The following is a 230,686-nucleotide window of genomic DNA, read 5'->3' as shown; positions in this document are numbered from 1 at the left end:
GTACCTGGGCCCGTCCCCAGGGCCGGTGATGAATCCGTCAACCGACGTGGTGATGGCTGCGATGACGCCCAATGGTCCTCCTCAAGGCAGGATGGAAGGCAGGTCGGCCGGCTGCCGCACAGAGCTAGGTGCCGGCCATGTCCCGCGTCTCGACGCCGCCGGCGCGCTCGTACACCAGTGACACTGCCCCCTTCGGGAAGCTGCGCGCCGGCTCTGCCAGGCGGAACGTGGCCGGGACCGTCCCGGCGTCGAACAGCCGTTTGCCCTGGCCGAGGGTTACTGGATAAAGCCAAAAGTGGAGGCGGTCAATCACGTTTGCCGCGAGCAGTGAACGGATAAGCACGCCGCTGCCGAACATGTGCACCTGGCCGTACTCGGCACGGAGCCGGCCCGCGGCCGTGGCATCCTGCAGGACAGTGGTTCCCGCCCAGGCGGGATCAGCCAGCGTGCTGGAGACGACGAACTTGGGCACCTTGTTGAAGGTGGCCCCGATGTCGTCGGATTGGTGCGGCCAGAAGGAGGCGAAGATATCGTAGGTTTTCCGGCCCAGCAGCAGTGCATCGATCTTGCTGATCTCGGACTCTATGGTGGCCTCGGCCTCGTCGTCCGACACCGGTGCCTGCCAGCCGCCGAAGGCGAAGCCGCCCGCGGTGTCCTCCTCGCGGCCGCCGGGCGCCTGATAGACGCCGTCAAGGGTGAGGAACAGGTTTGCGACGATGATTCCCACGCGTCCATTGTGAAACTGGACTTCGGCGCTGTCCAGCCTCCGCAGGGGTGCGTGGCAGACTGGTGCCATGCTGCTCGACGAGCTTGTGAAGACCGCGGATACCGTCGCGTCTACCCGCTCCCGGCTCGCGAAGGTGGATGCGCTCGCGGACCTGCTGCGCCGCCTCGAGCTCGCGGAGATCGCGACGGTGGTCGGCCTGCTGGTCGCCAAGCCGCGCCAGGGCAGGGTGGGGGTCGGCTGGCGCGGAATGTCCGCGGCCATGGGGGAGCCGGCCGCCGTGCCGGGCCTGACTGTGACAGACCTTGACGGTGCGCTGGACCGGTTGCTGGTGGCGGCAGGTGCCGGGTCGGCAGCGGAGCGCGCCGCCACCCTCCGGACGCTGACGGCCGCAGCGACGGAACGCGAGCAGGCCTTCATTTCCGGGGTGCTGCTGGGCGAACTGCGGACCGGCGCGCTGGAGGGGGTGCTGACCGATGCCATTGCCCGCGCCGCAAATCGCTCTCTGGACGCCGTGCGCCGTGCGGCAATGTTGACCGGCGATCTGGGCGGCACCGCCCTGTTGGCCATCACTGGCACGGAAGCGGAGCTCGACGCCGTCGGCCTCGTCGTCGGACGTCCCGTGCAGCCGATGCTCGCATCCACCGCGTCCAGTGCAGCTGCAGCGCTGGAGACCACGGGGGAGGCCTCCGTGGAGTACAAGCTCGACGGCGCCCGCATCCAGGTGCACCGCTCCGGTGACGAGGTGCACATCTATACCCGCACGCTGGCGGAGGTAACCCACAGGCTGCCCGAGGTGGTTGAGGTGGTGCGCGGACTGCCGGTGCGCGATGTGATCCTCGACGGCGAGACCCTCGCCCTTGACGAGGACGGCGGTCCGCGGCCGTTCCAGGAGACCATGTCCCGGTTCGGTGCTGATGCGGCGCGCAGCATGTTGCTGCATCCCTGGTTTTTCGATGTACTGCACATGGACGGCCGCGACCTGCTGGATGAGCCGCTGGTGACGCGCATCGGCGTGCTCGACCGCATCGCCCCCGGGCACCGCATCCCGGGCGAGGTCACGGCGGATGCGGCTACAGCTGAAAGGGTGTCCCGGGACGCGCTGGCCGCGGGCCATGAAGGTGTGGTGGTTAAGGCCGTCGGCTCCACCTACGCGGCCGGCCGCCGTGGCTCGAACTGGGTCAAGGTCAAACCGGTGCTCACCTATGACCTGGTGGTCCTCGCCTGCGAGTGGGGGTCAGGACGGCGCACGGGGCTGTTGTCGAACCTGCATCTCGGAGCGCTCGACCCCACCGGTGAGTTCGGTGAACCCGGCAGCTACGTGATGGTGGGTAAAACCTTCAAAGGCCTCACGGATGCCCTGCTCCGCTGGCAGACTGAGAGGTTCCAGGAGCTCGAGGTACGGCGGACGGCGGGCACTGTCTGGATGGAGCCGGTCACCGTGGTGGAGATCGCCATCGATGGAGTACAGCAATCCCCGCGCTACCCCGGCGGAATCGCGCTGCGCTTCGCCCGTGTGAAGCGCTACCGGGACGATAAGACAGCTGCGGAAGCGGACACCATCCAGACCCTGCGCGGGCTGCTGCGTTCGTAGGTTGTGCCGGTTCTCCAGTGGGCGTACGGTGACGCTTAAGTACCGGCGCCGCCTGCGTGGCGCCGGGTAAGAAACGCGACTGCGGCACGTCGGCTGGGTGGGTACCGGAAGGAGGCCACGGTGCCGGCTGGGACAGGAATTGATGCGGGCCGGTCACCTGAAGGAACAACAGCGGAACTTCGTCATCCTGGATGCGAATCCGCGCACCGGCGACGCCTGGCGGCAGCGCTGGGACTCACTGCGGGTGTTCACCCCCGCGAAATACGACGGACTGCCCGGCGAACCCTTCCCTGCCGATCCCCTGTCCTTTCCCACGAAGGATGAGATGGCCGCCTACCTGGAAGGTTACGCCGCCAGGAACAGCCTGCCTGTGCTCCACGGCACCCGCGTGGAGCGGCTGTGGAAGGAAGGGAACCTGTTCATCGCGGCAGCCAACGGCAGCCGCTGGGTGGCCCGGAACGCCGTCGTCGCCAGTGGGGCAGAACAAGTCCCCAAGGTTCCCGGCTTTGCGCAGCAATTGGCACCTTCCACAGTCCAATTCCATTCCAGCGCCTACCGGAATCCCTCCCAACTGCAGGAGGGGCCGGTCCTGGTGGTGGGGCTGGGGAACTCCGGAGCCGAAATCGCCCTGGAGGTAAGCCGGACGCATCCCACGTTCGTCGCTGGAAAGCCCGGCGGGCAGATTCCGGTAAAGCATGGCCGGGCAGCGGCACGGTACTTCCTGCCCTTGGTGCGCTTCCTGGGGCTGCACGTGCTCACGCTGGATTCGCCTGTCGGACGCAAGGCAGCGCCCAGCTTCAAGGCACACGCCGCGCCCCTGATCAGGACCAAAACCAAGGACCTGGCCGCTGCAGGAGTGCAGCTGATGCCGCGGGTGGCCGCGGTGCAGGACGGAAAGCCCGTCCTGTCCGACGGAACAGCACTCAGCGTAGCCAACGTGATCTGGTGCACCGGGTTCCGCCCGGACTTCAGCTGGATCGACCCGGACCTGCTCGACGCCGGATCGATGCCGCGGCAGCACCGCGGCGTTGCGCTTGATATCCCCGGGCTGTTCTTCCTGGGACAGGAATTTCAGTACGCCGCGGCATCCGCCACCCTTCCCGGGACCAGCCGCGACGCCCGCTACCTTGCGGGCAAAATCCCTGCGTTGGGTAAGATTGATGTTTTGCCTATGCGCGTGTGAGGTCTTTTTGTGTCGATAGCGGGAACAGATGCTGCAGCCGGCACGCCTCCAGGTGCCGCTGCCAAGGGCCGGAAACCGGCTTTCCGGCCCGAGGTGCATGGGCTCCGCGCCCTCGCCGTCCTGATGGTGGTTGTTTACCACGTGTGGCTGGGCAGGGTTTCCGGCGGCGTGGACATCTTCCTGCTGATCTCGGCGTTCCTGCTCACGCTTTCCTTCGTCCGGAAAGCCGAAGCAGGGCGGCCGTTCGGGCTCCTGGCGCACTGGCTGCACCTGTTCAAACGGCTGCTTCCAGCGGCCGTGGTGGTGATCCTCGGTGTTCTGGCCGGGACCTGGCTGATCCTTCCGCAGAGCCGCTGGCCGCAGGTGCTGGACCAGGCGTGGGCGTCGCTGCTCTACACCCAGAACTGGCTGCTCGCAGACACAGCAGTTGACTATTACGCCCAGGACCACGCCGGCGCCAGCCCGCTGCAGCACTTCTGGTCGTTGTCCATCCAGGGGCAGGTGTTTATCCTGTGGCCTTTGATCTTCGCCGGCAGCGCAGCGCTGCTGGTGCTGCTGCACCGTGTCCCGGCACTCAGCAGCGTGAACTACCGGGGACTGCTGGCGCTGGTCTTTGGCGCCGTCTTCGCTGTCTCGCTGGCCTACTCCATGGAGCAAACCGCCACCAACCAGGCGTATGCCTACTTCGACACCAGGGCACGGCTCTGGGAGTTCGCGCTGGGTTCCCTCCTGGCCCTGGCGCTGCCCTACCTCAAACCTGCCCGGGCACTGCGTGTGGTCCTTGGCTGGGCGGGACTGGCAGCGATGATTTCCTGCGGCCTGCTGCTGACCGTGGACCGGCAGTTCCCCGGATATGTCGCGCTGTGGCCCACCCTTGCCGCGGCCGCGATTATCATCGCCGGGCACACCGGCAGCCGCTACGGTGTGGACCAATTCCTGGGCAGCAGACCCCTGGTGGCGCTCGGTGACAATTCGTACGCCCTGTACCTCTGGCATTGGCCCGTGCTGGTGCTCGCGCTCGCGGCAACCGGCGTGGAGGCACCCAACCTGGCCCAGGGACTGGGTATTGTCGGTTCTGCTGTGGTCCTCGCCGTGCTCACCACCCGTTTCGTTGAAAAGCCGCTCCGTGACTGGCGCTGGCCTGAGCGCCGGGCCTGGCGCACCGCCGTCGTTATTGCGGCCTGCGGGGCAGTCCTCGCCGGTCCGGTCGCCGTCTGGCAGACCACGCTCACGGCAGAGGAAAGCGCGACGGCGGCCCAGCCGCGCGAGCTCACGCCCGGGGCGGCAGCCCTCAGCCCGGACAACGCGCCGGTGCCGGTTCCCGACGCCAAAATCATTCCAGGTCCGGCCGCCCTGGACCACGACTGGGCCGGAATCCACGCCCCCTGCACCGGCGCCAACGCCACCACCAACCCCATCCTCGAGGGTTGCCGCCAGGAAGTCCCGGAGCGGGAAGTGACGAAACGCATCGTCGTCCTGGGCGACTCGCACTCCCAGCAGTACCTGGGTGCGCTGGCGCCTGTTGCGGCTGCGCGTGGCTGGGAACTGGTGACGCTGCTGATGCCGGCGTGCCGCTTCGGGGCTGAATCGCTGGAGAGAAACGCGGAGTGCAATGCCTACAACCGGGCAAGCGCTGCCTACGTTCTGGAGCATAAGCCCGACGCCGTTTTCACGGTGGCAACGTTGACCCACGAGGAAGCCCCGTTCGAGACTGACGTTCCGGGTTACCTCGCGGGCATCAGGCCATTTGCTGATGCCGGGATCGAGATCATCGGAATCCGGGACAACCCCCGCTTCACCTTCAACATGCCGGAGTGCATCCAGCGGAACGGACCTGACGCGCCGGAATGCAGCGTGTCACTGGAACAGTCCCTGGTGAACCCCTCGCCGCTGGACAGCTATTCGGGCCAAATCGAGGGGCTGCACCTGATGGATCTGAGCGATTTCATCTGTGCACGCGGCATCTGCCCCGGCGTGGTCGGAAACGTGTACGTCTACAAGGACGACAACCACCTCACCAGGACCTATGTGGAGAGCATGATGCCCATGTTCGAGCAACGGCTGCTGGCCGCAACGGGCTGGAGCTGACTCCCCCTGAGGCGGGGCCACACGCGCAGGATTCCCGGGCGCCGCGGGGCTGGGGTGCGGTGGGGCGCGTGCAGTTGCTCACATTGCCGGTATGGAATAGGGGGATCGGCGCCGAGGTTCTAATATTTACTCAACACTTTCTGACCCCGGAACGCCGCCTCTAGTGGTGGTCCCGACCTTCTGCACAGGCCAGTCCCGTAATGACGGGCTGGTCATCGGCTGCAACCCCTACCCCCACAGCAACCAAGGTAAGAGGCGCACTCATGACCGAGCCCGAACACAACCCCTTTGGCTTCATCGGCCTGACCTACGACGACGTCCTGCTCCTTCCCGGCCACACCGAAGTCATCCCTTCCGAGGCGGATACGTCCTCCCGGATCTCCAAGCGCATCACGGTGCAAACGCCCCTGCTGTCCGCGGCCATGGACACCGTGACCGAATCCCGGATGGCCATCGCCATGGCCCGCCAAGGCGGCCTGGGCGTGGTGCACCGCAACCTCTCCATCGCGGACCAGGCGGACCAGGTGGACCGCGTCAAGCGCAGCGAGTCCGGGATGATCACCAACCCGCTGACCATCAGGCCCGAGGCGACCCTGCGCGAACTGGATGACCTCTGCGCCCAGTATCGAGTCTCCGGCCTGCCCGTCGTGGACGAGGACAACCGCCTGCTGGGCATCGTCACCAACCGCGACACCCGCTTCGTGCCCGAGTCCGACTTTCCGCTGCGGCTCGTCAGCGACGTCATGACCAAAATGCCCCTGGTGACCGGGCATGTGGGCATCAGCCGCGAGGAAGCCTCACACAAGCTGGCCACCAACAAGATCGAAAAACTGCCGCTGGTGGACGAGCAGGGCCGGCTCAAAGGCCTGATTACCACCAAGGACTTCACCAAAGCCGAGCAGTACCCGCTGGCCACCAAGGACGACGAAGGCCGCCTCCGCGTCGGTGCGGCCATCGGCTTCTTCGGGGACGGCTGGGAGCGCGCCATGGCACTGGTTGATGCCGGCGTCGACGCCCTCTTTGTGGACACCGCCAACGGCCACTCGCAGGGCGTGCTGGACATGATCCGCCGCCTCAAGTCCGATCCCGTGGCAGCGCACGTCGACGTCATTGGCGGCCAGGCCGCCACCCGCGAAGGCGCCCAGGCCCTGATCGACGCCGGCGCCGACGGCATCAAAGTGGGCGTGGGCCCCGGCTCCATCTGCACCACCCGCGTGGTGGCCGGTGTGGGCGTCCCGCAGATCACCGCGATCTACGAATCCGCCAAGGCTGCCATCCCCGCCGGCGTTCCCCTCATTGCCGACGGCGGCCTGCAGTACTCGGGCGATATCGGCAAGGCGCTGGTTGCCGGAGCCGACACTGTAATGCTCGGCTCCCTCCTGGCCGGCTGCGACGAGTCCCCGGGCGAGCTGATCTTCGTCAACGGCAAGCAGTTCAAGTCCTACCGCGGCATGGGGTCCCTCGGTGCCATGCAGTCCCGGGGAAAGAACACGTCCTACTCCAAGGACCGCTACTTCCAGGCCGACGTCTCCGGCGACGACAAGCTCATCCCCGAAGGCATCGAAGGCCGGGTGGCCTACCGTGGACCGCTGGCTTCCGTGGCCTACCAGCTGGTGGGCGGCCTGCGGCAGACCATGTTCTACACCGGCGCCCCCACCGTTGCCGAACTGAAGGCCCGCGGCAAGTTCGTCCGGATCACCCCGGCCGGCCTGAAGGAATCGCACCCGCACGATATCCAGATGACCGTCGAGGCGCCGAACTACGGATCGCGCTGACAACGGCAGGGGACAGGACGAAGGGCCAGCCGCAACGCCGGCTGGCCCTTCGTCCGTATGCCCGGGCAGTGGCCCAGGTTCTGCGGGTCAGTTTCCGGGCCTCACCCGGCGCTGTGGCCATGAAGGTGCTCGGCTCACTGATCTCCGCCGTACTGCCGCTGGTCACCACTTACTTTGCCGCGCTCACCACCACCGCGCTGGCTGCTGCCTATGCCGGTGACGCCGGAGCCGGGCAGCTTGCCATCGTCTACGTGATCATCACCGCCGCCCTGGGCCTTTTCTGGGGTGCGTTCAACAGCGTGGACCGGTACATCCAGCAGTTGATGAGCTTCAAGGTCGGCGCCATCGTCGGCGACCAGATGTACGAGCGCTTCCTCGCCCTCGAGTTCTGGCGTTACGACGACAAAGAAACCGTTGACCTGTACGACCGCGCCAAGAGATTCTCCGACTCCTACGCAAGGGTGCTGGACCGGATTGCCGCGATCTTCACCCAGCTCGTCTCGGTCGTCCTCGCCGTGGGGGCTTTGCTCCTGGTCAGCTGGTGGATCGCGGTGATCGTCCTGGTGGCCATCGTGCCCAGCGTCTACCTGCAGTTCAAGCTGTCCCGGGAACAGATAGCGCACTGGAACACACAGGTCGATTCCCGGCGGCAGCGCCGGATGATCGAGCAGAACCTGCTCCGGCCGCAGCACATCGCCGAGATGCGCCTTTACGGCATCGTGCACTTCCTGATGAACTTCCGGTCCCGCCTCCGTGACGCCGACGAGCGCCGGCGTCTTGATTTCCAGCGCCGCTACATCCCCAAACAGCTCGCCGCCGACGCCCTCCAATACGGTGCGGAAGTGGTGTCCCTGATCTGGGTGGTGGGGCAGATCATCGCCCGCGCCCAGCCGGTGGGCCAGTTCCTTTACGTGCAGCAGATCGTCAGCCGGGCACTGTCCACGGCCAACAGCCTGGTATCGTCCCTCAGCTCCATCGACGAGGACCTGGCAAACCTCAAGGACTACGAACTGTTCATGGCCCTGCCGGTCCACTCCGAACACGCGCCGCCGCTGCTGCAGTCCCCGAAGACCGTGGAGCTCAAGGACATCCGCTTCACGTACACCGGAAGCGACATCGAGGTGATCCGCGGGATCAGCATGACTATCCGCGAAGGCCAGCACATCGCCATCGTGGGGGAGAACGGCGCCGGAAAGTCCACGCTGATCCGCATCCTTGCCGGCCTCTACCGTCCGGACTCAGGGCAGGTAATGCTCGACGGCGTGGACCTCGCCGCCGTCGACGTCACCTCCTGGCACCGCCACCTGGCGGTGCTGAGCCAGGAGTTCCTCAAGTACGAGTTCGCCACGGCGGCGGAAAACATCTATTTCGGCGACGTCGACTCACCCCGGGAAGATGACCGCATCCGGCGGGCGGCGGCGGACGCCGAGGCCCTGGATTTCATCAACAAACTCCCCAATGGACTGGACAACCACGTCAGCAACTGGATGGAGGATCCCCGGGGCCGCAAGGGCAGCGGACTGTCCGGCGGCCAGTGGCAACGCCTGGCGATGGCCCGCAACTTCTACCGGGACGCCTCCTTCATGGTGATGGACGAGCCGACGTCCGCCATCGACGCCCTCGCCGAACACCGGATCTTTACCCGCCTGTTCGCGGACCGCAGCAGCACCATCATCGCCATCAGCCACCGCCTCGCCACCATCGAAAAGGCCGACATCGTCTACATGCTGGAGGACGGGCAGATCGTGGAGCAGGGCACGCACCGGGAACTGGTGGCTCTGCGCGGCCGCTACTTCCGGATGTTCGAGTCCCAGCTGAGCGCCCCCACCAGCCCCCTTGCCTAGCGGCCGCCGGAGCCAGGAAACCTGCCGGGCGCGGGCGCAGCAGATGAACTCCAGCTTTCCACCACCGTGGTGCGGACCCGGGCCAGGCTGGGGCTTGAGGGGACGCTGCTGAAGCCGAACGTCACGGGAGGCAGGATGGGAGCCAGCGCGCCGGCGTCGTTCCCGTCCCAGCTGACGACGGCGGAACTGATGCCGCGGAGGTCAGTCACCCCGTAATACTCGTGCCGGCCGCTTCCGGCACTTCCGGAGGTCCGTGATCCGCCGCTGAGAAGGGCGGCGACCGGGCTGATCGCGCCCAGCCAGCGGGGATGGACGGCGAGCGGCCGGGGCAGTGCCAGCAGCGCGCCGCCCAGGAGGGTCCTGCGGCCCAGCCGGGCGCGCACAGCCAGGGGGCCGGCGTCGACCGTTATGAGGTCCCGGGCCAGGGTGGTGGCTACCTCCAGCACCCGGACCTCGTCGAAGCTGTAGGTATCGGAGATGAAGCCGGCCACCTCGGCCGTGGGCGCCAGCAGCAAGCGGTGCCCGGAGGGCTGCTGGACCATGACATCCGAGAACGGGCCGAAAGGTGAGGTCTGCCAGATGCCCACGACCGCGCGCAGACCCGATCCGGTGCCGACGCCGGCAATGTGACCGTCAAACACCCACCGCGAAGCCATCCCACCACTGTAGCCAAGGACAACACCGCTGCTGGGATAACCTAGAGCAGTGACTTACGAGATCGAGATCGGCCGTGGCAAGCGTGGGCGTCGTGCCTACTCCCTGGATGACATTGCGATTGTCCCCAACCGTCGTACCCGCGACCCCAAGGACGTTTCCGTCTCCTGGCAGATCGACGCCTACCAGTTCAGCATGCCGGTGATCGCAGCGCCCATGGATTCCGCGATGTCCCCGGCCACTGCCATCGCGCTCGGCCGGCTCGGCGGCCTCGGTGTTCTCGACCTTGAAGGCCTCTGGACCCGGTACGAGGACCCGCAGCCCATCCTCGACGAGATCGGGGCGCTGGAGGACGAGACCAACAGCCCGGCCGTGACGGGGCGGATGCAGGAGCTGTACAAGGCCCCCATCCAGCCCGAACTGATCACTTCCCGCCTCGCTGAAATGCGCGCCGCCGGCGTCACCGTGGCCGGCTCGCTGACCCCGCAGCGCACCCAGGAGCACTACAAGACAGTGGTGGCCGCCGGCGTCGACATCTTCGTTATCCGCGGCACCACGGTGTCCGCGGAGCACGTCTCGAAGGACCACGAGCCGCTGAACCTCAAGCAGTTCATCTATGAACTGGACGTCCCCGTGATCGTGGGGGGTGCGGCGGGCTACACTCCCGCGCTGCACCTGATGCGCACCGGCGCCGCCGGTGTCCTGGTGGGCTTCGGTGGCGGCGCCACCACCACCACCCGCCGTGCCCTGGGCATCCACTCGCCCATGGCGTCCGCCATTTCCGACGTCGCCGCCGCGCGCCGCGACTACATGGACGAGTCCGGCGGCCGCTACGTGCACGTTATTGCCGACGGCGGCATGGGCAGCTCGGGCGATATCGTCAAGGCCATCGCCATGGGCGCCGATGCCGTGATGCTGGGCAGCGCCCTCGCCAGGGCCGAGGAGGCGCCGGGCAAGGGCTGGCACTGGGGCCAGGAAGCACACCACCTTGAACTGCCCCGCGGGGACCGGGCAAACGTGGGAACCGTCGGTCCGCTCGAGGAAGTCCTTTTCGGACCGGGGCACCACACCAACGGAACCTCCAACCTCATCGGCGCGCTCCGCCGCTCCATGGCGACCACCGGCTATTCGGACCTGAAGGAATTCCAGCGGGTCGACGTCGTGGTTTCCCCCTACGCCGGGAACTGACGCGGGGGCGGCAGGATCCCATCGCTTCCTGCGCCCTGCCCAAAGCGTGCCGCAACGAAGTAGGGTGGTTGCACTACCGGGACTAGCGGCACTGGAGGCGTTCGATGAAGAGTGTTCCTGCTAACGGCGGGGCCCTGGGCCCCGCAGCCAGGGAAGCAGCCATCCAAAGGCTGCGCGCAACCGCGGAGCCGGGCCAGGAACTGGACATCCTGATTGTCGGCGGCGGCATCGTGGGTACCGGTGCAGCCCTTGACGCGGTCACCCGTGGACTGGACGTGGGGATAGTCGAGGCGAACGACTGGGCCGCCGGCACGTCTTCCCGGTCCTCTAAGCTGATCCACGGCGGCCTGCGCTACCTGGAAATGCTCGACTTTGGCCTGGTCAAGGAGGCGTTGCAGGAGCGCGGGCTGCTGCTCTCCGAATTGGCGCCCCACCTGGCCCGGCCCGTGCCATTCCTGTACCCGCTGACCAAACCCTTCCTCGAGCGGCCCTACGTGGGCGCCGGCATCGCCCTCTACGACGCCATGTCCATCTCCAGCGGACACAGCAGGGGAGTGCCCTTCCACAAACACCTCACCAGGCGCGGCACGCTGCGCGCTGCGCCGAGCCTGAAGAACGATGCCTTTGTAGGCTCCATCCGCTACTACGACGGCCAGGTGGACGACGCAAAGTACTGCGCCAACCTCATCCGCACAGCCGCCTACTACGGCGCCCACGCCGTGAACCAAATGGCAGTGGTGGACTTCCTGCGTGAAGGCGAACGGGTGGTTGGCGCCAAAGTGGTCAACCACGAGGACGGGACCCAATTCAACATCCGGGCGAAGCAGGTCATCAACGCCACAGGGGTCTGGACCGATGAAACCCAGGCCATGGTCACCGACCGCGGCCAGCTGAAAGTCCGGGCCTCCAAGGGCATCCACCTGGTGGTTCCACGGGACCGTTTCCAGTCCACCGTTGGCCTGATCCTCCGTACCGAGAAGTCGGTGCTGTTCGTCATCCCGTGGGGCCGGCACTGGATCATCGGCACCACGGACACGGACTGGCACCTGGACAAAGCCCACCCGGCCGCATCAAGCAAAGACATCGACTACATCCTGGAACACGTCAACAAGGTCCTGAAGCGCCCGCTGACCCGCGAAGACGTCGAAGGCGTCTACGCGGGCCTGCGCCCGCTGCTGGCGGGTGAGAACGACTCCACCGCCAAGCTGTCACGGGAACACGTCGTGGCGCACCCCGTTCCCGGTCTGGTGGTGGTGGCCGGCGGAAAGTGGACCACATACCGGGTCATGGCCAAGGACGCCGTGGACGAGGCCACACGCACCATGGACGAGCGGGTGCCGCCCAGCTGCACGGAGACCATCCCCCTGCTGGGGGCGAGCGGCTACAGGGCTGCGTGGAACCGCCGGAACCGCACAGCCGAGGAATCCGGTGTGCACGTTGCCCGCATCGAGCATTTGCTCAACCGGTACGGGTCCCTGACCCCGGAAGTGCTGGCCATAATCGAAGAGAACCCCGCGCTGGCCGAACCGATTCCCGGGGCCGATGACTATCTGCAGGCCGAAGCTGTGTACGCGGCAAGCCACGAGGGCGCGCGCCATGTCAATGACGTCCTGACCCGGCGGACCAGGATTTCCATCGAGGCCTGGGACCGCGGCGTATCTGCCGTGCCCGTAGTCGCTAAACTGATGGGTGACGTCCTTGGCTGGAGCGACGCCCAACGTGAAAACGAGGTCAGGCACTACATTGCACGGGTGGAGGCGGAGCGCCTCAGCCAGCAACAGCCGGACGACGAATCCGCAGACGCCGCCCGCCTGGGTGTGGAAGATATCGTGCCCTTGCGCTGAGGGGCCGGCCGCACCAGCATGCCTGACTGAAGGGATACGCCTTGGCGGAACCACTTGACCGGTACGACGCCGGCCTCACCACGCCCGAAATGGTGATCCTGGAGCTTGAAGCATCGGACAAGGTGGACGCCGCCACCCAGCTCGCGGAACGGCTCTTCGCCGCCGGACGCGTATCGGACCTGCCCGGATTCCTTCAGCACGTCAACGCGCGTGAGCACCAGCTGGCAACCGGGCTGCCCGGCGGTATCGGACTGCCCCACGCCCGCAGCGAATTTGTGTCGCGCACGTCCATAGCCGTCGGCATTGCCAAGTACGGCCACGCCCTGGACTTCGGGGCCGCGGACGGTCCGGCCACGGTGATCCTGCTGATCGCCACACCGGCCAGTTCCTTCTCCGACCACCTTGAGGTCCTGGCCACGCTGGCCCGCTCCTTGTCCAAGGAGTCATTCCGCGAATCGCTGCGCCGCGCCTACGACGCCGAAGTGATCGCGGAGCTCATCAATTCGAGCCTGGTGTTCTTCGACCACTGAAGCCCGGGACTGCGGCTGCCCTTTCCAGCTTGGCGCGGCCGCGGACGAGGCCGTCCCGCCCCTGGCGTTTAGTTGTTCTACAGCGGAACGAAGTACGGTTAAGACGTGTGGAAAACAGCCCTCAAACCCCGATGGATCGCAGGTTTCATCTTCGCGATCGTTATCTCCGGGGTGTTCGTGCTGCTCAGCCAGTGGCAGTTCGGCCGCTCCACCCAGCCGGAAGTACCGGTCAATCCGGCCACCGAGCAGGTGCAGCCCCTGACCGACACGCTTCAGCCGGGTGACTTCTTCCACGGTACCGACGCCGACCAGATGGTCAGTGCACAGGGAACCTACGACCCGGGCAAACAGGTCCTGGTACCGGGCCGCCTGCACGGCGGCAAGACCGGCTACTGGGTGGTCTCCGCCTTCGCTGTTACCGGCGCCCCCGCCATCAGCGGTGTTGCCGCCTCACCCCAGACGTGGATTCCGGTAGCGCGGGGATGGGTGGCAGACCCTGCAGATGCTCCAGCACCGCCGTCGGGCACAATTGAACTCACCGGTCGGCTCCTGCCCTCCGAAGCGCCATTGCCAGGAACGGCGCCCTCTCCCGGACAGGCCACAGCCGTTTCAGTGGCCGAACTGATCAACTACTGGGAAGTCAGCAGCTATCCCGGCTTTGTTGCTGCCACAGCAGAGATCGCCGACGGCACGGACGTCAGCCCCGCGGCAGTGCCCGGAGACCTCCTTCCCCTGCAGATCGGCCCGCAGCCGCCGGCCCAGCAGATCAACTGGCTCAACCTCTTCTACTCCCTTGAGTGGGTTGTCTTCGCCGGTTTCGCACTCTTTATCTGGTGGCGGCTGGTCAAGGACGACTACCACCGCGATCTCGAGGAAGGCCTGGATGACGATGATGCCGACACCCCGCTTCGCCCGCAACAGAACCAGCAACTTGATCAAAACCAGCAAAAGGTACAGCCATGATTGATCCGAAACCCGCCGCCCAGTCTGGAAGCACCAACACAGGCAGCAGCGCCGGCGGCAAGGCAACCGGCAAGAAACGCCGCTTCGGCGGCACGGAAGCGCAGATCCGGTCCGCCCTGAAGTTTTACAAGGTGCTGGCCTACCTCACGGGCGCGATGCTTCTGTTGCTCTGCGCCGAACTGATCGCCCGGTACGGATTCGGGCAGTACCTCTTCGCCGGCGGCACCAACGCCGTCACCGGCCAGCCGTTCGGGTTCGGTTTCGCGGATGCGGAACCGCCCGGCGTCCTCGGCGGAGTCAACCTGTCCGTCACGGTCCTCATTGTGCACGGCTGGATGTACGTGGTGTACCTGATCTCGAACTTCAGGCTCTGGTCCCTCATGCGCTGGCCGTTCCTCAAGCTGATCCTGCTGGCACTGGGCGGCGTCATCCCGTTCCTGTCCTTCATCGTGGAAAAGAAGTTCCACGCCAACGTCGAGGCTGAGCTGGCAGCCAACCCGCACGCCCCGCAGAGGTACTAGGCAGCGGCTGCGGCATGCAGGAGTTCGCTCCGTCACAGCGCAGCTTCTCAAGGTGCGCCGGTGCAACGGCGGCCAGTAGGCTAGTACGGTGACTACTCCCACTGCATCCCAGACTTCCCAGAAGCCGGTGCTGGTTGTTGACTACGGTGCCCAGTACGCGCAGCTGATTGCCCGCCGCGTCCGGGAAGCAAATGTGTATTCGGAAGTGGTTCCGCATACCTACACAACCGAGCAGCTCCTGGCCAAGAACCCTGCCGCCATCATCCTTTCCGGCGGTCCCTCCAGCGTTTACGCTGACGGCGCCCCCAGCGTTGGTGCGGACCTGTTCGAAGCGGGCGTTCCCGTCTTTGGCATCTGCTACGGCTTCCAGGCCATGGCCAACGCCCTGGGCGGCAAGGTGGACAAGACCGGGCTGCGGGAGTACGGCTCCACCGAAACCACCATCCTCGGCGAAGGCCGTTCGGTCCTCGAGGGCATGCCCCAGCACCAGAACACCTGGATGAGCCACGGCGACTCCGTCCACACGGCGCCGGACGGCTTCGAAGTCCTTGCCACGACCGCCGGCGCTGAAGTGGCTGCCTTCGCCAACGAGGAAAAGGGCCTGTTCGGCGTGCAGTGGCACCCCGAAGTCAAGCACTCCGCCTACGGCCAGCAGGTCCTGGAAAACTTCCTTTTCAAGGGCGCCCGGCTGGAACCGAACTGGACCACGGGCAATATCCTTGAGGAGCAGGTGGAGCGCATCCGCAAGCAGATCGGCGACGCCCGGGTCATCTGCGGCCTGTCCGGCGGCGTTGACTCCGCCGTCGCCGCTGCCCTCGTTCAGCGCGCCGTCGGCGACCAGCTCACCTGCGTCTTTGTGGACCACGGACTGCTGCGCGAAGGCGAGGCCGAGCAGGTGGAGCGCGACTTCGTAGCTGCCACCGGCGTGAAGCTCTACGTCGCCAACGAGCAGGAACGGTTCCTGTCCGCCCTGGCCGGCGTCAGCGATCCGGAAACCAAACGCAAGATCATTGGCCGCGAGTTCATCCGCGCCTTTGAAGAGGCGGAACTGGCCATCATCGCCGAGGCAGCCGCCCACGGCGAGAAGATCAAGTTCCTGGTCCAGGGCACGCTGTACCCGGACGTCGTCGAATCCGGCGGCGGTGAAGGTGCCGCGAACATCAAGAGCCACCACAACGTGGGCGGCCTGCCTGAGGACCTGCAGTTCGAGCTCGTGGAGCCGCTGCGGGCCCTCTTCAAGGACGAGGTCCGTGCCGTTGGCGCCCAGCTGGGACTGCCGCAGGAGATCGTCGGCCGCCAGCCCTTCCCCGGGCCGGGACTCGGAATCCGCATCGTAGGCGAGGTCAGCAAGGAACGGCTTGACCTGCTGCGCAAGGCGGACGCCATTGCCCGTGCCGAGCTCACAGCTGCCGGCCTGGACAACGAGGTATGGCAGATGCCGGTGGTCCTGCTGGCCGACGTCCGCAGCGTCGGCGTCATGGGTGACGGCCGCACGTACGGCCACCCCATTGTCCTTCGTCCCGTTTCCTCCGAAGACGCCATGACCGCGGACTGGTCACGGCTGCCGTACGAGCTCCTCGCCCGGATCTCCAACCGCATCACGAACGAGGTGGAGGGTGTCAACCGGGTAGTGCTCGACGTCACCAGCAAGCCGCCGGGAACCATCGAGTGGGAATAGCAACATGAAGTGGCCGGCCTCCGACGAAGGAGGCCGGCCACTTCCGTTTCCGCCGCGAAAATCCCGCAATTTGGCTGCTCCAGTGTTGCGGTCTCTCAGTCCGGGCATGGAAGCGGCTACGCTCGAATCTATGCCGGTATGGTCCAGGGCGTCACGTGCAAACGCAGAAAAGAAGGCAGAAGTGTCAGTTGGTCAAGGCCACCCGGAAGGCTCCGAGGAGCTCCGCAAATGGCTCTCCGGGCTCAAGCCCGTCACCGGTGCGGATACGATGCTGCGCTTCACCAAGACCCCCGAGGGTTCCATCGACCTGACGCACGCCCACCCGTCCGGCCTCGCACAGCTCATGGCCGGCCGGAAGACCCGGCTCTCCACGCTGATCCGGGAACGCCAGCAGTACGTCGTCGCAGCCAGGGCTTCGCGCAACATCCGGTCCAAGATATTTGAGCTTGCCAACGACCGCGGAATTGATGCCGGCTATTTTTCTGCCGGCACGGTGGTATGGACTTCTGCCGTGGGCGGCAAGCCGCAGCGCATCTCGGCTCCGGTCATGCTCACGGCCATCTCCCTCACTGTCCGCCCGGGTGAGGATGACTACGAACTGCAGCTGACCGAGCAGGCACACATCAACCCGGCCCTGGTACGGCACCTGAAGAACACCCACGGTATTGTCTTCGACGTCAATGCCGTCACCCGGCTCGCCTACGGCACAGCCCGCTTCGATCCGCAGCCGGTCCTGGACAAGCTGGCAACGCTCATCCGGCCCATCCATGGCGCAGAGGCCCAGCACAACCTGCTCGTTTCAACCTTTGCCGACCTCTCCGGCAACCTGGACGACCCCTGGATCAACGACTCCAACCCCCTGGTGTCCGCCCTGGCCACTGCTGCCGGCGGTGAAGTGGTGGACTTCGATGAGCCGGACCCGTCCCGCTTTCCCTCGCTGGACAGCAGGCACCCCCGCGACGAGATGCTCCTGCTGGACGCAGATACTGACCAGCAGTACGTGATCGACGCAGCCCGTGCCGGGGATTCCCTGGTAGTCAGCAGCCCTCCGGGCACCGGCCAGACCCAGACGGCCATCAACACCATCGGGGCGCTGGTGGATGCCGGGAAGACGGTCCTGGTAGTAGGGGACCGCCGTGCCAGCCTCAACGAGATTTCGGGCCAGCTCGAAGGCCTGGGCCTTGACTCCATCCTGTTCCAGCTGTCCGGGAACGTTACCCCGCAGCAGCTCAAGGGCCAGCTGGTACGGGCGATCGTCCGGAACGAAAAGTCCCTCGAACCCCAGCTCGGAAACCTGCACGACACCCTGACGGAGCACCGTCACGCACTCATGGACCATGTGGCATCACTGCACAACGTCCGCCAGCGCTGGGGCTGTTCGCCGTACGAAGCCATGCAGTCGCTCGCTGAGCTGACCTCGATCCACCCTGCCCCCGCCACCACCGTACGGCTCAAGCGCAGTGTCCTGGACAACATCAGGGACCGGGAGGAGCTTGCCGGCAGGCTCCGGCGTGCCGCCGAGCTGGGCAGCTTCAGCAAGGCGTCCACCACCAGCCCCTGGCACGGCGCGCGCCTCCTGACCCGCAAGGAGACGGAGGAAGCCCAGGACCTGGTCCGGTCCGTGGAGAAAAGCCTCCCTGACCTGCGCGAACGCATGAACGCAGTGGCGGAGCATGCGGAAATCCGGCTCGGCGCCACCTTCGCCGAGTGGGGCCAACAGCTCGAACTCCTCGTAGCCGTCCGCGGAAGTTTGGACAAGTTCACCCCGGACATCTTTGACCGGCCGGTCACTGACCTTATTTCTGCCACGGCACCGTCAGCCTGGCGGCGTGAGCGGGGCATCGAAATGACCGCCATGCAGCGGTCGCGGCTGCGCAGGGTGGCCAAGGAGTACGTCCGGCCCGGCGTGCACATCGCCGATCTCCACAGTTCGCTGGTCCTCGTGCAGGAACAGCGTGTCCTCTGGGCCGGCTATGCCACCACGCAGCGCCACCCGGCTGTGCCGTCCGGCCTTGCCGAGATCAACGTGATGTACCGTGCCCTGGAGCGTGAACTCACTCAACTGGGCGAGGCGCTCAGGCACACGGAGGCGGGCGGCGCGCTGTCCACGGCCCGCTACGAAGAGCTGATGGAACGCCTGGAACGGCTGGTCGCTGACGCAGAGACCCTCAAGACGCTGCCGGAGCGCACCCTCCTGGTGGAGAACATGCGCGAGCACGGGCTGGGGGAGCTCCTGGCGGACCTGGCGGAACGCGAGGTTCCAGCAGGATCAGTCGCATCGGAACTTGACCTCGCCTGGTGGCAGTCGGCGCTCGAAGCGATGATCAGCGGGGACGACTACCTCGCAATGTCCGACGGCGACGCCCTGCGGCAGCTGGAGGCCGAGTACAGGCTGGCGGACAACGCGCATATTGCCAGCGGCGCAGCGCGGCTTCGCTGGGACCTGGCCGAAAGGTGGCGGGCCGGCATCGCCGCCCACCCCCGGCAGGCGGACCTGCTGCGCAGCCTGCTCAAGGATGGCCGGGTGTCGCTGCCCGCGCTGACGGCGCAGGCCCCGGACCTGATCGGCACCCTCGTTCCCGTCTGGTCCGTCAGCCCCTACCTGATGACCGGCCTCCTTCCCGCCGAACAGCACTTCGACGCGGTAGTCATCCTCGACTCCGAAGCCACGTCCCTCCAGGCCGTGCTGCCGTCCATTGCCCGCGCGCGCCAGGTCATTGCCTTCGGCGACGCCAAGATCGCGAGCCCGCGGACCTTCACTGTGGGCGTGGAGCGGCTGGCAGCAGGGGAGACGGCGCACCAGCGCGTGGAGAGTGCCTTCGGGGCGCTCTCGGAAGTGCTGCCGGTGTGGCGGCTCAACTTCGTCTACCGCGCGGTGGACGAGGACCTCGTCCTCCAACTCAGCAAGAACTTTTACGACGGCGCCCTGCGCCGCCTTCCGGAGGGCCAGTCGGCTACCGGCCTGGACCGGTCACTGCTGGTGGAGTACCTGCCGGACGGCACCGGCCTGCCGAGCGCCGACCACGAGGGCGTCGAGTCCGTAGTGGCCGAGGTCAACCGTGTGGTGCAGCTGGTCTTCGAACACGCCCGCACGCGGCCGCGCACGTCCCTTGCAGTGGTCACAGCCAGCCTTCGCCATGCTGCCCGGATCGGGGAGTCCATCCGGCTTCAGCTGCCTAACCATCCGGGCCTTGCAAGCTTCTTTGGTGCCGGACCCGAATCCTTCCGCGTGGTTGACCTGGAACGTGCCCAGGGCCTGGTCCGGGACCATGTCATTTTCTCGCCCGGCTTCGGACGGACCCCGCACGGCCGCGCCCTGCACAACTTCGGTCCGCTTTCCGCTGAAGGCGGCCGGGAGAAATTCGCCCTGGCGATGACACGGGCCCGCCGGTCCATACACGTCCTGACATGCTTCCGGCCGGAGGACCTGGACCATACCCGGCTGACACACGGCGCGGTGGACCTGTACTCCCTGCTGGACCGCGAGATCTCGGGGAACACGGATCTGGGAACCCCTGCTTCCCGCGCGGCGGCCAGCGAACAGGCACTTGGCGCGGATCCCCTGGTCGCTGACCTGGGGGACCGGCTGCGGGCACGCGGTGCGCGGGTCTGGCACCAGTATGACGGTGCCATCGACGTTGTGGCGGCAGCGGATCCATTGAGCACCATGGGCCGGGACGAGACCGACTTGCCGTGGCCGGTTGCCATCGAGTCCGACGGTACCGAGCAGTACCGCACCATGAGCGTGCGCGAACGAAGCCGGCTGCGGCCGCAACTCCTGGAGCGGCTGGGATGGCGGTACATGCCGCTGTGGACAATCGAGGTTTTCACTGATCCGTCAGCCTGTGCCGACCGGATTGCCGGCTACCTGGGACTTGAGCGGGTGGTGCTTCCCGGGCGGACGGCACCCTCAACAGGATTCCTTGACGACGATGTGGACCAGGCGCTGAATGGTATCGACGCCGGGGAACAGGCACGCCCCCGGCCGCAGGACAAAGAATTGGACAGCAAGGAGGCGGTCTCCGTGGCCCCTGAAGAGAACAACAACGCAGCTGGGGACGCGCAGTCCGTCCCCGTTGACCCGGCTCCGGAAGACGAACAGGATCAAGAGCAGGGCAAGGACCAGGCGCAGGGCGCGACGCAAGGCATTCTGCCGACGAAAGCCTCGGAAGATGACCCGAGGCGCTGGGGCGATGCCGACGACGATCACGATGCCTGGCTGAAGGAACAGAAGCCGCCGCACTGGGGCTGATCGACCGGGGCCGGCCATGCTTCCGCGGTGGCTAGGGCCCAACGAGGACGAAAAACAGCTTGCCCTGGGTGGAAGCGCCGGCCAGCCGTGCAGCCTGCTCGGCGCTGGCGGCCACCACGATGAGCCCGTCCGTCTCCGCCGTGCCCAGCCACTGCCCGCTCCCGCCGCCCTTGCCGGAGGTCCACAACACCGGCACAGCCGTAGCCAGGACTTCGGACGGTGCCAACTGGTCGAAGCCGTTGCCCGCCGTCAGCACCACGTTCACCAGCTGGCCCGGCGAGACGAGCTGGATGGACGACGGATCAGCCATGCGCAGCGGAACTGCTGCTGAGCCCGGCGGCGTGCCGGCCAAAAGCCCGGGACCCAGCAGCTGGGCGTCCGTCAGCAGCTGTCCTTTGCGCAGCGGAGCCGCCAGCTGCTTGCCGGCCAACCCGCTTTCGTTGTCCAGGAAACCTGCGGCCATCATGGCCGGCGGCACCTGAACCTGCGCTAGATCTGCCGGTGCCATTGTTGAACCGGCGGGAAGATCCCTGGCAGCGGCCAGGGCAGTGACAGTGTGGACGGGCGCGGGGGTGAGCTGGTGGACGGTGATGGAAGCCGCTCCACACAGCAGCAACGCCGCAGCAAGCCGCCGGTTCCGGCTCAGCCACCTGCCGAACCAGGCCGCGACCGACCTGCGGCCGGAGCTGACAGGACGCCGAGGGGTGCGCGGATGACGTGAGGCAGCGCGGCCGGGGCCAAGAAGGTTAAAAGGCATGCGCCTACGCTACGGCTGCGGGAATGACCGCAACAGGAGCGCGGAGCGCTATGTGGACAAGCCGGTCCGGCCGGCGTCGAATGGCCTTGCTTAGCTGGCTGCGGCCGCCGGAGCGGACGCGGCAGGCGCCGCAGCGGGAGCGGGCGTTGCAGCCGCGGGGGCCGGCGAGACCGTGCTTCCCTTCGAGTCCCGGGAATCAGTGCGGTAGAAGCCGGAGCCCTTGAACACAACACCCACGCTGTTGAACTTCTTGCGCAGCGTCCCCTGGCATTCGGGGCACGAGGTCAGCGTGCTGTCCGAAAACGACTGGACGATATCGAAGGCATGGCCGCAATCCTTGCAGGCGTACGCATACGTTGGCACTGGTGCTCCTCCTCTTGGGCAAACGAGAGGTCCCGTGCTGCGCGGTCATACCGTTAGCAGTCGCAGGGCCTGAGTGCTAATTCTATCATCTCCGCAACAACGCGCTGCGGGACCTAGTGGTGCCCGTTGAGCTGCCGGAACCCGGAAGGTGCCAGGACGGCAGGGACGGGGCGGTCGAACTCCTCCTCCGGGATTTCACCGACGGGGAGCAATTCTTCGTCATAGATAACGGCCGCGAGCGGAATATCCTTCCCCGCTGTTGCCAGATGCCCCAGAAACTTGTCGTAGTACCCCCCGCCTTGCCCAACCCGGTTGCCGGCAAGGTCGACGGCGGTGGCCGGGATGAAAAGGGCGGCGGCGGTTCCTGCCACATCGGGTCCATGCCGGTCGCCGATCGGTTCCAGGATGGGCGCGTACCGGCTCTGCTCAAAACCGGCGTCCGGGTTCCAGAAGACCCACGCCAGTTCCCGCCCGGGTTCGCACACCGGGAGCAGGACCCGGTGGCCGTTGGTGTGGAGTGCGTCGATCAACGGAAGGGTGGGCGGTTCCACGCCGACCCCAAAGTAAACGCAGAACGTGGCAGGAGCTCCACCGGCCAGTGAGGCGGCCCAATCCACGCCATGGCGGGCGATTCCTGTCCCTGCGGCTTCCAATTGCTGCGGGGTCAAGGCTGCCCGCCGCAGACGGTGTGCGGTACGGATCCTGGTCTTGGTTGCCTTCGCATCCTCAAGCACGCTGTACTCCTCCATCGCTCGCCGTTCGGCGGTAGGTCTGTGCCGCAGGGGCTGCCCCCGGCCGTTCAATGATTACTGAATGCTTGACGCTGACGTTAGATTAGTCGGGTGACTACCAGTAACCCGAGAGTTCGCAAAGCCGTTATCCCCGCTGCCGGACTCGGCACCAGGTTCCTGCCTGCCACCAAGGCCATGCCCAAGGAAATGCTTCCGGTCGTGGACAAGCCTGCCATCCAGTACGTCGTTGAGGAAGCCGTGAACGTGGGCCTGAACGATGTCCTGATGATTACCGGGCGGAACAAGCGGGCCCTGGAAGACCACTTTGACAGGGTGCCGGCGCTCGAATCCACCCTGGAGGACAAGGGCGACACGGCGAAGCTTGCGTCCATCCAGGCCGCCAGCAACCTCGGCGACATCCACTACGTCCGCCAGGGCGACCCGAACGGCCTGGGCCATGCCGTGCTGCGTGCAAGGCAGCACGTGGGCAACGAAGCCTTCGCCGTCCTCCTGGGCGACGACCTCATCGACGCCCGCGACGAACTCCTCAGCACCATGATCGAGGTGCAGGCGAAAACGGGAGGGTCCGTCATCGCGCTCATCGAGGTGGACCCGTCCCAGATCAGCGCCTACGGCTGTGCCGATATTGCAGAGATCGACGGCGAGGGCTTTGTCCGCGTCAACCGCCTCGTGGAGAAACCCTCCGCCGAGGAAGCCCCTTCCAACCTTGCAGTCATTGGCCGCTACGTGCTGCACCCCGCCGTCTTTGACGTCCTCGAACGCACCGGACCTGGCCGTGGCGGCGAAATCCAGCTCACTGATGCCCTGCAGGAGCTCGCGTCCGGCGACGGCGAGGGGCAAGGCGTCTACGGCGTTGTCTTCCGGGGACGCCGCTACGATACGGGCGACAAGCTGAGCTACCTCAAGGCCTGCGTCCAGCTCGCCATCGACAGCGAAGACCTCGGTCCGGGCCTGCGGGAGTGGCTGCCGGGCTTCACCGCCGGCCTGTCCAAGTAGCACCGTGCGGCCCGGCCCCATCTGGCCCGTGACCCTGGAGTGCGGCGACCTGGTCCTGAGGCCCATCAGGTACCGCGACAAAAAGGAGTGGACGGAAGTCCGGGCCCGGAACAGTGAATGGCTGGCGCCATGGGAAGCTTCCAACCCGGACCCGGCCGGAGGCCTCCCTGATTACCGGCAAATGGTCCGTTCGCTGAACTCGCAGGCGGCCCAGTCGACGGCCCTTCCCTTTGTCATCACGGAGAGGGGTCCCGCCAGCAGGAACCCTGCGATCGTGGGTCAGTTGACTGTTTCCTCAATAGTCTGGGGATCGGCCATGATGGCGACACTCGGGTACTGGGTGGACCAGTCGCGGGCGGGGCAGGGGATAGCGCCCACTTCCGTGGCCCTGGTGACCGACCACTGCTTCCGCGCCCTGGGGCTGCACCGAATGGAAATCAACATCCGGCCGGAGAACGGTCCCAGCCTGCGGGTAGTTGAGAAGCTTGGTTTCCGGGATGAGGGTTACCGGCCGCGCTATCTGCACATCAACGGCCAGTGGGCGGACCACCGGTCTTTTGCCTTGACCTCAGAGGAAGTTCCGGAGGGATTGCTGCACCGCTGGCTTGCCTCCAGGCCGTCATAAATCCAATGATTTGTCGGCCGCTCCACGACACACCGCGGCCAATGCGGCTGCAGCCGACATGATGCTCATACGGTTTTGAGTGTGGACTTCCCCCTTAGCAGCTCAGTGATCCTTGTGGTTGCCGTTGTGCTCTGGATTGTATGGGTTGCCCCTTACGTCCTCCAGAACCGCCGGCACCAGTTCCAAACCGCCGGCGACTTCTTGGCAGATGCCCCCGCCGATGAAATACCGGACCCGCGAGCCGGGCTGGTTTTGAAGGTCGCCGCCCAGCAGGAGAAAGCCATGGACACCAGGAAGAGCACCGGATCCGCGACGCCCGGAGCCACAGCTGCGCCAACGCGCCAGTTCCGCTTCCGATACGGCCGCACCGCTCTTGCCCTGACAGGACTGGTTTCCTTGCTGACCGCGTTCATTTCTGCGGTACTGCTGGTGTTCGGACTTGGTGCTCCAGCTCTTCCTCTCGCCTGCGCGGCCCTGGCCGCGGCGTCCGTGGCCCTTCTTCGCTGGCTCGCTGTCCGGGACCGCAAGGCCAAAGTGGACGCTGCTTTCCGCTCCGCCATGAGCGCACCTGCGCCGGTGCCGGCTGCAGCACACGTCCCGCCGAAGCCGGAAGCTGCGCCGGTACGCACCGAAAGTCCGCTGTTCGACGCTGAGGCAGACAAGCCCAAGGCGAAGCCCCTGACAGCTGTGGAACTCCGTGAGGCGGCCCTTGCCGTTGCCGTGGCTGCCGGTGACACCAGTGCAGTGCAGGCTGCGCCGGCCAGCACCTGGGAGCCCGTGGAGGTACCCAAACCGGTTTACGTCGAGGCTGCCAAGGCTGAACGGCCCGCACCCGAGCCGCTTGAGTTGCCGGAGGCACCGAAGGCCACAGGGAAGCCCTCCCTGAAGCAGGGCTCCGCAGCCGCTCCTGCCGTCGCCGTCCCGGACGCCCAGCAGGTCAGTAAGGCCCAGAGCGCGCTCAGCAATCTCGACGACGTCCTCCAGCGCCGCCGCGCCTGACCATCTGGTTCCACGCCCATTGCCGCAGGGGCGCCGGTTGGCGTTGGGCCGGGAAAATTTGTAGCCTAGGTTCACCGGTGCCGCACCTGAAGAAAAGCGGCTGGTTCCCGGGGTTATAGCTCAGTTGGTAGAGCGCTTCGTTCGCATCGAAGAGGTCAGGGGTTCGAATCCCCTTAGCTCCACAAAGTTTCCGCCGGGCGCGTGCCCTGCTGCCTTCCCCTACAGCCAGCCCTTCTTCTTGAAGATGGCGTACATTACGGCGGCCGTCGCTGCCATCAGGCCGATTGCCATTGGGTAGCCCAGTTGCCAGTGAAGTTCGGGCATGTGGTCGAAGTTCATGCCGTAGACGCCGGCCACAAAGGACGGAGCGAAGAAGATCGCCGCCCAGGACGAGATCTTCTTGACCTGTTCGTTCTGTTCGGCGCTTGCCTCGTTCTGACGGTTGGCGGTGAGGGTGCCGTCCAGGGTCAGGGCGTTCTGCAGCAGGTCACGGAAGGAGTCCGCCCTGGAGATCACCCGCTCCACGTGGTCCTCCACGTCGCGCAGGCTGTGCCGGAGGTTGCTTTCCACGCCGTACTTTTCGAACCCCCGCTCGAGCTGGTGCAGCATGTCCGGCAGGGGGTGGATGGCCCGCTGGAACTGGATCACCTCGCGGGCGAGTTCGTAGATGCGGCGCGATACGGTGGTGTCGCCGCTGAACAGCTGGTCTTCAATCTCGTCGATGTCATTTTCAAGCCCGGCCACCACCGGCCCGTAGTCATCCACTACCCGGTCCAGCAGGGCGTAGAGAACGGCCTCCGGCCCGTGCCGCAGGAGGTCCGGCCTGCTTTCCAGCCGCTGCCTGACCCGCGCCACGCCGGCCGTTTCAGCATGCCGCACTGTTACGACAAAGTTCTTACCCGTGAAGATATGGAGTTCACCGAACTCCACCGTCTCCGTCGCATCCAGGTACCGGGCAGGTCGAAGCACAGTGAACAAATTGTCTTCGTAGCGCTCGAGCTTGGGACGCTGGTGGGCGGAGATGGCGTCTTCCACAGCCAGCGCATGCAGTCCGAACTCAGCAGCCACCGCCGCCATTTCCTCGGCGGTGGGGCGGTAGAGGCCGATCCAGGCCATCCCGCCGTGGTGCGCGAGGGTCTCGAAGGTCTGCTCCAGGTTCTCGGGCTCAGCGTGGCGTATGCCGTCCACGTAAACGGCGTTATCGATGATGGTCATGGCCGGCTGTTCTCCGCCGCTGGGATGCCCGGCATCAGGACCCCGCCCCGATGATTGCTCCGGAGGCGATCATGGCCAGCGTGGCGATGAACGCTGGCAGTACGGCGGGCCAGTTGATCTGCGAAACGTTTGAGAGCCAATCCATTCTGAAAATCCTAGCTGTCCGCCCCTGGCCGGCCGGCCCTCGGGGGTTTTGCAGGGCTGTGTTGCCCGGCACCGGTGGCTTTGGTGCCCGCGGCTTTGGTAAGGCCACTGATCAGTGGCTCGGTCCGGTAGGGGATGTGCGTGTGCAGTGCCAGCACGGTTTCGGTACGGATGACGCCCTTGATCTTCAGGACCTGCCGCAGGGCCGCCTGGAGGTTGTGGGTATCCGTGGCCACTACCCGGCACCAGACGTCGCCCCGGCCGGAGATCTCGTGCACTTCCAGAACCTGCGGAATCAGCCGGAGTGCCCCCACCACTCCATCCAGCTCGCGGTGCGAAACTTCGATGGTCACGAACGCCACCACGTCGTAGCCCACCGCCTCAAGATCCACCTCGCGGCCCCCGGACCGCAGGACCCCGGCGCGGAGCAGCCGGCGTACGCGCGATTGCGCCGTGTTCCGGGCAACCCCGAGCGCATCGCTGAGCTCACCGATCTGGATCCTGGGGTCCCGGATGAGCTCCAGGAGAATCCGGAGATCCGTGGGGTCCAAACTATTCAAATGGTCACTCTCCATCACTGCGGCACCGGATACTTGATGATTCTGCTCAATTCTGGCATCACTTTTCGATCGGAAGCGCAGGGATGCTGCATTGTAGAGCCATCAGGTGTTCACCCGTGGCGGGCTCCCACAAGGACCACCTGCCACGGCAGCAGCAAAGGCGGCACAATGACGGTTTTCAGTGAACTACGCATGCGTCCGGTTCCAGCCACAACGGCAGGGTGGGATGCGTCGGTCACTGCCCGGCTGGTGCTCGCCGGTGCCGTCATTTTCACCCTCCTGGTGGGCGCCAACCTCGCCACGCCCCTGTACCCGCTGCTGCAGGCGGAACTTGGGCTGTCGCCGCTCGACGTCACTGCTGCCTTCACGAGTTATGTTCTGGCCCTGGTGGCCACGCTGATGCTGGCGGGGCACTGGTCGGACCACATCGGGCGCCGGGCTGCCCTCATCCTTGCCGTTATTGCCGGCCTGGCCGGCGGCTGGCTCTTTGCGGAGGCACAGAACCTGGCCGGGCTGTGCGCCGGCCGGGCGCTGCAGGGTATCGCTGTTGCCCTCGCTACCGGCGCCAGTGCCGCTGCCCTGCGTGAACTGCTGCCCTCCCGCCCGGAGTGGGCCTCCCGCTTCACGCTGCTGGCCTCTGCGGGGGGAGTGGCTGCCGGTCCGGTCATCGGCGGGCTGCTGTCCCTGCTGCCCGGGGCCACGTCGGCTCCGTACTACGTCCACGCCGCAGTCCTGGCCGCCCTGCTGTTCCCGCTGTACCTCCTCCGGGCACGGCCTGCCATCCAGCCGCCGGCAGGCCCCAGACCGCTGCACCTGCTCGCGCCGCGGCGGCCTTCCGTCACGCGGGAGGCGAGGGGCGCATTCTGGCTTGCGGCCGCCGTCGGCTTCCTGAGCTTCGCGGTGTTCGGCTTCTGCCTCTCGCTGGCCCCCGGCTACTTTGCCCAAATCCTGGCCGTCGAGAGCCGCCCGCTAATCGGCGTGCTGGCCGGGCTGACTCTCGCGGCGTCAGCGCTGACCCAGCTGGTGACCCTGCGGGGCCGCTACGTTGTTCCAGGCGGGCTTGCCGTCCTGGGTGTCTCGGTTCTCCTGCTCGGCGGGGCGGGCGCCTGGAACAGCCCCGCGCTGCTGGTGGCGGCGAGCCTTGCCGCCGGCGCCGGACAGGGCCCCGCCTTCCGCACCGTCTTCAACGACGTGGCCGCCCGGGTAGAGCCCGCCCGCCAGGCCCAGACCATCAGCACGGTGTACGTCATCACCTACCTGGGCAGCGCCGTCCCGGTCCTGGGGCTCGGCTGGGCCTCGGGCGTGTTCGGCCTGGCGGCTTCCGTCACCGGATTCGTAGTGCTGTGCGGCTCGGCAGCGCTCGTCATGGCTGCCGTCACGCTCGGCCAGGCAGTACGCGCCCGGAACTAGCCGCCGGATCCCTGCTACTCCGGGAGCGGCCCGTGGTTGCCCTGGATGTGTTCGAACACCAGCGTGGTCTCGGTGTGGCCCACCACCGGATCGGTGGCGAGGTTATCAAGCACCCAGTCCCGCAGGTCCTCGGTGGTGGCGACGGCGATGTGCAGCAGGTAATCCACTGAGCCGGAGGTATGGAAGGTGGACAGGACTGCCGGCAGATGCGGGACGCGTGCGGTAAAACGGTCGATCTGGTCCCGGTCATGCGCACGCAGCCGGACCGCTACGAGGGCCTGCACCGACCTGCCAATGGAGGACAAATTGAGCTTTGCCTCGAACCCCTGGACGATGCCCCGCTCCGTCAGTGCACGGGTACGCATCAGCGCTGTGGACGGAGCAATGCCCACCAGTTCGGCAAGCTGCTTGTTGGAGATCCTCGCATCCTCCACCAGCGCAGCAAGGAGCCGTTCGTCGATGGCATCAAGAGGCTCCAGGTGCACTCCCGGCCTGACGTTCCTGGCATTCGTGCTCACGGCAGCTCCTCTAAAAGTTCCTGCGTTCATCCTAGACGCAGGCGGCCGCATTCAGGCTGTGCCCCCGGCCTGCCCGGGCTGGACAACGGCCTGGGCGCGCGGGTGGACGACGGCGACAGTCACCGCGGTGAGGCACGCGAGGATCATGACAGCGGCCGCCAGGGCGTTCCAGCCATGGGACTGGAAGAGCAGGCCCCCGGCCCAGCCGATAAGACTCGACCCCAGATAGTAGGCAAGGTTGTACAGCGAGGCCGCCTGTGCCCGTCCGGTGCTGGCGATGGCGCCCGTCCAGCCCGCGCCGATGCTGTGGGCGGCAAAGAAGCCGCCGGTGAAGACCACGAGCCCCGCGAGGATCAGTCCCAGCGACGGCGCCAGCGTGAGGGCGAGGCCCGCCGTCGAGAGGGCAAGACCGGCGAGCAGCACATTGCGGCGCCCAAAGCGCATAGTGAGCCCTGCTGCCCAGCGGGAGGTGACGGTCCCGGAAAGGTAGGCCAGGAAGATGAAGCTGATGATGGTGGTTGGCAGGCCGAAAGGCTCACCTGAGAGCCGGAACCCCAGGTAGTTGTACACAGCCACGAAGCCGCCCATCATCAGGAAAGCCTGGACGTAAAGGGCGGCCAGCCGGATGTTGCGCAGGTGCCCGCCGAGGGTCCGCGCAGCCCCGCGAAAGCCGGCAGCCCGGGAGGCAGTGAACCCCCGGGCCTGCGGCACCAGCAGCAGGAAGGCAACTGCAGCAAGCGTCGCCAGGACGGAGACAGCAAGGGCGGCGGCACGCCACCCCCATAACTCCCCGGCGGGTCCGGCCACCAGCCGGCCGGCCAGGCCGCCAAGCGTGGTGCCTGCAACGTAACTTCCCGCAGCTACGGCGGCGTGGGCCTTCGTGACCTCCTCGTTGAGGTAGGCGATGGCTATGGCGGGGATGCCGCCGAGCGCCATCCCTTCGAGGAGCCGCAGGCTCAAGAGCACGGTGAAGTTGGGGGACAGGGGAACCAGCAGTCCGAGCACGGTAGCCCCGGAGATTCCCCACGTCATGGCCTTGACCCTGCCGATCCGGTCCGCCAGGAAGGACCAGGGGATCACTGTTACCGCCAGCCCCACGGTTGCAAGGGAGATGGTAAGCGCGGCCTCTGCGGCAGTGATGTCCAGGTCCGCTGCGAGGATCGGCAGGACAGCCTGGGTGGAATACAGCTGGGCGAAAGTTGCCACCCCGGCGAAGGCAAGGCCCGCGATGATCCGGCCGTACGCCGTCGAGCCCTTGGCATGACCCTCCCACCCTGCCGGGGAGGTCGGGCGGCCTGGGTTCGGACGGCTATGGGGCATTCCGCAAGCGTAGAACGGCGGGAGGCGTGTCTCCAATGCATCTTTTATGCCAGACTCATATCAAATTCGGAACGATGGCCCGTTCGGGTCGGGAGCAGGAGGAGCCGTGGAGCCCGACCATAAACAGCTGGTACAGCTCCTGCCGCTCCTGCCGCTGCTGGCCGAACTTGGCCGGACCGAGCATGTCACCGAAACGGCCGGACTCCTCGGGGTGCCCCAGTCCACGGTGAGCCGGGCACTGGCACGGGCCAGCGCCGTCGTCGGCACCGAACTGCTGATCCGGGACGGCAGGGGAGTGCGCCTCACCCCGGCGGCCCGGTCCCTGCTGCCCTACATTGAGCGGGCGCTGGGCGAGTTCCGGGCCGGGCTGGACGTGGTCCGCAACGAGTCCGATGTTGTCCGCGGCAGGATCTCCGTCTCTTTCCAGCACACCTTTGGTGAATCCACCCTCCCGCTCCTTATCAGCGCTTTCCGCAGCCGACACCCCGGCGCCGTCTTCACCCTCAGCCAGGGAGCGCGTGACTCCTGCCTGGCGGAACTGGCAGCCGGCGAGGCCGACCTTGCCCTGACGGCACCGGTTGCTGCGGCAGGACGGAACCTCTTGTCCGCCCTGCTGTACCGGGAGCCCCTGCGCCTGGTCGTCCACCACACCCACCCGCTTGCGGGACGCCCGGTTGCCTCTGTCGCAGACATCCGCGCCGACCCCTTTGTGGCGCTCGGTCCGGGCTACGGTATGCGCTCGCTGACTGATGCCTTGTTCCGGGAGGCCGGGTACCGGCCCCGCATTGCCTTCGAAAGCCAGGACTCCCACACCGTCCGGGGCCTCGTCTCCGCCGGACTGGGCGTCAGCATCCTGCCACCCGGAGGTGACGCTCCCGGCCGTAAAGTAAGGGCGGAAACGGGCAACCTTGGCTGGGTGGAGGTGCCCCTGGACTCTGAACTGGCCTTCCGCGACGTGGGCCTGAGCTGGCGGCAGCGAAAAGCGGAGGCGGAACCGGCCGCTGTCCGCTTGTTCCGGGGGCTGGTTCTCACGGAGGGGCCCGAACTCCTGTCCGGGCTGGTGTAGCGGCGGTCCCCTCCGGCACGCGCTGGAGGGACAGAGCGCGGACCTCCGCTGTCCATGTGCCCAGTACCCTTGTGACGTGACGAACATCGAAAACCCCGCCTCACGGCCCGCCGACCCGCTCTCACCTCCGCCCGGCGCACCGCACGGCGTGATCATCGGCCTAGATATCGGCGGAACCAAGACGCGCGGAATCCGCTTCGAGAACGGCGTTCCGGTCCTGGATGAATCCGTTGGCAGTTCCAACGTCCAGAACGTCACCCGTGAAGAGGCAGCCGGCAACCTTGCGGGTCTTTTCGGGCTGATCGGCGGCGAGGGTGTGTCCCACGTGTACGCCGGGTCCGGCGGCATTGATACGGAGGAAGACGCCGCGGCCCTCGCAGCGCTGATTGAACCGCACGTCCCGGGGGCGCAGATTACTGTGGTGCATGATTCGCGCCTGCTGCTCGCCGCCGGCCACGCCAGCACCGGTGTTGCTGTGATCGCGGGAACCGGCTCGGCGGCCTGGGGGAAAAATGCCGACGGCGGCGAGGCCCGGGCAGGCGGCTGGGGTTACCTTCTGGGCGATGAGGGCAGCGGCTACTGGCTGGGCCGCGAGGCCGTGCGCCACAGCCTGCGGCGGATGAACCAGGGCCTTCCGGTTGACCAGCTCACCGCCGCCCTCCTGCAGTCCTGCGGCGTGGACCATCCCAACAAGCTGATTGCGCTGTTCCACTCCCCGGACACCGGCCGCCGGTTCTGGGCGCAGCAGGCGAGGCACGTGGTGGACGCCGCGGCTGCCGGCCATGCCGCAAGCCAGGAACTGCTGGAGCAGTCAGGCAAGGACCTAGCTGCGCTGGCGGTGCAGGTGTTGCAGCAGCTGAGGATCCCCGGCCCGGTAATCCTGGGCAGCGGCCTGGGCATGAACGTGGTGCCCCTCCAGGAGGCATTCCGGCGGCACCTGGCGGAAGCCGGCGTGACGGATGTCCGGGTCCTGGACCAGGATCCGGTGTTCGGTGTCCTGCAGTTGCTGGCAGAACAGGCCTGAACCGCCGGAACGCCCCTACGGCACGGCCCTTTTCCGTGGCGTGAGCCTCACGGCAGGCAGCGGAGGAGCGGGAATGCGGCCGGCCTCCGGGCCAGCGTCGGGACCGTGGCCGTGGACAAGGCCATAACGGGCTGCTGTCATCTCCAGGTCGGGCAGGTCGGCCTGGGCTTCCCACTCATCACGGGCCTGCTCCACCTCATCGTGCTTGCGCCCCACGAAGTTCCACCACATCAGCAGCTCCTCCTGGAACGGCTCGCCGCCAATCAGGAGGAAACGGGTATCTGGCAGCGCCTCGATCTTCAGTTCCCGCCGGCCGGTACCGAGGTAGCCCAGCGGTCCGGGCGGAACTTCCTGCCCGTCCAGCGTCAGCCCGCCCTCGAGCACCAGGATGCCGTGCTCAAAGTGCTCATTGAGGGGGAGCGCCGCCCTCCCCCCGCACGAGACGTCCGCTCCCACAATCGGCGAGTACATGGTGGCCGGGGAAGCAACGCCGCCGAGTTCGCCCACCATGACGGTGGCGCTGAAGCCGTCGCCCTCGAGTTTGGGCAGGTCGCGGTGCTGTTCAAAAGCAGGCTGCCGGTGCCGTTGCCCGTCCGGAAGCGCTACCCACAGTTGCAGGCCGCGCTGCAGCGGCAGCCCGCCCTCCGGCGGAAGAACGGCAAATTCAGAATGGGAGACGCCGTGCCCCGCCGTCATGATGTTCAGTTCGCCCGGCCGCACCACCACGTCACTGCCCACGCTGTCCCGGTGCCTGATGGTCCCGGCCATCGGCCAGGTTACCGTCTGCAGCCCGATGTGCGGGTGCGGAAGAACGGACATGGCAGTCCTGTCGGGGCCGAAACTGTCCAGGAAGCACCAGGCACCGATAGTGGGAAGCCCGCGCTGGGGCAGCGTCCGCTGGACATTCATCGCCCGAACTCCGCCCAGCGGTACTTCACGCTCGGGCCACAGCTGCAGGCACGGGCCGGAGCTTCCTTCGGGCTGCGCCGGCGGACAGACTTCCTGCTGCGGAGAAACTTCCAAGTTGGTCACCTCCCCACTTTAGGCCGGGCGGCTGCTCCGCGGTATGTCCCGTTCGCCCAGCTCCGGGCCAAGCACCCATCCGGCAGATGACCGGCCCCGAATGGTTACAGTAGGGATTCCTTTGCCCGGATTCGGGTGCGCTGGAGGTGTTGCAGCGTCCGGTTTGGGTTACCGTAACTATCAGCGTGCTGTGACAAATTGCGTTGCTTTCCGAAGCCGCCCAACAGAACAGGTAAGTCCACACCATGGACCAGGCCATGATCGAGTTTCAGAGCGTCACCAAGCAGTACCAGGGCGGGCAACCGGCCGTGGACGAGCTCACCATGTCCATCAGCCCGGGTTCCATCACCGTCTTTGTTGGGCCCTCCGGCTGCGGCAAAACCACCTCGCTGCGCATGATCAACCGCATGGTGGAGCCTACGTCCGGTGTCATCACCGTGGGGGGCAAGGATGTCACGTCGGTCCCGGCGCCGGAGCTGCGGCGTTCCATGGGATATGTGATGCAGTCCTCCGGACTCTTGCCGCACCGCTCGGTGCTGGACAACATTGCCACGGTGCCAAGGCTCAACGGCGTGGCCAAGTCCGCCGCAAGGAAACGTGCCGAGGAACTGCTTGACGTCGTTGGCCTTGCCCCCTCCCTGGGCAAGCGCTACCCTTCACAGCTCTCCGGCGGCCAGCAGCAGCGCGTGGGCGTGGCCCGGGCGCTTGCCGCCGATCCTCCTGTCCTCCTGATGGATGAACCCTTCAGCGCCGTGGATCCGGTGGTCCGCGATGAACTTCAGCAGGAACTCCTGCGGCTTCAGAAGGACCTCGCCAAAACCATCGTCTTTGTCACCCACGACATCGACGAAGCCACAACACTGGGCGACAAGGTGGCCGTCTTTGCCACCGGCGGGAAGCTTGCGCAGTACGCCACTCCGGAAGAGATCCTGCGGGCGCCGGCAAATGACTTCGTGGCCTCCTTCGTGGGGCGGGACCGCGGCTTCCGCCACCTGGGGTTCACCCCGTCCGACGGCGTGAGTGTCCACCCGGTGCCAACCCTGGTCCGGGGCGCCAATGGCAGCTTCGACACTGGTTCCTCGGCCGCCGGGTGGCAGCTTGTGGTGGATCCTGACGGGCGTCCGCTTGGCTGGGCCGGCCCCGGGAACGGCAACGCCCTCATCCCCGGCGGATCACTGTTCCGTCCGGGGGAGAGCCTGCGCCGGGCCCTTGATGCCGCGTTGTCCTCACCGGCAGGACTGGGTGTAGCTGTGGATGCCGACGGCCGGGTTCTCGGCGTCGTCAGGGGCGGTGAAGTCCTGGCCCTCATCGAAGAAGCGCGCCAGGTCCGGCAGGCTGCGCTCTGATGGAGTGGTTCCTTGCCAACAGCGGCATGGTCCTGGAGCGGGCGGGCCAGCACATGGTGCTGGCCCTGGTGCCCATGGTCCTGGGGCTGGTGATTTCGATTCCGCTGGCGCAGCTGGCGCGGCAGCACCCCGTGCTCCGCTCGGTGGTGCTCACGGCGTCGTCGCTGCTTTACACGATTCCCTCGCTGGCATTGTTCATCATCCTGCCCACCGTCCTGGGAACCAGGATCCTTGATCCGCTCAACGTGGTGGTGGCACTGACAATCTACGCCGTGGCCCTGCTGGTCCGGGCTGCGCTGGACGCCTTCGACTCGGTGGATAAGGATGTCAGCCAGGCCGCCGTCGCCATGGGGTACAAGCCGTTTGCGCGGTTCCTGCACGTGGACCTTCCGCTGTCCCTGCCGGTCCTCTTCGCCGGCCTCAGGGTGGTTTCCGTCAGCAATATTTCGCTGGTCAGCGTGGCCGCCCTGCTGGGCGTCGGAAATCTGGGGATGCTCTTCACCTCGGGGCTGCAGCGCGGTTTCGTGACTGAAATTGTGGTGGGCATTGTTGCCATCCTGGTCCTCGCGCTGCTGATGGACGCCATCCTGGTCCTCCTTGAACGGCTGCTGACCCCCTGGGAACGGGCCGGGAAGGGCCGCAAAGCGCAACCGGCAGCCGGCAGCGCGGGAGAAGCGGTTGCCGGGGCACGCCGTCTTTCGGAACCGAAAACCGGAGGCGGAAACGCATGAGCAACGTCTTCACGGATACCTTTGCCTGGCTCGCCGATCCGCTGCACTGGACCGGGAGCGCCGGCATTCCGGCGCGGCTGGCCGAGCACCTGCAATACACGGGCCTGGTAATGCTCATTGCGGCTGCCATTGCCGTCCCGGTGGGCCTCTACGTGGGCCATACAGGCAGGGGCAGGGTGGCCATCGTGGCGCTTGCCGGTGCCCTGCGGGCCCTTCCCACCCTCGGCCTGCTGACGCTTTTTGTCCTGCTCGCCGGAATCGGACTGATGCCGCCCATCTGGGCACTGGTGATCCTCACCGTGCCGCCACTCCTGGCCGGAACCTATGCAGGAATAGCCAGTGTGGACCGCAACGTGGTGGACGCCGCCCGCGCCATGGGAATGACCGAACTGCAGGTCCTGTTCCGTGCCGAGCTGCCCAATGCCCTCACAGTGATGTTCGGCGGCTTCCGGACCGGTGTGCTGCAGGTGATCGCCACCGTCTCCGTGGTGGCCTACATCAATCTGGGCGGCCTGGGACGGTACCTGTTTGACGGACTCGTCCTCAGCGACTTCCCGCAGATGCTGGGAGGATCGCTGCTGATCGCCGTGCTGGCCATCGGCGTCGATCTTGTCCTGGCCCTAATCCAGAGGCTGTTCCTGACATCAGGGGCCTCGAAGCAGTCCCACCGCAGCCAGCAGGCTGCGGTCGATCTCAGAGACCCCGTTGTCGCGGAGTCTGTGGCACAAGGAGGTAAGTCATGAAAGAAAGCCGACCACAAGCCTTTGGCAGGCGGGCATTCGGCGGGATGGCCGCTGGCGTTGGCCTGGCATTGGCGCTGTCCGCCTGCGGCGGATCGTCCGATCCGCTCAGCCAGGCCCCGGCCACCACCGGCACGGCCTCCGGGGGAGCCACCTCGCTGGTGATTGGCTCGGCGGACTTCCCCGAGAGCCAGATCATCGCCGAACTCTACGCAGGGGCGCTGAACGCCGCCGGCGTCACGGCCAGCACCAAGCCGAATATCGGCTCCCGCGAGGTCTATTTCAAGGCGGTACAGGACGGGTCAGTGGACGTCATCCCGGACTACACAGGGAACCTGCTGCTGCATGTGGACAAGGAAGCCAAGGAGGTTTCGGCGGACGAGATCGCCAAGGCCCTGCCGGACAAGCTGCCGGGCGGCCTTGCTGTGCTGGAAGCTGCCAAGGCCGAGAACAAGGACGCCATGGTGGTCACCAAGGCAACCGCGGAAAAGTACCAGCTTAAATCCATCGAGGACCTGGCCAAGGTCTGCAGCGAGATCGTGGTTGGGGCACCGGCTACCTTCGCAGAGCGCGCCTACGGGCTGCCGGGCCTGAAGAGCAACTACAACTGTGAGCCCAAAAAGCTGGAGCCCTTCAGCGACGGCGGTGGCCCCGTGACGCTCAAGGCGCTGCTCGAAGACCAGGTGCAGGTGGCGGACATCTACACCACCACCCCGTCCATCGCCGACAACGACCTCGTGGTCCTGGAGGATCCAAAGAACAACTTCATCGCCCAGCAGGTCATCCCGCTCTACAACGAAGCCAAGATGACGGACAAGGCGAAGGAAGCGCTCAATTCGGTGTCGAGGACCCTCACCACCGAGGACCTCACTAACCTCAACCGTGCAGTCAGCGGCAGCCAAAAACAGGGCGCCAAGGAAGCGGCTGATGCCTGGCTCAAGGACAAGGGCATCGTGAAGTAGGAGCGAACTTAACTGCTTTGCCGCAACGACGGCGGCTGCCGGACTTTGCGGGTCTCCGGACTCCCTGCCCGGCAGCCGCCGTCGTTGTACTTAGCCAGCGGGCGTGCGCGGCGCGGCAAGGCGTGTGGTTGACGTCTCAGTGGAAGCCATCCCTCCTGTGGCATATTTGATGGATGGCAGAATACAAGCAGTCCACGAAGCTCAACAACGTCCTTTACGACATCCGTGGACCGATTCTTCAGGCCGCCCAGCAGATGGAGGCGGAGGGTCACCGGATCCTCAAGCTGAACATCGGCAACCCGGCGCCGTTCGGCTTCGAAGCGCCGGACGCCATCCTGGTGGACATGATCCGCCACCTGCCCCACGCCCAGGGCTACAGCGATTCCCGGGGCATCTTCTCCGCCCGCACCGCCGTCTCGCAGTACTACCAGACCCGCGGTATCCAGAACATCCATGTCGACGACATCTACCTGGGCAACGGCGTCAGCGAGCTCATCACCATGTCCCTGATGGCCCTGCTCGATGACGGCGACGAGGTACTGATCCCCACGCCCGACTACCCTCTGTGGACTGCGTCTGTGGCGCTCGCGAGCGGAAAACCGGTCCACTATCTCTGCGACGAGGAATCCGGCTGGCAGCCCGACCTCGAGGACATGGAAGCCAAGATCACGCCCCGGACCAAGGGCATCGTGGTGATCAACCCGAACAACCCCACCGGTGCCGTCTACCCCGAAGAGACGCTGAAGAAAATTGTGGCGCTGGCGGAGAAGCACGGGCTGGTGATTTTCGCCGACGAAATTTACGAGAAGATCCTGTACGAGGACGCCGTCCATATAAACCTGGCGAAGCTTACGGGCGACCACGTTCTCTGCCTCACCTTCAGCGGACTGTCCAAGGCCTACCGCGTTTGCGGCTACCGGGCCGGGTGGATGGCCATTTCCGGCCCCAAAAAGGATGCCGCGGATTACCTTGAGGGCATCAGCCTGCTGGCGAACATGCGGCTCTGCGCCAACGTTCCGGCCCAGCACGCCATCCAAACGGCGCTCGGCGGTTACCAAAGCATCAACGACCTGATCCTGCCCGGCGGCCGTCTGCTGGAACAGCGCAACAAAGCCTATGAGCTGCTGAACGCCATACCCGGCGTGAGTACCCAGCAGGCCAGGGGCGCCCTCTACCTCTTCCCCCGGCTCGACCCGGAGGTGTACCACATCAGGGATGACGAAAAGTTCGTCCTCGACCTCCTGCGCGAGCAAAAGATCCTGGTATCCCACGGCCGCGCCTTCAACTGGGTACGCCCAGACCACTTCCGCATGGTCACGCTGCCCAACGTCAAGGACATCGAAGAAGCCGTTGGCCGGATGGGGGACTTCCTAAGCAGGTACCAGGGGAACTAGCCTGTGGTCACGGGTGCCACGGGCCCCGTGTACCTTCGCGGAAAGGACCCCTCATGGCCGGCGTCGTCCAGTTCGAACAGCATCCCTCCGAAACCCTCCGGGCAGGGGAGGGGTTTTCGCTGGAAAGCGTGGATCCCGACTCCACTCCCGGCTACATCGGCCGCAAGCAGGACGGGCAGGTGCTGCTTGCGGAACTTGACGATGACCTGGGCGAACTGCAGGAGAAGCTTTTCGCCGAATCCCGCTTTGGCGGTAATAAGCGGATCCTGCTGATCCTGCAGGCCATGGATACCGCCGGCAAGGGCGGAATCGTCAATCACGTCATGGCGGCCATGAATCCGCAGGGTGTCCAGTTCAAGGCCTTCAAGGCGCCTACGGAGGAGGAGAAATCGTACGACTTCCTGTGGCGCATCGAGAAGGAAGTGCCGGCAGCAGGAATGGTGGGTGTTTTTGACCGCTCACATTACGAGGACGTGCTCATCCACCGGGTCCACGGCTGGGCAAGCCCCGACGAACTCAAGCGGCGCTATGAAGCCATCAACGAATTCGAGGCCCGGCTGACGGGCTCGGGGACCAAAGTGGTCAAGGTCATGCTCTACATCAGCGGGGAAGAACAGAAAAAAAGGCTTCTGGCCAGGCTTGACGACCCGGCGAAGCACTGGAAGTACAGCCGCGGTGACCTCGAGGAGCGGGCCTTTTGGGATGACTACATGAAGGCCTACCAGGTAGCCATAGAAGAAACCAGCACCCCTGAGGCGCCGTGGCACGTAGTGCCTGCCAACAAGAAGTGGTACGCCCGGATCGCCGTCCAGCAATTGCTGTTGGGGGCGCTGTCCGAACTGAACCTTGAGTGGCCCAAGGCGGACTTTGATGTCGCCGTGGAACGGGAAAACGTCGCCCGGTCCTGACTCCGCTTATACCCCGCACTGATGACCTACAGCGGCTGGTCGCGGGCAGCGGCCAGCCGCTTCCTCGCGCCTTCCAGCCATTCCTCGCAGCGCGAAGCCAGCGCCTCGCCCCGTTCCCACAACGCCAGCGATTCCTCAAGGCTGGCCCCGCCCGCCTCCAGCCTGCCCACCACCGCCACGAGCTGCTCCCGTGCTTCTTCATAGCTCAGCGCAGCGACGTCGTTTCCTGGCTCTTGTTCAGTCATTGGGTTCTCCTTGGTGCGTGCCCGGCTTGTGCGGGGCTGAGTCTGATGAAGGGGGGCCGGTGGAGGTGGCGCCGAAGCGTCCTTCTGCAACCCTGACCGAGAGCGGCGTGCCCGCCGGTGCTTCGGCCGGGCGGCGCACCACCGCATGCCCGGAGGTGCCGCGGCCTGCTGCCAGTGCGCCTGCGAGTTCGACGACGGCGTACCCCCTGTCGAGGGTCTTCTGCGGCGACAGCGCACGTACCTGTGCTTTCAGGTGCCCGAGCTGGTCAGCTGCACGGGCCACTGTGGAGCTCACCGCCGCGGAAGACCTTCGGAGCAGCCGCTCAATTTCTTCCGCGCGCATGGTCACCAGGCCCTCAGGCGCAGCCATGACCGGCCTTGAATGAAGGGATGCCAAGCGGTCCGATTCCCGGTCCACGAGGCGCTCCAGGCACCGGCGCAGCTGCTCCCGTGCCTGTCGCACGCCCGCTAGTTCCTCCGAGACTTCGGGCACGATCCTCTTGGCCGCGTCCGTAGGGGTGGAGGCACGAAGATCAGCGACGTCGTCGAGCAGCGGCCTGTCCGCCTCGTGGCCGATGGCACTGACCACCGGCGTGGCAGCGGCTGCCACAGCGCGAACCAGTTCCTCGCTGTTGAAGGGCAGCAAGTCTTCCAGCGCACCGCCCCCGCGGGCGATGACAATGACGTCCACCTCGGTGCGGGAATCCAACTCCCGCAGGGCCCGGACAATCTGGGACACGGCAGTGTTGCCCTGGACGGCCACTTCGCGGATTTCGAACTCGACGGCGGGCCATCGCAGGGCGGCGTTGCGGAGGATGTCCTTTTTGGCATCGGAGTCGCGTCCGGTGATGAGGCCAATGCGGTGGGGCAGCAGGGGCAGAGCCTTCTTGCGGGAGTCCGCAAAAAGCCCCTCGGCGGAGAGGGCCTGGCGGAGGCGCTCGATCCTGGCAAGGAGATCACCCAGACCCACCGGCCTGATATCCCGGACCAGCATGTTCAGCCGGCCCGTCTTGATCCAGAACTCTGGCTTCAGCAGGGCAACCACCCGGGAACCGCGTTCCAGCGGCAGGTTCTGGCGCTCCAGCACTTTGGTCCACACTGAGGCCGGCAGCGAAACTTCCGCGTCAACGTCCCTCAGTGTGAGGTAGGCGTTGGTGCCGCGCCGGTTCAGTTCGATGACCTGGCCTTCAACCCATGCCGAGGGCGTGCGGTCGATGTGGGCTTTCAGCTTCTGGGAGAGGAGCTGCAAGGGCCAGGGGTTGTCCGGCGTGGTTTCTGCCGCCGTCGCAGGCAGGGTAGTGGGCGCGGTCAGCTGCTGGTCCGGGAGCGGAAGTGAGGCCTGTTCAGACATGCGAACTCCCTTGCGGGGCTGGAGTTGCGGGCATGGGGTCCTTCGTCTGTTGAGCGGCGGTCATTCAACCTTATCTATAAGCAGTAGCACGCGGGGCTGACAGTGGCCGGCAGGAATGCCCGCCTAGGATGGGTTGACCGCCATCGACCTGAAGGATCTGCTGTGCGCACTTTTGTTTCCGCTGCTGCCACCGTGCTGGCCGTCGTGCTCGCTGCCGTGGCAGTTCCGGCCATCTGGCTGGACCGCAGCATCGTCCAGGAGCAGGGCTTCGTGGAACTGGCCGCGCCGCTGGGAAGGAATGCTGAGTTCCAGCAAGGACTGGCAGCGGCTGCAATCGGAACAATCGACACCAGCTCAGTCCCGAATTTCCTCTCAGACTTGGTCCGGCCGGTACTGGAGAACGCCGCGGCGTCCCTGACCACCCTCCCCGGCTATCCCGCTGCCTGGGAAGAAACACTGCGGAAAAGCCACCGGCTCAGTTTCGCAGGCACTGTGGCTGGCAACAGCACGGAAGCGTCGGCTGCCTCCTCGTCCTTGACCCTCGACGTCGCTCCTCTGGTGGCGCTGGGTGCCGGGGAAATCTCCCGTGCAACCAGGCTTCCCCTGGAAACGCCCGGGCAGACGCTGATCAACGTGGGCCAGCCCGAGCAGAAAGCGTGGATCGAGCGCCTGAGCACGTACGCCCCCGCGGGCTACCTGCTTGCAGGGGGATCGGCGGTAGCGCTGCTCCTGGCCCTTGTTGCCGCCCGGCGCCGCTGGACAGTGCTTGTAGGTGCGGGAGCAGGTGCTTTGCTGCTGGCGGTTCTGTGGGGAGTGGGCACGCAGGTGGGATCCGCTGCGGCGCTGGCCACCGACAGCGGGAACGAGGTGGCCAACATGTTCAGGAACGAGTTCGTCGCCGCTTCGTCGGGCCACTTCCAGTCGTGGATCTGGGCGGCCGCCCTTACCGGCGGCGCATTGCTGCTGGTGGGGACTGTGGCCGGCCTCATACCGCGAAAACCGGCCCTTGCAACCCGGTAGAATTAAGCAATGACCCCCTCAGCTGTTTCTCTTTCGATGCCCACAATTCCCCGTAGGCGCCGCTCTCCTGAGGAAGTAGCTGCTGCAGCCCCGGTAACCGGGACCAAAAAGGTGCTGCTTGCCGCCCCTCGCGGGTACTGTGCCGGAGTTGACCGTGCTGTCATCGCCGTCGAAAAGGCGCTGGAGCACTACGGCCCGCCGGTGTACGTTCGCAAGCAGATCGTGCACAACGTCCACGTGGTCAGCTCCCTGGAGGAAAAGGGTGCCATCTTCGTTGATGAAACGGACGAGGTGCCCGAAGGTGCTTTGGTGATTTTCTCTGCCCACGGGGTATCGCCGGCTGTGGTCCAGTCCGCGGAGGACCGGGGCCTGCGGACCATTGACGCCACCTGTCCTCTGGTGACCAAGGTCCACAAGGAAGCCGTGCGGTTCGCCAAGGACGACTTCGACATCCTGCTGATCGGCCACGATGGCCACGAGGAAGTTGAGGGTACAGCGGGAGAAGCTCCCGAACACATCCAGATCATCAATGGCCCCCACGAAGTGGACAAGGTGACGGTGCGGGATCCGGAAAAGGTCATCTGGCTTTCCCAAACCACCCTCAGCGTTGACGAGACCATGGAAACGGTGCGTTTGTTGAAGGATCGGTTCCCCACCCTCCAGGACCCGCCCAGCGACGACATCTGCTACGCCACCACCAACCGCCAGGTGGCCATCAAGAAGATTTCCCCGCAGGCCGACCTTGTCATCGTGGTTGGTTCGGCCAACTCCTCAAACTCCGTGAGGCTGGTGGAGGTGGCCCTCGAGTACGGGGCGAAGGCGTCGTACCGTGTGGACTTTGCCAACGAAGTGGACGAAGCCTGGTTTGAAGGCGTCGCAACTGTTGGCGTAACGTCCGGGGCCTCCGTGCCCGAGGTGCTGGTGCAGGACGTCCTGCGCCTGCTGGCCGATTACGGTTACGGCACGGTGGAGGAAGTAGTCACGGCCGAAGAGGACCTCCTTTTCTCCCTGCCCAAGGAGCTGCGGGCAACCCTGAAGCAGGCCGGCGATGTCAGCCGTGCCCTTGGCGGACGCCGCCCGCGCAGCTGACGACAACTGGAAAGTGCCTGGCAGCTGGAAGCTGCCAGGCACTTTTGTTTCTTTGCTCCTTTTCCGGGAAGGATCTATTCGGGCGAGCCCCTTCAGGCAGCCTCGTCCTCGCTTTGGAGCTCGGGGGCGGCCAAAGCGCGCGGTGTGACCTCCACAACCGGAGGAGTAACCAGGCCGGATTCCTCCAGCGTATTCAGCTTCCGGGCAGTGGGGAGGACACGCGCTTCCAGGGTGCCCACCATGGAGTTGTAGCGGTCCACGGACGTCTTCAGGGAGGACCCCAACTTGGTGACGTTTTCGCCCAGGGTTCCCATCCGGTCGTACAACTGCCTTGCGAGGTCGAACAGTTCCCGCGCGCTGTCCGTCAGGACGTCCTGGCGCCAAGTGAACGCAACGGATTTCAGTACAGCCAGCAGCGTGCTGGGGGACGCCAGAACCACGTTCCGGGACAGTGCATGGTCGAGGAGCTCGGCGTCGGCCATGAGTGCTGCGGCCAGGATCGACTCGGCCGGGATGAAGCAGATCACCAGCTCGGGGGAGTTGCCGGGGATATCCCAGTACTTCTTGTTGCTGAGTGAGTCCACATGCGCCCGCAAGGCTTTGGCGTGGGCAGCCAGGAGCGCCTGCTGGGAGCGGTGGTCTGTGGCAGGGACTGGTCCGGCCTGCACTGTCCGCGATTCCATGGACGCGCCAAGCTCCTGGGCTTCGAGGTAGGCCGACAAAGGGACCTTGGCATCCACCACCAGTTGCTTTTCGCCGGGCAACTGGACCACCAGGTCAGGGCGGACCGCCGACTCGCCGCCGGAGCTGTGGACCTGCTCGACGAAGTCAACGTGCCGCAGCATTCCTGAGGCCTCCACCACGCGCCGCAACTGGACTTCCCCCCACTGGCCGCGCGCACTGTTGGACCGCAGGGCAGACTCCAGGGCGTGCGTGGACCGGATCAGCTGTTCATCCGAGAGCCGCGCCTCCTGCAGCTGCTGGGCGAGCTGGCCGTACTGTTCCAGCCGGTCACGCTCCAGGAGCGCCACCTGCTGCTGCACAGCCGTCAGTTTCTCGGCCACGGGCGCCAGCGCGCGAATCACGCTGCCGTCCTGGGACCGTGATTCGCCCAGCTCCCGGTTCTGTGCAGCCAACAGCCGGCGTTCGGCGTCAGCCGCGGCGAACTGCGCGTTCACCTCGGAAAGCCGGGACGAGACGGCGTCGAAGTCCTCTTCCAGGGCGCGGCTGTTTTTCCGCAGCACAAAGTAGGCCGCTGAGGCGCCCGCGAGGGCCCCCAGTAACAGCATGAACAGAGCCAGTATCAGCGCGAAAGCATCCATCTGCCCACTGTCGCATGGGGCTGTGACATTTTCCCGAAGCGACATCTCGGCCGGGCCCCGGACGGCCTTAACGCCTGCTGCGGGTAGAATCAATGCTCGTGGCTCTTACTATTGGCATCGTCGGACTGCCCAACGTCGGCAAATCAACTCTCTTTAACGCACTGACCCGCAACCAGGTGCTGGCAGCGAACTACCCGTTCGCTACCATTGAGCCCAACGTTGGAGTTGTCAGCCTGCCGGATCCCCGGCTCAAGCAGCTTGGCGAGCTCTTCAACTCCCAGCGCCTGCTGCCCGCCGCGGTTTCCTTCGTGGACATCGCCGGCATCGTCAAGGGCGCCAGCGAAGGCGAAGGCCTCGGAAACCAGTTCCTGGCCAACATCCGGGAGGCGGAAGCGATCGCGCAGGTGGTGCGCGTCTTCGACGATCCCGACGTGATCCATGTCGACGGCAAGGTTGATCCCCGCTCGGACATGGAGACCATCAACACCGAGCTGATCCTCGCGGACCTGCAAACCATTGAAAAAGCCATCCCGCGCATTGAAAAAGAAGTGAAGATCAAAAAGCGCGAGGCTGCGGAGCTGAACGCGATTCTCGCCGCCCAAAAGGTGCTTGAGCGCGGCGACACCATTTTCTCCTCCATCAAGAGCGACAAGCTGGAGATGAACCACCTCAAGGAGCTCAGCCTCCTGACCGCCAAGCCCTTCATCTATGTCTTCAACGCGGATGAGGGGATTCTCGGCAGCCCGGAAAAACAGGAGGAACTGCGTGCCCTGGTGGCTCCGGCCGACTGCATCTTCCTTGACGCCAAGCTTGAGGCCGACCTCGTGGAACTTGACGAGGAGGAAGCCCGGGAAATGCTGGAAATGAACGGCCAGGACGAATCCGGGCTGGACCAGCTGGCCCGGGTCGGTTTCCACACCCTGGGCCTGCAGACCTACCTCACCGCCGGTCCCAAGGAAGCACGCGCCTGGACCATCCACCGTGGCGATACGGCTCCACAGGCCGCCGGTGTGATCCATACCGACTTCCAGCGAGGCTTCATCAAGGCCGAGGTGGTCTCCTTCGACGACCTTATGGAAGCCGGATCAATGGCCGAGGCCAAGTCCCGGGGCAAGGTCAGGATCGAAGGCAAGGAATATGTCATGGCCGACGGCGACGTGGTGGAGTTCCGCTTCAACGTCTGATTGGGCCCCTTTTCCCTCGTAGTGAAAAGGATTAGGCGCTGTCAGTCCGCAACGAGGCCACATGAGTGCCAAGAGCCTCGCTCATCATGGCTCCGGCTGCGGACCGGTGCGGTCCTCATCGTGGGCCACAGGTGGGAAAAGCTCGGGGCGGCTGGCCCTCGATCCACGAACTCCATGGTCGGCGCGGAAGCGTCATCGCTCGCCGCGTAGGGATGGAGTGTGACAGCCGTGGATATCTACCGTCCCCGGCTACGGTTAGCGGACTGGCAGCCATGCCGCTACCGCGCCTATGCGACGGGCAGCCGTGCCTGTGTTCGTGCTTGGACAGGGCGGTGTCATGTCTCCGCTGTGGCCAGTGGGTCAAGTGGCGTCGGCGGCGCAGCATGTGTGGGGAGCATCAGTGACGGCATTCAGTCGAACCGGTGATGCTGCATCCTTAGCGCCGGCCGGATGTTGTCTTTAGGTGTGCAGTGGGGCATGGGGGTAGTCCAGTTCCCTTTGCTGGAACTGAAGCACGTCCTCGTTCAAGATCACGCCGTCGCGGATCTCGATCGCACGGCGGATGGTTTCGTTTCCCGTCCATGCAGTAGGGCCGGTGATCACGGTTTCCAGGAAGGGCAGCAGGGCTTCGCTGATCTCCCAGCTGGAGGACTTCCAAAGGTAGGAGGGGCTGTGGTCCACAGCGTAGTAATCGATGTGGTCACCTACCGTAAAAATAGGCTCGGCGAAATCGGTCGTTCTCGCCCAGCTGAAGCCCATACCCTCATCGCAGGAAACATCCACGATCAGGCTGCCGGGCCGGAAAGCGACCAGGTCCTCGGTCCGCAGGTAGGTCAAAGGTGCGTTGGGATTTTGCAGGGTGCAGTTGACCACGATGTCACTTTCGGCCAGGAACGGCGCCAGCGGGACCCGTCCGCGCTCAGTGATGACCTCGCTGAGAAACGGTGCTTTGGGGTCGTGATCGAACTGGACAATCCGCACCGAATGGATGGGCGAACCCACGGCGGCCACCCCACGGTTGGTCAGGACCTGGACGTCATGGATGCCATGGGCGTTGAGTGCGGTGACGGCTCCTCGAGCGGTCGCGCCAAAACCGATGACGACGGCGCTGAGCCTCCGGCCGTAGTCTACGGTGGACCCCGTCAGGGCAAGGGAGTGCAGCACCGAGCAGTAGCCGGCCAGTTCGTTGTTCTTGTGGAACACGTGGAGCCCGAACCCGCCGTCGCTCGCCCAGTGGTTCATCGCCTCGAAAGCGATCAGCGTGAGTTTCTTGTCGATTGCCAGCTGGGTGATAGCCCGGTCCTGGACGCAGTGTGGCCAACCCCATAGGACCTGCCCGTCACGAAGGTCGGCGAGGTCTGCGGGCTGCGGTTTGGGCAGGAGTACGATGTCGGCTTCGGCCAGCAGTTGCGCTCGTGGGGCGATGCGCCCCACGAGTGGTGCCAGATGGGAGTCCGAAACGCCGAAGCGCTCACCGTAGCCTTCCTCAAAAATCAGGTGCTGCCGTATCTCGGGGGCGATGCGCTGAAGATGCAGGGGGTGTATCGGCAGGCGCCGCTCGTCAGGTTTTCGGGTGCTGGAAAGCACTCCGAGGGTGAGGTGATCAGTCATACCTGTCACTTACTCTTAGGGCTTGCCGACTTGGCGGCGGTGGCCTTCTCCCCGGCCGGGGAGGGCGGTGACGCGGCCTTCTTGTCGGCGCGTTTTTCCTTGATGGTCTTGGCGGATTTCTTGGATGCTGTTTGGCGCGGGGATTTGTCAGCCATGATTGCTCCTGTAGCGGAACCGAAAGGTTCCTGACTTCGAACGATACAGGTACCGGCCTAAACCGCCTTCGCAGCCGTCGCGCAAATCCTTTGAGGCAACGGTCTTGGCAGACTTAGGTGGTGATCATTCGCGCGACCTGCCGCAAAAACCAGCACAGTTCGAATGAAGCGGCCGCAACTGGACAATCCTGACCACCCGCCGTCATTGGCCAGTCCTATCGATCCATCAAGTCGTCCGCTACGCGGTGAAGGTCCTGGGCCCACCCGGTTGAACGGTTGGGGGCTCCTGAACCAGCTTCAAAATTCGCAAGAGCTTCCGCTATGCGCTCCAGTGCTTGGGAGATATTGGCCTTCACCGCCAAGTAGCCTTCCTCCGAGCGGGGGTCAGAAGAAGCCGAAGACAGGAGCTCCGCTCCGGACCTGATGACCAGTGAGGCCTCGTACTCGTTCACACTCACACCTCGCGGCTTCCTCGCATCTGACGTGCAGCAGAGCACAACCATACATCCCAGGTACCCCGCCCGGGCCGGCGCAGAATGAACCAGCGGCGGCTAGCTTCCAAGGGGGACCCTGTACTGGATCTGGCGTGGGCGGACAGAAAAGCCATCAGGGCCGCTGGCTGCATAACGGATGACAGAGTTTCGATCGACCGAAATGATCGGCGCTTGAGTTCACAAATCCAGGAATTATGTATCCCGAGTATTCGGTGCCTCACTGCCCAGCATGCGCGTCTTACCAGTCATCAGCTAATCCGGGCGTCAGAGCAGGATGAGCAGGCTAGGGGAAACTGACCCTGGTAATACCGGTGCAAAGCAGTTCAACGGGTCTAGTGTGGGCTGGGTCGGCAATCGCCGCGATTACCCTCAGGGAGGGTGCATGAACCTCAAACAGTCCAGCTCCGAGCAATTTCTCAAGTACTTGAAAAGCGTTGGCGGTTCAGAAGCTGATCTCAACGCTGCCGCCTACACGGTCAGCGATGACGACACCGTAGAGAGCGTAGTTTCACGCCTGCGGATGAAACAGCAGGAGCATGGGGGCAATGCCAAGGACCCCTCGATACTCCATGCCTCGGCGCAGGTGATGATTAGCCGGCGGGATGAACGTGACCCAGTCCACCACGAGGGGGCTTCCCAGGCAGGGGAATACCAGCTGGACATCCATCACACCGCGGGAAGCACCATTCGGGAAAGCATCCCGGCGAGGGACATGGAAGCCGCCAAGGTCTGGGCACAAAAACAAATCGAAGCCCAGGGCGCAGAGTTCGGAGCCATCTACTTTCCGACGGGTGGGGGCGACTCACCAGGGACGGGAGCCCTAGTAGCCAGCTTCGACCGATCGGTGGGCTGGTACCGCTAGCCGAAGTTGCGCTTCCGGGTGTCGACCCGGGCGGGCACGGGGCTCGCAGGCACTGAAGTCAGGGAAAGGCTGGTGTCCGCAATAGCGGTCGCCGAGTTTGCCCGGCGGCGGAACGGGTCAGCTGCCCCACTCCCGACCGAGCACTAAGGATTCAGGCGGTGTCTAAGGCGCGTTTGCGTGTGTAGGAGCGTGCGGCGCGGACCCGGTCTCCGCAGCGGGTTGAGCACCATTGCCGCCGGGCGTGGGTGCGGAGGAAGAAACGCCCGCACGAGTCTGCTTCGCAGGATGCGAGCTGGGATGCCCGCTCGCCGGCCAGCAGCGAGGCAGCGTCTTCGGCTATGACGGCCATGACATGCTCCACCACCTGTGTCACGGGATGGTCGGCGCCACGGGTGAACCCGGCCTCCGGGTCGAACCGTAGCAGCAGGGCGCCGGGGGAGCGGTTCAGCGCACGATTAACAGCATGCACGGCGGTCTCCGGGGGAACGTCTCCGCTGACGTGGGCGGTGAAGAGGGCACGCAGATCTGCGCGCAGCCCCACAAGCCTGCCCTGACAGTAGCCCTCCAGGACCGACTTCGGGGCGATGAGGTCGCGTTCCCTCAGCCAGGTTGACGCCGCTTCGGGGGTGTTCAGTTCGTCGTAGCGTCTGCCGCCGGGCAGTTCATGTGAGCTGTTGACCAGGGCGAGGGAGGCGTGCTCCTCGGTCCCCGGCGCGGCTCCAGACTGTGTCTCGACCATAGTTCTCATGGTATCAGTTTCGTTTAAGCGTGAGATGCCTGCTAGTCTCCAATCACGGTAAAACCCATCTTTTTCCATGAGGAGCTGTCATGCACTTCGACCAACCAGCCGGCGCGCCCCCGTTCGCGCTGTCCGTGCTTTCCGCGGGCGGCACCGGAGTGGGGATGACTGCCGAGGCCGGCCTGGAGGCCACGAGATCGCTGGCGCGGACGGCGGACCAGAACGGGTACCACCGGTTTTGGATGTCGGAGCATCATGCGATGGGCGCAACTTCGGTGTCCTCACCGGCGCTGATGGCAGCACGCCTCATCGCCGACACCACGCGCATCCGGCTCGGCGCGGGAGGAGTCATGCTGCCAAACCATGCCCCACTGCTGATCGCCGAGCAGTTCGGGATGCTGGATGCCCTGGCTTCGGGCCGGATCGACCTCGGGCTGGGACGCGCCCCAGGCACTGATGCGGCCACCGCTGCGGCATTGCGCCGGGGTGCGGATGCCAACGATGGATTCCCGCAGCAGGTGCTTGAGCTGCTCGGGTTCCTAAATGACGATTTCCCAGCCGGACACCCCTATCGGCGGGTCCACGCCGTGCCCGGCCCCTGGCAGGCGCTGGAGAACCGGGTGCCGCCTGCTTCCACCGTCCCGGAAGTGTGGCTGCTCGGCTCCTCCCCGTACTCGGCACTGCTTGCCGCGCAACTTGGTCGGCCGTATGCCTTCGCGTTGCAATTCGGCGATGCCGACATCGATACGGCACTCCGCCTCTACCGCGAGAACTTTCAGCCCTCCGCAGTGCTCGCCGAGCCCCACACCCTGGTCAGCGTGCCCGTTGCAATCAGTGATGACGCGGCGGAGGCGCAGCGGCAGGCGGCAACGTCGGCGATGGCGATGCTGCGCATGTTTAAAGGGGAGGGCTACCTGCTTCTGCCACCGGACGAGGTCGCGGCCTACCCGGCCACGGCCCAGGAGCGGCAGGTCATCGACGCATACACCTGCCGCACTTTTCACGGAACCACGGCTACTGTCGCGGGCCGTCTCGAGGCCCTGCATGAGCGCACCGGCGTAGACGAGGTGATGCTCGTCGTCGGCGGCCACTCGGCAAGCCTCGACGAGCGCGGCATCACCCTGCTCGCCGATCACTACGCACTGCCCGCCGTGGAGGCTCCGCTTTCGGCAGCCGCGCATTAGCACCCCAGCCAACGTTCCACGCCTTCGCATCCCCCATAAAGGAGAAACCCATGACCGCACCACGCCGCGCCCTGATCGTTATCGACGCCCAGCAGGAATACTTCGACGGACTGCTCCCGATCCAATACCCGGCCCGCGAGGAATCCATTGACCGCACCCAGTTGGCGATCGAGGCCGCCCACCGGGCCGGAGTGCCGGTTGTGCTCGTCCAGCACGAACTCCCGACTGAAGCTCCGGTGTTCGCCACCGGATCTGCCACTTGGCAGAACCACCCTTGTGTTGCGGCCCACGAGGACGCAGCGGCCAAGCGCATCAGCAAGCAGTTCTCCAGCATTTTCGCGGACACCGGCCTCGATGCCTGGTTGCGCGGACAGGGTATCGACACGATCACGCTTGCCGGCTACATGACCAACAACTGCGTGATTGCCTCCGCCGCGGCCGCGGAGCCCCTCGGCTTCGCCGTCGAGGTCCTATCCGATGCGACCGGTGCAATTGACCTCGCCAACGCCGCCGGCACAGCACCGGCACGCCAGGTCCACGAGACCCTCATGGCGCTGCTGCATTCGAACTGGGCCGCCGTCACCGACACCGAGACCTGGTCCGAAGCCCTGACCGCCGGCGCGCCAGTGATCAAGAGTGACCTCGTCACCTCCGCCGCACAAGGCCGCACCGCCGGGTAGAAACAAAACCCGAGCGATCGACCCTGCAGCACCAGCCCGAGGTTCGAGGTGGTGCTCCTCAATTGTTGAAGGCGTTACGGCGTCAGGGCGGATCTTGATCAGATCTTGAGGAGCAGAAGAGACCCTGAGGGCTACCCGTTAAGCAATGCGGTGCTTGGCCTGTTTGGACCTCTGTAGCAGAACGGATGCCATCCATGTCGGTGTTGCGGCTAAAGCGCTCAACTGGACGATGCACTCCCGGCAGTAGACCTTGCCGGATACGGGGGAACCGCCCCTATTGTTAGGGAATGAGTCCCGGCCCGCATGTGCGTCTGGTTCTGCCGCATCAGTTGTTCTCCCAGCAGCTCGACGTGCCAAACGGCACCATGTTTGTGCTCATCGAACACGACCTGCTTTTTCGCCAGTATTCGTTCCACTCCCACAAACTGGTCCTGCACCGCGCGTCAATGAGCCGGTTTGCGCGCCGCCTTAGCGGGATAGGCCACGAGGTGGTTGTCCTCCACAGCGAGGCCGGCCGCAGTTCCCGCCACAAGCTTGCAGAACTCGTGCGCCACCGCCGCCCCGGACAGGTGACCTGGTTCGACGTTGTGGATGACTGGCTTGAGCAGGACCTGTTTGCCGGCCTGGCCGACGGCGGTTACCGGATGCGCGAAGAAGACGTACTGGAGACACCAAACTTCCTGACCGGCCGCGCACAGATTGATGGCTGGTTTGCCCACAATGCGTCCCGGATGCACGACTTTTACGTGTGGCAGCGCCGCAGGCTCGACGTTCTTATTGACGGAGGGGAACCGGCAGGCGGGAAATGGTCCTTCGACGCCGATAACCGCAAGAAGCTTCCCCGCGGGTACAGGCCCCGAACGGTGGGCCGTTTCGCGCGCCATCCCGTCCTGCGGCAGGAGGGAACCCTCGACCTTGAAGGGCTCACCGAACAGCCCGCCGATGCCGGAGACGAGGTGGACGACGTCGCGCGGGCGGTGGCATGGGTGGCGGCGGAATTCCCCGAGGCTCCCGGTGACCCCCACATCTTCGCCTGGCCCACCAGCGAAGACGAGGCACGCCGGCACTTGCAGGAGTTCGTCCGTGAACGCCTTCAGGACTTCGGTCCCTATGAGGATGCCATCTCCACTGAGCATCCCTTCATCTCCCACGGACTGCTCACACCGGCCCTGAACATCGGACTGCTGGACCCCCGGGAGGTACTGCAGGAGGTGCTTGAGGGTGCAGCGCCGGGCATTCCGCTTTCCTCTCTTGAGGGTTTCGTGCGCCAAATCATCGGTTGGCGGGAATACATGCGTGCCACGTACCGGACCCGCGGCCGGCACATGCGAACCGCAAACCGGTTGAACCACAGGAACGAACTGGGGGACGGCTGGTGGGATGCGAGCACAGGGCTTGCGCCGGTGGATATGGTGATTTCGCGTGTCCTGGCCACCGGGTATGCCCACCACATCGAGCGCTTGATGGTCCTGGGCAACGCAATGACCCTGCTGAGGATCCATCCCGACGACGTCTACGAATGGTTCATGGAACTCTTCATCGACGCCTACGACTGGGTGATGGTCCCCAACGTGTATGCAATGAGCCAGTTTGCCGCCGGGGAGGTGATCACCACGAAACCCTATATTTCCGGCAGCAACTACCTGCGGAAGATGTCGGACCTGCCGGCAGGGGAATGGAGCAACGACTGGGACGGGCTGTACTGGACTTTTGTGGATGACCACCGGGAGGTCTTCGAAGCGAATTCACGCTCGCGGATGGTGGTTTCCCTGCTCGACAGGATGGACCCGGACAAGCGGCGGGAACACCGGCGCCGCGCTGAGGCGCTGCTCGGCGTGGGGCAGGAGACAACACGGCTGGTGCGGGCGGCGCCGGAGATCCCGCCGTCGGACGCCTTATCCTGAGTACAGGGCGTGATCCTGCCAATGTCGGGAGCCCCTCCCGCAAAGGACAACAAGGAGGCGGCATGCCGGTCAGGCGTCTGATGCAAGTCATCACTACAGCGGCAGCGGCCGCCGTGGTGCTTTCGGGCTGCTCCGGCGGGGGAGGCGCCACCCCCGTGGTGGCGGGGGAAGCCAAGCGCGGCGGCAGCGCCACCGTTGCCGAGGTCAACGCGTTCTCGTCCTTCAATCCGTACAGCACCGACGGCAACACGGACATTAACTCGAAAATCGGGCACATCACCCACTCGGGGTTCTACTACCTCGACGATTCCTCCACCGTGGTGCGCAACGACAAGTTCGGCCGCTTCGAAAAGGTTTCCGACGATCCGCTCAAGGTCAGATACACCGTCAACGAGGGCGTCACCTGGTCCGACGGCGAAGCCATCGACGCCGGCGACCTCCTGCTGAGCTGGGCTGCCGGATCAGGTTATTTCGATGACGCCGATCCGGTGGCCGGAACCGGAACCAAGTATTTCTCCACGGCCGCCGACACCAGCGGGCTGGCGGGAACTGTGCTTCCCGAGATCGGTGCGGACGGGCGCTCCATAACCCTGGAGTACACGGTGCCGTATGCCGACTGGGAAGTGGCCTTCGACGTCGGCCTTCCTGCGCACGTGGTGGCCGCCAAGACCGGCCTTGTCGATGAGGAAGACCTCGTCGACCTGATTAGGAACTCACCCCGGGGAGACGCCGAAGAGCCTGCAGTCAATACGACGCTGAAGCAGGTCAGCGACTTTTGGAACTCCGGATTCGATACCAAGAGTCTTCCGGACGATCCTTCGATCTACCTCTCCAGCGGGCCGTACATCGTCCGGGACATTGTCCCCGAAGTCTCCATGAGGCTGGTCCGCAACCGGGACTACGTATGGGGCCAGGAACCGTGGCTCGATGAAATCAACATCCGCTTCACCGGCGCGTTGCCGGCGGCCGTCGATGCCCTGCGGAACGGCCAGGCCGACATCATTTCGCCGCAGCCCTCTGCCGGTACCGATGATCTGTTCGAGGGATTGGCCGGCCAGGGCAACACGGTGGAGCGGTACAACCAGTCCGGCTATGACCACCTGGACCTGAACTTTTCCGGGCCTTTTGCCCGGGACGATGTCAGGGAGGCCTTCCTTAAGACGGTGCCGCGCCAGGCAATCGTTGATGCCGTTGTGGGGGATCTTATTCCGGACGCCAAGCCGCTTGACTCCCATGTGTTCCTTCCGGGGCAGCCAAAATACGAAGATACTGCCAGGAACAACGGGTCCGCCGACTACGCCGAGGTGGACATCAACGCCGCAAAGGCGCTCCTGGATGGCGAAACGCCCACCATCCGGATCCTCTACAACCGCGATAACCCCAACCGCGCAGAAGCCTTCGCCCTGATCAGGGACTCGGCAGCACTGGCAGGCTTCACTGTGGTGGACGCCGGGCAAGAAAGCGCGGACTGGGCCAGGGCCCTGGGCGGCGACGGGTATGACGCCGCGCTGCTCGGTTGGATCGGCACGGGAGTGGGCGTCAGCCGTGTCCCGCAGATCTTCCGCACCGGGGCCGGCAGCAACTTCAACGGATTCTCCGACGTCGACGCCGACAGGGCCATGGCAGAACTCGCCGGAACAACCGACCTGGCCAAACAGGACGAACTCCTGGCTGACATTGATCGGCAGGTCTGGGAAAACGCCTACGGCCTGCCGCTGTACCAGACCGTTGGCACCACAGCTTTCAGCGCCCGGATCGCAGGCGTAAAACCAAGCTCCGGCCCCTTGGGCGTCTGGTGGAACGTATGGGACTGGCGGCTGGTCTAGGAGCCTGCAAAGCCTCCATCTCCTGGACGTGGCGCGATTCACACTTTCGATTCGCCGTTCTTCCTACCGGCGAGTAGCATGTGACTTGCACAACTTCCGTTGACCGACTAAGCGTTCAGTTTTACCCGGTCACGGTTTGGCAACGGAGTACCAGTATCTGGACTTCGTGCGGTTAGGCTACTCGTACATGTAGGACGCGTCACAGTTGATAGCTGGGTCTCGCCTGCGGGGAAGCACAAGATTCCCCAAGTTTTCTCCCACAACTCATAGGAGGCGGAATGCGTTTTGCGCGCACTTCCAAAGCACTGGGCATCGTGGCAATCGCCGCACTCGCCCTCACCGGCTGCGGCGCTGGAGGCGGCAGCAATGACGGTGCCAGCCAGTCTGCCGGCGAACCCAATAAGGTCATCACCGCTTACAGCAACGAGCCACAGAACCCCTTGCTGCCGGCCAACACCAATGAAGTCTACGGCGGCCGCGTGGTCGAACTTCTCTTTGAGGGCCTGACCAGCTACGACCCCAGCGGTCAGTCCGTCAACGCCTTGGCCGAATCCATCGAATCCCCGGATGGCCAGAACTACATCATCAAGGTCAAGAGCGGCACCAAGTTCACCAACGGCGAGGAAGTAACTGCCAAGAGCTTTGTTGACGCCTGGAACTTTGCTGCCCTGAGCACCAATGCCCAGGCCAACAGCAGCTTCTTTGAGTCGATTGAGGGCTACGACGCCGTCAGCGCAACGAAGAAGGACGGCGAGACCGAGGTCCCCGCTCCCACATCCCAGACCCTTTCGGGCCTGGTCCTTAAGGACGACACCACCATTGAGGTCAAGCTCACCCAGCCGGAGGCCGACTGGCCCCTGCGCCTGGGCTACAGCGCCTTCATGCCGCTGCCGTCCCAGGCAATCGCCGACCCCAAGGCCTACGGCGAGAACCCGATCGGCAACGGCCCCTACAAGATGGCCAAGGAAGGCGCCTGGCAGCACGACAGCCAGATTGAACTCGTCAAGAACGAGGACTACGCCGGCCCGCGTGTTGCAAAGAACGGCGGCGTAACCTTCAAGTTCTACACCGATCCGGCTCCTGCCTACACTGACATCCAGGCCAACAACCTGGACGTCACGGACGTCCTTCCGACGAACGCCCTGAAGACCTACACCACGGACTTCCCGGAGAACCACCTGAACAAGCCGTACGCCGGCAACTCCACCCTGAACATCCCGGGCTACCTGCCTGAGTTCCAGGGCGAGGCAGGCAAGCTGCGCCGCCAGGCCATCTCCATGGCTATCAACCGCGAAGAGATCACCAAGGTGATCTTCAGCGGCACCCGCATCCCGGCCAAGGACTTTACCTCCCCGGCAGTGGACGGCTACAACGACAGCGTTGAGGGTTCCGAGGTCCTGAAGTTCGACGCCGCCAAGGCAAAGGAAGCCTGGGAAAAGGCCAACGCCATCAGCCCCTGGCCCGCGGACAAGACCCTGCAGCTCGCCTACAACACCGATGGCGGCAACAAGGAATGGATTGACGCCGTTGCCAACAACCTGAAGAACAACCTGGGCATCCAGGCAGAGGGCCAGCCGTTCGCCAAGTTCGCCGAAGTCCTTGACCTCCGTAAGGCAAAGACGCTGCCGGGCTTCACCCGCGCAGGCTGGCAGGCGGACTACCCATCGCTGTACAACTTCCTCGGCCCGCTTCTGCGCACCGGTGCCAGCGCCAACTACGAGGGCTACTCGAACCCCGAGTTCGACAAGCTCCTCGACGAAGGACTGGGCGCCAAGTCCACGGACGACGCCAACGCGAAGTTCACCGAGGCACAGGAAATCCTGTTCAAGGACCTGCCCAACCTCCCGCTGTGGTACTCCGCACGGCAGGTCGTATGGAGCCAGAACGTCACCAACGTGGACAGTGGCTGGAACGGTGTCATCCAGTACCACAACATCACTGCGAAGTAGTTCTGAGACCGTCCAACTCAAATAGCTAGTGGGGGTCCGGCAACAGCCGGGCCCCCATAGCCTTGATACCGGCAGGAAGCTGTCCCACATGAATTTCCCAACATCTCCAAAATCTTCGGAGGGTGTGCTGTGATCCGGTTCATTCTCCGGCGGTTGCTTCAAGTCATCCCTGTTTTTTTGGGCACCACCCTGCTGGTCTATTTCATGGTGTTTGCCCTTCCCGGAGACCCCATCAGGGCACTCTTCGGGGACCGCCCGCCGAGCGAAGCCGTCATCGCGGCCCTTCGGCGGCAGTACAACCTCGACCAGCCGTTCTGGGTCCAATACGGCCTGTTCCTCAAAAACCTCTTCACGTTCAACCTCGGCGTCGACTTCACCGGCCAGCCCATCGCGGCCACCCTGGGCCGCGTCTTCCCCGTCACCGTCATGCTCGCCATCGAAGCACTCGTCATCCAGGCTGTGTTCGGCATCGGCTTCGGCCTGATCGCGGGCCTGCGCAAGGGCAAGATCTTCGACTCGTCCGTGCTGCTTGCCTCGCTCGTTGTCATCGCCATTCCCATCTTCGTGCTCGGCTTTGTCCTGCAGCTCGTCTTCGGTGTCTACCTTGGCTGGGCGAAACCTACGGTCGGCACGGACGTCAGCTGGGGCACGCTGCTGCTTCCGGCCTTCGCGCTGGCGCTTGTGTCCTTCGCCTACGTGCTTCGCCTGACGCGGGCGTCAGTGATCGAAAATTCGACGGCCGACTACGTCCGCACCGCGACTGCCAAGGGGCTGTCCCGGCCGCGCGTGGTGATGGCGCACATCCTCCGCAACTCGATGATTCCCGTGGTCACCTACCTGGGCGCCAGCCTCGGCGGGCTGATGGGCGGGGCCATTGTTACCGAAGGCATCTTCAACGTTCCCGGCGTGGGGCAGAAGCTCTACCAGGCGATCCTGCGCAGCGAAGGACCCACGGTCGTTGCCATCGTGAGTGTGCTGGTGCTGGTCTTCGTTATCGCCAACCTGCTGGTTGATTTGCTGTACGCCTGGCTTGATCCGAGGATTCGCTATGAAAAGTAACCAAGACACCACCCATTACGTTGCCCCCATCGAGGAGACCCCTCTGCTGGCGACGGATGCGGTCAAGACTGACCAGGCTCCGCTGAGCCTGTGGGCTGACGCCTGGCGGAAGCTCCGCCGTCGTCCCCTGTTCATCGTCTCGGCAGTGATGATCCTGATCATCCTGATCGTGGCATTCTTCCCGGGCTTGTTCACGCAGACGGCGCCCAACGACAACTGCCAGCTGGCAAACTCCGACGGCGCACCCTCGGCCGGCCACCCGTTCGGGTTCACCTTCCAGGGCTGCGACGTCTACGCCCGCGTTATCTACGGCACGCAGGCTTCCGTCATGGTGGGTGTTTTCGCCGTCATCGGCGTGCTCATCATTGGTGTGACCCTCGGCGCGCTTGCCGGCTTCTACGGCGGCTGGGTTGACGCCGTCATTGCCCGCCTCGGGGATATCTTCTTCGCACTCCCGCTGGTGCTTGGTGCATTGGTGGTGACCCAGCTCCCGTTCTTCCGGGAAAACAAGAGTGTGTGGACAGTCATCATGATCATCGTGTTGCTGGCCTGGCCAACTATGGCACGGTTGACCCGCGGCGCGGTGATCGAAGTCCGGAATGCCGACTTCATCACGGCCGCCCGTTCGCTTGGCGTGTCCAGGATCCAAAGCCTGATCCGGCACGTGCTGCCCAACGCCCTTGCTCCCATCATCGTGCTGGCCACGATGGAGCTTGGTGTGTTCATCGTGCTGGAGGCCACGTTGTCCTTCCTCGGCATTGGGCTCCCCGGCAGCATCATGTCCTGGGGCAACGACATTTCTGCGGCGCAGGCGTCCATCCGCACTAACCCCGCCGTGCTGCTCTACCCGGCTGCCGCCCTGTCCATCACCGTCCTGAGCTTTATCATGCTGGGCGATGCCCTGCGCGACGCTCTTGACCCGAAGAGCCGCCAGCGATGAAGGAGGCACACGTGACCACGTCCGATGTCACTATTACTGAAGCCGGAACACCCGCGGACCGTCCCCTGCTGGAAATCCGGGACCTGGCCATCACGTTCGAGACCAGCAACGGTGAAGTTAATGCTGTCCGGAACGCGCACCTGACCATCATGCCGGGTGAGACCGTTGCCATCGTGGGCGAATCGGGGTCGGGAAAGTCAACCACCGCTCTGGCTGCCATCGGCCTCCTGCCCGGCAACGGCAGGGTTTCCGGAGGGCAGATCCTGCTGGACGGCGAAGACATCTCGCACGCACCCGAAAAGCGGATGATCGAACTGCGCGGCAACACCATCGGCATGGTGCCCCAGGACCCCATGTCCAACCTCAACCCGGTATGGAAGATCGGCTACCAGGTCAAGGAAACGCTCCAGGCCAACGGCCGTCCGAGTGGCCCTGAGGACATCGCCAAGGTCCTGTCGCAGGCCGGGTTGCCGGACTCCCACCGTCGCGCCAAGCAGTACCCGCACGAGTTTTCCGGCGGAATGCGGCAGCGGGCCCTGATCGCCATCGGCCTGTCCTGCCAGCCGAGGCTGCTGATCGCCGACGAACCTACGTCGGCCCTGGACGTCACGGTGCAGCGGCAGATCCTTGACCACCTTGAGGGCATGACCTCCGAGCTGGGAACGGCTGTCCTGCTGATCACGCACGATCTTGGCCTCGCAGCTGAACGCGCGGACAAAGTAGTGGTGATGTACCGCGGGCAGGTGGTGGAGTCAGGGCCGTCCCTGGAGCTGCTGCAAAACCCGCAGCACCCTTACACCAAGCGGCTCGTCGAGTCTGCACCTTCCTTGGCCAGCCGAAGGATCCAGGTTGCCAAGGAACAGGGCGTGGAGGCAGCGGATCTTCTGGCCCCGGCTGCAGAGGCCCTCACTGCCGACAACGTGCTGCAGATCCAGGACCTGCGGAAGGTGTACAAACTTCGGCAGGGCCTGGGGAGATCGTCGGACTTTGCGGCGGTCGACGGCGTGAGCTTCGATGTGCTTCGCGGAACCACGACGGCGATCGTGGGGGAGTCGGGCTCCGGCAAGTCCACTGTGGCCAAGATGGTGCTCCAGCTTGAGAAGCCCACCGACGGCAGGATCCTTTTCGACGGCGTCGACACTTCGGGCCTGAAGCCCTCGGAACTCTTCAAGTTCCGGCGCCGGGTGCAGCCCATCTTCCAGGATCCGTACGGCTCCCTTGACCCGATGTACAACATCTTCCGGACCATTGAGGAACCATTGCGGGTCCACAAGATCGGGAACAGGGCCAGCCGGGAAAAGAAGATCCGCGAACTGCTGGACCAGGTGGCGCTGCCCCAATCCACCATGCAGCGGTACCCGAACGAGCTCTCGGGCGGGCAGCGGCAGCGTGTCGCCATCGCCCGTGCCCTGGCCCTGGATCCTGAAGTCATCATCTGCGATGAAGCAGTATCCGCACTGGACGTCCTGGTTCAGGCCCAGGTGCTGAACCTGCTGGCCGACCTTCAGTCCAACCTGGGGTTGACCTACCTCTTCATCACGCACGACCTTGCGGTGGTGCGGCAGATCGCGGACCACGTATGTGTGATGGAAAAGGGCCGCCTGGTAGAGACCGGATCCACTGACAACGTCTTCGAAGCGCCGCAGCAGGAGTACACGAAGGCACTGCTGAACGCCATCCCCGGCGCGAAGCTGATGCTTCCGCCCGAAGTGGCGTAGCAGCCTTATCTATCCACCGGCTGGAGCCGGAGCCTGCCGGCTCCGGCTCCAGCTGCTTTCGGCCTTCCCGCCTGCCGGGTTCCGCTCCAGGCCAAGTTCGCGCAGGCTGCGTTCCAGGAGCAGTCCGAGTGCCCGCCGGCCGTTGGCGTTCATGTGCACGGCGTCGGCGAGGTCCTTGGCCAGGCCGTATCGGGTGAGCCAGTCACCCACGGATATAAAGGGCAGGTTGTGCGCTGCGGCCACCGAGCCCAGCAGGGCATCCACTTCGGTGCGGCGACCGCCCCCGTTCTTTTCACCCCTTGCCAGGGTGCCAATTATTGCTATCCGGGTACCCGGATAGCGGTTTTGCAGCTCTGCGATCAAACGCCCGGCGTTGCCCGCGATTCGCTTGTCAGACGCCCCGCTGGCAGCATCGTTTCCCCCGCCCTGGATGACAATCAGCGCGGGAGTACCCGCAGGGAGCAACCAGTCACTCTCCAGGAGGGCATCGATGTAGTTGCCTGTCCTGCCGTTGCCAGAAGCGAACCCGGTGCCGCCCCGCCCGCCGAAATACACCTTGTACCCCGCAGCTTCAAGACCCTGCCGGGGCCAGCCGTCCAGTGGTTCCGACTGGGAGTCCCCGATCAGGAGGGCCATCTTGCTGGCATCGGAGACAACTGCCTCAAGCCGCCCGTTCGCCGGGTTGAGCACGGGTGCCCCGGCAGCCATGCCGCCGTGGCTCGCGATGGCCGCTTCCGGCTGCCCCGCGGCGGTAACAGCCTGCAAGGAAGGACCGGCGGGGGAGGGGGCCGGTACTCCGCAACCGGATAGGGCGATCACGCTGCACATTGCGAAAACGGCGGCGGCTCCGGATGGGGCGAAGCGGGACCGGGCCAAGGCTTTTCGCATCTGGTGTCTTTCGGGCGTGCATCGGGTGTCAGAGCCATCATGTGACATGGCGACAGGAATGGCCAGTGATTTTCCTCACTGATTCTGGCCCAGGTGCGGGCGTTGGGCTGCGGCCTGGCGCGGCCCGCCCGGAAAAATTTAGGCCAATAAACGGCACTGCGGCTAGAATTGGGGAAGGCGCCCTGTGCAAAGGGCCTGATCCGTCGTGCGTTCCAGTTGGAAATGTCGCGATACAACAGCTGACTTTCACCACTGAATCGAGCCATTACGCATGTCTGAAACCACCACCAACACTGCGGTAGCCACTGCATCACGCAGTGACCTCCGCAACGTCGCGATTGTGGCCCACGTTGACCACGGCAAGACCACCCTGGTCGACGCCATGCTCAAGCAGACCAACTCCTTTGCCGAGCACAACCACCTCGAAGACCGCGTGATGGACTCCGGTGACCTCGAGCGCGAAAAGGGCATCACCATCCTGGCCAAGAACACCACGGTGGCCTACAACGGTCCGTCCTCCAACGGCGAGACCATCACTATCAACGTCATCGACACCCCCGGCCACGCCGACTTCGGCGGCGAGGTTGAGCGCGGCCTGTCCATGGTTGACGGCGTCGTCCTCCTCGTTGACGCTTCCGAAGGTCCGCTGCCGCAGACCCGCTTTGTGCTCCGCAAGGCCCTGGCCGCACACCTTCCCGTCATCCTGCTGGTCAACAAGACCGACCGCCCCGATGCCCGCATCGAGGAAGTTGTCCACGAGTCCATGGACCTTCTCCTCGGCCTGGCCTCTGACTTGGCCGACGAAGTTCCGGACCTGGACCTGGACAAGATCCTCGAAGTTCCCGTGGTTTACGCTGCCGCCAAGGTTGGCCGCGCCTCCCTGGAGCAGCCCACCGACGGCACCGCCCCCGAGAACGAGGACCTCGAGCCGCTGTTCAAGACCATCATTGAGCACATCCCGGCACCCACCTACAACCCGGAAGGTGTCCTGCAGGCGCATGTCACCAACCTGGACGCTTCCCCGTTCCTGGGCCGCCTGGCACTGCTGCGCATCTACAACGGCACCCTGCGCAAGGGCCAGACCGTTGCCTGGGCACGCGCAAACGGTGAGCTGAAAAACGTCAAGATCACCGAACTGCTGGCCACCAAGGCACTGGACCGCGTCCCGGCCGAATCCGCCGGCCCCGGTGAGATTGTCGCCGTCGCCGGCATCGAGGAAATCACCATCGGTGAGACCTTGACGGATGCGGAAAACCCGCAGCCGCTGCCGCTGATCACCGTGGACGATCCCGCGATCTCCATGACCATCGGTATCAACACCTCGCCGCTGGCCGGCAAGGTCAAGGGCGCCAAAGTCACCGCCCGCCAGGTGAAGGACCGCCTGGACAAGGAACTGATCGGTAACGTCTCCATCAAGGTTCTCCCCACCGAGCGTCCCGACGCCTGGGAAGTTCAGGGCCGTGGCGAGCTGGCCCTGGCCATCCTCGTTGAGCAGATGCGCCGCGAAGGCTTCGAGCTGACCGTGGGCAAGCCGCAGGTGGTTACCAAGACCATCGACGGCAAGATCCATGAGCCCATGGAGCACATGACCATCGACGTGCCGGAAGAGTACCTCGGCGCCGTCACGCAGCTCATGGCAGCCCGCAAGGGCCGCATGACCAACATGGCCAACCACGGTACCGGCTGGTGCCGCATGGAGTTCATCGTTCCGGCCCGCGGCCTGATCGGTTTCCGGACCAAGTTCCTCACGGACACCCGTGGCGCCGGCATCGCCGCCTCAATTTCTGAAGGCTACGAGCCCTGGGCCGGCCCGATCGAGTACCGCACCAATGGTTCGATGATCGCTGACCGCGCCGGCGTTGTGACGCCGTTCGCCATGATCAACCTGCAGGAACGCGGCTCCTTCTTCGTGAAGCCCACGTCTGAGGTCTACGAGGGCATGATCGTGGGCGAGAACTCCCGCGCCGACGACATGGACGTCAACATCACCAAGGAAAAGAAGCTCACCAACATGCGTGCAGCTTCTTCGGACACTTTCGAGAACCTCACCCCGCCGCGCGATCTCACGCTGGAAGAGTCACTCGAATTCGCCCGCGAGGACGAGTGCGTCGAGGTGACCCCGGAAGCCATCCGCATCCGCAAGGTCATCCTGGCCACCAACGAGCGTGCCAAGGCCAACCGCGCCCGCGCGAAGGTCTAATAAGCACCACCGCCAAAAGCTGCCGGTTCAACGGAGGGGCATCCCGCCGTCGAACCGGCAGCTTTTGCCGTTAACGGGCTCTAAGCCTTTGCAACGTACAGCTCTGCGCAATGACACCCGGGTTCGGTGCTCAGCGGCAGCACCTGCGTCACGAGGGTTGTCTCAGCCGCGTGGCCGGCGCCGCTCCGGCGCCGGGGGGACTTCCTTGGCTGCCACAACCAGGTCCAGGGGAATGACGACGTCGGCCTGCCGGGTGCGGACGGTGCAGGCACCGGCGGCGCACGAGATTAGATGGCCGAGGGCATCCGTGAGGCCGCCCTCGATGCGGTAGCGCACCACCACCCGCGTGCCGGCCTCGGCGGCGGAGAGAAACCGGGCGGGCGAAGGTGGGGCGTGACTCACCAGTTCATACTAGGCGGCCCGGCTAGGTTCGCGGGAATGGGCCGGGAGATAATAGGCTCAGATGTCAGGGTCCGGCCAGCTGCCGGATGCAAGTGCCGGCGGGATGCCGGAACCAACGTGGAGAGGCCAGGGACGTGACGTACGTAATCGCGCAGCCGTGTGTAGATGTCAAGGACAAGGCTTGTATTGAAGAGTGCCCGGTCGACTGCATCTATGAGGGTGAGCGTTCGCTGTACATCCATCCGGACGAATGCGTGGACTGCGGCGCCTGCGAGCCGGTCTGCCCGGTTGAGGCGATCTACTACGAGGACGACACCCCGGATGAGTGGGCTGACTACTACAAGGCCAATGTGGAGTTCTTCGATGACCTGGGATCGCCGGGCGGTGCCGCCAAGATCGGCAACACCGGCAAGGACCACCCCATGATTGCCGCGCTGCCCCCGCAGAACCAAGACCACTGACGCCGGCAGGAACGGTGACCGCAGCAGTGAATACGTTCGGCCTTGACCTGCCCGACTACCCGTGGGAGGCGATGGCGCCGTATCTTGCCAAGGCCTCGGAGCATCCCGGCGGAGCGGTCAACCTGTCCATCGGAACGCCGGTGGACCCTACTCCCGCCCTGATCCAGGATGCCCTAAAGGCCGCCGCGGATGCCCCTGGATACCCCACGGTCCACGGCACCCCGGCCCTTAGGGAGGCCATCGCCGGATGGTTTGAACGGCGCCGCGGCGTGGCGGGGCTTGACCCGCGCAACATCATGCCCACAGTGGGGTCCAAAGAACTGGTGGCGTGGCTGCCGCTGCTTCTGGGGCTGAAGCCGGGCGACGTCGTCGTACGTCCCAAGGTTGCCTACCCGACGTACGACATGGGCGCCACCCTCGCCGGCGCCACTTCCGTGGCAACTGACAACCTGGATGAGCTCGACGACGCCACCCGCTCGCGTGTCCGGCTGATCTGGGTCAATTCCCCCGGAAACCCCACCGGCAGTGTCAGGGGTGTTGAATCCCTGAGGGCGCTCGTGGTGCAGGCCCGCGAGCTCGGTGCCGTGGTGGCGTCGGACGAATGCTATGCGGAACTTGGCTGGGGAAGCTGGGACGTGCAGCGCGGCGGGCAGCCGGTCCCCAGCATCCTGGACCCAAGGGTGGCGGGAGGCTCGCACCAGGGCCTGCTCGCCGTTTACTCGCTGAGCAAGCAGTCCAACCTTGCCGGCTACCGTGCGGCCTTCGTTGCCGGTGATCCCGACCTGATGCCCAACCTCGTGAACAGCCGAAAGCACGCCGGAATGATCGTTCCATACCCGGTACAGGAAGCCATGCGGGTGGCGCTGGGGGACGACGCCCACGTGGAGGCGCAGAAGGACCTGTACCGGGGACGCCGCGGGCGGCTGGTCCCGGCGCTGCTGGATTTTGGGCTGGAAATCAAGGAGTCCGACGCCGGGCTTTACCTATGGTCCACGGCCGGAGAGAGTACCTGGGACACTGTGGCGCGGCTGGCGGAACGCGGCATCGTGGTTGGCCCCGGAGTCTTCTACGGGGAGGCGGGCAACGGCTACGTCCGGGTTGCCCTGACCGGAACGGACGAACGGATTGACGCTGCAGTGGCCCGGCTGGCCGACGCCCCGTAACAAACCTGTGACTCGCGCCACATAGGCGGCGTTTTCGGGCTTTTTTGATCGTCGCGGATTAGTGGCACCCGCCAAGGAGCGGTAGCTTTTAACTGACTATCAATGGTGGCTTTCTACAAGAAGGCAGCCCGGGTGTTGGAACCTGTGTTCTCAGGCTTCGTGCGCGGCTCACCTGATGTTGGATCAAGCTTTCGACAGAGGCCCAGAAGCCTCATGAAGGGGACTCCATGACTGAGACCAACAATGCTGCGACCCTGCACCACGCAGGAGGCGAGCTTAAGCTGCCGCGTATCCAGGTTGTTGAAGGGAACGAAGGCTACGACGTTTCCAAACTGCTGAAGCAGACGGGCGCAGTCACCTTTGACCCCGGCTTCATGAACACAGCAGCCACAACCTCGGCTATCACCTACATTGATGGCGATGCGGGCATCCTGCGCTACCGCGGATACCCCATCGAGCAGCTGGCCCAGCACTCCAGCTTCCTTGAGGTGTCCTACCTGCTGATTTACGGCAACCTGCCCTCGCCCACGGAACTGGACGAATTCGACCAGAAGATCCGCCGGCACACGCTGCTGCACGAGGAGCTCAAGGGCTTCTTCGGCGGCTTCCCGCGCGACGCGCACCCCATGCCGGTCCTGTCCTCGGCCGTATCCGCGCTGTCCACGTTCTACCAGGACTCGCTGGACCCGTTCAACGCTGAGCAGGTGGAGGTTTCCACCATCCGCCTGATGGCCAAGCTCCCGGTGATCGCTGCCTACGCGCACAAGAAGTCCATCGGCCAGCCCATGCTGTACCCGGACAACTCCCACAACCTCGTGGAGAACTTCCTGCGGCTCAGCTTCGGGCTTCCGGCCGAGCAGTACGAGGTGGACCCGGTGGTTGCGAAGGCCCTGGACCTCCTGCTCATCCTGCACGCGGACCACGAGCAGAACTGCTCCACCTCCACGGTGCGCCTGGTGGGCTCGTCCAACGCGAACCTCTTTGCGTCCGTCTCGGCCGGCATCAACGCCTTGTTCGGGCCTGCCCACGGCGGCGCCAACGAGGCAGTGCTGAAGATGCTCCGCCAGATCCAGGCCGACGGCACCAAGCCCGAGGACTACATGGAGAAGGTCAAGAACAAGGAAGACGGCGTCCGCCTCATGGGCTTTGGGCACCGCGTCTACAAGAACTATGATCCCCGCGCCAAGATCGTCAAGGCCACAGCCCACGAGATCCTCACCAAGCTCGGCGGCAACGACGAACTGCTGGACATCGCACTGCGCCTGGAAGAGAAGGCGCTGAACGATGACTACTTCATCCAGCGCAAGCTCTACCCGAACGTCGACTTCTACACCGGCCTGATCTACAAGGCCATGGGCTTCCCGGAGAAGATGTTCACCGTGCTCTTCGCCATCGGCCGCCTGCCCGGCTGGATCGCCCAGTGGCGTGAAATGATCACCGACCCGAACACCAAGATCGGCCGCCCCCGGCAGCTCTACATCGGTGAGCCCGAGCGGGACTACCCTGCCCGCTGACGGAACGCCCTGAAGTACGACGACGGCCGCCTACCTCGCAGAGGTGGGCGGCCGTTCGCATCACTTGGGCCTGCCGTTATCAGGCCGAGTAGCCCTGCGGGTTGTTTTTCTGCCAGCGCCAGTGGTCCTCACACATCTCGTCCACGGTCTTGGTGGTGGACCAACTGAGGTCCGCCAGGGCGGAAGTGGCATCGGCCCAGAAGGCCGGCAGGTCGCCGGCGCGGCGGCCCGTGATCTCGTAGGGGATGGGCTTGCCCACAGCCTTCTCAAAGGAGCGCAAAACCTCCAGGACCGAAGAGCCCTTGCCCGAACCAAGGTTCCAGCGGAAGACACCGGCGCGGTCGGCAACATGGTTGAGGGCGGCCACGTGGCCTTCGGCAAGATCGACAACGTGGATGTAGTCGCGCAGGCAGGTACCGTCCGGGGTGTCATAGTCGCCACCGAACACCATCAGTTTTTCGCGCCGGCCCACTGCCACCTGGGCGATGAAGGGTACCAGGTTGTTCGGGATGCCCTGCGGGTCCTCGCCAATCCGGCCGGAAGGATGGGCCCCCACAGGGTTGAAGTAGCGCAGCAGGGCGATGTGCCAGCGGCTGTCTGCCGATCCCAGGTCCGAAAGGATGTCCTCAATCTGTTCCTTCGTGCGACCGTAAGGGTTGTTGGCTCCAATCTCCATTTTTTCCACATAGGGGATGGGGTTGTGCTCGCCGTAGACGGTGGCTGAGGAGCTGAATACAATGGAGCGGACGTTGTGCCGGTCCATCACCCGGATGAGGTTAAGGGTCCCCACCAAATTGTTGTAGTAGTACTTGAGCGGCTCACGAACGGACTCGCCCACGGCTTTCAGTCCGGCGAAGTGGATGACCGCGTCAATCGTGCTGGCCGCAAAAACCTGCTCTACGGCGGCTTCGTCCACCAAATCAACATCGTGGAACTGGGCGGTCTTGCCGGTCAGTTCCGCTACCCGCCGAAGCGACTCTTCGCTGGAATTGACCAGGTTGTCGATGACCACCACGTCATGGCCGGCTTCCTGCAGGGACAAAACAGTGTGGGAACCGATATAGCCGGTGCCCCCTGTGACCAGAATTTTCATGCCTCCAACGCTATCCCACACGGGCACTTTTCTTCCCGTTATGTCCTGGTCGTGCCCGGCAGACAAGCCGCCGAGCGCGCAGGCGGCGGGTTGGGCGGTTGAAGGAGCACGCATGTGCTAAAAAGTGGAGTGCCTAAAATCGTCAACGCCGAAGAACGGCGCCAGGATGTGGTGGGGGCGGTCTGCCGCATTATCGCCGTCGACGGGCTCGAAGGGGCATCGCTGCGCGAAGTGGCGGACGAGGCCGGGCTCGCCGTGGGGTCCGTCCGCCATTATTTTGCCGGCAGCGAGGAACTCCTCATCTATGCGTTCGCCAGGGTCATCGACACCATCGTGGCCAGGTTGAACCAGGCGATGCCCGCCCTGCAGAAGTACCCGCCGGCAAGCGCGGAACACCGCAGTGCGGTTTTAACACTCCTGGGCGAACTTCTGCCGCTGGATGAACAACGGGCCGTGGAAACCTGTGCGTGGATGGCCTTCCGCAACGCCGCAAGGATCAGGCCGTTCCTGTCAGCAGAGGCGGACCGCAGCCACCGGGAAGTTGCGGCGCTGATGGGACGCGCCATCACCACGCTGCTGCCGGCATATGAGCCGGAGGAATCGCTGGTGGTGGAGGCGGAAAGGCTCCTGGCGACAGTGGACGGGTTGTGCATGCATGCCCTGCTCCAACCTGGCTGGATGACCCCCGAAATCTGCTTCGATGTCCTGGAGCGGCACCTGGACGGGCTGGTGCCATGAGGGCCGTTAACGTCGGCAACGCGGGGGAATAGACTGATAACCGGGGGCGTGGAACCGGATCAACAGGCCCGGTAACAGCACGCCAGGGAAGGATTTCGGATGCACCAAACAGGCGGTTCCGGGTGGCAAATCACCACCGACACGTCCGGGCCCATGATGATTGCCCTGTATGTCCGCGATGCAGCCGGGCTGGACGGCGCCGGCCACCCGGCCCTCTCCCACGCTGCTCCCAAAATCCGCCAGGCGGACCACAGCCACCTCACCGCGGACGTTGGCGGTTTGAGTGTGCTCAAGACTGAGTGGGAGGCATGGTGGGCGCAGCTCCTCAAGGCCCATCCGCAAACGTCACCGGAGCTGTCACCGCCGGACTTCGAGGCCTTTGGCAATTCTCCGGCCCTGCAGCGCGTACTCAAGGCGCACTTCGGGTCCGCCCTCACCTGGGCGCGGGAGCGCAGGAGCGAATACGCGGAGCTGGAAGCGGAGCGCGCTGCCATGGGCGCGGACCAACTGCTGGAGGACATGGTGGATGACAGGCTGTTGGAGGTAGGGCGGGACGCCCGCGACTTTAAGCTCACCATCATCGAGCTGCCGTTGAATGAGCAGCGCGCGTGGTACCTGGAGCCGGACAAAATCATCATGAGCCACCAGCTGATGAGCCAGCCGGAACTGTTCCGGAGCTACGTCCAGCCCGTGGTGGAAATCCTGGCATAGCCCGGCCGCCAGCGGAATCAGTTTCTGGCGCCTGCCGGTGAAACCGTAATCCTTACCTGCCCGTCAGCAGCGGAGGACTCCTGCCAGCCGTTCCGGTCTTCACGGTCCCAGCTGCGTCCGGCCACCTCCACCTGTGTGACTTCATAGCCCTTGGCGTTGGCAACCGCCCAATGCGCCACCGACCATGCCTGGCTGCCGCTGGCTTCCACTACCAATGTCCCGCCCTCCACTGCAGTGCCCAGTGGACCGTAGGCCTGCGCCAGTTCCGTTGACACGGCACCGGGGTCCCCGGCAGCAGCGGGGGAACGGAGCGTGCATTGCACGGATTCGGGTGTCTGGCCCGACAGGCCGGAGGCAAAAAACCGTCCCATCTGTTCATGCTGGGCATAGGCGGTGGGGAAGGCGGACCGCTGGACCCGCTGCGCTGCTTCGGTGATCTCCATCGACTCATAGCCCGGAATCCGTACCAGAGCATCGTAGAAGGCGTTTGTGGCGTAGTACGGGTCCATCACCTGGGCCTCTGTTCCCCAGCCCTGCGAGGGGCGCTGCTGGAACAGCCCGCGCGAATCCGGGCCCGCCTGGTCACCGTGGGCGATGTTCCGGAGCTTGGACTCCTGCATTGCCGTGGCCAGTGCTATGCTCGCCGCCCGGGGCGGAAGCCCGCGCTGAACGGCGACGGCGGTGATCAGGGAAGCGTTCACCGCCTGGTCAGGTGCCAGCTCTGCCGTTCCGCCACCTACGACGGCGGTGCAGCGTTCCGAAACGAGGGTCTCGGAACGCTGCACAAAAAACACTGCCGCATAAGCGCCGCCTGCCACCAGTGTGAGGGCCAGCAGCAGCACCAGGAAGCGGCGCAGGCCGCGGCTTCGTGCCATAGGTATCAGTTGGCGTGCAGGGCGTCGTTCAATTCCACGGTCTGGCCTGCGCGGGGGAGGACCTCCACCGCGCCGTTGGTGGAGTTGCGGCGGAACAGCAGGTTCGGGACGCCGGAGAGTTCTGCCGCCTTTACGATCTTGGTGGTGTCTTCTCCCACCTCGTCCTTGGGACCGGGTACCCGCACCCGCGTTCCTGCCGTGACATAGAGTCCGGCTTCCACCACCGAATCATCCCCGATGCTGATGCCGACGCCGGAGTTCGCACCCAGGAGGACCCGCTCGCCGATGGTGATCTTCTCTTTGCCGCCGCCGGACAGCGTGCCCATGATGGACGCTCCGCCTCCGACGTCGCTGCCGTCGCCGGTCACCACGCCGGCGGAAATCCGGCCTTCAACCATGGAGGTGCCCAGCGTCCCGGCGTTGAAGTTGACGAAGCCTTCGTGCATCACGGTGGTGCCTTCGGCCAGGTGGGCACCCAGGCGCACACGGTCGGCGTCGGCAATCCTGACGCCCGTGGGAACAACGTAGTCCACCATGCGGGGGAACTTGTCGATGCCGTACACGGTGACTGCCCCGCGGCGGCGCAGGCGGGCGCGCGTCAGTTCGAAGTCCTCCACGGGGGCGGGCCCGAAGTTGGTCCATACGACGTTCGGGAGCTTGCCGAAGATGCCGTCCAGGTTGATGGTGTTCGGCCGGACCAGGCGGTGCGAGAGCAGGTGCAGCCGGAGGTAGGCGTCGGCGGTATCGGCCGGGGCTTCATCGAGGTTGATCTGAACAAAGACCACTTTCTGTTCGGTACCGCGGTCCTCGTCGGTGCCGGCTTCGGCGATGCGGGCGAGGGCGTCGTCTGCGTTCTCCACGGCGCGCAGGTTTTCCGCGGCAACACCAAGGGCCGGGGCCGGGAACCAGACATCCAGGACAGTGGCATCACCTGTTTCCTTGCCCCTGGCAGAGGCAACGGTGGCCACGCCAAAGCCGTAGGCGGAGCGTTCTTCGGTGGAGGCGTTCTGGGTCTCGGGCACAGCGGAGGAAGCAGTCTCAGTCATGGTCCCAGTCTATCGACGGCTACGGACCTCCTCCGAACTAGACTGGCTTCGTGACTGCCGAAACCGCCCCGGGACCCTCCACTCTTCCACTCGACCTGCGCCAGGACGTTGCGCTCCTCACGGCCGCCATCATGGACATCAACAGCGTCTCCGGAAATGAGGCCGCCCTGGCTGACGCCATCGAGGGGGCCCTGTTGGCCATTCCGGAACTGCACGTTGTCCGGGACGGCGACTCGCTCATTGCCCGCACGGAGCTGGGAAACCCTGAACGGGTCATCCTGGCAGGCCATCTCGACACGGTTCCGCTGCCGTTGACCGAAGGGTCCAGGGGTACGGTCCCGTCCAGTTGGGACTCCGGCGTCCCAGGGGAAGGAATCTTGTATGGCCGCGGCGCAACGGACATGAAGGGCGGCGTTGCCGTTCAGCTGGCCCTGGCCGCCACCATGTTCGACGGCGGCGCGCTGCCAAAGCGGGATGTCACGTTTGTTTTCTACGACCACGAGGAAGTTGAAGCCGTCAAGAGCGGCCTGGGCCGGCTGGTCCGCAACCACGGCCACCTGCTTGACGGTGACTTCGCCATCCTGCTGGAACCCACTGATGGCACGGTGGAGGGCGGGTGCAACGGTACCAGCCGGTTCGAGGCAACAACGGTGGGGGAGGCCGCCCACTCCGCCCGCGCGTGGATGGGCAGCAACGCCATCCATGCCGCAGCACCGATCCTGGCCAGACTGGCGGCCTATGAACCGGCCACCGTCAATGTGGACGGACTGGAATACCGCGAGAGCCTGAACGCGGTGAAAATCAACGGCGGCACTGCCGGCAATGTCATTCCGGACCGTTGCGTGGTGGAAATCAACTACCGCTTTGCCCCCGACAAGACCCCGGACCAGGCCGAGGCAGCGGTGCGGAAACTCCTGGCCGGCTTTGAGGTCGCCCGGACTGATGCAGCCGCCGGTGCGCGCCCCGGCCTCCAGCATCCTGCAGCCGCTTCCTTCGTTGCCGCAGTGGGAGCCGAGCCCAAGCCCAAATACGGCTGGACCGACGTCGCGCGTTTCAGCGAGCTGGGAATCCCGGCGGTGAACTTCGGGCCGGGTGATCCCTTGCTGGCGCATAAGGACAACGAACACGTCCACGCCGATGCCGTCCGGAAATGCCTGCAGGCTTTGCAGGACTGGCTCGCGGCCTGAAGTTAAGACGGCGATGGCCCGGACCAAACGGTCCGGGCCATCGCTGCTTGCGAAGTGGGAGCTGTCAGGGAACGGGGGCTTCGGCCTTTTCCGGCTCCGCCTTGGCCACGCCGCCGGCCGCCTTCTTGGAACCGCGGCGTTCGATCCACACTGCGATGCGTGAGACGCAGATATTGATGGCGATGTAGATCGCCGCGGCCACGAAGAAGATGGGGAACAGGAACTGCGTGCCCAGGAAGTCGGCCATTACCTGGACGGCGCGCAGGAGTTCGCCGTACGCCACGATGTAGCCCAGCGAGGTGTCCTTCAGGAGCACCACCATTTGGGCCACCAGCGAGGGCATCATCCGCCGGATTGCCTGGGGAAGTTCGATCAGCAGGCGGGACTTGAAGCTGGTCAGGCCGATGGCCAGGCCGGCTTCACGCTGCCCCTTCGGCAGGGACTGGATACCGGCGCGGATAATTTCGGCGAACACTGCCGAGTTGTAGAGCACCAGGCCGGTGACAACGGCGATGAACGGCGAGGTGCCAAAGCCCAAAAGGACAAACAGCATCATCAGGACCACGGGCATGCCGCGCAGGAATTCCAGCACCACCCGGACCGGAATCCGGATGAAGGCAGCATCGGAAATGCGCAGCAGGCACAGCAGCAGTCCCAGCGGGAAGGCGATGACTGCCGCCAGTGCGGCCGCGCTCAGCGTTGCACCCAGGCCGTTGCCCAGGAGCGTCCAGACATCGGCGCGGGTGAAGATCTGCCAGCGGCGGCCTTCGAAAATGCCCTGTTCGGCGAAGGTCATGATGATCCAGGCCAGCAAACCCAAAATCAGCAGGGATCCCACGACCGAACCGATCAGGGAGATCCGGCGGGCCTTGGGGCCGGGAACGTCGTAGAGGACAGAGCTCATCGGGCAATCGCCACCTTTCGTTCCACCGTGCTGGCCAGGATGCCCAGCGGAACGGTGAGGAGCAGATAGAAGAACGCAACACCCAGCAGGACGGGGATCACGGCGTCACCGTTGGCGTTGGCCAGCTGCCGGCCGTAGCCGAACAGTTCCAGGACGAAGAAGGCGCCTGCCACAGAGGAGTTCTTCACCAGGGCGATCAGGATGTTGATCAGCGGCGGGACCACCGTCCGCAGGGCCTGCGGCAGGATGATGAGGTTCAGGACCTGCCCGAAGTTCATGCCGATACTGCGCGCGGCTTCGGCCTGGCCCACCGGAACACTGTTGACACCTGAGCGGACAGCTTCGGCGATGAACGCTGCGGTGTAGGTACTGAGTGCAATGATCGCTGCAATCTCGAACTGCTCGAACTTCACGCCGAGCCGGGGAAGGACGATCGCAGCGAAGAAGAAGGCGATGGTCAGCGGTGTGTTGCGGAGGACTTCCACGTAGACGGTGCTGAAGCCGCGGAGCGCAGCCACCGGGGAAACCCTGGCTGCTGCGAGCAGGGTTCCGAGCACCAGTGCGATGACCCCGGAAACTGCGGAAAGGAAGAGTGTGCGGAGAAAACCGTTCCAGTACAGGGGGAGGTTTTCAAGGATGACGTCCATTGGATCCTTTGGCTGTGGGCGTGGACGGGAGTGGAAACAGTGGTTGCCGGAGCCGCTGGGCAGCCCCGGCAACCACTGAGTTACCTAGTAACGGTCAAGCTCGGGCAGCTCAGGAGCGGTCTTGATGACTGAACCTGCCGTGGCTTCCCAGGCTTCCTTGTAAGACCCGTCCTCCTGGAACGATTCCAGCTGGTCGTTGATCCAGTTGCGGAACTCGGTGTCGTCCTTCTTCAGGCCGATGCCATAGGGCTCCTTGGTGAAGGTTTCGTCGGAAGCGAGCTTGAAGGCGTCCGGTTCCTTGTCCACGAAGCCGGCGAGGATCACGTTGTCGGTGGTGACGGCTTCAACCTGCTTGTTGCGCAGCGGCTCGAGGCAGGCCGAGTAGGTGGCAGCCGGGACGAGCTCTGCACCGTACTTGTCCACGATGGTTGCGGCCGGCGTCGAACCCGTCACCGAGCAGACCTTCTTGCCCTTGACGTCCTCGGGGGTCTTGATGGTGTCGTTGTCCTTGTTCACCATCAGGGCCTGGCCGGCTTCGTAGTACGGGCCGGCGAAGCTGACAACCTGCTTGCGCTTGTCGTTGATGGTGTACGTGGCGATGACCAGGTCGACCTTGCCCTGCTCGATGAACGGCTCGCGGTTGGCCGAAACAGTTTCCGACCATTCGATCTTGTCAGCGGCGATGCCCAGCTTGGCGGCGATCAGCTTGCCGATTTCGACGTCGAAGCCCACAGGCTTGCCATCAAGGCCCACCTGGCCAAAGAGCGGCTGGTCGTACTTGGTGCCGATCTTGATGGTGCCGGCCGAAGCGAGCTTCTCCATGGTGGTGCCGGCTGCGAAGCTGGGCTTTTCCGCCACTGTGGGGTCGCTGGTGGTGCCGGCGCCGCCTCCGCCGCAGGCGCTCAGGGACAGGGCGAGGGCAGCGGTAGCCGCCACGAAGAATGACTTCCGCCGGGTCATAAATGCCTTCATGACATTCCTTTCATTGATGGCCGTGGGTCACGGCCTGAGTGCGAACTGAGAGTGTTTGTTCGTTTGGTCTTCAGTGGGTGAGCAGCTTGGAGAGGAAATCCTTGGCGCGCTCGCTCTTGGGATTGGTGAAAAACTCCTCGGGGGTGGCGTCCTCGACGATCTGGCCGTCCGCCATAAAGACCACGCGGTCCGCGGCTTTGCGCGCGAACCCCATTTCGTGGGTTACCACGATCATGGTCATGCCTTCCTTGGCCAGCTGGATCATGACGTCCAGGACCTCGTTGATCATCTCGGGATCCAGCGCCGACGTGGGCTCATCAAACAGCATGACCTTGGGCTTCATGGCCAGGGCCCGGGCGATGGCAACGCGCTGCTGCTGGCCGCCGGACAGCTGGGCGGGAAGCTTCGGTGCCTGGTGGCCGACGCCCACGCGTTCAAGCAGCGCCATGGCGTCCTTGTCCGCGGTTGCCTTCGCAACGCCTTTGACCTTGACGGGGCCGAGGGTGACGTTTTCGAGGATGGTCTTGTGCGCGAAGAGATTAAAGGACTGGAAGACCATTCCGACGTCGGCACGGAGCTGCGCGAGTTCCTTGCCTTCTTCCGGAAGGACCTTTCCGTCGATGCTGATAGTGCCGCCTTCAATGGTTTCCAGACGGTTGATGGCGCGGCACAAGGTGGACTTACCGGAGCCGGACGGCCCGATGACCACAACAACCTCGCCCTTGCGGACCTGCAGATTGATGTCCTTCAAAACGTGCAGCTGGCCGTAATGCTTATTTACGGCGTTCAGGGAGACGAGGGCATCGCCGGGCACATGAGTAGTCATAGGAAGAATCTAGCGAAGAACACAAGCTTATGACGCGAATCACCCCAGGTTCCTGCGGATCGTGATTCAAGAGATACCTGCAACGGGAGGTTAGCCTAGGGGAATGAGCATCAATGCAGATCCGGCCAAGAACTCCCAGCCGCGCCGTAAAGGCCCCCTTGAACTGCGCCGCAAACAGGCCGCCGTGGAGATGTCCGACCAGCATCTGCTTGATACCAAGGGCCCGGGGCAATTCGTCCATACCGATCCGTGGCGTGTCCTGCGGATACAGAGCGAATTCGTCGAGGGTTTCGGAGCGCTGGCGGACATCGGCAAGGCGGTCAGCGTTTTCGGTTCCGCCCGGACCAAACCTGGAAGCCCGTACTACGAGATGGGTGTCGAGGTGGGACGCAAGTTGGCTGAGGCCGGAGTCGCCGTCATCACCGGAGGCGGTCCAGGGTCCATGGAGGCGGCCAACCGCGGCACCGTGGAGGGCAACGGGGTGTCCGTGGGACTCGGCATCGAGTTGCCGTTTGAGCAGGGCCTGAACCAATGGGTGGACCTGGGCATCAACTTCCGGTACTTCTTTGCCCGCAAAACGATGTTCGTCAAGTACGCCCAGGGATTCATCGTCCTGCCGGGCGGCCTTGGAACGCTCGACGAACTCTTCGAGGCCATGGTCCTGGTGCAGACGCGGAAGGTGACGTCCTTCCCGATCGTGCTGCTAGGCGTCGAGTTCTGGGGCCCGATGATCGACTGGATCAGGGGAACCCTGGTGGCTGAGGGCATGGTCTCCGAGAAGGACCTGGACCTGATCCAGGTGGTGGATGACCCCGCGGAAGCGGTGGACCGTGTGCTCCAAGCGGGCATCACCCCCTCGCTGAACGGCGAACAGCGCCCGGAGTAGCGAAGGCGGCAGGGTCTGGCACGATGGGGTAGTGACTTTTTTCCTGGTCTTCCTCGCCGTGGCCCTGATCGGCGCCGTCCTGTGGGCCGGCACAGGGAGCCGTTCCGGGACGCCCGGCGGCCGCCCCCTGCCTGCCCTGCTTGACGGCGGTTTCGAGCAGCCCCCCGCCAACCTCCCGCCGGTCCTCTTGCCGGCCAATGCTGCGCCCCAGGACGTTGACCGTGTGCGGTTCTCGCTGGGCCTGCGGGGCTACCGGATGGACCAGGTGGACCAGGTACTGGATGAGCTGAGGGACCAGCTTGCGGCAAGCCGGCACGAAGTGGAAAGCCTGAAGGCCCGGCTGCAGGCATTGGAAGAAGCGGGACCCTCCGCCGGCACCGGAGCGCACGCAAAGCCTGTCACCGTCGAAGCCGCTGGGCAGGCCGGCGCAGGATCCGGGGCCGGAGAAGATCGCGCGTGAGCACCGCTACCCGTCGGGGAACAGGAATTCCAACGTCCGTCCAGGCGCTCGCCGTCCGATCCGGTGAAACGCTCCGGAGCTTGCCCTGGTGGCTCCAGGTTTCGGCCATCTATGTCATGGCGCGGTTCATCAGCGCCGGAATCTTTATGGCTGCAGCCCTGCACCAGGGACCCAACCCCTGGTTCCCTGCCAAGCCCGGTTACTGGAATTTCATTAACATCTGGGACGCAGGCTGGTACGCCCGAATAATTACCAGCGGCTACCCGGTGACACTTCCTACCGACGGGACCGGCAGGGTCCAGGAAAATGCCTGGGCGTTCTACCCCTTGTATCCCTCCCTGGCCGGGGGGCTCAGCAGGCTTACCGGCCTGGCACCTGCCGCTTCGCTGACCATCATCGCGATGGTGTCCGGCCTGGCGGCTGCCCTGGTGGTCTACGTCCTTTTCCGGCAGAAGGCAGCACACGGTCCGTCGTTGTGGGGGGTGGCCTTCTTTGCCGTATTCCCTGTGTCCGCCATCCTTCAGGTTCCCTACGCTGAGCCGTTGTCCATGTTGCTGCTGTCGTCTGCATTGCTGCTCGTGGTCCGGCGACGGTACCTGTGGGCCATCCCCATAGTGGTGCTGCTGTGCCTTTCCCGTCCGGTGGGTGTACCGTTCGCTGCGATGCTCGGCTTCCTCCTGCTGTACCGCACCGGGCAGCGCTTCGGACGCGGCGAAACAACCGCTGCAATGCCGCAGCCGCACTCGCTGCGCGAACTGGCGACCCTCACCGCGCTCACTGCCGTGGCAGGAGTGTCCGCCCTGGCATGGCCCGCCGCAGCATGGGCGGCCACCGGAGATATCCGGGCCTACACCAAAACCGAAACAGCGTGGCGGGGGCACGACCTGGTCCCGTTCAAGCCATGGTTCGACACCGGCGTCGACCTCTTCGGTCCGGTGCTCGGATTGCTTGCTCCCTTTGTCTTCGTGGCACTCTTCGCCGCGGTGCTGTACGTGCCCCCGGTGGTCCAACTCGGCGTCGAACTCCGCCTGTGGTGCGCCTGCTACATGGGCTACCTGATGACGTTCCTGCACCCGCAAACAAGTACTTTTCGCATGCTGCTGCCGCTATTCCCGCTGGCACTGGGCGCCGCCCTCGTGTCCCGCTCCAGGGCCTACCGGGGAACCGTCGTGGTGATGTTCCTGCTGCTGCAGATAGTGTGGATCGTGTGGCTGTGGGCATGGGCGCCACTGCCCGGCGGCGGTGATTATCCGCCATAGCAATTCCTGCTTCGTTGCAGGTCAGGACGGAAATTAGACCGGTCCGTAAATATCCATCAATTAGCTACGGACGGGTAATTCCGCGATAATGGTAAGTAAGCAAGGACAAAAAGCATTCAGAGTACGTGCAGCCGTGGCGGTGTCCAATCGCTCCGCCATGGCAGCTTGATCTACATGCGGACACAGCCCACCCGGGCTGATCAGTCCTGGGACTAATGGAGGGGAATTCCTCATGGCGGCTATGAAACCACGCACCGGCGACGGCCCAATGGAAGTCACCAAGGAGGGCCGCAGCCTGATCATGCGCGTCCCGCTCGAAGGCGGCGGGCGCCTGGTGGTCGAACTGAACCCTGCCGAAGCGGCCAACCTCAAGGAATGCCTGGTCGGCGTCACGGAATAATTGTGCAGGACAGGACCTGCAAGCCTTTGGCTTGCGGGTCCTGTCCTATTTTTTGACTGCTACCAGCAGGCCGTCGCCAGTGGGAAGCATGGCCGACGCCAGCCTGTCGTCGTCGCGAATGCTCTTTCCCACCTGGCGCAGGACCACAGTGTTGGCCTCGCGGCCGGCCGGGTTGGCCACCTTATCCTTGTCCAGCGCGTCGTTGATGATCAGCAGTCCGGCAGGCTTGAGGAGGCGGATGGCCTGCTCCACGTAACCGGGAAGTCCCGGCTTGTCAGCGTCGATGAACACCAGGTCGTAGGCCCTGTCTGTCAGGCGCGGAAGGACGTCGCCGGCGCGGCCCGAAATGGTGCGGGTCCGGTTGGCCGGGCTGCCGGCTTCCGAGAAGGCCTCCCGCGCGGCTTTGAGATGTTCAACGTCAACGTCGATGGTGGTGAGGACGGCTTGCGGACCAAGGCCGCGGAGCAGGCAGACGCCGGACACGCCGGCGCCCGTTCCAATCTCGACGGCGGTATGCGCCTTGGACGAGGCCGCCAGCACGGTCAGGACGGCACCGACGCCCGGACCGACGGGCGTGACGCCCAGTTCGAAAGACCGCTCCCGCGCCCGCAGCATGACCTCATCCTCAGCGGGCAGATCTTCTGCGTAGGACCAGCTGGTGGACTTGTCGGCGCTCATGGATGTTCGCTTTCTGGGCGGCAGGGGGAGTGGTCCTCTACAGCCTACTGGGTCGTGGGACAACAGCCGGGAAGCGGGGCTGTTGCGCCCACGGCATAAGTTGTCCTGCAGTCAGGAAATTCCCAGCCAGATTTGAAATGATTACTATCCGCTCATCCATAGGGTGGTCGGCGCCGAATCAACTATGTCAACAGTATCCGGGCGTTAGCATTCCACGAGGGGAGTGGACGATGTCATCACCAGTTGTGGCACCTGTCCCTGCAGCAAACAATCCCGAGGGCGAGTGGGTCCGCCCCACTTGGGAAGAAGTGGTCACCAACCACTCCGCCAAGGTCTACCGGCTGGCTTACCGCCTGACCGGTAACAAGTACGACGCCGAGGACCTCACCCAGGAAGTGTTTGTCCGCGTCTTCCGTTCGCTGGAGAATTTTAAGCCCGGAACACTGGATGGCTGGCTGCACCGCATCACCACCAACCTCTTCCTGGACCAGGCTCGGCGGAAAACACGTATCCGGTTCGATGCCCTTGCAGAGGACGCCGAATCCAGGATTCCCGGGCGGGAACCGGGGCCGGAGCAGAGCTTCGAGCTGAACAACCTGGACCTCGATGTCCAGGCCGCGCTTGAGGAACTTCCGCCGGACTTCCGGGCCGCTGTTGTTCTGTGCGACCTTGAAGGTTTGTCCTACGACGAGGTTGCCGAAGCCCTCGGGGTGAAGCTCGGCACCGTGCGCTCCCGCATCCACCGCGGGCGCACCATGCTCCGCGAGAAGCTGGCCCACCGCGACCCGCGTCCGCACCAGTCCAGGCCGAAACTGTCGCTGCCGCGCATTGCCGGCATCCTCTGAACGGCGCATGAGGCCCCAGTTTCCGCTCGGCCGCAGGCATCAGCGCACCGCCAGCCATATCCGGTCCTGCGACGAATGCGCTTCTGCCGTGCGCCGGGAGCGCCAGTACCTGGAACGGCTCAGGGATGCGCCCATACCGCCGGCAAGCGATGACCTTACTGCCCGGCTTCTGGTTAGGACCCGGGAGCTGGCTGCCGAGCCGCAGCCTGCCGCCGCGCAGCATCAGCCGCGATGGGCCGCGGCCAGGATGCTAGCCTTCGCAGCGGGAGGCACCGTTGCTGCTGCCGGTGTTCTTGCCGCCGGTGCTTTCGCCGCGGGCGGTGATCCCTCCCCGGCAGGTGCCGAAGCAGCCGCCACCTTGTCCCAGGTCTCTGCACAGACCCCGGCGGACGGCAGGGCGCTGAGCGCCGAACGGCTGTCCGGCCTGCGCTCGGAAGGCTGGGTATGCCCGGAGCTTGAGGCGATGGGATTCCATCTGGAGTCGGCGAAAGCGGTGGTGCTTGAGGGCGGTCCCGCCGTCGAGCTGAAGCTGTCCAACGGGACGCACTACGCCACTGTTACCGAACGGCACGGCCCGGAGGATAAAGCAGCAGCTGATCAAGGTGCAGGGCAGGAGGATCTTTCCTTGCAGGTCCTGGGATCTTCGCCCTGGTCGGCCACCTACCGAACCCAGGGCCGCACCTTCACTTATGTCTCCAACCTTCCCGCGGAACAGGCCGACGATGCCCTTCCCATACTGCAGCGCCTCAGCGAACAGGCCGGAAGGGGTGTTACGGCGCACGTGCTGGACGGTTCGCAGACGGGGGAGCCTGAAGCGGTGGGTGCACGCCTGCAGCGCGGCATGAACAGGATCGCGGCTGCACTTACGCAGTAAAACGGACCGTTCCCGCAGCCTGCGGACGCGAATCGTCACTGGCAGCCCGGAGAGGGTAATCTTCCTAAAGTGTTTGGAATCAACGGCCCGGAGTTCTTTCTTCTGCTGATCATTGGCGTCCTCGTGATCGGTCCCCAGCGGCTGCCCGAATACACGCAGAAACTGGCCAACCTGGTCAAGGAACTCCGCCGCATGGCCTCCGGCGCGCGCGAACAGATCAAGGAAGAAGTGGGGATCGACATCGACGATGTCGACTGGAAGAAGTACGACCCCCGCCAGTACGATCCCCGGCGCATTATCAAGGAAGCCCTGCTGGACGATGACACCAAGCCTGTCAGCGCCGGGGCGCCTGCTGCTGTTGCGGCTGTCGCCGGCGCCGCCGCCGTAGCGGAGGCTGACACCGCCGCCCGGAAGCGGCCCGGGCGTGTGCTCCAAACGCTGCCCGCCGGCGAGGCGGCCCCTTTCGACACGGAAGCCACCTAGCAAGGCAGAACCATGCCGGGGGAAGGCCTTAGCGGGGCTGCAGCCCCAGCTTCATCCCGGCCAGGCCCCGCGGCTTGGACGCCAGCCTGCCGGCGATGCCCGAAAGCGCTTCCGCCGCCGGTGTTCCTGCCTGGCCCAGGACGATCGGTACCCCAGTGTCGCCGCCCTCCCTCAGCTGGATGTCCAGCGGGATCTGCCCCAGCAGCGGTACGTCGGAGCCCACGGTGGCTGTCAGCCGTTCGGCGAGGACCGCCCCACCGCCGCTGCCAAACAGTTCCATCCTGCCGCCGTCGGGCATTTCCAGGTAGGACATGTTCTCGATAACGCCGGCCACTGACTGCCCTGTCTGGGTGGCGATGGCGCCGGCCCTTTCAGCGACGTCGGCCGCGGCGGCCTGGGGCGTGGTGACTACCAGGATTTCGGCTTTCGGCAGCAGTTGGGCCACCGAGATGGCGATGTCGCCCGTGCCGGGTGGCAGATCCAGGAACAGCGCGTCCAGGTCGCCGAAGTAAACATCGGTCAGGAACTGTTCAAGGGCGCGGTGCAGCATGGGCCCGCGCCAGGCCACGGGCTGGTTGCCGCTGACGAACATCCCAATGGAAATCACCTTCACGCCGTAGGCCACCGGCGGAAGGATCATGTCGTCCACCCGGGTGGGCGCCTGGCTGATGCCCATCAGCGCCGGAACAGAGAAGCCGTAAACGTCGGCGTCCACAATTCCTACCCGAAGCCCTTGAGCCGCCAGGGCACAGGCAAGGTTAACGGTCACCGAAGACTTTCCCACCCCACCCTTGCCGCTGGCCACCGCGTAGACCTTGGTGAGCGAGTTGGGTTCGTTGAAAGGGATCCCGCGCCGGCCGCCGGGACCCCGCAGCAGCTCCTTGAGGGCATCACGCTGGTCCTGGGTCATCACCTTGAGCTCCACGTCGACGGCGGATACCCCCGGTACTGCCAGCAGGGCCTTAGTGGCATCGGCGGTGATGGTGTCCCGCAGCGGGCAGCCGGAGATGGTGAGCAGGACAACCAGGTTGACCCTTCCGTCCACGGAGACGTCGACGGACTCCACCATGCCCAGCTCGATGATGGGGCGGCGGAGTTCGGGATCGATGACCGTGGCCAGGGCGGCGTGGACCGCCCCGTCCATGGAAGTGCTGTTGATGTGGTACTCCTTAGCGGTCCTGGGTGGAGTGCCCGGGCCTGACCCGGGGAATCTGCTGGGTGCGGGGGTTCCGCTGCCGGTCACGCTGTTCCTTAAGCTTTTCGCGTACCTTGTCGCGTGGGGATTCGTGTTGGCCCTGCCCGGAAGGATCGTGGGTCCGGAGCTCCTCCTGGGCTTCCAGCATGTCTTCGAGGAGCGAGCGCAGCTCCGCGCGGACGTAGTCACGGGTTGCCACTTCGCGCAGCGCGATCCGGAGTGAAGCCAGTTCACGGGTGAGGTATTCGGTGTCTGACAGGTTGCGTTCGGCGCGCTGGCGGTCCTGCTGCAGCGAGACGCGGTCGCGGTCGTCCTGGCGGTTCTGCGCCAGCAGCAGCAGGGGAGCGGCGTAGGACGCCTGCAGGGACAGCATCAGGGTCAGCAGGGTGAACCCGAGGTCGCGGGAATCGAACTGCCAGGCCAGGGGCGCGTATGTATTCCAGGCCAGCCAAATGACCACGAAGACCGTCATGTAAACCAGGAACGTTGGCGTACCCATGAAACGGGCAAAGCCTTCGGTGGCATGGCCGAAGGCGTCCGGATCCGGGGAGAACTTGGGCAGGATCCGCTGGCGCCCACTGAGCGGGGTGTCCAGGCTGCCCTTCGCCGCAGCCTTGGCAGGCAGACGCTGGTTGGGGTTCTTCGGAGCAGTGCTGTCAGCCAATGCGGCCACCGAGCCTTCTTATCGGGGCTTCGCCATCATGGGCGCGCCAGTCATCCGGCAACAGATGATCCAGAACGTCATCGACAGTCACCGCCCCCACAAGCCGGCCGGCGTCGTTAACCACCGGAAGGGAGTTCAGGTTATAGGTAGCCAGGGTCCTTGCAACCTCACTGATGTGGGCCTGGTCGGACAGCGGCTCCAGGTTCTTGTCCACCAGGTTCCCCAGCGGCTCGAACGGCGGGTACCGGAGCAGCTGCTGGATGTGGACGACGCCGAGGAAGCGCCCGGTAGGGGTCTCCAGCGGAGGCCTGGCAATAAAGATGGATGAGGCAAGCGCGGGGGAAAGTTCCTCACGCCGCACATGGGCGAGTGCCTCGGCCACCGTGGCCTCAGGCGGCAGGATGACGGGTACGGGGGTCATCAGGCCGCCGGCGGTGTCCTCGTCGTATTCCAGCAGGCGCCGGACGTCCTCCGCGCCCTCGGGCTCCATCAGCTGGAGCAGTTCCTCCGCCTGCGCGGAGGGAAGCTCGCCAAGGAGGTCGGCGGCGTCGTCGGGGTCCATCTCCTCCAGCACGTCTGCAGCACGCTGGACGTCCAGGGCGGACAGGATCTCCACCTGGTCATCCTCAGGCAGTTCCTGGAGGACGTCCGCCAGGCGTTCGTCCTGCAGCTCACTGGCCACCTCGAAGCGGCGTTTGTCGCTCATCTCCTGGAGAGCCTCGGCGAAGTCCGCGGGCTTGAGGTCTTCGTGGTTCGCCACGAACTGGGTGGCAGCCTGCGGTTCGGTCCTTGGGCCCTGCAGGGCGTCCGCCCAGTCAATGATGAGGGTTTCGTTACGGCGGAGCCGGCTCAGCGGCGAGAGGGAATGGCCCCGCCTGACAAAGAGCTTGCTGACGAACCAGTCGCGGGAGCGGTGCTGGTCCATGGCAATGTCTTCGATGGTGGCATCACCGCTGCCGTCCCGGAGCGTGACGCGGCGGTCGAACATTTCCGCGACCACCAGTGTTTCGGCGCCGCGCTGCTCGAAGCGGCGCAGGTTTACCAGGCCGGTGCAAATGATCTGGGTCTGGTCTATGGAGGTGATCCGCGTCATGGGCACAAAGACCCGCTTCTTTCCGGGTACTTCCACCACGATGCCCACCACGTGCGGGGCGCCCTGGGCGCCGCGGGAAAGCACAACAACATCACGCAGCCGGCCCAGCCGGTCGCCCAGCGGGTCAAAGACGTCCAGGCCCAGCAGGCGCGCCACAAAGACGCGGGTAGGAGTTGTGCTCACTCCTACAGGCTACCGAGTCTGCTCTCTTTTAGCTGAATTTACAGGCGGCACACATAGTCATGGGCAAGAATGGGACTATGGCAAACATTTTTGGTGCTCCCAAAGCTGGCGGGCCCAACGGCGTGGACGAAGCCCGCGCAGTTCCCACCGGCGAAACCGTGGGCTCCTACACTTCCTATCTTGACGCGCAGAAGGCCGTGGACTACCTCGCGGACCAGCAGTTTCCGGTCCACATGGTATCCATCGTGGGCAACGAACTGAAGATGGTGGAACGGGTCACGGGGCGCCTGAGCTACCCGCGCGTGGCTCTGTCCGGAGCGCTGAGCGGCATGTGGTTCGGCCTGTTCGTGGGCGTTATGCTCTCCTTCTTCGCGCCGTCACCGGGATACTTCTCCATCCTGACGTCCGTGTTGATGGGCGCTGCGTTCTTTATGCTCTTCGGCATCGTCACCTACGCCATGCAGCGCGGAAAGCGCGACTTCACCTCCACCAGCCAGGTGGTGGCCACCAGCTATGACGTCGTCGTCTCGCCCGAGGCGGCCCACGAGGCACGCCGGCTGCTGCAGCAGCTGCCCATGACCCGCTCGGACGCGGCCGCGGGCAACGGGCCCTACACGCAGCGGGACTACCAGAACCAGCCCTACCAGCACCCGGGCCAGGGTCCTGCCCGTCCCTCGGGCTGGAACGACCCCTACGGCCAGTCTTCGGGCAACCAGCCGTCGGGGTCTTCAGTGCAGGGGAGTTCCGCGTACGGAACGCCAACCGGGCCGCAGCCCGACGCCGGCGATCAGCAGCAGCCTGCGCCGTCACCCGCGCGGGCGGTGCGGTACCCCGACCTGCCGGACGGCCGGCCCCAGTACGGCGTCCGTCTTCCCCAGGGTCCCGCGGGCGAGGCGTCCGACGCCGGGCAGCCCCCTGCGCCGCAGGTACCGGCGCGGCATTCGGCAGAACAGGCCGACGCCGGGCAGCCGGCGGACCATCGTCCGGCAGACGACCAGCGCCCGGACGACCTCCGGCAGTAATTCCCAGGCAGGAAGCCGAAAACAGAAGCGGGGCCACCGGAACTTTTTCCGGTGGCCCCGCTTTTGTGTGCCTAGCTGGCGCCGTCGGCCTCGCGGTAGATGCCCGCCATCCAGTCCTCCACGTCGTCCGCCTTGCGCGGCAGGGCGGCGCTAAGGTTCACCGGGCCCCCGGCGGTCATCAGGATGTCATCCTCGATCCGCACGCCGATGCCCCGGTATTCAGCGGGAATCGCGAGGTCCTCTTCTTTGAAGTACAGGCCGGGTTCGATGGTGAACACCATGCCTTCGGTGAGGATGCCGTCCAGGTACAGCTCGCGCTTGGCCTGGGCGCAGTCGTGCACATCGAGGCCAAGGTGGTGGCTGGTTCCGTGCGGCATCCAGCGGCGGTGCTGCTGGCCCTCGGGGCTGATCGCTTCTTCGACGGTAACGGGCAGGAGGCCCCACTCCGCGAGGCGCTCGGCCAGGACCGTCGTGGCGGCGGTGTGGATGTCACGGAACCGTGTTCCTGGCTGAGCGGCAGCAAAGCCGGCATCCGCTGCGTCGAGCACCGCTTCGTACACTTTGCGCTGGACCTCCGAGAACACCCCGGTCGCCGGCAGGGTCCGCGTGATGTCGGCGGTGTACAGCGAGTCGACTTCCACGCCGGCGTCCAGCAGCAGCAGCTCGCCCGCGTTGATCTTTCCGGTGTTGCGGGTCCAGTGCAGGACGGTGGCGTTGTTGCCCGAGGCAGCAATGGTGTCGTATCCGAGTTCGTTACCCACCTCCCGGGCGCGGGCGAAGAAGGCGCCCTCCACGACGCGTTCGCCGCGGACGTGCGTCAGTGCCCGGGGCAATGCCTTGACTACTTCCTCGAATCCCTCCACGGTGGCGGCGACTGCGAGCTTCATCTGCTCAATCTCCCACTCATCCTTGAGCAGGCGCAGCTCAGAGAGCGCTTCGCTGAGCTTTTCGTCGAGGGCGTCGAGGACGGCGAGGTCCAGGTTGTCGGGGTCTTTGGCCGTGTTGTACCGGGCGGTGTCCACAAGGGCGTCGATGTTTTCGTCCACCTTGCGGACCAGGCGGATGGAGATGCCGCCAATTTCAGGGGCGCCCACATTCTTGGTGATGGCCGTTTCGAGCTGGTCGATGTGTGCTGTGGCAAGGCCGAGGCGGGCTTCGAACTCAGCGAGCGTGGGACGTGCGCCGATCCAGAACTCGCCTGAGCGTGAGTCGGCGTAGAACTGTTCGGTGTCACGCCCGGCGAGCGGCCGGAAGTAAAGCGCGGCGCGGTGGTTGCCGCCGTCGTCGCCCTTTCCTTCTCCAACGGGTTCCAGGATCAGGACAGCGTCCGGCTCGTGGTCAAGGCCAAGCCCGGTGAGGTGCGCGAAGCCCGAGTGCGGACGGAAGCGGTAGTCGCAGTCATTCGAGCGCACCTTCAGCGGTCCGGCGGGGATGACCAGGCGTTCGCCCTTGAACTGGTCGGAGATGGCTTTGCGCCGGGTCGCGGCGTGGCCGGCGACGGCGTCACGGGCCGGAAGTTCCTGGCTGGACGGCGCCCAGTTGCTGGCCATGAAGGCCTTGAAGGCGTCGGAACTGGGCCGCTGGGAGCGGTTGTTGACGCGCTCTTCCAGAGGCTGGGCAGCAGAATTTTGGGTGTTATCGGCATCGTTCACGGCACCATCGTCTCACCAGCATGAAGGCTTGGGCGAATACCGGAATGAACGGGGGAGCCGGGGTCTACTAGGCTGGGATGGTGAGGATTGACCTGCATGCCCACTCCAATGTTTCCGACGGCACGGAAAAGCCCGCCGACGTGATGGCCTCGGCAGCCCGCGCCGGGTTGGACGTGGTGGCCCTGACCGACCACGATTCCACCGCCGGCTGGGTGGAGGCGTCCGCTGCGGCAGCGGAGCACGGCGTGGCCCTGGTGCCCGGGATGGAAGTTTCGTGCCGAACCGAGCAGGGCATCAGCGTCCACCTGTTGAGTTACCTGCATGATCCTGCACATCTGGGGCTGCTGGAGGAAATCACCAAGGCCAAGGATGCCCGGCAGACCCGCGCCGAGCGGATGGTCACGCTGCTCGCTGAGGATTACCCGCTTACCTGGGACGACGTCATCCACCATGTGGCGCCGGGCGCCACCCTGGGCCGCCCGCACATCGCGGACGCGCTCGTGGCTGCAGGTGTGGTGGAGGACCGCTCCGAGGCCTTCGCCTCCATCCTCACCTCCCGGTCCCGCTACTTCATCCAGCACTACGCGCCGGACCCGGCCACCGCCGTCGAACTGGTCCGGGCAGCAGGCGGCGTACCCGTGTTCGCCCATCCGGTGGCCTCCTCGCGCGGCCGCATCGTGGGGGAGCAGGTGTATCAGGAGATGATTGACGCCGGGCTCGCCGGCCTGGAGATCGACCACCGGGACAACTCCGAGGACGGCCGCGGGTTCCTCCGCAGGCTCGCCGCCCGGCATGACCTGCTGATCACCGGATCGTCCGACTACCACGGGACCGGCAAACCCAACCTGCTCGGCGAAAACCTGACGGCGCCCGAGGTCCTGGCCCGCATCGAGGACATGGGGACCGGGACCGCCGTCGTCCGCCCCTGACCGCTCCCGCCCACCCAACTGACTGGCATTAAATGTCGTTTTGAGCGGTCAAAACGACATCTAATGCGAGCTAGTTGGGTGGGAACGAGCTGATCTGGGCGTGGGCACCCAGGCGCTTGGCCATGATGTCGATCGCGGGCTGGTTCTGGTCCACGCACACAAACTTCCGGCCGAGCTTTGCGGCTACGGCTCCCAGCGTGCCGGAGCCCGCAAAGAAGTCCAGGCACCAGTCACCGGGCCGGCTTGAGGCCGCCACCACGCGGCGGATCAGGCCTTCCGGCTTCTGGGTGGGGTAGCCGGTTTTTTCCTTGCCGGTGGGCGAGACGATGGTGTGCCACCAGACGTCCGTGGGCAGCTTTCCCAGTTCCCGCTTGGCGGGGGTGACAAGCCCGGGAGCCATGTAGGGTTCCCGGTCCACCTCGACACTGTCGAAGTGGTACTTGGCCGGGTTTTTCACGTACACAAGGATGTTGTCGTGCTTCGTGGGCCAGCGGTTCTTGGCACGGGCGCCGTAGTCGTAGGCCCAGATGATCTCGTTAAGAAAGCATTCCCGGCCGAAGATGGCGTCCAGCATCACCTTGGCGTAGTGCACTTCGCGGTAGTCGAGGTGCAGGTACAGGGTGCCGTCCTCAGCCAGCAGGCGCCAGGCCTCGACGAGCCGCGGTTCCAGGAACGACCAATAATCGCTGAACGCGTCGTCGTAGCGGTGCAACGCCCCTTTGACGGTGTCGTAGGAGCGCCCCTTGAAACCCACCCGGTCGCCGGTGCCGTCTGCGTTAGCCACCATGGTGGTCTGCTGGCGCTGCTGCGGGCGGCCGGTGTTGAACGGCGGATCCACGTATATCAGTGTGAAGGCGCCGTCCGGCAGCGAGGGGAGGAACTCCGCGTTGTCCGCGTGTACCACCAGGCTGCTGCCGTCCGGCGCCCAGACAGTGTCAGTCATGAAGGGGATTAGGCCTCGGTGCTGCCATGCTGTGCCGCGGTGTCGCTGCCGGCCACTACCTCGCCGTTGCGCCGGCGGGTACGCGTGCGGGAACGGCGGGCGCGCGAGGGCTGCTCGCCCTCGGTTGCAGCCGGGGCAGCGGCGGGTGCGTCGCCGGCGGCAGCGGGGGCTGCAGCTGCATCGGAGGTACGACGGCGGCGCTCGCCCGTGCGGGCTGCGGAGTCACCGCCGGTGCGTCCGCCGTCGCGGGTTCCGCCCCTGCTGTCACGGCCGCGGCTGGTGCGGTCCCGCCCGTCGCGCTCACGGGACGGGCCGCCGTCACGGGTGCCGCGGCTGTTGTTCTTCTTGCCGGTTTCCCCCAGGTCCTCAAGGACCTCTGCATCCACCCCGGCAAGGGTGCGCTTGTCACGGGGCAGGCGGCCCTTGGTGCCCTCGGGGATGTCCAGGTCTTCGTAGAGGTGCGGGGAGGAGGAGTAGGTTTCGACGGGCTCGGGCACGCTGAGGCCCAGGGCCTTGTTGATGAGGCCCCAGCGCGGCATGTCGTCCCAGTCGACGAAGGTCACGGCGGTGCCCTTGTTGCCCGCGCGGCCGGTGCGGCCGACGCGGTGCAGGTAGATTTTTTCGTCTTCCACGCACTGGTAGTTGATCACGTGGGTGACGTCGTCCACGTCGATGCCGCGGGCGGCGACGTCGGTGGCCACCAGGACGTCCACCTTGTTGTTGCGGAAGGCACGCAGTGCCTGTTCGCGGGCGCCCTGGCCCAGGTCGCCGTGGATGGCAGCGGCGGCAAAGCCGCGGTCCACGAGTTCCTCCGCCACCTTGGCCGCGGTCCGTTTAGTCTTCGTGAAGATAATGGTGCGGCCGCGGCCGCGGGCCTGCAGGATGCGGGCCACCACTTCGGTCTTGTCCATGCTGTGGGCACGGTAGATCAGCTGCCGGATATCGCGCTTGGTCAGGCCCTCGTCGTCCGGATCTGCGGCGCGGATGTGGGTGGGCTGGGTCATGTAGCGGCGGGCCATGGCGATGACCGGGCCGGGCATGGTGGCGGAGAAGAGCAGGGTCTGGCGGACAGCGGGGGTCCCGGCAATGAGCGTTTCGACGTCGGGCAGGAAGCCGAGGTCGAGCATCTCGTCAGCTTCGTCCAGGATGACGATCTTGACGTTCTTCAGGCTCAGGTGCTTCTGCTTGTAGAGGTCGATGAGGCGGCCGGGTGTGCCCACCACGATCTCCACGCCCTTCGTCAAGGCCTCCACCTGGGGCTCGTAGGCACGGCCGCCATAGATGGTGGCGATGCGGGCGTTGCGTTTCCGGGACGCTGTTTGCAGGTCGTTGGCCACCTGCACGGCGAGTTCACGGGTAGGCACGATCACCAGGGCCTGGGGCGCGCCGGGAACGGCCAGCTTCTCATAGCCGGGGTCGTCCTGGCCCACCACGCGCTGAAGGGCGGGGATGCCGAAACCCAGGGTCTTGCCGGTACCGGTCTTGGCCTGGCCGATGATGTCGTGGCCGGACAGGGCAACCGGCAGGGTCATGGCCTGGATGGGGAACGGGTGGGTGATTCCCGCGTCGGCCAGGGATTCAACGATGTCAGCGCGGACGTTATAGTCCGCGAAGGACTTTTCCTCGATCTCGTGGGGCAACTCGTCCGAGATGATGGTTTCTTCGGGCTCGATAACTTCGGTGCCGGTCTCGTCGGTCAGAAGCTGGTGGGTATGCAATTCACTCACTGGGGAGTTTCCTTATTCATTTGGGCAATGGCGCTGCCTGCTCAACGGGCCGGCCGCAAGGCTGTTCCGGAGCACGCTCGGGCGCACACGCAATTCCAGTGGAAGCCGATCGCGGGCTATCTAATTGCTGGCACTGGTGACCAACGGGTGTATCTCAAGATCGCGTAGGGGCGGGCTTGTTGGTTTCAAATCAAGGAAATCAACGACCGGGCATCCATTTCTACTTCTTCAGTCTAGCCGCAACAGCCCGATTCCCGGCTTTGGCCGCCAGGGGCCGTAGTTGCGGGCCGTGCCGCCGCTACTCGACGAGCTCGAAATGGACTTCCCGCGTGGCGATATCGGAGGAGACCAGGCGGACCCGGACCTTGGTGCCGGACTCCAGTTCGCCGGCGCAGCGGGCAGTCACCGCCGGATCTGCGATCTGGACGATCCCCGAACCGCCGTTGCCATTGCCGTTCTTCCCGTTGCCGTTGCCGTTCCTGCCGTTCTCTTTTTGCGGTTTGGACCCGGAGATGACAATGGCATCAAATTCCTGCCCCACGTGGTTGACCAGCAGGGCCGCCTCCACGGTATCCAGGGCCGTGCGCTCCATCCGGGATGCCAGCTGGTCGGAGCCGGCCATGATCTCGGGCAGGGACGGAAGGGCCTCCCTCGCCCATCCCGGCACTTCGCCGCCGCTGCTCAAAGCCTCGCAAATCACCAGCACAAAGCGGTCCACCAGCCGGCGCAGCGGGGCGGTGGTGTGCGCATAGGCGGCGCCGATGGCCGATTGCACCGCGTCCTCCGGGACGGACCCGTCAAAGGCCGTGTAGGCGGCGCCCCGGAACAGCATGCCGGCGGAGTGCATGATGGCCAGCTGGCGGGGTTCCGTCGGGTCCAGGCTCCGCAGGTATTCGCCGTAGCTGACTTCACCGTCCCAAGGCTTGCCCAAGGCCTCGGTCTGCAGCCGGAAGTGATTCAGGGAGCGCTCGTCCGGGGATGGCATGGTGCGCAGGATGCCCACCTTCCCCGCCAGCATGAGCTGGGCCGCAGCCATTCCGGTCATGAGGGATATCTGTGCGTTCCAGTCCTCCACCGGAAGCTGGGGAGCGGCGGCAATCCGGTAGCCGCCGTCGGGAAGCTGGACGATCTCCTGTTCCGGCATGTTCAGGCTGGCGCCGCCGCGGGCCCGCTCCAGCTCCACGCGCTTGAGCCCCACCTCCCTAAGGAGCAGCAGCACCGGGGCCGCGGTGCCGGCGTCGAGCTCGGCCTGCACGCCCTTGTAGCTGAGCTTCGCGCGGCTGCGCATCCGGGCCCGCTTTACCGCTACGGACTGCACCCCGGCGGCGCTGTCCAGGCGGAAGTCCCAGACGAACGCGGAGCAGTCCTGGCCGGGGAGGAGGCTTCCGGCCTGTTCGCTGATGACCTCCGGATGCAAGGGGATCCGCCCGTCGGGGGCATAGAACGTCTGGCCGCGCCGGCGCGTTTCCGCGTCCAGGGGCCCGCCGGGGGCCACGAAGGCGGGCACATCCGCAATGGCATACAGCACGTGGTAGCCGTCGCCGTCCGGCTCGATGAACAGGGCCTGGTCCAGGTCCGTCGACGACGCCGGATCGATGGTGATGAATTCGATGCCGGTGAGGTCATGGCTGGGGAGCTGCAGGGACTCGACGGCCGCCTTTGCGTCAGCCACCGCGTCCTCCGGGTAGGCGCCCGGCAACTCCAGCTCGGTCCGCAGGGCGCTCAGGGCCGCCTCGAGCGCGTTGTTGTGCTCGTGGACGTTGGGAGCCAGCCGATGGTGTGACACGAAAATCAGCCTAGTCCGAATTCCGGCCATAATGCAGGCGCCGTGCCCGGATCGCCGCACTTGGCTGATCCCGCCGCGGACGCCGCCGCTCTGGCGCCCGAAGTCAGGGCTTCCGGGCGTCCAGCGCCGCGAGCAGCGCAGCGGCGGCCGCTGCCGGATCGGAAGCTTCCGTAATGGCGCGGACCACCACGATCCTGCGCGCGCCTGCAGCCACCACCTGCTCCACGTTGCCATGGTCAATGCCCCCAATCGCGAACCAGGGGAGGCCGTCGTCGGACTGCCCTTCCAGGCCGGCCGTCCGCGCAGCTTCTGCGGCGTACTTCACCAGGTCGAGCCCTACCGCGGCCCGTCCCGGTTTGGTGGGGGTGGCCCAAACCGGGCCTACACAGAAGTAACCCAAGCCCGCCGGAGCCGAGGCTGCAGCCAGGGCGGCGTCCACCTGCGCCGGGCTGTGGCTGGAGAGGCCAATGGCGGCATTGCCGTTGAGCAGGGTCCGCGCAGCCTCGAGGGGCAGGTCCTTTTGGCCGATATGGAACACCGGGGCACCGGACAATACGGCGATATCCGCCCTGTCATTGACGGCCCAAAGCCGGCCGTGCCGCTCTGCCGCTTCCTTGAGGACGGCCAGCAGTTCGAGCTCCTCGGATGCCTCGATGTTCTTGTCCCTGAGCTGGATGATGTCCACGCCACCGGAAAAAGCGGCATCAACGAAATCCCCGAAATCCCCGCGGTCCGTGCGCGCATCGGTGCAGAGATAAAGGCGGGCAGCGTGAAGGCCGTTGCTGATCTTCGCGCTGCCAAGGACGTCAGTGCCGGCGGCAGGGGTGTGGGACACATTCATGGAGGAAAGCCTAGTTCCTCTACACTGGCCTCGTACTGCGGGAGCCCGCGGCAGCTGTCACAAAGCGCCGGGCTGAGAGGGCGTCAGAGCCGACCGCTTGACCTGATCCGGTTAATGCCGGCGTAGGGAAGGAGACACATGGGCGCACCTTCAGGCGCCCGCCCGGACGCGCCGTCCGGGCGGGCGGACAACATCGTCCACGCCGACGTCGCCGTCATCGGCGGCGGAGTCATCGGCCACAGCATCGCGTGGGAGGCGCAGCGCTCCGGCCGCGCAGTGGTGGTCATCGACGACGCGCCGGGGTCGGGGGCGAGCTGGGCTGCCGCAGGAATGCTGGCTCCGGTGAGCGAGCTGCACTACCAGGAGGAGGACCTCCTGGAATTCATGCTGGAGGCCTCCGTACGCTGGCCGGCTTTCGCCGCCGGCCTCGCTGCAGCTTCAGGGACAGATCCGGGATACATTACGACGCCGACCCTCGCCGTGGGAGCCGACGCCGGGGACCGCCGCGCCCTGATGGACCTGCGCACAGTCCAGCAGGCGAACGGCCTCTCCGTTGAACCGCTCACCGTCCGGGCAGCGCGGCAGCGGGAGCCGCTGCTCAGTCCCGGGATTTCCTGTGCACTGGACACCCCGGCGGACCACCAGGTGGATCCGCGGCTGCTGGTGGCCTGCCTGCAGGCCGCCCTGGCCGGCGGGCGTGCGGGTAACGGAGGCGGGAGCAGGGGCCGCGTCGCAGGGCACGGCACCGCAGCAGCCGGCGCCGTCGACGGTTATGCAGTCCCTGCCCGCGCGGCCGGGCTGCTGTGGCAGAACGGAAGGGTCGCCGGGGTACGCCTGGCAGGCGGGGGTGCCGTGTTGGCCGCCGAAACGGTGGTGGCGAACGGGCTGCACGCGGCAGCGCTGGAAGCACTGCCCGGCAATCTGCATCTGCCGCTGCGGCCCGTCTACGGGGACATCCTGCGCCTTGCCGTTCCCAAGCATGTGCAACCCCTGGTCACGTCCACCGTCCGCGGGCTGGTGCACGGCGTCCCGGTCTACATCGTCCCGCGCCGGGACGGCACAGTGGTGGTCGGGGCAACCCAGCGCGAGGATGCCCCCTCGGCCGCTGATGCCGTTTCCGCCGGCGGCGTATACCAGCTGCTCCGGGACGCGCTGGTGCTGGTCCCCGCCGTCGCCGAACTTGAACTGCTGGAAGCCACCGCCCGGGCCCGCCCCGGAACGCCGGACAACGCACCGCTGCTCGGGCGGGTACCCGCGGCGTCCGGGCCGGCCGGCCGGGACGCCCGTTATGTCGCCGGGCTCATCATTGCCACCGGCTTCTTCCGCCACGGAATCCTGCTGGCTCCGGCGGCTGCCGCCGTCTGCCGGGACCTCCTGGACGGCGGGCCTGACCCGCGGTGGGCGGCCTTCAACCCTGGCCGTTTCTCCCGCTCCGGCTACCCGTCCACCAACCGCTTACGCCAAAAGGAAACAGCATGAACATCACCTTGAACGGAACCCGGCACCTTGTACCCGAGGGCGCCTCCATCAGCGCGCTCGTCAGCGAGGTCACCGGACGCCCCCTCGCTGCCACCGGCCAGGCCACCGACGGCCGGAAGCTTGGCGTGGCTGTCGCGCACAACTCCGAGGTAGTGCCGCGCAGCCAGTGGTCCGCCACCGCGCTCGCGGACGGCGACGAAGTCGAGCTCGTCACGGCCGTGCAGGGAGGCTGACACCATGACCGAAACCATCACCACCTCAAGCTCAACCGGCCAGGACGATCCGCTGGTGATCGACGGCGTCGCGCTGACCTCCCGGCTCATCATGGGCACCGGCGGTGCCCCCAGTCTTGACGGCCTGGGGGCGGCCCTCCTGGCCTCCGGAACCGCCCTGACCACCGTGGCCATGCGGCGGTACTCCACCGCGGAAACGGGCTCACTTTTCCAGCTGCTCGTGAACCACGGCATCCGCGTATTGCCCAACACGGCCGGCTGCTTTACTGCCCGGGACGCCGTGCTGACCGCCGAACTGGCCCGTGAGGCGCTGGAAACAGATTGGGTGAAGCTGGAAGTCATTGCCGACGAACAGACCCTGCTGCCGGACGCCGTCGAACTGGTGGACGCCACGGAGCAGCTCGTCAACAGGGGATTCAAGGTTTTTGCGTACACCAACGACGACCCTGTCCTTGCCCTGCGGCTCGAGAACCTCGGGGCCACTGCCGTGATGCCGCTGGGGGCACCGATCGGCACGGGACTGGGCATCCTTAACCCGCACAATATCGAGCTGATCGTCTCCCGCGCCTCAGTGCCGGTGGTTCTGGACGCCGGCATCGGCACTGCCTCGGACGCGGCCCTGGCCATGGAACTGGGCTGCGACGCCGTCCTGCTGGCCACGGCCGTGACCCGGGCACAGAATCCTGCCCTGATGGGGGAAGCCTTCAAACACGCGGTGATCGCCGGTAGGCTGGCACAAGCGGCCGGCAGGATACCGCGCCGCGAACATGCACTGGCGTCCTCGGCCATGGAGGGCCGGGCCGAGTTCCTCTAGGCCTCCCCCTGGTGCTGCGGGCGCCGGCCACCAGGCAAGGAGCAGCTATGGCCGGCAAGGACGTTCTTTCTCCCGAGCGGCTCGAGGACGCCTTGGCGGTCCTGCCGGACTGGCAGTACAGCGGGGGTGCGCTGGTGACCGCATACAAACTGCCGACGGCGGCTGCAGCGCTTGAGCTGATTGCCGCCGTCGGGCGCCTCTCCGAGGAGCAAAACCACCACCCTGACCTGGAGTGGCGGTACAACCTGGTGTACCTCCGGTATACCTCCCACGACGCCGGGGGAGAGGTCACGGCCCGCGACGTGCGCGCGGCCGAGGCAGTACGTGAAGCTGCAGCCGCGCTGCAGGCGGTTGCCGAGCCTAAGAAGCATCCCGCCGGCTCTTAACCGCCTGTGGCCACTGCCCCGGGCAGTGGCCACAGTATTGCGGTCCGGTTAGAGCTTTAGGGCGGCAGTAAGCCGTTCCAGGTCCTGCCTGGCCCTTGTGCGTCCCAGATAGAGGACAACGGCCACCGCCGCCGCAGTACCCAAAATAATGGGGAGGACCCACGGCAGCCACGTCATTCCCGGCCGGTAACCGAAGCCCGCAGCCATCAAAATGATCCAGGTAACAGCCCCCACACCCACGCTGACGGCGGCGGGAAGGACTGCCCCGTATTTTGTGTGCCGTTTGTCATTGGCCCAGACGATGAAACCTGCAGCTGCTGTTACCAGCACCACGATGGTCAGCGAAAGCATGCCTCTCCTTGGAATGCCTGCCCCGGGCCGGGGCGCGGGACTAGAACTGGCCGAAACCTACGCGGCGGACTTCTTCGGCTCCGATCTCGACGTAGGCGAGGGCCTTGCCGGGAACAATGATCAGGCGTCCCTTGTCATCCTTGAGCCGCAGTTCGCTGCCGCTGGTGATGGCTTCCTCCACAACTTTGGCTACGGAGTCTGCGTCCTGGACAGATTCCAGCACAATCTCGCGGCCAACATTCTGCACGCCGATCTTAATTTCCACAGGGGCCTCCCAGCCGTTCACGTTTCTCGGGTTATGTCTTATTTGTAGTCTAGGACTCTTTGGGGAAGCGAGAGATTCCGCGCCAAGCTAAACGGTAGATGAGGTCGCTGGCCACATCCAGGTCCAGGTTCCCGTCTGTTTCGAGCCAGTACCGGGCACTGACCTGCGCCATCCCGGCAAGCCCGCGTCCCAGCAGCTCTGCCTCCAGGTGGGGAAGCTTTGTGTCCTCCGCGATGACGTGTGCAATGGCATCGGCAAACGTCCGGTTGAAGGTTTCCAGCCGTGAGCTGACGTCCGGATCGTTAATGAGGTCTGATTCGAAAACCAGCCGGTGGGCCTGGTCATCGTTGGCGATGAACTGGAAATAGGCGCGCATCACGGCCTGAACACGTTCGTCGTTGTCCGTAGTGGAGTTCAGCGCTCCCAGCATCAGTTCCGTGAGGGACGCCAGGTGGCTCTCGAGCAGGGCAAGGTACAGTTCCCGCTTCGAGGGAAAGTGCTGGTACAGGACAGGTTTGCTGACATGGGCGGTTTCGGCGATTTCGTCCATGGCGGCGCCGTGATAACCGTTGGCAACAAAGACTTCCTGTGCTGCGGTAAGAAGTTGTGCTCGCCGTTCGTCCCTTGGAAGCCGGGCGGACCGTTGCCCCGCGGGGCGCGAAGCGGTTTGGGGTTCGGCTGCGGACGGGCGGTCAGCCCGTGCTTCATGGACCACAGTTGTCCTTCTTTCCCTTGCAGTTACCCCCACTCTACTTCGGGGTAATATGACCCGGCGGTATCCTGGGGCATACATTGAAGTATGGCTTCGTCATTCACGGCAAATGTTTCGGCTGTCTCACTGGATCCCCTGGTTGAACCGGCGGATGCGCTCACTCCTGACGAGGTGGAGCGCTACTCGCGGCACCTCATCATTCCCGAGATCGGCGCGCTGGGGCAGCGGCGGCTGAAAAACGCAAAAGTACTGGTGATCGGCGCCGGCGGGCTCGGATCACCCGCGCTGCTCTACCTGGCGGCCGCCGGGGTGGGAACAATCGGAATCATCGACGACGACGCCGTTGACCTCAGCAACCTGCAGCGCCAGGTCATTCACGGCGTGGCGGACGTGGGCCGGCCGAAGATTCAATCGGCGCGGGACGCCATCGCCGCCCTCAATCCGCTGGTGGACGTCCGGCTGCATAACGTCAGGCTCGATGCCTCCAACGCCCTGGAGCTGTTCGCCGGCTACGACCTCATCATGGACGGTGCCGACAACTTTGCCACCCGCTACCTGGTGAATGACGCCGCCGCCATCCTTGGCAAGCCATACGTGTGGGGCTCCATCTTCCGGTTTGACGGGCAGGTGAGTGTCTTTTGGGAAAAGCACGGGCCCACCTACCGTGACCTCTATCCTGAAGCGCCGCCGGCGGGCTCCGTTCCGTCCTGCGGCGAGGGCGGCGTGTTCGGGATGCTCTGCGCAGCCGTGGGGTCGCTGATGGTGACTGAGGCAGTGAAGCTGATTACCGGCGTCGGACGTTCATTGCTGGGCAGGGTGGCCCTGTTCGACGCCCTGGGCGGCAGCTGGCGGGAGATCCGCGTGTCCAAGGACCCGGCAGCAGAGCCCATCACGGAGCTGACCGACTACGAGGCGTTCTGCGGCATCACCCCGGCAGCGCAGGCGGACACGGAACACACGGTCACCGCAACGCAGCTGGCCACCATGCTGGCGTCCAGGAACGCGGGCCTGAAGGACTTCGAGCTGGTGGATGTGCGGGAGCCCGGCGAGTACGACATTGTGCGCATCGACGGCGCCGTGCTCATCCCGCAGGGACGGATCCTTGCCGGTGAGGCGTGGCAGGAGCTTCCGCAGGACCGGGACATTGTGTTCCTGTGCAAGGCCGGTACCCGCTCTGCGAACGTGCTGGCGGCGGCCCAAAAGGCGGGTTATCAGCGGGTCAGCCATCTCGACGGCGGGATCCTGGCCTGGGTGCGCGAGGTGGAGCCCAACAAGCCGGTCTACTGACCCGCGCCCCCTGCCACGCTCTCTCACTTACTGCACCCTTTTGCGGAACCCTCTCTCACTTCCGTGTGAATAGTGAGAGAGGGTTGCCGGAAAGTCTGCAGGATCTGAGAGAGGGTTGCCGGGGCTGTGGGTGGTCAGGCGCTTTCGAGGCCGGTGTGGTCCACCGGGCACTCGGCCTGTGGAACTGCACGTGCTGCCGGCTGCTCCACGGTGATCCCGTAGAGGGCTTCCAGCGCTGCCACGTACTCGTCCTGCTGGCCGTTGGCGGCAAGTTCCCGGGCGCGCACTGTGGGGACGTGAAGAAGCTGTTTGACCATGCGCCGAAGTGCGAACTCCACTTCCTCGGCCGCGGCGGTGCAGCCGTGCCGGGCACGGACCTTTTCCATCTCGGCGTCCAGGACGTCCATGGTGTGCCGCCGCAGTGCGACAATCGCGGAATCCACGGAACGGGCCTCCCGTTCCTGTTCAAAGGCTTTGGCGGCGCCGCTGACAATGCCGCTGGCCTGGGTGAGTGATTCAGCCTGTTCCTGCGGTGCGGCGAGGCGTACGGACTCCAGCGTCAGCAGCTCAACGCCGTCCAGTTCGCCCACGCCGGGGTCGAAGTCGTGGGTCAGGGCGAGGTCGATGGCAATCAACGGCTGCGGCGAATCCGCACGCACCAGAGCAAGTTCGTCAGCTTCCACCCGGGTGTCGGAACCGCTGCAGCCGATCATCACGTCGGCTGCGGCAACGGCGGAATGGAGCGATTCGGCGTCGAGCGCAGTGCCGCCGCGGGTGGCCACGAACCCTTCAGCGCGGCCCGAAGACGAGAAGACGGAGATGTCGGTGCAGCCGCGCTCACGCAGCAGAGCCATTGTGGCGCCCGCGTAGGCTCCGGTGCCGAAGACCACTACCTTCTTGTTGGACCAGTCCGGGTTTTCGGACAGGTCGGTTGCCAGGTCCAACGCCACGGAAACGATGGACAAACCCCTGGAACCGAGGGCGGTCTGCGCGCCGACGTCCTTGGCGGTCTTGGAGGCGGCCTGGAAAAGGCGGACAAGCCCGGAACTTGCGGTTCCTTCATGCTGTGCGGTGATCAGTGCACGGCGTACCTGGCCGGCGATTTCACGCTCTCCAACCACCGCTGAATCCAGTCCGGCGCTGACGGCGAAGAGGTGCTGGCTTACTTCGGGTCCGGTGCGGGTGCTGAAGGAGCGGGAGACGAGCGGCTCGCTCAGTCCGCTGACTTCGCTGATCTGTGCGACGAGGGCGGCCCGGGCGGCCTCAACATCGTCCGGGTGGGGTGCTTCGCCGTAGATTTCGTACCGGTTGCAGGTGGCAAGGACCACTGCACCCGTCACTGCCGGCGATCCGGAGAGAGCGGATGTGGCGATCCCCGAAGCGCCGCTGCTCAACTGAGCAACGGTCTCAAGATCGATGTCGGCGTGTGTAGCCACCAATGAGAAAAGAACCACAGCAGGTCAATCATAGCTTTTTCGTTCCTCGGTAGAACAACTGCCCGGCACCGAAGCGGGCAGCCGGGGCTGTGATTCCTGCCACGACGCGGGCGGGTCGCTCTGCCATGACAGCCTGTCGTTATCTTTTACTGCGGTTTTTGGGCACAATCAAAGGCATGACTTCGACCCCTGCCACGTCCGCTGCCGGCGCCCTTGCTGCAGACCATCCACTGGTGGATGGCCGCACCGCAGACTCGCCGCTGATCACGGCCTACCGGGGTGGAAAGCCGTCCCGCCGTCCTGTCTGGTTCATGCGGCAGGCCGGACGCTCCCTGCCGGAGTACCTCAAGGTCCGGGAAGGCATCGCCATGCTGGACTCCTGCCTGCGGCCGGAGCTTGCCTCGGAGATCACGCTCCAGCCGGTCCGCCGCCACGACGTGGACGCCGGCATCTTCTTTTCCGACATCGTTATCCCCCTGAAGCTCGCAGGGGTGGGCGTGGATATCGTCCCCGGAGTAGGTCCGGTCCTGGACAGGCCCGTGCGGACCGCCGCCGACGTCGCAGCCCTGCCGCAGCTGACCTGTGAGGCGCTTGAACCCATCCGGGAAGCGGTCGGCCTTACGGTGGCAGAACTCGGCAGCACCCCGCTGATTGGCTTCGCCGGCGCCCCCTTCACCCTGGCGGCCTACATGGTGGAGGGCAAGCCGTCCCGGGACCACCTCGGACCGCGCACCATGATGCACGCCGACCCGGAGACCTGGCAGGCCCTCGCCAACTGGGCCGCCGATGCGTCCGGCCTGTTCCTGCAGGCCCAGCTGGAGGCCGGCGCCTCTGCCGGGCAGCTGTTCGACTCCTGGGCGGGCTCACTGGGCCTGGCCGACTACTCAAAGTTTGTGGCGCCGGCATCCACCCGGGCCCTCGACCACGTGCGGCACCTGGGCGCGCCGCTCATCCACTTCGGGACCGGCACCTCCGAGCTGCTCGTGGCCATGCGGGACGTCGGCGTGGACGTGGTGGGCGTTGACTACCGCCTGCCTCTGGATGAGGCCAACCGCCGGCTGGGCGGGTCCGTCCCGCTCCAGGGCAACATCGACCCTGCCCTCCTCCCGGCCCCCTGGGAAATCCTCGAAGCCCACGTCCGCTCTGTTATCGCCGCCGGAGCGGCGGCACCCGGCCATGTCCTCAACCTTGGCCACGGCGTTCCTCCCGAGACCGACCCGGCCGTCCTGACCCGGGTCGTGGAACTCATCCACTCCATCTCCCCGGAGTAAACCGTGACGGGTCACCCGGCTGGTGCCCGGTCCGCGCTGGTGCTGGGCGGCGGGATAGCAGGCCTCCTGTCAGCCCGGGAGCTCGCTGCTGCCGGACACCGCGTCACAGTCCTCGAGGCCGGCGGGGAGTGGGGCGGCTGCGTAGGCAGCCACGTCGTAGCGGGCCTGACATTGGACAGCGGCGCAGAGTCCTTCGCCACCCGGTCCGACGCCGTCGCGGACCTGGCCGCCCAGTTGGGCCTTGCGGACAGGATCGTTGCGCCCCGGCCTGGCGGCGCCTGGGTACAGCTCCCGGACGGCCCCCGCGAACTTCCCAAGACCGGCGTTTTGGGAATTCCCGCCAACCCCTGGGATCCCGAAGTCCGCCGGTCCCTGGGCCTGCCGGGCTCGCTCCGGGCCTCCCTCGACAGGATCCTGCCGGCGTCCATCGGAACGAGTGCGGACGTTGTCAGCGTGTCCGCGCTCGTCCGAGCCCGTATGGGACGGCGTGTTCTTGAGCGGCTGGTAGAGCCCGTAGTGGGCGGCGTCCACTCTGCAGATCCGGGACTGCTCGACGTCGACATGGTGGCCCCCGGGCTTCGCGCCGGACTGCGGAAGCACGGCTCCCTGGCCGACGCGGTGGCTGCGCAGCGGCGCAACCGCAGCGGACCGGCCAAGGCAGGATCCGCCGTCGCGGGCCTCGAAGGCGGCATGCACACCCTGGTCAGCGCCCTCGTTCGTGACCTCCGTGGCCGGGGCGTCACGCTCCTCGCCAATGTCCGCGCAACCTCGGTGGTGCGGACAGCGGATGGGTGGCGCGTTGGCGCCGCCGGGGAAACGTTCGACGCCGGTTTGCTGGCTGTGGCAGTGGACGGACCGGCCGCCGTCGGGCTGCTGCAGCACGAGGTCCCGGCCATAGCGGGAAAGCAACCCGGTTCTGGGCCCGACGTGCAGCTCGTCACCCTGGTCCTGGACAAGCCCGAACTGGACCGCCGACCCCGCGGCACCGGCATCCTCGTTGCGCCCCAAACTCCCGGCGTCCAGGCAAAGGCCCTGACCCATGCCACCGGCAAGTGGGATTGGCTGGCGGCCGCCGCAGGCCCCGGGCGGCACGTCCTCCGGCTTTCCTACGGACGGGTTGACGGCTGCGGCAACCAATTGGGCCGGCCGGATACGGACGATGGGCTCCTGGCAGCAGCACTTTCCGACGCATCGGCACTGCTGGGCGTGGGCATCAGCCGGCAGGACGTCGTGGACTGGGACGTTGTCAGGTGGGGCGGCTCCCTGCCCTTTGCCGCCGTCGGGCACCGTGCCAAGGTGACGGCAATCCGGGAAGCATGCAACGCCGTCGGCGGCCTGGCCGTGGTGGGCGGCTGGGCAGCCGGGAACGGACTGGCCGCAGTGGTGTCCGACACGGTGACGCAGATCCGGAGCCTGGCCGGCTGAACGTTGGTGCTGGTCAGCGGGACTACTGCGCCAAACACGCCGGCCTGGAAGCGTTGTTCGGCGCCCCACCGGTTTTTAGATCGGGCGGCCCCATAGTTAGGGTCGATGACTATGGTTTACAACAGGTCCGAGCTTTCCATGTCCCGGACCGGTACCAACAGGGGAGTCCGGCGAGGCGCAGCAGCCGCGGCAATCGGAGCGGTACTGGTTCTAGCCACAGGCGTCCCGGCGTCCCAGGCGGCTGAGGGATCCCCGAGCACTGGTGACCCGGCGGTTCCTGCCGTGGACACTCAATCCCTCCCGGTGGTAGCCCAGCTCCGGGGTAGTTCGGAGGATGCGCGCGAGGACGCGCCCGGGCAGAACCGCGGGAAGGACGCCAACGGTAAGGCTCCGGGAGGGAACGGGCATGGCCCTGGTTCCAAGCAGCACGCCGGTCCCAGCCCCGCTGCCACTCCTTCCGCGGTCCCGTCAGTACTTCGGCCAGCCGTAACGGCTACCCCGAAGCCCGACTCAACGCCCGCGCCCACTGCCCCTGCCGCAGTGTCACCGGCGCCGACATCCAGCGCCGCCGCATCCGGTACTCCGGCCGCCAGCCGCCCTGCGGCGCCCACCCCTGCCGGTTCCGCACCCGCATCGTCGCGGAAGGCGCCCGGGGTCGCGCCCACGGTTCCTGCCGCCGCTCCCGAGCTGCCCGCCGGCAGCGCCCCCGCGCCGGCCGCTCCGGCTGTTCCGGAAACGCCTGCAGCGGCGGGCGGGATCACGCCGGCAAAGCCGGCTTCGCCTGGATCGGACGCAGCCGGGAATTTCCCATCGGCAGAAAAAGACGGTGCCGTGACGGGCGCCGTGCCGGATGCAGCCCCGGCGGCCCGCGCCGCGGAAGGTGACCTCTCAGCGACCGGCGGGCAGGGGGCATCTGCGCCGGTCTACTCGATGCCGCAGGCCCTGCCGGGGTGGACGCCCTACGCCGCATCGGTACCTGGCAACAGTGCCCGGACCAGTGCCAGCCTCAGTGTCCAGCCGGAACCTAAGAGTGCCCTGGTGTGGCTTGGCTCGGGGCTGGTAGGGGTTGCCGGCGCCGCGGGACTGGTTTTCTTCCGGCTGCGGAATCCCTAGGCCCGGCTGCCGGGAGCGCCGGAACAGCTGATGCTGCTGTGACCTTAGTCACTTCTACGCGCTGTAGAACTCGCTGGTTTCGACTTGACGGGTACGAGGGGGCAAACTTGTAACCATGAGCCACACTTCTGCCGAATCTGTCACTAAAACCGAAGAATCAGCCGAGCAGTTCTTCACCCTTTGGACGGTCTTCAAGCGCTCCGAAGCCCTGATCCGCAGCGCTGATGCTGCCGCCGACTTCGAAGCCCTGCTGGAACGGCTCGCCGAGGCGGGCGTGACGCATCGCGGCAGCTACGACGTTTCCGCAATGCGCGCAGATGCCGACGTGATGGTGTGGCTCCACGGCCCCAAGCCGGAAGCGCTTCAGCAGGCAATCCGCGATATCCGCCGGAGTACCCTTTTTGCCGGAACCGAGATCGTCTGGTCCGCGATGGGCGTGCACCGTGAGGCCGAGTTCGCGAAGAACCACACTCCCGCGTACTCCCGGGGGGTGGCACCTGCCGAGTGGCTGTGCGTTTACCCGTTTGTCCGCTCCTACGAGTGGTACATCCTGCCGGACGCTGAGCGCGGGAAGATGCTCCGCGACCACGGGCTGCTGGGCCGCGACTTCCCGCAGGTCATCTCCAACACCGTCTCTTCCTTCGCGCTGGGCGACTGGGAATGGATCCTGGGACTGGAGGCGCCCGAGCTCGTGGACCTCGTGGACCTCATGCGCCACCTGCGCGCCACGGAAGCACGCAACCACGTCCGCGAGGAGATACCCTTCTACACCGGACGCCGCATTTCTCCCGCGGAAGTTGCAGAGGTGCTGGCATGAGCCCCCTTGACGCCCGGGATCCCGCAGCAGTTACCGCTCTTAATCCCGTGACCGAGGCGGGCCGGATGGCCCCCAAGGATTACGACGCCGTCCTCCTCGCGTCCTTCGGCGGGCCCGAAGGGCAGGAGGACGTGATTCCGTTCCTCCGCAACGTCACCCGCGGCCGGGGCATCCCGGACGAGCGGCTCGAAGAAGTCTCGCACCACTACCGTGCCAACGGCGGCATCAGCCCCATCAACCAGCAGAACCGTGAGCTGAAGGCGGCCCTTGAGGCAGAGTTTGCCGCCCGGGGCATCGACCTTCCGGTGCTCTGGGGCAACCGCAACTGGGCCCCGTACATTCCGGAGACCCTGCAGGATGCGTACGACGCCGGGCACCGCCGTCTGCTCATGATCACCACCAGTGCCTACTCCTGTTACTCCAGCTGCCGCCAGTACCGCGAGGACATTGGCATGGCACTGACGGAGACCGGCCTGGACGGCCGGCTCGAGGTGGACAAGGTGCGCCAGTACTTTGACCACCCCGGCTTCGTGGAGCCTTTCGTCGAAGGCACCGCTGCGGGCTTGGCGGACGTGCGGGCGAAGCTTGCCGCCGCCGGCACGCCCGACGCTCCGGTCCAGATCCTGTTCGCCACCCACTCCATCCCCACGCGTGACGCAGACGCCGCAGGCCGGTCCGAGGGCGAACCCCGCGAATTCGAAGAGGGCTCGGCGTATGTTGCCCAGCACCTTGCCACCGCTGCCGCCGTGATCCAGCGTGTGGAAGAGGAATCAGGCCTCACCGCCCCCTGGAGCCTTGTCTACCAGTCCCGGTCGGGCGCCCCGCACGTGCCGTGGCTCGAGCCTGACATCAACGACGCCATCGAGGAGCTGGCAGGCCAGGGCGTCAAAGGCATCGTCATTGTGCCGCTCGGTTTTGTCAGCGACCACATGGAAGTTGTCTGGGACCTGGACACGGAAGCCCTGGAGACCTGCGCAAACCTCGGTCTCGCCGCGACACGCGTTCCAACACCCGGCACGCACCGCAAGTTCGTCAATGGCATGGTGGACCTGATTTCAGAGCGTACCGCCACCAACAACATCAGCGAACGCCCGGCCGTGACCGCCCTGGGGCCCTGGTACGACGTCTGCCGTCCGGGATGCTGCGCGAACTTCCGGGGTGAAAAGCCGACCATCGCAGGAGCGGACACCACTGTCGGGACCGGCCACGATCCCTACCCCGGTGAAGCCGCCGGGGACCAGTCCGCCGCAGGCCAGTCCAGCCCGGCCGGGGGAGCGCCGCACCAGTGACGGTCCGTATCGGAACCCGTGCCAGCAAGCTGGCACTGACCCAGACGCAGCAGACTGCCGACCAGCTCGCCGCCGTCGGAGGCTTCCCCGTGGAGCTCGTCCACATCCGGACCGACGGCGACGTCCTCACCGGTTCCTTGTCGCAGATGGGCGGCACAGGCGTTTTCGTCGCTGCCCTGCGGGATGCGCTGCTGCGCAACGAATGCGACGTGGCGATTCATTCGCTCAAGGATTTGCCCACCGGCCCCGCAGTAGGGCTAAGCCTGGCGGCGACGCCCAAGCGGGTGGATGTGCGGGATGTCCTCTGCGCGCGCGACGGCCTGAAACTGGCCGACCTTCCGCACGGCGCCACTGTGGGCACGGGCTCGCCCCGCCGTGCGGCGCAGCTCCGCACAGCCCGGCCCGATCTCGACATCATGGACATCCGCGGCAACGTGGACACCCGGCTGGGCAGGGTACCCGGGCTGCCCGGCAACGTCACGGATGACGTGGTTGCGGGCAAGTCCTGCGACCTCGATGCCGTGGTTCTTGCTGCCGCAGGTCTGGAGCGCATCGGCCGGCTGGACGCCGTCAGCGAATTCCTCGAAACGGACATCATGCTGCCCGCTGCCGGCCAGGGCTCGCTCGCCATTGAATGCCGCACCGCCGACGCCCCGCCCCGGCTGGGCTCCACCGACGGCTCAAGGGAAGTCCTGGCACAGGCACTTGGCGCGCTGGACGATCCGGACACCCGGCTCGCCGTCACCGCTGAACGAGCCCTGCTGGCCCGGCTGGAAGCCGGCTGTGCAGCACCGGTGGGCGCCTATGCCTTCCGTAAGGGCAGCATGCTTCACCTTGAAGCCGTGGTCTGTGCCGTGGACGGCACCGCTTCGGTCAGGGACAAGCGGGCAACCGACGGGCTCACGGAAGTAGGGGCCACCCTGCTGGGCATCGAACTCGCAGAAATCCTCCTGGCCGCCGGTGCCGCCGATATCGCGGACCTGCAGGCCTCCTGAGCCGGCCGTGGAAGTGCCTGCCCGTGGTGTCCAGTACCCGCCTGACGGGGAGACCTGACCATGACGGACAGCAGCACGGCCGGCGCCGCTGCGGAGCTTGGGAGCGGGAAGCCGCTGAGTGGTGCCAGGGTACTGATAACCCGCAGCCCTGAACGGTCACTGCAACTTTTGGTGGCGCTTGTGGAGGCCGGCGCGGAGCCGCTCCTGCTTCCACTGATCGACTTCGAACGCGCCGCGGACCAGCGCTCCCTGGATGTCGCCTGCGATGCGCTCGGCGCCGGCGCTTTCGACTGGCTGGTGGTCAGCAGTGCAACCACAGTCCACGTACTCAACGCCAAGGCAAGTGAACGGGCAGTGACGCTTCAGCAGTGGATTCCTGCGCGCACGCGGGTCGCTGCAATAGGACCGGCCTGCCGACGGCTCCTCGAAGCCGCCGGCCTTCCGGTGGCGCTGACGCCCAGTAACGAACAGTCCGCCGCCGGACTCCTGGAGGTCTGGCCTGCCGGCGCCGGGAAGGTACTGCTGCCCCAGGCGGACATCGCCCCGCCACGCCTCGCCGAAGGTTTGACGGCGGCGGGCAGCACCGTCACCGCAATCACCGCGTACCGTACGGTTGACTACCCGGCGGCAGCGGAGCGCAGGCTGGCAATACCGTCTGAGGATGCGGGACCGGGGCAGCCGACGCCGTCTTACTCCCTCCTGGCACCGGAGGCAGCCGCCGCAGACATCGCAGCCGGGAGGATCCACGCAGTGGTGGCGGCTTCGCCCAGCGCCGTGAGGCGCATCTTCGCGCTCCCGCCGTTGCGCCGATGCCGCCTGGTGGTGATCGGGCGGTCGACGGCGGAACAGGCCGCTGCTTTGGGCCTCCCCGTGGCAGCAATCGCCGAAGAACCAACGCCCCGGGGGCTGGTTGCCGCCGTCGAAACGGCGCTCGGTGCAGGACAGCCCGCAGGTGAGCCGCCGTAAGGGGCAGCAAACGCCAGTTGGAACTTTCCCGCTTTACCCTCACCGTGAAGGACACCGAATGACTTTTCCGAGCCAACGCCCCCGCCGCCTGCGCACCACCCCCGCCATGCGCCGATTGACCGCTGAAACCCGGCTGGCCCCGGCAGAGCTGATTTTGCCGGCTTTCATCCGGGAAGGCCTCAGCGAGCCGAACCCCATCAGTTCGATGCCCGGCGTCGTCCAGCACACCACGGAGACGCTCAGGCGGGCAGCGGCAGAAGCCGTGCAGCTGGGCCTGGGCGGGATCATGCTGTTCGGCATCCCGGAGACCCGCGACGCAGAGGGCACTGCCTCCCTTGACCCTGAGGGAGTCCTGAACAAGGCCATCCGGGACGTCCGGGCAGAGGTGGGCGACGACCTGGTGATCATGAGCGATGTTTGCCTGGACGAGTTCACAGACCACGGGCACTGCGGCGTACTGGATGCCGGGGGGTACGTGGACAACGACCGTACCGTTGGGATCTACACGCAGATGGCGGTAGCGCAGGCGGAGGCTGGAGCCCACATGCTGGGTCCCTCCGGCATGATGGACGGGCAGGTCGCGGCGATCCGCACCGCCCTGGACCAGGCAGGCCACACCAACACGTCCGTCATTGCCTATGCTGCAAAGTACGCATCGGCCTTCTACGGACCGTTCCGGGAAGCCGTGGACTCCCAGCTCAAGGGGGACCGCCGGACCTACCAGATGGACGCGGGCAACCGCACCGAAGCCCTCCGCGAGGTGGAACTCGACCTCGCCGAGGGTGCAGACGTAGTGATGGTGAAACCGGCCATGAGCTACCTTGACATCGTTGCCGACGTGGCGGCCATGAGCCCTGTCCCGGTGGCGGCCTACCAAATCTCGGGGGAGTACGCCATGATCGAGGCTGCGGCCGCGAACGGCTGGATCGACAGGCGGGCGGCCATCACCGAATCCGTGCTCGGTATCCGCCGCGCGGGTGCCCACATGGTGCTGACCTACTGGGCAGCGGAACTGGCCGGCTGGCTGAAGGAGTCGTCATGAGTGAAACAAGCACCGGCGGGGGAGCCGGTCTGGATCCGGCATCCTCGGGCCGCCTGCCGCAGCCCGCGGCGGGTCCCACCGTTTTGGGGCCCACGGAACCGGTGGGCGAAGGCCGCATCCTGATCGGGCTGAATACCTTTGGCGACGTGGGGGAGCATCGGGACGGCAGCTCCCAGTCGCATGCGCAAGTTCTGCGCCAGCTGCTGGAGCAGGCGGAGCTGGCGGACGCCGTCGGACTTCACGCCTTTGATGTTGGGGAGCACCACCGCAAGGACTACGCCGTGTCTGCGCCCGAGGTTCTCCTCGCCGCGGCTGCCGCCCGCACCACCCGGATCCGCCTCGGTTCGGCCGTTACGGTCCTCAGCTCCGACGATCCCATCCGGGTGTTCCAGCGCTTTTCCACCGTTGACGCGCTCTCCAACGGCCGCGCCGAAGTGATGCTGGGCCGCGGATCATTCGTTGAGTCCTTCCCCTTGTTCGGGCTGGATCTGGCGGACTACGAGGTGCTGTTTGAAGAGAAGCTTGAGCTCTTCGACAAGGTGCGTGCCCAGAAGCCGGTGCATTGGGAAGGCCGGACCCGGCCAGCAATTGCCGGGCTGAGCGTGTACCCGCCCCTGGAACGGCACCTGCTGCCCACCTGGATCGGCGTCGGCGGAACACCCGAATCGGTGCTCCGGTGCGCGCAGTACGGCTACCCCATTATTTTCGCGATCATCGGCGGGCAGCCGCGCGCGTTCCGCCCGCTGGTGGACCTGTACCGGGAGGCCATGTCCAAGTACGGCCACCCAATGCAGCAGGTTGCCACGCATTCGCCCGGCCACGTGGCAGATACGGACGAGCAGGCCCGGGAGGAGCTCTTTCCGCACTGGCTGAAGCTGCGGAACAAGATCGGGGCCGAGCGCGGCTGGGGTCCTGGCGGAAGGGGAGAGTTCGACGCCCTGTGTGCGCCCGAGGGGGCCCTCTACGTCGGCTCACCGGAAACCGTCGCCCGAAAAATTGTCCTGCTCAAACAGACCCTGGGCGTGGACCGTTTCGACCTCAAGTACAGCAACGGCCCGTTGCCGCACTCTGCCATGATGCGTTCCATTGAACTGCTGGGCACGGCGGTGGCGCCCCGGGTGTCGGAACTGCTCGGCAACTGACACGCCGGCCAGCTGAGAGAATAGGAACCATGACTTCCAGCAACCCTCGCAACGAGGCACTCTTCGACCGCGCCCGCCAGCTGATGCCGGGCGGGGTCAACTCTCCTGTACGGGCGTTCGGGTCCGTCGGCGGAACCCCGCGCTTTATGGTCGCTGCCAAGGGCCCCTACCTGACGGACGCCGACGGCAAGGAATACGTGGACCTGGTCTGCTCGTGGGGCCCCGCCCTGCTGGGCCACGCGCACCCCGCCGTACTCGATGCGGTCCACACAGCTGTGGACCGCGGCCTGTCCTTCGGCGCATCCACCCCGGACGAGGCGAACCTCGCGGCCATCGTCAAGGAACGTGTTCCTGCCGCCGAACGGGTCCGGATGGTTTCCACAGGCACCGAAGCCACCATGACGGCTGTCCGGCTTGCCCGCGGCTTCACCGGCCGGAACTTCATCATCAAGTTCGCCGGCTGCTACCATGGCCACCTGGATGGACTGCTGGCCTCGGCCGGCTCCGGCGTAGCCACCCTGGCAATGCCCGGTTCCGCCGGTGTCACCGAGGCCACGGCTGCTGAGACCCTGGTGCTGCCTTACAACGACCTCACTGCCGTCAAGGAAGCATTCGCCGCCCACGGACCCAACATCGCAGCAGTAATCACCGAGGCGGCTCCGGCCAACATGGGCGTAGTCACGCCCGGCGAAGGCTTCAACCTCGGCCTGTCCCGCATCACCCGCGAACACGGCGCGCTGCTCATCGTCGACGAGGTCCTCACAGGGTTCCGCACCGGTTATTCCGGCTACTGGGGCCTCACGGGCGGTGCGCCGGATGCCGCCGAGCCATGGGCCCCGGACCTGCTCACCTTCGGCAAGGTCATCGGCGGCGGAATGCCGACGGCCGCCCTCGGCGGACGTGCGGACATCATGGACTACCTTGCCCCCATCGGTCCGGTGTACCAGGCCGGGACGCTCTCCGGGAATCCCGTGGCGATGGCTGCGGGTGTGGCTACGCTGACCCACGCCACCCGCGACGTCTACTCCTACATCGACGTGCGGTCGCTGGAACTGTCCTCCGCCCTGTCCAGCGCCCTGGACGATGCCGGCGTGGACCACTCCATCCAGTTCGCCGGCAACCTGTTCTCGGTGGCTTTCGGAACCTCGGCCAGCGGCGTGCAGAACTACGCCGACGCCCAGGCGCAGGAGAGCTTCCGGTACGCGCCGTTCTTCCACTCGATGCTGGAATCCGGCGTCTACCTGCCCCCGTCTGTCTTCGAAGCCTGGTTCCTGTCCGCCGCGCACGATGACGCAGCCATGAACCGGATCTTCGACGCCCTTCCGGCCGCAGCAAAAGCAGCAGCCGCCGCCCGCGGCTAGGAAGCCAGGGCAGTCCCGGCGCCGGACACCCGGCGCCGGACAGCAAAAATCCCCGGTTGCATCATGCAACCGGGGATTTTTGTCAGCCCTTGGCAGTTGCTACAAGACGTCCGACAGGAAGTTCTTCAGGCGGTCCGTCCGGGGCTCGCTGAAGATCTGCTGGGGCGGTCCCGACTCGACCACCACGCCCGCGTCCATAAACGTCACCATGTCCGACACGTTGCGGGAGAAGCCCATCTCGTGGGTCACCACCACCATGGTCATGCCGCCCTTTGCGAGGTCCGTCATAAGCGCCAGGACGCCCTTGACGAGCTCAGGGTCCAGCGCGGATGTGGCCTCGTCGAAGAACATCACTTCCGGCTTCATGGCCAGCGCCCGGGCGATCGCCACGCGTTGCTGCTGGCCTCCGGAGAGGTTGGCCGGGCGGGCGTCTGCCTTGTGCTTCAGGCCCACCAGGTCCAGCTGCTCCAGGGCCTCGGCGCGGGCCTGCTCCTGCGACAGCTTCCGGAGCTTCCGCAGCGCCAGGGACACGTTGTCCACCACGGTCTTGTGCGGGAACAGGTTGAACTGCTGGAACACCATGCCGATCCGCTGCCGGAGTTCATCCGGGTTGTCCTTCAGGACCGAGCGGCCATCCAGCAGGATGTCGCCCTGGTCGGGTTCGATCAGCCGGTTCATCACCCGCAGCAGCGTGGACTTGCCCGATCCCGACGGACCGATCACAGAAGCCGTGGTGCCCTTTTCCACGTGCAGGTCAATGCCGCGGAGAACATGGTTATGGCCGAACGAGAGGTGCAGGTTCTTGCCGGTCAGGGTTCCGGAAGCGAATTCCGTCATGCGTGTGCCCCCTTGCCGATAGGCGCTGCCAGCTCATCCGGTTCCTTCTTCTCCGGCTTGCCGGTACGCAGCCGGTTGTCGATGAAGTTCACGAAGTGCGTCAGCGGGACGGTCAGGATCAGGTACAGCACCCCGGCGGCCACCAGCGGAGAAAGGTTGCCCGTGTTGGCCATGGCGTCATTTCCGATCCGGAAGATTTCCCGGTCGGAGGCAGCCAACCCCAGCATGAAGACCAGCGATGAATCCTTCAACAGCGAAATGAACTGGTTCACCAGTGCAGGAAGGACCCGCCGGATGCCCTGTGGCACCACCACCAGCCGCATGGAACTGCCGTAGCTGAATCCGAGCGCCCTGGATGCCTCCAACTGGCCCTTCTCCACGCTCTGAATGCCCGAACGGAAGATCTCACCGATGTAGGCGGCCGCGATCAGCGTCAGGGCCAGGATGCCCAAAGGGTATGGGTTCCTGGACCCGGTGATTTCACGGGCTATGGGACTCAGCCCAATGCCGATGACAAGGATTACCAGGATGGCGGGGAGGCCCCGGAAGATGTCGGTGTAGATGCGCGCCAGCCAACGGACCCCCGCGTTGCGCGAGATCGCCATCATGGCCAGCCCCAGTCCCAGCAGGGAGCCGAGGACACCGGAGGCTATGGCCAGGATCAGGGTGTTGGGCAAGCCCACCATGAAGAGGGCGGGAATGACTTTTGCCATTTCCTCCCAGTTGAAGAAGGTGTCAGCCAACTGGTCCAAGAGATCCATAAACGTCCCGGCTCAATCAGCTCTGGGGAACCGTGGCGGCCTTGCTGCCCGGCTTCCAGTCGCTCGGCGTTTCGCGGTCCGGGTACCACTCCTTGGTCAGCTTGGACCAGGTTCCGTCAGCGATTACGGCGTCCAGGCCGGAGTTCAGCGCGTCGATCAGCGGCTGGTTCTCCTTGGCGACGGCGTAGGCAGTGAAGTTCTGCGTGTTGACGACGGACTCGGCGATGACGGTGCCGTCGCCTTCCTTGACCTGTCCGGTGGCCTGCTGCGACGGAGCGACCCACGCGTCCACCTGGCCGTTGCGCACGTTGGCGTAAACGGTGGCGTAGTCCGGGAAGCGGATCGGCTCGAGCTTCAGGGTGTTGGTGACGTAGTCGTCCTGGACGGTGCCCTGGACAACGCCGATCCGGAGATCGCCCTTGAGGTCGGCGAACCCCTTGACGTCGCTGTCGGTCTTGGCCACTACTGCCATGAAGCCGAAGTCGTAGCCGTTGGTGAAGCCGACGTTTTGGCGGCGGGCGTCCGTGGTGGAGATGGAGGAGGAGCCGACGTCGAACTGTTTGGTCTGCACCTGGGAAAGGAGCGCCGAGAAGTCCGTGGCGACGAATTCGACCTCGAGGCCGAGCTTGCCGGCGATGGCGCGCAGCAGTTCGTTGTCGTAACCGGTGAACTTGCCGGAGGGGTCAATGAAGATGTTCGGCGGGGCGTCCGAGAGGGTGCCTACCTCGAGCTTGCCTTCAGTGTTGAGGCCGAGCTTTGTCTTGTCGATCTGATCGATCGGGGTGACGTCGGCGGTGGTGTACTTGTCCAGCGTCTGCTGGTCACTGCCGGCGAGGGCGTCCGTGGGCGTTCCGCTGGGCTCGGCAGAGCCTGAGCCGCCGCCGCACGCTGCGAGGGAAACCGCGAGGGCTAGTGCCACGGGAGCGGTAGTGAGCCACTTCATCGCTTTGATTTTCATCAGGTTGTCACTTTCATTGAGTCATAAGTCAACCGGGCCGCAAGGCTGCGCTGTTGGCGCCTGGCACCTGCCCGGTGCTGGTCAAGCAGGGCCGTGGCAGGGGTGACCGCAAAACTTTATTGTCTCACTACCGCTAATCCCACCCTGATGTCGAACAGCAGAGTACCGAGTCCGGATTCTAGCGAATCTTGTTCGCCCGAATGGTGCTCCGGCGGTCCGTCCTATCCCTCGGGGCGATTAGCAACGAATCCGCGGAGCCGTGAACGGGCCACCACATGAAGCGATATGACTGTGAAATATGTCTCCATGTGCTGTCCGGGACCTGCCGGTCAGAAGCCGCCGGTGCCGGCATCCTGCGGGGGGAGCACTGGCCAGTCGCCTTCAATGACAGCGGCCGGCTTGGTCTTGCGGAGGTAGCCCTGGAAATCGGCGGCCTGGCTCACGGCCCAGTCCACCTGAAGCTGGTGCAACTGACTGGCGGGCATGCTCAACGTCGGGAATTTCCCGGCCATGGCATCCAGGACCTTGAGGGTAGCCAGCGCATCAGCGGCGGACGTGTGGGCGTTGTCCAGGACTACGCCATACTCTTCGCACAAGGCCGTCAGTGTCCGCTTGCCCTTGCGGTAGCGGTCCACCTGCTTATTCATGATGTACGGGTCCAGGACCGGAAACCGCGTGAGCTGCGGGACGCCGTAGCGTGCCGATTCTGCAGCCAGGACCGTGAAATCATAGCTGGCATTGAACGCAATGACGGGAGTGCCGTCGTCGAAAAGCGCCTGCAGCACCGCGGCAAGCTCCTGTGTCACCTCTTGGGCAGGCCTGCCGTCACGCCTGGCCTGCTCAGTGGTGATTCCGTGCACATCACTGGCTTCGGCAGGTATTTCAACTCCCGGATCGGCCAGCCACTCATGTTCTGTGATGACCTCGCCCTTGTGATCCACAACAGTGACTGACGCCGTAACAATGCGGGCGGCGCGCGAGTTGCGGCCGGTGGTTTCGAGGTCGAAGGCTGCGCGGGGAAGGGTGTTCCAGGTGCTCATGCCACAACGCTAACGGGGGCCACCGACAATTCCCGGGAGCGCCACTGCGGCTACATTGGATCAATGCGGATTGAGTATGTGGAGGCGGTACTGGCCATTGTGAGGCTGGTTCCGGCAGGGTCCGCAGTTGCGTACGGCGACGTCGCTGAACTCCTGGGAGCGGGCGGCCCCAGGCAGGTGGGCTCAGTCATGAGCTCCTGCGGAAGCGGTGTTCCGTGGTGGCGCATCGTCAAGGCCAGCGGACAGGCGCCGGAGGGCCACCAGGCCGAAGCCCTCCGCCGCTACCTCCAGGAAGGAACCGTGTTGACCGGTGCCTACGAGTCCTATCTGCGGACGGGGGAGGGTTCCTGGCGTGTTGACCTCTCCGTCGCGCGCTGGGCGCCCGATGATGACGATTTGGACCGCATCGATACCGTCGCCGCAGAGCTGCAGCGCCGGGCCGGCAGAATGTCAGTGGCCGATGATGGAATGTCGGCGTGACAGTAACAGCTCCCTTTACAGGTCCCCGCGACGAGTACTGGCAGGAAACGGCAGAAGGCCTTGAAGCAGGGTTTGCTTCAGCAACAGAAGCCATGCCCGACGCCGGGACCGGGCTCCCTGCCCAGTCCGGCTTTCCGGGCCTCAGACTGCTGCCGCCACGGCACTTTCATGCCGACGCCCCGCTGCTGTCGTCGGATCAGCAGGCAGCTGTTGACGTGGCACAGGGCTCCGGGCCTGTCCTGGTTCCAGGGGCACCGGGAACGGGAAAAACAACGGTCCTGGTCGAAGCCGCGGTCACCCGCGTTTTTCGGGACGGAGTGGACCCTGAACGCATGCTCATCTTGGCTCCCTCGAGGCTGGCGGCGGACTCGCTGCGGGACCGGTTCACCGCCCGTCTGGACAGAAGCCTGAGCACCACCCCCGCCCGCACCTGGGCGTCCTACGCCTTCGATGTCCTCCGGCGTGCCAAGGCCGAAGGCGTGCTGCCCCTGCCAAGGCCGCCACGCCTCCTTTCCGGTCCGGAGCAGGACCTCATCATCAAGGAACTCCTTGAAGGCCACCGCCTGCCCGGGCTGGAGCTGCCGTGGCCGGAGGATCTCGCAGGAGCGCTGGAGACGCGCGGTTTCCGCCAGGAAGTACGGCAACTGTTCGATCGCGTTATCGAGTCCGGGCTGACGGCCGCTGACCTTGCTGACCTGGGCCGGCAGTGCGGCCGGCCTGACTGGATTGCCGCCGCGGGGCTGTATGCAGAGTACCGGGACGTCCTGGACCTGCGTATGCCTGAGGCTTTTGATCCGGCCGGGATCATCACCGCTGTGCGCCAGATCTTCCAGGACGTTCCAGAATTCCTGGAAGCCGAGCGCGAGCGGCTGCAGGTGGTCATCGTCGATGACGTGCAGGAGGCAAACCCGGCTGTCTTTGAGCTTCTGGCTGACATAGCCCGCAGGAAGGATTGCTTCGTATCCTTTTCCCCGGACACCGTAGTCCAGGGTTTCCGCGGGGCTCGCCCCGACCTTGTGGCCGAACTGCCGCAGCTGTTGTCGCCGGGTGCCCCGGTCCTGGAGCGGCCGCTGCGCTATGCACACCGGCACGGCCGGGTATTGGCAGACGCATGGCTGGGGGTTGCCGGCCGCATCTCCCAGCGGGCAGGCGGCCAGCTGGCACGCCAACTGGAGCAGCCGGCGGGGGACCGGGAGCAGGGCACGGTCGAAGCGCACCTGATGCCGTCACCGGTTCACGAACTGCGTTATGTGGCACAGCGCATTTTGGACCAGCACATCAACCATGGCAGGGACCTGGCCGGCATCGCAGTCATTGTGCGCAACGGCGCGCAGGTCAGCGAGCTGCAGCGTTACCTGTCCGGGCAGGGGATCCCGGTCCGGGTGCCCGTGGCCGAATCGGCCGTCCGGGACGAAGTGGCGGTTCGCCCCCTGCTCGACGCGTTCGCCGTCGCGCTGGATCCGGCGTTGCTGACCCCGGAAACAGCTGTATCCCTTTTGACGTCCCGTATCGGCGGTGCCACGTCCATCGAGCTGCGGCGGCTCCGGCAGTCGCTGAGGCGGGAGGAGCTCCTGGGCGGAGGAGGACGCACCAGCGACGACCTTCTCGTCGAAGCCCTGCTGGAACCGGGAGCGCTCTCTTCCCTCGGCATGGAAGGCCGCGCGGCGCGACGCACAGCAGGGATGATCCAGGCTGGACGGAAAGCTGCCTTCGAGCCCGGGGCCAACGCTGAGTCTGTACTGTGGGCGCTCTGGAACGCAACCGGCCTCTCGGCTGCCTGGACGGAAACGGCGCTGGCCGGCGGGCCGCACGGCGCCCGGGCCGACCGGGATCTTGATGCGATGATGGCGCTCTTCCACACGGCTGAGCGTTACGTGGACCAGATGCCCGGCGCCGGTCCGGAGCAGTTCCTTGAGTACCTGCTCAACCAGGAACTTCCCATGGACACCCTGGCCGCCCGGGCCCAGCTGGAGGACGCCGTGGAATTGATGACTCCGGCAAGTGCGGCAGGGCGGGAATGGCCTGTGGTGCTGGTGCCCGGACTCCAGGAAGGTGTGTGGCCGAACACGCGGCTCCGCGGCGAGTTGCTGGGCAGCACCCTGTACGCAGACGCCTTTGAACACGGAGCAGGTTACGCGCTGCAGCGGGATCCGCTGAGCCGGTTGCGGGACATCCGGTACGACGAACTGCGGAGCTTCTCGACGGCGGTGTCACGGGCACGTGAACTTCTGATCTGCACTGCCGTCTCCTCGGAGGACGATCAGCCGTCCTCCTTCCTGGATTATGTTTCACCCCTTCATCCGGATCAGCACGCCCGGTCCTACACACCGGTGGAGCGCCCCTTGACCTTGCGCGCTCTGGTTGCCGAACTCCGGCAGTATGCCCAACTGGACGGCCGGCATGCTGCTGAGGCGGCGGAAGCGGTGCGCGTCCTCGCGCGGCTTGCTGCTGTCGAGCCTCCCGTGGCCGGCGCGCACCCCGGAAGCTGGTGGGGGCTGCCACAGTTGACCTCTTCCGATGCCGTGGTTCCCCCCGGCGGGACAGTATTTGTGTCGCCGTCGAAAGTGGAGACCGTCCACAAGTCGCCGCTCGACTGGTTTGTGCAGGCAGCCGGCGGTGAAGCGGCCACCGATTTCGCCAGGAGCCTGGGCACTTTGGTTCACAGCATCGCCCAGGAATTACCTGAGGCGTCAGGAGCAGAATACGTAGCCGAACTCGTGCGGCGCTGGCCTGCGCTGGGGATGAAGGACAACTGGGAAGGAAGGCTTGATTTCCAGCGGGCCGAAGCGATGGTACGCAAGCTGGCCCAGTACGTGCTGGTCATGAGGAGCGAAGGCCGGAGCCTGCTGGGGGTGGAGCAGGACTTTGAGGTGAAGCTCCCCGATGTAGCTGTTGACCACGGTGCGCCCCGTGCAGCCGTCCTCCGCGGACAGGTGGACCGGCTGGAAATCGACAGCGAGGGCAGGCTGGTCATCGTGGATCTCAAGACAGGAAAACGCCAGCCGGGCAAAACCGAACTTGGCACGCATCCCCAGCTTGGCTCCTACCAGGCCGCGGTCCTTGCCGGGGCTTTCAATGACAACGCTGAAGGAGGTACCCCTGCGGTCCCGGGTGGTGCGATACTCGCCCAGCTTGGTACAGGCGCAAAAAACCCCGGCATCCAGCAGCAGGAGGCACTCGACCCGAAGGACAACTGGGCAATGGACATGGTGAAGGAGGCAGCTGCAGTGATGGGCGGCAGCGAATTTATGGCACGGCACGATCCATCAAAGGGCAGCCACGGCGGCCATGGCTGCCGGCTACCTGAAGTGTGCCCGCTGTGTGTACGGGGAAGGCAAGTAACGGAATGAGCGGGACAACAGTCTCCGCCGGGGCGCCGGAACCGCGCTTCACGCCGGAAAAGCTCTCTTTCCTGCTGGGCGAGAAGAACGTCCCCACGCCGGAACAGTCAGCCATTATCAGTTCACCGCTGACGCCGCGGCTGGTCATCGCGGGTGCAGGGTCCGGCAAAACCGCCACCATGGCGGACCGCGTGGTCTGGCTGGTGGCCAACGGCTGGGTCAGGCCTGAGGAAGTTCTCGGGGTGACATTCACCCGGAAGGCAGCCGGCGAGCTCGCGTCCCGCATCCGGGCCAAGCTGGCGGCCCTCCAGCGGCTGGCCGGGCAGGACACGGGGCACCGGCTGTTCCCGAAGGACGTGGCCACCAGTGAGTCCCTCGAGCCTAAAGTTTCCACCTATCACTCCTTTGCCAGCGGCATTGTTTCAGATTACGGACTCCGGCTGGGCGTGGAGCGGGACGTGGTCCTCCTCGGCGGCGCCCAGGCCTGGCAGCTGGCCACTGAAGTGGTGGAAGCCTACGACGGCGAATACGCGCACTTCCGTTCTGCCAAATCCACCCTGGTGAAGGCTGTCATCCAGCTTGCCGGAGAATGCGCGGAGCACCTTCAGGAGCCTGAGGACGTGGAAGCATGGCTGATGGCTCGGCTGTCCGAATTTGAGTCCCTGCCGTATCAGGAGGGCAAAAAGAAAAACCCGCCCCAGGCGGCGGCCGAGCTCGCCGGGATGCTCCGGACCCGAGCGAGCGTAGCGGACATGGTAGGCCGGTACGCGGCAGCCAAGCGGGCGCGGGGCGCCCTTGACTTCGGAGACCTGGTGGCCCTCGCGGCGAAGGTGGCGCAGGATGTCCCCTTGGCCGCCACCATGGAACGGCAGCGGTACAAGGTGGTGCTGCTCGATGAGTTCCAGGACACCTCCTACGCCCAGCTGGTGCTGTTCTCCCGGCTTTTCGGCGGAGGGCACGCGGTGACCGCAGTGGGCGACCCCAACCAGTCAATCTATGGCTTCCGCGGGGCCTCGGCCGGTCAACTCTTCCACTTCGTCCGTGCATTCCCTGTCCGCAATGGTCCAGCGGAGGCCGGGCAGTGGGCTCCTGCCCCCACCTCCTACCTGACAACGGCCTGGCGGAACGGCCGCTCCATCCTCGCGGCAGCCAATGTCATGTCGGAGTCCCTTGGGAAGGCGGAAGCCCAGCGGGGACCGGCGGGCGGGGGAGGGCGGGCTGCAGCGGATGTGCCTCCGCTGCAGCCGAGCCCGCATGCAGTTGAGGGAACAGTGGTGTTGGGGCGCTTCGGGACAGATGTTGATGAAGCGTGCGCGCTGGCTGATGACGTTCTCAAGTACCGGGTAACGGACTTCGAGCTCAAAACCGACGGCACGCCCGTACCGCCGGCCATTGCCGTCCTCTGCCGCCGCCGCGCGCAGATGGAAACTGTCCGGCGGCAGTTTGAGGCCAGGGGAATTCCCTATGAAATTGTCGGGCTGGGCGGGCTCCTGGATACTCCAGAGATCGTGGACCTTGTGGCCACCCTGCGTGTGCTGGCCGACCCTGGGCGCTCCGATTCGCTGATGCGCCTCCTGGCCGGTGCCCGTTGGCGCATCGGGCCCGCAGACCTGATGGCGCTGCGCGACTGGTCCAGCCAACTGGCGCGCCGTCGCGGGCAGGCTGCCGAAAAAACACCTGACGAGCCGTCGGATGAAGCCGGCGGAACTGTCGTCGAAAGCGATCTGACTGACGGGGCCAGCCTGGTGGAGGCCCTGGACTGGTTGCCCCGGGAGGGCTGGGTTTCTGCCAATGGCCGGTCCCTTAGCGCTGGCGCCCGCGGCAGGCTTGCGCGGCTGTCATTGGAGCTGCGGCAGCTTCGAAGCTACCTCGGTGACGACCTCACCACCCTGCTGGGTGAAGTTGAGCGGGCCATGCTGCTGGACATTGAAGTGGCAGCGCGGCCGGGCATCAGCATCCACCAGGCCCGCCGCAACCTAGATGCCTTCCAGGACGCTGCGGCAGGCTTCCTGCGGACGTCACAGCGCGTGGATATCCTCGCGTTCCTGTCCTGGCTGGAAGCTGCAGCTGTGGAGGAAAACGGCTTGGACGCGCCGGCCGCCGACGTCAACCGGGAGGCCGTGCAACTCCTGACGGTCCATGCATCCAAAGGCCTCGAATGGGATGTGGTCTTTGTCCCCGGACTCAATGCGGGGGCCTTTCCCAGTGACAGGGATTCCCGCTGGAGCAGCGGTTCGGCGGCACTGCCCTGGCCGCTCCGGGGTGACCGCGCCGACCTTCCCCAGTGGGACCTGGACCAGCCGGACCAAAAAGGCTGGCTGGACGCGGAAAAAGACTTCAAAGCGGACGTGCAGGCCCACGGGGAGTCAGAAGAACGCCGCCTCGCCTACGTCGCCTACACCAGGGCCAAGCATGTCCTCTGGGCATCCAGCCCTGCATGGGTCGGCGCAAGGGCAGGGCGTGCGCACATGTCACCGTTTCTTACCGAGCTCGAGAAACTCACAACGGTAACAGGGGTTTTGCCCCGCGCGGCTGCGACAGTCCATCCCAGGTCACTCAAGGAAGCTTCCCTTCCGGAGGAAAGCCCCCTGACCCTTGAGGCCGAAGTTGCCGTTTGGCCGTACGACCCCCTGGAGGGGCCCGTGGATCCTTGCACCGGCGAGCGGCTGCGTCTTTCGCGCGGACGGCGCGAAGCCATGGAAGCAGCTGCCGCCAATGTTCTTGCCGCCCTGGGAAACGCGCACGGGGAATCGCCCGTACCGGGCCAACCGGAAGTACCCGCAGCTGAGCCTGAGCCCGGCAAGGAGCTGACCGGCGTGGCCCGGGGATGGGCCCGCGAAGCGGCGCTGCTGCTGGAACGCCGCGCCAGGAGGAATGCCGGCAGGGACGTACACCTGCCCGGCCACATTTCCGCGTCTACCCTGGTGGAACTCCGGGAGGACCCCGCCGCAGTCCTTGGCAGGCTCCGCAGGCCTGTACCACGGGAACCGGGCATGTCGGCCCGGAAGGGCACCGCATTCCATGCATGGGTGGAGGAGTATTTCGGTACCGCCGGAATGCTGGACCTCGGCGAAGCTCCAGGCTCCGATGACCACATCGATGCTGCCTACGACCTTGACGCCATGGTGGCCACCTTCAAGGCGTCACCCTGGGCCGACCGGTCGCCGGCCTTTGTGGAGGTTCCTGTCGAAACCCGCGTGGGCGGCGTGGTCGTACGCGGCCGCATCGACGCCGTCTTCCAGGATGCCGACGGCCGGTGGGACCTGGTGGACTGGAAGACCGGACGGCGGCCGTCCGCTGCGCAGCTGAGGACCAAGGCCGTGCAGCTTGCCGTGTACCGCCTGGCCTGGGCCCGGCTGAAGGCAGTGCCTTTACAGGAAGTACGGGCAGCCTTTTTCTACGTCGCGGACAATGAGGTGGTGCGCCCCCACGATCTTGGAACAGCCGCAGAGCTCGAGGACATCGTGGCCGCTGCCCTTAGGTCCTCGTGACGTCGACAATGGAGATGGCGGCGGTGGAGGTGTCGTCCACTACTTTCCTCTCCTCCGCCTTGGGCGGAGGTTTGTTCTCCGCCCGGCTGCCGCTCTGCGCCTTGTCTGCGTCAGCGGCCTCTTTGCCGGTCTTGGCCGCGGGCTCCGCCGGGATGGCGGTGACGTGAACCGCCGGCTGGGCGGGGGCTTGGACGGGCAGCGGGACTACTGTGACGGAAGGCACCGCAACGGCAGTGCCGGCGTCGGCTGCCCGCATGACCGGCACGCCGGCAGCTGCGGGCACGTTGCCCACTGCGGGCACACTGCCCGTAGCCGGAGTCCCCGGGGCCGGCTGTGGCTCCACGCTGATAGGCTGCCCGCCGTACTCTTCGATGTCCCGGGCAAGGCTGCGAAGCATTTCCTCTGCTTCGGAAACCATGCCGGGGTCATCCGACGCGATTCCCTTCACCAGGTACTGGGCAAGGGCGAACTCGGCGGACAGTGCTGCCCGCCGCAGGAGGTGGTTGTCCGGCGTGTCGCGGCGCCCGGCAGTATAGGCACCCAGCACCGCGTCCACGAAGTCCTGCTCGTTAGAGGCTACAAGCCAGGCGAAATCGTCGGCAGGATCGCCGATCCGCAGATCGGTCCACCCGGTCACGGCAGTCACCCGCTGGCCTTCCACCAGGAGGTTATCTTCGTGAAGGTCGCCGTGCACCACACTGGGGTTGAAGCGCCACAACGAGACGTCTTCCATCGCGTGCTCCCAGCGGAGCAGCAGGGCCGGGGGGATTTTCCCGGTGGTTGCAGCCTGGTCAAGTTCATTCAGCCGGCGCTGCCGGAACTCGTTTGGCGTGTAGCTGGGCAGGTCGGCGTTGCTGACCAGCGAACGGGGCAGGTCATGGATGGCGGCAAGGGCAACGCCAATTTCGCGGGCAAGGGCATCCGGGCCAGCGGTCAATTCCTCGACGCTGCGCGTGCTGCCGGCCAGGTGCGAGTAGACGAACGTGCTCAAGGTTCCCAGCCGTACACTGCCGGCAACGGTGGGCATAAGGAAAGGCAGCTCGGCGCGGATGCCCGGGGCGAACGCCCGCAGCACGAGGAATTCCGTCTCCAGCCGGGCGCTTGCCTCGGCGTGGCGCGGCGAGCGGACCCGCCACCGCTTGCCCTCGGAATCGAGAAGGAGGGCAGAGTCGAAGTCCGCGGGGTCGTCCGGGGCAGAGCTAACGGCCGTCGGGGTCAGTCCGGGGACTGCCGCGGTTGCAACGGCTGCCAGTTCAATCGGTTTTCTTCTCACCGTTCCACGGTAGATTGCGTCCAGTCCAAGACACCGGTCCAAGGACGGCGAGTCTTCAGATAGTCCAAAACAGGGTAGGCATGCGGGCCCCGTGGGTGCGACGTGCCCCTGAATATCAATTGTCCGTTCCAGTCAGTACGGTGGACCCATGAGCCATGCGGAGTCTGTGACACCGGTCCAACCGGGAAAGGCAGCCCGGCTGCCGGCGAACCACCTGACGGAAACGGTACTCCCGGTCCCTCCTGCCCTGATCGACCGCGGATCTGTCGCCCGGGCCCAACCGGGGATGGTGGAAGAACTCCTGGCCGCAACCGACACCATGGCAGTGGTCATTTCCGGCCGGCAGGGCCTGGTCCAGGGCGGCGGACTGTTTATGGCGAAGGCAGGAGCACTGCGTGATGACCTTGCCGCTGCCGGTGCCGCACCGCGGCTGACCGTATACCTTGGTTCTGCCCTTCCTGACTCGGACCTGGCCCCGGGTACCCAGCTGCTGCTCTTCGTCCTGCCCGAAACAGTTGAGCCCGGAACGGCCGGCGTCCCTTTGGATGCAGCGTGGTCAGGGTTCCGCGATGTTGCCGGCGGACTGACCCCAACGCAGACCGCACTCTTCGTGGAAGCCAGCGCCATCGCCAACTGGCACGCCACCCACACGCATTGCCCGCGCTGCGGTTCGCCCACGGGCGTCGAGGCCGGGGGATGGGTACGGCGCTGCCCGGTTGATTCCTCGGAGCACTACCCCCGCACCGATCCCGCCATCATCGTCACCGTAGTGGGCCCGGACGGCCGCCTGCTCCTCGGCGGCGGCGGAGACCCTGCTGCCACAAATTATTCGACCCTGGCGGGGTTCGTGGAGCCCGGGGAGTCGCTGGAACAGGCGGTGGTCCGGGAGATCCACGAGGAAGTGGGAGTGCGGGTTACCGCGTGCCAGTATCTTGGCTCGCAGTCCTGGCCGTTCCCGGCCTCCCTTATGCTTGGATTTACCGCCGTCACTGAAGACGCAGAGGCAACGCCCGACGGCGTGGAGGTCACCAGGGCGCGCTGGTTCAGCCGCGAGGAACTCCAGGACGCCGTGCTCGCCGGTGAGATCACCATCTCCAGCCGGTTATCGATTGCCCGCTCCCTGATAGAGCACTGGTTCGGCGGACGTATTCAGGACCTGTCAGGTTCCTGAAACTTTAGTTATCCACCAGACTCCAGCACGCGGTAGTCGAGACGAAAAAGCAGCAAGAGTGACTACAGATATTTTTGACAGTGCAGCTTCCGTGGAGGACCGCATTCTTGGCGGGCTGGACGCGGAACAGCGCGAGGTGGCGAGCACGCTCAAGGGTCCCTTGTGTGTCCTTGCCGGTGCCGGGACCGGCAAGACCCGCGCCATCACGCACCGCATCGCCTACGGTGTGCACACCGGGGTTTACACCCCCCAGCGGCTGCTGGCCGTGACCTTCACTGCCCGTGCGGCGGCGGAGATGCGCAGCCGGCTGCGGGACCTTGGCGCAGGCAACGTCCAGGCCCGCACCTTCCACGCTGCGGCTCTGCGGCAGCTCCAGTTTTTCTGGCCGCAGTCTGTCGGCGGAACGCTGCCCAACCTGCTCGACCACAAAGCCCAGATACTTGCCGAAGCGGCCCGGCGGCTTCGGCTGAGCACGGACAGGGCCTCCATCCGGGACCTTGCCTCGGAAATAGAGTGGGCAAAAGTATCCATGCTGACCCCCGCCAATTACCTGGAAAACGCGCAGGACCGTGGCGCTCCGGGCGGTTTCGACCTCACCGCCGTCGCGAGGGTCTTCCAGTCTTATGAGGATGTCAAGACAGACCGCAACGTCATTGACTTCGAAGACGTCCTGCTGATTACCGTGGGCATCCTGCAGGAGGACGAAAAGGTCGCCGCCACCGTCCGCGAGCAGTACCGGCACTTTGTTGTGGACGAGTACCAGGACGTTTCACCGCTGCAGCAGCGGCTCCTTGAGCTGTGGCTGGGAGGAAGGGACGAGCTGTGCGTCGTCGGGGATGCAAGCCAGACCATTTACTCGTTCACCGGTGCCTCGCCGAAACACCTCCTGGAGTTCAAGGCCCGCTATCCACAGGCCAATGTGGTCAAACTGGTCAGGGACTACCGCTCCACGCCGCAGGTGGTCAAGCTCGCCAACGATCTGCTGGCCGGCCGGCGGAGCGGAGGAGCCGTTGCCGACGCGGCCTGGGCCGCGCCGCTCCAGCTGGTGGCGCAGCGGCCGTCCGGGCCGGCGCCCCAGTTCACGGAGTGCACGGACGATGAAGCGGAAGCCGCCACGGTGGCGCAGAAGATCAAGGCACTGCTCGACGCCGGCACTCCGGCCAGCGAGGTGGCTGTCCTGTTCCGCACCAACGGCCAGTCCGAAGCTTACGAACAGGCGCTTGCTGCCGCCGGCATTGGTTACCAGCTGCGCGGCGGCGAGCGCTTCTTTGCCCGCAAGGAAGTACGCGATGCCATCCTGCAGCTGCGGGCAGCCACCCGGGCAATTTCCGCCGAATCGCCGGAACCGCTGGGCCAGCTGGTCCGTGACATCGTGGCTTCCCTTGGCTACACGGATGCCGCCCCCCACAGCGGCGGTGCGCTCCGGGAACGCTGGGAATCCCTTGCGGCGCTGGTTGCCCTCGCCGATGAACTCGTCAAGAGCCGGGGGCCGGAGTTTGGCCTTGCTGAATTTGTCAACGAGCTTCAGGAACGTTCACTGGCCCAGCATGCACCCACGATGCAGGGCGTCACCCTTGCTTCCCTGCACGCGGCCAAGGGCCTGGAATGGGACGCCGTGTTCCTGGTGGGGCTCAGCGAAGGACTGATGCCCATCTCCTTCGCCGACTCGCCCGAATCGGTGGACGAGGAACGGCGGCTCCTCTACGTCGGAATCACCCGCGCGCGGGAACACCTGTCTCTGTCCTGGTCCACGGCCAGGACTCCCGGCGGCCGCGCCAACCGCAAACCGTCCAGGTTCCTGGACGGCCTGCGCCCGGATTCCGTGGCCGGCTCAAACATCAGGGGCAAAGGACCGGCTCCCCGCCGCAAGGCTGCCGCCCCGGCTGTATGCCGGGTTTGCGGCAGCATGCTGACCACCGGAGCCGAACGGAAGGTGGGGCGGTGCAGTGCCTGCCCGCCAAGCTATGAGGAACAGACCTTCGACGCCCTGAGAACCTGGCGGCGCGAGGTGGCGCTCGCTGCCGATGTACCCGCGTTCGTGGTGTTTACGGATGCAACACTCACCGCCATCGCGGAGGCCCGGCCGGCGTCGCTGGAGGAACTTGCGACGCTGGCGGGAGTCGGACCGTCAAAGCTGGAACGCTACGGGGAAGATGTCCTGCGGGTCCTGGTGGAAAGCACGTCCCTGTGATCACCACGGAGGGCGGTGCTCCCGTTGAGGTCCGCCGTTCCGCCCGCCGCACCCGCACGGTTGCGGCGTTCTGGGAAAACGGAACCGCCGTGGTCGCCATCCCGGCGCGGTTCACGGCAGCCCAGGAGAAGGAATGGGTTCACCGGATGCTGGCCAAACTGCACCGGCAGGGGGACCGGCGCTCAGCTTCCGCCAGGAGGCGTCCCGCCTCAGACGCCGCCCTGGCCGCCCACGCAGCCCAGCTCTCGGAAAGGTACCTCGGCGGAAAGGCCGTGCCGGCGTCGGTACGCTGGGTCGGTAACCAGAACTCGAGATGGGGTTCGGCCACCCCTGCGGACGGCACCATCCGCCTCTCGGACAAGCTGCGTCCCATGCCGCAGTGGGTCATCGACTACGTACTGCTCCATGAGCTCGCACACCTCCTGGTGGCCGGGCACAACGCCGCGTTTTGGAAGCTGCTGGAGGCTTACCCGGAGACTGCACGGGCGAAGGCCTTTTTGGAAGGAGTGTCCTTCGCCATGGCCCGCGGCCTGCCCGGCAGTAAAGCAGGGGACGCTACCGGCGTCACCCGTCCAGGGCAGGAGCACTGGGCGGACGACGCCGACTAGTCCTTAGCTCTTGGGCCCGCCGCCGGGCCCGTCCTGTCCGTCCTCCTGGCTGCCGGCGCCCGTCCCGTTGGTATCCGTGCCATCGGCAAGCTTGCCGTCCTGCCCGCCGTCGGCTTCTTCGGCTCCGCTGGAAGGAGCGTCGTCAAAGCCACCGCTCAGCAGCTTCTGCAGGGCATCGTCCACCTCAGTGTCGCTGGCTTCAGCGAGTTTCCGGCGTCCGCTGAAGCCACGGGGATCGTCCAGGTCCTCGGCAGTGGGCAGCAGGTCGGGGTGGTGCCAGATGGCGTCACGGCCTTCAACGCCGCGTTCTTCCTTCAGCGTTGCCCACAGCGTGGCCGCATCCCGCAGGCGGCGGGGACGAAGTTCGAGTCCCACCAAAGAGGCGAAGGCGTGCTCTGCCGGGCCACCCGTGGCACGGCGCCGGCGGACTGTTTCCCGCAGGGCGCTTGCGGATGGCAGGACCTTCTCCGTGGCCGCGGCAGTGAGTTCATCCACCCAGCCCTCCACCAGTGCGAGCGCTGTTTCCAGCTTTTCCAGGGCCTGGTCCTGGGCGGGCGTCCGCTGGGGCATGAACACGCCCTGGGAAAGGGCTTCCTGGATACCCTCCGGATTGCTGGGATCAAGGTCCCGGGCCAATTCCTCTATGCGGGAAGTATCAATGTGGATTCCTCGGGCGTAGGCCTCGATGGCGCCCAGCAGGTGGCCACGCAGCCAGGGAACCTGGACAAAGAGGCGGGCGTGGGCAGCTTCCCGGACAGCCAGGAAAAGCCGGATATCGTTCTCAGGCAGCGAAAGCCCTTCGCCGAAGGCAGCGACGTTGGTGGGCAGCAGGGCCATCTCCAGGTCTGCGAGGGGAACACCGATGTCGGTGGAGCTCACGACGTCGGTGGAGAGGGCGCCGATTGCCTGCCCCAACTGCATACCGAAGATCGCACCGCCCATGTTCTGGAGCATCGACGAGGCCCCGCCCATCATGGACTTCATCTCTTCGGGCATCTGCTCGGTCATCGCCGATGACAGTGCATTGGCGATGCTGTTCGCCACCGGCTCCGTCAGTCTCTTCCAGGTGCCGAGGGTGGCTTCGACCCACTCCGCCCGTGACCAAGCGCGCCCGATCAGGCCGGTGGCGGGAAGATCGGTGACAGGGTCGAGCCACAGTTCGGCGAGCCGGAGGGCTTCGTCCACTTCGCGGGACTGCTGGGGGTTGACTGACGGGTCAGCGCTGCCGGCTGCGACCCGCCTGGCGTTCTCGTGGGCCAGCTTCCAGTTCACCGGTCCTTCGGACGGTGCGCTCATCATGGCCTGCACCTGGGAAAACATCTGGGCCAGCAGGTTGGGGTCGTTGGGCAGGCCGGCCGCCTTGGCCAGTTCGGCAGGGTCGAAGTTTTCCATCCCCTGGCCGCCCATCAGGTTTTGCAGCATCTCTGTCAACGGGTCCCTGGGGGTGTCGTCGCCGTTGGACGGATTAAGTGGGTTGGAGGTCATGATCCCGCCGATCGTCGGTGTGACTGTTGATCAACCTTCACGGTACCCCGGTGGTGGTCGGCTGTCTGCCGCACCAGGTTGCCGTTCGCTGTCGGCAAAGAACTCCGCACGGCGGGCACCGGTAGTGTTGGTTCAGTGACTACGACCCGTGGCGGCAACCCCTCAGAGGACCACGCCGCCGAACTTTCCTCCCGCCCCTGGCACGGGGTGTCAGAGGGCTTTGAAACCGGCGCGCCGGCAGGTACCCCGGAAGCTGGAACGGCAGCGGTTCCGGGCGGACCGGAGCGCCGGGACAAAAAGGTTTCGGCCATGATGGTGGCCGGAGTAAGCGCCCTGGTGCTCGGACTCGCCGTGGGCACCCTGCCGGTGCCGTACGTCGTCGAAACACCCGGCCCGGCGTACAACACCCTGGGCCAGAGCCAGGGCAGCCCGGTCATCACTGTCACCGGCCGGGAGACCTATCCTGCAGCGGGCAACCTTGACCTGACTACTGTGTACGTGAGCGGCGGTCCCAGCAGCCCGGTGAGCATCATGGGCGTTTTTTCCGCTTGGCTCGACCCGTCCAAGGCGGTGTACCCGCAGGAGTTGATCTACCCCACCGGGACCAGCAAGGAAGAGGCCGAGGAACAGAGCTCGGTCGCCATGGCCACGTCCCAGGAGAACGCTGTGGCGTCCGCCCTTAAGGAACTGGAGATTCCTTTCGGGCAGCAGCTCCAGGCTGCAGATCTTTCCGAGGGCTCTGCCGCGGCCGGAAAAATTGAGCCCGGCGACATCCTCAAAACCATCAACGGCAAGGACATCACTTCCCTCGCTGTTATCCAGCAGGAACTGGCGGCAGGAAAGGGTGCCCCCGCCACAGTGGTGGTGGAACGCGCCGGCCGGCAGGTCACGCAGGAGATCACCCCGAAGGACAACGGTGCGGGGCGGTTTATTCTCGGTGTGATGCTCAAATACCTGTTCACCTTCCCCTTCAACGTGGAGATCTCGCTGGACAAAGTGGGCGGGCCCAGCGCGGGACTGATGTTTTCCCTCGGCATCATCGACACCGTCACTCCCGGAGACCTCACCGGAGGAAAACATGTAGCGGGTACCGGGACCATCACCCCCGACGGCGTGGTGGGGCCCATCGGCGGCATCGCTCAGAAGATGCAGGGCGCAAGGGCAGCAGGAGCCACCCTGTTCCTCGCCCCGGCTGCCAACTGCGGTGACGTGGTGGGCCATGTTCCTGACGGCCTGCAAGCGGTCAAGGTGGAGAGCCTTGCGGAGGCCCGCCGCGCCGTCGAGCTTGCCGGTTCCGGTGGGGACACATCCGGCCTTCCGGGCTGCACGACGAACTAGACTGGGCAGGAACTAAGCTTTACCGCCACTCGTGGCACTTAAGACGGACGAAACCAGCGTTTGACCGGTACGTACGTCGCTCGCACGCACGTTTCGAATAACTGACGACCAGCTATGAGGTACCGAGTTTGTCCCGTCCCGCCAGCACCATGTCCACAGGTAAACCCCCTTCAAGACGCGGGGCGTTGACGCCCACCCTGATCGTTGTCGCCCTGGTGGTAGTGGGCTTCATCTTCTTTGCCAATGTTTGGACCGATGTCCTCTGGTACCGGCAGCTTGGCTTCATCGAAGTGTTCGTTACCGAGAACCTGGCCCGGATCGCGATCTTCGCCGCCGGCTTCGCGGTGATGTTCCTTGCTGTCTTCTTCGCCATCCGGATCGCCTACCAGTCCCGGCCGGTGTACGCCCCCGACTCCGAAATCCGCGACAACCTCAACCGCTACCAGGCGCAGCTCGAACCCGTCCGCCGGGTAGTCATGGTGGGCCTGCCCGTCCTCTTCGGCCTTTTTGCCGGCAGCGCCGCGGCGAGCCAGTGGCAGAAGGTCCTTCTGTTCTTCAACCAGGAACAGTTCGGCAAACAGGACCCGGAGTTCGGCCTGGACATCAGCTTCTACCTCATGACGCTGCCGTTCCTCGGTTTCGTTACCGGTTTCCTGATCAGCGTGGTGGTGATCGCCGGTATCGCAGGCATCCTGACGCACTACCTCTACGGCAGCATCCGGCTCATGGAGCGGGGGGTCTTCACCAGCCGCGCGGCGCAGATCCACATCGCCGTCACCGGCGCCGCTTTCCTGGTGCTGCTGGGCATCAACTTCTGGCTGGACCGCTACTCTGCAGTGCAGGGCAACAACGGACGCTGGGCTGGTGCCCTGTACACGGACGTCAACGCGGTCATCCCCACGAAGGCGATCCTCGCCGTGGCAGCTCTGCTGGTTGCCGTTTTGTTCGTTGTGGCTGCGGTGATCGGCCGCTGGCGCCTGCCCGTCATCGGAACCGCAATGCTGGTCATTACCTCCATCCTGGCCGGCGGCGTCTACCCCTGGGTGATCCAGCAGTTCCAGGTGCGCCCCTCCGAAGAGACGCTGGAAAAGGAATTTATCCAGCGCAACATTGAAAACACGCGTGCCGCCTATGGCCTGGATAAAATTCAGGTTGACCGGTACGACGCCACCAACACGGCCACTACAGGAGCGCTGGCGCCGGATGCCCAGACGACCGCCAACATCCGCCTGCTGGACCCGAACCTGATCTCTGACGCGTTCTCCCAGCTGGAGCAGTACCGCCCCTATTACCAGTTCCCGGAAGCGCTGAACGTGGACCGCTACGAAGTGGACGGCAAAATCCAGGACACCGTGATCGCTGTCCGGGAGCTGAACCCCACTAACGTGGCAACCAACCAGCAGGGCTGGCTCAACCAGCACGTTGTGTACACCCACGGCTACGGTGTGGTGGCGGCCAAGGGCAACAAGTTCACCGTCGACGGTAAGCCGGAGTTCCTCCAGTCGGGCATTCCCTCAACCGGCGTCCTCGGCGATGACTCGAGCTACCAGCCCCGGATCTACTTCGGCGAGTCCTCGCCGGACTATTCGATTGTTGGTGCACCGGACGGGGCCCCGGCCCGCGAGCAGGACAGGCCGTCAGGCGAGGGGGAGACCCAGTACACCTTCGAAGGCAACGGCGGGCCCAACGTCGGCACGTTCTTCAACAGGGTGCTGTACTCCATCAAGTTCCAGTCCTCCGATCTGCTGCTGTCGGACGGTGTTAACCCGGAGTCGCAGATCCTGTACGAACGCAACCCCCGTGAACGCGTGGAGAAGGTTGCCCCATACCTGACGGTTGACGGCAACGCTTACCCGGCCGTGGTGGACGGCCGGGTCAAGTGGATCGTGGACGGCTACACCACCAGCCAGTACTACCCGTACTCCCAGCAGGAGCAATTGTCGGACGCCACTGCTGACTCCCAGACTACGTCCGGGCGTGCGGTCGCCCTGCCCAACAGCACGGTCAACTACATCCGCAACTCGGTGAAGGCCACGGTTGATGCCTACGACGGGTCAGTCACCCTGTACGCCTGGGACGACCAGGATCCGCTGCTGAAGTCCTGGCAGAAGGTCTTCCCCACGTCGCTGAAACCGTTCTCGGAAATGTCCGGCGATGTCATGAGCCACGTCCGGTACCCGGAGGACCTGTTCAAGGTCCAGCGCCAGCTGCTGGGGGAGTACCACGTCACGGATCCGTCCAGCTTCTACAAGACCAACGACGCCTGGAGTGTCCCCGCGGATCCCACAGTGGACACCGACGTCAAGCAACCGCCGTTCTACATGTCCCTGCAGATGCCGGACCAGGAGAAGCCGGCCTTCCAGCTGACGTCATCGTTCATTCCGCAGATCGTCAACGGCAACGCCCGCAACGTTCTCTACGGCTTCCTTGCAGCTGACTCCGACGCCGGCAACCAGGCGGGTGTTAGAGCTGAGAGCTATGGCAAGCTGCGGCTGCTGCAGATCCCGCCGGAGATCCAGGTTCCCGGGCCGGGCCAGGCACAGAACAAGTTCAACTCTGACCCCACCGTTTCGCAGGCCCTGAACCTGCTCCGCCAAGGTGCTTCGGACGTGCTGAACGGCAACCTGCTCACACTTCCGGTGGGCGGCGGCATCCTTTACGTCCAGCCGGTTTACCTCAAGTCCACCGGTGAGACGTCCTACCCGACGCTGCAGCGTGTCCTTGTGGCCTTTGGTGACAAGGTCGGCTTCGCCCCAACCCTCGACGAAGCGCTTAAGCAGCTCTTCGGCGGCGACTCGGGGGCTGCTGCCGGTGACTCCGACAACAACGGCCAGACGCCCGCGGATCCGGCGGCTCCGGCCACCCCGGCGGGCGCAGATGCCAAGGCCGAGCTGAGGGCAGCGCTGGACGAGGCAAACGCTGCCATCCAGGCAGGCCAGGCCGCATTGTCAGCCGGTGACTTCGCAGCCTATGGTGAAGCGCAGAAGCGCATTGCAGCTGCCCTCCAAAGGGCGGTGGATGCGGAGGGCAAGATTCCGGTTGCCGCTCCCGAGGCAACTCCGGCTCCAGCTTCCACCGCGACGCCCGAGGCCACGCCTTCGCCTTCGCCCACCAGCTGACCACCCGGCAGCTGGCCGGCCATCGGCCTGCTGACCGGCAGCTGACCAGCACGTCGCCACCGTCGCCCGCTCCCTCCGGAGCGGGCGACGGACCGGCGAGACGGAGATCACGCCCCCGCGATTTGGCCTGGCGTTCACCGGCCGGTAAAGTAGTTCTTGCGACGCGGGGTGGAGCAGTTCGGTAGCTCGCTGGGCTCATAACCCAGAGGTCACAGGTTCAAATCCTGTCCCCGCAACTGACGGAAGTCCCGGACACTGGAAACAGTGTCCGGGACTTCCTGCTTTAAGCCGCCAGCCCGGACGCAGCGCGTGCGGGACAGCGTCACTGCCGGGTCTGGAGTTAGGCCGCCACTATGGATCGTGTAAAAACCTGCCGCCGAAGTAGGGTAGTGTTGTTTCAGCGACGCGGGGTGGAGCAGTTCGGTAGCTCGCTGGGCTCATAACCCAGAGGTCACAGGTTCAAATCCTGTCCCCGCAACTATGAGAAGGCCCCGACCGGCAGACAAGCCGGGCGGGGCCTTCTTTTTCCTTACTTGTGGTTAGTTCCTAGTATTCTCTTTCGCAGAGCCTCACAGATTGTGAGCACTTCGCCAGTCATTCTCGAGAGGAATGTTGCTCGATGTCCACACCCACGAAAAGGCCCGGCACTGCCGCGGGCAAGCGGTCCCGACTCTACTGGGGTGTCCCCGCGGTCCTCGCGGCGCTGGTCCTCGTGGTGTTGATCGCCAAGTGGCTGATGGGCCTGCCCGCCGTCGCTTCATTCGTAGCCAACTATCCGGGCCATTCTGAGCTGCCGGCAGAAGCCCCGGAGGGATTCCCGGCCTGGCTTGCCTGGCAGCACTTCCTAAATGCTTTCTTCCTGCTGTTGATTATCCGCACTGGATGGCAAGTACGAACCACAACGCGCCCCAGCGGTCACTGGACGCGCAACAACAAGGGATTCATCAAGACCAAGAACCCGCCCACCAAGATCAGCCTTGAACTGTGGTTCCACCTCACCCTGGATGCACTCTGGATCCTCAACGGCCTGGTCTTCGCGGTGCTGCTGTTCGCCACGGGGCAGTGGATGCGGATCGTTCCCACCAGCTGGGATATCTTCCCGAACGCGCTTTCAGCCGCCCTTCAGTACGCCTCGCTGAACTGGCCCACCGAGAACGGCTGGGTGAACTACAACGCCCTTCAGTTGCTCTCCTACTTCGTTACCGTGTTCATCGCGGCGCCGCTGGCATTCATCACTGGCTTGCGCATGTCCTCAGCCTGGCCCAAGAAGTCTGCCGGCCTCAATAAGGCCTACCCCATCGAATGGGCGCGGGCCGTCCACTTCCCGGTGATGATCTACTTTGTTGCCTTCATCGTGGTGCACGTTTTCCTGGTGCTCGCCACTGGGGCGCTGCGGAACCTCAACCATATGTACGGTGTGAGGGACGACGACGGCTGGTTCGGGTTCTGGGTCTTCCTCGCCTCGTTGGTGGTCATGGCCGCGGCTTGGTTCCTGGCCCGCCCCATCTTCCTGCGGCCGATTGCGTCCCTGATGGGCAAGGTCAGCCGGTAGTACCTGCCGGCCGGCATCCGTCCCGCTCGCGGGTCCCTCAGTCCTTGAGTCGGCTGTAGGTCTCCAGGGCCCTTCCGCGCGACTCAGGCAGCCCGACCAGGGGCTCCGGGTAACCCGGCACGTTGTCGGCTTTCCACGGCTCGTGGATGGTCTTGCCGTCAAGGCCGGCGAGTTCAGGGACGAATTGGCGCAGGTACCGCCCAGCCGGATCGAACTTCTTGCTTTGCGTTACAGGGTTAAAGATGCGGAAGTAGGGGGATGCGTCCGCTCCTGAACCTGCTACCCACTGCCAGTTGGCGGGGTTGCTTGCGGCGTCAGCATCAACAAGGGTGTCCCAAAACCACTGCTCACCAATGCGCCAGTCGGCCAGCAGGTTCTTGACCAGGAAGGACGCCGTCGCCATGCGCACGCGGTTGTGCATCCAACCGGTCTGCCACAACTGCCGCATCCCCGCGTCCACCAGGGGGTAGCCGGTGCGGCCCTGCTGCCAGGCCTTCAGTTCGCCGCTGCTGAGTGACTGCCACTCAAAGCGGTCAAACTCCGGCCGGTAGTTGCGGGTGGCCAGGTTGGGGTTGGTATCCAGAAGATGCCAGCAGAATTCCCGCCAGCCGAGCTCGGACTGGAAGATCCCGACGTCGGCCGGCACCTTGCGGGGGAACCGCTGCCGGATTTCCCGCCACACCCGGAAGGGGCTGATCTCGCCGAAGCGCAGGTGCGGGGAAAGGCGGCTGGTTCCTTCGACTGCGGGCACGTTCCGGCCCGTCGCGTAGTCTTCCGCCGGTCCGTCCAGAAAGTCTTCCAGACGGCGCCGGGCACCGTCCTCTCCCGGTTCCCAAGTGTCGGCCAGGCCCCCGCTCCAGTCGGGGGAGTGCGGCAGGAGGTGCCAGCTGTGGAGATCTTCTCCGGCAGGAAGTCCCCCTCCCGGGCCTGGGGCGGGAGGGGGAAGCTGGTCCGGTGCACCGTGCGGCTCCCTGATGTCCCCTGCAGCGAGGCAGGCCCGCCAAAAGGGCGTGAACACTTTGTAGGGTCCGCCGCCGCCGGTGCGGATAGTCCAAGGTTCGAAGAGGAGGTTCGCCTGGCAGCTCGATGATGAAACGCCGTTGTCCCTGGCCCACTTCTCCACGGCGGCATCCACCGTGCGCTCCGGCAGTCCGTAGCGCCGGTTCCACAACAGGTGGGCAGCGGCCGTCTCGGCAGCCAGTTCCCGGAGAACGGTGGCCGCAGGTCCCCGGCGAAGGAGGAGCCGTGACCCTGCCTGCTCCAACGAGGTTGCCAGCGCGGAGAGCGAATGGTGCAGCCACCACCGGCTTGCTCCGCCCAGGGGCCGGATCCCCGCTGACTCCTCGTCGTGAATAAAGACAACGGTCACAGGCAAACCCAGCGCCGCCGCTTCGGTCAGTGCCGGGTTATCGTCCAGGCGGAGATCGTCGCGCAGCCAGACGATGGAAGTTGCATTGGAGGAAGCCATGCCACCACGGTACACAAACGGGCATAAGTAAGGCCGGGGTGGTGACCCCGGCCTTACTCGCCATCAGGGAAAATCCCTGCCAGCCGTCAGAGCTTGTCGAAATCAGCTTCGTTCACGGTGGACTCAGAACCCGCTGAACCGCCGGCACCCGCACCAATGGCAGGCTTGGCTGTGCCACCGGACTTCAGCGCGGCAAGGCGTGCTTCAATTTCCACCTGCTCGCCGAGGTCCTCAAGCTGGTTGAACTGGGCGTCCAGGCTGGACTCGGTGAGCTCCTGCTGTCCGCTGACCTTGGCCTCTTCGCGGCGGATCTTCTCTTCGAAGCGGCCCACTTCGCTGGTGGGATCCATGATGTCGATGCTCTTGATGGCATCGTGCACCTGCGACTGCGCGGCCGCCGTCTTGGAACGGGCCACCAGTTCGTTGCGCTTGCTGGTCAGCTGGTTGAGCTTGCCCTTCATCTGGTCCAGGCCGGTCTTGAGCTTGTCCACCACTTCGCGCTGGGAAGCAATGCTCGGTTCGGCCCCCTTGGCCTCGTTCTCCGCGGCGATCTGGCGCTGCAGTGCAACTTTGGCGAGGTTGTCAAACTTCTCCGCATCAGCCGGATTTCCGCTGGCGCGGTACTCGTCGGCCTTGCGCGACGCGGCGAGGGCCTTGTTGCCCCAGTCGCGCGAGTTCTTGACGTCCTCGTTGTAGTCGTCCTCGAGCATGCGAAGGTTGCCGATGGTCTGCGCCACGGCGGACTCTGCCTCGGCGATGTTGTTGGTGTAGTCCCGGACCATCTGGTCCAGCATCTTCTGCGGATCCTCAGCATTGTCCAGCAAAGTGTTGATGTTTGCCTTTGCCAGCTGTGCGATACGGCCGAAAATGGACTGTTTAACCATGGTGTTACCTTTCGTCCTGCTCTGTGGTGAGCACTGAAATCAGTGAACAGTTGTGTTGGTACAGATCGGTCAGCCGTGTGGTTCCGGCCGGGAGTGGGTTGCAGCTCTCAGAAGCTTCCGGAGTCGCCTCCGCCGAAGTCCCCGCCGCCAAAATCGCCACCGCCAAAGTCTCCGCCGCCCCAGCCGCCGCCGTCACTGTGGCCGCCGCCCCAGCCGCCGCCACCGCCGCCGTTGAGGATGGAGTTGATCAGGATGCCGCCGAGGATGGCACCGCCGAGTCCGCCGCCGCCTCCTCCGCCGAACATGCCGCCGCGGCCGTAGCCCTGGTTCGCGTAGCCATCGAAGTGGTCGACATCCGCCTGGGCCAGCTGGGCCGCCTGGGCAGCCAGGGCGTGGGCCTGCTGGGCGTACGTCAGGGCGGTTACCGGATCGGTGCGCGCGATGGACAGCGCGTAATCCAGGTTCCGCTGCGACTCCGCCAGCCGCGTGCGGGCTTCCGTTCCCACGCCACCGCGCCGGGCGGTGATGTAGTCGGAGGTGGCGCTGATCTGGGCCTGGGCAGACATGATGGTCTGCTGGAGCGACGCCTGGGCCCGGCGGGCCTGTTCCTGCTGGTCCCGGACACCGCTGAGCGCCTGGTCGAGTGACTGGTGGGCCGTCTCTACCCGCTGCAGTGTGGCGATGGGGTCGATCTTTCCGCCCTGGATTTCAGCCTTCACCTGGGCCAGTGCCGCTTCCACGGCGGCCACTGGGCCGGCAAGCTCCGAACGGGTTCCTGACTGGATCATTGCCCTTGCCTGCGCGAGGTCGTGGGACGTGTCCACTACTGCCGAGTCCAGGCTGCTGCGGGCCTCATCCAGGCTGGACGAGCGCTTGGAGATCGCGTCGAGGAGGACGTTCGTCTGGTGCAGGCTCTCCTCCGCGGCGCGGACTGCTACGGCGGCGAGGCTTCCTTCACCTTCACCCAGTTTCTGTTCTGCAGTGGCGGAAGCGTTCTGAACGAAAGCCAGCCGTTCCTTCGCCTGCAGGATGTTGTCCGAAACCTGTGCCAGCGCGGTCTCGGCATACTTGCTCCGAAGCGCGGTGAGGGACTGTTCGGCGCTGGAGATTTTCGCGTCAGCTTCCCGGGCTCCGGCGTTAACGGCTGCGAGTGCGCGGGGGGCGTTCTTTTCCAGCTCCCGGAGGGAATCGAAGTCTGCCTTCTGCTCCTGGAGTGACGCCAGTGCCGCCTCAGACCGGCGGATGATTTCGCCGAGCCAGGCGCGCTGCTGCTCTTCGGTGTCAGGAATGTGGTCGTCCAACTGCTGCTGCAGCTTGAACGATTCGGTCATGTGGCCCTTGGCTTCTTCGAGTGCCTTGGTGAAGTTGCCGACGGCGGAGTCGCCGTACTGCGCCTGGGCGAACATGAGTTCCTGCTCGCTGGACTTGATGGCGTCGTCGGCCTCGATGAGGAGGGAGCCGCTCTTGCGGCGCAGCTCCTCGATGGTGTGTGACGCCAACGGATCAACTTCGGCACCCTGCGGACCGTAGCTCGCGCTGGACGCCTGAGTGGCAGCTTTCCTGCGCTTGTTGCGGAAGTACAGGTACGCGCCGGCACCGCCAGCAGCCACGACTCCTGTTCCTACCAGGACAGCTGCGCCGGCACCGTCACCCGAGGGGACGTTGCCGCTGCCGCCGCCGGCTGCATCGCCGACTGCCGCAGCAGTGTCGATGGCTGCCTGCGCGAAATCACGCTTTCCGGCACCGAGGTTGGCGGCAATGGCGTTCTGCGAGATGTTGGAGCGCTTCGAGTAGATGGAGCTCGCCGAGTTCGGGGCGAAGTAATACCGCCCCTGATCTGTTGCTATGGCGAGAATGACATCAGCACGGCCCATGCCTTTTGCCTTGGCTACTTCCTGTCCCCAGGCGGCAGGATCGGCCGGGTTCTCGAAGGACCTAACCGTGACAACGTAGAGGTTGTACTTGTGGTCCTTCAGAAGCTTTTGTACGGCTTCCTGAACCTCGCCCTTGCGGCCGCCAAGGACATTGGCGTTGTCAACGACGTTTGTTCCGGACGGAATGGTGACCGGCGGCTCAGCCGAGGCCGCACCGGCAGGCACTGCCAGCAGCCCGGTAAGGCCGATCACGGCGAGAATACGTATGAACTTTGACCGCATGTGCAACCCTTCAGCACGCCTGACACCGATTCGGGACGAACCGGTCGTCTCAGAATGCAGCAGCGCCCCCACGCATGTGTGTAGCCGCAGGTCGCTGTGGCAATCATCTTGATTCTATGGTGCACCCCACAGGCCGTCCATTGAGCCGAATATGCCACCAGCGAAACGGTCGGAAACCGTGGGAACAGGCATAGGAACTCCAGCAAGCTCTCAGCAAACATCCGAGCTTGTTACAGGCAGGGAGTCCATAGTTAATTCAGACGAGGATGAAAGGAAGTCCCATGACTGAGAACCAAACCCCCGGCGTGTCTCCTGAGGGCCGCGGACCGGGCGGCCAGGATCCCTGGCAGCAGCCCACCGCCGACGCCGGGCGCAGCGCCGGGCAGGTTCCGGGTGCGGATGACGCAGTAGCCTCAAGCCGCGGGAACCCCACCGAGGAACTTCCGGGAGCGCGCCCGGCCTACCCGCAGCGCCAGCCGTCTCTCCAGCGCCAGCCGTTCTACGGACAGCCCGCTGCAGAGCAGACAAGCCCGGACCAGTCAGCGCACCACGAAGCCCCGGGGTCCCAAACCCACGACGGCTACTACGGCCAGGGCCAGCACAACGCCCAGTACACCGCACCCGGCGGTTATGGAGGCATGGTTCCAAACCCGAAGGACGCTCCGCGCAGGAAGGCGTCTTTTGGCGTCGGCACCTTGGTGGCTAGCATCCTGGCTGCAGGCCTGGTGGGCGGGGGAGTAGCAACCGTTGGCGCCGGTGAATTCTTTGACAACTCCGGTTCCACGGCTGCCACCAGCAGCAACAGCCAGCCCGGAACCGTCATCGTCAACAACCAGGATGACGTGAACGCCATAACGGCGGCCGCATTGAAGGCCTCGCCCAGTGTGGTGACCATCAGCGCTTCAAGCGGCGGCGCGGGGGGCACGGGTTCCGGCATCATTCTGGACGACCAGGGCCATGTCCTCACTAATACGCACGTGGTCACTCTGGATGGCCAGTCGGCCAACGCCGCCCTCGAAGTCCGGACCAGCGATGGCAGGGTTCTTACTGCCAAACTGGTCGGCACCGACCCTTTGTCAGACCTCGCCGTTATCAAAGTGGATAACGCCTCCGGCCTTACACCTGCCACGCTGGGCGACTCGGGGAAGCTCAACGTCGGCGACACTGCCATTGCCATCGGCTCACCGCTGGGTCTGACGGGCACGGTGACTGACGGTATTGTCTCCACGCTCAACAGGACCATCAGTGTCGCCTCTGCTGCAGCCCCGGAAGAGGGAGACAGCGCCGAGGGCGACGACGAGGGCGGGTTCCAGTTTGCACCCCCGGGGGGCGGCCAGAGCCAGCAACCGACGGCCCAGAACGACATCTCCATCAACGTGATCCAGACCGATGCCGCCATCAACCCCGGCAACTCAGGCGGTGCCCTGGTCAACAGCAGCGGCGAGATCATCGGCGTCAACGTGGCCATCGCCTCGGCCGGATCTGACTCACTGTCCTCCTCCAGCGGCAACATCGGTGTGGGCTTCAGCATCCCCATCAACCACGCCAAACGGGTTGCGCAGGAGATCATCGATACCGGGAAGGCGTCACATGGGCAGCTGGGCGTCAGCGTCAAAGAAAAGCCCGCCTCCAGCAACGGTTCGGGTTTCTCCGTCGGCGCGGATGTCGCCACCCTTGAGCCCGATTCGGCTGCGGCCAAAGCCGGAATCAAAGTGGGCGACGTCATCACCAAGTTCAACGATCTCGCCATCGGTGAACCGGAGCAGTTGACGGCAGCCGTACGCGAACAGCCTGCTGGTGCAAAGGTCAGGATCTCCGTCCTGCGCAACGGTGCAGAGCAAACCCTGGATGTCACCCTGGGGGCCGCAGCCAGCTAGCACCGCGCTTGCAGCAAGGACAGGAGACCAGGGAAGGCTCGACGGCGGTGTCCCCACTTCGGCGGGGACGTCGCCGTCGTCATTTGGGAACACCAGCGGAAAAGCTGATGGCCCTGACACAGGGGTTAACGGAAGTCGGCGCGCGGGCGCGCCTATGTGGTTAGCTAGGACCTACCCGTACGCCGGGCATTCCGCGGCCATGACCTCACCCGGCTGGCTGTCCACAAGCATGGAAGGCTGCTGTCGATACAGTGGAGAAGACATTGAAGATCATCGTCCTGGTCAAGCATGTACCGGACGCCCAGTTCGACCGTCACCTCAACGGGGAGGGGTACACGACGGACCGTGACGAAAGCATTTTGTCCGAACTGGACGAGTATGCGCTGGAGGCCGCCCTGCAGCTGGCCGAGGCGCGCGGTGGCAGCAAGGCAGGCAACCAGGTCATCGCCCTCAGCATGGGTCCCGCCGGTGCGGTGAACTCGGTCAAGAAGTCCCTGCAGATGGGTGCAACCGAGGGCGTGCACCTGTCGGACCCCGCCCTGGCGGGCTCGGACGCAGCCGCTACATCGCTGGCGCTTTCCGCAGCCGTCCGGTACCTGGGCCAGGACGCCCCGGTGGACCTGATCATCACCGGTATGGCCTCGACCGATGGCGAGACCTCCCTGGTACCGGCGCAGCTGGCTGAACGCCTCAACCTTCCCCAGGTCACGTTCGCCTCGTCCTTGGACGTGGACGGCGGACGGCTCGTGGCCCGGCGCGATGCGGACATGAGTTCCGAGACGGTGGAGGCCGACCTCCCCGCGCTGGTCTCAGTGACCGACCAGATCAACGAGCCGCGCTACCCCAACTTCAAGGGCATCATCGCCGCCAAGCGCAAGACCATCACCACCCTGTCCCTCACCGACGTCGGAGTCGATCCTGCCCAGGTGGGGCACGCCGGTTCCTGGACCACTGTGACCAACGCCGAGGAGCGGCCACCGCGCACCGCCGGCACCATCATCACCGACGAAGGCGACGCCGGCATCAAGCTGGTTGATTTCCTGGCCGCCCAGAAGCTGCTCTAAGAGGGAACACCAACATGGCAAAAGTACTTGTTTTCATAGACAACCCCGGCGCCGGGCTCAAGAAGAGCAGCCTTGAACTGCTCACCCTGGCACGTTCCCTTGGCGAAAGCGTTGTTGCCCTTAACGGGGAACTGCACCAGGAAGTGTCAGCTGCGTTTGCGGAGTATGGTGTCAGCGCTGTCCTTCGCCCCTCTGTGCAGGACCTGGACGACTACCTGGTGGCGCCCAAGGCTGCCTACCTTGCGGCCGCAGCCCAAAGCACCGGGGCCACCATCGTGCTGCTCGACAATTCCCCGGAAGGCAAAGAAATCGCCGCCCGGCTGGGCATCCGCCTCGCTGCCGGTGTCATTACCGACGTCGTGGGCGTGGATGCCGACGGGACAGCCCACAAATCCGTCCTTGCCGGCTCCTACAACACGTCGTGCAAGGCCACCACGCCCGTGTCCGTGCTGACCATCAAGGCCAACAACATTGTTCCGGAGCCGGCCGCCGCACCCAGTGCGCCGGAAACCCTTACGGTCGACGTTCCGGTTGGAAGCGCTGAGGCGGCAGCCCGGATTACAGCCCGTGAGCAGAAGGTTGCCAGCGGCCGCCCGGACCTGACGGACGCCCGCATCGTGGTGGCCGGCGGGCGTGGCCTCGACGGCGACTTCGGTCCCGTCGAAGAACTGGCAGACGCACTGGGAGCGGCCGTGGGAGCCTCACGTGCAGCCACAGACGCCGGCTGGATCAGCCACGATGCCCAGGTGGGGCAGACCGGCAAGACCGTTTCGCCGCAGCTGTACATTTCTGCCGGCATTTCCGGTGCGATCCAGCAGAAAGCCGGCATGCAGACGGCAAAGGTGATAATTGCGGTGAATAAGGACGCCGAATCACCGGTGTTCGAGATCGCGGATTTCGGCATCGTCGGCGACCTCTTCGACGTCCTTCCGCAGGCGACGGCAGAGATCAAGAAGCGAAAAGGCTGATTATTGGCTGCCTTCGCTGCGCCCTTCGAGAGCCCGTTCGACCCGGCCACGGACCGGGTTGGGCGGGTGCTCTGTTTTGCGGCGCACCCGGACGACATTGACTTCGGCGCCGCGGGTACCATTGCGGCCTGGACGGCGGCTGGTGTCCACGTCAGCTACTGCATCATGACCGACGGTGACGCCGGTGGTTTCGATCCGGCCCACCGCGCAAACATCATTGCCATGCGCGACGCCGAGCAGCGCCGTGCCGCAGAACTGGTGGGGGTGTCCGATATCCACTACCTGCATCAGCGCGACGGCTACCTCGAGCCTTCGCATGAGGTAATGCAGGGCGTGGTGAAGCTCATCCGCGAACTGCGGCCCGACGTCGTTCTTTCCATGCATCCGGAACGGAACTGGCGGCGGCTCCAGAAGAGCCACCCTGACCACCTTGCCGTAGGGGAGGCCGTGACCCGCGCCGTGTACCCCGCGGTGGAAAATCCGTTCGCATACCCGGAACTTGCCGGGGCCGGGCTGGAGGCGTACAAGCTGCCGTGGCTTTGGCTGTACGCCGGCCCGGACGAACGGGAAAATCATTTCGTTGACGTCACCGCGCACGTGGAGGCAAAGCTGAAGGCCATCCATGTCCACGTAAGCCAGCACCCGGATGTCGAGGCCATGGAATCAGCAGTCCGCCAGGGGATGCAGGTGAATGCTGCGCGGGCCGGATTTCCCGAAGGACACAGCGCCGAAGCGTTTCACGTTGTTGCTGTCAACGGACCCGGAACGATCGCCGGTTTCTAGCGTCCGCAGGCCACGAAAAACGCCACGCGGCTTTCGTTATCGGAAGCCGCGGGGCGTTTTTGCGCGCTCAGCCGGTGCTACGCGTCCAGGCGTGCGGCAGCAACCGTGGGAAGAGTGGGGGACTTGGATCCGCCGGCAGGCTCCACGGTGATCCCGAGAGCGGCGGCAGAGGCAATCCCCTCCACGACAGCAGGCTTGGACAGTGCCTCCGCATCCATGAGCCCCTGTGAGACTGGAGCTGAACCGTCCTTGGGGATCAGCCACATCTGGTAAACCTTGCCCTCGGGCGGGGCAGGAACGTCTTTCATCCTCACCACCGCGGCGTCCCGGGACGACGAGACCTGGACGGTGGCAGTACCGCCCCCGGCCACGTCCACCGAAGCTTCCCGGAGGTCTCCTGCCCGGACCACCTGCTTCAGGGGGTCATTTTGGTCGGCGATGTAAGACCCGACGCCCACTCCACCCAGCGCCAGCGCTGCTGCCGCCGCGATTCCGGCAAACCAGCGCCGGGCACCGGCCGGACGGCGCCGTTCCTCCCGGCGCTGCCGCGCCTTGGCGAGTTCATCACCAGAGCCCTGTGCGCCCGCTTGAGCGCCGGCCCCGGCTGACACGGCGGAATCAGGGGACGGCGCTGCACCGGTGTCCGGGCGCGCGTCTGCCGGCGGGCTCTGGGCCGGCAGTTGGGCGACGATCCGGTGGAAAAGGTCCGCGGGGGGCTCTTCCTCCGCCGCGAAAGTCCGGGAGAGTGTTTCCCTGGATTGGTTGACACGTTCGTAGAAGGAGTCCCGTTCCGCTGCCAGTGCCGTTGACATGTACTGCTCTATGGCCCGGCGTTCCCCGTCCGTTACCGCATCCAGCGCATACAGCTCGGCGAGGTCAACAGCGCGGCCCGAAGCGAGGTCGGCGGCAACGGTGTCGCCGAAGGCGCCGGGTCGGCCATTGTGTCCACTATTCATTTCGGTCATCTCAACTCACCCCCAAACAGGTCTTCAAGCGGATCAGTCCGTCGCGGATGCGGGACTTTATGGTGGGAACTGCGGTATTCAAGCGTTCTGCGACTTCGCGGTAGGTCAGGCCTCCGTAGTAGGCGAGGCGGACCGATTCCTGTTGCGTCTCGGTCAGCGTGCCCAGGCACCGAACCACGGCCTGCGCTTCGAGCCTGCTGTCCACCTCGTCGGACACACTGTCGTGGTCGACGTCCTGGGTACTGGCACCGTAACGGGCTTCGCGGTCAGTGGCCGATTGTGCTGACCGGACTTTGTCCACTGCACGCCGATGCGAGATGGTCATGAGCCAGGAGAGCGGGGTGCCGGCAGCCCTGTCGAACTTCGCCGCATTCTGCCAGACCTGAAGGAACACTTCCTGCGTGGTGTCCTCGCTGAGTTCGGCATCTATCAGGACCCTGCGCGCCATGCCGTACACGCGGCGGGACGTCAGCTGGTAGAACTCCGCGAATGCTGCACGGTCGCCCTGGCCTATCTGCTCCAGCAGCGCAGCGAGGCGGTGGCTGGCGTCGGCCGGTGGGTCTGTCACCGTGGCCGGAGCCTCCGAATGAGGTGCGTTGGGAGTTTCCATCACTGACAAGCATAAGTCTCCAAGGGACGGATCCTCTGCGCTCCCACCGGGGATGCGGCGGGATCTCCTGGAATCGGCCCGGAGAAGTGTCACCTGCCGCTCCTTCATCACTGTGGACTGTAATCAAAAGGGATTCGGTACGGCGGCGGTGGTGGATGGGCCGGGACCCGGAATTGTTTGGCTGGCAGTTCCTGCGGAACGGCAAACGGTACGGCCGCTCTGGGCCAGGTCCCGTGGCGTCAGAGCCGCGCCCCGGCAAAGCCCTGCTGGCGCCAGGCTTCGTACACGGCAATGGAGGCGGCGTTGGCAAGGTTCAGCGAGCGCAGCGCCGGCAGCATGGGCAGCCGCACGGTGGAGGTGACGTGCGGATCGGTTTTCAATTCCGGCGGCAGGCCCACCGATTCCCGGCCGAACATCAGGACGTCGCCGGGCTCGTAGGCGATGTCCGTGTAGCTGGCACTTCCGTCAGAGGTAAAGGCATAGACGCGCTCCGGCTGGAGATGCTGCCAGGCCTCCTCGATGGTCCCGTGCACGGTGACGACGGCGAGGTCGTGGTAATCCAGGCCGGCCCGGCGGAGTTTCGCATCCGAAAAGTCGAAGCCCAAGGGCTCCACCAGGTGCAGTTCGGCGCCGGTGATGGCGGCCAGGCGGATGGCGTTGCCGGTGTTGCCGGGAATTTCGGGGGCGTGGAAGAGGATGCGGAACACGGTCCCATCCTAGTCAACGCGGTCAGTGCATGCCGCGCAGCAGCCTGGCCAGTACCGGCACGTTGACAGTGTTGGGAGCCGGCCCGGACGCCAGGAACTCCTTCAGGCCCCGCACCATTCCGGCTGCGTTAACGATCCTGACCGTCTCCAGTGCGCCGGCTGAGCGGCGGTGCTGGTCGATCACCGGCTCGTGCAGGTTTCCTCCCGGGCTGTGCACAACAGTCCAGCCGGTGACATTGAGTTCCGGGAAGATGTCCTGCATGGCCCATACAACGTGTGCCAGTTGCGGCGGGGCTACCGAGCGTCCGCCATGGTTCAAAGTCCTGCCGTCCCAGGCATAGGCGCCCTTGGGCAAAAGCATGGAGCCAATCAGCGCCAGCCGGTAGCCGGACAGCACGGCGTGGTCGATGTGGCTGTTGTCCGCCGGTGACTGGAGCCCGTTGATAAGACGCGCCGCCGGGATGGCGGGCAGCACCTGGCGGGTCAGCAGCTGGACGGTGCGCATTTCCCGTTGGATCCGCGCTTCAGCGCCGAAGATCCCGCGCTTCCGCGGCATGCCGTGGACCTGCTGACTGGCTTCAGACAGCGGGATCAGGGGGACCCCGCCGTCGGCCGTGGAACCGAAGGGCGGGAGGTAGACCGGAGGGTCACCGGCGGTGTTGCGGCTGCCGCCCGGCCTGTGGACGGTGGCGGAGGCCCTGCTGCCCGCCGGCGGTGCGTCAAAGTGCGGCTCCGCGTCCGTTTTCGCCCCGGCCGTGCCGGCCGCGTAGGACCGGTCGTAGGCTTTCCTGCGCTGGGGATCGATAAGGGTTTCGTAGGCGCTGGTTACGCGGCGGAAGGCGGCCGCGTCCCCGCCGTGGTCCGGGTGGGCGGTGCGTGCAGCACGCCGATAGGCCACCTTGATTTCTTTTTCCGTGGCAGTGACTGCCACGCGAAGCACCTGATAGTGGGAGCTGCTCTCGGTCAAGCACTCATCCTTCTGTTGGTGTGGCCATCCGCCGGGCAGCCCTGTGGGCCCAGCTTATCGGCCTTTGCCCTGACAACGATCGCCCCGGTGTTGAGGGTTCCCGGCCTCCGATTCAGGCGGGGCTGCGTCTGGACTCGTCAAGGTTGCGGCCTGCGGCGGCGGGGCATTGGAACGAATCGGAGTGGGGGTGGAAGAGCGGACGACGGCGGGGCGGGCCCCCAGTGCCTGGCCGGGAAAAGCGCCGGTGACGGCATGCGGATCAACCAGTCGGTGCTGGTAAAGGGTGATGACCGCGCGTCCATGGTGGCCCCCCCGCCGTCCAGCCAGCGTGGTGTCGCTAGAATTGGAGGGTGCCCGTTTACCTCGACCACGCAGCCACCACGCCACTTTCTGCCGAGGCGCTGGCTGCCCTGACGCGCGAGCTGGCCCGTACCGGAAACCCGTCTTCCCTTCATGGCTCCGGCCGCAGGGCGCGCAGAGCTGTGGAAGATGCCCGCGAAGACCTCGCCGCAGCGGCGGGCGCCCATCCTTCGGAAGTCATCTTCACCTCCGGCGGCACCGAAGCGGACAACCTTGCCGTCAAGGGCCTCTATTGGTCCAGGACGGGGGAGAACCCGGCACGGCGGCGCGTCCTGTGTTCCGCCGTCGAACACCACGCGGTGATGGACACCGTCGAGTGGCTGGAACGGCACGAAGGCGCGGAGGTCACCTGGCTTCCGGTTGACGCAGAGGGAGTGTTGGATCTGGCCTTCCTCGAAGCGGAGCTATCCCGGGACCCGGACACCATTGCCCTGGTGACCGTGATGTGGGCCAACAACGAGGTGGGAACCATCCAGCCCATCGGGCGCGTAGTGGAACTCGCGCACGCGGCCGGTGTTCCCGTCCACTCCGACGCGGTCCAGGCCTTCGGATCGTTGCCCGTTGACTTCAAGGCCTCGGGCCTGGACGCCATGTCCGTCTCGGGACACAAAATTGGCGGACCGGTAGGAGTAGGTGCACTGCTGCTGGGAAGGTCGGTGATACTTACCCCGGTCCAGCATGGCGGGGGCCAGGAACGCGACGTCCGCTCCGGCACCCTGGACACCGCTTCCATCGCCGCGTTCGCGGCTGCGGCCAGGAGTGCCACTGCGAGCCTCGGCCACGAATCCGCCCGGATTGCAGCTCTTCGTGACCGCCTGATCGACGGCGTCCGGGACCGGGTGCCGGAGGCAGTTTTGCGCGGCCCGGCCGGGAACGGCCGCCTCCCGGGAAACGCCCACTTTACCTTTCCCGGCTGCGAAGGCGACTCCCTGCTGTTCCTCCTGGATTTGGCGGGCGTGGAGTCATCCACCGGGTCAGCCTGCACAGCGGGGGTGCCGCGTCCCTCGCACGTGCTGCTCGCCATGGGGCTGGATGAGGAGACCGCGCGCGGGGCGCAACGCTTCACGCTGGGGCATGCCTCACGGGATGAGGATGTGGACGCGCTGCTGGCGGCGCTTCCCGACGCGTATTCGAGGGCGCGGCAGGCAGGCATGGCCGGCCATGAGTCCTCCATCCAGACAGCCGGCACCGTAGCCCGACAGGGTTTGGGCAGCCGCTGACATTGCCTTCCCGGCAGGCCGTAGAATGGATAGGCGAAGATCGTTTCCGCAAGCGTGCCTGCCTTTCCAACAACCTTTTTGGCAGCACCGGTAAAGCGGTCCGCAGCGCCGGCCACGAGCCGGAAAAGAACCCCAACAGGAAGCCAAAATGCGAGTTCTAGCAGCCATGAGCGGCGGAGTTGACTCCGCCGTCGCAGCCGCCCGCGCCGTCGAGGCGGGACACGACGTCGTCGGGGTCCACCTGGCGCTGTCCCGCATGCCCGGCACGCTGCGCACCGGAAGCCGGGGCTGCTGCACCATCGAGGACTCCCGTGACGCGTGGCGCGCCTGCGACGTCCTGGGAATTCCGTACTACGTGTGGGACTTTTCCGAACGCTTCAAAGAGGACGTTGTCCAGGACTTCATCGACGAGTACGCTGCGGGCCGAACGCCCAATCCGTGCATGCGCTGCAACGAACGGATTAAGTTCGCGGCGCTGCTGGAAAAGGCCATAGCCCTCGGCTTCGACGCCGTCTGCACCGGACACTATGCCAAGGTCATCGAGGACGCCGACGGCAACCGTGAACTCCACCGTGCCGCAGACTGGGCCAAGGACCAAAGCTACGTCCTGGGCGTCCTGACCCACGAGCAGCTTAAGCACTCGATGTTTCCGCTGGCCGAGACCCCCTCGAAGGCTGAAGTGCGTGCAGAGGCGGAACGGCGGGGCCTCTCGGTGGCCAACAAGCCGGACAGCCACGACATCTGCTTCATCCCGGACGGCGACACCGCCGGCTGGCTGGCCGAAAAGATCGATATGTCCACCGGTGACATCGTGGACGAAACAGGCACCAAAGTCGGGGAGCATCCCGGCGCCAACGCCTTCACCGTCGGCCAGCGCCGCGGCCTGAAACTGGGTACTCCAGCAGCCGACGGCAAGCCGCGGTTCGTCCTGGAGATCCGGCCCAAGGAAAACAAGGTGGTGGTCGGTCCCGAGGCCCTGCTGGCCATCGACGAGATCCGCGGCATCAAGGTGTCCTGGGCGGGACTGCCTATCGCGGAGGTGGAGACCGGCGCGGAGTTCGACTGCTACGCCCAGGTCCGCGCGCACGGGGACCCTGTCCCGGCGACCGCCCGCATGGAACTTCCCGAAAACGGGCCGGACGCTGCCGGCGGACAGTTGGTGGTCAGGCTGACCAACCCCCTCCGCGGCGTGGCCCCCGGGCAGACCGTGGTCCTTTACCAGGGCAGCCGGGTCCTCGGCCAGGCAACCATCGACGCCGCGCGCTCCCTTCAGCGAGCCGAACTCTAACCGCACTGGCAGACTCAAACGCCGCCCCGTTCCGCCGGGGCGGCGTTCTTTTTTGCGCCGGTCGCCGGGAAGTGAACAGGGCCCAGGTAAATTTTGTGTCTCAACTCACTAAATGGGCGCTTGTGGGGGTTGACTCTCTGATTGAATCTAGCCATCAGCACAGCGCGCTCCCGCCTCAGCAGAGGCACCCTACAGGGGTCGGCGGGGCGCGCACTCATCGAACAGAGAGTTCACAGATGACGAAGAGCAACAGGACACTGCACGGCGCGATCGCGCTGGCAGGTATCTCGGCACTTGCACTGACGGCCTGCACGGGCCCCTCAGGCGGCGGCGGAACATCAACCGGCGAGGCCGGCGGCGGTGCCATCACCTACGGAACCACTGACAAGGTCGTCACGCTGGATCCAGCCGGTTCGTACGACGGCGGCTCGTTCATGGTGATGAACCAGATTTACCCCTTCCTGCTTAATTACAAGCCCGGTACCGCCGACGCCAGCCCCGACATCGCCGAGTCAGCGTCCTTCACCAGCCCCACCGAGTACACGGTGAAACTAAAGCCGGGCCTGAAGTTCGCCAACGGAAACACCCTCGACTCCTCGGACGTCGTCTTCTCCTTCAACCGAGTGAAGGCCATCGACGATCCCAACGGCCCCGCCTCGCTCCTCTCAAACATGGAGAAGATTGAGGCGACGGACGCCAACACTGTCGTCTTCACCCTCGCCGCCGGAAACGACCAGGTGTTCCCGGGCGTCCTTGCCTCCAACCCGGGACCGATCGTGGACGAGCAAGTCTTCCCCGCGGACAAAATCATGGACGACGACGCGATCGTTGCCGCGAAGCCGTTCGCAGGCCAGTACACGATCGAAAGCTACAAAAAGAACGAGCTGATCAGCTTCAAGCCCAACCCTGACTACCAGGGCCTTCTGGGTGCGGCCGCCAACGACGGCGCCACACTTAAGCACTATGCTGACCCGAACAACCTGAAACTCGACGTCCAGCAGGGCAACATCGACGTCGCCGGCCGCATCCTCACCGCCACCGACGTCTCGGACCTGGAAAAGGACTCCAAGGTCAAGGTCCACAAGGGCCCCGGCGGTGAGCTCCGCTACATCGTCTTCAACTTCGACACCATGCCCTTCGGCGCGAAAACTCCGGAGGCTGATCCGGCCAAGTCCCTGGCCGTCCGTCAGGCTGTCGCGCACCTCGTTGACCGCGATGTCATCGCCTCCCAGGTTTTCAAGAACACCTATACTCCCGTGTACTCGTATGTCCCCAAGGAATTCGAGGGAGCCACGGAGCCGCTGAAGAGCCTCTACGGTGACGGCAGCGGCAAACCCAGCCTGGACAAGGCCAAGAAGGTCCTGGCCGACGCCGGCATCACCTCGGTGGTTGACCTCAAACTGCAGTACACGGACCGCTACGGCACATCCGCCGCCGACGAGTACGCCCTCGTGAAGGAACAGCTCGAAAAGTCCGGCCTCTTCACCGTGGACCTCAAGTCCACGGAGTGGACCACGTACACCAAGGAACGCCGGGCTGACGCCTACCCGGCCTACCAGCTCGGCTGGTTCCCGGACTACTCGGACGCGGACAACTACCTGACCCCGTTCTTCATCCCCGGCAACTTCCTCGGCAACCACTACGAAAACGCCGCCGTGACGGACATTGTGAAGAAGCAGCTGGTGACCACCGACAAGGCGGAGCGGAGTGAACTGCTGGGCCAGGCCCAGGAAGCCATCGCCAAGGATCTGTCCACGTTGCCACTGCTGCAGGGTGCCCAGGTGATGGTGGCGGGAACGGATGTCCAGGGAGTCGAAAAAACCCTTGACCCCTCGTTCAAGACCCGTCTTGGCGTGATGTCGAAGTAGGTCAACCGCCGGCCGGTTATGACCGCACGCGGGGCGGGACGCCTGCACGGCGTCCTGCCCCAACGTGCTGGCTGCAGTCCCGCACTCCTGCGCCGCGGTGCCGGCAACCACAACCTTAGGTACCCATGACAACACTTATCGACGCGCCCCCGAGCGACGCGGACGGCCTGCTGCCGCCCACAAAGAAAACTTCCGGCGGGGGGCTGGGCCAGTACATCCTGATCCGGTTCCTGCTGATCTTCCCTACGATCTTCATCCTCGTGACCATGGTCTTCTTCCTGATGAGGATCACCGGTGACCCCATCACGGCAGCGATGGGAGGCCGGCTCCCCGAGGACCAGCTCCAGGAGCGCATCCAGGCGGCCGGCTACGACCGGCCCCTCCTGATCCAATACTTCGAATACCTCGGCCAGCTGGCCACCGGCAACTTCGGCCGCACCCTCACGGACAACCGGGCTGTCGTCGAAATGCTCACCACCTATGGCTCGGCCACCCTGGAACTGACCATCAACGCACTGCTCGTCGCCCTCCTGGTGGGGATCCCCCTCGGAATGGTCGCTGCTCACCGCCGGGACAAAGCACCCGACGCCGTCCTGCGGGTTTTCGCCATCCTTTGCTACGCCACTCCCGTGTTCTTCGCGGGAATGCTGCTCAAGCTCACCTTCTCCGTCTGGCTGGGCTGGCTCCCGGTGGCAGGAAGGGCTAAAACATCCAGCGAGCTCGCCCTGACGTCACTCGAGGCGCCCACCGGGATCTACTGGCTGGACGCACTTCGCAGCGGAAACGTGGCTGCGCTTACGGACGTCCTGGCCCACGCTGTCCTTCCCGCGGTGGCACTGGGACTCCTGACTGCGGGAATCTTCCTCCGCCTTGTCCGGACCAACGTGATCGGAACCCTCGGCAGGGATTACGTGGAGGCCGGCCGGTCCAGGGGAGTCAGCGAATTCCGCCTGGTCACCAAGCACGCCTACAAGCCCGCCCTGATCCCCATCATCACCGTGATGGGCCTGCAGATAGCCGTCATGCTCGGCGGCGCGGTGCTGACGGAAAAGACGTTCGAATGGAAGGGCCTGGGCTTCCAGCTGGCCAACTACCTCACGGCCCGCGACTTCGTCGCCGTCCAGGGCATCGTGGTGCTGCTCGCCATCATCGTGGCCATGACCAACTTCATCGTGGACATCATCGCCGCGCTGATCGATCCCCGCGTGAGGTACTGACCATGAGCATCCCAGCTGTACCCGTCCCCATGGAAAGTCCCCGGGCCCCCTGGTACCGGCGCCTTCCCGTCATTTCGCATTACAACAAGAGCGTCGGGCTCCAGCGCGGCATGCTGGTGGCCGGACTGGTCCTCACCGGAGCTTTCATCCTGACCGCTCTCTTCGCCCCGCTGCTCGCGCCTTACGGCTTCTCCCAGCTTTCCGACGCCGACGGCAACTTCCCCACGCAGCAGGCACCGGGCGGCAAGCACCTCCTCGGTACCACAGTAGGCGGCTACGACGTCCTATCCCGGGTGGTCTGGGGAGCGCAGACGGCGATCCTGGTAATCGTCGTCGCCGTGGCCATGTCCATCGTTGTGGGTGTCGTGCTTGGGTTGGTCAGCGGCTACCTGGGCGGGTGGCTGGACCGGATCCTGGTTGTAATCGCCGACGCCGTCTACGCCTTTCCGTCGCTGCTGGTGGCCATCGTGATGGCCATCGTCATCAGCGGCGGCCAGTCCAGCCTCATCGGCGGCATCTTCGCCGCAGGCACAGCCATTACGCTGGTATTCATCCCGCAGTATTTCCGCGTCATCAGGGCCGAGACCGTCAGGTTGAAGGCCGAGCCGTTCGTTGAGTCCGCCAAGGTGGTGGGAGCCTCAAACATCCGCATCATGAGCCGCCACATCTACCGGAACGCCACCCGTACCCTGCCGCTGATCTTCACGCTCAACGCTTCCGAAGCCATCCTCACCCTTGCCGGACTGGGGTTCCTCGGGTTTGGTATCGAACCCAGCTCCGCCGCGGAATGGGGCTTCGACCTCAACAAGGCGCTCGCCGACACCACATCCGGGATCTGGTGGACCGGCCTGTTCCCCGGCCTGGCCATCGTGCTGAGCGTGGTGGGCCTGACCCTGGTGGGTGAGAGCATCAACGACCTCAACGATCCGCGCCTCCGTGGCCGCAAGAGCACGGGCGGCAGCCCACCGGCGCCGGCGGACACCAACGCCATTGAAACAGAAGTGGGGGCATCATGACCGTCAACCTCGACCCGTTGTCCGGCAGGCAGCCTGGCGAACACGATTCCGGTGGCGGCCGCCCGGTCCTCGACATCGACCACCTCCAGGTCACTTTCGCCACCGACGGCGGCCCGGTTCACGCCGTCAAGGATGTCAGCCTGGAGGTTCGAAAGGGGGAGGTGCTCGCAATTGTGGGAGAGTCCGGCTCGGGAAAAACGGTCACAGCCAAGACGATTCTGGGGCTGCTGCCGGAAACCGCCAGCAGTTCCGGTGCCGTTGTGATCAACGGGGCTGACGTCATCAGTGTCAGTGCTTCCCGCCTGCGCCAGATCCGGGGCCGTGACGTGGCCATGGTTTTCCAGGAACCGTCCACGGCGCTGAACCCGGTATTCACCGTGGGCTGGCAGATCGCCGAAGGCATCCGCGCGCACGCGGGTGGCGGCGGGAAGCGTGTTTCGGCCAAGGACGCCAAAATCCGGGCCATTGAAGCGCTGCGCAAAGTCGGCATCCCGGATCCGGAGCGCCGCGTCAACTATTACCCGCACCAGTTCTCGGGCGGACAAAAGCAGCGGGTGGTCATCGCCGCGGCGCTGGCCCTGAATCCCGGGCTCATCGTCGCCGATGAACCAACCACCGCGCTGGATGTCACCGTTCAGGCCGAGATCCTGGAACTCCTCCGGGACCTGCGGGACAAGTACGGCACATCCATCGTGCTCATCACCCACAACATGGGGGTGGTGGCAGACCTCGCGGACCGCGTGGTGGTGATGTACCAGGGGGGCGTTGTGGAGGAAGCGCCTGCCCGGACCCTGTTTGCCGAACCGCGGCAGGACTACACCCGGAAGCTGCTGGCCGCGGTACCGCACCTGGGGCACCACTCCGCTTCGAAAGGACTGTCCAGCCGGGCGCACCAAAATGAGGAAGTCCTGGTGGAAGCGGGCAACCTGACCATTGAGTACCCCGGCCGGCTGGGAGCACCGGCTTTCAAGGCCGTCGACGGGGTCAGCTTCACCCTGTCCAGGGGAGAAGTGTTTGGACTGGTGGGGGAGTCCGGTTCCGGAAAGACTACCATCGGCCGCGCCATCGCAGGGCTTAACAGGACCACCGGCGGCAGCCTCCGCGTGCTGGGCTACGAGATGCTGAACCTCCGCGAGCGCACCTTCAAGCCGCTCCGCAAGGACATCGGCTTCGTGTTCCAGGACCCGGCGGCCTCCTTCAACCCCCAGCTGACCATCGGGGACTGCATCGCCGAACCGATGGTCATCCACACCAGACCCAGCCCGGCGCAGGCACGCAAACGCGTCGGCGAGCTGCTTGAATCAGTCCAGCTGCCGGCGTCGTACGCAGGACGCTACCCCCATGAACTGTCCGGCGGCCAGCGCCAGCGGGCCTCCCTTGCACGAGCGCTCAGCCTGAATCCGCGGCTGCTCATAGCCGATGAGCCCACTTCGGCCCTGGACGTCTCGGTGCAGGCCAAGGTCCTGGAGCTGTTCAAGGACATCCAGCAGGAGTTCGGGTTCGCCTGCCTGTTCATCAGCCATGACCTGGCGGTGGTGGACACCCTGTCCTCCTGGGTGGGCGTGCTGTACAAGGGCAGGATGGTGGAGCAGGGGATCGGCAGCGACGTCATGGGCAGTCCGCAGCACGACTACACACGGCGGCTCATCGCGTCCCTGCCCGTACCGGATCCGCAGGAACAGGCCAGGCGGCGGGAACAACACCGGGCGCTGCTCGGCATCTGAGGCGCTGTTGCCCCGGGTTCAGGTCAGCGCCGGTGCCGGGCCCCGGCGCCGGCGCTTAACACCCGGTCGAAAGCGGAGCCCTCCCATAGACTTGAACCATGACGCAGCACAACCTTCACACTCCTGGCTCCGATGACTTCGACCCCTCCGCCAGCTCACTGGCCGGCCAGGTGGACAACTCGGTGATGGCTGAACTGCTCTCCATCCGCTCCAGTATCGACAACATCGACGCCACCCTGGTCTATCTCCTGGCCGAACGTTTCAAGGCCACCCAAAAAGTGGGGTTCCTGAAAGCAACACACCGGCTGCCGGCCGGCGACCCTGGCCGCGAGGCAGCCCAGATCGCCCGGCTCCGCAGGCTGGCAGAAGACGCCCACCTGGATCCCGCGTTCGCGGAGAAGTTCCTGAACTTCATCATCGGTGAGGTGATCCGGCATCACGAGGCGATTGCCGAGGACCATGAAGCCGCGGCCGGTCAGCACCCGCAGGCATCAGCGCTCGCGTGAGCATCAGTGAACGGCATCAGGCAGGTCCCCGCGCCGCCGGCGGGAACCAGGCACCGCCGCAGGAAGTAACAGCAACCGGGCTGGGGCCGTGGCCAGGCGAAGATCCGGTGGAGGCAGCGAAAATCATCCGCGGGGAGCTGGGCAGCCCCCACTTGCCGTTCCTCGCCGAACTGCCGGACCGTGGCGTCGGTTCAGATGCAGTGGGGCGCACCGCCAGCCTCCTGGTGGAGTTGGCGGTGGACGTCCAGCCCTACGGTTGGCGCCTGGTGGACCGGCCCGGCAAGGACTTCCGCCGCGCCGCTTCAGCCCTTGCCACTGACATCAACATTCTGGCCGATGTAGCGGGGGCCGAGGAAAAGCCGGCGGACGAGGTCAAGGTCCAACTGGTGGGTCCGCTCAGCCTCGCGGCCAACCTCCACCTGCACAGCGGCGAGCGCGCCCTTCTCGACTACGGGGCACGCCGGGACCTGGCTGCTTCACTTGCTGCCGGCGTCGGGCTCTATCTGTCGCGGGTGTCGGCGGCTGTGCCTGGTGCCCGGCTGGTGGTACAGGTGGACGAGCCTGATATCGCAGCGATCCTGGCTGGCACCATCCCCACCTCCAGCGGTTACCGCACCCTGCGCGCCGTAGGGGCTTCGGAGGCGCGGGAGTCCTGGCGGGTGGTACTTGACGCTCTGCGGTCCGCCGGTGCCGCCGAGATCGTTATGGCTGTTCCTGAGATTGAGGCGCCCTTTGAACAGATCCTGGCGGCCGGAGCTGACGGTATTGCCGTTCCGTTGAAGGCCCTGACTTCCCGGCAGTGGGAACAACTGGCAGGCGCCGTGGAATCCGACAAGCGTCTGTGGCTTGGCGCCCTGGACGTCACGGGGAGCTCCCTGCCGAGGGTGGCCGACTGCGTGGAGGCAGTGTGGCGCCCCTGGCGGCAGTTGGGCCTGCCGGCAGAATCCCTCAGCGCCCTGCGCGTCACGCCGTCTGCCGGACTCGCCGGGGGCAGCCCGGCCCAGGCCCAGGCAGTCCTTGGCCGCCTCACCCAGCTGGCTGACGGGCTGAACCAGGTGGCCCAGGGGTAGCGGCAAAACACACTGCCAGTGCAGGCAGGGGAGCGGGGCTCAGACCCGGTTTTCCCAGCGGTCCGGCTGGGCGTACCGCGGCAGGAAGCTTTGCGCGGAGCTGCCGCCGGTGTAGCGGCGCAGACGGTAGTCGAAGCTTCCGGCGTAGACCAGCACCAGGCCGATCTGGGGCTGGATCACCTTGACCTGGATATGGTGCCTTCCGTTGTCGCCGTCGGCCGGGTCCCACCACTGTTCCGCGTAGGCTTTGGCGTCCAGGGCCGCGGGAAGGGGAATGCGGAGGGGGCCAAGGAAAAGCCGGGAAGCTTCGGAAACACCGCGGAGCCGCCCCTCCGGCGTTACGCCCAGATTCAGGTCCGTCACGAGCCGCCGGTACCGGCCCACGTAGTCCACGAGCTGCGGCTCCCCGTTCCTGCGGGTCACGCTGGTGGTGTCCTGGAAGATCCTTTTCCGGCCGGGGAAACGGATCTCACGGCGGGCCGTCAGGCTGGAACGGCCGAAGGGGTCCTGGTGGGCGTGGTTCTCGATCCGGAACGGAATGTTTTCACCGTACTCGGGGAAAAACGCTTCTTCTCCGCCGGTGAGCCGCAGCAGGGGACGCAGCCAGTCCTGCCTGCAGCCGACGACGTCGAAGGTACCCTCGCCTACGCCGTAGTGGCCGCTGCCTGGAACCAAGGAAAAGTACTCCTGCAGTTCGGGCTGCAACCGGTGGAAGTCCGTTCCCAGGGCCTGCTGGTAAATCGGTAAGTTCATGAAGACCTCCTTCTAAGGGGCACGGACAGCAATGGTGACTTCACAATCTACCTGCAGCCTTGAGCCTGATGTACATGTCAGCCAGCCGGGGCGGCAGTTCCTGCGGCTCGGCGTCGACCACCTCCACGCCGTGGTGCCGGAGTTCGGCTGTTACCGCGGCGCGCTGCAGAAGGGTCCGCTCGGCAGCGGCGGCGCGGAAGACGCCCGCGGCACTGTTCCGCTCCCGCAGCATCAGCCCGAGCTGGGGGTCCCGGACTGCTGCGACCACCACAACGTGCCGTCGGGCCAGTTGCACGGCCGTTGGAATGAGGCCTTCCTCGGGCGCACCGCCATCCAGGGCGGTCAACAGCACCACCAGCGACCGGTGGACGGTGACGGCGCGGATCTGGCCGGGGATCGCTGACCAGTCCAGTTCAATGAGTTCCGCCTCCAGGGGGGCCATGGCCTGGACCATTTGACCGAGGAGATTACCCTGTCCTGCAGTACCCGCCCTGGCCCGGGTCCGGCGGTCAAAGGCCAGGAAGTCCACCCGGTCGCCGCCCCTCTCCGCGAGGACTCCCAGCAGGAGGGCCGCTTCCATGCCCGTATCAAGCCGCGGCTCGTCGTCGATCCTTGCCGCAGACGTCCTGGACGTATCGAGCACCATCACGACCCGACGGTCCCGCTCCGGCCGCCAGGTACGCACCACCACCCCAGACCGGCGCGCTGTTGCCCGCCAGTCGATGGAGCGGACGTCGTCGCCGCGGACGTAGTCACGCAGGGAATCGAACTCGGTGCCGGCGCCCCTGATCTGGACGGCAGCCTTGCCGTCGAGTTCGCGCAGCTTACGCAGTTTGGACGGCAGGTGGCGCCGGGAATGAAAAGGCGGCAGGACCCGCAGTAACCCGGGGCAGTCGAGGGTCCGCTGGCGGGCGGCCAGCAGCAACGGGCCGAAGGAGCGGATGGTGATGTGCGGGGCTTTGAGGTCGCCGCGGCGGACGGGCTGCAGTCGAACGGTGACGCGCCGGCCTTCCCCGGCCGGAACGTTGATGGCCTGCAGAGGATTTTGTGCCCCGGCGGAGGGCTGCCAAGCGTCCCGCAAAGTCCCGCGAACCCGGCGCCGTCCCTCGTTCCGGACAGTGACCCCCGGGACCGCTGTCCCATGCAGGGTCACGTTGCCGGCATCCTGGCGCGCAACGTGGACCTGGCGAAGCGAGCCGGCCAAAATTAGGTCCCCGGCCGCCAGTGCCAGCAGAAGGCCGGTTGTGAGGAGGACAGTTCCCCACCCGGGCAGCAACAGGACCGGCACCAGGCCCAGCAGCACCAGAATCACAAACCGCCCGGAAACGGCCATCAGCGCGGGACGGGCACGGAGGCGAGGATGGTGGCCAGGACGTCGTCTACCCGGACCCCGTCCATCTGCGCCTCGGGCTGCAGCGCCACCCGGTGCCGGAGGCAGGGCAAGGCCAGCGCCTTAACGTCATCCGGGGTGACGAAGCCCCGACCCGACAACCATGCCCAGGACCGGGAGGCGTTAAGCAGCGCAGTCGCGCCGCGGGGTGAGACGCCCAACTGGAAGGAGGGCGCCGAACGGGTGGCACGCACCAGGTCCACAATGTAGCCAATGATTTCGGGCCCGACCGCAACGGTAGCCACAGCGTGCCGGGCCCGCTCCAGCGCCGCAGCCCCCGCCACTGCCCGTACACCGGCGGCGGCCAGGTCCCGGGGGTCGAATCCGGCGGCGTGACGCCTGATGACTTCCATCTCATCCCCGCGCTCCGGCAGCGGCATGGTGAGCTTGAGCAGGAACCGGTCCAGCTGCGCTTCGGGGAGGGGATAGGTGCCCTCGTACTCCACCGGGTTTTGGGTGGCGGCCACGAGGAAAGGTGAGGGCAGCGGGCGGGAAACGCCGTCCACTGAAACCTGCCGCTCCTCCATGGCCTCGAGCAGCGACGCCTGCGTCTTGGGCGGTGTCCGGTTGATCTCGTCAGCCAACAGGAGGTTCGTGAACACGGGTCCTTCCCGGAACGAGAACTCCGAACTGTGCGAGTCGTACACCAAAGACCCAGTGACGTCCCCCGGCATCAGGTCCGGGGTGAACTGCACACGCTTGGTATCAAGGCTCAAAGCTGCGGACAACGCCCGGACCAGCAGGGTCTTTGCCACGCCCGGCACTCCTTCCAGCAGCACATGCCCCTGGGAAAGCAAAGCAACCAGCAGGCCGGTGACGGTTGCGTCCTGCCCCACCACAGCCTTTGCCACCTCATGGCGCACGTCCAGCAGTGCCTGCCGCGCCGCATCATGGGTGTTGTCAAGGACCCGGGAGCCGCCGCCTTGTTCGCTCATCGGCTGTTGACCTCTTTCTCTAAGGCGTCCAGTTCCTGAGACCAGGCCACAAGCCTGGACTCGGTGCCCGGACGTTCGTCAAGGAGTTGTTTGATGTCATGGGGCGGCCGGTCCAGGAACCGCGCCGTGGCCTCCGCCGCCTCATCGGCGGTAGCACCCGGCCCCAGCCGCAGCTTCCGCGCCAGCCGCACCAGGGTTCCGGCCCGAAGGTTGTCCCGTGCCTGTTCGACCGCATGCGAGTCCTGGTACAGCCGCGCCCTGCCCTCTGCAGTCTCCACGGCCTTGACCACCACCGGCAACGGCTCGAACACCAGCGGGCCATGGCGCCGGCCCCGCCACACGATCGCAGCCAGGGCCACCAGGGCGAGCCACAGGCCAAGGAAGCGTGCCCAGGCCGGCGCGAGCTCATCGAGCGTCTTCGGGGATCCCGATGTATCCAGGTCCGCCACGGACGGCAGGTACCAGACCAGGTCCCGTGAGCTGCCGAGGGTCCGGATTCCGAGGGCTGCGTTGCCCAGTTCATCCAGCCGTTCGTTACTGAGGATCGCCGTGCTGCCCAGGACTGTAACGTGCCCGTTTCCGCTGACGGCGAGCAGCCCGGCAGGGGACGCGGCCGGCCGGTAACAGGACGTCCCGCCGTCGTACACAAAACCTGACCCGCCGTGAACCGGGCCCGCCGCTTCCGCATCAGCAAAGGAACAGCCCGGTTCCAGTACTGAGGACGCCTCAGGTACAACACCGGCCTGGCTGATCCCGGTGCCGAGCGCGGCAAGTGTCTGCAGCCGGGGCGTCACAACCACCAGGCGCTTCGCCGCCGCCGACAGTTCGCGCAGGCGGGAGTCATCAAGGAACCCATCCGGGTCGTACAGCAGGAGCGTGGGGGAATCACCGGCAGCCAGGGCGCCCATCGCTTCTTCGAACGTGGCAGTGTCCTGGATATGGACTCCGTGGCGGCCCAGGATTTGGCCGACAGCCCGAGCACCGTCCGGTCCGGGGTTATGGATGGACAGTTGAGTTCCGTCGCCGTGAGGCGCCAGTTGCCCCCAAATGACCAGTCCCAGCGCCGCGGCCACAACGGCTGCGGTGGCTGCGAGGGCCCAGCGCCGGCGGAGCCACCCAAACGTACTCCGGCGGGCAGTTCCGGATCCGCTTGTGCTGCTTTCTGTGCCGGGGACCGTAGAAGTCATCACAGCGCCGCTCGATCCTGCTGCCTGATGTCATCCTGCCGGCCGAGGCTTTTGGCGGGCTTCTGTACCTCGAGATCCTGGTCGAGGCCGGCCATGGCCTGGTAATCATCACTGGCCGCTGCCCAGTTGCCGTAACGGACCGCGTCAAAGATGCCGGCGGCCTGGTTCAGGCGGGCCGCTTCCGCCGGGAAAGGAACGGACAGGGCGAGCACCACCTCATCGGCGGTGCGGCCCGGCTGCGGATCCAGCACAGTACGGTCTTCCGCCGAGCGGACCAGCGCACGGAAACGGTCGACGACGGCGTCCCCCCACTTGCCTGCCGCGGCTGAAGTCTCCGCACGCTTCCGGTAGTCCGCAGCGGTCAGTTCGCTGTCGGGCTCGAACACTTCCGTCCGGTGCCGGGTTTTTGGGTTTAGGCGGGGCCGGGCCAGGATCACGGCGGCGGCGATAATTACTGCGATGACGATCCCGATCACCGGGCCTGGTACCGGACCCGCTTCGCCTGAAGGTCCGTCCAGGGTCAGCAGCCAGTCAAGGAAACTGCGCCACAGCGAGTCGAGCCAGCTTGGTTCAGCGTTACGGTATTCGGCTTTGGCAAGTTCCTCGACCGCCCATCGCCGGGCTTCCCCGGCGTCGGGGAGCACCGGAGCTTCAGCGTCCATCCGGCCAGGCTCCGCCGCGGCCCGCCCCGGGAAACATGCCCGGCCCCGGTGCAGCCATCCCGCGCCCCGGGATGCCTTCAAAATCTGCGCCCGTTTCGAGCAGCCGGAGCAGGGCGAGGTCCAGTCCGTCCTTCCGCATCCGAAGATCCATGTAGAGCAACGCCATCACCGATGTCTGGAACGCAAAACCGACGGCACCGATCAGTGCAGCCAGGACGGCAGTCGCCACCCCCACCGCAACCGCCATGGCGACTTCCTGTCCCGTGCCGCCGTGCGGGGAGATGACGCCGCCAAGGAAGGTTGGCAGCAGGCTCACCGGAATCATCACCACCTGCCCGATGACGCCCACCATGATGCCCACCACCAGGGTGATGCCGAAGATCCGCCACCAGTTTCCCCGGGTCAGGGACCAGGAGCGGCGCAGGGCGGCAACCGCTCCGAGCTCTTCGATGACGACGGCGGCCGGCGCCACCATCAGCTTGATATAGACCCATACAAACATGGCAAAGAAGGCCGCCACTACGGGAATGAGCAAAAGGGCGCCGGTGCCTTCCAGGCCGGCGACCAACGCAACTGCCATGCCGGCCAGCACCAGGAAGGAAAGCAATCCCGCCGCCATCATCAGGGCGGCCAGACGGACCAGCGCCCATGCACGGGAACGGGCAAGGCCCCACATCTGCCGGAACCCTGTAGGGCGGTTGAGAATGGACCGGGCCACCGGTACCACCATCGCGCCCTGGAGCACTGCCGAGATAAAAAGCGTCAGGACTACCACCACCAGGACGGCGGCCACAAACCCCAGGGCGAGTGACGCGAGGCCTGCGGGGCCAGCGTCCTGCGCCCAGGCCTCGACGGAGACCAGGGATGTGGCTGTCACGGCCGTGATGACTGCGGCGAGGATGGCGGCGAGCGATTGCGCCAGCACGGCCGCGGCCAGCATTGCTTTTGCGTTGCGCCGGATTGTGTGGAAGGACCCGTCCAGGATTTCGCCGAACATCAGGGGGCGCAACGGGACGATGCCGGGTTTGGGCGGGGCCATATAGCGGGGCTGCCCGTAGGCCGGTCCTTGGTATGAGGGCCGGCCGTAGGGTGGGCTCTGCTGCGGGGGCAGGGGAGTGCCCTGCTGCCCTGGCTGCAATCCCCAGGAAACCTGGCCACCCCACTCAGGCTGACTGCCCCTGGCCTGCGGCGTTCCCCACTCCGGCTGACTCCGCGCTGCGGGCGGCACACCCCACCCGGGGTGCCGGCCCCACGCTGGGGGCGTACCCCATTCCGCCTCCCTTGCGGGGCGCGCGGGCTGGCCGTTTACGCCGGAAACACGTCCGTCGTCGTCGTGAGCATCGGCGCCAGGGCGGCCCTTGAAGCCGGGGTCCGTGCTGTGCTGGCCGCTATTGCCGGCCGGCCCCTCCCCGCCCAGGGGCTGCTGCGCGCCCGGTTCCTGTTGTGACACCCGTGTTCCTTCCCCCTGTACCAGTACCTCAGCCGCCGGCGCCCATGGATTAGCAGGCAGGGACGCCGGGGAATACCCAAGCATGAGGCCAGCCTATAGTTCGGCAGGCAGGCCTACCTAGCGTTCCGCCATGCCGCAACGCCCTGAACAGGACAAAGCCTGCCTGATAAGGGAATATATAACTATGAAGGCACGCATTCTGGTGGTAGACGATGACGAAGCGCTGGCCGAAATGATCGGGATTGTTCTTCGCAATGACGGCTTCGAGCCGGTCTTCTGCGCCGACGGCGCCAAGGCGCTCGACATCTTCCGTTCATCCCGGCCTGACCTGGTGCTGTTGGACCTTATGCTTCCCGGCGTGGACGGTATTGAGGTCTGCAGGCAGATCCGCTCGGAGTCTGACGTGCCCATCGTGATGCTGACCGCTAAGGCGGACACGTCGGACGTCGTCCGCGGCCTGGAATCCGGCGCCGACGACTATGTGCCCAAACCGTTCAAACCGGCCGAACTCGTGGCGCGCGTCCGCGCGCGGCTGCGGCCCGGCGACCAGAAAGCCCCGGAAACGCTGCGGATAGCCGACATCACCATCGATGTCGCCGGTCACACCGTGAGCCGGGGCAGCGAGCGGATTTCCCTGACGCCCCTGGAGTTCGACCTCCTGGTGGCATTGGCCCGCAAACCATGGCAGGTTTTCACCCGCGAACTGCTGCTCGAGCAGGTTTGGGGATACCGCCACGCCGCCGACACCCGGCTGGTCAATGTCCATGTCCAGCGCCTCCGTTCCAAAATCGAGCAGGATCCGGAAGCGCCGGAAGTTGTGTTAACGGTGCGTGGTGTCGGCTACAAAGCAGGGGCCTGACCCCGCAGTTCCCCAGGGGGGACCTGCCAACGCGCCCGGAGCGGAACAATCCTCGGAACCGCACGGCGCACCTGACGGGCCCGAGCCCGGCACGTCTCTGGAGCACAAGGCCCTGCATAAGGCTGCGGAGCACACCGACGCCGTAACCGGCAGCTTCCACAGGTTGTCTTTCCGTACCCGGATCTGGCAGCGCCGCGCTTTGATCGTGACCCTCAGAGTAGCCCGGCTGGTCCGCACAGGATTCCGGCGGTTCCTTCCGGCACTCCGCTACCTGGGGCAGGTCCTGCACCAGCGGTGGCGCCGCTCCCTGCAGTTCCGTACCGTTCTCACCACGCTGCTCCTCGCGGTCACCTCGTTTGCGGTGGTGGGCGCGTACCTGTCGAACCAGATCGCCAACAACCTTTTCCAGGAGCGGCTAACCCAGGCCGAGTCGGAGACACGCTACAACGTCAAGCAGGTCCAGGACACGTTCGACGGCGCCCAGGTCACCGACCAGTCCAGCGTGATCACCCTGGTGTACGACACCCTCAACGCCGTGGAGGGCCGCGGCTCGGTGATCCAGCGCAGGTATGTCTTCGAGGCCATGCCCGAACAGACAAAGCCCCGGAACCGGTGGGTGGAGTCACGGGCCTCGGATCAGCTGACGGTCAGTGTTATTCCGCCCGAACTGCGCAAAGCCGTACAGGAGTCCGGAAAGGACCAGTACTGGGCCTCCACCGTGATCCCGGTTGGAACCGAGGACCGTCCCGGCATCGCCGTGGGCAACAAAGTGACCTTCAACGGAACCGTGTATGAGCTGTACCTGATTTACGACCTCAACACCGCCCAGCAGACCCTCGACGAAATTCAAAGCGTGCTGTGGGCCGGCGGCGCCGTGCTGGTCCTGATGATCGGCGCCATCGCCTGGTATGTCACCCGCAACGTCGTCAGCCCCGTCAGCCACGCTGCCATGGTCTCCGAGAAACTGGCGGCAGGCCAGCTGCAGGAGCGCATGGTGGTCCGCGGCGAAGACGAGGTGGCCCGCCTGGGCGCCTCCTTCAACCACATGGCAGCCAGCCTCCAGGAACAGATCACCCAGTTGGCCACGCTGTCCCAGATGCAGCAGCGCTTTGTGTCCGATGTTTCCCACGAACTCCGGACGCCGCTAACCACCGTCCGGATGGCCGCGGAAGTGCTTTACGACGCCAGGGAAGAATTCGATCCCATCAACAAACGTTCCGCCGAACTCCTCTACAACCAGGTGGAGCGGTTCCAGTCCCTCCTCTCCGACCTGCTGGAGATTTCCCGCTTCGATGCCGGCGTGGCCATGCTCGACGCCGAGCCGGAGGACATCCTGCAGGTGGTGGCCCACGTGATTGAAGGAGCGGCTCCCGTCGCCGCCGAATACGGCTCCGAGATCATCCTGAGCGCCCCTTCCGGTGCCATCATTGCGGAAATGGATGCCCGCAGAATTGACCGTATCCTGCGCAACCTCATCCTCAACGCTGTGGAACACGGCGAAGGGAAACCGGTGAGGGTCACCGTGGCAGCGAGCCAGACCGCCGTCGGAATAGCCGTCAGGGACTATGGAATTGGCATGGCGCCGGCTGAAGCGGCCCGCGTCTTTGACAGGTTCTGGCGCGCAGACCCTGCCCGTGCCCGCACCACCGGAGGAAGTGGACTCGGCCTGTCCATTGCCATGGAGGACACCAAGCTCCACAACGGCTGGTTGCAGGCGTGGGGGAAGAAGGGCAGCGGAGCGAACTTCCGGCTGACGTTGCCCCTCCGCCAGGGCGAGGACATCGATAAGTCGCCGGTCCAACTGGAACCGGAGGACATCACTATTCCCGGCGAAAGGGACAACCGGAACATGCTGGTGCTGGAAGCCGGCGGAGCGCCGCTTGCTCCGGCGTCGCCGTCGAAGGAGACCACATGACAGGCCACGCCCCGCGCCGGGCCAAGCCCGTAGCTTTACTGCTGGTCCTGCTGGTGGCACTGCTGGCCGCATGCGCCCGCATTCCCACTTCCGGGCCGGTGGGCAAAAGCAGCGAGGGAAGCGCCGGCAACCTCAGCGCACCCGTGTTCCTGCCGGCGGCGCCGCAGGCAGGCGCTGCGCCCGAAACCATCATCGACTACTTCTACCGGGCCGGCAGCGGCTACGAGGACGATTACGCCGTCGCACGGCAATACCTGACCCAGGCAGCGTCGGTTTCCTGGAAGCCGGACCAGCGTGCCCTTGTCTACCGCGAGGCCAGGGTGGTGGCAGCGGAGGCCGAGAATGTCTACAACTACGAACTCGACGTCGCCTACACGGTCGACGCGGACGGCATCGCCACCCAATCCCCGCAAGGAACGGTGGAAAAGATCCCGGTAACGGTCACCCAGGTGGACGGGGAATGGCGCATCTCCGCCCTTCCGGACGGGACGGCTATTGCTGAAGAGACGTTCAAGGTTATCTACGGCGCCTACCCCATTTATTTCTATGACCCGAGCTTTACGTACGCGGTGCCGGACGTGCGCTGGTTCATCAGGAACAAGACAGTCAAGGCCATGACCAGCGCGCTGCTTGCAGGGCCAGCCCCTTACCTTCGTGGTGCCGTAGTGAGTGCCTTTCCTTCGGGGATAAAGCTCGCCCGCGAGTCGGTGCCGGTCGTCTCAGGGGCGGCCCAGGTGGACTTGACTGCCAAGGAACTGACAGAAAGCTCGCCCGAGGACCGCCTGCGGATGCAGATGCAGCTGACCCTGACCTTCCGCAGCCAGCCGGACGTGGTCAACGTGGAGTTGCGCGCAAACCAGGACCTGATCCGCGTGGAGGACAACGGCTCGGTGCTGCCGCCCACGTTGGACAAGAGCGTGCCACCGCGCCAGATCGCGGTCAGCGGCAACGAACTGGTGCGGTACGAGAACAACCGGGTGTCGCCACTGCCGGACATACAGCCGGTGTCTTCCCTCAATCCGCGGTTCCCCGCAGAATCCCAGGTATCGCAGACCGCGGCCTTCCTCAACGACAGCCGTACCACTCTTTACAGCATCAGTCCCGGCCAGCCCGCACGGGCCCTGACCACGCGGAGCACCCTGACCGGGCCGTCCTTCGGGCCGAATGACTGGGTGTGGTCTGCGGGGCCGGGAGCATCGGGGGAAACCGAAGTTGTTGCCTACCGCCCCACCGGTGTGGCCGAGGGAGCCCACGTTCCGTCAGTGACCCTGGCACCTGCCTGGCTGGCTGGACGAACCGTGAAGGACCTCCGGATTTCGCGCGAAGGAGTGCGGGCGCTGGTGATTTCCGAACAAAACGGGAAAACCCGCGTGCAGGTGACCGGCATTATCCGGGCCGGGGACGGAACTCCCCGTGAGCTGACACCGCCGGTCACCCTGGCCACCGACAGCGAGCCGGACCAGGGCGTTTGGGTCAGCGACACCACTATCGCGGTGATGAGGGGGGCGGCGGCATCAAACGTTACTCCCGAACTGCTTTCCCTCACGTCGGGACAGCCCCAACAGCTGGCCCCGTGGCCCGGACTCGTGGCACTGAGCGCCGGCAACGGTCCCGAGGAGATCTACGCCCAGTCCGCCGAAGGCATCTTTCAACGGTTGGGCAACGGCTGGTCCCCGCAGATCAAGGGTCCCATCGACCCGTCCTTCCCCGGCTGATGCCGTAACCCCAGCGGGCTTTGAGACGCCCGTCACCCAGGGCGTTGTCCACATGGACGGGGGAACGGACTGTACTGGGAGCAAGTTTGGGCCGAAGCTTGTCCGCGTGAGGAACACAACCATCGTGGCGGCCGGAGCGCGAACAAGGATGCGGCTGGACCCGGACCTTTTACCCGCAGAACCGTCTGCTGCCCACCGCGCCGAGTATCAGAGCCCCCTCCTGCGACTGGTGGATTCCGCCGCCGGAGCCGTGACAGACCTGCTGGCGCTCGCAGTACCCGTGGACTGCGTGTGCTGCGGAGCCGAAGACCGGGCCCTCTGCGTACAGTGCGACCGCCACATCCGCCACCTCACGCGCCACCCCTTCCGGGCTGAAAGCGGAGCACCTGCCCTGATGGACGTCGGCGGGACCGTCCTGCTGCCGGTTGTGGCTGCGGGTGTATACAGGGACGAGCTGGCACAGGCCCTGTTGTCCTTTAAGCGGCACGGCCAGTTTCAGCTCAGGCGCAGTCTTGGCCGGGCGCTCGCCGGCGGCGTCCGCTCGGCAGCGCCGGGAAGGGAGGTGGCATGGCTGGTTCCGGTGCCGAGCAGCAACGCCGCCTTCCTGAAGCGCGGATTCAGCCCTGTCCACCTGCTCCTGCACGAAGTGTCACGGCAACTGCCGGGTTTCAGCGTGCAGGACGTGCTGGAAAAATCCGGATCAGGTAGCCTGCAGCTGCCCGGAGGCCAGAAGGGGCTGGACCGCGGAGGCCGCGCCAAGCGCGTGCGCGGTTCCATGCGGGTTCGCCGCCGCCGGAAGGAGGACATGGTTGGAAAGCGCTGCATCATCATCGACGACGTCCTGACCACCGGCGCCACACTCGCCGAAGCCGCCCGCGCGCTGCACCTGTCAGGAGCCATTGTGGCCGGCGCTGTGGTTCTGGCAGCGACACGCCCGCCTGACTCTTATGGGCCGGTGCCGCCTCCGCTGAACTGCGGGTAACCGCGCATGACTTTCGAAAAAAATAAACCAGGAAAGGATGAATAACATGTGGCTATGAACTAACGTCGGGTGTGGGTACCAAGAACAGAATGTACCTGTCGATGGCGGCTCGGAGAGGGGCTCGACTGTCAAACAGATCGGCCCCGGGAAGTGCTGCCATCGTGTCACCGAAGTCATTTGGAGGGCACCATGGAGTTTATGATCAGCGGACGAAATCTGACAGTTTCAGACCGGTTCCGCGAGTATGCCGGGGAGAAGATCTCGAAAATCGAGTCGCTGGGCGACAAAGTCCAGCGCGTTGATGCCAAAGTTTCCAAGGAGACCAGTTCACGGCAGACCGGCGACCAGTTGACAGTCGAGGTGACAGTTCTGGGCAAGGGACCGGTAATCCGCGCCGAAGCTAGCGCCGCTGACAAATTTGCTGCATTCGACCTCGCGTACAACAAGCTGCTTGAGCGGCTCCGCCGGGCCAAGGACCGCAAGAAGGTTCATCACGGAAGGCACACGCCTAAAGCTGTCCGTGAAGCAACTGCAACACTGGAGCCCGCCAGCACCCACGAACCCCTTTATGTCGAAGCGAGCCACCGGAACGAAACCACCGAGCCCCCTGCAGAGACATCACCCTACGACGTTGACAACGACATCCCCGCCGGTGATTCCCCGGTCCTGATACGGCGCAAGGTTTTCCCCGCCGCCCAACTTTCCCTCGACGACGCGGTGGACAACATGGAGCTCGTCGGCCACGATTTCTACCTTTTCGTGGACAAGGCTACGAATACGCCGTCCGTCGTTTACCGGCGCCGCGGCTGGACGTACGGCGTCATCACCCTGGACCATGAGTGCGAACCGGGTGACACCGTGGTCGAAGAAAAAATCATCGCGTACCGTTCGGATGACGCAGCAGCCAACGCCTAGGGTGGTGAACACCATCCGCAGAGAGGACTGACGTGCCAGCGACGCTGAGCCTGAACCAGGCCCGGCGGATCGCCCTGGCGGCACAGGGACTCGACAAAGGACGGCCCACCGGCCCCGTGACTTCACGGACGGTGGGCCGCACCTTTGCCCGGCTCCAGCTCGTCCAGATTGATTCCGTCAACGTGTTAGCCAGGAGTCACTTCCTGCCTTTCTTCTCCCGGCTGGGGAACTACGACCGCACCATCCTTCAACGGATGTCCGGTACCCATCCCCGGCGCATGGTGGAGTACTGGGCGCATGAAGCCAGCTATATCCGCCCCGAACACTTTTCGGACCTCCGGCTGTGGCAAAAAAGGGCCTGGGTAGGCGCCGCCGGAATGGACCCGGGCGTGCGTTCCGCCATATCTGCCAGGATCCTGGAAACGCTCGCTTCCTCACGCCCCATGACTGCTGCCCAAATTGCGGCCAGGATCGGTCACGTAGAGGAGAAACAGACGGACAACTGGGGCTGGAACTGGAGCGCCGTCAAGCGCGTCCTGGAACACCTGTTCGAGGAGGGCCTGGTTTCGGCGGCCTCCAGGACTGAGCAGTTTGAGCGTAAGTACACACTGACTGCCAGGGTGCTGCCGCATGTGTCCCTTGCAGACGATGGTGAACCCGATCCCGGCCCAGCGCTGCATCGGCTCATCGACGCGGCGGCCCAAGCACACGGCATCGGAACCGTGCGCTGTTTCGCCGACTACTTCCGCACTCCCGTCAAGGCCGCGGCCGCCTCCGTGGAATATCTTGTGGATTGCGGGCGGCTGGAGCGCGTGACCGTGACCGGCTGGAACCGCGAAGTGTTCCGCCACGCCGAAGCCAAGCTGCCGCGCAGCGCAACCGGCCGGGCACTGGTGAGCCCTTTTGATTCCCTGGTCTTTGAGCGTCGCAGGCTGGAGGAACTCTTTGGGTTTCACTACCGGATTGAGATCTATACCCCGGAGGACAAGAGGCGTTACGGGTACTACGTCCTTCCTTTCCTCCTGCGCGACTCGTTGGTGGCACGGGTGGACCTGAAGGCTGACCGCTTAGGCGGGAAATTGCTGGCTAAATCAGCCTTCGCCGAACCATGCGCCCCGGCGGACACCGCCGTCGAACTCGCCGCAGAGCTTCGGTTGATGGCGGCGTGGCTGGGACTTCCCGATGTGGAGGTGGGCTCGCGCGGCGATCTGGCCAACGCCCTGGCAGAGGCCGTAGCCGGCACTCAACCCGTATCCGCTCTCAGGGAACAAACAGGCCGCGGGGCCGCGTGTCTCCCGTAGACTAAAAACGCCAGAATTCGGCGGCATCAGACTGGGAGCAACTTCACGTGGCATCACTCATCGAAAAACTTCTCCGCACCGGCGATAAAAAAACGCTCCGGCAGCTGCGGAACTATGCCGACTCCATCAACGCCCTGGAAGACTCATTCAAGACCTTCACGGACGCCGAACTCCGTGAAGAAACGGACCGGCTGCGCGAGCGCCATCAGGAGGGCGGGGAGAAGCTTGATGACTTGCTTCCCGAGGCCTTTGCCGCTGTCCGGGAAGCTTCCTCACGAACTCTGGGCATGCGCCACTTCGACGTCCAGCTGATGGGCGGCGCGGCCCTGCACCTGGGCAACATCGCGGAGATGAAGACCGGTGAAGGCAAAACTTTGGTGGCAACTGCTCCTGCCTACCTCAATGCGCTCACCGGCAAGGGCGTCCACGTCATCACCGTCAATGACTACCTGGCCGAATACCAGTCCGATCTTATGGGCCGCGTCTACCGTTTCCTCGGACTGACCAGCGGCTGTATCCTCGCCAACCAGGACCCGGCCGTGCGGCGCCACCAGTACGCCTCAGATATCACCTACGGCACCAATAACGAGTTCGGTTTCGACTACCTCCGCGACAATATGGCCTGGGACAAGTCCGAACTGGTTCAGCGCGGGCACAATTTCGCCATCGTTGACGAAGTCGACTCCATCCTCATCGATGAAGCCCGTACCCCGCTCATCATTTCCGGTCCCGCCCAGGGAGACACCAACCGCTGGTACAGCGAGTTCGCCAAGGTGGTCCTGCGGCTCCAGCCGGAGAAGGACTACGAGGTGGACGAAAAGAAGCGCACCGTTGGTGTCCTGGAAAGCGGCATCGAAAAGGTGGAGGACTACCTCGGGATCCAGAACCTATACGAATCCGCCAACACCCCCCTCATCGGTTTCCTGAACAACGCCATTAAGGCCAAGGAACTTTTCAAGCGGGACAAGGACTACGTCATCCTCGACGGCGAAGTCCTGATTGTTGATGAGCACACCGGCCGCATCCTGGCCGGCCGCCGCTACAACGAGGGTATGCACCAGGCCATCGAGGCCAAAGAAGGCGTTGAAATCAAGGCTGAGAACCAGACGCTGGCCACTGTGACCCTGCAGAACTACTTCCGTATGTACGGCAAGCTCTCGGGCATGACCGGAACTGCCGAAACCGAGGCAGCGGAATTCATGAGCACCTACAAGCTGGGTGTGGTGGCCATTCCCACCAACCGGGACATGCAGCGGATCGACCAATCGGACCTGGTCTTCAAGAACGAGACAGTGAAGTTTGACGCCGTCGTCAAGGACATCGCCGAGCGGCACGAAAAAGGCCAGCCCGTTCTGGTGGGCACCACGAGCGTTGAAAAGAGCGAATACCTGTCCCGGCTTCTTGCCAAGGAAGGCATCCGCCACGAAGTTTTGAACGCCAAGAACCACGCCCGGGAAGCAGCCATCGTGGCGCAGGCAGGCCGGAAGGGCGCTGTTACCGTGGCAACCAACATGGCCGGGCGCGGTACGGACATCATGCTCGGCGGCAACGCCGAGTTCACTGCAGTGGCCGAACTCGCCAAGCGCGGGCTGGATCCTGAAGAAAACTCCGAGGAATACGAGTCGGCGTGGCCTGGGGCCCTCGAAGCTGCCAAGCAGTCTGTCAAGGACGAGCACGAGGAAGTCCTCAACCTGGGCGGCCTCTATGTGCTCGGAACCGAACGGCACGAGTCGCGCCGCATCGACAATCAGCTTCGTGGCCGTTCCGGCCGCCAGGGCGACCCCGGCGAGTCCCGTTTCTACCTGTCGCTGACCGACGACCTCATGAGGCTCTTCAACTCCGGTGCGGCGGAGCGCCTGATGAACAGCTCGGTGCCGGACGACGTCGCGCTGGAATCCAAGCTCGTCTCCCGTGCCATCGCTTCAGCCCAGGGCCAGGTGGAAGGCCGAAACGCCGAACAACGCAAGAACGTGTTGAAGTACGACGACGTCCTGAACCGCCAGCGCGAAGCCATCTATGGCGACCGCCGGCGGATCCTCGAAGGAGACGACCTGCACGAGAAGGTGCAGTTCTTCGTGGAGGACACCATCACCGCCCTCATCGATGCTGCAACGGCCGAGGGCAACGGCGACGATTGGGACTTCAACCAGCTCTGGACCAACCTCAAGACCCTGTACCCGGTGAGCGTCACCGCCGATGAGATCATCGAGGAAGCCGGCGGAAAGTCCAGGCTTACCGTGGAGTTCCTGAAGGAGGAGCTGCTCTCTGACGCACGCCTGATGTACCAGGCCCGCGAAGAAGCCATCGGTTCCGAAAGCATGCGCGAGCTGGAGCGCCGCGTGGTTCTGTCAGTCATCGGACGCAAATGGCAGGAACACCTATACGAGATGGATTACCTCAAGGAAGGCATCGGCCTGCGCGCAATGGCCCAGCGTGATCCCCTTGTTGAGTACCAGCGTGAGGGCTTCACCCTGTTCCAGAGCATGATGGAGGCCATCAGGGAGGAAAGCGTAGGATTCCTCTTCAACCTCGAAGTGGAAGTCACCCCCGCGCAGGACGTCGTGGTGGGGGACGATGAGGGTGGACATACCGAGCACGTGGAGCCGCAGGTCCGGGCAGCCGGGCTGGAAGCGCCCGCTCAGCCTGCTCAGCTGCAATACACCGCTCCGCGTGAGGATGGCGGCACACAGACCCGCGTGGAAACCCGGTCTTCAGGCCGGTCAGGCAACCCCGCGAAGGCTGCGGCGCAGGATCCGACCAGGCGGCCGGCCAAGAAGAAGAAGCGCTGACCCGTTACGGGTAAAGGCTGGTAACCGAAGTTGGAGCAGGGCCGGGAGTTGTTCCCCGGCCCTGTCCCGTCTCCGACCGAGTCAGCCTGCCGCTGCCGCTGCCGCGCGCCGTCAGCCAATGACAAGCTCGGTCACCCGCCACACTTGTTTGCCCCGCTCGAGCCGGACAGCAACCGCCCGGGCGCGGACATCGTCCACCACAACGGTGCTGGCCTCATAGATACCGTCCGCCACTTCGCAGACGCGCACTGAACGGACGAGGGAGTTCCTGTGCAGCCGTGCCAAGGCTGGGTTCCCGCTTCGTGTGATTTCGCGCCTGATGAGGGAAGCACGGTGCTGCAGCGCTGCCAGGCAACGCGGATCAAGCCGCCGTGCCAGCTGGTGGACGGGGCGGATTCCTGCGAGCACCTCCATGGCCGCCTGGACAGTGCCGCGGGTGACCGCCCGCACCTCCGATAAGTCATCAAGAGGACGCACTACCGGAGGCTGGGTTCGGGTATGCGCTGCAGGGGAAGTGGCCGCCGGAGGCTGCGGTGGAAGCCGCCGGGGCGTGTGATTAGCCTGGCGCGCTTGTGGTGGGAGGGCTCGAACAGGTATGGCTGCAGTCATGACTTTCCCCTTGGCTGGTAGCTGGTGTTGGTGTGAATCGTTTGGGGCCGGCCCTGCTTAGGAGGCCGCCGGCGGCTGCAGAACTTGTCCTGGGAGCAGCACATCGGGATTGTGGCCGATGACTGACCGGTTGGCTTCGTACCACCGGGGCCATTGGGTGGCAATTTCAACATCCGAGGCCCCTGGCCCCATTGCCTGCGCTGCCACGTCCCAGAGTGTGTCTCCTGCCAGCACTGTGACGGCAGCGGCATTGCCCGTAGCGCCCGAGGCGGTGCGTGCAGCAGGGGCCGTCAGCAGTCCCGGGTCCGATGGCGGGGCAGACGGCTGCCAACCCGGATGAGTCTCGGATGCCGGAACTTTAGGGTCGGGGCTGCCGTCCTCCATTGAAACTGGAGCTGGGTCGCTCCCGGTGCCCCCCGCACCGGGAGGGGAGGCTGGAGCCGCGGCTCGAACCGATGCAACCTGGTCCTGGGGAGGAGTCCATTCCGGTCCGGGTAGCCCGGTATGCGCAGTCGCGGCGGGGCCTGTTACCAGGTGGATCGAAAGTACGCCCAGTACCAGCCGCTGCATCAGGGCAGGTGAGAAGTTCGCGGTTAAGGAAGCCGCGCGGGTTTTGCCCTTCCGTTCGAGGAGCGTGGTGGCGCAGGCGAAGAACAATCCAAGGAACCACCAACCCACCAGTACAGCGCCGGCGGCCGCCGCGGCTGCCCCCAACAGGTGCTCAGCATCGAGTTCCTGGTGACGGGCTGAGGACTCCTTCCATTGCTCCAGAATCCCTGAACCCGCGGCAAAAAGCAGGATACCCAGGAGCAGTATGGTTGTAGCGCTTACGGCGTCAGTCCACCGGACAGGCTCTGGCGATCTAGTCATCAGGTTTCCTTTTGATGCAGTTTGATGCAGTTTGATGTTGTTATGCCCAGTGTGCACCCGTCCTTCATTCTTTGTCCAGACGTTGGACTGAAGTAGGAACCGTTATTGACGTCCGATGGTGCGGGCCCTACTCTGGCCGAATGCGCTGGGATTCACTCTTTGATGATCTCGAGAGCCAAATTGCAGAGACGGACCGGCTGGCCCTGGACGCCGAAGTGAACGAGCGGATCCGGGCGGAAATGGTTGGCCTGGAACTGGTCGACCGGTTGCGGGCAGGTCTGGGCTGCCGGCTGACTGTCCACGTTGCCGGCGGTGAGTCTTTTTCCGGGGTGCTCACCCACGCCGGTGGAGACGCCCTGGTGCTCGACGAGGAACAGCATCAGTTGCTTATTCCCTACGCGGCAGCAGTGCGCTATATGGGACTCGGCCGGGTGTCGCTGGCTGAAGCGTCGTCCGTGCGCCGTGGAATTGGGCTGGCGAGCGCCCTTCGCGTCATGGCCCGGGACCGGGCGGAACTTTCAGTTCTGACCGGGAATGCCGGCGGCATAGTTCGGCTGGCAGGAGTCATAGACCGGGTGGGACGGGACTACTTTGACCTCGCTGTCCTCGCCCCGGGCGAGGCGCGCCGCAGCCACCACGTTGGCCAGATTGCCACTATCCCCTTCGCCGCATTGGCTGCCATCAGGTCGCGGCGGGCGGACGGGATCTGACCGCCGGCGGGCCGAGCACCAAGGGAGACCGGAGGAATAAGCCCGTGAGAGTCAGACCGACTTGGACTTTGATTCCTGAATCATCCGGCTTGCTTCGGCGTACCGCTCCTCGATGTACTGCTCAAGCATCTTTTCCTCGACCCGCCACTGCCCGCGGCCGCCGACCTGAATAGCCTTGAGCTCACCGCTTCGGACTAGGGCATATGCAGCCGGAGAATTAATCTGCAGCTGCTCGGCAACATCCGCGAGTGTAAGAAACCTGGGCATACACCCATTTTGCCCCACAACCGAGCGTTTTGCTGGTGTTATCCACAATTTGGCCTTGTTTGGCCTGATGACTTTTGTTCCTGCGTCCCTGCCGTAACAATGAGGGAGTCCGGACACACACAACAGTCGCGGTGCGCATAGGGGGAGAAACGGTAATGGTTCCTGAATCAGCTGCCACTGCGGCAAGGTTGAAACGGCCTTCATGGAAGGACCCCCGCTTACTGGTAGGTGTTCTCCTCGTGCTGGCATCCGTGGCTGGCGTCGTTGTCCTGGTGGGGAGCGCGGACCGGACCACGGAGGTTTATGCTGCCCGTGATGGCATCGCCGTGGGCGAAAAGCTGACCTCGGAAAACTTGGTCCGTGCCAAGGTGAGGCTCGGGGAGACCGAGGCGCAGTACGTCACGGCCGAGTCGGGCCTGCCGGAGAATATGGTGGCGGTGCAAAGGATTGGCAAGGACCAGCTCGTTCCCCGGGCAAGCCTTGGCGCAGTAGATGAATTGGACCGCAAGCCGGTTGCCTTAGCCATCGAGGAAATCTTGCCGGCGCAGGCGGTTGCAGGTGCCAGGGTTGATGTCTGGGTAGCCCAGCCGGATGCCCGAAACGGCTTCAGCGAACCGAAGCTTCTGCTGCCGGGAGCTGAAATAGCCGAGGTGACGGAAGGTTCAACAGCCCTTGGATCCTCCCGCACCACGGTGTTGATGGTGTTGGTGGAGGACAGCCAGATGCCCGCCCTGCTGGGCGCACAGGCAAACGAAGCGAAAATCTCTGTCGTGTGGAACCCCGGGGGCGGCACCCGATGAGTATTCCCGTCGTCACTGTCGGACAGAGCCGTGAGGACCTGGTTGGCGGCCTCGAACGCTTGCACGGTCCGGTTACCGTGGTTCGGAGATGTGCAGAACTGGCCGAGCTGCTGGCGGCATGCCAGAGCGGACTGGCACGGGCCGCCGTGGTTGCCGAGGGTTCCGAAGGCTTGACCGCGTCCCTCGTCGATCGGCTGGGAGCGGTCGGTGTCGCTATTGTCGCCCTGACCGATTCCCCGGAAGAGGCTGCGAGACTCCGGGGGATAGGAGTTGCCTCGGCCCTGACAGGCGTGGAATCAGCCATGCTATCCGACAGGATTACCGAGGCCGTGGCCCAGCTGACGGGCGGCGGGCAACTGGGCACGTACTGGAGTAATGCCGCCGATACCGGGGCTGCCCTCCAGCCCGTTCCGGCGAAACCGGAAAGCAGCCCCGACGAGCCCGGCCCGGGACGGATTATCGCTGTCTGGGGCCCTGCGGGGGCACCCGGGAGGACTATCGTAGCGGCGAATATCGCAGGCGAACTCACCGCCGAGGGAAAGACAGTCATCCTCGTGGACGCCGACAGCTACGGTGCGAGCATCGCGGCTGTGCTGGGCCTGATGGATGAGTCCGCCGGCCTGGCCCAGGCATGCAGGCTCGCAGACCAGGGGCTCCTGGATGCGGAAGCACTAAGAAAAGTAGCAACGCCAGTCACCACTAAACAGGGTACTTTCCGCGTCCTCACCGGGATCACCCGTGCAGACCGGTGGACGGAGCTCAGGGCCTCGGCACTGGCTCTCGTCCTGGAACGGGCGAAACAGCTTGCCGAGGTGGTTGTGGTGGATACCGGATTCTGCCTTGAGGCTGACGAGGAACTCAGTTTTGACACCATGGCCCCACGCCGCAACGCCGCCACTTTGCGCTCCCTCGAACTGGCCGACACTGTTTACGCTGTGGGCGCCGCGGATCCTGTCGGAGTGCCAAGACTCGTGCGGGGGTTGGCCGAGCTTGTGACCGCCGTTCCACAGGCTGCCCCCATTGTTGTGATGAACAAGGTGCGGGCCTCCTCGGTAGGCCGGAGCCCTGAACGGCAACTGCAGGAAGCATGGCAGAGGTTCGGACCGGCAACGGAGCTGAAAGCATTCCTTCCTGAAGACCGCACCGCTGCCGATGCAGCTCTGCTCCGAGGATCGCTGTTGCTGGAGGCTGCACCGGAGTCGCCCCTTCGCCGGGCCATTGCGGAGCTTGTTTGTGCACCCGCCCAGCGAAATGCAAAAAGCTCTGTATTTTCTTCCACAGCAGCCCGGAAGCTAAAAGACTAGGCTCGCGGTAAGAGCTGCAAGGAAGCAGCGAAAATCTTGTGATGGAGGCGTGTGTCGATGTCGTCTGGATCCAGCGTGGAGGATCAGCCCCTTTCCATTGAAGGCCAGGAAGGCTTCATCGGGGACTACTATCAACACCTAGCCGATGAGGATGCACGGAGCTATCCGGCAGACACCCTGACAGCGCGGGCGGAAGCGCACCGGAACGTGGCGTCGGTGCGGAAGCCAGGCCAGGCCCTCGTTTCGATTCTGGACGAGGAAGACAGCAGCGTGGTCTTCGTTGTCACGGACGACATGCCGTTCCTGGTCGACTCCGTCAATGCGGAGCTCGTCCGCCAGCATGCAGCCATCAGGCTTGTGGTGCACCCTCTTTTCGTGGCTACCCGTAACAGGGACACCGCGGCGCTGGTAAAGGTGAACAAGGTGCCTTCGCATCTGGGCATCTCCAGTGGTGATACCGCTGCCATGCCCAATCTGTCCCACCTCATAGCGCAGGGTGAAAACGCCTCGCATATGGAGTCCTGGATCGCCGTCGAAATCAACCGCGTTTCCGAGGAAGCGAAAGCAGCGCTGCTCGAAGGTCTGCAGAGGGTACTGAGCGATGTCCGTGCAGCCGTTGAGGACTGGCCGCAGATGCGCCAGAAAGCGCTGCAAATCGCGGAAAGCCTCGACAAGGTTGCGAACCCGGCGCAGATCGCGGAGCTCCGCCAGGCGAAGGACCTCCTGCACTGGCTTGACGACGGGAACTTCACGTTCCTGGGGTACCGCGAGTATGACCTCATCAACGTGGACGGGGAAGACGTCCTCGAGCTGCGTGAAGACAGCGGCCTCGGGCTGCTGCGCGCTGCGGCAGATTCTCCGCACATCCAGCACCTCACGGACACGGGCAGGAAAAAGGCGCGCGAAAAGCGCGCGCTCGTGATCACCAAGGCCAATTCCCGTTCCACCGTCCACCGCTCTGCGTACCTGGACTACATTGGGGTCAAGAGTTTTGACGCCGCCGGCAATGTCAACGGAGAGCGTCGCTTCATCGGACTCTTTGCCACCAGCGCCTACACCGGTTCCGTCCGGAATATCCCGATTATCCGGGAAAAGGTCGATGCGGTCCTGGGCAGTGCAGGTTTCCCTCCGGATTCCCACTCGGGGAAGGACCTCCTGGGAATCCTGGAAACCTACCCCAGGGATGAGCTCTTCCAGATCGAGGTCCCGGACCTCGCAGCCACAGCCCTCGGCATCCAAAAACTCCAGGAGCGGAGGCGGACCCGGCTCTTTTTGCGCCCGGACATCTACGGGCGGTTTATGTCCGCCGTCGTCTACCTTCCCAGGGACAGGTACACCACCAACGTCCGCCTCCGCATTGAGCAGGAACTACGCGAGACGTTCCAGGCCGTGTCAATCGACTATGAAGCGCGCATGACAGAGTCGGCACTCGCCCGGCTGTTCTTCCGTATCCGCCTGCCCAAGGGGGCGGATTTCAGCAACGTCAACACCGAGGAACTGGAGAAGCGGCTGGTGCGTGCCGCCCGTTCCTGGAGTGAAGGCATCGCGGAAGTCCTGCGGGAAGGGCGGGACGTTGCAGAGGCAAAGGAGCTGGCCGCCATCTGGTCGGAGGCCTTCCCCGCAAGTTATCGCGTTGATTACGAAGTTGAGGACGCCCTGGAGGACATCGCCCGCTTCGAAAGATACGGCGCGACGGCGGAACGGACTGCCGGCACCAAGCAGGAACGTCCCGGCGTCCATGTCTACCTCCCTGAAGGAGCGGGGGCGACACTCGAGGAGGACGCCCGCGTCAAGCTCTACATGCTGGAGCCCAAAAGCCTGAGCCAGATCCTGCCCTTCTTCCACAACCTTGGCCTGGAGGTCCTTGACGAGCGGCCGTTCGAAATCGAGACCGCGGACCGCAGGGATTTCTTCCTCTACGACCTGGGCCTCAAGTATCCGGCCGGAGTTGATCCTGTTTCCACCGGCCAATTGCTGGCTGATTCGTTCTCAGCCGCAGTCACCGGCGCCGCTGAATCGGACGCCTTCGACCGACTCGTCCTGCGGGAGGGCCTGCAGTGGCGCCAGATCACGGTGCTGCGTGCCTACGCCCGCTACATGCGGCAGATGGGCAACGCCAACTCCTTCGGTTTCATGGCCGACACCTTGCTGGCCAATCCCGATGTGACGAAGGGGCTGAGCGCGCTTTTCGCTGCCCGCTTTGATCCTTCCCTGAACGAGGAAGAACGGCTGGAGGCGCAGGCGTCCGTCCGCGAGGGTCTGGCAGCGGCCATCGAAAAAGTTGCGACTCTTGACGCCGACAGGGTGCTGCGAACCTTCGTGAACCTCATCGAGTCCACGCTTCGGACCAACTTCTACCAGTACAAGCCACACCTGAGCTTCAAGCTCAACCCCGCAACAATTGAAGGGCTGCCCTTCCCCCGCCCCATGTTCGAAATCTGGGTCTATGCACCACGCGTCGAGGGCGTTCACCTCCGCTTCGGCAAGGTAGCCCGGGGCGGGCTGCGCTGGTCCGACCGCCGCGAGGATTTCCGCACCGAGGTCCTGGGCCTGGTCAAGGCACAAACGGTCAAGAACGCCGTCATCGTCCCCACCGGAGCCAAGGGCGGCTTCTTCGCCAAGCAGCTTCCCGACCCTACCCTCGACCGCTCCGCCTGGATGGCCGAAGGCATTGAAAGCTACAAAACCTTCATCCGCGGTCTCCTCGATCTCACTGACAACCTCGTCACTGGGGGAGACGGCGAAAGGCTGGTGCCGCCGTCGGACGTTGTAAGGCACGACGACGACGATTCCTATCTCGTGGTGGCGGCAGACAAGGGAACCGCGACCTTTTCCGACATCGCCAACGGCCTGGCGCAGGAATACGGGTTCTGGCTCGGCGACGCGTTTGCCTCCGGCGGGTCGGTTGGATACGACCATAAGGCGATGGGCATCACCGCGCGCGGCGCCTGGGAATCCGTGAAGCGCCACTTCAGCGAGCTCGACCTGGACACCCAGACCCAGCCCTTCACGGTGGTCGGGGTGGGCGACATGTCCGGCGACGTGTTCGGCAATGGCATGCTCCTCTCACGCCACATCCGGCTTGTCGCCGCCTTCGACCACCGCCACATCTTCCTCGACCCCAACCCGGACGAAGAAACCTCCTTCGTGGAGCGGCAGCGGCTGTTCGAATTGCCGAGGTCCTCATGGGACGACTACAACAAGTCCCTCATCAGCGAAGGCGGCGGCGTCTTCGCCAGGCAGGCCAAGTCAATTCCTGTTTCAGCCCAAGTGCGGGCCGCCCTGGGCCTTCCCGCTGAAACCACCGAGCTCAGCCCGCCGGAACTCCTGCGTGCAATCCTGCTGGCTCCTGCCGACCTGCTGTACAACGGCGGAATCGGCACCTACGTCAAGGCGAGCACGGAGACCAACGCTTCTGTAGGGGACAAAGCCAATGATGCCATCCGTGTTGACGGCAAGGACCTGCGCGTGAAGGTGGTGGGCGAGGGTGGAAACCTGGGGATGACCCAACGCGGCCGCATTGAGGCAGCTCTGCAGGGGGTCATTCTCAACACCGACGCCATCGACAACTCCGCCGGTGTTGACTGCTCGGACCATGAGGTCAACATCAAGATCTTCGTGGACCGGATGGTTGCTGCGGGGAATCTGTCGGCAGAAGAGCGTGCAGGTTTCCTTGCCTCCATGACCGATGAGGTGGGCCGGCTGGTGCTGGAGGACAACATCGACCAGAACATCCTGCTGCTGAACGACCGGACCAAGGTGGCAGAGTGGAGTCCCAGCTATGAGCGGCTGATGGACTGGCTGGAGAAAAAGGCTGACCTGAACCGTGAGCTGGAGGCGCTTCCCACCACGGCAACCCTGCGGGAACGGTTGCAGCAGGGACAGGGACTGACGTCGCCGGAGCTGTCCGTGCTGGCCGCCTACGCCAAGATTGAGCTGGCGTCCGCACTGCGGGACAGTGATTTGGCTGATGACCCGTGGTTCAGGAAAACGCTGCGGGCCTACTTCCCCGAGCAGCTGCGCGACCGGTTTGACGCGGAGCTGGACACCCACCCACTGCGGCGCGAGATCATCGCCACAGTCGTGGCCAACGACATGATCAACATGGGCGGCATTACTTTCGCTTTCAGGACCATGGAGGAAACTTCGGCCTCGGAAGTGGCTGTGGCCAAAGCGTTTGTTGCCCTGCGGGAGGTGTACGAGCTCGACGTAATGGTCGAGGAGCTGAACAACCTGCCGGCATCGTTCCCCACCGAGCACTGGAGTACCGTCCACCTGGACATCCGGCGGCTGCTCGATAGGGCCGTCCGGTGGCTGCTGGGGCAGGGCAGCGTTTCGCGGCCGATTGCCGAGGTCGTCGGTGAATTCAAACCCCTCGTGGATCCCATGCGCGCCCGCCTGCTGGACTACCTGCGCGGCGATGACCGGGACCGGGTTGCCGGCTGGCTGGAAAATGCGCGCGATTGGGAGCTGCCCGAAGGGCTCGCTCTCCGCTGGGCTGAGCTTTTCGAGAGCTTTGTCCTGCTGGACATCGCAAAGATTGCCCGCGTCCGCAAGGATCCCGTGGAGGAAATAGCTGCCGTCTACTACACCGTCTTCAACCGGTTCCACGCAGATTCGCTGTTGGAGCGCATCAGCAGCTTGCCGCGGCAGGACAGGTGGCAGGCGTTGGCCAGGGCAGCCCTGCGGGATGACCTGTACTCGACTATTTCGGACATGACGACCGCGGTGCTGGACGCCACCAGCGCAGCGCTCTCGCCGGAGGCGCGCCTGAAGGATTGGGAGGCCCTGAACGCGGAGCAGTTGGGCCGGGCCAAGAGCATGTTCGATGAGGTCAATGCGCTTGAAGCCGACGACATGGCCTCACTGTCGGTAGCATTGAGGCTCTTGAGGTCAATCGTTCGACGCTAGCGAGTCCGGCGTCGCAAATGGAGGTGCAGTGGCAATCTTTACGGACCCCATCAGGGAACATGCTGATTTCGGGCCGGGCGATGCCGAATGGCTGCACCTCCTGGTGGGGGACTGGCAGATGGTTGCGGACCTGGCGTTCGCGGACCTCGCCCTCTGGTTCCCCCACCCTGACCACGGCTATGTGGCACTGGCGCATGTCCGGCCATCCACCACCCATACGGTGTTCCACGGTGACTTCGTGGGGGATCCCATCCGCTCCGATCTCCAACCGCTGGTGGACAAGGCATGGAACAGCCGCTCTATTGAGCGTTCCAGTGAAACCAACTGGAACAGCGACATGGCGCTGCGGGTGGAGGCCGTTCCCATGGTGCGGAACGGCCGCACGCTGGCCGTAGTCACCACGCACATGGATCTCTCGAGCTCGCGTATGCCGTCCCGGCTGGAGCTGACGTACCGGCAATGCGCGTACGACCTTCTCAGGATGGGCACCCTGGGCCTGTGGCCGGACTTCGCGTCTCCCACGGGTTCCCGCCGCGGTGCCCCGCGTGTAGGCGACGGGCTGATCCGGCTCGACGCCGAGGGCATCGTGCAGTACGCCAGCCCCAACGGTGTCTCCGCTTTCCGGCGCCTCGGTGACGGGGAATCGCTGGAGGGGCGGTCGCTGGCGGAGGTCACGGCAAGCCTGCTGAAGGACCGGCGCATGGTTGACGAGACGTTGCCCCTGGTGGTGACCGGCCGGATGCCGTGGCGCAGCGAGATTGAATCGCGCGGGGTGAGCCTGTCCCTGCGCGCGATCCCGCTGCGGGATGAGCAGCAGCGCTTCGGCGCCCTGGTTCTCTGCCGGGATGTTTCCGAACTGCGACGGCGGGAAATGGAGCTGGTGACCAAAGATGCGACCATCCGCGAGATCCACCACCGCGTTAAGAACAACCTGCAGACTGTTGCGGCGCTGCTGCGGATGCAGTCCCGCCGCATGGTGAGCGACGAGGCGAAGCAGGGCCTGGAGCAGGCGATGCGCCGCGTGGCCACCATCGCGCTGGTCCACGAGACGCTGTCCCAAGGTCTGACGCAAAGTGTGGACTTTGACGAGCTGATCGGGCGGCAGTTCCGGCTCTCAGCAGAGGTCGCCTCGCCGTCGCAACAGGTCCGGACCGAGCGCTCCGGCATGTTCGGCGAACTGCCCAGTGACTTCGCCACACCCTTGGCCCTGGTCATCAATGAGCTGGTTACCAATGCCGTGGAGCATGGCCTTGAGGGGCGTACGGGAACAGTCTGGCTGTTGGCCGACCGCTCCGAAGGGGAAGAAGGCGGGGAAGAGCTGACTGTCACTATCGCCGACGACGGCGTGGGGCTTCCCGAGACGCCTCACGTTGAGGGGCTTGGCCTGCAGATCGTTCGTACCCTGGTGACCAGTGAGCTCGGCGGCACCATCCAGTGGCAGCCGCGCGAAGGCGGCGGCACTGCCGTTCAGATCCGTCTAAGCCTCGAAGCCAAATAGTCGGGGGACAGCAAAAGGCCCCGGCGGCAACCTTGCGGTTGCTGCCGGGGCCTTTTCTTGAAATTTTGTTGGCCGGTGTGCCTAATGGAGTCAGGAGGCCCGGCGGGCGCGGGCTGCCCGGCGCTTGAGTGCGCGGCGCTCGTCTTCGCTCATGCCGCCCCAGACACCGGCATCCTGGCCAGACTCGAGGGCCCACTGCAGGCAGGTGTCCACCACCGGGCAGCGGCGGCACACGCTTTTCGCTTCCTCAATCTGCAGGAGCGCCGGGCCTGTGTTTCCAACGGGGAAGAACAGTTCCGGGTCCTTTTCAAGGCACGCTGCGCGGTTACGCCAATCCATGCTGATCAGTTGCTCCAATTCTGGGAAAAGCTCTTTGTGAAATTATTCACTAGTAGCTACAAAGGAAAGGGGCCCGACAGGGCCCCGTTGGTCATCTGCATCAAGCCTGTCATGTTAACGCTGTGTAAACAAGAGGTAATAAGGCTTGAAATCCCGGGAACGCTGAGCGATGCATCACAGTAGCGGCAGCGGCCCTCACCACTGTCCGACTATGTCCGGTAGGGTGCCAATGTGTCAAGACCTCCCGAGTACCCCACCGACCCTCCGAGCGACTCAGGCAGCGCAGGCAAAGGTCCTGAGGAGGCTCCGCCGGGACCGCATACGCGTAGCACCCACGGGGGCCGGCCCCCGGCTGTCCTCGTGGTGGCGCTGGTTGTGGCGGCGGAGGCGACAGCCCTGCTGGCAGCCGCGGCCTGGTACGGCTACCAGTTGGCGGCCGGCAGTCCGGTCCTTTCATTTTGGGGCGCAGTCTTCACCCTTGTGCTGCTGCTGGCCTTCTCTGCTTGGTTGTTCGCGGTAGCTGTGTTCCTTTACCGGGGATGCCGCTGGACCAGGGCGGCCGCGCTGGTGGCGCAATTGTTTGCTTTGACCATCGGTTTTCCCACTCTGACTGGCGGTCTGCCTTTGGCTGGGTTGGCCATCCTGGTCCCGGCCGTTTGCGCCATCGTGCTGTTGTTCCATAACAAGGTCATCAGTTTTGCCTCCCGGACCGGAAGCACAACCCCGGCCCTCTGACCGCTTGTCCGGCAGCACCTGTGTGCGGGCCTGTCTGCATGTCCTGGCCGGCATCCTTCTGTGTCATCCCTTGAGAACTATCTGCCGTAAGTCTGGCTACTGCTTCTGGGGCGGTTTACTAGCGTTCCCGCGGATCATGCTTGGAGATGGGTCCAGCCCAGCCGACTTGGATATTGCGGGCGTGGCCCTGGGCGACGAGAACGCCCCTGCCGGGCGGTGCGCCGGCATCCACGTCGAACCTGATTCCAAAAAGATCACCATCCTGTAGTGAACGTGGTGCTAGCAGGAGTCCCGTCCCGGCCGAGCGGGAGTTTATGACCAGCGGCACACGTTGTATGAGCAAGGAGCTGTAGGACGCGGTGAGGGCCACGGGGTAACCCAAGGCGTGCATTTCCGATAAAACCCGGATGGCCTCGGCGGGGAGAAGATCGGCATCATCGGCCAACGCGACGGTTCCCTTTGGTGTTTCGCCTGCCGCTGCGGCGGCCAGTTCCCGCTGCCAGAAGTCAACCGGGTCCGTCCCGTCTTCCGGGAAGAGCCAAGGGCCGCCGCCGGGGTTCATCAGCGGCAGCGCGCGAAGGACATTGGTTTTTCCCGATCCAGATCCTCCGAGGACGGTGAAGACTCCTGCCACCGGCAGCCTGAAGGACATGGGGACTAGTTCATCACCGCCCACACCCACGAGGACCTCGCGCGGCGTGGTGCTGCCCCGCGCGGGTCTTAATTGGCGCCCACGGGTCAGGGCTTGTTCCATCCCGGGTGGCTCCGTGTTGGGACGTATTTCTGTGGCTTCCACCAAGGACGGCAATTGTTCAACTTTGAATGGGCGCGTACTTGCTGGGCAGCTCGAGTTTCCCGCACTACTCGCGCTTGCATGGCTGTCCTCGTCGTCCGCATTGTCCATGCTGGTTGTGTTGTTATTCATGCTCGCTGCTGGTCCGGACTCCCAGGACTGGTCAGGGGCGGCGCTGTACAGCTGGCAAGTGGCCGGACCGCCACGCGCGACGGGACCAAATGCTACGGCGCGGCCTCTAACCTCGGCCGTAGAGGGCATTCGGGGCCACGCTATCCGGCTGTCCGGATTTGAACCGGTGGGGAAGTAAAGCCGGTTGGGAAGTGCCGGGAATGCCCTTGAGCTGACAAGTTCGCGGTCGCCGGAAACCAGCACAATGATCGCTGCACCTGCGCCGTCACGGGTCAGGTCCTGGACAAGTTCTTCGGCCCAGGACAAAGTCCCGGCACGGAATGCCGAAAGCCACGAACCCCAGCCAGCGATGACGAGGAGCAAAGGCACTTTGTCCTGTTCATGGGATTGGCTTTGCCGGCGTGACAGTTCCTTTTTCAGGCGTTCCAGCACGCGGACGGCCCGCCGCAGGTCGTGCAGCCCCACATACGCCCCGATACGGGGGTGATTCGCCGTGCGGTGAAGGGTACCCCCTGCATCCAGGATGTAGCCGTGCGCTTCAAAGGGGTGCGAAAGCACTTGCATCACTGCCAGTTCCAAGGCATCTGTGCCCCCGGAGGACGGGGCGCCGATGAGGGCCAAGTGACTGTCCTCAGCAGGATTCCACGTAAGTGGCGCCACTCTTTGCTGTTCCGGCAGGTCCAGCAGGCCGAGGATCATCGATCCTGCCACGCTCGTGCGACTGCCTGCCGGAGTTGCTGATATCGCCTCCTGGGGTCCCCCCAGATCCGGTGGGAGGGGACGGGCGACTGGTCGCCTAGGCCTCCGGCCCTTCCGCTCACACCAGAGGTCCTGCATCATAGCCACGAGTGGTGCTGCAGCCTGCGCGGGCGATTCGGCAGTGGCGACACTTTCAGAGCCACCCGTCTTGTCGAAGGCAAGACAATCGATGGCGGGCTGCACGGTGACGGCGGCGCTCGTGCCGAACGCGCACCGGGTTGGTCCCGCGGAAGCGGCCTGAAATTCCTGGGGAGCTTCCGTGCCGCGCGCCAGGAAGGCGCGCCCAGGGGCATCAATGCTGATGGCCGCCGCAACCTTGGAATTGATGATGTCCAACGACTCCATCTCTGACTGGACCCGAAGCGCAATGCTCGAGGTCACATTGGCCCGGATGTCCGCTGTCAGCGCTCCTTGCGGGCGCTGGGTGGCCATGACCAAGTGGATTCCCAGCGAGCGGCCAATGGCCGCTATCCGCATCAGTTCCCGAAGTACTTCTGGGGCATCGTCCACGAGCATGCGGAACTCATCGATGACGATGACCAGATGGGGAAGTGGGAAGTCATGTGCCGCAGGGGTGGACTCGTATGCCGCTAAGTCCGGCACCCGCGCGGTAGCCAACGCTTCCTCGCGCAGGCGGATTTCCGCACGGAGGGAAGTAAGGGTGCGTTCGAGCTCGTAGGCGGACAGGTCCGTCAGGAGCCCGACGCAATGCACCAGTTCCGCTAGGGGCCCGAGCCCGGAGCCGCCCTTGAAGTCGATGAACAGGAAATTAACCCGCTCCGGTGGGTGGCTGAGGGCCAAAGCCAGGGTGAGGCTGCGGAGGAGTTCCGACTTGCCGGAACCGGTGGTACCGGCGACCAGCAGATGGGGGCCGTCTGTCTGAAGGTCCAGAGTGCGTGGTCCGGTGGTACCCAGCCCTAGAGGAAAGTGAAGACGTTGTTCCCGGGCGCTGGCATTCCAGCGGGCGGCAGTTTCATGGGGTGAGAGCGGCAGCACGTCCTGGAGTGAGCACACTTCGGGGACAGCGGACTCCGCGCTTTCCCGTGGTTCCGGATGGGATGCCAGGTGCCGGCAGAAGCTGAGGAAGACACTTTCTGGTGCCAAGTCAGGGACAAAAATTATGTTGCCGGCGGCGAGCCGCAGGAGTGATTTCTGCTCGGATAGCTCCACATCTGCACCCGCACCTTCCCCGGCCGCGAGGAACTCAAGGACCTGCCAACCGAGCGCCGCGGCACTTTCACAGATTGCGCCGTCGTCGCCCGCGGCCGCGGCAGCGGCAGGATCCAGCAGCAGGAGTACGCCGTGCCGGTAGTTCCGCCCGAAGCCCTCATCCAGGATGCGAAGTAAGTCCGGTACAGAAGGGGTGAGAGTGACAGCAGCTAAATACCTGGCGCCCAGAGGAAGTCGGTCTGCTTCCCCAAAGATGATGATTCGTGTGCCCTGGCCCCTGGGATAGCCCGCAAGCTGCATGACGAGCGAACGGACGAGGCCGTCCGTCTCTGCCTGTGGTCCGCGGAACGTGGTTTTGATGGATGCCGGGTCCAGCGATACAGGAACAGCGGCCAGGGTCGGAAGGTGGACGGAGGAGATGGAAGGCTCGACTTTCACGTTGGCGGGTTGCGGAGCCTCCCCAAGCCGCAGCCAGACTCTTTCCTCGGTGGAGCAAATAGGGTTGCGGCCCTGTCTCTGACTGACGACCAGCACGAGAACCGCAAGTGATGGGCCGGCCCGCCGTCGTCGCTTTTGGTCTTCTGCCATAGCGGCCATGACTGCTGTTGTCAGGTCGCGGCGCTGCCTGCGATGTGAGGCGAGGGGCACGAGGACAGACACCGCCGAGGCGGCAGCAAAGGCCAGGAACATCCACATGCCGGTGAGCACGGCAAGTCCTATCCCAACCAGCAGGGGAAGAATAGCGGCCAGTAGGAGGGCCGCCCTGTTGGCTGTATCCATTCGGCCGGGGACGGTGAAGGGCTGACGGGTGGAGGCACCGGCGTCGGCAAGTTCTTTATCCGTTACATCCATGAAGACCAGCGACATGCTTGTGTTGCCGCAGGTGATGATTGAGCCTGTGGAAATGACGGCGACGCGGACCCGTTCGCCGTCGATGCGGATGCCGTTAGCGCTGTCCAGGTCGATAATCATGATGGCTGTGTCTGTAACGTCGAGGCGGGCGTGTTCCCGCGACAGTTCTGGGTCGGGGATCACGATGCGGGTGCCGCTTCGCCCAATTGAGTAGGAACCCCGCCGCAGCGGGACAACGGTGCCCGCTCCCACGCCGGTGTGGACCGCCAGTGCGAGGTGCGCGTCCTCGGCCCTCGCCCGCTGTTGAACTTTGCGGGCATTCCGCTGGGTAGGCCCATCGACAAGGACGGCGCCGTTAACCAAGGGGGCCAAGTTCACGGTCATCAAGCGGATGTCTTCGCCGTTGATAGTGACCGGCCCTGTTCCGAAGTGCTGAATCAGCTGGGCATGTACATGTTCACCGGTGGTCCCCTCAGGTGCATCTATGGTCAGCTCCCGGGGTAGTTCCTGCAGCCCCGCACTTGGGCTGCGGACCAGCGTGCAATGAAATTTCATGGGTACGAATCCTTACGGCCTTTTCGCCCACGCTAGTGAGCGCTGCAACGCGTTGCCTGGATCAGTGTTTGTATGTGGACAAGCACCGACGCCGCTTGATGAGGATCACCACAAACGCCTTGGTCGCGCTTGATTCGACGGGCGCCATAGTGCCTCGGGTAGGCTAGAGCAGCAGACAATGCGCACCATTGCGCTGCCCGCATTCAAACCAGGAGATTTTGTGACCGCTGACCTTGTCATCGTAGGGTCCGGCTTTTTTGGCCTGACAATCGCAGAGCAGGCCGCTACTGAGCTCGGCTTGAAGGTTGTCGTTATCGACCGCCGCCACCACATCGGCGGCAATGCCTACAGCGAAAAAGAAGAGCAAACGGGTATCGAGGTGCACCGCTACGGTGCCCACCTGTTCCACACCTCCAACGAGCGCGTGTGGGAGTACGTCAACCGGTTCACCACCTTCACGAACTACGTTCATAAGGTCTATGGCGTGCACAAGGGCGAGGTTTACTCCCTGCCTATCAACCTGGCCACCATAAACCAGTTCTTCCGTGCCAACTTGACTCCTGGCCAGGCCAGGGACCTCATTCAGGAGCAAGCCGGTGAGCTTGCGGGTACCGATCCGCAGAATCTTAATGACAAGGGCATTCAGCTGATCGGGCGGCCGCTGTATGAGGCATTCATCAAGCACTACACCGGCAAGCAGTGGCAGACGGATCCAAAGGACCTGCCGGCGGGCATCATCTCGCGGTTGCCTGTTCGCTACAACTACGACAACCGGTACTTTAATGACAAGTACGAGGGTCTCCCCACAAACGGTTACACCGCGTGGATCGAAAAGATGGCCGAGCACCCGAACATCGAGGTCCGGCTGAACACCGACTTCTTCGACGAGTCGCACGAGTTCAGCAAGAACAAGGTCGTGGGCAACATCCCGGTAATCTACACGGGCCCGGTTGACCGTTACTTTGACTACGCCGAAGGCGACCTCTCATGGCGCACCATCGACTTCGAGGAGGAGGTTCTCGAAGTGGGGGACTTCCAGGGCACATCAGTAGTGAACTATAACGACGACGACGTGGCGTACACGCGCGTTATCGAACCCCGCCACTTCCACCCGGAGCGGGACTACCAGACGGAAAAGACCGTAATCATGCGCGAATTCTCACGCTTCGCGGAGAAGGGCGACGAGCCCTATTACCCCATCAACACCTCCGCCGACCGGGACCGGTTGCTCAAGTACCGCGACCTGGCGGCAGCAGAGAAGGACGTCCTGTTCGGCGGACGCCTGGGTACCTACAAATACCTGGACATGCACATGGCCATTGGGTCCGCGCTCAGCATGTTCGACAACAAGATCCGGCCGCATTTTGAAAGCGGCGCAAAGCTGGAAAGTGGAGGCGTGGACGCATGAGCGTGTCCATGGACTTCGAGCTCCAGAGGGTCGTTTTTCCTCCCCCTGGCGAGTTCGATGCCATCGAATTATACGTAGACGCGGGAAGCGCGCTGGGACTTCATCTTGTTGAGGACGACAGCCTCTACCGGAACCCCAAACTGCCCGAGAATAAACTTCACGTCGTGGGTTCCAGCCCTGTCGAGGCCCACCATGAAGACTTTCTGTCCCGCACCTCTATGAAGGTAAGGCCCGGACAGCACGTCTCTTTCGCTACGTACTTCAACGCCTTCCCTGCCAGTTACTGGCGTCGGTGGACCACTGTCAGCTCTGTACAGTTGAAGGTTGTAGCAGAAGGCACTGGCAGCGTGATTGTATTCCGCTCGAATGCCCGCGGTGTCCCGCAACGATTGCAATCCATCCGCGTCAACGGCCGTCAGGACATAGAGCTGGATTTGCCGTTGGAGATGTTCGGTGATGGGGGCTGGTACTGGTTCGAAATGGTTGCCGGTGACTCGGAGCTGAGCCTGATAAGTGCATCCTGGTACACAGGGAATGAGCCTGTAATCGCTACTGGCGAGTCGACTACGATTCAGATCACCACAATGAACAAACCCGACTTCTGTATCGCCAACGCCAGAATCCTCGCTGCCAACCCTCATGCTCTCCGAAGCGTGAAGGAAATCCTGGTAGTAGATCAGGGCACTAAAAAGGTCCGGGACGAGCCGGGGTTCGAAGAGGTGCAACAACTCCTTGGGGACAAACTCCGAGTAGTGGAGCAGGACAATTTGGGGGGCTCCGGTGGCTTTTCCCGGGGAATGGCCGAAGCGGTTGATAATGGCAGCGAATTCGTCCTGTTGCTGGACGACGACGTGCTGGTTGAGCCGGACAGTATCGAGCGGATCATTGCTTTTGCCCGGTTCAGTAGGAAACCGACCATAGTCGGAGGCCACATGTTTGACCTCTACAGCCGCACTACTCTTCATACATTTGGTGAAGTCGTGGACCCCTACAGGCTGAGTTGGGTCAGTCCAGACACAGATGTTGAATATCGGCATGATTTCCGGCAACGGAATCTTCGCCAAACGCCCTGGATGCATAGGCGTGTTGATGTGGACTTCAACGGCTGGTGGATGTGCCTTATCCCTACGGCCGTCATTCGCGGGATTGGCCTTTCTCTTCCACTGTTCATCAAGTGGGATGACGCCGAGTATTCCTTGCGGGCCAAGGAAGCCGGGTTCCCCACTGTCTCGCTCCCGGGAGCTGCTCTCTGGCACGTTTCCTGGATAGACAAGGATGATTCCTTGGGCTGGCAGGCATACTTTCACGAGCGCAACCGCCTTATTGCTGCTTTGATCCACAGCCCGTTCCCCAAGGGGGGACGCGTGCTCCGTGAATCCTTCCAGAACAACGTCAAGCACCTGATTTCCATGCAGTACTTCGCACAGGAAGCCCGCATCATGGCGCTCCGTGATGTGTTGCGAGGTCCTGGACAGCTACACGCTGAGTTGCGATCGAAGTTGGCGGAGGTCAACAAGCTACGTTCCCAGCACCCGGAAGCTCAGATCCGCACGGATGTTGATGACTTCCCTGCTGTCGGTCTGGCCCGGGGTGGCCGGGGCGGCGCTGCCCCCGTAATGCCAGCCAAGAAGGACCTGCCGAAGTGGGCAGCAAAGACTGTGCTTCGCCAAGTATTCAGAAGGCCGGAACCCCAGAGTTTGGAGCGTCCTCAGGCTCACCTTGCGCACCGGGAGAATAAGTGGTGGACCCTTTCCTCATACGACAGCGTCCTCGTTTCAAATGCCGAAGGCACTGGAATATCCTGGTACCGACGAAATCCCCAACTCTTGAAAAAGAAAATGTTGGAGGCCTCGCAATTGCAGGCCCAGTTGTTCCGACAGTGGGAAACCTTGGCGGCGGAGTACCGTAAGGCAGTACCCGACATAACCTCCCTTGAGTCATGGCAGGCGACATTCAAGTCCTCTGTGCGCGCTTCTTCAAAGGACCGCGGTTGATGGCTCAGAGTGAGGAGCTGATCAAACCAGGCAGTGGGCGGGGCCTGCTGGATGTGTATGCCAATCGCTTTTTGCTAAAGCTTCTTGTGCGCAAGGAAATCAAGATCCGCTATCGAGGATCAGCACTGGGTCTGTTGTGGTCCTATATGAAGCCCCTTATGCAGTTCCTTGTCTACTTTGTTGCTCTGGGCATATTCCTGAACCTGCAACATGGCACCCCGAATTACGCGATTTATCTTTTCTCTGGAATTGTTTTCATTAACTTCTTCACAGAGGCTCTTGGCAATTCCACCCGATCTATAGTGGACAACAGGGACCTTATTCGAAAGATTTACCTTCCCCGCGAACTCTTCCCTGTCGCAACAGTCTGGGTATCTGCTGCGCACTTTCTTCCCCAAGCTGCAGTACTTGTCGGGGCGTGCCTGATTGCAGGATGGACGCCCTCGGTCCTGCAATTGGTGGCTGTTCTGGCGGCCTTTGTCATGGTGTCGGTCCTGGCCACCGGCCTCGGGCTTTTGTTCGGTGCCGCTAACGTCTACTTCCGGGATTCCGAGAACCTCGTCGACATGATGCTCATGATCGTTACCTGGGCGTCGCCGGTGCTTTATGTCTGGACAATGGTGGAGCGGGTGATGGGCCCCTGGTTTTGGGTTTATCAGCTGAACCCTCTCACGGTTGGGGTTGAGATATTTCACTGGGCCTTCTGGTATCCAACTCTTGACCCTGATCAGGTGCCGCTGGTTACACTGCCGCCCGACCTTGTAACGCATTGGTTGCCTGTTGCATTCTGCATCTCTCTTGTCATTCTCTTTGCAGGCCAAGTTGTGTTTCGTAAGCTGGCCATCCACTTCGCTCAGGAGCTCTAGTTGGTCGACATTGATAACAGGGCAATTAGCTGCGTTGGAGTTCGTAAACAGTTTGTCCTTCGACATACCCGCTCGATGAAGGAAGCGCTTGTTTGGTTGATGCGCGGCCGAAAAGGTGACCTGTCCAAGAAGTTTGACGCCCTGAAGGATGTTTCCCTCGATGTCCAGCACGGTGAAACGGTAGCCCTGCTTGGACTGAATGGTTCGGGCAAATCAACGCTTTTGAAGCTTATCTCCGGAGTGCTGCAACCCGACAGTGGGACAGTCCTGACACGGGGGCGCGTGGCGGGCCTTATTGAAGTTGGTGCTGGCTTTCATCATGATCTCAGCGGCCGCGATAATGTCTATCTCAATGGCGCCATCTTGGGAATGACAGAAGCCGAAATAGATGAAAAGTTTGAATCAATTGTCAGCTTTTCTGAAATCGGTGAGTTCATAGATACCGAAGTAAAGTTCTACTCTTCGGGAATGTATCTGCGCCTGGCTTTTTCCATTGCCGTACACACCGATCCTGAGGTTTTCCTCATAGATGAGATCCTAGCGGTAGGAGACGAGCCGTTTCAGCGCAAGTGCATAGCGAAGATCAAAGAACTGGCCGCGAGGGGTAAAACCCTTTTTGTTGTTAGCCACGATCTTGACCTCGTATCCACCATTTGTGAGCGCGGCGTGCTGCTGCAGCACGGTCACGTCGTTATGGACGGTGAAGTTCACGATGTTGTAGCCGAACTGCGAAACCGTTCCAGAGCTCAGTAGCCACAAGCTCCAACACTGAAGCTGCCAGCAAGAATTAGCAAGCACCCGTGGAGGTTTTCCTCCGACCTACGGGGCATGATCGGAGAACCACCATGCAGGAAAGCGCAGCCGGGTTGGCGCAAAATCTCACACGTCGATCGTTGCTGGCAGCGATTGCTGCGTCGCCCTTGCTGCTCGGCGGGTGCGTGGGAAATGCGGACACGCAGGCTGGTCCTTCCGAAACGGCGACTTTTCCGGTCACGGTCACCCATGCCTTCGGGTCCACCAGCATCGGCTCGGCACCTGCCCGCATAGCAACACTCGGTTACGCCAGTCACGATGTGTGTATTGCCTTAGGCGTAGTGCCGGTGGGAGTGCCACAGTACGAGGCGCGGGGGTTTGGCACCAGCCTTTGGTTTAATAAGGCGGTAACCAGCATGAACGCCGTCATGCCGGTTCAGTACAGGTACGACGACGAAGATCTTCCCTTGGATGCGCTGGAATCGGTGAAACCCGACATCATCCTGGCGGTGAATTCGGGAATAACAAGAGAACAGTACGAAGACCTCACCAAAATTGCACCAGTCGTGGCATTTCCCGGCCAACCGTTTGGGACAGACTGGCAAACAACGACAACTACGGTCGGAAGGGTCCTCGGAAAACCGGAGGCAGCGCGCGAGCTAGTTGAAGGAATTCTGGAGGACATCGCAAAGGCGAAGTCCAGCTACACCGACCTGGAGGGATCAACTTTCCTCTATCTCGGTGCGAGCACGGCGCCGGGTGCGGACTTTGAGGTGTACGACTACGACTCCAACCAAGTTCGGATACTGGAAGAATTTGGCGTGGTCCCCGCCCCTGTCCTGCAGAAAGTGGTGGCTGAAGGGAAAAGGAAGGCGCTTGACTCTGGCACGGGTCCCTTCCTGTGGGAGTCACGCCGCGCAGCCGAACTTCAAGCTGACATTTATGTCGTAGCCGTCTCCGACAAGAGTGGAATCGTGGAAGACGGCGTCTTGGACGGATTACCCGGGGCAGAACGTAAGTCATTAGCCCTCCTCCAAACTTCCGACGACGCGCTCGCGCTGGCCGAGGCATCGCCGTTGGGGGTTAAGTGGGCAACGTGGACTGTCCTGCCCGAGCTCGCCAGGGCCGCCTACGAGGCCAAAAAAGCCAGCTAAGGCGTCGACCACAGCCCCAGGCAGATTCCTCGATCGCTTCGCGCGGTCCTGCGGACTTGTGGTGTATTGCCGGTAACGAGGCAAAGCCCGGGTGGGCCATGCTGGCCCGGTGCCGGGCAGGTAGCTACTAAGCGGGAAAACGCGTAGTCCCTACTGTAGCCGCGCGGGCCGGCCGGGGATTACGGTGGCGGATGCACGACGGCAGACCGCCGACCGTGGCTCCCGCAGTAGCCGAGGGTAATCAGCGGGCCAAAGGTACGACTGTCTGCCGGCAGGGGAAACCAAGACGGCCGGGTGAGGACGGGTGGAAGTCATGAAGCAATTCTGGGTTTTCGGGCCTGCCGGTCCGCTCACGAATGACCGTCCGCCGTCCTTGCAGTCCTCGTCGGGCGCGGCCAAGGGGAGAAACGGCAAAAGACCACCAACAAACCCCTGGTTCGCGGTCCCACTCTCCTTCGTGCTGGTGCTTTGCGGCGCGTCTCTCTGGGCTGGCCCGGCCGCCCAGGCGGTCGACGAGGGCATGGTGAGCGTGACCTTTGACGACGGGTGGGCCAGTCAGTACGAAAACGCGCTTCCCGTCCTGAACAAGTACGGGGTACCGGCCACGATGTATATTTCCTCGGCACTGGTCAACGCGCAACCGACTTACATGACACAGGCGCAGATCCAGGCATTCGCCAACCGCGGCGACCAAATCGCGTCCCACGCCGTCAGCCATGCGGATCTGACTACCCTTACCCCCCAACAGCTCGATGACGAGCTCGGGCGGAGCAAAGCGGCCCTGCAGCAAATGTTCGGACCCTCAGCCGCAGTTGATTTCGCCAGTCCATACGGCGCGTCCAATTCAACGACCACCTCGGCGGTCCAGAAATACTACGCCACGCAACGCAACACGAACGTCGGGTTCAACGCCCAGGCGAGCTTCAATCCGTACAACATACTCGTGCAGAACATTGTTTCAACTACTACTGCCGCCACGGTGCAGGGCTGGGTCAATACCGCGAAAGCTGACAATACTTGGCTGGTCCTGGTGTACCACGAGGTAGGAGCTAACCTCGGTGCCGGCATTTACCATACGGACACTGCCGTGCTCGACGCGCATATGGCGACGGTGAGGAACAGTGGGCTGCCTATGGTCACGGTCCGCCAGGGCGTCACGGCGTTCAACTCTCCGGGATCGCCAACGACTCCGGCTGCTGCCGCTAGTGCCATTGCTGCGGTAGCGGCAGCAAACCCGGGCCTTGGAGCGGCCACCGGGGGCATACTCTGTGGGCTAGTCAACGGCGGCTGCTACCAGATGTACGAAGGCGGCGCCATTAACTGGTCGCCGGCCACTGGGGCGCATTATTCGGTTGGTGCAATCCGCCAGGCGTGGGGGCGAACCGGTTTTGAGCGGGGCCGTCTTGGTTACCCGACCTCTGATGAGGTTGGAGGCCTCATTAACGGCGGCGTTTACCAGCTTTATCAAGGCGGCGCCATCAACTGGTCGCCGGCTACTGGGGCGCATTATTCGGTTGGTGCAATCCGCCAGGCGTGGGCGGGAACCGGTTTTGAGCGGGGGCGTCTTGGTTACCCGACCTCTGATGAGGTTGGAGGCCTCATCAACGGCGGCGTTTACCAGCTTTATCAAGGCGGCGCCATTAACTGGTCACCGGCCACCGGGGCGCATTATTCCGTTGGTGCGATCCGCCAGGCGTGGGCGGGAACCGGTTTTGAGCGGGGGCGTCTTGGATACCCCCTCACGGATGAGTACGTCTCGGGCAGCGGCGTCGCCCAGGACTACCAAGGCGGTCGCATCAGCTGGTCCGCTGGTGGTGGAGCAGTCATCACCTACAAATAACGGCGTCTGATCGGTAAGTTCGAGTCGGTGGGCGGTATTCGCCTGTTGTCGAGCTCCTATTCCACCCTGCATGTGTGGAAACGCGGTTAGTCGCAGGCTGTGGTCCTTACCAACCTTGCCTCATCCGAGGTGGCCAGTTCTTCTATTCCCGGCGCAGTGCCAGCGGCCAGGTCGGCCAAACCTGGGAAAGGATCTTCCGTGGGAATGACAGTTTTTGTCCCGAAATCCAAAGCCCAGTAGGCGTTGAGCTCCCGGATTGCCGGGCAAACGACCTTGTTGTATGCAGCCTCGTCCCAGTGGTCGAGCAAAAGCTGCTCCATCTCAGTTCTTTCACCGAAGATATGCGGGGCGAGGGGCTGTCGATCGGCTAAAGCGTAAACCAGGGACCCACCCGTCAGCGGATTGGCCACCACCACTCCGTCTGGAGGTACATGGCCTTTTACCTCATTGAGGACCTTCAGTTCGTCCTCGTCCAGAAGATCTGACGTGGCACTTGTCGAGAAAATAAACTCCAGCCGCTGTTGTACTTGGGACAAAGTGCCACCCTGGGCGGCCAGCCCCAGAAAAGCGAGAACAATCCAGACGGAAACGACACTAGTGCCTGCGGGCGCCCGGAATTTAAAAGCCCTGACGACGGAGGCGGGTACCATACCCAGTTGCGTTTGCTCTGACGTCGACAGGTGCTTCAGTAGCGTTCTGAAACGCCACACCAGCCACTCGGCTCCGAAAACGACGATGGGAAGAGTTGTTACTGGGAGTAGAGCGGCCAGCCGGAAGCTGTCGTTGTACCAGACACCTGTCAGAAGCGTCCGGAAAGCCCCGGGCGTCCAGCTCGAGACGACCATGTAAAGAACTGCTGCAACTAGGTACATGCCGAGAATCCACCATGTCTGTCGCAACGTTCGGGCGACCACATAAAGGCCAATGACTGTAAGAGTGGCGAGGACCCAAGCCGTAGTGGTCCCCATCGGCGCGCTGCCCAAAATTTCACCGATAGCCCGGGCATTCGATTGAAAAGGAGTCCATGGTGCTGCGCCAAGGCTCGGTCGGAGAACCAACCAGGCCGTAGCCACCACTGCAAGGTACAAGGTGCCGGCGATCGCCCATCGAACAACGGCGCGCTTCGTTGTGTTGCCCGCTCTCCACTCGGTGAACGCCAATACCAGACGGCCCAACATGACCGGCACCAGAAATCCCAGCATGGCCACCATGGCGCTTGGGTGGGTCAGCACCATCCCGGGGAAGGCCGCGCAGAACGCCACTGCCGGAGGAAGGAAGGAAGAAGCAGGGTTCCGTGACATTCCAAGAAGCTCCACCGCCAGTCCCAAAACAACTGGGAGCAGCGCGATGGCAGCGTTGTTCGGGTAGAGGACGCCGAAACCAATCAATAGGTAAGGAAAAGCGCTGAATCCGGCTGAGAGGACGGCGGCTGCAACCAGAGGGATGGGGCGGTATCCCACCAGCCGGGAGACAAGGAACATACATCCCAGCGGCCATACCAAGGCTCCGATGATGATGGTGCCAACGTTCACTACAAGAGGTATGGAACTGCCTGTCAGCATTTGAAGGAGGGCCATCATGTCGTGCATGCCGGCAGGGTAAAAATAGCTTGATGCTTCTGTCAGGTTCCCGACCGTAAGTGACGACCCGACTTGAGTCTGGACGATATGTTGCACGGCGTTGAGATGGTACACATTGTCGAAGGTCTGCGAAAAACTGTCAGGACTGCCGAAGCCGGCTATGAATCGGGCGCTGATGAGTACTGCTGCAAACAGTAGCCCTAACGGCACCGCGAGGACCGACGTCCTCCGGCCCAAGTCCTTTGTGTCCAGGGGTCCGTTGTCCGCAAGATGGAAGCGGCCAAGCTCCTTGTGCATCCACCACCGGCGGAGGCCCCATGCGACCAAGGCCAGCACCGTGCTGATCGCGAAGTAAACCACTGGCGTATAAGGCAAGTGCAGGTAGGGTGCGACGACGGCGGCGCAGGCAGCGACTGTTGTTGATACGGGCGCGGCCAAAGCCGCCAGGTTAAGGCGGCGGACCCCCATGAGTGCAAGTATTGCCAGACCAGGCAGGAAGTAGATCAATGCAGCCGACGCAAACGTCGGAAGGGTCTGCCACCAAGTCATCGATCCAAGCTCCTCATTCTGATTGTCAACCTTACAATTATGCAGGCCTCAGCTTTGATCCACGTTCAGGCGGCACAGGGGGCGGCACGCCCCTTGCTATAGTTTCAAATCATGAGTAACAAGACGCGATCCGGCACGCTCATCATCATGCCTGCCTGGAACGAGGCCGAAGTGATCGGTGACACGGTCCGAAACGTACGGCGTGTTGTTCCCCAGCATGACATTCTCGTCGTGGACGACGGATCCCACGATGATACTGCCCTGATCGCAGAAAAGGCCGGGGCAGCGGTGCTGCGGCTGCCCTTCAACCTGGGAGTTGGCGGCGCTATGAGGACCGGCTTCAAGTACGCCATCCGGAATGGCTACTCTGCTGCCATCCAGGTTGACTCCGACGGCCAGCACGACCCCCACGATATTGACCGAGTACTGGCAGGACTGGCCGAGGCCGACATTTCGATAGGGGCCAGATTTGCCGGCAGGGGCACCTACGAGGCAAAGGGACCGCGCCGTTGGGCAATGTCTGCCTTGGCGAAGGTCATCTCGAAGGTGGCCCGTACTCCGCTGACGGACGTAACCTCCGGATTCCGGGCCGCGAACGAAAAGGCATTGCACCAGTACATTGACCACTTTCCGGCCGAGTACCTGGGAGACACCATTGACTCGCTGGTCGTAGCCATCAAGTCCGGCTGCCGTGTGGTGCAGATTCCTGTAGAGATGAAAGTCCGGCAGGCCGGCACCCCGAGCCACAGTCCCGTAAAAGCTATGATCTACCTTGCGCGTTCCGGACTTGTTCTTTGCTTTGCTCTAGCCCGCAGGCGCCCTCGCGTGCAGTTGGAGTCAGCTGCCCCCCGGCCGGGCGACATTGCCGGAGAAGGAAGTGTTCCCGCGTGAGTGTTGCTTTTTCTTTGGTCACGTCCATCGGGATGGTCCTGGCCGTCCTGCTGATGCTTCGGGAAGGGAAGCTCCGCGAAAAATACGCGGTGCTCTGGCTGGTTGTTGGGGGCCTGACCATAGTTCTGGGGCTATTCCCTAACCTATTGGACTTTGCAGCGTCGGCTGTAGGAGTTCGTGTTCCCGCCAACCTCTTGTTTGCGCTTTCCATTGTGCTGCTGGTGGGTGTGGGCCTGCACGTCTCACGCGAACTCACGATACTTGAGGATGAGACACGCATACTTGCCGAAGAAGTGGCGCTATTGCGGGCGGCAGTGGGCAAACTCTCGGAAGCCTCAACCCTTGGTGCCAGCCGTCCAACTATTGACCAAGCTGCTGAACAGACCCGCGTTCTTAGAGAAGAGTAAAAATTGACCATAGATGTAATGCTGCCCTATTACGGCGACGTGGCGATGATGAAAGCCGCAGTTGACTCCGTGCTTGGCCAGGACGACAGAGACTTTGTGCTGACCATCGTTGATGACGGATATCCGGATGCTGACTTGCCCGCCTATTTCCAGCAATTGGTTGATTCTGATGACCGCGTTCGCTACTTCCGCAACGAAACCAACCTGGGCGCCAACGGCAACTACAAGAAGTGCTTGAGCCTGGTTCAGCACGACGTCGTCGTTGTCATGGGGGCGGACGACATTATGCTGCCCAATTATGTGGGCGCAGTTCGAAAGGCTTTCCAGAACCCCGAGGTCATGATATTTCAGCCCGGCGTCGAAGTGATAGACGAAAAGGGAGCGGTATATGAGCCGCTTGGCGACAAGGTAAAAGCTGGCCTTCGACGTCTTGCGGTTGGTGGGTCGTCAGAAGCAATCATCGCTGGAGAGCCCATAGCAGAAAGCCTCATCACGGGTGACTGGCTGTACTTCCCGTCCGTTGCGTGGCGTGCCGAGGCAATCCTCAAACACGATTTCCGGGAACAGTACAACGTGGTCCAGGACATCGCCCTGGCGATGGACATCATTATGGACGGCGGCAAGATGCTCGTAACTGATACCGTTTGCTTCCAGTATCGGCGCCACCGCGATTCCGACTCCTCGGTTCGGGCCCTCGATGGCCGCCGCTTTGCAGAGGAACGCGCTTTTTTCGATGAGTGCGCCCGCGACTTCGCGAAGTTGGGGTGGAACAAGGCCGCACGTGCTGCCCGCATTCACCTGACGTCTCGGCTAAACGCAGTTTCCCTCACGCCCAAGGTGGTCAGCAAGGGAATGTGGCCCGGCCTGGGCAAGCTTGTAATGCACGCCTTCCGCCCGTAGCCCGTTCTTAGGGGTACCTTCAATAATCTCAAATCGCCCGGCCGGGAAATCCCGGCCGGGCGTCTTTGTGCGTGGACATAGTATCGGCGAGGTGTGTCAGAACGCATTGTTCCAAATGATGAGCTATTTCGGTTGCAATGATGCCGTCATGGCTGTTGGGGAGTGGACGTGGTTGGAAACGCGACGGCCGTTGCAACTGCACAAAAGTTGTGAAAGTTGCAACGGCCGTTTGACCGGGCCGCAATGACGAGGCTCGTCAGTCTGACCCTTTCGCGTCATGCGGGATGAGTTTCGGAACTTGCTAGGTCATCGGCGCCGGACTCCAGTTTCCGCGGTCCATTCCAACGTCCCCTTCTGGAAGGTCTGGTAGCAGACACCAGCGGCGCTGCATGTCTCGGTGCCGGTCGGGTATCCCAAGGGGCCGTTTTCCCAGCCCGACTGGGCCCAGTAGGTGGCGATGGCTCCAGCGCGCGTCATGTGTGCCCCGGTTGCAGGCGACCAATGAACCTGGCCCCCCTGGAACGACTGGTAGCAGCCACCGTCCTTGAGGCCGCACGTTTCGTTACCGATAGGGAACCCTAGTACGCCGTCCTGGTAGCGGCTTCCAGCCCAGACGTTCCGTATGGCGCCATTCCGTGTCATTTGGGCACCAGTTTTGGAACTCCAGTGAATCTGGCCGTTTTGGAAGGACTGGTAGCAGCCCCCGTCTTTGAGCCCGCAGGTCTCCAATCCGGTGGGATAGCCCAATACACCTTCTTCAGACCGCGAGGACAACCAGAGGCTCCGGATAGCACCGCCACGGGTGGCGTTTGCACCGGTTCCGGGAGTCCAGTGGATTTGTCCGTTCTGGAAGTCTTGGTAGCAGCCGCCATCTTTCAGCCCACAGGTCTCCGTGCCAGTGGGATAACCCAGGAAACCTCTTTCGTAGCCGCTGGAAGCCCACAAAGTACGGATGGCACCATTGCGGCTAGCGTGGGCGCCAGTCTCCGGACTCCAGTGGATGACGCCATTCTGGTACGACTGGTAGCACCCATTGTTCTTTAGTCCGCAGATTTCACCGCTGGAGGGATAACCGAGCACTCCGTTTTCGAAATTGCTGGCTGCCCATGCCGTGCGTATGGCCCCGTGGCGGGAAAGCTGCGCCCCTGTTTGCGGGGACCACATGATCGCGCCGCCCTGGAACATCTGGTAGCAGCCGCCACCCTTGAGCCCGCACTGTTCACCGCTTGTGGGATAACCCATTGCGCCGTTCTCAGCCCCGGTCAGCCGGTACAGGGACCGGATGGCTCCCGCACGGGAGGTCCAAGCCCCAGTCGACGGGGACCAAAGCACTTCACCGTTCCGAAAGCTTTGGTAGCACCCTGCATCTCTAAGCCCACACACAACACTGCTCTGCGGAGCGCCGAGCGGCATATGTTCGGCCAGGCTCGAGATGGCATTTTCTCCCGCGTTCAACGGCCGACCGTAGGCGAAAGCTTTCAGCTGAGCGTAGGTACCGTTCCAAACGTTGGAGTCGCCCACATAAGGGCCCTCCGAGGAATACTGCCAGATGCTGTACGCACTCCAGCCGTTAGGAAGAGTTCCGGGAGCAGTTGCGTAGCTGGCCAAATGCAGCGGGTGGTCGGAGAAGCCTCCATTATTTGCAGTACAGGTTTTCCACCAGTCAGTGGTCGTATATATTGCGGGCTTACGCCCGGTTAGCGCCACCATGGTGTTTGAAAAGTCACGGATCCAACTCACCATCTGACTTGATGTCATGTTGTAGCAGGTGTTGCCCAGAGTCTGGTATGGGTTGTATTCAATGTCCAGGAGCGGCGGAAGGGTCATCCCGTCAGCCGACCAGCCTCCGCCCCGGGATACGAAGTAGCGTGCTTGATCTGCCCCGGAAGATGTGCTGGGCGTTGCAAAGTGGTATGCGCCGCGGACCATGCCCGCGTTGAAGGACCCGGTGTATTGACTTGGGTATTCTCCGTTGGTGTAAGTGGTGCCCTCGGTAGCCTTCACATAGGCAAAGCGGGCTCCCTGGTTGAACTGCGCGTCCCAATCGATGCCTGGTTGCCAGCTGCTTACATCCACGCCTTGAATGCCGGCCGGCTTCCATGTGTTGTATGCCTCCGACGATAATGTCTTGCTACCCGATTGGGAGGGCTCTTCTTTATCGCCTGAAACAGCCCGAAGGCCGGCTCCCATGTACGCCCCTCCCTGCCCCATTTCGGCTGCGAGCGCTGCGGTGTCGGCCGGAGAAAGCGGCATGACGCCGGAACGGGCGGGATTCGAATTAGTGTCGGCGGTGGCCGGTGCGGCTGCCGGAGCGGTTGCCGGAGGCGTCGCGGCCGATGCCGGCTGCGAAGGGGGTTCTGTCGGGAGTAAAGAAGCCCCACTGCTCGGATCTGGGGCGGGAACCGTCTGGGAGGTTGTTGACGAATAGGTAGCGGTGGGCGATGGCAGGGGAGTGGCTGATGCGGACTGGATTGCGATCGAGCTTCCCAGGACCCCAATGACGGTAGCGGCGCACGCTGCTGACAGCAGTGGCCTTGCTCGCCCGCGTTGGGCCCTTTCCGTGTACCAGCTCTCATTTTTGCGCTTGGGCATTTTCATAGTACAACTCCGGAACGAGCTCCCTCGGGCAACCGCATGAGACCTGGGCGGCCGTGAGGATAGGGACAGGGCAGTGGCGGTTACGTCGACGTCGTCAACGCCCCCTAAAAGCTGATCCAAGATAGCATTGCTGAGGCAGTTGTTACTAGGGTTACTGGTGTGACTATCGGCCACTTGCGCTCCGACGAGACCGGTAGAGTGGACCTGCTGCCGCGGACGCCTGGCAGGACGGCCAACCCTATGAAGGGTGGTTCCGTGTGTATTAAGTGAGGACTTTCATGCCCATCAGGACCAGCCTCGTCATGCCTCTCTACAACGGCAGTTCTACGGTGGAGCGTGCCATCGGGAGCGTGCTGGCCCAGAACCGGGATGACTGGGAACTGATAATTGTTGACGACTGCTCGACGGACAACAGCGTCGACCTAGCACGCACTTTCGTTGAGGCGGAACCGGAAGGCAGAATCCGGCTGTTGCGGCAGGAGCGGAACGGGGGCCCGAGCGCCGCCCGGAATGCAGGCATCGCGGAGGCCAGAGGTGAATTCATTGGTTTCCTGGATTGCGATGACGAGCTGCTACCCAATTACCTCGCAACGATGGACGCCCAAATGGCAGATAACGTGGACATCGTGGTTGCGGCCCACGTGGCGCAGACTCCGGCGGGCCGGCGGTACCCACGACCTGATTCCGCCCAGGGCCTGCTGACCGGGCTGGAGACTGTGGATCTTGCCCTGCAAGGCAAACTATGGAACTTTCTTCATGCCAAGGTTTATCGGCGTTCCCTGTTCGAGAACTTTTCGTTCCCTGACGACCTTGTCCGCTACGAGGACCTAGTAGTGAATGCCATCGCCTACTCGTACAGCCGCCGTGTACGGATTGTTTCAACACCTGTGTACGTCTACCACGTCCAAGCCCGGTCGCTCACATGGAGCCAGGAGCCGACTATGGCATTCGTAGAGGGACCGCTCAACTCCGTGCGTTCTGGCCTGAACCCCGAGTTAGTTAGGCAGGTCAAGGCTCGTTCGTGGAACACGTTACGCACGTTTCTGGGGGTGCTTACTATCTCGGGCGGATTATTTGCGGGAAGCCCCAAGCACAGTATCGACAAAATTGTCCGATATGTCCGCGAGGACCTTTCAGTTCGTGACCTCGCCGACGCGACAGTTGCGGCACCCCATATAGGAATATCGGCGATGCTTATAAAGGTCTTCCCGGCCCTTTACGCGAAACTCTATCTCTGGCATGTCCGGCGAACTTTCGACATGGAAAAATAAATGGCTGCTGAATCGCAGTTGGCGGGGGAGACGCATCCAGCGGCAGTACCAGCCCACCACCGACTCCTGTACCTCATCGCCGCTGTAGCCCAAGGTATCGGCGCGGTCGCGGTCCAGCCCTTCGCCATTCGTTTGCTTGACCCCCAGCAGTGGGGGCAAGTGAGTTTCTCTCTGTCCTTTATTTCGATCGGTCTGATAGCTCTTTCGGCTGGACTACCAATGGTCCTGAGCACGCTGTACTTCAACCCTGATAGGGGGCCAGACAAAGCGCGGTCTCTCAACGGTTTTGGCGTGGGCTTCAGCATTGTGGGTGCCAGCGTGGCGGCATCCATCTTTGCCCTCGTTGCGTTTGCCAACGGCACTATTGGTAACGTCGCGCCGTATCTAATTTCCATAGGCATCATCGGCCTCCACGGGATCACGCAAATGTCCCTGGCCTACTTGCGTTCCGAGCACAGGGCCCTTGCGTTCGTTGTCATCACAGTGGTTGCCACCGTTCTCGGGCATGTTGCCGGACTGCTGGCAATTATTTCCATCGCTGCGACTGCGACTGTATACATGGGGAGCTTTGCCGTATGTGTTGTGGTGGCATCGGTGGCAGGGGTCTTGGTCAGCAAGCCAGGCGCACCGTTCAGGTATCGGGAATCGCTCAAAAACGCCGTCAGAACGTCTTTACCTGTTCTACCTCACAGCATCGCGCTCGTGCTGATGCTACAAGGTGAGTCGGTCCTAATAACGATTCTGAGAGGCGAGGAGCTTGTTGGACGGTACAACGCTGTAATGCCCTTGGCGTTGGGTCCCCTTGCCGTCATTATGGCCCTTTCCAACGTATGGCAAACAACCATTTTTTCCCACCGCGGCGTCGATAACACCGGCCAAGTCGGAAAAGTGCAGCGGGAAGCAGTCTTCGTTGGTTTCATGCTCACTTTGGGCGGTAGTGGCGTGGCAGTGTTGGCAACTCATGTGCTGGTGAATGATCCCGAGCCAGTCCTCCTCCTTTTAGCCCGGACCCTGCCGCTTCTTGGCTATGGGTACGTTGTCTTCCTCATTTCGACTTCGCAGTTGTTTGCCATCGGGAGAACACGGCTCATGGCTGTGGTTACACCCTGCATTGCCGTCACCGGTCTAGGGCTTGCACTTTTTCCGGCCGGCAGCGGGGACCTGCTGCTGTTGGGCATCATCAAGGTGGCCTCGTATCTGCTTCTGGGCATCGTTTACGTGTTCGTAGTCCGGCGCTATGATCGCACGCTTGTGGACTTGGGATTAATGCTGAAAGGCATGGCTGCGGCCGTTAGCGTCACCGTCCTGATGCTGCTGGTGCCCGACTCCCTCGCTTGGGGCATCGGCAGCGCCGTAGCCACCAGTGCGGCCGGGCTTGTTGGAGGACTCCTGTATTTAAAGAGGCTGTCGAGGTTCTAGGTACTCATTGCACCTTTCCACAAAGCCGTAGTTGGTGAATTGAACAGGTAGAATCAGCACGCGGTGTTCAAGGCTTGGTGTTCCACGGGGATATGAGCCCCTGATGGTGCAAGCCAAAGTTCTGCAAAGATCCCGATAGCTCTGCCTATTGCCTGCCGCCCCAAGACCTCGGCTTCCCCTGCGGACAAAGTCACGGCTCAACCGTGATGACGCGTACTGGCCGAATAAATTGCGCCCGTCTGAGTTTGTTACCGGTCGGGACACTGAAGTAGAGGAGTGCGCGTGGCACAACATGTCGCGACCAGGCAAGCAAGCAGCCGCCCTGAAACGGCAGGAAGCGCGATAAGAAAGGACATCCAGGCCCTGCGGGCAATTGCTGTTGGGCTCGTTGTCCTGAACCACCTATGGGTGGGTCGCTTGCCCGGCGGCTATGTTGGCGTTGATGTTTTTTTTGTCATTTCTGGCTACCTCATCACGCAACACCTGATTCGCGAGCTGGACAGATCCGGTTCGGTGCGGCTCGGGGCATTTTATGCCCGAAGAGCCAAGCGCTTGTTGCCAGCATCGCTGTTGGTTGCCGCCATAAGCCTGGTTGCCGCTTGGATATACCTTCCATTTTCACGCTGGCAGGTAATTGCCGAGGAAACCCTAGCCTCGGTATTGTACGTTGAAAATTGGGCGCTGGCCGCAAAAGCTGTTGACTACTCCGCACACAATGAAGCGGCATCGACGGTACAGCACTTCTGGTCGTTGTCCCTGGAAGAGCAGTTCTACTTGTTCTGGCCTTTGCTTCTGCTCGGCCTTTTTGTCCTGGCCCGAAAGTTCAAACTTCGAACCCGGCGAGTCCTCGCTTTGGGTCTTGTTCTTGTCAGCCTATCGGCGCTAATCTTCTGCATCTATGTGACGTACACGAGTCGGAGCCAGGCCTACTTCGTCACCCCGGCAAGGGTCTGGGAATTCGGAGCCGGAGCACTGGTCGGCTTGTTAGCATCCGGAGGGGCTTCCAGACTGGGCAGCTACCGTTCATATGCCCTACGGGGACTTGCGCAGTGGGCTGGGTTGGTTCTCATCGCGCTTGCAGCTTTAACCTTCGACGAAACAACCTTTTTTCCGGGATTTGCGGCCCTTGTTCCTGTTGCCGGCACTGTGTTAATCCTTGTCTCCGGCCCGGATTCACCGCGCTGGTCGCCGAATAGATTGCTTGGGGTGAAACCGATACAGTTCGTCGGTGACATTTCTTACTCCCTCTACCTATGGCACTGGCCGCTGATTATTCTTGCTCCAGCGGTGTTGGACCGTACGCTGACAACCCCGGACCGCGTAGGAATTCTTTTCGTGGCGCTGCTTCTGTCTGTCGCCACAAAGAAATTTGTGGAAGATCCGGGACGAGGCAACCTCTTTCCAAGATCCCCGGTGAAGTCCACCTTGTTGGCTGCAGCAGGGGCCATGGCAGTGTGTGCTGGTTTATCCGGCGGGCTTTTGATCGCGACCGATGCGGCGCAGCAGAAGGCAGACCGCCAACTAGCCAGTATCGCAAGCGGGAGGTGCTATGGCGCAGGCAGTCTGGTGCCGGATGCGGAGTGTCCTGATCCGTTCGGAGCGCCCCAAGTGGCCAACGTCGGCCCGAATGAAGCGCCCTGGTTCGATACTCCTGAATGCTCTCCAGCGCCGGATCCCATAGTGGTTAAGGAAATGAAGCTTTTACGGGACTGCAACTTTGCGGCCCCCGCTGCACCGTCGGCTACTGTCTGGCTTGCCGGTGATTCCCACGCGGAACACTGGAAAGTAGCAGTCTATGAGTTGGCACGCAAATACAACTGGCGCATAAGGGAAAGCCTCATGGGGGGATGTCCTCTGGTTGACGTCGACCGTGTCGCGTTTATGGATGTGGAAAACCGAGACCCGAACAACCAGCAGAGGTGCAGGCAGTGGGCCAGCGCAGTGTCTGAGCGCATCCAACAGGAACAGCCGGAGTACGTGTTCCTCTCTTCTTTCGCCTCCAAGGAGACGATTGACGACGGCAGCGGGCGGTCGCAGCTTGAGCAGTACCGGGACGCTGCCGCAGATCGAATAACGGACTGGACGGTTGCTGGCAGCAAGGTATTCGTAATTAGGGACACCCCCTTGACCCTGCGAAAAAGCCCCGCAGAATGCCTTCAAACCAACTTGGACAACGCTCTGGCATGTGCCAATCCCAGGCAGGAAGCGCTGCCGGCTGACCCGCTTTCAGAGGCTGCCAAATCCATGAAGAGCGATGCTGTTCATGTGCTGGATCTTTCCGATCAGTTCTGTGACGATCAGCGGTGTTATGCGGCCATAGGCGGAATCCATGTTTTTTACGACGCAGACCATGCCGCACGCAGCTACATCAAGTCCGTGGCCCCAGTGCTTGATCGCCGCTTCAATGAGGTGAATCCGTCCTGAGTAGGTCAGTTGACGCACCTTCGGACGTGAGGCCTTGAACCGGGTCGTTTCGGAAATCCGAACGCCCCGCTTCTCCAGGGAGTCTTGGATCATTGGCCTGTTTAGCGTGCTTTACTCCGGTTACGGCATGTGGCGGCCGAGCTTCTGGACGGATGAGGCGGCAACTCTCAGCGCTGTGAGGCGGCCGTTGTCGGATCTGCACGCGTTGCTCGGAAACGTTGACGCAGTCCATGGAGCTTATTACTACCTGATGTTTGGCTGGACCCGGCTGTTTGGGTTTTCGGAGTTGGCACTTCGTCTGCCAAGCGTGATCGCGGTAAGCTGTGCGGCGATTCTGACTGTTGAACTCGGCCGTAAAATTGCCGGTACGTCGTTCGGCGTTGTTGCTGCCGTCTTGCTGATCGTCATGCCCCGGACACAGTACGCAGGCACAGATGCTCGCTCTTACGCGCTGACCCTGTTGGGGGCCGTTGCGGCCACGTACTTGTTGGTTTCAGTCCGGAACCGCCCTCGCGTAGCTACTTGGGTAGCTTACTCGCTGGTAGGAGCCCTTACGGTAAGTCTTTCGTTTTACTGTGTTCTCCTTTTTGGAGCTCACGCAATTACAGTACTTCTCGACTCGAGGCTTCGTGCTCAATATCGAAGCATGATTGGGAGCTCCATAGGCTGGATCATTCCCGCTTTGGTTCTGGCCTCCGTCGGCAGCCGTCAGCAGTTCCAGATTTCGTGGATCCGTGACGTGGGTCCGGCATTTCCTTATGAATTCATATTCCTGCAGTTTTTTGCAGACGGCTATTTTGCGACAGATGGCCGGGTTGTGCCCACGCCTACGTCTGGTGAAGACACTTCCATGGTGGTCCTCGCGTTTATTATGTGGGCTGCTGCAGTAACGGGCGTTGTCTTGTGCCGCCGCCATTTTATTGTGCTTCTAGCGCTGCCATGGCTGGTCTTCCCGGCGGTGGCAGTGATAGGTGGGTCTCTGATTACGGGAGGGGACTACTATCTGCCGCGCTATCTAACGTTTGTCCTGCCCGCCATGGCCCTTTTATCCGCCGCGCTGGTCTTGAGACTGCGAGCAGTGGGAATTGCGGCTCGAAACCAAAGAGCAGCCGTGGGGGTTGCAACGCTGGTGGTCGTCGCACTCTGCCTTCCGTCATACGTTGGCCAGCGTACGCAGTACGGGCGCGATCGCCAGGACGACTTTCGATTTGTGGCGGAGTCCGTTGCAAAACTTGCCACCCCTGGAGATTCCTTTGTCATCAGTCCGGATAGGGACCTGGTTTATCAGGCTTATCCTGAGGCTTACAAGGGTCTAGGCGACCCGACCCTCGGAATAACCGCGTCCCAGTGGAAGCGGGTATTTAATCAGCGGTTTGACGTTCAGGCGGTTAAGGATGAGATTCGCCGATACCACACGGTAATTCTTATTGAGAACTCGAATGAGCTTACGATGGCTGCTGCCCTAAGTGACATGGGCTATACGAAGGGTGAAAGTTATGAAGGACCATCTTCCAGAGTGACAAAGTATTATTCCAAGTAGAAACGTGGTACTGGCCGGCGTCAAGAAGTTGTCCACATGCCAAAAATGTGACTTGGCTTACATGTGCATGCTCCTCTAGCGTTGATGTAGTTGCACTGCCTCCGCCGGAGGCGGCAGTTGTATTGGGGAACTATGGACGCATTGGGGATTGTCGAGGACGAAGTCCGCGAGCTGATTCGTCGCCGTGGGCTTGACCCGCTGCAGCAGGCAGGAGAAGTGCGCCGCCTCGTAGATGCGGCGGTATCAGACTATGACGAGCGGGCACTGATGGGTCCGTTGCCTCCGATTGGCCCTCTTGATGCGGCGCGTAGGTTTCTCTTCGACGCCGTGGCAGGGTTCGGCGTCCTCCAGCCGCTCCTGGATGATCCGACGATCGAGGAAGTCTGGATCAACTCGCCCAATGAGATCTACGTAGCCCGCAACGGCGAATCCGAGTTGACCTCCCTCAGTCTGACGGAGCAACAGGTGCGGGATCTGGTCGAAAGGATGCTCAAAAGCTCCGGCCGCCGGTTGGACATGTCGTCGCCCTTCGTGGATGCAGCCCTGCCTGACGGGTCGAGGTTGCACGTAGTCATCCCTGACGTGACGCGGAGGCATTGGGCAGTTAACATCCGGAAGTTCGTGGTCAAGGCCAGCCGGCTGGAACATCTGGTCGAGCTCGGTACGCTGACGCCGCAGTCGGCCCGGTTCCTCGGTGCCGCCGTTTCCTCCGGGCTCAACATCCTGGTCTCAGGAGCGACCCAAGCAGGTAAGACTACGATGCTTAACTGCCTCGCGGCCAGCATTGGGAGCCGGGAACGGGTGATCACTGTTGAGGAGATTTTCGAGCTGCAGTTCCCACTTCGGGACGTTGTTGGGTTGCAGTGCCGCCAGCCCAATCTGGAAGGCGAGGGTGAGATACCACTGCGTCGGCTGGTGAAGGAAGCACTCCGCATGCGTCCGGACCGGCTGGTAGTGGGCGAAGTCCGGGAAGCTGAAAGCCTCGACATGCTGATTGCGCTGAACTCAGGCTTGCCCGGCATGTGCACTGTCCACGCAAATTCCGCGCATGACGCAGTCACGAAAATCTGCACACTCCCGTTGCTGGCCGGCGAAAACATCTCCAGCGCCTTCGTTGTGCCGACTGTCGCTTCGTGCATCGACCTTGTGGTGCATTGCAGCCGCCGAGCTGACGGGCGCAGGGAAGTGACAGAAGTCCTCGCCCTCGGCCGACGAGTGGAAAACGGCATCATCGAATCATCACCGGTGTTCACCATGGAGGACGGGGCACTGCAATCACGGCCCAACTCCATGCCGGCACAGGAAAAATTTGCCCGGGCAGGGTACGACGTCGCGGCGTTGCTGGACCCGCGATGATCTCAGCTCTTCTGGGAGTTACGGCGGGGACAGGGCTTTTCCTGATCTGGTGGTCCTTTTGGGAGTCGCCGAAACCAGTGCTACCCAAGCAAAAGACCAGCCGTCTCGGGGACCTGCTGGCTGAAGCTGGAATCGAGAAGGTTTCTGCGTCTGGACTGGTGGGAACCTGCCTGGGGCTTGGGCTTTTTGTAGTGCTAATCTTTTTCGCCGTAACGCGTTCCTGGCCGATCTCCTTTTGCTTCGGCCTCTTTGCGGCCTGGCTTCCCATAACCGTTCTCCGCTGGAGGGCAAAGAAGAGGAGCGCGTTGCTGCGCACGCTCTGGCCCGACGTCGTCGACCACCTGCGCTCCGCAATTCGCGCCGGGCTTCCGCTGCCGGAGGCGCTTATTCAGCTCGGTCAAAAAGGACCTGAAGAGCTCCGGCACGTCTTCCGGGATTTCGGTGCTGACTACCGGGCGGGCGGCCATTTCGAAGCGTCGCTCAACCAACTCAAGCACCGGCTCGCCGATCCTGTGGCGGATCGGATCGTTGAAGCGCTGCGCCTTACAAGGGAAGTTGGAGGCTCAGACCTCGGAAAGCTCCTCGGAACTCTGGCCGAGTTTCTGCGGGAAAACGCCCGTACCCGCAGCGAACTGGAGGCACGTCAGTCCTGGACAATCAACGCGGCACGGCTCGCCGTTGCCGCGCCCTGGATCGTCATGATGCTCCTTGCCACCCGGCCGGAGGCAGTCCAGGCCTACAACACACCAGTGGGAGCTGCGGTTCTGCTGGGCGGCTTGGTCGTCTCCTTGGTTTGCTACTCCCTAATGCTTCGGATCGGGGCGCTTCCCCAAGACGAGAGGGTGCTCAGGTGATGGCAATTTCACCCCCGGCAGTGGTGTGCGGAATCCTGATGGGCGTTGGTCTATGGTTGATGATTTTTCGGTCTCCCTTCATGCGTGCTGTCACGTTTTCGGAGCGCATTGAACCACAGCTAAAGTCCCAAAATCTTGAATCCAGGCTGTTGAACACCGGGGAACACAACCTGGCGCCCTTCGGCCCGCTCGAACGGATACTTCGGCCAATATTGCGCGACGGTCTGGCGGCACTTGGCCGACTGAATCCCGTATCAAAAGCTACGGCCCGCAGACTGGCGCAAGCGGGAATCAACAAGTCGCCTGTTGACTTCCGCGCTGAACAGCTCTTGTGGGCGGCAGCCGGCTTCGCTATCTCGATCGTCTTCATCGTCCTCGGCGCGGCTTCCGGCAGATTCAACCCAGTCCTGGCGGCCGTTGCTGTTCTTGGCAGTGCCATAGGCGGGTTCATGTTCCGGGACTACTGGCTTGGTTCACAGATTCGCCGCCGGGAGTCGAAAATGATGGCGGAGTTCCCCAGCCTGGCAGAACTGATGGCGTTGGCAGTCAGCGCGGGGGAGAGCGCAACAGGAGCTCTGGACCGGGTGTGCCGCAGCGCCAAGGGTGAGCTTACGAAGGAATTTTCAAAGGTTCTCACTGAAACGCGCGCAGGTAAACCGCTGATCCAGGCGCTTCAAGAATTTTCGGCAAGGACGGACCTGGCGCCGCTCGTCCGCTTCGTGGACGGCATTGTCGTGGCTGTAGAGCGTGGAACGCCATTGGCTGATGTTCTCCGTGCCCAGGCCCAGGATGTACGTGATACCGCAAAGCGCGACCTTATGGAGGCAGCCGGCAAGAAGGAAATCGCCATGATGGTACCGCTCGTATTCGGCGTGTTGCCCCTGACTGTGGTTTTTGCGGTCTTCCCGGGCATCGCCGCGATCAACCTGGGCCTCTAGAGATCAGACACGAACCGAAACACCAAAAGAACCAAAGCCGGAAATGCAATCAGGAATAGGACGGAAATGATGGAGAAAATGGGGAATCGCTGCATGTTGCTGTTCCTGGCGGTCATGGCAGCGCTGCTTCCAGGAGCCGGCAGCAGGAAGGAAAAACACATTCGGGGCACCGCGGGAGTCCACGGATCCCGTCCCCGCCGCTTTCGCAGCCTCACTGCGGGCGACAACCCGGAAAGGGGTGACGTCCCGGGCTGGGTCATGATCACCTTGATGTCCGCTGTCCTCGTAGCGGCGCTGCTGGCGCTCGCAGGTCCGGCGCTGGAAGCCATGTTCAACCAGGCCATGGACAAGGTCGGAAGCTAACCGATGTCACCGTCCACCCACGGTTGGACCACCAACCGCGCTCTGGACATCCGCCGAAAAGATAGGCCCTGGGGCAAGTCAGCCCAGGACAGGTCATCCCAGCGGGAGGCCGCGTCGCGGGAGCGAGGCTCTGCCGTGGTTGATTTTGTCCTGGTCGGCAGCCTGCTCACGCTGTTCTTCCTTGCGATCATTCAGCTGACACTGGTCCTGCATGTGAGGAACACGCTGATCGACGCGGCGGCCTCCGGTGCACGCTATGGGACTCTTGCTGACCGAAGTGCCGCGGACGCGGAAGAACGGACGCGCAGCCTTATTCAGTCCGCCCTCAACGCAGGCTTTGCGCAGCAAGTGAGCACCAGTGAGGTTACGTACCAGGGCCTGCGGACTTTGGAAGTGACCGTCCGTGCCCCGATGCCGGTGATCGGTCTTATCGGTCCCCGAAACTTGTTGGAGGTGAAAGGTCATTCCGCCGTGCAGCCTTAACCCGCTCCTGAAACCCCTTCGTGCCCGTTTGATGATTGCCCTCTGCCGTGAACCGCGAGTTGCAGCGGCGAGACCCTTCGCTAAGCACGAGTCACCGTGTCCAACAAAAGTCACACCCCGCCAAGAGGGTGCAAACCGCAAACAATCCGCGCCGCGGAAGCCGGGCGCCGAAAGCCATGAACGGGGGAGCGCGGTAGTGGAGTTCACTTTCCTTGCGCTCCTGCTGATGGTTCCGCTCGTGTACTTCATTATCACGATGAGCCAAATTCAGGGCGGCTCATTTGCAGTCGTCGGCGCAGCTGACCAGGCCGCCAAAGTCTACATAGCGCAGCCAGACCCGGCCACCGCCCAGGCAGCAGCTGAACAGGCGGTGGCGATCGCGCTCGCCGATTTCGGGCACCAGCCGGAACAGGCGAGGGTAGCAACGTCCTGTAGTGCCGCAGACTGCCAGGCGGCTGGCAGCACGGTCACCGTAACCGTGGGCCTCACGGTGCCCCTCCCGTTCCTGCCGTTTAACGACGACTTACGCCTCAACGCTAGTGAAGTGGAGGCGTCGTCGACGCAACTCGTGGGCAGGTTTCGGTGAAAGCAGTGACCAAGGATGAAGACGGCCAGATGATGGTGATGATCCTCGGCTACGTCGTCCTAGCTTTGCTCGTTACAACTGTTGTCATCGGTATCTCCTCCGTCTACCTTGAGCAAAAGCGGTTGCTTTCACTGGCCGACAGCGCCTCCGTGGCTGCCGCGCATAGCTACACCCTGGGCGAGGTAGCAGCACAGGGCGGCAGCCCCTCGGCAGTCCTGAGCCCCGGAAGAGTGAGGAACGTGGCAGCAGACTTCATTGCCAGGAGCCCCGCGTCGCAGCGCTTCCGTGGCCTCGCCGTCACAGCGGCAACAGGCAGCCCTGACGGTGCCACCGCCGTCGTCGTCTTGACTGCTGCTGTTCACCCGCCGGTGGTGAACTTCCTGATGCCTGGCGGCATCCGGATCGAGGCGACCTCGACCGCCCGCTCACGGCTTACGCGCTGACCGCTCTCGGACGCCCCAGCTGGCCGAGCGACCCCGGGCTGGTCGCCAGGTGGCAAGGTCCGGGCCTGCAGCCGGATGGCGTAGGCTTAAACCACCATGGCCAATATTGATTTTTCCGCTGAAATCCGCGCCCTTCGCGCCACCTACGACTCGATCGAGAGGGTCTCCGATGTGGAGGCGCTGAAGGAAGACATCGCCGAACTGAGCGAGCGGGCGGGCGAACCGGACCTGTGGGACGACCCCTCAGCGGCACAGAAAATCACCTCACGGCTTTCCCACCGCCAGTCGGAGCTTGAGCGCCTGAACAGCCTGACTTCAAGGATCGACGACCTCGAAGTACTGGTGGAGCTCGGGCAGGACGAGGACGACGCCGACTCCATGGGAGAGGCCGCGGCAGAACTCGAGTCAATCAAAAAGGCATTGAAAGACCTCGAAGTAGTCACCCTGCTCTCGGGCGAATACGACGAGCGTGAGGCCGTCGTTTCAATCCGCGCAGGAGCAGGCGGCGTTGATGCTGCAGACTTCGCGGAGATGCTGATGCGCATGTACCTCCGCTGGGCCGAGCGGCACGGGTACCCCACCACCGTTATGGACACCTCCTACGCAGAAGAGGCCGGTCTGAAGTCCGCAACGTTTGAAGTGAAGGCACCCTACGCCTTCGGCACCCTCAGCGTTGAAGCCGGAACACACCGGCTCGTGAGGATCAGCCCCTTCGATAACCAGGGCAGGCGCCAGACCTCCTTCGCCGCCGTCGAAGTCATCCCGTTGATCGAGCAGACAGACTCCATAGAGATCCCGGACAACGAGATCCGCGTCGACGTCTTCCGCTCCTCAGGCCCGGGCGGCCAGTCGGTGAACACCACCGACTCGGCGGTCCGCCTCACCCACATTCCCACCGGAACCGTCGTCTCCATGCAGAACGAAAAGTCGCAGCTGCAGAACCGCGCCGCCGCCATGCGAGTGCTGCAGTCCCGGCTTCTGCTCCTCAAAAAGGAGCAGGAAGACGCCGAAAAGAAAGCGCTGGCCGGCGACGTCAAGGCGTCCTGGGGTGACCAAATGAGGTCCTACGTGCTCAACCCATACCAGATGGTCAAAGACCTCCGGACCGAGCACGAAGTCGGCAACACCTCGGCAGTGTTCGATGGGGAGATCGATGACTTCATCGACGCCGGCATCCGGTGGCGGACGGACAACCGGAACGCCGAAAAATAAGGCACTGAAGGAACTGCCGGACGAACAGGAACCGGCGACACACCCCCTGAAACCCGCGTGATACACCGGAAGTACTGCGTATAGTCAAGGGGCCGGGGCCCTACTTTCCCCCAACGAAACCCGCGCACCGGCTGCAGAACTGGGCTGCATCAGAATCAGCCATGCCTGCAGGGTACTTAGGGCCATGATCCGATTCGAAAATGTCACCAAGGTATACGACCAGAAGGCAAGGCCTGCACTGGACGCCGTCAACCTTGAGATTGACCGTGGCGAATTCGCCTTCCTGGTGGGCGCATCCGGCTCCGGCAAATCCACGTTCCTCCGGCTTGTCCTCAAGGAGGACCGGGCAAGTTCAGGTGCGGTGTACGTCGCAGGCCAGAACGTCGCCAAGATTTCCAGCTGGCGCGTCCCGCGGCTCCGGCGTGGAATCGGCGTCGTCTTCCAGGACTTCCGCCTCCTGCCGCAGAAAAACGTCTTCGCAAACGTGGCCTTCGCCATGCAGGTCATTGGCAAGAGCCGCAGCGTCATCCGGGACACCGTTCCCGAGGTACTTAAGACAGTGGGCCTGGAGGGCAAAGAGCACCGGATGCCGCACGAATTGTCGGGCGGTGAGCAGCAGCGCGTGGCCATCGCCCGCGCCGTCGTCAACCGGCCCGGCATCCTCCTGGCCGATGAACCCACCGGAAACCTGGACCCCACCACCTCGATGGGCATCATGGGCATCCTGGACAAGATCAACCAAAACGGAACCACCGTGGTGATGGCAACCCACGACGACGACATCGTCAACGAGATGCGCAAGCGCGTGGTTGAGCTCAAGAACGGCATCATCATCCGCGACGAGGCAAAGGCGCTGTACACCTCGATGATCCCGGTCGTCGGCCAGTCGCGCCGGCTCAAGGACGCCAGCGGCAGGGAAGACCCGGAAACGGGACAGCTGCAGGAAGACGGGGGACGGCGATGAGGCTCGCGTTCATCCTCAGCGAGATCGGCAGCGGACTCCGCCGCAACGTCTCCATGGTGGTCTCGGTCATCCTGGTCACTTTCGTCTCACTCACCTTCGTCGGTGCGGCAGGAATGCTGCAGATGCAGATTAACCAGATGAAGGGCTACTGGTACGACAAAGTCCAGGTGGCCATCTTCCTGTGCAGTGAAGGGTCGACGGCGGCTGGTTGCGCGGGCGGTCCCGTCACCGCCGAGCAGCAGGAAAGCCTCAACGGGTTGCTGGAATCCCCCGCCGTGGCGCAGTACGTCAACGACTTCCAGTTCGAGTCCAAGGAAGAGGCGTATACGCACTTCAAGGACCAGTTCTCGAATTCGCCGATCGTGGATTCCGTGACGCCGGACCAGTTGCCGGCCTCCTTCCGGATCAACATGAAGGACCCGGAAAAGTACCAGATCATCAGCGAGACCTTCTCGTCCCAGCCCGGCGTCGAAACCGTCATCGACCAGCGCCAACTGCTTGAGCGGCTGTTCTCGGTCATGAACGGCGCCTCCCTGGTTGCAGTGAGCATCGCCGGTGTAATGATTGTGTGCGCCATCCTGCTGATCGCCACCACCATCAGGCTCTCCGCCTTCAGCCGCCGCCGCGAAACGGGCATCATGCGCCTGGTGGGCGCCTCAAAGACGGTGATCCAGCTTCCCTTTATCCTCGAAGGCGTCATCGCCGCTGTCATTGGCGCCGCCCTGGCCTCCGCGACACTCTGGGCCGTGGCGCACTTCTTCCTCGGCGAATACATGTCCCAGCAGTACCCCGATACCGCCTTCATCTCGTCCGGCCAGACACTGATCCTCGTGCCGGCACTGATAATCCTTGGCGGATCCTTGGCCGGAATTTCGTCCCTCTTGACCTTGCGCAGATACCTTCACGTCTAGGTATGCAAACCGAACAAGGAATGCCCATGAACTTTACGGACCAAACTTCCCCCATGCACAGGCCGGCCCGCCGGCGCAAAGGCCCGCAGCGAAGCGGAGTCATCAGCGCCTTGCTCGCCGTTGTCCTCGCAGCGGGGCTTGCGTCCTCCACCCCGGTGGCTTTCGCCGATGAGCTCGAAGACCGGCAGAAAGCCCTCGAGGCAGAAGCAGCCAGGGTCCAGCAGTCGTTGGAGTTCGTCGATTCCCGTATCGCCAAGGCTGCAAGCGACCTGGTCCTGTACCAGGGCCGGCTGCCCGGCGCCCAGCAGTCGCTTCTGGAAGCCCAGGGCCGAGTAGCCGGGGCAGTCAAGGAAGTCGAAGCACTTTCCGCCCGCGTAGACATGGCCCAGCAGAACAAGGCCAAAATTACGCAGCAGATGGAAACGGACAAACAAAAGATCGCCGACACCAAAAAGCTGATCGGCCAGATCGCCACCCAGGCGTACAAGTCCGGGGGAGTACCCTCAAACCTCTCACTCTTTTTCGGCTCCAACAATGGCGGAAGCCTGACCGAGACCATGGACCTGGCAGACCAAGCCATGCGCAGCCAGAACGCGGCCATGGACAAGCTGCAGCAGCAGAACGCCACGAACGTGAATTCCGAGGCCCGTCTGCAAGCGGTGGAAGTCGAAATCAAGGACCTGAAAGGGAAAGCTGACGCAGCGCTTGAGCGGGAGAAGGCCGCCCGCGACGAAGCCGCCGTGAAGAAGGAAGAAGTGGACCGGCTAATCGCGGACACTACCCGCCTTGACGCCGAACTCCAGGCAGCCAAGCCTGGCATCCAAACTCAGCTCGCCGGGGTCCAGGCAAGTCAGGACGCCGTTGCAGCTGAGATCCAGGAACGTGACCGGAAACTGCGTGAAGCGTGGGAAGCCGAGCAGCGCCGCCTGGCGGAAGCCGCCGCAGCGGAGCACCGGAGGCAGGCGGAAGCTGCCGCTGCTGCCGCTGCGGCCGCGGCGGCAGCACGCAACCAGCCGCCACCGCCCGTGCAACCCTACGTGCCCCCCGCACCATCGGCGCCGGTGGTAGGTTCGCCGTCGGCCTTTGGCCTCCGGCATCCCTTCAACGGCGGCGTGCCGATCACATCCGGGTTCGGGTGGCGCGCCACCCCGCCCGGCACCATCGACTTCTACGGGAAGGGTGGCTACATGCACACCGGCCTGGACTTCGGCGCAGCCTGTGGTACGCCCGTTTACGCTGCAGCGGCAGGGGAAGTCTTCAGCTCCGGCTGGAGTTCTGCCGACGGCGGCGGCTGGCGGGTAAAGATTTCACACGGCCTGGTCCAAGGCAACACCCTGACCACCATCGTTTACCACAATGCCAGCGTCGTGGTGTCGAACGGCCAGCGGGTCTCGCAGGGCCAGTTGATCGCCTACTCCGGCAACACCGGCAACTCCACAGGCTGCCACGCCCACTTCGAAACCTGGCTGAACGGCAACGCCGTGGACCCGACGGGACTGCTGTAGGGCGCTTTACCCTGCCGTACACTGGTATGACTCCGCACCGGCTGGGCTGGAGGACATCCGATTCTTGAACTGAGGAGCATTCCGTTGCCTAAAGAAAGTGGCCGTAAAGTGGTGGCCACCAACCGCAAGGCCCGGCACGATTACCACGTGCTGGATACCTACGAGGCTGGAATTGCGCTCATGGGGACCGAAGTGAAATCCCTGCGCGAGGGCCATGCCTCCATGGTGGACGGATTTTGCACCTTCTACAATGACGAGCTGTGGATGGAAGCCATCCATATCCCCGAATACAACCAGGGCAGCTGGACCAACCACGCCGCCCGCCGCCGCCGCAAGCTGCTGCTGCACCGCGAGGAACTGATCAAGATCTCGCATAAGGTGCGCGAATCGGGCTACACCATCGTCCCGCTGCAGCTGTACTTCGTTGACGGCAGGGCCAAGGTGGAGATTGGGGTGGCCCGCGGCAAGCGCGAGTACGACAAGCGCCAAACCCTCCGCGAGCAGCAGGACAACCGCGAAGCCCAGCGCGAAATGCGTGAGCGCAACCGCCGCCGCTAGCCTGGAATGAATACCGCGCAGGATGCGTTATACTGAGTAGTCCGGCGGGCTTGCCAGCCGGTTTGGTAAAAGAATATGGGGATGATCGGTTTCGACGATGTTAGTCGCGACAGGTGAAGCGGGCCGAGGATGCAGAATTATCTCGTAAACGCTTTCTGCAAACCAATAAGTGCCGAATCTAAGCGCACTGACTTCGCTCTTGCTGCTTAACCAGTAAGACAGTCCGTCAGCCCGAGGTTGCTATCGCCCCGGATCCTGGCGTCATTTAGATAGCCACTGCTGTTCACCTCCGTCATCGGGGTGAACGGGACTCTTAGATGACTGGGCCCGGATCAGCCAGCTGTTTGCGGCATGGCTGGGGCCGAGAAATTCCGACGCAAACTGCGCCCGGAGAAGCCCTGACAACACGACATCGGACGGGGGTTCAATTCCCCCCATCTCCACATTTGATATGCGTCAGCACATTCTTACGGATGGGCCGACTCATCAGATAACACCCCGGTCTGCGGACCGGGGTGTTTTTCTTTGCCCGTGGCAGGTGCCCGCGCGCTGCAAGTCCCCGCGTCCAGGCATCGTTCACCCAAGGCGTAGCGCAGGCGGGACTAGTGGCAGCCGCCCGGTCGTTGTCTCGGGTAGGACCCGGACGTGCAGACCGCCGGGATCCGGCTACATGCAGGAGGTGCCCCATGAACCAAAGCAGCGAGCCAGTTTCGGAAGCGCCCGACGTCGACGCGCTGGATTCGTATTCGCAGACAGTCATGCGCGTGGCCGCCGCCGTTACACCTCACGTTGCCGCCTTGGAGATGTCTGCCCCGCGCCGCAACGGCCGCATGCGTGTAGGAGCCGGTTCGGCCGTGCTTTTCACCGAAGACGGCTACCTTCTGACCAATGCCCACGTGGTAGCCGGTACCCAGCGCGGGCACGCGGTGTTCGCCGATGGCAGCCGGATGGAGCTGGAGCTTGTGGGCGCCGATCCGTTGTCCGATCTTGCTGTAGTTCACGGCAGACCACCGCGGATACCACCGGCGCAGTTCGGCGCTGCGGAGTCTTTGCGGGTAGGCCAGCTCGTGGTGGCCGTGGGCAACCCCTTGGGCCTGTCCGGTTCGGTGACGGCGGGAGTAGTCAGCGGTCTCGGCCGGGCCATTCCTGTCTGGTCCGCCGGCAACAGGCGGGTCATCGAGGATGTCATCCAAACAGACGCCGCGCTGAACCCGGGCAACTCCGGCGGAGCGCTGGCGGATACGCACAGCCGAATCGTTGGCATCAACACTGCAGTTGCAGGTGCCGGCCTTGGCCTGGCGATCCCCATCAACGCCACCACCCAGCGCATCATCTCGGCCCTGCTCAAGGATGGACGGGTACGCAGGGCCTACCTTGGCCTCGTCAGCACGCCAACCCGGCTCACCCCCAGTGCCGTCATCAGAACGGGCCAGCGGGATGCGCTGCGGGTGGTGGAGGTGCTTCCCGGTTCTCCGGCGGACAAGGCAGGCCTGGCAGCAGGGGACATCCTCCTTGCCGCCGGCGGACGCCCTGTCAGCGATGCCGAAAGCCTTCAGCGGCTGCTCTTCTCGGACGCCATCGGCGAACCCCTCCAGCTCGCGGTGCTCCGGGACGGCACGGAAATCCGTCTCATCGCCGTCCCCGAAGAGATGACCAGCAACGGAAAGTAACGTGCACGGTGCGGTGGCCGCAGATGCCGTGGCTGGTGTAGCGCTAGTCCTGCCCCGGCACGTCCGCAATGCCCACGAAACGCGTGCCGACGCCGTCGAACTCGCTGCGGACGTATCCCTCGCGCACGCGCGGAACATCCTCAGGCCGATGGTGGCCGCACACAACGTAGCTAAAGTCGGGCCACCACTTCTTTGGCCGCGCTGCTTCTTCGTATCCACAGACGGCGCACTCAAGATGGACCCAAACAGCCCGCTTGCCGGTACGGTTGGCGCGGGACTGGACCAGCCAGGGCGGCGGGTTGTCCAGGATCTCGCCCAGTTCGGCCTCGGTCATCCACTTTGGAAGGCCGTGGCGCTGGGCCATTTCCATCGGTACATCAAGGGCAATGGCCGCGTCACGTCTGCTAATCATCACCATCCACCATACGGGAGCCTGCCAAATCGTCAGCGGCTGCGCTAAGCGGCCAGCTTAAGGCCGGCCCCGGCAGCGCTAAAGCCGAGGATAAGGTTGGCCGCCACATTCCACATGGCGGAGCCGAACCGCGCTTCAGCCAGCAGCCGCACCGTCGCCGTGGTCCAGGAACTGAAGGTGGTGAGACCGCCTGCCAGCCCCGTTGCCAGTGCCGTCTGCCATTCCGGAGCCAGCCCCAGCTTCAGCGCCATGGCGTGGGAAACGCCGATGAGAAAGCAGCCCAGGACGTTCACCAGCAGCGTGGCCCAGGGCCAGTGCAGCCTCGCCCTGGCCTTCCAGCCGCGACCGGGACCGGGACCGGGACCGGCAGGGGAAGCACCAACCGCATTGGCGGTCCGGATGGAGGTGTGATGGGCGAACCAGCTGTCCACCGCGAAGCGCAGAAGGGCTCCCGCGATGCCGAACAGGCCCACCAGAACAGCAGCCATCACGAGGGGGTACCAGGCAAGCTTTCGTGGCGCCGGGCCACCAGCGTGCCGAAACGCCATCCCACGCCGGCCGCGGCCAACCCCAGAACAACCGACAACACCAGGTAGGCCACCCACAACACATGCGCCCCCGCCCGGGCCAGCTGGTCCACCGAAAACACCACCGCAGAAAACGTCGTGAAGGACCCAACCAGCCCAGGCCCCAGCCCGGCCCGCAACCAGAACGCGGTATGCGGCCTGGCGATCCAGACAGTAGTCAGCGCGGCCAGCACGAAGCTGCCCGCCACGTTGATCCACAACGTGGCCCACGGCACCGAGCCAGCAGCATCCGGGAACACCAGCCCCAGTCCGTACCGCAGTTCAGTGCCGAGTAGGCCTCCGGCGGCAACAGCAAGCCACGCGCGGCCTGCCGGCATGCCGGCGTGCATTCAGCTCTCTCCCAGCAGGCAGCCCGGGTGCGGATGGTCGCTGTGCACCCACAGTGCCGAGGTGATTTCGTCCGCGAGGTCATAGTCCCTGGTCCTGCCCGCATTCCTGATCCGCACTACCAGGGCACCGCCGAACGGCTTGCGGCCCACCACCTCCACTTCGGCGTCGAGGTCAATCTCCTCCGCGGAAAGGTAGCGGAGCAGGTCCGGGTTCTCGTCGCTGATCCGGGTGATCCGGCCGGTATGGCCCTGGTCCAGCTCACCCATCAGGTGGGCCGGAGGCATCAGCACCTTCCCGTCCGCCGTGGGAATGGGGTCGCCGTGCGGATCACGCTGCGGGTTCCCAAGTTTTTCGGCAACGCGCTCAATAAACGTGTCTGAGACTGCGTGCTCCAGCAGTTCAGCTTCGTCATGGACCTCATCCCAGCTGTAGCCCAGCTGCTGGACAAGGTAGGTCTCAATCAGGCGGTGGCGCCGCACCATGGACAGTGCCAGCCTAACGCCGGCGTCCGTGAGCGTGATGGCACTGTAGGGCTTGTGGTCGACAAGCCCTTGGTCCTTCAGCTTGCGGACCATCTCGGAGACTGAAGAATTGGCAACACCGAGCCGCTGAGCCAGCTGGGAGGACGTGATGGGCTTGTCCTGCCACTCAGTGAACGAATAGATGACCTTGACGTAATCCTCGATGGAGGAGGAGGGCGCGCTGGTCTTCACAGCTCCAAGCCTACCCGTTGCCCGTTTCCCGTCACGCTTTGAAGGCCCGCCAGGTGAGCGTCAGGTAGGGCAGGTCAAGCTCTTCATCCTGGCCGTGTCCCAGGTGCTCGTGGAGGTACCAGTCCAGGTTGGCCAGCACCTTGTCCCGGATTGCTTGACCTGCGCGGAGGTAATAGCTTCGCGACTTGGTGAGTTCCACCAGGTCCGTGGTGGTGACGCGGTCCTGCCAATGGGTCACATGGCCCTCAAGCCCCTTGAACTCCGGTCCCGCGAGCGGGCGGAAGTCCGGTTTGTACACGTCCCCGGCGTGCATGATCCGGGAGAGCCGGTGGACCCAGGGAACCGATGTATCCAGCTGGTTCCAGACCAGTCCCAGCGTTCCGTTCGGACGCAGGACGCGTGCCAGTTCCGTGCTCGCGGCCAGGGCATCGCACCAGTGCCAGGCCTGGGCAACACTGACGACGTCGAAGGCCTCCGGTGGCAGGCCCGTTGCCTCTGCGGTGGCATGGACCGCCGTGGCGCCGGGGTAGTGCGCCTGCAACTGTTCGAGCATGTCGGCGGAGGGGTCCAAGGCGGTGACGGTAAGGCCCAGGCCCAGCAGCAGTTCGGTGAACTTTCCGGTGCCGGCTCCGGCGTCGAGGGCGTCAAGGGCTCCCTGCGGCACCAGCCACTGCGCGGATTCTTCCGGGTAGCCAGGGCGGACCTGCTGGTAATGCCGGCCACCGTCCTGGAAGCTCTGGCCGAGCTCCCGTCGCCGTCCGTGATCAAGTTTGGGGCCACCCCGTACCACGTGTGGCCTCCTTCGCCTGATGCCCTGGGTATCCTTCGAATTTACCGTACCCGTCGTGCCGGCAAGGCCAGAAGGCAGAACCAGCGGGCAGCAACAGGAGCTCCCGGCAGGGAGCTCAGTCGTCGAGGCAGGGGGCCGCGCCGGCGGTTCCCGGCGTGTTGGGGGCCCAGTGCGGGTAGGTGCGGGTGTCGTTGGCGGGGACCCAGCGCCCGGCGTCCACCACGTAGTCCCACCCAACACCGTGGCGGCGCAGCGACTCGATGCCGGCAAGGAGCCGTTCGGCATCCTCAAGGCGTGAGCCGACGCCGAAGCTGGCGCGCAGTGAACCGGAGGGCAGGCCGAGACGCTTCAGCAGCGGGTGGGCGCAGAAGCGGCCGTCGCGCAGGCCCACACCGTGCTCAGCAGACAGGTAGGCGGCCACCAGTCCGGCGTCGTAGCCTTCCACCGAGAAGTTGACCACGCCGATGGTGTCCGTGTCCGGGTTCGTGTCCTTAAAGATCGTGTGGACGGTTACGCCGTCGATCCTCTGCAGGCCTTCCACCAGGTACGAGCGGATGGCGGACTCGTGGGCGTGCCACTGGTCCTGGTCAAGCCCGGCAATCACCTGCGTGGCGCGAGCCAGAGTGGCTGCGCCCAGGACGTTGGGGGAGCCGCCCTCGTGGCGGGCCGGGCCGGTGGCCCAGCTGACGCCGTCGAGCCTTGCTTCCTTGACGGCGCCTCCCCCTGCGAGATGCGGCGTTCCGGCGTCCAGCCAGTCCGTGCGTCCCACCAGCACGCCCGCGCCGAACGGTGCGTAGAGCTTGTGGCCGGAGAAGGCGAGGTAGTCCACGCCGTCTGCTGCGATATTGATGCGGCGGTGCGGTGCCAGCTGGGCGGCATCCACCACAATCCGTGCGCCGTGTTCGTGGGCCAAAGTGGCCAGGATCCGGACGGGAAGGATTTCCCCGGTGACGTTGGAGGCACCGGTGACAGCAAGCAGGCTCACGCCGCCCTGCTCCAGTTCGGCGCGGACCGACTCGATGGTCCCGGCGATGGTGTCGGCGGCGACAATGCTGCGGTGGGGGACGCCCTGCCACGGAAGCAGGTTTGCGTGGTGCTCGATGTCCAGGTACAGGACGTCGCCGTCGGGCCGGCCATCCGTTTCCGGCAGGCATCCAGCCAGCAGGTTCAGCGAATCAGTGGTGTTCCGGGTAAAAATCACCGAATCATCCGGACGGCCGCCCACGAATCCGCGCACGATGTTGCGGGCGTTTTCATAAACGGACGTGCTGATCTGGGACGCGTAGCCGGCTCCGCGGTGGACGCTGGCGTAGAACGGCAGGATCTCGTTGAGGTAGGCCGAGACCACGGAGAGGGCGGGAGCAGAGGCTCCGTAGTCGAGGTTGGCGTACCGGACGTGCCCGCCGGAGATCAGCGGCGCCTGGATTTCGGCGCCGGTGACGGCGGAAAGCGGCCGCCCGGCAACAGCCCGGCGGGCGTCGAAGGCGGCAGCATCAGACTGGACAAATTCTGGCTGGGCGGCGGCGTTGGGGGAGACGGTGGCAGTAGTCACGGCAGACCTCACTCTGAAAGGACTCCCAGTACCGGGAATCCGCGCTTGCCGCATCCGTTCCGGACCGGCCTGGTCGTCACCCGGGGCACCCCACCGCGGTTGGAGGGTTGCCGGCCAGCAAACCGGGGTTTCGCGCTGGCACTCGTGACCTGGTTAAGAGCGTAGGACATGCAGCAGGAAGGTTCGAAGCCGGCTGGAATGTTAAGCGTTTTGTTACGCACCGACTGAAAAGTCCCGCAAAGGCCGAAGAAAACGACGGCGGGGGGGGGGGTGGGGGGGGGGGGGGGGGGGGGTGGTGGGGGGGGGGGGGGGGGGGGGGGGGGGGGGGGGGGGGGGGGGGGGGGGGGGGGGGGGGGGGGGGGGGGGGGGGGGGGGGGGGGGGGGGGGGGGG

198 protein-coding genes, 3 tRNA genes, 1 other RNA gene, 1 pseudogene and 2 riboswitches (1 of these 205 cut by a window edge) are annotated in these 230,686 nt (G+C 64.4%); of the genes and pseudogenes, 132 read left to right on the top strand and 71 right to left on the bottom strand.

What is annotated here, in order from left to right:
* Together AC5RT4_RS08815 and AC5RT4_RS08810 are read right to left on the bottom strand one after the other, a co-directional pair.
* On the bottom strand, nucleotides 1-72 hold the beginning of the coding sequence (locus AC5RT4_RS08815; RefSeq protein WP_494105491.1) for a dihydrofolate reductase family protein. 525 nt of this gene lie to the left of the window's left edge; the window shows 72 of its 597 coding nt (coding positions 1-72); its start codon is at nucleotides 70-72; its stop codon lies off the left edge, out of view.
* A gap of 52 nt (nucleotides 73-124) precedes the next feature.
* Entirely contained in the window at nucleotides 125-727 is a 603-nt protein-coding gene (locus AC5RT4_RS08810; protein ID WP_494105490.1) for a dihydrofolate reductase family protein, read from the bottom strand.
* A 67-nt stretch (nucleotides 728-794) separates the two neighbouring features.
* Between AC5RT4_RS08810 and AC5RT4_RS08805 the strand changes: the two genes are divergently transcribed.
* The 5 genes from AC5RT4_RS08805 to AC5RT4_RS08785 all read left to right on the top strand — a co-directional run bounded on the left by AC5RT4_RS08805 (nucleotide 795) and on the right by AC5RT4_RS08785 (nucleotide 9,208).
* On the top strand, nucleotides 795-2,318 hold the full coding sequence (locus AC5RT4_RS08805) for an ATP-dependent DNA ligase (RefSeq protein WP_494105489.1): 1,524 nt from the start codon (nucleotides 795-797) through the stop codon (nucleotides 2,316-2,318).
* A 142-nt stretch (nucleotides 2,319-2,460) separates the two neighbouring features.
* A complete protein-coding gene (locus AC5RT4_RS08800; protein WP_494041910.1) occupies nucleotides 2,461-3,501 on the top strand; it encodes a flavin-containing monooxygenase in 1,041 nt (346 codons plus the stop codon).
* 9 nt (nucleotides 3,502-3,510) lie between these two features.
* Nucleotides 3,511-5,589 carry an acyltransferase family protein gene (locus AC5RT4_RS08795; protein ID WP_494105488.1) on the top strand — a complete coding sequence of 693 codons (2,079 nt, stop codon included), beginning with the start codon at nucleotides 3,511-3,513 and terminating at the stop codon, nucleotides 5,587-5,589.
* A gap of 263 nt (nucleotides 5,590-5,852) precedes the next feature.
* Complete coding sequence (guaB, locus tag AC5RT4_RS08790) at nucleotides 5,853-7,364, top strand: IMP dehydrogenase (protein ID WP_493969892.1); 1,512 nt, start codon at nucleotides 5,853-5,855, stop codon at nucleotides 7,362-7,364.
* On the top strand, nucleotides 7,355-9,208 hold the full coding sequence (locus tag AC5RT4_RS08785) for an ABC transporter ATP-binding protein (protein WP_494105552.1): 1,854 nt from the start codon (nucleotides 7,355-7,357) through the stop codon (nucleotides 9,206-9,208). Before guaB ends, AC5RT4_RS08785 begins: the two co-directional genes overlap by 10 nt.
* Here the strand turns inward: AC5RT4_RS08785 and AC5RT4_RS08780 are convergent.
* Nucleotides 9,205-9,864: a hypothetical protein gene (locus AC5RT4_RS08780; RefSeq protein ID WP_494105487.1), complete on the bottom strand. Its 660-nt coding sequence runs from the start codon at nucleotides 9,862-9,864 to the stop codon at nucleotides 9,205-9,207. The two genes, AC5RT4_RS08785 and AC5RT4_RS08780, sit on opposite strands and share 4 nt — an antisense overlap.
* A 49-nt stretch (nucleotides 9,865-9,913) precedes the next feature.
* On the opposite strand from AC5RT4_RS08780, the gene AC5RT4_RS08775 reads away from it, so the two are divergent.
* The 7 genes from AC5RT4_RS08775 to AC5RT4_RS08745 all read left to right on the top strand — a co-directional run bounded on the left by AC5RT4_RS08775 (nucleotide 9,914) and on the right by AC5RT4_RS08745 (nucleotide 20,838).
* Nucleotides 9,914-11,050 carry a GuaB3 family IMP dehydrogenase-related protein gene (locus AC5RT4_RS08775; protein WP_494041907.1) on the top strand — a complete coding sequence of 379 codons (1,137 nt, stop codon included), beginning with the start codon at nucleotides 9,914-9,916 and terminating at the stop codon, nucleotides 11,048-11,050.
* 104 nt (nucleotides 11,051-11,154) lie between these two features.
* A complete protein-coding gene (locus AC5RT4_RS08770; RefSeq protein ID WP_494105486.1) occupies nucleotides 11,155-12,894 on the top strand; it encodes a glycerol-3-phosphate dehydrogenase/oxidase in 1,740 nt (579 codons plus the stop codon).
* 41 nt (nucleotides 12,895-12,935) lie between these two features.
* Nucleotides 12,936-13,424, top strand: a complete 489-nt coding sequence (locus AC5RT4_RS08765; protein WP_494041905.1) for a PTS sugar transporter subunit IIA — start codon at nucleotides 12,936-12,938, stop codon at nucleotides 13,422-13,424.
* Nucleotides 13,425-13,529: 105 nt separating this feature from the next.
* Nucleotides 13,530-14,387, top strand: coding sequence for an SURF1 family protein (locus AC5RT4_RS08760; RefSeq protein ID WP_494105485.1), 858 nt, complete (start codon nucleotides 13,530-13,532; stop codon nucleotides 14,385-14,387).
* Nucleotides 14,384-14,908 (top strand): DUF3817 domain-containing protein, encoded by a 525-nt coding sequence (locus AC5RT4_RS08755; RefSeq protein WP_494105484.1) that lies wholly within the window; start codon nucleotides 14,384-14,386, stop codon nucleotides 14,906-14,908. The genes AC5RT4_RS08760 and AC5RT4_RS08755 overlap by 4 nt, the downstream gene beginning before the upstream one ends.
* Nucleotides 14,909-14,996: 88 nt before the next feature.
* Nucleotides 14,997-16,586, top strand: a complete 1,590-nt coding sequence (guaA, locus tag AC5RT4_RS08750) for a glutamine-hydrolyzing GMP synthase (protein WP_494105483.1) — start codon at nucleotides 14,997-14,999, stop codon at nucleotides 16,584-16,586.
* A gap of 130 nt (nucleotides 16,587-16,716) precedes the next feature.
* Nucleotides 16,717-20,838 carry an AAA family ATPase gene (locus AC5RT4_RS08745; protein WP_494105482.1) on the top strand — a complete coding sequence of 1,374 codons (4,122 nt, stop codon included), beginning with the start codon at nucleotides 16,717-16,719 and terminating at the stop codon, nucleotides 20,836-20,838.
* Nucleotides 20,839-20,869: 31 nt separating this feature from the next.
* On the opposite strand, the gene cpaB is transcribed toward AC5RT4_RS08745, so the two are convergent.
* The 3 genes from cpaB to AC5RT4_RS08730 form a co-directional block, all read right to left on the bottom strand.
* Nucleotides 20,870-21,595: a Flp pilus assembly protein CpaB gene (gene cpaB / locus AC5RT4_RS08740; RefSeq protein WP_494105481.1), complete on the bottom strand. Its 726-nt coding sequence runs from the start codon at nucleotides 21,593-21,595 to the stop codon at nucleotides 20,870-20,872.
* Between the two features lie 90 nt (nucleotides 21,596-21,685).
* Nucleotides 21,686-21,958: an FmdB family zinc ribbon protein gene (locus AC5RT4_RS08735; RefSeq protein ID WP_494041899.1), complete on the bottom strand. Its 273-nt coding sequence runs from the start codon at nucleotides 21,956-21,958 to the stop codon at nucleotides 21,686-21,688.
* A 113-nt stretch (nucleotides 21,959-22,071) separates the two neighbouring features.
* Nucleotides 22,072-22,692 (bottom strand): 5-formyltetrahydrofolate cyclo-ligase, encoded by a 621-nt coding sequence (locus AC5RT4_RS08730; protein ID WP_494105480.1) that lies wholly within the window; start codon nucleotides 22,690-22,692, stop codon nucleotides 22,072-22,074.
* Between the two features lie 108 nt (nucleotides 22,693-22,800).
* Here AC5RT4_RS08730 and galU point away from each other — a divergent pair, with 108 nt between their 5' ends.
* The 4 genes from galU to AC5RT4_RS08710 all read left to right on the top strand — a co-directional run bounded on the left by galU (nucleotide 22,801) and on the right by AC5RT4_RS08710 (nucleotide 25,512).
* A complete protein-coding gene (galU, locus tag AC5RT4_RS08725; protein ID WP_494105479.1) occupies nucleotides 22,801-23,706 on the top strand; it encodes a UTP--glucose-1-phosphate uridylyltransferase GalU in 906 nt (301 codons plus the stop codon).
* Nucleotides 23,707-23,710: 4 nt separating this feature from the next.
* Entirely contained in the window at nucleotides 23,711-24,331 is a 621-nt protein-coding gene (locus AC5RT4_RS08720; protein WP_494105478.1) for a GNAT family N-acetyltransferase, read from the top strand.
* An 81-nt stretch (nucleotides 24,332-24,412) separates the two neighbouring features.
* The gene (locus tag AC5RT4_RS08715; RefSeq protein ID WP_494105477.1) at nucleotides 24,413-25,330 is read left to right on the top strand and encodes a hypothetical protein; all 918 of its coding nucleotides are present in this window, start codon (nucleotides 24,413-24,415) and stop codon (nucleotides 25,328-25,330) included.
* A 109-nt stretch (nucleotides 25,331-25,439) separates the two neighbouring features.
* Nucleotides 25,440-25,512, top strand: a tRNA-Ala gene (locus tag AC5RT4_RS08710).
* 37 nt (nucleotides 25,513-25,549) lie between these two features.
* Here AC5RT4_RS08710 and corA read toward each other — a convergent pair.
* On the bottom strand, nucleotides 25,550-26,545 hold the full coding sequence (gene corA, locus AC5RT4_RS08705; RefSeq protein WP_494041894.1) for a magnesium/cobalt transporter CorA: 996 nt from the start codon (nucleotides 26,543-26,545) through the stop codon (nucleotides 25,550-25,552).
* A gap of 155 nt (nucleotides 26,546-26,700) precedes the next feature.
* A complete protein-coding gene (locus tag AC5RT4_RS08700; protein WP_494105476.1) occupies nucleotides 26,701-27,249 on the bottom strand; it encodes an Lrp/AsnC family transcriptional regulator in 549 nt (182 codons plus the stop codon).
* A gap of 168 nt (nucleotides 27,250-27,417) precedes the next feature.
* Between AC5RT4_RS08700 and AC5RT4_RS08695 the strand changes: the two genes are divergently transcribed.
* Nucleotides 27,418-28,659, top strand: coding sequence for an MFS transporter (locus AC5RT4_RS08695; RefSeq protein ID WP_494105475.1), 1,242 nt, complete (start codon nucleotides 27,418-27,420; stop codon nucleotides 28,657-28,659).
* Between the two features lie 14 nt (nucleotides 28,660-28,673).
* Here the strand turns inward: AC5RT4_RS08695 and AC5RT4_RS08690 are convergent, their stop codons facing one another.
* Together AC5RT4_RS08690 and AC5RT4_RS08685 are read right to left on the bottom strand one after the other, a co-directional pair.
* Nucleotides 28,674-29,177: an Lrp/AsnC family transcriptional regulator gene (locus AC5RT4_RS08690; RefSeq protein ID WP_307094416.1), complete on the bottom strand. Its 504-nt coding sequence runs from the start codon at nucleotides 29,175-29,177 to the stop codon at nucleotides 28,674-28,676.
* A gap of 51 nt (nucleotides 29,178-29,228) precedes the next feature.
* Complete coding sequence (locus AC5RT4_RS08685) at nucleotides 29,229-30,497, bottom strand: MFS transporter (protein ID WP_494105474.1); 1,269 nt, start codon at nucleotides 30,495-30,497, stop codon at nucleotides 29,229-29,231.
* 106 nt (nucleotides 30,498-30,603) lie between these two features.
* Between AC5RT4_RS08685 and AC5RT4_RS08680 the strand changes: the two genes are divergently transcribed.
* Both AC5RT4_RS08680 and AC5RT4_RS08675 read left to right on the top strand, forming a co-directional pair.
* Complete coding sequence (locus tag AC5RT4_RS08680; protein ID WP_494105473.1) at nucleotides 30,604-31,563, top strand: LysR family transcriptional regulator; 960 nt, start codon at nucleotides 30,604-30,606, stop codon at nucleotides 31,561-31,563.
* A gap of 85 nt (nucleotides 31,564-31,648) precedes the next feature.
* Entirely contained in the window at nucleotides 31,649-32,587 is a 939-nt protein-coding gene (locus tag AC5RT4_RS08675) for an N-acetylglucosamine kinase (RefSeq protein WP_494105551.1), read from the top strand.
* A 15-nt stretch (nucleotides 32,588-32,602) separates the two neighbouring features.
* Here AC5RT4_RS08675 and AC5RT4_RS08670 read toward each other — a convergent pair whose 3' ends face one another.
* On the bottom strand, nucleotides 32,603-33,619 hold the full coding sequence (locus tag AC5RT4_RS08670) for a pirin family protein (protein WP_494105472.1): 1,017 nt from the start codon (nucleotides 33,617-33,619) through the stop codon (nucleotides 32,603-32,605).
* A 236-nt stretch (nucleotides 33,620-33,855) separates the two neighbouring features.
* On the opposite strand from AC5RT4_RS08670, the gene AC5RT4_RS08665 reads away from it, so the two are divergent.
* From AC5RT4_RS08665 to AC5RT4_RS08640, 6 genes are all read left to right on the top strand, one after another.
* On the top strand, nucleotides 33,856-34,956 hold the full coding sequence (locus tag AC5RT4_RS08665) for an ABC transporter ATP-binding protein (protein WP_494041888.1): 1,101 nt from the start codon (nucleotides 33,856-33,858) through the stop codon (nucleotides 34,954-34,956).
* A complete protein-coding gene (locus AC5RT4_RS08660) occupies nucleotides 34,956-35,687 on the top strand; it encodes an ABC transporter permease (RefSeq protein WP_494105471.1) in 732 nt (243 codons plus the stop codon). Before AC5RT4_RS08665 ends, AC5RT4_RS08660 begins: the two co-directional genes overlap by 1 nt.
* The gene (locus AC5RT4_RS08655) at nucleotides 35,684-36,430 is read left to right on the top strand and encodes an ABC transporter permease (RefSeq protein ID WP_494041886.1); all 747 of its coding nucleotides are present in this window, start codon (nucleotides 35,684-35,686) and stop codon (nucleotides 36,428-36,430) included. Before AC5RT4_RS08660 ends, AC5RT4_RS08655 begins: the two co-directional genes overlap by 4 nt.
* A complete protein-coding gene (locus AC5RT4_RS08650; protein ID WP_494105470.1) occupies nucleotides 36,427-37,389 on the top strand; it encodes an ABC transporter substrate-binding protein in 963 nt (320 codons plus the stop codon). Before AC5RT4_RS08655 ends, AC5RT4_RS08650 begins: the two co-directional genes overlap by 4 nt.
* Before the next feature lie 173 nt (nucleotides 37,390-37,562).
* Nucleotides 37,563-38,783, top strand: coding sequence for a pyridoxal phosphate-dependent aminotransferase (locus AC5RT4_RS08645; protein ID WP_494105469.1), 1,221 nt, complete (start codon nucleotides 37,563-37,565; stop codon nucleotides 38,781-38,783).
* A gap of 53 nt (nucleotides 38,784-38,836) precedes the next feature.
* Nucleotides 38,837-39,691: a polyphosphate kinase 2 family protein gene (locus AC5RT4_RS08640; protein WP_494105468.1), complete on the top strand. Its 855-nt coding sequence runs from the start codon at nucleotides 38,837-38,839 to the stop codon at nucleotides 39,689-39,691.
* A gap of 26 nt (nucleotides 39,692-39,717) precedes the next feature.
* Here the strand turns inward: AC5RT4_RS08640 and AC5RT4_RS08635 are convergent, their stop codons facing one another.
* Both AC5RT4_RS08635 and xseA read right to left on the bottom strand, forming a co-directional pair.
* Complete coding sequence (locus tag AC5RT4_RS08635) at nucleotides 39,718-39,936, bottom strand: exodeoxyribonuclease VII small subunit (protein ID WP_494041882.1); 219 nt, start codon at nucleotides 39,934-39,936, stop codon at nucleotides 39,718-39,720.
* On the bottom strand, nucleotides 39,929-41,287 hold the full coding sequence (xseA, locus tag AC5RT4_RS08630) for an exodeoxyribonuclease VII large subunit (RefSeq protein WP_494105467.1): 1,359 nt from the start codon (nucleotides 41,285-41,287) through the stop codon (nucleotides 39,929-39,931). Before xseA ends, AC5RT4_RS08635 begins: the two co-directional genes overlap by 8 nt.
* Nucleotides 41,288-41,449: 162 nt before the next feature.
* Between xseA and AC5RT4_RS08625 the strand changes: the two genes are divergently transcribed.
* Both AC5RT4_RS08625 and AC5RT4_RS08620 read left to right on the top strand, forming a co-directional pair.
* Nucleotides 41,450-42,307: a hypothetical protein gene (locus AC5RT4_RS08625; RefSeq protein WP_494105466.1), complete on the top strand. Its 858-nt coding sequence runs from the start codon at nucleotides 41,450-41,452 to the stop codon at nucleotides 42,305-42,307.
* A gap of 9 nt (nucleotides 42,308-42,316) precedes the next feature.
* Nucleotides 42,317-43,396, top strand: a complete 1,080-nt coding sequence (locus AC5RT4_RS08620) for a 4-hydroxy-3-methylbut-2-enyl diphosphate reductase (protein ID WP_494041879.1) — start codon at nucleotides 42,317-42,319, stop codon at nucleotides 43,394-43,396.
* Nucleotides 43,397-43,488: 92 nt separating this feature from the next.
* Here the strand turns inward: AC5RT4_RS08620 and AC5RT4_RS08615 are convergent, their stop codons facing one another.
* The gene (locus tag AC5RT4_RS08615) at nucleotides 43,489-44,718 is read right to left on the bottom strand and encodes a DNA recombination protein RmuC (protein WP_494105465.1); all 1,230 of its coding nucleotides are present in this window, start codon (nucleotides 44,716-44,718) and stop codon (nucleotides 43,489-43,491) included.
* A gap of 98 nt (nucleotides 44,719-44,816) precedes the next feature.
* Between AC5RT4_RS08615 and ychF the strand changes: the two genes are divergently transcribed.
* Nucleotides 44,817-45,902: a redox-regulated ATPase YchF gene (gene ychF / locus AC5RT4_RS08610; RefSeq protein ID WP_494041877.1), complete on the top strand. Its 1,086-nt coding sequence runs from the start codon at nucleotides 44,817-44,819 to the stop codon at nucleotides 45,900-45,902.
* Between the two features lie 459 nt (nucleotides 45,903-46,361).
* On the opposite strand, the gene AC5RT4_RS08605 is transcribed toward ychF, so the two are convergent.
* Together AC5RT4_RS08605 and AC5RT4_RS08600 are read right to left on the bottom strand one after the other, a co-directional pair.
* The gene (locus AC5RT4_RS08605; RefSeq protein ID WP_494105464.1) at nucleotides 46,362-47,513 is read right to left on the bottom strand and encodes a N(5)-(carboxyethyl)ornithine synthase; all 1,152 of its coding nucleotides are present in this window, start codon (nucleotides 47,511-47,513) and stop codon (nucleotides 46,362-46,364) included.
* A 5-nt stretch (nucleotides 47,514-47,518) separates the two neighbouring features.
* Nucleotides 47,519-47,668: a hypothetical protein gene (locus AC5RT4_RS08600; RefSeq protein ID WP_494105463.1), complete on the bottom strand. Its 150-nt coding sequence runs from the start codon at nucleotides 47,666-47,668 to the stop codon at nucleotides 47,519-47,521.
* An 876-nt stretch (nucleotides 47,669-48,544) separates the two neighbouring features.
* Here AC5RT4_RS08600 and AC5RT4_RS08595 point away from each other — a divergent pair.
* Entirely contained in the window at nucleotides 48,545-49,024 is a 480-nt protein-coding gene (locus AC5RT4_RS08595) for a hypothetical protein (protein WP_494105462.1), read from the top strand.
* A gap of 151 nt (nucleotides 49,025-49,175) precedes the next feature.
* Here the strand turns inward: AC5RT4_RS08595 and AC5RT4_RS08590 are convergent, their stop codons facing one another.
* Nucleotides 49,176-49,772 carry a CGNR zinc finger domain-containing protein gene (locus AC5RT4_RS08590; protein ID WP_494105461.1) on the bottom strand — a complete coding sequence of 199 codons (597 nt, stop codon included), beginning with the start codon at nucleotides 49,770-49,772 and terminating at the stop codon, nucleotides 49,176-49,178.
* Between the two features lie 80 nt (nucleotides 49,773-49,852).
* On the opposite strand from AC5RT4_RS08590, the gene AC5RT4_RS08585 reads away from it, so the two are divergent.
* From AC5RT4_RS08585 to AC5RT4_RS08550, 8 genes are all read left to right on the top strand, one after another.
* Entirely contained in the window at nucleotides 49,853-50,947 is a 1,095-nt protein-coding gene (locus tag AC5RT4_RS08585; RefSeq protein ID WP_494105460.1) for an LLM class flavin-dependent oxidoreductase, read from the top strand.
* 50 nt (nucleotides 50,948-50,997) lie between these two features.
* Nucleotides 50,998-51,627, top strand: coding sequence for a cysteine hydrolase family protein (locus AC5RT4_RS08580; protein WP_494105459.1), 630 nt, complete (start codon nucleotides 50,998-51,000; stop codon nucleotides 51,625-51,627).
* A 287-nt stretch (nucleotides 51,628-51,914) separates the two neighbouring features.
* Entirely contained in the window at nucleotides 51,915-53,531 is a 1,617-nt protein-coding gene (locus AC5RT4_RS08575) for a cryptochrome/photolyase family protein (protein WP_494105458.1), read from the top strand.
* Between the two features lie 62 nt (nucleotides 53,532-53,593).
* On the top strand, nucleotides 53,594-55,357 hold the full coding sequence (locus AC5RT4_RS08570; RefSeq protein WP_494041863.1) for an ABC transporter family substrate-binding protein: 1,764 nt from the start codon (nucleotides 53,594-53,596) through the stop codon (nucleotides 55,355-55,357).
* A gap of 278 nt (nucleotides 55,358-55,635) precedes the next feature.
* Complete coding sequence (locus AC5RT4_RS08565) at nucleotides 55,636-57,306, top strand: peptide ABC transporter substrate-binding protein (RefSeq protein WP_494105457.1); 1,671 nt, start codon at nucleotides 55,636-55,638, stop codon at nucleotides 57,304-57,306.
* A 129-nt stretch (nucleotides 57,307-57,435) separates the two neighbouring features.
* Nucleotides 57,436-58,365 carry an ABC transporter permease gene (locus AC5RT4_RS08560; protein WP_494041861.1) on the top strand — a complete coding sequence of 310 codons (930 nt, stop codon included), beginning with the start codon at nucleotides 57,436-57,438 and terminating at the stop codon, nucleotides 58,363-58,365.
* Nucleotides 58,355-59,305 (top strand): ABC transporter permease, encoded by a 951-nt coding sequence (locus tag AC5RT4_RS08555; RefSeq protein ID WP_494041860.1) that lies wholly within the window; start codon nucleotides 58,355-58,357, stop codon nucleotides 59,303-59,305. The genes AC5RT4_RS08560 and AC5RT4_RS08555 overlap by 11 nt, the downstream gene beginning before the upstream one ends.
* Nucleotides 59,302-61,023 (top strand): dipeptide ABC transporter ATP-binding protein, encoded by a 1,722-nt coding sequence (locus tag AC5RT4_RS08550; RefSeq protein ID WP_494041859.1) that lies wholly within the window; start codon nucleotides 59,302-59,304, stop codon nucleotides 61,021-61,023. Before AC5RT4_RS08555 ends, AC5RT4_RS08550 begins: the two co-directional genes overlap by 4 nt.
* 9 nt (nucleotides 61,024-61,032) lie before the next feature.
* Here AC5RT4_RS08550 and AC5RT4_RS08545 read toward each other — a convergent pair whose 3' ends face one another.
* Nucleotides 61,033-61,911 (bottom strand): SGNH/GDSL hydrolase family protein, encoded by an 879-nt coding sequence (locus tag AC5RT4_RS08545; RefSeq protein WP_494041858.1) that lies wholly within the window; start codon nucleotides 61,909-61,911, stop codon nucleotides 61,033-61,035.
* 271 nt (nucleotides 61,912-62,182) lie between these two features.
* On the opposite strand from AC5RT4_RS08545, the gene typA reads away from it, so the two are divergent.
* Nucleotides 62,183-64,111 (top strand): translational GTPase TypA, encoded by a 1,929-nt coding sequence (typA, locus tag AC5RT4_RS08540; protein WP_494105456.1) that lies wholly within the window; start codon nucleotides 62,183-62,185, stop codon nucleotides 64,109-64,111.
* A gap of 162 nt (nucleotides 64,112-64,273) precedes the next feature.
* On the opposite strand, the gene AC5RT4_RS08535 is transcribed toward typA, so the two are convergent.
* On the bottom strand, nucleotides 64,274-64,513 hold the full coding sequence (locus AC5RT4_RS08535) for a putative acetyltransferase (RefSeq protein WP_494041856.1): 240 nt from the start codon (nucleotides 64,511-64,513) through the stop codon (nucleotides 64,274-64,276).
* 134 nt (nucleotides 64,514-64,647) lie between these two features.
* Here AC5RT4_RS08535 and fdxA point away from each other — a divergent pair, with 134 nt between their 5' ends.
* The 3 genes from fdxA to AC5RT4_RS08520 all read left to right on the top strand — a co-directional run bounded on the left by fdxA (nucleotide 64,648) and on the right by AC5RT4_RS08520 (nucleotide 67,651).
* A complete protein-coding gene (gene fdxA, locus AC5RT4_RS08530; RefSeq protein WP_009356972.1) occupies nucleotides 64,648-64,974 on the top strand; it encodes a ferredoxin in 327 nt (108 codons plus the stop codon).
* Between the two features lie 14 nt (nucleotides 64,975-64,988).
* The gene (gene dapC, locus AC5RT4_RS08525) at nucleotides 64,989-66,137 is read left to right on the top strand and encodes a succinyldiaminopimelate transaminase (RefSeq protein WP_494105455.1); all 1,149 of its coding nucleotides are present in this window, start codon (nucleotides 64,989-64,991) and stop codon (nucleotides 66,135-66,137) included.
* A gap of 227 nt (nucleotides 66,138-66,364) precedes the next feature.
* A complete protein-coding gene (locus tag AC5RT4_RS08520; protein ID WP_494041854.1) occupies nucleotides 66,365-67,651 on the top strand; it encodes a citrate synthase in 1,287 nt (428 codons plus the stop codon).
* A gap of 79 nt (nucleotides 67,652-67,730) precedes the next feature.
* Here the strand turns inward: AC5RT4_RS08520 and galE are convergent, their stop codons facing one another.
* Entirely contained in the window at nucleotides 67,731-68,744 is a 1,014-nt protein-coding gene (gene galE / locus AC5RT4_RS08515; RefSeq protein ID WP_494041853.1) for a UDP-glucose 4-epimerase GalE, read from the bottom strand.
* A gap of 129 nt (nucleotides 68,745-68,873) precedes the next feature.
* Here galE and AC5RT4_RS08510 point away from each other — a divergent pair, with 129 nt between their 5' ends.
* Both AC5RT4_RS08510 and AC5RT4_RS08505 read left to right on the top strand, forming a co-directional pair.
* Nucleotides 68,874-69,482 (top strand): TetR/AcrR family transcriptional regulator, encoded by a 609-nt coding sequence (locus AC5RT4_RS08510; RefSeq protein ID WP_494041852.1) that lies wholly within the window; start codon nucleotides 68,874-68,876, stop codon nucleotides 69,480-69,482.
* Between the two features lie 99 nt (nucleotides 69,483-69,581).
* A complete protein-coding gene (locus tag AC5RT4_RS08505) occupies nucleotides 69,582-70,193 on the top strand; it encodes a hypothetical protein (protein WP_494041851.1) in 612 nt (203 codons plus the stop codon).
* Between the two features lie 17 nt (nucleotides 70,194-70,210).
* Here AC5RT4_RS08505 and AC5RT4_RS08500 read toward each other — a convergent pair whose 3' ends face one another.
* Nucleotides 70,211-71,068, bottom strand: coding sequence for a transglycosylase SLT domain-containing protein (locus AC5RT4_RS08500; protein ID WP_494041850.1), 858 nt, complete (start codon nucleotides 71,066-71,068; stop codon nucleotides 70,211-70,213).
* 5 nt (nucleotides 71,069-71,073) lie between these two features.
* A complete protein-coding gene (gene dapD / locus AC5RT4_RS08495; RefSeq protein WP_494041849.1) occupies nucleotides 71,074-72,114 on the bottom strand; it encodes a 2,3,4,5-tetrahydropyridine-2,6-dicarboxylate N-succinyltransferase in 1,041 nt (346 codons plus the stop codon).
* Between the two features lie 50 nt (nucleotides 72,115-72,164).
* On the opposite strand from dapD, the gene dapE reads away from it, so the two are divergent.
* Nucleotides 72,165-73,301 (top strand): succinyl-diaminopimelate desuccinylase, encoded by a 1,137-nt coding sequence (dapE, locus tag AC5RT4_RS08490; protein WP_494105454.1) that lies wholly within the window; start codon nucleotides 72,165-72,167, stop codon nucleotides 73,299-73,301.
* A 64-nt stretch (nucleotides 73,302-73,365) separates the two neighbouring features.
* Here the strand turns inward: dapE and AC5RT4_RS08485 are convergent, their stop codons facing one another.
* The 4 genes from AC5RT4_RS08485 to AC5RT4_RS08470 all read right to left on the bottom strand — a co-directional run bounded on the left by AC5RT4_RS08485 (nucleotide 73,366) and on the right by AC5RT4_RS08470 (nucleotide 76,650).
* A complete protein-coding gene (locus AC5RT4_RS08485; protein WP_494041847.1) occupies nucleotides 73,366-74,205 on the bottom strand; it encodes an amino acid ABC transporter permease in 840 nt (279 codons plus the stop codon).
* The gene (locus tag AC5RT4_RS08480) at nucleotides 74,202-74,852 is read right to left on the bottom strand and encodes an amino acid ABC transporter permease (RefSeq protein ID WP_102974984.1); all 651 of its coding nucleotides are present in this window, start codon (nucleotides 74,850-74,852) and stop codon (nucleotides 74,202-74,204) included. Before AC5RT4_RS08480 ends, AC5RT4_RS08485 begins: the two co-directional genes overlap by 4 nt.
* An 84-nt stretch (nucleotides 74,853-74,936) precedes the next feature.
* Nucleotides 74,937-75,824, bottom strand: a complete 888-nt coding sequence (locus AC5RT4_RS08475) for a glutamate ABC transporter substrate-binding protein (RefSeq protein WP_494041846.1) — start codon at nucleotides 75,822-75,824, stop codon at nucleotides 74,937-74,939.
* A gap of 70 nt (nucleotides 75,825-75,894) precedes the next feature.
* The gene (locus AC5RT4_RS08470) at nucleotides 75,895-76,650 is read right to left on the bottom strand and encodes an amino acid ABC transporter ATP-binding protein (RefSeq protein WP_494041845.1); all 756 of its coding nucleotides are present in this window, start codon (nucleotides 76,648-76,650) and stop codon (nucleotides 75,895-75,897) included.
* Nucleotides 76,651-76,753: 103 nt separating this feature from the next.
* Here AC5RT4_RS08470 and AC5RT4_RS08465 point away from each other — a divergent pair, with 103 nt between their 5' ends.
* From AC5RT4_RS08465 to AC5RT4_RS08450, 4 genes are all read left to right on the top strand, one after another.
* Nucleotides 76,754-77,536: an LOG family protein gene (locus tag AC5RT4_RS08465; RefSeq protein ID WP_494105453.1), complete on the top strand. Its 783-nt coding sequence runs from the start codon at nucleotides 76,754-76,756 to the stop codon at nucleotides 77,534-77,536.
* 31 nt (nucleotides 77,537-77,567) lie between these two features.
* Entirely contained in the window at nucleotides 77,568-77,996 is a 429-nt protein-coding gene (locus AC5RT4_RS08460; RefSeq protein ID WP_494105452.1) for a DivIVA domain-containing protein, read from the top strand.
* Nucleotides 77,993-79,255 (top strand): hypothetical protein, encoded by a 1,263-nt coding sequence (locus AC5RT4_RS08455; protein WP_494105451.1) that lies wholly within the window; start codon nucleotides 77,993-77,995, stop codon nucleotides 79,253-79,255. The genes AC5RT4_RS08460 and AC5RT4_RS08455 overlap by 4 nt, the downstream gene beginning before the upstream one ends.
* Nucleotides 79,256-79,487: 232 nt before the next feature.
* Entirely contained in the window at nucleotides 79,488-79,655 is a 168-nt protein-coding gene (locus AC5RT4_RS08450; protein ID WP_494041841.1) for a DUF3117 domain-containing protein, read from the top strand.
* A 45-nt stretch (nucleotides 79,656-79,700) separates the two neighbouring features.
* On the opposite strand, the gene AC5RT4_RS08445 is transcribed toward AC5RT4_RS08450, so the two are convergent.
* Nucleotides 79,701-80,333, bottom strand: coding sequence for an O-methyltransferase (locus tag AC5RT4_RS08445; RefSeq protein WP_494041840.1), 633 nt, complete (start codon nucleotides 80,331-80,333; stop codon nucleotides 79,701-79,703).
* 230 nt (nucleotides 80,334-80,563) lie between these two features.
* Here AC5RT4_RS08445 and sigE point away from each other — a divergent pair, with 230 nt between their 5' ends.
* From sigE to AC5RT4_RS08430, 3 genes are all read left to right on the top strand, one after another.
* Nucleotides 80,564-81,178, top strand: a complete 615-nt coding sequence (sigE, locus tag AC5RT4_RS08440; protein ID WP_494041839.1) for an RNA polymerase sigma factor SigE — start codon at nucleotides 80,564-80,566, stop codon at nucleotides 81,176-81,178.
* 7 nt (nucleotides 81,179-81,185) lie between these two features.
* Nucleotides 81,186-82,052: an anti-sigma factor gene (locus AC5RT4_RS08435; protein ID WP_494105450.1), complete on the top strand. Its 867-nt coding sequence runs from the start codon at nucleotides 81,186-81,188 to the stop codon at nucleotides 82,050-82,052.
* A 69-nt stretch (nucleotides 82,053-82,121) separates the two neighbouring features.
* Nucleotides 82,122-82,535, top strand: a complete 414-nt coding sequence (locus AC5RT4_RS08430) for a twin-arginine translocase TatA/TatE family subunit (RefSeq protein ID WP_494041837.1) — start codon at nucleotides 82,122-82,124, stop codon at nucleotides 82,533-82,535.
* 28 nt (nucleotides 82,536-82,563) lie between these two features.
* On the opposite strand, the gene AC5RT4_RS08425 is transcribed toward AC5RT4_RS08430, so the two are convergent.
* The 3 genes from AC5RT4_RS08425 to AC5RT4_RS08415 are packed head-to-tail and all read right to left on the bottom strand — an operon-like array spanning nucleotide 82,564 to nucleotide 85,670.
* Nucleotides 82,564-83,679 carry an Mrp/NBP35 family ATP-binding protein gene (locus AC5RT4_RS08425; protein ID WP_494105550.1) on the bottom strand — a complete coding sequence of 372 codons (1,116 nt, stop codon included), beginning with the start codon at nucleotides 83,677-83,679 and terminating at the stop codon, nucleotides 82,564-82,566.
* A gap of 25 nt (nucleotides 83,680-83,704) precedes the next feature.
* Nucleotides 83,705-84,403, bottom strand: coding sequence for a DUF1003 domain-containing protein (locus AC5RT4_RS08420; RefSeq protein WP_494105449.1), 699 nt, complete (start codon nucleotides 84,401-84,403; stop codon nucleotides 83,705-83,707).
* Nucleotides 84,387-85,670: a magnesium transporter MgtE N-terminal domain-containing protein gene (locus AC5RT4_RS08415; RefSeq protein WP_494041835.1), complete on the bottom strand. Its 1,284-nt coding sequence runs from the start codon at nucleotides 85,668-85,670 to the stop codon at nucleotides 84,387-84,389. The genes AC5RT4_RS08420 and AC5RT4_RS08415 overlap by 17 nt, the downstream gene beginning before the upstream one ends.
* A gap of 77 nt (nucleotides 85,671-85,747) precedes the next feature.
* Between AC5RT4_RS08415 and AC5RT4_RS08410 the strand changes: the two genes are divergently transcribed.
* Nucleotides 85,748-86,692, top strand: coding sequence for a YflT domain-containing protein (locus AC5RT4_RS08410; RefSeq protein ID WP_494105448.1), 945 nt, complete (start codon nucleotides 85,748-85,750; stop codon nucleotides 86,690-86,692).
* 71 nt (nucleotides 86,693-86,763) lie between these two features.
* On the opposite strand, the gene AC5RT4_RS08405 is transcribed toward AC5RT4_RS08410, so the two are convergent.
* Nucleotides 86,764-88,344: an aminopeptidase P family protein gene (locus tag AC5RT4_RS08405; RefSeq protein WP_494105447.1), complete on the bottom strand. Its 1,581-nt coding sequence runs from the start codon at nucleotides 88,342-88,344 to the stop codon at nucleotides 86,764-86,766.
* Between the two features lie 80 nt (nucleotides 88,345-88,424).
* Between AC5RT4_RS08405 and AC5RT4_RS08400 the strand changes: the two genes are divergently transcribed.
* Nucleotides 88,425-89,273: a PHP domain-containing protein gene (locus AC5RT4_RS08400; protein ID WP_494041832.1), complete on the top strand. Its 849-nt coding sequence runs from the start codon at nucleotides 88,425-88,427 to the stop codon at nucleotides 89,271-89,273.
* Nucleotides 89,274-89,343: 70 nt separating this feature from the next.
* On the opposite strand, the gene AC5RT4_RS08395 is transcribed toward AC5RT4_RS08400, so the two are convergent.
* The 4 genes from AC5RT4_RS08395 to thiE all read right to left on the bottom strand — a co-directional run bounded on the left by AC5RT4_RS08395 (nucleotide 89,344) and on the right by thiE (nucleotide 94,570).
* Nucleotides 89,344-90,216 carry a DNA-methyltransferase gene (locus AC5RT4_RS08395; protein WP_494105446.1) on the bottom strand — a complete coding sequence of 291 codons (873 nt, stop codon included), beginning with the start codon at nucleotides 90,214-90,216 and terminating at the stop codon, nucleotides 89,344-89,346.
* 8 nt (nucleotides 90,217-90,224) lie between these two features.
* The gene (locus AC5RT4_RS08390) at nucleotides 90,225-91,943 is read right to left on the bottom strand and encodes a DEAD/DEAH box helicase (RefSeq protein ID WP_494105445.1); all 1,719 of its coding nucleotides are present in this window, start codon (nucleotides 91,941-91,943) and stop codon (nucleotides 90,225-90,227) included.
* 298 nt (nucleotides 91,944-92,241) lie between these two features.
* Entirely contained in the window at nucleotides 92,242-93,729 is a 1,488-nt protein-coding gene (locus tag AC5RT4_RS08385; RefSeq protein WP_494041829.1) for an RNB domain-containing ribonuclease, read from the bottom strand.
* 103 nt (nucleotides 93,730-93,832) lie between these two features.
* Nucleotides 93,833-94,570, bottom strand: a complete 738-nt coding sequence (thiE, locus tag AC5RT4_RS08380; RefSeq protein ID WP_494105444.1) for a thiamine phosphate synthase — start codon at nucleotides 94,568-94,570, stop codon at nucleotides 93,833-93,835.
* 27 nt (nucleotides 94,571-94,597) lie between these two features.
* Nucleotides 94,598-94,716, top strand: a riboswitch (TPP riboswitch).
* Between thiE and AC5RT4_RS08375 the strand changes: the two genes are divergently transcribed.
* The 4 genes from AC5RT4_RS08375 to AC5RT4_RS08360 all read left to right on the top strand — a co-directional run bounded on the left by AC5RT4_RS08375 (nucleotide 94,709) and on the right by AC5RT4_RS08360 (nucleotide 97,482).
* Nucleotides 94,709-96,049, top strand: a complete 1,341-nt coding sequence (locus AC5RT4_RS08375) for an FAD-dependent oxidoreductase (protein WP_494105443.1) — start codon at nucleotides 94,709-94,711, stop codon at nucleotides 96,047-96,049. (Overlaps the previous riboswitch by 8 nt.)
* Entirely contained in the window at nucleotides 96,046-96,282 is a 237-nt protein-coding gene (thiS, locus tag AC5RT4_RS08370; protein ID WP_494041826.1) for a sulfur carrier protein ThiS, read from the top strand. The genes AC5RT4_RS08375 and thiS overlap by 4 nt, the downstream gene beginning before the upstream one ends.
* A 4-nt stretch (nucleotides 96,283-96,286) precedes the next feature.
* The gene (locus AC5RT4_RS08365; RefSeq protein ID WP_494105442.1) at nucleotides 96,287-97,096 is read left to right on the top strand and encodes a thiazole synthase; all 810 of its coding nucleotides are present in this window, start codon (nucleotides 96,287-96,289) and stop codon (nucleotides 97,094-97,096) included.
* A gap of 47 nt (nucleotides 97,097-97,143) precedes the next feature.
* A complete protein-coding gene (locus tag AC5RT4_RS08360) occupies nucleotides 97,144-97,482 on the top strand; it encodes a 4a-hydroxytetrahydrobiopterin dehydratase (RefSeq protein ID WP_494041824.1) in 339 nt (112 codons plus the stop codon).
* A gap of 48 nt (nucleotides 97,483-97,530) precedes the next feature.
* Here AC5RT4_RS08360 and AC5RT4_RS08355 read toward each other — a convergent pair whose 3' ends face one another.
* From AC5RT4_RS08355 to AC5RT4_RS08345, 3 genes are read right to left on the bottom strand one after another with little or no spacing between them, the layout of a single operon-like run.
* Nucleotides 97,531-97,833 (bottom strand): hypothetical protein, encoded by a 303-nt coding sequence (locus AC5RT4_RS08355; RefSeq protein WP_494041823.1) that lies wholly within the window; start codon nucleotides 97,831-97,833, stop codon nucleotides 97,531-97,533.
* Between the two features lie 40 nt (nucleotides 97,834-97,873).
* Nucleotides 97,874-98,098, bottom strand: coding sequence for a DUF3107 domain-containing protein (locus AC5RT4_RS08350; protein WP_494105441.1), 225 nt, complete (start codon nucleotides 98,096-98,098; stop codon nucleotides 97,874-97,876).
* Nucleotides 98,099-98,147: 49 nt separating this feature from the next.
* Complete coding sequence (locus AC5RT4_RS08345; protein WP_494041821.1) at nucleotides 98,148-98,813, bottom strand: TetR/AcrR family transcriptional regulator; 666 nt, start codon at nucleotides 98,811-98,813, stop codon at nucleotides 98,148-98,150.
* A gap of 84 nt (nucleotides 98,814-98,897) precedes the next feature.
* Between AC5RT4_RS08345 and moeB the strand changes: the two genes are divergently transcribed.
* Nucleotides 98,898-100,097, top strand: coding sequence for a molybdopterin-synthase adenylyltransferase MoeB (gene moeB, locus AC5RT4_RS08340; RefSeq protein WP_494105440.1), 1,200 nt, complete (start codon nucleotides 98,898-98,900; stop codon nucleotides 100,095-100,097).
* A gap of 134 nt (nucleotides 100,098-100,231) precedes the next feature.
* Here the strand turns inward: moeB and AC5RT4_RS08335 are convergent, their stop codons facing one another.
* Nucleotides 100,232-101,551 carry a glutamyl-tRNA reductase gene (locus AC5RT4_RS08335; RefSeq protein ID WP_494105439.1) on the bottom strand — a complete coding sequence of 440 codons (1,320 nt, stop codon included), beginning with the start codon at nucleotides 101,549-101,551 and terminating at the stop codon, nucleotides 100,232-100,234.
* A gap of 158 nt (nucleotides 101,552-101,709) precedes the next feature.
* On the opposite strand from AC5RT4_RS08335, the gene hemE reads away from it, so the two are divergent.
* From hemE to hemL, 10 genes are all read left to right on the top strand, one after another.
* Complete coding sequence (gene hemE, locus AC5RT4_RS08330; RefSeq protein ID WP_494105438.1) at nucleotides 101,710-102,804, top strand: uroporphyrinogen decarboxylase; 1,095 nt, start codon at nucleotides 101,710-101,712, stop codon at nucleotides 102,802-102,804.
* A gap of 3 nt (nucleotides 102,805-102,807) precedes the next feature.
* Nucleotides 102,808-104,229, top strand: a complete 1,422-nt coding sequence (hemG, locus tag AC5RT4_RS08325) for a protoporphyrinogen oxidase (RefSeq protein WP_494105437.1) — start codon at nucleotides 102,808-102,810, stop codon at nucleotides 104,227-104,229.
* A gap of 105 nt (nucleotides 104,230-104,334) precedes the next feature.
* On the top strand, nucleotides 104,335-105,342 hold the full coding sequence (locus AC5RT4_RS08320) for a hypothetical protein (RefSeq protein WP_494105436.1): 1,008 nt from the start codon (nucleotides 104,335-104,337) through the stop codon (nucleotides 105,340-105,342).
* A 115-nt stretch (nucleotides 105,343-105,457) separates the two neighbouring features.
* The gene (hemQ, locus tag AC5RT4_RS08315) at nucleotides 105,458-106,159 is read left to right on the top strand and encodes a hydrogen peroxide-dependent heme synthase (protein WP_494041815.1); all 702 of its coding nucleotides are present in this window, start codon (nucleotides 105,458-105,460) and stop codon (nucleotides 106,157-106,159) included.
* Complete coding sequence (locus AC5RT4_RS08310) at nucleotides 106,156-107,448, top strand: ferrochelatase (RefSeq protein WP_494105435.1); 1,293 nt, start codon at nucleotides 106,156-106,158, stop codon at nucleotides 107,446-107,448. The genes hemQ and AC5RT4_RS08310 overlap by 4 nt, the downstream gene beginning before the upstream one ends.
* Nucleotides 107,445-108,443 carry a hydroxymethylbilane synthase gene (gene hemC / locus AC5RT4_RS08305; protein WP_494105434.1) on the top strand — a complete coding sequence of 333 codons (999 nt, stop codon included), beginning with the start codon at nucleotides 107,445-107,447 and terminating at the stop codon, nucleotides 108,441-108,443. The genes AC5RT4_RS08310 and hemC overlap by 4 nt, the downstream gene beginning before the upstream one ends.
* Nucleotides 108,444-108,503: 60 nt before the next feature.
* On the top strand, nucleotides 108,504-109,409 hold the full coding sequence (locus AC5RT4_RS08300; RefSeq protein WP_494105433.1) for a uroporphyrinogen-III synthase: 906 nt from the start codon (nucleotides 108,504-108,506) through the stop codon (nucleotides 109,407-109,409).
* Nucleotides 109,410-109,467: 58 nt separating this feature from the next.
* A complete protein-coding gene (gene hemB, locus AC5RT4_RS08295; RefSeq protein WP_494105432.1) occupies nucleotides 109,468-110,451 on the top strand; it encodes a porphobilinogen synthase in 984 nt (327 codons plus the stop codon).
* The gene (locus AC5RT4_RS08290) at nucleotides 110,448-111,593 is read left to right on the top strand and encodes an LLM class flavin-dependent oxidoreductase (protein WP_494105431.1); all 1,146 of its coding nucleotides are present in this window, start codon (nucleotides 110,448-110,450) and stop codon (nucleotides 111,591-111,593) included. The genes hemB and AC5RT4_RS08290 overlap by 4 nt, the downstream gene beginning before the upstream one ends.
* Nucleotides 111,594-111,622: 29 nt before the next feature.
* The gene (gene hemL, locus AC5RT4_RS08285) at nucleotides 111,623-112,954 is read left to right on the top strand and encodes a glutamate-1-semialdehyde 2,1-aminomutase (RefSeq protein ID WP_494105430.1); all 1,332 of its coding nucleotides are present in this window, start codon (nucleotides 111,623-111,625) and stop codon (nucleotides 112,952-112,954) included.
* Between the two features lie 99 nt (nucleotides 112,955-113,053).
* Here hemL and AC5RT4_RS08280 read toward each other — a convergent pair whose 3' ends face one another.
* From AC5RT4_RS08280 to AC5RT4_RS08265, 4 genes are all read right to left on the bottom strand, one after another.
* The gene (locus AC5RT4_RS08280; protein WP_494041808.1) at nucleotides 113,054-113,791 is read right to left on the bottom strand and encodes an amino acid ABC transporter ATP-binding protein; all 738 of its coding nucleotides are present in this window, start codon (nucleotides 113,789-113,791) and stop codon (nucleotides 113,054-113,056) included.
* Nucleotides 113,788-114,552: an amino acid ABC transporter permease gene (locus tag AC5RT4_RS08275; RefSeq protein ID WP_494041807.1), complete on the bottom strand. Its 765-nt coding sequence runs from the start codon at nucleotides 114,550-114,552 to the stop codon at nucleotides 113,788-113,790. The genes AC5RT4_RS08280 and AC5RT4_RS08275 overlap by 4 nt, the downstream gene beginning before the upstream one ends.
* Before the next feature lie 16 nt (nucleotides 114,553-114,568).
* Nucleotides 114,569-115,510, bottom strand: coding sequence for an ABC transporter substrate-binding protein (locus AC5RT4_RS08270; RefSeq protein ID WP_494041806.1), 942 nt, complete (start codon nucleotides 115,508-115,510; stop codon nucleotides 114,569-114,571).
* A 329-nt stretch (nucleotides 115,511-115,839) separates the two neighbouring features.
* The gene (locus AC5RT4_RS08265) at nucleotides 115,840-116,550 is read right to left on the bottom strand and encodes a 3'-5' exonuclease (RefSeq protein WP_494041805.1); all 711 of its coding nucleotides are present in this window, start codon (nucleotides 116,548-116,550) and stop codon (nucleotides 115,840-115,842) included.
* A gap of 63 nt (nucleotides 116,551-116,613) precedes the next feature.
* Between AC5RT4_RS08265 and AC5RT4_RS08260 the strand changes: the two genes are divergently transcribed.
* The 4 genes and pseudogenes from AC5RT4_RS08260 (at nucleotide 116,614) to AC5RT4_RS08245 (ending at nucleotide 123,862) form a co-directional block, all read left to right on the top strand.
* The gene (locus AC5RT4_RS08260) at nucleotides 116,614-117,030 is read left to right on the top strand and encodes an MGMT family protein (protein ID WP_494041804.1); all 417 of its coding nucleotides are present in this window, start codon (nucleotides 116,614-116,616) and stop codon (nucleotides 117,028-117,030) included.
* Between the two features lie 92 nt (nucleotides 117,031-117,122).
* A complete protein-coding gene (locus AC5RT4_RS08255; protein ID WP_494042026.1) occupies nucleotides 117,123-120,380 on the top strand; it encodes an ATP-dependent helicase in 3,258 nt (1,085 codons plus the stop codon).
* Nucleotides 120,377-121,360: pseudogene (locus AC5RT4_RS08250) on the top strand (UvrD-helicase domain-containing protein); the annotation flags it as partial. The gene AC5RT4_RS08255 and the pseudogene AC5RT4_RS08250, both read left to right, overlap by 4 nt.
* Before the next feature lie 168 nt (nucleotides 121,361-121,528).
* Nucleotides 121,529-123,862: a 3'-5' exonuclease gene (locus tag AC5RT4_RS08245; RefSeq protein ID WP_494042025.1), complete on the top strand. Its 2,334-nt coding sequence runs from the start codon at nucleotides 121,529-121,531 to the stop codon at nucleotides 123,860-123,862.
* Here the strand turns inward: AC5RT4_RS08245 and AC5RT4_RS08240 are convergent.
* Complete coding sequence (locus AC5RT4_RS08240) at nucleotides 123,849-125,135, bottom strand: macrolide 2'-phosphotransferase (protein ID WP_494105429.1); 1,287 nt, start codon at nucleotides 125,133-125,135, stop codon at nucleotides 123,849-123,851. The two genes, AC5RT4_RS08245 and AC5RT4_RS08240, sit on opposite strands and share 14 nt — an antisense overlap.
* Nucleotides 125,136-125,283: 148 nt before the next feature.
* Here AC5RT4_RS08240 and nudC point away from each other — a divergent pair, with 148 nt between their 5' ends.
* Genes nudC through AC5RT4_RS08225 form a run of 3 tightly spaced genes read left to right on the top strand, consistent with a single transcriptional unit; the run spans nucleotide 125,284 to nucleotide 129,105 of the window.
* Nucleotides 125,284-126,306, top strand: coding sequence for an NAD(+) diphosphatase (nudC, locus tag AC5RT4_RS08235; protein ID WP_494105428.1), 1,023 nt, complete (start codon nucleotides 125,284-125,286; stop codon nucleotides 126,304-126,306).
* Nucleotides 126,307-126,364: 58 nt separating this feature from the next.
* Nucleotides 126,365-128,497: an ATP-dependent DNA helicase UvrD2 gene (locus AC5RT4_RS08230; RefSeq protein ID WP_494041801.1), complete on the top strand. Its 2,133-nt coding sequence runs from the start codon at nucleotides 126,365-126,367 to the stop codon at nucleotides 128,495-128,497.
* Complete coding sequence (locus tag AC5RT4_RS08225; RefSeq protein WP_494041800.1) at nucleotides 128,494-129,105, top strand: M48 metallopeptidase family protein; 612 nt, start codon at nucleotides 128,494-128,496, stop codon at nucleotides 129,103-129,105. The genes AC5RT4_RS08230 and AC5RT4_RS08225 overlap by 4 nt, the downstream gene beginning before the upstream one ends.
* Nucleotides 129,106-129,108: 3 nt before the next feature.
* On the opposite strand, the gene AC5RT4_RS08220 is transcribed toward AC5RT4_RS08225, so the two are convergent.
* Nucleotides 129,109-130,590 carry a zinc-dependent metalloprotease gene (locus AC5RT4_RS08220; RefSeq protein WP_494105427.1) on the bottom strand — a complete coding sequence of 494 codons (1,482 nt, stop codon included), beginning with the start codon at nucleotides 130,588-130,590 and terminating at the stop codon, nucleotides 129,109-129,111.
* Between the two features lie 309 nt (nucleotides 130,591-130,899).
* On the opposite strand from AC5RT4_RS08220, the gene AC5RT4_RS08215 reads away from it, so the two are divergent.
* The 5 genes from AC5RT4_RS08215 to AC5RT4_RS08195 all read left to right on the top strand — a co-directional run bounded on the left by AC5RT4_RS08215 (nucleotide 130,900) and on the right by AC5RT4_RS08195 (nucleotide 136,599).
* Nucleotides 130,900-131,928 carry a YlbL family protein gene (locus tag AC5RT4_RS08215; RefSeq protein WP_494105549.1) on the top strand — a complete coding sequence of 343 codons (1,029 nt, stop codon included), beginning with the start codon at nucleotides 130,900-130,902 and terminating at the stop codon, nucleotides 131,926-131,928.
* A gap of 149 nt (nucleotides 131,929-132,077) precedes the next feature.
* The gene (locus tag AC5RT4_RS08210; protein ID WP_494105548.1) at nucleotides 132,078-135,047 is read left to right on the top strand and encodes a UPF0182 family membrane protein; all 2,970 of its coding nucleotides are present in this window, start codon (nucleotides 132,078-132,080) and stop codon (nucleotides 135,045-135,047) included.
* A gap of 162 nt (nucleotides 135,048-135,209) precedes the next feature.
* A tRNA-Met gene (locus tag AC5RT4_RS08205) sits at nucleotides 135,210-135,283 on the top strand.
* A gap of 168 nt (nucleotides 135,284-135,451) precedes the next feature.
* A tRNA-Met gene (locus tag AC5RT4_RS08200) sits at nucleotides 135,452-135,525 on the top strand.
* A 141-nt stretch (nucleotides 135,526-135,666) separates the two neighbouring features.
* Nucleotides 135,667-136,599, top strand: a complete 933-nt coding sequence (locus AC5RT4_RS08195) for a cytochrome b/b6 domain-containing protein (protein ID WP_494105426.1) — start codon at nucleotides 135,667-135,669, stop codon at nucleotides 136,597-136,599.
* Between the two features lie 37 nt (nucleotides 136,600-136,636).
* Here the strand turns inward: AC5RT4_RS08195 and AC5RT4_RS08190 are convergent, their stop codons facing one another.
* From AC5RT4_RS08190 to AC5RT4_RS08180, 3 genes are all read right to left on the bottom strand, one after another.
* Nucleotides 136,637-138,067 (bottom strand): cryptochrome/photolyase family protein, encoded by a 1,431-nt coding sequence (locus AC5RT4_RS08190; RefSeq protein WP_494105425.1) that lies wholly within the window; start codon nucleotides 138,065-138,067, stop codon nucleotides 136,637-136,639.
* Between the two features lie 86 nt (nucleotides 138,068-138,153).
* Entirely contained in the window at nucleotides 138,154-138,951 is a 798-nt protein-coding gene (locus AC5RT4_RS08185) for a PspA/IM30 family protein (protein ID WP_494105424.1), read from the bottom strand.
* Nucleotides 138,952-139,058: 107 nt separating this feature from the next.
* The gene (locus tag AC5RT4_RS08180) at nucleotides 139,059-141,107 is read right to left on the bottom strand and encodes a TPM domain-containing protein (RefSeq protein WP_494105423.1); all 2,049 of its coding nucleotides are present in this window, start codon (nucleotides 141,105-141,107) and stop codon (nucleotides 139,059-139,061) included.
* Between the two features lie 281 nt (nucleotides 141,108-141,388).
* Here AC5RT4_RS08180 and AC5RT4_RS08175 point away from each other — a divergent pair, with 281 nt between their 5' ends.
* From AC5RT4_RS08175 to AC5RT4_RS08160, 4 genes are all read left to right on the top strand, one after another.
* A complete protein-coding gene (locus AC5RT4_RS08175; protein WP_494041794.1) occupies nucleotides 141,389-142,984 on the top strand; it encodes a S1C family serine protease in 1,596 nt (531 codons plus the stop codon).
* A 263-nt stretch (nucleotides 142,985-143,247) separates the two neighbouring features.
* Nucleotides 143,248-144,048 carry an electron transfer flavoprotein subunit beta/FixA family protein gene (locus tag AC5RT4_RS08170; RefSeq protein ID WP_494042022.1) on the top strand — a complete coding sequence of 267 codons (801 nt, stop codon included), beginning with the start codon at nucleotides 143,248-143,250 and terminating at the stop codon, nucleotides 144,046-144,048.
* A 14-nt stretch (nucleotides 144,049-144,062) separates the two neighbouring features.
* Nucleotides 144,063-145,016 (top strand): electron transfer flavoprotein subunit alpha/FixB family protein, encoded by a 954-nt coding sequence (locus AC5RT4_RS08165; protein WP_494041793.1) that lies wholly within the window; start codon nucleotides 144,063-144,065, stop codon nucleotides 145,014-145,016.
* Nucleotides 145,017-145,019: 3 nt separating this feature from the next.
* On the top strand, nucleotides 145,020-145,799 hold the full coding sequence (locus tag AC5RT4_RS08160; RefSeq protein ID WP_494041792.1) for a PIG-L deacetylase family protein: 780 nt from the start codon (nucleotides 145,020-145,022) through the stop codon (nucleotides 145,797-145,799).
* Between the two features lie 77 nt (nucleotides 145,800-145,876).
* Here the strand turns inward: AC5RT4_RS08160 and AC5RT4_RS08155 are convergent, their stop codons facing one another.
* The 4 genes from AC5RT4_RS08155 to AC5RT4_RS08140 form a co-directional block, all read right to left on the bottom strand.
* Nucleotides 145,877-146,755 (bottom strand): anti-sigma factor, encoded by an 879-nt coding sequence (locus tag AC5RT4_RS08155; RefSeq protein WP_494042021.1) that lies wholly within the window; start codon nucleotides 146,753-146,755, stop codon nucleotides 145,877-145,879.
* A gap of 10 nt (nucleotides 146,756-146,765) precedes the next feature.
* Nucleotides 146,766-147,374 carry an ECF RNA polymerase sigma factor SigK gene (gene sigK / locus AC5RT4_RS08150; protein ID WP_494041791.1) on the bottom strand — a complete coding sequence of 203 codons (609 nt, stop codon included), beginning with the start codon at nucleotides 147,372-147,374 and terminating at the stop codon, nucleotides 146,766-146,768.
* A gap of 239 nt (nucleotides 147,375-147,613) precedes the next feature.
* Entirely contained in the window at nucleotides 147,614-148,081 is a 468-nt protein-coding gene (locus AC5RT4_RS08145; RefSeq protein WP_494041790.1) for a tRNA (cytidine(34)-2'-O)-methyltransferase, read from the bottom strand.
* Between the two features lie 22 nt (nucleotides 148,082-148,103).
* The gene (locus tag AC5RT4_RS08140; RefSeq protein ID WP_494105422.1) at nucleotides 148,104-149,048 is read right to left on the bottom strand and encodes a J domain-containing protein; all 945 of its coding nucleotides are present in this window, start codon (nucleotides 149,046-149,048) and stop codon (nucleotides 148,104-148,106) included.
* Nucleotides 149,049-149,398: 350 nt separating this feature from the next.
* Between AC5RT4_RS08140 and AC5RT4_RS08135 the strand changes: the two genes are divergently transcribed.
* From AC5RT4_RS08135 to AC5RT4_RS08100, 8 genes are all read left to right on the top strand, one after another.
* The gene (locus tag AC5RT4_RS08135) at nucleotides 149,399-150,628 is read left to right on the top strand and encodes a cysteine desulfurase family protein (protein ID WP_494041788.1); all 1,230 of its coding nucleotides are present in this window, start codon (nucleotides 149,399-149,401) and stop codon (nucleotides 150,626-150,628) included.
* Between the two features lie 148 nt (nucleotides 150,629-150,776).
* Entirely contained in the window at nucleotides 150,777-151,916 is a 1,140-nt protein-coding gene (gene mnmA / locus AC5RT4_RS08130) for a tRNA 2-thiouridine(34) synthase MnmA (protein WP_494041787.1), read from the top strand.
* Nucleotides 151,917-152,152: 236 nt separating this feature from the next.
* Nucleotides 152,153-153,784, top strand: coding sequence for an ABC transporter substrate-binding protein (locus tag AC5RT4_RS08125; RefSeq protein ID WP_494041786.1), 1,632 nt, complete (start codon nucleotides 152,153-152,155; stop codon nucleotides 153,782-153,784).
* 125 nt (nucleotides 153,785-153,909) lie between these two features.
* A complete protein-coding gene (locus tag AC5RT4_RS08120; protein WP_494041785.1) occupies nucleotides 153,910-155,001 on the top strand; it encodes an ABC transporter permease in 1,092 nt (363 codons plus the stop codon).
* 2 nt (nucleotides 155,002-155,003) lie between these two features.
* Nucleotides 155,004-156,017 (top strand): ABC transporter permease, encoded by a 1,014-nt coding sequence (locus tag AC5RT4_RS08115; RefSeq protein WP_494041784.1) that lies wholly within the window; start codon nucleotides 155,004-155,006, stop codon nucleotides 156,015-156,017.
* Nucleotides 156,014-157,741: an ABC transporter ATP-binding protein gene (locus tag AC5RT4_RS08110; protein WP_494105421.1), complete on the top strand. Its 1,728-nt coding sequence runs from the start codon at nucleotides 156,014-156,016 to the stop codon at nucleotides 157,739-157,741. Before AC5RT4_RS08115 ends, AC5RT4_RS08110 begins: the two co-directional genes overlap by 4 nt.
* 98 nt (nucleotides 157,742-157,839) lie before the next feature.
* Nucleotides 157,840-158,247 carry a chorismate mutase gene (locus tag AC5RT4_RS08105; protein WP_494041782.1) on the top strand — a complete coding sequence of 136 codons (408 nt, stop codon included), beginning with the start codon at nucleotides 157,840-157,842 and terminating at the stop codon, nucleotides 158,245-158,247.
* Nucleotides 158,244-159,317 carry a uroporphyrinogen decarboxylase/cobalamine-independent methonine synthase family protein gene (locus tag AC5RT4_RS08100; protein WP_494105420.1) on the top strand — a complete coding sequence of 358 codons (1,074 nt, stop codon included), beginning with the start codon at nucleotides 158,244-158,246 and terminating at the stop codon, nucleotides 159,315-159,317. The genes AC5RT4_RS08105 and AC5RT4_RS08100 overlap by 4 nt, the downstream gene beginning before the upstream one ends.
* Nucleotides 159,318-159,356: 39 nt before the next feature.
* Here AC5RT4_RS08100 and AC5RT4_RS08095 read toward each other — a convergent pair whose 3' ends face one another.
* From AC5RT4_RS08095 to AC5RT4_RS08070, 6 genes are read right to left on the bottom strand one after another with little or no spacing between them, the layout of a single operon-like run.
* Complete coding sequence (locus tag AC5RT4_RS08095) at nucleotides 159,357-160,070, bottom strand: DUF4166 domain-containing protein (protein WP_494105419.1); 714 nt, start codon at nucleotides 160,068-160,070, stop codon at nucleotides 159,357-159,359.
* A 40-nt stretch (nucleotides 160,071-160,110) separates the two neighbouring features.
* The gene (locus AC5RT4_RS08090) at nucleotides 160,111-161,403 is read right to left on the bottom strand and encodes a DUF58 domain-containing protein (RefSeq protein ID WP_494105418.1); all 1,293 of its coding nucleotides are present in this window, start codon (nucleotides 161,401-161,403) and stop codon (nucleotides 160,111-160,113) included.
* Nucleotides 161,403-162,395, bottom strand: a complete 993-nt coding sequence (locus tag AC5RT4_RS08085; RefSeq protein WP_494041778.1) for an AAA family ATPase — start codon at nucleotides 162,393-162,395, stop codon at nucleotides 161,403-161,405. Before AC5RT4_RS08085 ends, AC5RT4_RS08090 begins: the two co-directional genes overlap by 1 nt.
* Nucleotides 162,392-163,582, bottom strand: coding sequence for a DUF4350 domain-containing protein (locus AC5RT4_RS08080; RefSeq protein WP_494105417.1), 1,191 nt, complete (start codon nucleotides 163,580-163,582; stop codon nucleotides 162,392-162,394). Before AC5RT4_RS08080 ends, AC5RT4_RS08085 begins: the two co-directional genes overlap by 4 nt.
* The gene (locus AC5RT4_RS08075; RefSeq protein WP_494105416.1) at nucleotides 163,582-164,244 is read right to left on the bottom strand and encodes a DUF4129 domain-containing protein; all 663 of its coding nucleotides are present in this window, start codon (nucleotides 164,242-164,244) and stop codon (nucleotides 163,582-163,584) included. Before AC5RT4_RS08075 ends, AC5RT4_RS08080 begins: the two co-directional genes overlap by 1 nt.
* On the bottom strand, nucleotides 164,234-165,694 hold the full coding sequence (locus tag AC5RT4_RS08070; RefSeq protein WP_494105415.1) for a proline-rich domain-containing protein: 1,461 nt from the start codon (nucleotides 165,692-165,694) through the stop codon (nucleotides 164,234-164,236). Before AC5RT4_RS08070 ends, AC5RT4_RS08075 begins: the two co-directional genes overlap by 11 nt.
* A gap of 184 nt (nucleotides 165,695-165,878) precedes the next feature.
* Here AC5RT4_RS08070 and mtrA point away from each other — a divergent pair, with 184 nt between their 5' ends.
* The 7 genes from mtrA to secA all read left to right on the top strand — a co-directional run bounded on the left by mtrA (nucleotide 165,879) and on the right by secA (nucleotide 176,170).
* Nucleotides 165,879-166,553: an MtrAB system response regulator MtrA gene (gene mtrA / locus AC5RT4_RS08065; RefSeq protein WP_494041774.1), complete on the top strand. Its 675-nt coding sequence runs from the start codon at nucleotides 165,879-165,881 to the stop codon at nucleotides 166,551-166,553.
* A 163-nt stretch (nucleotides 166,554-166,716) separates the two neighbouring features.
* Nucleotides 166,717-168,468 carry an MtrAB system histidine kinase MtrB gene (gene mtrB / locus AC5RT4_RS08060; protein WP_494042020.1) on the top strand — a complete coding sequence of 584 codons (1,752 nt, stop codon included), beginning with the start codon at nucleotides 166,717-166,719 and terminating at the stop codon, nucleotides 168,466-168,468.
* On the top strand, nucleotides 168,465-170,183 hold the full coding sequence (locus tag AC5RT4_RS08055) for an LpqB family beta-propeller domain-containing protein (RefSeq protein ID WP_494041773.1): 1,719 nt from the start codon (nucleotides 168,465-168,467) through the stop codon (nucleotides 170,181-170,183). Before mtrB ends, AC5RT4_RS08055 begins: the two co-directional genes overlap by 4 nt.
* Before the next feature lie 106 nt (nucleotides 170,184-170,289).
* A complete protein-coding gene (locus AC5RT4_RS08050) occupies nucleotides 170,290-171,165 on the top strand; it encodes a ComF family protein (RefSeq protein ID WP_494041772.1) in 876 nt (291 codons plus the stop codon).
* 189 nt (nucleotides 171,166-171,354) lie between these two features.
* On the top strand, nucleotides 171,355-172,080 hold the full coding sequence (gene hpf / locus AC5RT4_RS08045) for a ribosome hibernation-promoting factor, HPF/YfiA family (protein ID WP_494041771.1): 726 nt from the start codon (nucleotides 171,355-171,357) through the stop codon (nucleotides 172,078-172,080).
* A 32-nt stretch (nucleotides 172,081-172,112) separates the two neighbouring features.
* The gene (locus AC5RT4_RS08040) at nucleotides 172,113-173,381 is read left to right on the top strand and encodes a winged helix-turn-helix domain-containing protein (RefSeq protein WP_494041770.1); all 1,269 of its coding nucleotides are present in this window, start codon (nucleotides 172,113-172,115) and stop codon (nucleotides 173,379-173,381) included.
* A 47-nt stretch (nucleotides 173,382-173,428) separates the two neighbouring features.
* Complete coding sequence (gene secA / locus AC5RT4_RS08035; RefSeq protein WP_494041769.1) at nucleotides 173,429-176,170, top strand: preprotein translocase subunit SecA; 2,742 nt, start codon at nucleotides 173,429-173,431, stop codon at nucleotides 176,168-176,170.
* Between the two features lie 111 nt (nucleotides 176,171-176,281).
* Here the strand turns inward: secA and AC5RT4_RS08030 are convergent, their stop codons facing one another.
* Together AC5RT4_RS08030 and AC5RT4_RS08025 are read right to left on the bottom strand one after the other, a co-directional pair.
* Complete coding sequence (locus AC5RT4_RS08030) at nucleotides 176,282-176,647, bottom strand: Rv3235 family protein (protein WP_494105414.1); 366 nt, start codon at nucleotides 176,645-176,647, stop codon at nucleotides 176,282-176,284.
* 189 nt (nucleotides 176,648-176,836) lie between these two features.
* Complete coding sequence (locus tag AC5RT4_RS08025; protein ID WP_494041767.1) at nucleotides 176,837-177,649, bottom strand: LysM peptidoglycan-binding domain-containing protein; 813 nt, start codon at nucleotides 177,647-177,649, stop codon at nucleotides 176,837-176,839.
* Between the two features lie 140 nt (nucleotides 177,650-177,789).
* Here AC5RT4_RS08025 and AC5RT4_RS08020 point away from each other — a divergent pair, with 140 nt between their 5' ends.
* Complete coding sequence (locus tag AC5RT4_RS08020) at nucleotides 177,790-178,359, top strand: hypothetical protein (RefSeq protein WP_494041766.1); 570 nt, start codon at nucleotides 177,790-177,792, stop codon at nucleotides 178,357-178,359.
* 51 nt (nucleotides 178,360-178,410) lie between these two features.
* Here AC5RT4_RS08020 and AC5RT4_RS08015 read toward each other — a convergent pair whose 3' ends face one another.
* Complete coding sequence (locus tag AC5RT4_RS08015; RefSeq protein ID WP_045729765.1) at nucleotides 178,411-178,626, bottom strand: helix-turn-helix domain-containing protein; 216 nt, start codon at nucleotides 178,624-178,626, stop codon at nucleotides 178,411-178,413.
* A gap of 155 nt (nucleotides 178,627-178,781) precedes the next feature.
* Between AC5RT4_RS08015 and AC5RT4_RS08010 the strand changes: the two genes are divergently transcribed.
* From AC5RT4_RS08010 to AC5RT4_RS07995, 4 genes are read left to right on the top strand one after another with little or no spacing between them, the layout of a single operon-like run.
* A complete protein-coding gene (locus tag AC5RT4_RS08010) occupies nucleotides 178,782-179,426 on the top strand; it encodes a hypothetical protein (RefSeq protein WP_494041765.1) in 645 nt (214 codons plus the stop codon).
* A complete protein-coding gene (locus AC5RT4_RS08005) occupies nucleotides 179,423-180,730 on the top strand; it encodes a CpaE/TadZ family protein (protein ID WP_494041764.1) in 1,308 nt (435 codons plus the stop codon). The genes AC5RT4_RS08010 and AC5RT4_RS08005 overlap by 4 nt, the downstream gene beginning before the upstream one ends.
* Before the next feature lie 57 nt (nucleotides 180,731-180,787).
* Nucleotides 180,788-185,641, top strand: coding sequence for an NAD-glutamate dehydrogenase (locus AC5RT4_RS08000; RefSeq protein WP_494105413.1), 4,854 nt, complete (start codon nucleotides 180,788-180,790; stop codon nucleotides 185,639-185,641).
* Between the two features lie 28 nt (nucleotides 185,642-185,669).
* The gene (locus AC5RT4_RS07995) at nucleotides 185,670-187,139 is read left to right on the top strand and encodes a sensor histidine kinase (RefSeq protein ID WP_494041762.1); all 1,470 of its coding nucleotides are present in this window, start codon (nucleotides 185,670-185,672) and stop codon (nucleotides 187,137-187,139) included.
* A 90-nt stretch (nucleotides 187,140-187,229) separates the two neighbouring features.
* Here AC5RT4_RS07995 and AC5RT4_RS07990 read toward each other — a convergent pair whose 3' ends face one another.
* Nucleotides 187,230-187,478, bottom strand: coding sequence for a WhiB family transcriptional regulator (locus AC5RT4_RS07990; RefSeq protein WP_015937605.1), 249 nt, complete (start codon nucleotides 187,476-187,478; stop codon nucleotides 187,230-187,232).
* A 231-nt stretch (nucleotides 187,479-187,709) separates the two neighbouring features.
* On the opposite strand from AC5RT4_RS07990, the gene AC5RT4_RS07985 reads away from it, so the two are divergent.
* A complete protein-coding gene (locus AC5RT4_RS07985; RefSeq protein WP_494041761.1) occupies nucleotides 187,710-188,213 on the top strand; it encodes a hypothetical protein in 504 nt (167 codons plus the stop codon).
* A 118-nt stretch (nucleotides 188,214-188,331) separates the two neighbouring features.
* On the opposite strand, the gene AC5RT4_RS07980 is transcribed toward AC5RT4_RS07985, so the two are convergent.
* Nucleotides 188,332-192,474: an FtsK/SpoIIIE domain-containing protein gene (locus AC5RT4_RS07980; protein ID WP_494105412.1), complete on the bottom strand. Its 4,143-nt coding sequence runs from the start codon at nucleotides 192,472-192,474 to the stop codon at nucleotides 188,332-188,334.
* A gap of 220 nt (nucleotides 192,475-192,694) precedes the next feature.
* Here AC5RT4_RS07980 and glf point away from each other — a divergent pair, with 220 nt between their 5' ends.
* The 6 genes from glf to AC5RT4_RS07950 all read left to right on the top strand — a co-directional run bounded on the left by glf (nucleotide 192,695) and on the right by AC5RT4_RS07950 (nucleotide 200,489).
* On the top strand, nucleotides 192,695-193,882 hold the full coding sequence (gene glf / locus AC5RT4_RS07975; RefSeq protein ID WP_494041758.1) for a UDP-galactopyranose mutase: 1,188 nt from the start codon (nucleotides 192,695-192,697) through the stop codon (nucleotides 193,880-193,882).
* Nucleotides 193,879-195,876, top strand: coding sequence for a glycosyltransferase (locus AC5RT4_RS07970; RefSeq protein ID WP_494105411.1), 1,998 nt, complete (start codon nucleotides 193,879-193,881; stop codon nucleotides 195,874-195,876). The genes glf and AC5RT4_RS07970 overlap by 4 nt, the downstream gene beginning before the upstream one ends.
* On the top strand, nucleotides 195,876-196,742 hold the full coding sequence (locus tag AC5RT4_RS07965) for an ABC transporter permease (RefSeq protein WP_494105547.1): 867 nt from the start codon (nucleotides 195,876-195,878) through the stop codon (nucleotides 196,740-196,742). The genes AC5RT4_RS07970 and AC5RT4_RS07965 overlap by 1 nt, the downstream gene beginning before the upstream one ends.
* Nucleotides 196,743-197,495: an ABC transporter ATP-binding protein gene (locus AC5RT4_RS07960; protein WP_494041756.1), complete on the top strand. Its 753-nt coding sequence runs from the start codon at nucleotides 196,743-196,745 to the stop codon at nucleotides 197,493-197,495.
* Between the two features lie 92 nt (nucleotides 197,496-197,587).
* On the top strand, nucleotides 197,588-198,649 hold the full coding sequence (locus tag AC5RT4_RS07955; RefSeq protein ID WP_494105546.1) for an ABC transporter substrate-binding protein: 1,062 nt from the start codon (nucleotides 197,588-197,590) through the stop codon (nucleotides 198,647-198,649).
* 313 nt (nucleotides 198,650-198,962) lie between these two features.
* Complete coding sequence (locus AC5RT4_RS07950; protein WP_494105410.1) at nucleotides 198,963-200,489, top strand: polysaccharide deacetylase family protein; 1,527 nt, start codon at nucleotides 198,963-198,965, stop codon at nucleotides 200,487-200,489.
* Between the two features lie 86 nt (nucleotides 200,490-200,575).
* Here AC5RT4_RS07950 and AC5RT4_RS07945 read toward each other — a convergent pair whose 3' ends face one another.
* Nucleotides 200,576-202,618 (bottom strand): DUF6541 family protein, encoded by a 2,043-nt coding sequence (locus tag AC5RT4_RS07945; RefSeq protein ID WP_494105409.1) that lies wholly within the window; start codon nucleotides 202,616-202,618, stop codon nucleotides 200,576-200,578.
* A 111-nt stretch (nucleotides 202,619-202,729) separates the two neighbouring features.
* Between AC5RT4_RS07945 and AC5RT4_RS07940 the strand changes: the two genes are divergently transcribed.
* The 3 genes from AC5RT4_RS07940 to AC5RT4_RS07930 are packed head-to-tail and all read left to right on the top strand — an operon-like array spanning nucleotide 202,730 to nucleotide 204,816.
* Nucleotides 202,730-203,509 (top strand): glycosyltransferase family 2 protein, encoded by a 780-nt coding sequence (locus AC5RT4_RS07940; RefSeq protein ID WP_494040115.1) that lies wholly within the window; start codon nucleotides 202,730-202,732, stop codon nucleotides 203,507-203,509.
* On the top strand, nucleotides 203,506-203,916 hold the full coding sequence (locus AC5RT4_RS07935) for a DUF2304 domain-containing protein (RefSeq protein WP_494105408.1): 411 nt from the start codon (nucleotides 203,506-203,508) through the stop codon (nucleotides 203,914-203,916). Before AC5RT4_RS07940 ends, AC5RT4_RS07935 begins: the two co-directional genes overlap by 4 nt.
* A gap of 3 nt (nucleotides 203,917-203,919) precedes the next feature.
* Nucleotides 203,920-204,816: a glycosyltransferase family 2 protein gene (locus tag AC5RT4_RS07930; protein ID WP_494105407.1), complete on the top strand. Its 897-nt coding sequence runs from the start codon at nucleotides 203,920-203,922 to the stop codon at nucleotides 204,814-204,816.
* A gap of 306 nt (nucleotides 204,817-205,122) precedes the next feature.
* On the opposite strand, the gene AC5RT4_RS07925 is transcribed toward AC5RT4_RS07930, so the two are convergent.
* Entirely contained in the window at nucleotides 205,123-207,006 is a 1,884-nt protein-coding gene (locus AC5RT4_RS07925) for a GH25 family lysozyme (RefSeq protein ID WP_494105406.1), read from the bottom strand.
* A 686-nt stretch (nucleotides 207,007-207,692) separates the two neighbouring features.
* On the opposite strand from AC5RT4_RS07925, the gene AC5RT4_RS07920 reads away from it, so the two are divergent.
* The 18 genes from AC5RT4_RS07920 (at nucleotide 207,693) to AC5RT4_RS07835 (ending at nucleotide 225,911) form a co-directional block, all read left to right on the top strand.
* Entirely contained in the window at nucleotides 207,693-208,685 is a 993-nt protein-coding gene (locus AC5RT4_RS07920; protein ID WP_494105405.1) for a glycosyltransferase family 2 protein, read from the top strand.
* On the top strand, nucleotides 208,686-210,104 hold the full coding sequence (locus AC5RT4_RS07915; RefSeq protein WP_494105404.1) for a lipopolysaccharide biosynthesis protein: 1,419 nt from the start codon (nucleotides 208,686-208,688) through the stop codon (nucleotides 210,102-210,104).
* A gap of 282 nt (nucleotides 210,105-210,386) precedes the next feature.
* Complete coding sequence (locus AC5RT4_RS07910) at nucleotides 210,387-212,528, top strand: acyltransferase family protein (protein WP_494105403.1); 2,142 nt, start codon at nucleotides 210,387-210,389, stop codon at nucleotides 212,526-212,528.
* 34 nt (nucleotides 212,529-212,562) lie between these two features.
* A complete protein-coding gene (locus AC5RT4_RS07905) occupies nucleotides 212,563-214,068 on the top strand; it encodes a glycosyltransferase family 39 protein (protein WP_494105402.1) in 1,506 nt (501 codons plus the stop codon).
* A 132-nt stretch (nucleotides 214,069-214,200) separates the two neighbouring features.
* Nucleotides 214,201-215,424 (top strand): TadA family conjugal transfer-associated ATPase, encoded by a 1,224-nt coding sequence (locus AC5RT4_RS07900; RefSeq protein ID WP_494105401.1) that lies wholly within the window; start codon nucleotides 214,201-214,203, stop codon nucleotides 215,422-215,424.
* Nucleotides 215,421-216,278 carry a type II secretion system F family protein gene (locus AC5RT4_RS07895; protein ID WP_494105400.1) on the top strand — a complete coding sequence of 286 codons (858 nt, stop codon included), beginning with the start codon at nucleotides 215,421-215,423 and terminating at the stop codon, nucleotides 216,276-216,278. The genes AC5RT4_RS07900 and AC5RT4_RS07895 overlap by 4 nt, the downstream gene beginning before the upstream one ends.
* Nucleotides 216,278-217,216, top strand: coding sequence for a type II secretion system F family protein (locus AC5RT4_RS07890; protein WP_494105399.1), 939 nt, complete (start codon nucleotides 216,278-216,280; stop codon nucleotides 217,214-217,216). Before AC5RT4_RS07895 ends, AC5RT4_RS07890 begins: the two co-directional genes overlap by 1 nt.
* A gap of 93 nt (nucleotides 217,217-217,309) precedes the next feature.
* The gene (locus tag AC5RT4_RS07885) at nucleotides 217,310-217,579 is read left to right on the top strand and encodes a hypothetical protein (protein WP_494105398.1); all 270 of its coding nucleotides are present in this window, start codon (nucleotides 217,310-217,312) and stop codon (nucleotides 217,577-217,579) included.
* Nucleotides 217,580-217,714: 135 nt separating this feature from the next.
* Nucleotides 217,715-218,062 carry a TadE family protein gene (locus tag AC5RT4_RS07880; protein WP_494105397.1) on the top strand — a complete coding sequence of 116 codons (348 nt, stop codon included), beginning with the start codon at nucleotides 217,715-217,717 and terminating at the stop codon, nucleotides 218,060-218,062.
* A 196-nt stretch (nucleotides 218,063-218,258) separates the two neighbouring features.
* The gene (locus AC5RT4_RS07875; protein ID WP_494105396.1) at nucleotides 218,259-218,648 is read left to right on the top strand and encodes a hypothetical protein; all 390 of its coding nucleotides are present in this window, start codon (nucleotides 218,259-218,261) and stop codon (nucleotides 218,646-218,648) included.
* A 5-nt stretch (nucleotides 218,649-218,653) separates the two neighbouring features.
* A complete protein-coding gene (locus tag AC5RT4_RS07870) occupies nucleotides 218,654-219,091 on the top strand; it encodes a pilus assembly protein TadG-related protein (RefSeq protein WP_494105395.1) in 438 nt (145 codons plus the stop codon).
* Between the two features lie 96 nt (nucleotides 219,092-219,187).
* Nucleotides 219,188-220,303, top strand: coding sequence for a peptide chain release factor 2 (gene prfB / locus AC5RT4_RS07865; protein ID WP_494040102.1), 1,116 nt, complete (start codon nucleotides 219,188-219,190; stop codon nucleotides 220,301-220,303).
* 184 nt (nucleotides 220,304-220,487) lie between these two features.
* Nucleotides 220,488-221,267, top strand: coding sequence for a cell division ATP-binding protein FtsE (gene ftsE / locus AC5RT4_RS07860; protein WP_494040101.1), 780 nt, complete (start codon nucleotides 220,488-220,490; stop codon nucleotides 221,265-221,267).
* Nucleotides 221,264-222,178, top strand: a complete 915-nt coding sequence (gene ftsX / locus AC5RT4_RS07855) for a permease-like cell division protein FtsX (RefSeq protein ID WP_494040100.1) — start codon at nucleotides 221,264-221,266, stop codon at nucleotides 222,176-222,178. The genes ftsE and ftsX overlap by 4 nt, the downstream gene beginning before the upstream one ends.
* Nucleotides 222,179-222,204: 26 nt before the next feature.
* Nucleotides 222,205-223,683 (top strand): peptidoglycan DD-metalloendopeptidase family protein, encoded by a 1,479-nt coding sequence (locus AC5RT4_RS07850; RefSeq protein WP_494105394.1) that lies wholly within the window; start codon nucleotides 222,205-222,207, stop codon nucleotides 223,681-223,683.
* Between the two features lie 84 nt (nucleotides 223,684-223,767).
* On the top strand, nucleotides 223,768-224,241 hold the full coding sequence (gene smpB / locus AC5RT4_RS07845; protein ID WP_050054575.1) for an SsrA-binding protein SmpB: 474 nt from the start codon (nucleotides 223,768-223,770) through the stop codon (nucleotides 224,239-224,241).
* A 77-nt stretch (nucleotides 224,242-224,318) separates the two neighbouring features.
* Nucleotides 224,319-224,687: a transfer-messenger RNA gene (ssrA, locus tag AC5RT4_RS07840) on the top strand.
* Between the two features lie 240 nt (nucleotides 224,688-224,927).
* Entirely contained in the window at nucleotides 224,928-225,911 is a 984-nt protein-coding gene (locus AC5RT4_RS07835; protein WP_494105393.1) for a S1C family serine protease, read from the top strand.
* Between the two features lie 43 nt (nucleotides 225,912-225,954).
* Here the strand turns inward: AC5RT4_RS07835 and AC5RT4_RS07830 are convergent, their stop codons facing one another.
* From AC5RT4_RS07830 to AC5RT4_RS07805, 6 genes are all read right to left on the bottom strand, one after another.
* Entirely contained in the window at nucleotides 225,955-226,323 is a 369-nt protein-coding gene (locus AC5RT4_RS07830) for a hypothetical protein (RefSeq protein WP_494105392.1), read from the bottom strand.
* Between the two features lie 44 nt (nucleotides 226,324-226,367).
* A complete protein-coding gene (locus AC5RT4_RS07825; RefSeq protein ID WP_494105391.1) occupies nucleotides 226,368-226,811 on the bottom strand; it encodes a FluC/FEX family fluoride channel in 444 nt (147 codons plus the stop codon).
* Nucleotides 226,811-227,239 (bottom strand): fluoride efflux transporter FluC, encoded by a 429-nt coding sequence (locus tag AC5RT4_RS07820; protein WP_494105390.1) that lies wholly within the window; start codon nucleotides 227,237-227,239, stop codon nucleotides 226,811-226,813. The genes AC5RT4_RS07825 and AC5RT4_RS07820 overlap by 1 nt, the downstream gene beginning before the upstream one ends.
* On the bottom strand, nucleotides 227,240-227,953 hold the full coding sequence (locus tag AC5RT4_RS07815; protein ID WP_494040094.1) for a metal-dependent transcriptional regulator: 714 nt from the start codon (nucleotides 227,951-227,953) through the stop codon (nucleotides 227,240-227,242).
* Nucleotides 227,954-227,984: 31 nt separating this feature from the next.
* Nucleotides 227,985-228,743 carry a class I SAM-dependent methyltransferase gene (locus AC5RT4_RS07810; protein ID WP_494105389.1) on the bottom strand — a complete coding sequence of 253 codons (759 nt, stop codon included), beginning with the start codon at nucleotides 228,741-228,743 and terminating at the stop codon, nucleotides 227,985-227,987.
* Between the two features lie 115 nt (nucleotides 228,744-228,858).
* A complete protein-coding gene (locus AC5RT4_RS07805) occupies nucleotides 228,859-230,295 on the bottom strand; it encodes an aminotransferase class V-fold PLP-dependent enzyme (protein ID WP_494105388.1) in 1,437 nt (478 codons plus the stop codon).
* A gap of 36 nt (nucleotides 230,296-230,331) precedes the next feature.
* Nucleotides 230,332-230,445, bottom strand: a riboswitch (SAM riboswitch).
* Between the last annotated feature and the right edge of the window lie 241 nt (nucleotides 230,446-230,686).

The organism is Arthrobacter sp. sptzw42 (genome assembly GCF_059089685.1).
The sequence above is the reverse complement of the archived record's forward strand: the minus strand, read 5'-3'. Positions and strand labels throughout refer to the sequence as shown.

Coding starts and splice junctions, on each gene's coding strand:
- AC5RT4_RS08685 (WP_494105474.1), bottom strand. CDS start 30,497: ATGCCCCATAGCCGTCCGAACCCAGGCCGCCCGACCTCCCCGGCAGGG.
- thiE (WP_494105444.1), bottom strand. CDS start 94,570: ATGAATGTGTCCCACACCCCTGCCGCCGGCACTGACGTCCTTGGCAGC.
- AC5RT4_RS08055 (WP_494041773.1), top strand. CDS start 168,465: ATGACAGGCCACGCCCCGCGCCGGGCCAAGCCCGTAGCTTTACTGCTG.
- AC5RT4_RS08475 (WP_494041846.1), bottom strand. CDS start 75,824: ATGAAGGCATTTATGACCCGGCGGAAGTCATTCTTCGTGGCGGCTACC.
- AC5RT4_RS08125 (WP_494041786.1), top strand. CDS start 152,153: ATGACGAAGAGCAACAGGACACTGCACGGCGCGATCGCGCTGGCAGGT.
- AC5RT4_RS08180 (WP_494105423.1), bottom strand. CDS start 141,107: ATGCGGTCAAAGTTCATACGTATTCTCGCCGTGATCGGCCTTACCGGG.
- AC5RT4_RS08105 (WP_494041782.1), top strand. CDS start 157,840: ATGACGCAGCACAACCTTCACACTCCTGGCTCCGATGACTTCGACCCC.
- AC5RT4_RS08425 (WP_494105550.1), bottom strand. CDS start 83,679: ATGGACGGGGCGGTCCACGCCGCCCTGGCCACGGTCATCGATCCCGAA.
- AC5RT4_RS07890 (WP_494105399.1), top strand. CDS start 216,278: ATGGCAATTTCACCCCCGGCAGTGGTGTGCGGAATCCTGATGGGCGTT.
- galE (WP_494041853.1), bottom strand. CDS start 68,744: ATGAAAATTCTGGTCACAGGGGGCACCGGCTATATCGGTTCCCACACT.
- AC5RT4_RS08575 (WP_494105458.1), top strand. CDS start 51,915: ATGAGTCCCGGCCCGCATGTGCGTCTGGTTCTGCCGCATCAGTTGTTC.
- AC5RT4_RS08605 (WP_494105464.1), bottom strand. CDS start 47,513: ATGACTGATCACCTCACCCTCGGAGTGCTTTCCAGCACCCGAAAACCT.
- AC5RT4_RS07980 (WP_494105412.1), bottom strand. CDS start 192,474: ATGAAATTTCATTGCACGCTGGTCCGCAGCCCAAGTGCGGGGCTGCAG.
- AC5RT4_RS08110 (WP_494105421.1), top strand. CDS start 156,014: ATGACCGTCAACCTCGACCCGTTGTCCGGCAGGCAGCCTGGCGAACAC.
- AC5RT4_RS08155 (WP_494042021.1), bottom strand. CDS start 146,755: ATGAATAGTGGACACAATGGCCGACCCGGCGCCTTCGGCGACACCGTT.
- mnmA (WP_494041787.1), top strand. CDS start 150,777: ATGCGAGTTCTAGCAGCCATGAGCGGCGGAGTTGACTCCGCCGTCGCA.
- AC5RT4_RS08165 (WP_494041793.1), top strand. CDS start 144,063: ATGGCAAAAGTACTTGTTTTCATAGACAACCCCGGCGCCGGGCTCAAG.
- AC5RT4_RS08580 (WP_494105459.1), top strand. CDS start 50,998: ATGACCGCACCACGCCGCGCCCTGATCGTTATCGACGCCCAGCAGGAA.
- guaB (WP_493969892.1), top strand. CDS start 5,853: ATGACCGAGCCCGAACACAACCCCTTTGGCTTCATCGGCCTGACCTAC.
- AC5RT4_RS08445 (WP_494041840.1), bottom strand. CDS start 80,333: ATGAGCGCCGACAAGTCCACCAGCTGGTCCTACGCAGAAGATCTGCCC.
- AC5RT4_RS08010 (WP_494041765.1), top strand. CDS start 178,782: ATGGTTCCTGAATCAGCTGCCACTGCGGCAAGGTTGAAACGGCCTTCA.
- sigE (WP_494041839.1), top strand. CDS start 80,564: ATGTCATCACCAGTTGTGGCACCTGTCCCTGCAGCAAACAATCCCGAG.
- AC5RT4_RS07970 (WP_494105411.1), top strand. CDS start 193,879: ATGAGCGTGTCCATGGACTTCGAGCTCCAGAGGGTCGTTTTTCCTCCC.
- AC5RT4_RS08245 (WP_494042025.1), top strand. CDS start 121,529: ATGTCGGAGTCCCTTGGGAAGGCGGAAGCCCAGCGGGGACCGGCGGGC.
- AC5RT4_RS08480 (WP_102974984.1), bottom strand. CDS start 74,852: ATGGACGTCATCCTTGAAAACCTCCCCCTGTACTGGAACGGTTTTCTC.
- AC5RT4_RS08595 (WP_494105462.1), top strand. CDS start 48,545: ATGAACCTCAAACAGTCCAGCTCCGAGCAATTTCTCAAGTACTTGAAA.
- AC5RT4_RS08265 (WP_494041805.1), bottom strand. CDS start 116,550: ATGAGCACCTGGAACACCCTTCCCCGCGCAGCCTTCGACCTCGAAACC.
- AC5RT4_RS08175 (WP_494041794.1), top strand. CDS start 141,389: ATGACTGAGAACCAAACCCCCGGCGTGTCTCCTGAGGGCCGCGGACCG.
- AC5RT4_RS08275 (WP_494041807.1), bottom strand. CDS start 114,552: ATGGATCTCTTGGACCAGTTGGCTGACACCTTCTTCAACTGGGAGGAA.
- AC5RT4_RS08025 (WP_494041767.1), bottom strand. CDS start 177,649: ATGACTAGATCGCCAGAGCCTGTCCGGTGGACTGACGCCGTAAGCGCT.
- AC5RT4_RS08020 (WP_494041766.1), top strand. CDS start 177,790: ATGCGCTGGGATTCACTCTTTGATGATCTCGAGAGCCAAATTGCAGAG.
- AC5RT4_RS08115 (WP_494041784.1), top strand. CDS start 155,004: ATGAGCATCCCAGCTGTACCCGTCCCCATGGAAAGTCCCCGGGCCCCC.
- AC5RT4_RS07830 (WP_494105392.1), bottom strand. CDS start 226,323: ATGATTAGCAGACGTGACGCGGCCATTGCCCTTGATGTACCGATGGAA.
- AC5RT4_RS08310 (WP_494105435.1), top strand. CDS start 106,156: ATGAGCCCCCTTGACGCCCGGGATCCCGCAGCAGTTACCGCTCTTAAT.
- AC5RT4_RS08590 (WP_494105461.1), bottom strand. CDS start 49,772: ATGAGAACTATGGTCGAGACACAGTCTGGAGCCGCGCCGGGGACCGAG.
- AC5RT4_RS08780 (WP_494105487.1), bottom strand. CDS start 9,864: ATGGCTTCGCGGTGGGTGTTTGACGGTCACATTGCCGGCGTCGGCACC.
- AC5RT4_RS08615 (WP_494105465.1), bottom strand. CDS start 44,718: ATGGATGCTTTCGCGCTGATACTGGCTCTGTTCATGCTGTTACTGGGG.
- AC5RT4_RS08645 (WP_494105469.1), top strand. CDS start 37,563: ATGGCAGAATACAAGCAGTCCACGAAGCTCAACAACGTCCTTTACGAC.
- hemL (WP_494105430.1), top strand. CDS start 111,623: ATGACTTCCAGCAACCCTCGCAACGAGGCACTCTTCGACCGCGCCCGC.
- AC5RT4_RS08300 (WP_494105433.1), top strand. CDS start 108,504: ATGACGGACAGCAGCACGGCCGGCGCCGCTGCGGAGCTTGGGAGCGGG.
- AC5RT4_RS08485 (WP_494041847.1), bottom strand. CDS start 74,205: ATGAGCTCTGTCCTCTACGACGTTCCCGGCCCCAAGGCCCGCCGGATC.
- AC5RT4_RS08090 (WP_494105418.1), bottom strand. CDS start 161,403: ATGGCCGTTTCCGGGCGGTTTGTGATTCTGGTGCTGCTGGGCCTGGTG.
- AC5RT4_RS08000 (WP_494105413.1), top strand. CDS start 180,788: ATGTCGTCTGGATCCAGCGTGGAGGATCAGCCCCTTTCCATTGAAGGC.
- AC5RT4_RS08805 (WP_494105489.1), top strand. CDS start 795: ATGCTGCTCGACGAGCTTGTGAAGACCGCGGATACCGTCGCGTCTACC.
- AC5RT4_RS08655 (WP_494041886.1), top strand. CDS start 35,684: ATGAGCAACGTCTTCACGGATACCTTTGCCTGGCTCGCCGATCCGCTG.
- AC5RT4_RS08565 (WP_494105457.1), top strand. CDS start 55,636: ATGCGTTTTGCGCGCACTTCCAAAGCACTGGGCATCGTGGCAATCGCC.
- AC5RT4_RS08210 (WP_494105548.1), top strand. CDS start 132,078: ATGTCCACAGGTAAACCCCCTTCAAGACGCGGGGCGTTGACGCCCACC.
- AC5RT4_RS08120 (WP_494041785.1), top strand. CDS start 153,910: ATGACAACACTTATCGACGCGCCCCCGAGCGACGCGGACGGCCTGCTG.
- AC5RT4_RS08075 (WP_494105416.1), bottom strand. CDS start 164,244: ATGGACGCTGAAGCTCCGGTGCTCCCCGACGCCGGGGAAGCCCGGCGA.
- AC5RT4_RS08320 (WP_494105436.1), top strand. CDS start 104,335: ATGACTATGGTTTACAACAGGTCCGAGCTTTCCATGTCCCGGACCGGT.
- nudC (WP_494105428.1), top strand. CDS start 125,284: ATGAGCCATGCGGAGTCTGTGACACCGGTCCAACCGGGAAAGGCAGCC.
- AC5RT4_RS08290 (WP_494105431.1), top strand. CDS start 110,448: ATGAGTGAAACAAGCACCGGCGGGGGAGCCGGTCTGGATCCGGCATCC.
- AC5RT4_RS08550 (WP_494041859.1), top strand. CDS start 59,302: ATGAAGGAGGCACACGTGACCACGTCCGATGTCACTATTACTGAAGCC.
- AC5RT4_RS08220 (WP_494105427.1), bottom strand. CDS start 130,590: ATGACCTCCAACCCACTTAATCCGTCCAACGGCGACGACACCCCCAGG.
- AC5RT4_RS08745 (WP_494105482.1), top strand. CDS start 16,717: ATGCCGGTATGGTCCAGGGCGTCACGTGCAAACGCAGAAAAGAAGGCA.
- hemE (WP_494105438.1), top strand. CDS start 101,710: ATGACTTCGACCCCTGCCACGTCCGCTGCCGGCGCCCTTGCTGCAGAC.
- AC5RT4_RS08555 (WP_494041860.1), top strand. CDS start 58,355: ATGAAAAGTAACCAAGACACCACCCATTACGTTGCCCCCATCGAGGAG.
- AC5RT4_RS07900 (WP_494105401.1), top strand. CDS start 214,201: ATGGACGCATTGGGGATTGTCGAGGACGAAGTCCGCGAGCTGATTCGT.
- AC5RT4_RS07915 (WP_494105404.1), top strand. CDS start 208,686: ATGGCTGCTGAATCGCAGTTGGCGGGGGAGACGCATCCAGCGGCAGTA.
- AC5RT4_RS08015 (WP_045729765.1), bottom strand. CDS start 178,626: ATGCCCAGGTTTCTTACACTCGCGGATGTTGCCGAGCAGCTGCAGATT.
- AC5RT4_RS07965 (WP_494105547.1), top strand. CDS start 195,876: ATGGCTCAGAGTGAGGAGCTGATCAAACCAGGCAGTGGGCGGGGCCTG.
- AC5RT4_RS07820 (WP_494105390.1), bottom strand. CDS start 227,239: ATGCACGCCGGCATGCCGGCAGGCCGCGCGTGGCTTGCTGTTGCCGCC.
- AC5RT4_RS08085 (WP_494041778.1), bottom strand. CDS start 162,395: ATGAGCGAACAAGGCGGCGGCTCCCGGGTCCTTGACAACACCCATGAT.
- AC5RT4_RS07835 (WP_494105393.1), top strand. CDS start 224,928: ATGAACCAAAGCAGCGAGCCAGTTTCGGAAGCGCCCGACGTCGACGCG.
- AC5RT4_RS08270 (WP_494041806.1), bottom strand. CDS start 115,510: ATGAAAATCAAAGCGATGAAGTGGCTCACTACCGCTCCCGTGGCACTA.
- AC5RT4_RS07925 (WP_494105406.1), bottom strand. CDS start 207,006: ATGGGAGCCGGCCTTCGGGCTGTTTCAGGCGATAAAGAAGAGCCCTCC.
- AC5RT4_RS08660 (WP_494105471.1), top strand. CDS start 34,956: ATGGAGTGGTTCCTTGCCAACAGCGGCATGGTCCTGGAGCGGGCGGGC.
- AC5RT4_RS07895 (WP_494105400.1), top strand. CDS start 215,421: ATGATCTCAGCTCTTCTGGGAGTTACGGCGGGGACAGGGCTTTTCCTG.
- AC5RT4_RS08375 (WP_494105443.1), top strand. CDS start 94,709: ATGGGCGCACCTTCAGGCGCCCGCCCGGACGCGCCGTCCGGGCGGGCG.
- AC5RT4_RS07920 (WP_494105405.1), top strand. CDS start 207,693: ATGCCCATCAGGACCAGCCTCGTCATGCCTCTCTACAACGGCAGTTCT.
- mtrA (WP_494041774.1), top strand. CDS start 165,879: ATGAAGGCACGCATTCTGGTGGTAGACGATGACGAAGCGCTGGCCGAA.
- AC5RT4_RS08190 (WP_494105425.1), bottom strand. CDS start 138,067: ATGGCTTCCTCCAATGCAACTTCCATCGTCTGGCTGCGCGACGATCTC.
- thiS (WP_494041826.1), top strand. CDS start 96,046: ATGAACATCACCTTGAACGGAACCCGGCACCTTGTACCCGAGGGCGCC.
- AC5RT4_RS08640 (WP_494105468.1), top strand. CDS start 38,837: ATGGCCGGCGTCGTCCAGTTCGAACAGCATCCCTCCGAAACCCTCCGG.
- cpaB (WP_494105481.1), bottom strand. CDS start 21,595: ATGCCTTTTAACCTTCTTGGCCCCGGCCGCGCTGCCTCACGTCATCCG.
- typA (WP_494105456.1), top strand. CDS start 62,183: ATGTCTGAAACCACCACCAACACTGCGGTAGCCACTGCATCACGCAGT.
- AC5RT4_RS07950 (WP_494105410.1), top strand. CDS start 198,963: ATGAAGCAATTCTGGGTTTTCGGGCCTGCCGGTCCGCTCACGAATGAC.
- AC5RT4_RS08770 (WP_494105486.1), top strand. CDS start 11,155: ATGAAGAGTGTTCCTGCTAACGGCGGGGCCCTGGGCCCCGCAGCCAGG.
- AC5RT4_RS08520 (WP_494041854.1), top strand. CDS start 66,365: ATGACTGAGACCAACAATGCTGCGACCCTGCACCACGCAGGAGGCGAG.
- AC5RT4_RS08505 (WP_494041851.1), top strand. CDS start 69,582: ATGCACCAAACAGGCGGTTCCGGGTGGCAAATCACCACCGACACGTCC.
- AC5RT4_RS08260 (WP_494041804.1), top strand. CDS start 116,614: ATGCGGATTGAGTATGTGGAGGCGGTACTGGCCATTGTGAGGCTGGTT.
- AC5RT4_RS08185 (WP_494105424.1), bottom strand. CDS start 138,951: ATGGTTAAACAGTCCATTTTCGGCCGTATCGCACAGCTGGCAAAGGCA.
- AC5RT4_RS07955 (WP_494105546.1), top strand. CDS start 197,588: ATGCAGGAAAGCGCAGCCGGGTTGGCGCAAAATCTCACACGTCGATCG.
- hpf (WP_494041771.1), top strand. CDS start 171,355: ATGGAGTTTATGATCAGCGGACGAAATCTGACAGTTTCAGACCGGTTC.
- AC5RT4_RS08355 (WP_494041823.1), bottom strand. CDS start 97,833: ATGCTTTCGCTGACCATCGTGGTGCTGGTAACAGCAGCTGCAGGTTTC.
- AC5RT4_RS07945 (WP_494105409.1), bottom strand. CDS start 202,618: ATGACTTGGTGGCAGACCCTTCCGACGTTTGCGTCGGCTGCATTGATC.
- AC5RT4_RS08755 (WP_494105484.1), top strand. CDS start 14,384: ATGATTGATCCGAAACCCGCCGCCCAGTCTGGAAGCACCAACACAGGC.
- AC5RT4_RS08585 (WP_494105460.1), top strand. CDS start 49,853: ATGCACTTCGACCAACCAGCCGGCGCGCCCCCGTTCGCGCTGTCCGTG.
- AC5RT4_RS08635 (WP_494041882.1), bottom strand. CDS start 39,936: ATGACTGAACAAGAGCCAGGAAACGACGTCGCTGCGCTGAGCTATGAA.
- AC5RT4_RS08360 (WP_494041824.1), top strand. CDS start 97,144: ATGGCCGGCAAGGACGTTCTTTCTCCCGAGCGGCTCGAGGACGCCTTG.
- AC5RT4_RS08800 (WP_494041910.1), top strand. CDS start 2,461: ATGCGGGCCGGTCACCTGAAGGAACAACAGCGGAACTTCGTCATCCTG.
- AC5RT4_RS08500 (WP_494041850.1), bottom strand. CDS start 71,068: ATGGCACGAAGCCGCGGCCTGCGCCGCTTCCTGGTGCTGCTGCTGGCC.
- AC5RT4_RS08650 (WP_494105470.1), top strand. CDS start 36,427: ATGAAAGAAAGCCGACCACAAGCCTTTGGCAGGCGGGCATTCGGCGGG.
- AC5RT4_RS07940 (WP_494040115.1), top strand. CDS start 202,730: ATGAGTAACAAGACGCGATCCGGCACGCTCATCATCATGCCTGCCTGG.
- AC5RT4_RS08620 (WP_494041879.1), top strand. CDS start 42,317: ATGACCCCCTCAGCTGTTTCTCTTTCGATGCCCACAATTCCCCGTAGG.
- AC5RT4_RS08280 (WP_494041808.1), bottom strand. CDS start 113,791: ATGACGGAATTCGCTTCCGGAACCCTGACCGGCAAGAACCTGCACCTC.
- ftsX (WP_494040100.1), top strand. CDS start 221,264: ATGAGGCTCGCGTTCATCCTCAGCGAGATCGGCAGCGGACTCCGCCGC.
- AC5RT4_RS08255 (WP_494042026.1), top strand. CDS start 117,123: ATGCCCGACGCCGGGACCGGGCTCCCTGCCCAGTCCGGCTTTCCGGGC.
- AC5RT4_RS08095 (WP_494105419.1), bottom strand. CDS start 160,070: ATGAACTTACCGATTTACCAGCAGGCCCTGGGAACGGACTTCCACCGG.
- xseA (WP_494105467.1), bottom strand. CDS start 41,287: ATGTCTGAACAGGCCTCACTTCCGCTCCCGGACCAGCAGCTGACCGCG.
- AC5RT4_RS08665 (WP_494041888.1), top strand. CDS start 33,856: ATGGACCAGGCCATGATCGAGTTTCAGAGCGTCACCAAGCAGTACCAG.
- AC5RT4_RS08695 (WP_494105475.1), top strand. CDS start 27,418: ATGACGGTTTTCAGTGAACTACGCATGCGTCCGGTTCCAGCCACAACG.
- AC5RT4_RS08450 (WP_494041841.1), top strand. CDS start 79,488: ATGGCGGCTATGAAACCACGCACCGGCGACGGCCCAATGGAAGTCACC.
- hemB (WP_494105432.1), top strand. CDS start 109,468: ATGACTTTTCCGAGCCAACGCCCCCGCCGCCTGCGCACCACCCCCGCC.
- AC5RT4_RS08080 (WP_494105417.1), bottom strand. CDS start 163,582: ATGACTTCTACGGTCCCCGGCACAGAAAGCAGCACAAGCGGATCCGGA.
- AC5RT4_RS08570 (WP_494041863.1), top strand. CDS start 53,594: ATGCCGGTCAGGCGTCTGATGCAAGTCATCACTACAGCGGCAGCGGCC.
- prfB (WP_494040102.1), top strand. CDS start 219,188: ATGGCCAATATTGATTTTTCCGCTGAAATCCGCGCCCTTCGCGCCACC.
- AC5RT4_RS08465 (WP_494105453.1), top strand. CDS start 76,754: ATGAGCATCAATGCAGATCCGGCCAAGAACTCCCAGCCGCGCCGTAAA.
- AC5RT4_RS07885 (WP_494105398.1), top strand. CDS start 217,310: ATGTTGCTGTTCCTGGCGGTCATGGCAGCGCTGCTTCCAGGAGCCGGC.
- dapD (WP_494041849.1), bottom strand. CDS start 72,114: ATGACTGAGACTGCTTCCTCCGCTGTGCCCGAGACCCAGAACGCCTCC.
- AC5RT4_RS08005 (WP_494041764.1), top strand. CDS start 179,423: ATGAGTATTCCCGTCGTCACTGTCGGACAGAGCCGTGAGGACCTGGTT.
- moeB (WP_494105440.1), top strand. CDS start 98,898: ATGGCTTCGTCATTCACGGCAAATGTTTCGGCTGTCTCACTGGATCCC.
- AC5RT4_RS07990 (WP_015937605.1), bottom strand. CDS start 187,478: ATGGATTGGCGTAACCGCGCAGCGTGCCTTGAAAAGGACCCGGAACTG.
- AC5RT4_RS08410 (WP_494105448.1), top strand. CDS start 85,748: ATGGCAAACATTTTTGGTGCTCCCAAAGCTGGCGGGCCCAACGGCGTG.
- AC5RT4_RS08395 (WP_494105446.1), bottom strand. CDS start 90,216: ATGACTGACACTGTCTGGGCGCCGGACGGCAGCAGCCTGGTGGTACAC.
- AC5RT4_RS08365 (WP_494105442.1), top strand. CDS start 96,287: ATGACCGAAACCATCACCACCTCAAGCTCAACCGGCCAGGACGATCCG.
- hemQ (WP_494041815.1), top strand. CDS start 105,458: ATGAGCCACACTTCTGCCGAATCTGTCACTAAAACCGAAGAATCAGCC.
- AC5RT4_RS07825 (WP_494105391.1), bottom strand. CDS start 226,811: ATGGCTGCTGTTCTGGTGGGCCTGTTCGGCATCGCGGGAGCCCTTCTG.
- AC5RT4_RS08600 (WP_494105463.1), bottom strand. CDS start 47,668: ATGGCTGACAAATCCCCGCGCCAAACAGCATCCAAGAAATCCGCCAAG.
- corA (WP_494041894.1), bottom strand. CDS start 26,545: ATGACCATCATCGATAACGCCGTTTACGTGGACGGCATACGCCACGCT.
- sigK (WP_494041791.1), bottom strand. CDS start 147,374: ATGGAAACTCCCAACGCACCTCATTCGGAGGCTCCGGCCACGGTGACA.
- AC5RT4_RS08435 (WP_494105450.1), top strand. CDS start 81,186: ATGAGGCCCCAGTTTCCGCTCGGCCGCAGGCATCAGCGCACCGCCAGC.
- AC5RT4_RS08470 (WP_494041845.1), bottom strand. CDS start 76,650: ATGACTACTCATGTGCCCGGCGATGCCCTCGTCTCCCTGAACGCCGTA.
- AC5RT4_RS08195 (WP_494105426.1), top strand. CDS start 135,667: ATGTCCACACCCACGAAAAGGCCCGGCACTGCCGCGGGCAAGCGGTCC.
- AC5RT4_RS08215 (WP_494105549.1), top strand. CDS start 130,900: ATGATGGTGGCCGGAGTAAGCGCCCTGGTGCTCGGACTCGCCGTGGGC.
- AC5RT4_RS08545 (WP_494041858.1), bottom strand. CDS start 61,911: ATGCGAAAAGCCTTGGCCCGGTCCCGCTTCGCCCCATCCGGAGCCGCC.
- ftsE (WP_494040101.1), top strand. CDS start 220,488: ATGATCCGATTCGAAAATGTCACCAAGGTATACGACCAGAAGGCAAGG.
- AC5RT4_RS07850 (WP_494105394.1), top strand. CDS start 222,205: ATGAACTTTACGGACCAAACTTCCCCCATGCACAGGCCGGCCCGCCGG.